This window comes from Mycobacterium farcinogenes (assembly GCF_019739075.1).
Classification (GTDB): Bacteria; Actinomycetota; Actinomycetes; order Mycobacteriales; family Mycobacteriaceae; genus Mycobacterium; species Mycobacterium senegalense.
This window is the reverse complement of record NZ_CP081673.1, coordinates 1-230,686: the sequence shown is the minus strand read 5'-3', so window position 1 is coordinate 230,686 and position 230,686 is coordinate 1. Positions and strand designations below refer to the sequence as shown.

General features: G+C 66.6%; 194 protein-coding genes and 3 pseudogenes (1 of these 197 cut by a window edge). 120 read left to right on the top strand and 77 right to left on the bottom strand.

Features of this window, described 5'->3' with window-relative positions; all coding sequences use genetic code 11:
* Together K6L26_RS00970 and K6L26_RS00965 are read left to right on the top strand one after the other, a co-directional pair.
* Positions 1 to 7,000 carry the 3' portion of a non-ribosomal peptide synthetase gene (locus tag K6L26_RS00970; protein WP_065063422.1) on the top strand. It extends 740 nt beyond the left edge of the window, so only the last 7,000 of its 7,740 coding nucleotides appear in the window; the start codon falls outside the window, past its left edge; it ends in the stop codon at positions 6,998 to 7,000.
* Positions 7,001 to 7,009: 9 nt separating this feature from the next.
* Positions 7,010 to 7,804, top strand: a complete 795-nt coding sequence (locus K6L26_RS00965) for a GAP family protein (protein ID WP_065063420.1) — start codon at positions 7,010 to 7,012, stop codon at positions 7,802 to 7,804.
* On the opposite strand, the gene ygiD is transcribed toward K6L26_RS00965, so the two are convergent.
* On the bottom strand, positions 7,797 to 8,570 hold the full coding sequence (gene ygiD, locus K6L26_RS00960) for a 4,5-DOPA-extradiol-dioxygenase (RefSeq protein ID WP_065063418.1): 774 nt from the start codon (positions 8,568 to 8,570) through the stop codon (positions 7,797 to 7,799). The genes K6L26_RS00965 and ygiD overlap by 8 nt on opposite strands.
* Before the next feature lie 240 nt (positions 8,571 to 8,810).
* On the opposite strand from ygiD, the gene K6L26_RS00955 reads away from it, so the two are divergent.
* The 4 genes from K6L26_RS00955 to K6L26_RS00940 are packed head-to-tail and all read left to right on the top strand — an operon-like array spanning position 8,811 to position 14,902.
* The gene (locus K6L26_RS00955) at positions 8,811 to 10,742 is read left to right on the top strand and encodes a SaeA-related protein (RefSeq protein ID WP_065063438.1); all 1,932 of its coding nucleotides are present in this window, start codon (positions 8,811 to 8,813) and stop codon (positions 10,740 to 10,742) included.
* Positions 10,739 to 13,198 carry a GAP1-N2 domain-containing protein gene (locus K6L26_RS00950; protein ID WP_065063415.1) on the top strand — a complete coding sequence of 820 codons (2,460 nt, stop codon included), beginning with the start codon at positions 10,739 to 10,741 and terminating at the stop codon, positions 13,196 to 13,198. Before K6L26_RS00955 ends, K6L26_RS00950 begins: the two co-directional genes overlap by 4 nt.
* A 1-nt stretch (position 13,199) precedes the next feature.
* Positions 13,200 to 14,357, top strand: a complete 1,158-nt coding sequence (locus K6L26_RS00945) for a hypothetical protein (RefSeq protein WP_065063413.1) — start codon at positions 13,200 to 13,202, stop codon at positions 14,355 to 14,357.
* A gap of 41 nt (positions 14,358 to 14,398) precedes the next feature.
* Positions 14,399 to 14,902: a pyridoxamine 5'-phosphate oxidase family protein gene (locus tag K6L26_RS00940; RefSeq protein ID WP_019344797.1), complete on the top strand. Its 504-nt coding sequence runs from the start codon at positions 14,399 to 14,401 to the stop codon at positions 14,900 to 14,902.
* On the opposite strand, the gene K6L26_RS00935 is transcribed toward K6L26_RS00940, so the two are convergent.
* Positions 14,899 to 15,867, bottom strand: coding sequence for a pirin family protein (locus K6L26_RS00935; RefSeq protein ID WP_065063411.1), 969 nt, complete (start codon positions 15,865 to 15,867; stop codon positions 14,899 to 14,901). The genes K6L26_RS00940 and K6L26_RS00935 overlap by 4 nt on opposite strands.
* Before the next feature lie 45 nt (positions 15,868 to 15,912).
* Between K6L26_RS00935 and K6L26_RS00930 the strand changes: the two genes are divergently transcribed.
* Positions 15,913 to 16,179, top strand: coding sequence for a DivIVA domain-containing protein (locus K6L26_RS00930; protein WP_019344795.1), 267 nt, complete (start codon positions 15,913 to 15,915; stop codon positions 16,177 to 16,179).
* A 234-nt stretch (positions 16,180 to 16,413) separates the two neighbouring features.
* Here the strand turns inward: K6L26_RS00930 and K6L26_RS00925 are convergent, their stop codons facing one another.
* Entirely contained in the window at positions 16,414 to 16,707 is a 294-nt protein-coding gene (locus K6L26_RS00925) for a WhiB family transcriptional regulator (RefSeq protein ID WP_019344794.1), read from the bottom strand.
* A 386-nt stretch (positions 16,708 to 17,093) separates the two neighbouring features.
* On the opposite strand from K6L26_RS00925, the gene K6L26_RS00920 reads away from it, so the two are divergent.
* The gene (locus K6L26_RS00920; RefSeq protein ID WP_019344793.1) at positions 17,094 to 17,876 is read left to right on the top strand and encodes a helix-turn-helix domain-containing protein; all 783 of its coding nucleotides are present in this window, start codon (positions 17,094 to 17,096) and stop codon (positions 17,874 to 17,876) included.
* A gap of 13 nt (positions 17,877 to 17,889) precedes the next feature.
* Here the strand turns inward: K6L26_RS00920 and K6L26_RS00915 are convergent, their stop codons facing one another.
* Positions 17,890 to 19,389: a MinD/ParA family ATP-binding protein gene (locus K6L26_RS00915; RefSeq protein WP_221852443.1), complete on the bottom strand. Its 1,500-nt coding sequence runs from the start codon at positions 19,387 to 19,389 to the stop codon at positions 17,890 to 17,892.
* 391 nt (positions 19,390 to 19,780) lie between these two features.
* Between K6L26_RS00915 and K6L26_RS00910 the strand changes: the two genes are divergently transcribed.
* The 19 genes from K6L26_RS00910 (at position 19,781) to K6L26_RS00820 (ending at position 43,102) form a co-directional block, all read left to right on the top strand.
* The gene (locus tag K6L26_RS00910; protein WP_065062984.1) at positions 19,781 to 21,358 is read left to right on the top strand and encodes an EspA/EspE family type VII secretion system effector; all 1,578 of its coding nucleotides are present in this window, start codon (positions 19,781 to 19,783) and stop codon (positions 21,356 to 21,358) included.
* 32 nt (positions 21,359 to 21,390) lie between these two features.
* On the top strand, positions 21,391 to 21,702 hold the full coding sequence (locus K6L26_RS00905) for an ESX-1 secretion-associated protein (protein WP_036390670.1): 312 nt from the start codon (positions 21,391 to 21,393) through the stop codon (positions 21,700 to 21,702).
* A 12-nt stretch (positions 21,703 to 21,714) separates the two neighbouring features.
* A complete protein-coding gene (locus K6L26_RS00900) occupies positions 21,715 to 22,563 on the top strand; it encodes an ESX secretion-associated protein EspG (protein ID WP_019344789.1) in 849 nt (282 codons plus the stop codon).
* A 14-nt stretch (positions 22,564 to 22,577) separates the two neighbouring features.
* Positions 22,578 to 23,135, top strand: coding sequence for a secretion protein EspD (locus K6L26_RS00895; RefSeq protein WP_065062982.1), 558 nt, complete (start codon positions 22,578 to 22,580; stop codon positions 23,133 to 23,135).
* A complete protein-coding gene (gene eccA / locus K6L26_RS00890; protein ID WP_065062992.1) occupies positions 23,128 to 24,852 on the top strand; it encodes a type VII secretion AAA-ATPase EccA in 1,725 nt (574 codons plus the stop codon). The genes K6L26_RS00895 and eccA overlap by 8 nt, the downstream gene beginning before the upstream one ends.
* Before the next feature lie 2 nt (positions 24,853 to 24,854).
* Entirely contained in the window at positions 24,855 to 26,297 is a 1,443-nt protein-coding gene (gene eccB / locus K6L26_RS00885) for a type VII secretion protein EccB (protein ID WP_064894480.1), read from the top strand.
* Positions 26,294 to 28,522, top strand: a complete 2,229-nt coding sequence (gene eccCa / locus K6L26_RS00880) for a type VII secretion protein EccCa (RefSeq protein ID WP_019345868.1) — start codon at positions 26,294 to 26,296, stop codon at positions 28,520 to 28,522. The genes eccB and eccCa overlap by 4 nt, the downstream gene beginning before the upstream one ends.
* Positions 28,523 to 28,524: 2 nt before the next feature.
* Positions 28,525 to 30,276 (top strand): type VII secretion protein EccCb, encoded by a 1,752-nt coding sequence (eccCb, locus tag K6L26_RS00875; protein WP_036390667.1) that lies wholly within the window; start codon positions 28,525 to 28,527, stop codon positions 30,274 to 30,276.
* Between the two features lie 180 nt (positions 30,277 to 30,456).
* On the top strand, positions 30,457 to 30,750 hold the full coding sequence (locus K6L26_RS00870) for a PE domain-containing protein (RefSeq protein WP_036390665.1): 294 nt from the start codon (positions 30,457 to 30,459) through the stop codon (positions 30,748 to 30,750).
* Between the two features lie 42 nt (positions 30,751 to 30,792).
* Positions 30,793 to 32,121, top strand: coding sequence for a PPE family protein (locus K6L26_RS00865; RefSeq protein WP_064894479.1), 1,329 nt, complete (start codon positions 30,793 to 30,795; stop codon positions 32,119 to 32,121).
* A 92-nt stretch (positions 32,122 to 32,213) separates the two neighbouring features.
* On the top strand, positions 32,214 to 32,516 hold the full coding sequence (locus tag K6L26_RS00860; RefSeq protein ID WP_019346986.1) for a WXG100 family type VII secretion target: 303 nt from the start codon (positions 32,214 to 32,216) through the stop codon (positions 32,514 to 32,516).
* Between the two features lie 30 nt (positions 32,517 to 32,546).
* Positions 32,547 to 32,834 (top strand): WXG100 family type VII secretion target, encoded by a 288-nt coding sequence (locus tag K6L26_RS00855; protein WP_036390663.1) that lies wholly within the window; start codon positions 32,547 to 32,549, stop codon positions 32,832 to 32,834.
* A gap of 130 nt (positions 32,835 to 32,964) precedes the next feature.
* Positions 32,965 to 34,398, top strand: coding sequence for a MinD/ParA family ATP-binding protein (locus K6L26_RS00850; RefSeq protein ID WP_019346988.1), 1,434 nt, complete (start codon positions 32,965 to 32,967; stop codon positions 34,396 to 34,398).
* Complete coding sequence (gene eccD / locus K6L26_RS00845; protein ID WP_019346989.1) at positions 34,395 to 35,927, top strand: type VII secretion integral membrane protein EccD; 1,533 nt, start codon at positions 34,395 to 34,397, stop codon at positions 35,925 to 35,927. The genes K6L26_RS00850 and eccD overlap by 4 nt, the downstream gene beginning before the upstream one ends.
* Before the next feature lie 218 nt (positions 35,928 to 36,145).
* A complete protein-coding gene (locus K6L26_RS00840) occupies positions 36,146 to 36,484 on the top strand; it encodes a DUF4333 domain-containing protein (protein ID WP_234788558.1) in 339 nt (112 codons plus the stop codon).
* A 391-nt stretch (positions 36,485 to 36,875) separates the two neighbouring features.
* On the top strand, positions 36,876 to 37,697 hold the full coding sequence (locus K6L26_RS00835) for a type VII secretion target (protein ID WP_064917928.1): 822 nt from the start codon (positions 36,876 to 36,878) through the stop codon (positions 37,695 to 37,697).
* 223 nt (positions 37,698 to 37,920) lie between these two features.
* Positions 37,921 to 38,889, top strand: coding sequence for an ESX-1 system-associated protein (locus tag K6L26_RS00830; protein WP_221852442.1), 969 nt, complete (start codon positions 37,921 to 37,923; stop codon positions 38,887 to 38,889).
* Positions 38,886 to 41,306 (top strand): EspK C-terminal domain-containing protein, encoded by a 2,421-nt coding sequence (locus K6L26_RS31580; protein WP_245008664.1) that lies wholly within the window; start codon positions 38,886 to 38,888, stop codon positions 41,304 to 41,306. The genes K6L26_RS00830 and K6L26_RS31580 overlap by 4 nt, the downstream gene beginning before the upstream one ends.
* A 236-nt stretch (positions 41,307 to 41,542) precedes the next feature.
* Positions 41,543 to 43,102: a PPE domain-containing protein gene (locus K6L26_RS00820; RefSeq protein ID WP_221852440.1), complete on the top strand. Its 1,560-nt coding sequence runs from the start codon at positions 41,543 to 41,545 to the stop codon at positions 43,100 to 43,102.
* A gap of 184 nt (positions 43,103 to 43,286) precedes the next feature.
* On the opposite strand, the gene K6L26_RS00815 is transcribed toward K6L26_RS00820, so the two are convergent.
* The 7 genes from K6L26_RS00815 to K6L26_RS00785 all read right to left on the bottom strand — a co-directional run bounded on the left by K6L26_RS00815 (position 43,287) and on the right by K6L26_RS00785 (position 49,665).
* A complete protein-coding gene (locus tag K6L26_RS00815) occupies positions 43,287 to 43,751 on the bottom strand; it encodes a hypothetical protein (RefSeq protein WP_221852438.1) in 465 nt (154 codons plus the stop codon).
* A 343-nt stretch (positions 43,752 to 44,094) separates the two neighbouring features.
* Positions 44,095 to 44,433, bottom strand: coding sequence for a YbaB/EbfC family nucleoid-associated protein (locus K6L26_RS00810; protein ID WP_064894472.1), 339 nt, complete (start codon positions 44,431 to 44,433; stop codon positions 44,095 to 44,097).
* A gap of 49 nt (positions 44,434 to 44,482) precedes the next feature.
* Positions 44,483 to 45,880 carry a type VII secretion protein EccE gene (eccE, locus tag K6L26_RS00805; RefSeq protein WP_019344375.1) on the bottom strand — a complete coding sequence of 466 codons (1,398 nt, stop codon included), beginning with the start codon at positions 45,878 to 45,880 and terminating at the stop codon, positions 44,483 to 44,485.
* Positions 45,877 to 47,226 (bottom strand): type VII secretion-associated serine protease mycosin, encoded by a 1,350-nt coding sequence (gene mycP, locus K6L26_RS00800; RefSeq protein ID WP_036390657.1) that lies wholly within the window; start codon positions 47,224 to 47,226, stop codon positions 45,877 to 45,879. The genes eccE and mycP overlap by 4 nt, the downstream gene beginning before the upstream one ends.
* Before the next feature lie 513 nt (positions 47,227 to 47,739).
* Positions 47,740 to 48,339 carry a hypothetical protein gene (locus tag K6L26_RS00795; RefSeq protein ID WP_221852436.1) on the bottom strand — a complete coding sequence of 200 codons (600 nt, stop codon included), beginning with the start codon at positions 48,337 to 48,339 and terminating at the stop codon, positions 47,740 to 47,742.
* A gap of 53 nt (positions 48,340 to 48,392) precedes the next feature.
* On the bottom strand, positions 48,393 to 48,713 hold the full coding sequence (locus K6L26_RS00790; RefSeq protein WP_221852435.1) for a type VII secretion target: 321 nt from the start codon (positions 48,711 to 48,713) through the stop codon (positions 48,393 to 48,395).
* Complete coding sequence (locus tag K6L26_RS00785) at positions 48,706 to 49,665, bottom strand: EspA/EspE family type VII secretion system effector (protein ID WP_221852433.1); 960 nt, start codon at positions 49,663 to 49,665, stop codon at positions 48,706 to 48,708. The genes K6L26_RS00790 and K6L26_RS00785 overlap by 8 nt, the downstream gene beginning before the upstream one ends.
* Positions 49,666 to 49,794: 129 nt before the next feature.
* Here K6L26_RS00785 and K6L26_RS00780 point away from each other — a divergent pair, with 129 nt between their 5' ends.
* On the top strand, positions 49,795 to 50,244 hold the full coding sequence (locus K6L26_RS00780; RefSeq protein ID WP_221852431.1) for a hypothetical protein: 450 nt from the start codon (positions 49,795 to 49,797) through the stop codon (positions 50,242 to 50,244).
* Positions 50,241 to 50,702, top strand: coding sequence for a hypothetical protein (locus tag K6L26_RS00775; protein ID WP_221852429.1), 462 nt, complete (start codon positions 50,241 to 50,243; stop codon positions 50,700 to 50,702). Before K6L26_RS00780 ends, K6L26_RS00775 begins: the two co-directional genes overlap by 4 nt.
* A gap of 170 nt (positions 50,703 to 50,872) precedes the next feature.
* Here K6L26_RS00775 and K6L26_RS00770 read toward each other — a convergent pair whose 3' ends face one another.
* Genes K6L26_RS00770 through K6L26_RS00755 form a run of 4 tightly spaced genes read right to left on the bottom strand, consistent with a single transcriptional unit; the run spans position 50,873 to position 54,908 of the window.
* On the bottom strand, positions 50,873 to 51,130 hold the full coding sequence (locus K6L26_RS00770; protein ID WP_221852427.1) for an HPr family phosphocarrier protein: 258 nt from the start codon (positions 51,128 to 51,130) through the stop codon (positions 50,873 to 50,875).
* 36 nt (positions 51,131 to 51,166) lie between these two features.
* Positions 51,167 to 53,179, bottom strand: a complete 2,013-nt coding sequence (locus K6L26_RS00765; protein ID WP_221852426.1) for a PTS fructose transporter subunit IIABC — start codon at positions 53,177 to 53,179, stop codon at positions 51,167 to 51,169.
* Positions 53,176 to 54,144, bottom strand: a complete 969-nt coding sequence (locus tag K6L26_RS00760; protein ID WP_221852424.1) for a 1-phosphofructokinase family hexose kinase — start codon at positions 54,142 to 54,144, stop codon at positions 53,176 to 53,178. Before K6L26_RS00760 ends, K6L26_RS00765 begins: the two co-directional genes overlap by 4 nt.
* Positions 54,141 to 54,908: a DeoR/GlpR family DNA-binding transcription regulator gene (locus K6L26_RS00755; protein ID WP_064894469.1), complete on the bottom strand. Its 768-nt coding sequence runs from the start codon at positions 54,906 to 54,908 to the stop codon at positions 54,141 to 54,143. Before K6L26_RS00755 ends, K6L26_RS00760 begins: the two co-directional genes overlap by 4 nt.
* A 102-nt stretch (positions 54,909 to 55,010) precedes the next feature.
* On the opposite strand from K6L26_RS00755, the gene ptsP reads away from it, so the two are divergent.
* Positions 55,011 to 56,693, top strand: coding sequence for a phosphoenolpyruvate--protein phosphotransferase (ptsP, locus tag K6L26_RS00750; RefSeq protein WP_221852423.1), 1,683 nt, complete (start codon positions 55,011 to 55,013; stop codon positions 56,691 to 56,693).
* Between the two features lie 79 nt (positions 56,694 to 56,772).
* Entirely contained in the window at positions 56,773 to 57,747 is a 975-nt protein-coding gene (locus tag K6L26_RS00745; RefSeq protein WP_019346720.1) for a pirin family protein, read from the top strand.
* Here K6L26_RS00745 and K6L26_RS00740 read toward each other — a convergent pair.
* Positions 57,739 to 63,450: a CHAT domain-containing protein gene (locus K6L26_RS00740; protein WP_221852421.1), complete on the bottom strand. Its 5,712-nt coding sequence runs from the start codon at positions 63,448 to 63,450 to the stop codon at positions 57,739 to 57,741. The genes K6L26_RS00745 and K6L26_RS00740 overlap by 9 nt on opposite strands.
* A gap of 15 nt (positions 63,451 to 63,465) precedes the next feature.
* Positions 63,466 to 64,296 carry a caspase family protein gene (locus tag K6L26_RS00735; RefSeq protein ID WP_221852419.1) on the bottom strand — a complete coding sequence of 277 codons (831 nt, stop codon included), beginning with the start codon at positions 64,294 to 64,296 and terminating at the stop codon, positions 63,466 to 63,468.
* A 215-nt stretch (positions 64,297 to 64,511) separates the two neighbouring features.
* Here K6L26_RS00735 and K6L26_RS00730 point away from each other — a divergent pair, with 215 nt between their 5' ends.
* The 3 genes from K6L26_RS00730 to K6L26_RS00720 all read left to right on the top strand — a co-directional run bounded on the left by K6L26_RS00730 (position 64,512) and on the right by K6L26_RS00720 (position 70,367).
* Entirely contained in the window at positions 64,512 to 65,282 is a 771-nt protein-coding gene (locus K6L26_RS00730) for a TRP family putative cation channel (RefSeq protein ID WP_221852417.1), read from the top strand.
* A gap of 136 nt (positions 65,283 to 65,418) precedes the next feature.
* Complete coding sequence (locus K6L26_RS00725) at positions 65,419 to 66,801, top strand: toll/interleukin-1 receptor domain-containing protein (protein ID WP_221852416.1); 1,383 nt, start codon at positions 65,419 to 65,421, stop codon at positions 66,799 to 66,801.
* A complete protein-coding gene (locus K6L26_RS00720; RefSeq protein WP_221852414.1) occupies positions 66,798 to 70,367 on the top strand; it encodes a WD40 repeat domain-containing protein in 3,570 nt (1,189 codons plus the stop codon). Before K6L26_RS00725 ends, K6L26_RS00720 begins: the two co-directional genes overlap by 4 nt.
* Here the strand turns inward: K6L26_RS00720 and K6L26_RS00715 are convergent, their stop codons facing one another.
* On the bottom strand, positions 70,368 to 72,524 hold the full coding sequence (locus K6L26_RS00715; protein WP_221852412.1) for an FUSC family protein: 2,157 nt from the start codon (positions 72,522 to 72,524) through the stop codon (positions 70,368 to 70,370). It lies immediately after the preceding gene.
* Between the two features lie 11 nt (positions 72,525 to 72,535).
* A complete protein-coding gene (locus K6L26_RS00710; RefSeq protein WP_019346725.1) occupies positions 72,536 to 73,111 on the bottom strand; it encodes a TetR/AcrR family transcriptional regulator in 576 nt (191 codons plus the stop codon).
* A gap of 123 nt (positions 73,112 to 73,234) precedes the next feature.
* Between K6L26_RS00710 and K6L26_RS00705 the strand changes: the two genes are divergently transcribed.
* From K6L26_RS00705 to K6L26_RS00695, 3 genes are all read left to right on the top strand, one after another.
* Positions 73,235 to 73,870, top strand: a complete 636-nt coding sequence (locus K6L26_RS00705) for a TetR/AcrR family transcriptional regulator (protein WP_036392500.1) — start codon at positions 73,235 to 73,237, stop codon at positions 73,868 to 73,870.
* A gap of 72 nt (positions 73,871 to 73,942) precedes the next feature.
* Positions 73,943 to 74,905 carry an SAM-dependent methyltransferase gene (locus tag K6L26_RS00700; protein WP_019346727.1) on the top strand — a complete coding sequence of 321 codons (963 nt, stop codon included), beginning with the start codon at positions 73,943 to 73,945 and terminating at the stop codon, positions 74,903 to 74,905.
* Positions 74,902 to 75,834, top strand: a complete 933-nt coding sequence (locus K6L26_RS00695; RefSeq protein ID WP_221852411.1) for a class I SAM-dependent methyltransferase — start codon at positions 74,902 to 74,904, stop codon at positions 75,832 to 75,834. The genes K6L26_RS00700 and K6L26_RS00695 overlap by 4 nt, the downstream gene beginning before the upstream one ends.
* A gap of 69 nt (positions 75,835 to 75,903) precedes the next feature.
* Here K6L26_RS00695 and K6L26_RS00690 read toward each other — a convergent pair whose 3' ends face one another.
* Positions 75,904 to 76,101 (bottom strand): hypothetical protein, encoded by a 198-nt coding sequence (locus K6L26_RS00690; protein ID WP_043369518.1) that lies wholly within the window; start codon positions 76,099 to 76,101, stop codon positions 75,904 to 75,906.
* A 130-nt stretch (positions 76,102 to 76,231) separates the two neighbouring features.
* Positions 76,232 to 76,411: a hypothetical protein gene (locus K6L26_RS00685; protein WP_047039606.1), complete on the bottom strand. Its 180-nt coding sequence runs from the start codon at positions 76,409 to 76,411 to the stop codon at positions 76,232 to 76,234.
* A gap of 218 nt (positions 76,412 to 76,629) precedes the next feature.
* On the opposite strand from K6L26_RS00685, the gene K6L26_RS00680 reads away from it, so the two are divergent.
* The 8 genes and pseudogenes from K6L26_RS00680 to K6L26_RS31955 all read left to right on the top strand — a co-directional run.
* Positions 76,630 to 77,496 carry an SDR family oxidoreductase gene (locus tag K6L26_RS00680; protein ID WP_043369520.1) on the top strand — a complete coding sequence of 289 codons (867 nt, stop codon included), beginning with the start codon at positions 76,630 to 76,632 and terminating at the stop codon, positions 77,494 to 77,496.
* 5 nt (positions 77,497 to 77,501) lie between these two features.
* A complete protein-coding gene (locus K6L26_RS00675; RefSeq protein WP_221852409.1) occupies positions 77,502 to 78,467 on the top strand; it encodes an NADPH:quinone oxidoreductase family protein in 966 nt (321 codons plus the stop codon).
* Positions 78,467 to 79,162, top strand: a complete 696-nt coding sequence (locus tag K6L26_RS00670) for a haloacid dehalogenase type II (RefSeq protein ID WP_221852408.1) — start codon at positions 78,467 to 78,469, stop codon at positions 79,160 to 79,162. Before K6L26_RS00675 ends, K6L26_RS00670 begins: the two co-directional genes overlap by 1 nt.
* A gap of 9 nt (positions 79,163 to 79,171) precedes the next feature.
* A complete protein-coding gene (locus K6L26_RS00665) occupies positions 79,172 to 79,894 on the top strand; it encodes a methyltransferase domain-containing protein (protein WP_076211041.1) in 723 nt (240 codons plus the stop codon).
* Positions 79,891 to 80,397, top strand: coding sequence for a DUF456 domain-containing protein (locus tag K6L26_RS00660; protein WP_036392498.1), 507 nt, complete (start codon positions 79,891 to 79,893; stop codon positions 80,395 to 80,397). The genes K6L26_RS00665 and K6L26_RS00660 overlap by 4 nt, the downstream gene beginning before the upstream one ends.
* Positions 80,394 to 80,930 carry a YceI family protein gene (locus K6L26_RS00655; RefSeq protein WP_245008663.1) on the top strand — a complete coding sequence of 179 codons (537 nt, stop codon included), beginning with the start codon at positions 80,394 to 80,396 and terminating at the stop codon, positions 80,928 to 80,930. Before K6L26_RS00660 ends, K6L26_RS00655 begins: the two co-directional genes overlap by 4 nt.
* Positions 80,931 to 81,049: 119 nt before the next feature.
* Positions 81,050 to 81,532 carry a hypothetical protein gene (locus K6L26_RS00650; RefSeq protein WP_221852406.1) on the top strand — a complete coding sequence of 161 codons (483 nt, stop codon included), beginning with the start codon at positions 81,050 to 81,052 and terminating at the stop codon, positions 81,530 to 81,532.
* Positions 81,529 to 85,905 (top strand): annotated as a pseudogene (locus K6L26_RS31955) (HAD-IC family P-type ATPase); the annotation flags it as partial. The gene K6L26_RS00650 and the pseudogene K6L26_RS31955, both read left to right, overlap by 4 nt.
* Here K6L26_RS31955 and K6L26_RS31570 read toward each other — a convergent pair.
* Positions 85,809 to 86,114, bottom strand: coding sequence for an Rv1535 domain-containing protein (locus K6L26_RS31570; protein WP_245008782.1), 306 nt, complete (start codon positions 86,112 to 86,114; stop codon positions 85,809 to 85,811). The pseudogene K6L26_RS31955 and the gene K6L26_RS31570 overlap by 97 nt on opposite strands.
* Between K6L26_RS31570 and K6L26_RS00640 the strand changes: the two genes are divergently transcribed.
* A complete protein-coding gene (locus K6L26_RS00640) occupies positions 86,001 to 86,273 on the top strand; it encodes a hypothetical protein (RefSeq protein WP_019347512.1) in 273 nt (90 codons plus the stop codon). The two genes, K6L26_RS31570 and K6L26_RS00640, sit on opposite strands and share 114 nt — an antisense overlap.
* Positions 86,274 to 86,279: 6 nt before the next feature.
* Here K6L26_RS00640 and K6L26_RS00635 read toward each other — a convergent pair whose 3' ends face one another.
* Positions 86,280 to 87,077, bottom strand: coding sequence for a tyrosine-protein phosphatase (locus tag K6L26_RS00635; RefSeq protein WP_036390636.1), 798 nt, complete (start codon positions 87,075 to 87,077; stop codon positions 86,280 to 86,282).
* Positions 87,077 to 88,327, bottom strand: a complete 1,251-nt coding sequence (locus K6L26_RS00630; RefSeq protein WP_064896358.1) for an acyl-CoA dehydrogenase family protein — start codon at positions 88,325 to 88,327, stop codon at positions 87,077 to 87,079. The genes K6L26_RS00635 and K6L26_RS00630 overlap by 1 nt, the downstream gene beginning before the upstream one ends.
* 43 nt (positions 88,328 to 88,370) lie before the next feature.
* Between K6L26_RS00630 and K6L26_RS00625 the strand changes: the two genes are divergently transcribed.
* Entirely contained in the window at positions 88,371 to 88,832 is a 462-nt protein-coding gene (locus tag K6L26_RS00625) for a nuclear transport factor 2 family protein (RefSeq protein ID WP_019347509.1), read from the top strand.
* Here K6L26_RS00625 and K6L26_RS00620 read toward each other — a convergent pair.
* Entirely contained in the window at positions 88,778 to 90,028 is a 1,251-nt protein-coding gene (locus K6L26_RS00620) for an MFS transporter (protein ID WP_234788495.1), read from the bottom strand. The genes K6L26_RS00625 and K6L26_RS00620 overlap by 55 nt on opposite strands.
* A 46-nt stretch (positions 90,029 to 90,074) precedes the next feature.
* Entirely contained in the window at positions 90,075 to 90,956 is an 882-nt protein-coding gene (locus K6L26_RS00615; protein ID WP_047039597.1) for a LysR family transcriptional regulator, read from the bottom strand.
* A 55-nt stretch (positions 90,957 to 91,011) separates the two neighbouring features.
* Here K6L26_RS00615 and K6L26_RS00610 point away from each other — a divergent pair, with 55 nt between their 5' ends.
* Positions 91,012 to 91,650, top strand: a complete 639-nt coding sequence (locus K6L26_RS00610; protein WP_234709435.1) for a response regulator — start codon at positions 91,012 to 91,014, stop codon at positions 91,648 to 91,650.
* Positions 91,651 to 91,683: 33 nt separating this feature from the next.
* Here the strand turns inward: K6L26_RS00610 and K6L26_RS00605 are convergent, their stop codons facing one another.
* Positions 91,684 to 93,309, bottom strand: a complete 1,626-nt coding sequence (locus K6L26_RS00605; RefSeq protein ID WP_036390634.1) for an LCP family protein — start codon at positions 93,307 to 93,309, stop codon at positions 91,684 to 91,686.
* Between the two features lie 92 nt (positions 93,310 to 93,401).
* On the opposite strand from K6L26_RS00605, the gene K6L26_RS00600 reads away from it, so the two are divergent.
* Entirely contained in the window at positions 93,402 to 94,316 is a 915-nt protein-coding gene (locus K6L26_RS00600) for an alpha/beta fold hydrolase (protein ID WP_047039595.1), read from the top strand.
* On the opposite strand, the gene K6L26_RS00595 is transcribed toward K6L26_RS00600, so the two are convergent.
* A complete protein-coding gene (locus tag K6L26_RS00595; RefSeq protein ID WP_019347503.1) occupies positions 94,291 to 95,430 on the bottom strand; it encodes an acyl-CoA dehydrogenase family protein in 1,140 nt (379 codons plus the stop codon). The genes K6L26_RS00600 and K6L26_RS00595 overlap by 26 nt on opposite strands.
* Positions 95,431 to 95,464: 34 nt before the next feature.
* Positions 95,465 to 96,625, bottom strand: a complete 1,161-nt coding sequence (locus tag K6L26_RS00590) for an ROK family transcriptional regulator (protein WP_064896356.1) — start codon at positions 96,623 to 96,625, stop codon at positions 95,465 to 95,467.
* Between the two features lie 118 nt (positions 96,626 to 96,743).
* Between K6L26_RS00590 and K6L26_RS00585 the strand changes: the two genes are divergently transcribed.
* Positions 96,744 to 99,530, top strand: a complete 2,787-nt coding sequence (locus K6L26_RS00585) for a cadherin-like domain-containing protein (protein ID WP_081281691.1) — start codon at positions 96,744 to 96,746, stop codon at positions 99,528 to 99,530.
* Between the two features lie 72 nt (positions 99,531 to 99,602).
* Here the strand turns inward: K6L26_RS00585 and K6L26_RS00580 are convergent, their stop codons facing one another.
* Positions 99,603 to 99,986: a RidA family protein gene (locus tag K6L26_RS00580; RefSeq protein ID WP_064896353.1), complete on the bottom strand. Its 384-nt coding sequence runs from the start codon at positions 99,984 to 99,986 to the stop codon at positions 99,603 to 99,605.
* A 14-nt stretch (positions 99,987 to 100,000) separates the two neighbouring features.
* Positions 100,001 to 100,831: a phytanoyl-CoA dioxygenase family protein gene (locus tag K6L26_RS00575; RefSeq protein ID WP_064896351.1), complete on the bottom strand. Its 831-nt coding sequence runs from the start codon at positions 100,829 to 100,831 to the stop codon at positions 100,001 to 100,003.
* Positions 100,832 to 100,916: 85 nt separating this feature from the next.
* On the opposite strand from K6L26_RS00575, the gene K6L26_RS00570 reads away from it, so the two are divergent.
* Positions 100,917 to 101,501: a TetR/AcrR family transcriptional regulator gene (locus K6L26_RS00570; protein WP_019347497.1), complete on the top strand. Its 585-nt coding sequence runs from the start codon at positions 100,917 to 100,919 to the stop codon at positions 101,499 to 101,501.
* Between the two features lie 71 nt (positions 101,502 to 101,572).
* Here K6L26_RS00570 and pntB read toward each other — a convergent pair whose 3' ends face one another.
* The 3 genes from pntB to K6L26_RS00555 all read right to left on the bottom strand — a co-directional run bounded on the left by pntB (position 101,573) and on the right by K6L26_RS00555 (position 105,704).
* Positions 101,573 to 103,012, bottom strand: coding sequence for a Re/Si-specific NAD(P)(+) transhydrogenase subunit beta (gene pntB, locus K6L26_RS00565; protein ID WP_047039588.1), 1,440 nt, complete (start codon positions 103,010 to 103,012; stop codon positions 101,573 to 101,575).
* A gap of 34 nt (positions 103,013 to 103,046) precedes the next feature.
* Positions 103,047 to 104,573 carry a Re/Si-specific NAD(P)(+) transhydrogenase subunit alpha gene (locus K6L26_RS00560; protein WP_047039586.1) on the bottom strand — a complete coding sequence of 509 codons (1,527 nt, stop codon included), beginning with the start codon at positions 104,571 to 104,573 and terminating at the stop codon, positions 103,047 to 103,049.
* Between the two features lie 117 nt (positions 104,574 to 104,690).
* A complete protein-coding gene (locus K6L26_RS00555) occupies positions 104,691 to 105,704 on the bottom strand; it encodes a magnesium transporter CorA family protein (protein WP_036390625.1) in 1,014 nt (337 codons plus the stop codon).
* Between the two features lie 105 nt (positions 105,705 to 105,809).
* Between K6L26_RS00555 and K6L26_RS00550 the strand changes: the two genes are divergently transcribed.
* The 4 genes from K6L26_RS00550 to K6L26_RS00535 all read left to right on the top strand — a co-directional run bounded on the left by K6L26_RS00550 (position 105,810) and on the right by K6L26_RS00535 (position 109,232).
* A complete protein-coding gene (locus tag K6L26_RS00550) occupies positions 105,810 to 106,424 on the top strand; it encodes a DUF3159 domain-containing protein (RefSeq protein WP_047039585.1) in 615 nt (204 codons plus the stop codon).
* Positions 106,425 to 106,571: 147 nt separating this feature from the next.
* The gene (locus K6L26_RS00545; RefSeq protein ID WP_043370151.1) at positions 106,572 to 107,435 is read left to right on the top strand and encodes an ABC transporter permease; all 864 of its coding nucleotides are present in this window, start codon (positions 106,572 to 106,574) and stop codon (positions 107,433 to 107,435) included.
* Positions 107,432 to 108,463 (top strand): taurine ABC transporter substrate-binding protein, encoded by a 1,032-nt coding sequence (locus tag K6L26_RS00540; RefSeq protein WP_047039583.1) that lies wholly within the window; start codon positions 107,432 to 107,434, stop codon positions 108,461 to 108,463. Before K6L26_RS00545 ends, K6L26_RS00540 begins: the two co-directional genes overlap by 4 nt.
* Positions 108,444 to 109,232, top strand: coding sequence for an ABC transporter ATP-binding protein (locus tag K6L26_RS00535; RefSeq protein WP_043370141.1), 789 nt, complete (start codon positions 108,444 to 108,446; stop codon positions 109,230 to 109,232). The genes K6L26_RS00540 and K6L26_RS00535 overlap by 20 nt, the downstream gene beginning before the upstream one ends.
* Before the next feature lie 104 nt (positions 109,233 to 109,336).
* Here the strand turns inward: K6L26_RS00535 and K6L26_RS00530 are convergent, their stop codons facing one another.
* The gene (locus K6L26_RS00530; protein WP_003883225.1) at positions 109,337 to 109,447 is read right to left on the bottom strand and encodes a hypothetical protein; all 111 of its coding nucleotides are present in this window, start codon (positions 109,445 to 109,447) and stop codon (positions 109,337 to 109,339) included.
* Between the two features lie 126 nt (positions 109,448 to 109,573).
* On the opposite strand from K6L26_RS00530, the gene K6L26_RS00525 reads away from it, so the two are divergent.
* Positions 109,574 to 110,251, top strand: coding sequence for a TetR/AcrR family transcriptional regulator (locus tag K6L26_RS00525; RefSeq protein ID WP_019347489.1), 678 nt, complete (start codon positions 109,574 to 109,576; stop codon positions 110,249 to 110,251).
* Between the two features lie 3 nt (positions 110,252 to 110,254).
* Positions 110,255 to 111,028 (top strand): SDR family oxidoreductase, encoded by a 774-nt coding sequence (locus K6L26_RS00520; protein WP_019347488.1) that lies wholly within the window; start codon positions 110,255 to 110,257, stop codon positions 111,026 to 111,028.
* Here K6L26_RS00520 and K6L26_RS00515 read toward each other — a convergent pair.
* Positions 111,021 to 111,401 carry a DoxX family protein gene (locus tag K6L26_RS00515; protein ID WP_064896349.1) on the bottom strand — a complete coding sequence of 127 codons (381 nt, stop codon included), beginning with the start codon at positions 111,399 to 111,401 and terminating at the stop codon, positions 111,021 to 111,023. The genes K6L26_RS00520 and K6L26_RS00515 overlap by 8 nt on opposite strands.
* An 80-nt stretch (positions 111,402 to 111,481) precedes the next feature.
* Between K6L26_RS00515 and K6L26_RS00510 the strand changes: the two genes are divergently transcribed.
* Both K6L26_RS00510 and K6L26_RS00505 read left to right on the top strand, forming a co-directional pair.
* Entirely contained in the window at positions 111,482 to 112,366 is an 885-nt protein-coding gene (locus K6L26_RS00510) for a sigma-70 family RNA polymerase sigma factor (RefSeq protein WP_064896347.1), read from the top strand.
* A 9-nt stretch (positions 112,367 to 112,375) separates the two neighbouring features.
* On the top strand, positions 112,376 to 114,088 hold the full coding sequence (locus tag K6L26_RS00505) for an acyl-CoA dehydrogenase (RefSeq protein WP_064896345.1): 1,713 nt from the start codon (positions 112,376 to 112,378) through the stop codon (positions 114,086 to 114,088).
* A 10-nt stretch (positions 114,089 to 114,098) separates the two neighbouring features.
* On the opposite strand, the gene K6L26_RS00500 is transcribed toward K6L26_RS00505, so the two are convergent.
* Positions 114,099 to 115,190, bottom strand: a complete 1,092-nt coding sequence (locus tag K6L26_RS00500) for an alcohol dehydrogenase catalytic domain-containing protein (RefSeq protein ID WP_064896343.1) — start codon at positions 115,188 to 115,190, stop codon at positions 114,099 to 114,101.
* A gap of 27 nt (positions 115,191 to 115,217) precedes the next feature.
* Here K6L26_RS00500 and K6L26_RS00495 point away from each other — a divergent pair, with 27 nt between their 5' ends.
* Together K6L26_RS00495 and K6L26_RS00490 are read left to right on the top strand one after the other, a co-directional pair.
* Positions 115,218 to 115,682 (top strand): acyl-CoA thioesterase, encoded by a 465-nt coding sequence (locus tag K6L26_RS00495; protein ID WP_064896341.1) that lies wholly within the window; start codon positions 115,218 to 115,220, stop codon positions 115,680 to 115,682.
* Positions 115,651 to 116,091 carry an SRPBCC family protein gene (locus tag K6L26_RS00490; protein WP_036390602.1) on the top strand — a complete coding sequence of 147 codons (441 nt, stop codon included), beginning with the start codon at positions 115,651 to 115,653 and terminating at the stop codon, positions 116,089 to 116,091. Before K6L26_RS00495 ends, K6L26_RS00490 begins: the two co-directional genes overlap by 32 nt.
* Positions 116,092 to 116,173: 82 nt before the next feature.
* Here K6L26_RS00490 and K6L26_RS00485 read toward each other — a convergent pair whose 3' ends face one another.
* A complete protein-coding gene (locus K6L26_RS00485; RefSeq protein ID WP_036392486.1) occupies positions 116,174 to 116,866 on the bottom strand; it encodes a GntR family transcriptional regulator in 693 nt (230 codons plus the stop codon).
* 126 nt (positions 116,867 to 116,992) lie between these two features.
* On the opposite strand from K6L26_RS00485, the gene fadD5 reads away from it, so the two are divergent.
* The 14 genes from fadD5 (at position 116,993) to K6L26_RS00415 (ending at position 132,474) form a co-directional block, all read left to right on the top strand.
* Complete coding sequence (gene fadD5, locus K6L26_RS00480; protein ID WP_048895852.1) at positions 116,993 to 118,594, top strand: fatty-acid--CoA ligase FadD5; 1,602 nt, start codon at positions 116,993 to 116,995, stop codon at positions 118,592 to 118,594.
* A 240-nt stretch (positions 118,595 to 118,834) separates the two neighbouring features.
* A complete protein-coding gene (locus K6L26_RS00475) occupies positions 118,835 to 119,635 on the top strand; it encodes an MlaE family ABC transporter permease (protein ID WP_043370487.1) in 801 nt (266 codons plus the stop codon).
* Position 119,636: 1 nt separating this feature from the next.
* The gene (locus K6L26_RS00470) at positions 119,637 to 120,506 is read left to right on the top strand and encodes an MlaE family ABC transporter permease (protein ID WP_019348178.1); all 870 of its coding nucleotides are present in this window, start codon (positions 119,637 to 119,639) and stop codon (positions 120,504 to 120,506) included.
* A gap of 4 nt (positions 120,507 to 120,510) precedes the next feature.
* Positions 120,511 to 121,731 (top strand): MCE family protein, encoded by a 1,221-nt coding sequence (locus K6L26_RS00465; RefSeq protein ID WP_048895851.1) that lies wholly within the window; start codon positions 120,511 to 120,513, stop codon positions 121,729 to 121,731.
* The gene (locus K6L26_RS00460) at positions 121,728 to 122,759 is read left to right on the top strand and encodes a virulence factor Mce family protein (RefSeq protein WP_019349089.1); all 1,032 of its coding nucleotides are present in this window, start codon (positions 121,728 to 121,730) and stop codon (positions 122,757 to 122,759) included. Before K6L26_RS00465 ends, K6L26_RS00460 begins: the two co-directional genes overlap by 4 nt.
* Positions 122,756 to 124,333, top strand: coding sequence for an MCE family protein (locus K6L26_RS00455; protein WP_043371412.1), 1,578 nt, complete (start codon positions 122,756 to 122,758; stop codon positions 124,331 to 124,333). The genes K6L26_RS00460 and K6L26_RS00455 overlap by 4 nt, the downstream gene beginning before the upstream one ends.
* A 9-nt stretch (positions 124,334 to 124,342) precedes the next feature.
* The gene (locus K6L26_RS00450) at positions 124,343 to 125,983 is read left to right on the top strand and encodes a virulence factor Mce family protein (protein ID WP_043371406.1); all 1,641 of its coding nucleotides are present in this window, start codon (positions 124,343 to 124,345) and stop codon (positions 125,981 to 125,983) included.
* A gap of 11 nt (positions 125,984 to 125,994) precedes the next feature.
* Positions 125,995 to 127,146 carry a virulence factor Mce family protein gene (locus K6L26_RS00445; RefSeq protein WP_043371415.1) on the top strand — a complete coding sequence of 384 codons (1,152 nt, stop codon included), beginning with the start codon at positions 125,995 to 125,997 and terminating at the stop codon, positions 127,144 to 127,146.
* A 6-nt stretch (positions 127,147 to 127,152) separates the two neighbouring features.
* Entirely contained in the window at positions 127,153 to 128,706 is a 1,554-nt protein-coding gene (locus K6L26_RS00440; RefSeq protein WP_043371418.1) for an MCE family protein, read from the top strand.
* Positions 128,676 to 129,329 (top strand): Rv1363c family protein, encoded by a 654-nt coding sequence (locus K6L26_RS00435; protein WP_019349094.1) that lies wholly within the window; start codon positions 128,676 to 128,678, stop codon positions 129,327 to 129,329. Before K6L26_RS00440 ends, K6L26_RS00435 begins: the two co-directional genes overlap by 31 nt.
* Positions 129,326 to 130,297: an RDD family protein gene (locus tag K6L26_RS00430; RefSeq protein WP_064896339.1), complete on the top strand. Its 972-nt coding sequence runs from the start codon at positions 129,326 to 129,328 to the stop codon at positions 130,295 to 130,297. The genes K6L26_RS00435 and K6L26_RS00430 overlap by 4 nt, the downstream gene beginning before the upstream one ends.
* Positions 130,294 to 130,854 (top strand): Rv1363c family protein, encoded by a 561-nt coding sequence (locus tag K6L26_RS00425; protein WP_064896337.1) that lies wholly within the window; start codon positions 130,294 to 130,296, stop codon positions 130,852 to 130,854. Before K6L26_RS00430 ends, K6L26_RS00425 begins: the two co-directional genes overlap by 4 nt.
* The gene (locus tag K6L26_RS00420; protein WP_064896335.1) at positions 130,821 to 131,759 is read left to right on the top strand and encodes a hypothetical protein; all 939 of its coding nucleotides are present in this window, start codon (positions 130,821 to 130,823) and stop codon (positions 131,757 to 131,759) included. Before K6L26_RS00425 ends, K6L26_RS00420 begins: the two co-directional genes overlap by 34 nt.
* Before the next feature lie 16 nt (positions 131,760 to 131,775).
* Positions 131,776 to 132,474, top strand: a complete 699-nt coding sequence (locus K6L26_RS00415; RefSeq protein ID WP_047039559.1) for a YoaK family protein — start codon at positions 131,776 to 131,778, stop codon at positions 132,472 to 132,474.
* On the opposite strand, the gene K6L26_RS00410 is transcribed toward K6L26_RS00415, so the two are convergent.
* Together K6L26_RS00410 and K6L26_RS00405 are read right to left on the bottom strand one after the other, a co-directional pair.
* A complete protein-coding gene (locus K6L26_RS00410) occupies positions 132,425 to 133,174 on the bottom strand; it encodes a hypothetical protein (RefSeq protein ID WP_435405253.1) in 750 nt (249 codons plus the stop codon). The two genes, K6L26_RS00415 and K6L26_RS00410, sit on opposite strands and share 50 nt — an antisense overlap.
* A 68-nt stretch (positions 133,175 to 133,242) precedes the next feature.
* Complete coding sequence (locus K6L26_RS00405; protein ID WP_047041212.1) at positions 133,243 to 134,448, bottom strand: IS110 family RNA-guided transposase; 1,206 nt, start codon at positions 134,446 to 134,448, stop codon at positions 133,243 to 133,245.
* Positions 134,449 to 134,711: 263 nt separating this feature from the next.
* Here K6L26_RS00405 and K6L26_RS00400 point away from each other — a divergent pair, with 263 nt between their 5' ends.
* The 5 genes from K6L26_RS00400 to K6L26_RS00380 all read left to right on the top strand — a co-directional run bounded on the left by K6L26_RS00400 (position 134,712) and on the right by K6L26_RS00380 (position 141,819).
* Entirely contained in the window at positions 134,712 to 135,959 is a 1,248-nt protein-coding gene (locus tag K6L26_RS00400; RefSeq protein WP_221852404.1) for an HNH endonuclease signature motif containing protein, read from the top strand.
* 65 nt (positions 135,960 to 136,024) lie between these two features.
* Positions 136,025 to 136,921 (top strand): fructosamine kinase family protein, encoded by an 897-nt coding sequence (locus tag K6L26_RS00395; protein WP_308204269.1) that lies wholly within the window; start codon positions 136,025 to 136,027, stop codon positions 136,919 to 136,921.
* 348 nt (positions 136,922 to 137,269) lie between these two features.
* Positions 137,270 to 139,564, top strand: a complete 2,295-nt coding sequence (locus tag K6L26_RS00390; RefSeq protein WP_174551572.1) for an AAA family ATPase — start codon at positions 137,270 to 137,272, stop codon at positions 139,562 to 139,564.
* 42 nt (positions 139,565 to 139,606) lie between these two features.
* Positions 139,607 to 140,254, top strand: coding sequence for a TetR/AcrR family transcriptional regulator (locus K6L26_RS00385; RefSeq protein WP_036390585.1), 648 nt, complete (start codon positions 139,607 to 139,609; stop codon positions 140,252 to 140,254).
* Positions 140,255 to 140,271: 17 nt separating this feature from the next.
* Positions 140,272 to 141,819, top strand: coding sequence for a carotenoid oxygenase family protein (locus K6L26_RS00380; protein ID WP_221852402.1), 1,548 nt, complete (start codon positions 140,272 to 140,274; stop codon positions 141,817 to 141,819).
* On the opposite strand, the gene K6L26_RS00375 is transcribed toward K6L26_RS00380, so the two are convergent.
* The gene (locus K6L26_RS00375; RefSeq protein WP_064896325.1) at positions 141,816 to 143,960 is read right to left on the bottom strand and encodes an acyltransferase family protein; all 2,145 of its coding nucleotides are present in this window, start codon (positions 143,958 to 143,960) and stop codon (positions 141,816 to 141,818) included. The genes K6L26_RS00380 and K6L26_RS00375 overlap by 4 nt on opposite strands.
* A gap of 81 nt (positions 143,961 to 144,041) precedes the next feature.
* On the opposite strand from K6L26_RS00375, the gene K6L26_RS00370 reads away from it, so the two are divergent.
* The 3 genes from K6L26_RS00370 (at position 144,042) to K6L26_RS00360 (ending at position 145,460) form a co-directional block, all read left to right on the top strand.
* A complete protein-coding gene (locus K6L26_RS00370; protein ID WP_165588914.1) occupies positions 144,042 to 144,446 on the top strand; it encodes a guanyl-specific ribonuclease in 405 nt (134 codons plus the stop codon).
* Positions 144,443 to 144,721: a barstar family protein gene (locus K6L26_RS00365; protein WP_036390582.1), complete on the top strand. Its 279-nt coding sequence runs from the start codon at positions 144,443 to 144,445 to the stop codon at positions 144,719 to 144,721. The genes K6L26_RS00370 and K6L26_RS00365 overlap by 4 nt, the downstream gene beginning before the upstream one ends.
* 205 nt (positions 144,722 to 144,926) lie before the next feature.
* Positions 144,927 to 145,460 carry an adenylate/guanylate cyclase domain-containing protein gene (locus tag K6L26_RS00360; RefSeq protein ID WP_064896323.1) on the top strand — a complete coding sequence of 178 codons (534 nt, stop codon included), beginning with the start codon at positions 144,927 to 144,929 and terminating at the stop codon, positions 145,458 to 145,460.
* Positions 145,461 to 145,463: 3 nt separating this feature from the next.
* On the opposite strand, the gene K6L26_RS00355 is transcribed toward K6L26_RS00360, so the two are convergent.
* The 7 genes from K6L26_RS00355 to K6L26_RS00325 form a co-directional block, all read right to left on the bottom strand.
* Positions 145,464 to 146,552 carry a phosphodiester glycosidase family protein gene (locus K6L26_RS00355; protein ID WP_109749122.1) on the bottom strand — a complete coding sequence of 363 codons (1,089 nt, stop codon included), beginning with the start codon at positions 146,550 to 146,552 and terminating at the stop codon, positions 145,464 to 145,466.
* A 54-nt stretch (positions 146,553 to 146,606) separates the two neighbouring features.
* Positions 146,607 to 147,338 carry a TMEM165/GDT1 family protein gene (locus tag K6L26_RS00350; protein WP_064896321.1) on the bottom strand — a complete coding sequence of 244 codons (732 nt, stop codon included), beginning with the start codon at positions 147,336 to 147,338 and terminating at the stop codon, positions 146,607 to 146,609.
* A gap of 305 nt (positions 147,339 to 147,643) precedes the next feature.
* Positions 147,644 to 150,007, bottom strand: a complete 2,364-nt coding sequence (locus K6L26_RS00345; RefSeq protein ID WP_221852400.1) for an ATP-binding cassette domain-containing protein — start codon at positions 150,005 to 150,007, stop codon at positions 147,644 to 147,646.
* Positions 150,008 to 150,010: 3 nt separating this feature from the next.
* Positions 150,011 to 150,421 (bottom strand): VOC family protein, encoded by a 411-nt coding sequence (locus K6L26_RS00340; protein ID WP_064896410.1) that lies wholly within the window; start codon positions 150,419 to 150,421, stop codon positions 150,011 to 150,013.
* Positions 150,422 to 150,426: 5 nt separating this feature from the next.
* Complete coding sequence (locus tag K6L26_RS00335) at positions 150,427 to 150,861, bottom strand: helix-turn-helix transcriptional regulator (RefSeq protein WP_109531079.1); 435 nt, start codon at positions 150,859 to 150,861, stop codon at positions 150,427 to 150,429.
* 16 nt (positions 150,862 to 150,877) lie between these two features.
* Entirely contained in the window at positions 150,878 to 152,140 is a 1,263-nt protein-coding gene (locus tag K6L26_RS00330) for a PQQ-dependent sugar dehydrogenase (RefSeq protein WP_221852399.1), read from the bottom strand.
* Positions 152,118 to 152,837, bottom strand: coding sequence for a pirin family protein (locus tag K6L26_RS00325; RefSeq protein WP_221852397.1), 720 nt, complete (start codon positions 152,835 to 152,837; stop codon positions 152,118 to 152,120). Before K6L26_RS00325 ends, K6L26_RS00330 begins: the two co-directional genes overlap by 23 nt.
* 72 nt (positions 152,838 to 152,909) lie before the next feature.
* On the opposite strand from K6L26_RS00325, the gene K6L26_RS00320 reads away from it, so the two are divergent.
* Complete coding sequence (locus K6L26_RS00320; protein WP_036390576.1) at positions 152,910 to 153,686, top strand: SDR family NAD(P)-dependent oxidoreductase; 777 nt, start codon at positions 152,910 to 152,912, stop codon at positions 153,684 to 153,686.
* A 76-nt stretch (positions 153,687 to 153,762) separates the two neighbouring features.
* On the top strand, positions 153,763 to 154,176 hold the full coding sequence (locus tag K6L26_RS00315) for a YkvA family protein (RefSeq protein WP_036390575.1): 414 nt from the start codon (positions 153,763 to 153,765) through the stop codon (positions 154,174 to 154,176).
* A gap of 72 nt (positions 154,177 to 154,248) precedes the next feature.
* Here the strand turns inward: K6L26_RS00315 and K6L26_RS00310 are convergent, their stop codons facing one another.
* A complete protein-coding gene (locus K6L26_RS00310; RefSeq protein ID WP_036390574.1) occupies positions 154,249 to 155,373 on the bottom strand; it encodes an NDMA-dependent alcohol dehydrogenase in 1,125 nt (374 codons plus the stop codon).
* A gap of 128 nt (positions 155,374 to 155,501) precedes the next feature.
* Between K6L26_RS00310 and K6L26_RS00305 the strand changes: the two genes are divergently transcribed.
* Entirely contained in the window at positions 155,502 to 155,993 is a 492-nt protein-coding gene (locus K6L26_RS00305; RefSeq protein ID WP_221852395.1) for a VOC family protein, read from the top strand.
* A 14-nt stretch (positions 155,994 to 156,007) separates the two neighbouring features.
* Here the strand turns inward: K6L26_RS00305 and K6L26_RS00300 are convergent, their stop codons facing one another.
* The gene (locus tag K6L26_RS00300; protein WP_221852393.1) at positions 156,008 to 157,033 is read right to left on the bottom strand and encodes a sigma-70 family RNA polymerase sigma factor; all 1,026 of its coding nucleotides are present in this window, start codon (positions 157,031 to 157,033) and stop codon (positions 156,008 to 156,010) included.
* 24 nt (positions 157,034 to 157,057) lie between these two features.
* Here K6L26_RS00300 and K6L26_RS00295 point away from each other — a divergent pair, with 24 nt between their 5' ends.
* From K6L26_RS00295 to K6L26_RS00275, 5 genes are read left to right on the top strand one after another with little or no spacing between them, the layout of a single operon-like run.
* Positions 157,058 to 157,897: an alpha/beta hydrolase gene (locus K6L26_RS00295; RefSeq protein WP_221852391.1), complete on the top strand. Its 840-nt coding sequence runs from the start codon at positions 157,058 to 157,060 to the stop codon at positions 157,895 to 157,897.
* Positions 157,894 to 158,883: a hypothetical protein gene (locus tag K6L26_RS00290; protein WP_221852389.1), complete on the top strand. Its 990-nt coding sequence runs from the start codon at positions 157,894 to 157,896 to the stop codon at positions 158,881 to 158,883. Before K6L26_RS00295 ends, K6L26_RS00290 begins: the two co-directional genes overlap by 4 nt.
* Before the next feature lie 9 nt (positions 158,884 to 158,892).
* Complete coding sequence (locus K6L26_RS00285; protein ID WP_221852387.1) at positions 158,893 to 159,636, top strand: DUF2786 domain-containing protein; 744 nt, start codon at positions 158,893 to 158,895, stop codon at positions 159,634 to 159,636.
* A complete protein-coding gene (locus tag K6L26_RS00280) occupies positions 159,633 to 160,103 on the top strand; it encodes a TIGR04338 family metallohydrolase (RefSeq protein ID WP_221852385.1) in 471 nt (156 codons plus the stop codon). The genes K6L26_RS00285 and K6L26_RS00280 overlap by 4 nt, the downstream gene beginning before the upstream one ends.
* 10 nt (positions 160,104 to 160,113) lie before the next feature.
* Complete coding sequence (locus K6L26_RS00275) at positions 160,114 to 160,770, top strand: O-methyltransferase (protein WP_221852384.1); 657 nt, start codon at positions 160,114 to 160,116, stop codon at positions 160,768 to 160,770.
* Between the two features lie 99 nt (positions 160,771 to 160,869).
* Here K6L26_RS00275 and K6L26_RS00270 read toward each other — a convergent pair whose 3' ends face one another.
* From K6L26_RS00270 to K6L26_RS31565, 3 genes are read right to left on the bottom strand one after another with little or no spacing between them, the layout of a single operon-like run.
* Entirely contained in the window at positions 160,870 to 163,770 is a 2,901-nt protein-coding gene (locus K6L26_RS00270) for an MMPL/RND family transporter (protein WP_064917847.1), read from the bottom strand.
* Positions 163,767 to 164,144: an MmpS family transport accessory protein gene (locus K6L26_RS00265; protein WP_080989724.1), complete on the bottom strand. Its 378-nt coding sequence runs from the start codon at positions 164,142 to 164,144 to the stop codon at positions 163,767 to 163,769. The genes K6L26_RS00270 and K6L26_RS00265 overlap by 4 nt, the downstream gene beginning before the upstream one ends.
* Positions 164,059 to 164,781 carry a class I SAM-dependent methyltransferase gene (locus tag K6L26_RS31565; protein WP_245008662.1) on the bottom strand — a complete coding sequence of 241 codons (723 nt, stop codon included), beginning with the start codon at positions 164,779 to 164,781 and terminating at the stop codon, positions 164,059 to 164,061. The genes K6L26_RS00265 and K6L26_RS31565 overlap by 86 nt, the downstream gene beginning before the upstream one ends.
* Positions 164,782 to 164,919: 138 nt before the next feature.
* Here K6L26_RS31565 and K6L26_RS00260 point away from each other — a divergent pair, with 138 nt between their 5' ends.
* Positions 164,920 to 165,501, top strand: coding sequence for a TetR/AcrR family transcriptional regulator (locus K6L26_RS00260; RefSeq protein WP_036390562.1), 582 nt, complete (start codon positions 164,920 to 164,922; stop codon positions 165,499 to 165,501).
* A gap of 23 nt (positions 165,502 to 165,524) precedes the next feature.
* On the opposite strand, the gene K6L26_RS00255 is transcribed toward K6L26_RS00260, so the two are convergent.
* Positions 165,525 to 167,228 (bottom strand): aldehyde dehydrogenase family protein, encoded by a 1,704-nt coding sequence (locus K6L26_RS00255; RefSeq protein WP_221852382.1) that lies wholly within the window; start codon positions 167,226 to 167,228, stop codon positions 165,525 to 165,527.
* A gap of 89 nt (positions 167,229 to 167,317) precedes the next feature.
* On the bottom strand, positions 167,318 to 168,772 hold the full coding sequence (locus K6L26_RS00250) for a hypothetical protein (protein ID WP_221852380.1): 1,455 nt from the start codon (positions 168,770 to 168,772) through the stop codon (positions 167,318 to 167,320).
* 137 nt (positions 168,773 to 168,909) lie between these two features.
* On the opposite strand from K6L26_RS00250, the gene K6L26_RS00245 reads away from it, so the two are divergent.
* A complete protein-coding gene (locus K6L26_RS00245; protein WP_043370161.1) occupies positions 168,910 to 169,350 on the top strand; it encodes an SPW repeat protein in 441 nt (146 codons plus the stop codon).
* A gap of 178 nt (positions 169,351 to 169,528) precedes the next feature.
* On the top strand, positions 169,529 to 172,138 hold the full coding sequence (locus K6L26_RS00240; protein WP_043370163.1) for a LuxR C-terminal-related transcriptional regulator: 2,610 nt from the start codon (positions 169,529 to 169,531) through the stop codon (positions 172,136 to 172,138).
* A gap of 51 nt (positions 172,139 to 172,189) precedes the next feature.
* Here K6L26_RS00240 and ilvD read toward each other — a convergent pair whose 3' ends face one another.
* Entirely contained in the window at positions 172,190 to 173,887 is a 1,698-nt protein-coding gene (ilvD, locus tag K6L26_RS00235) for a dihydroxy-acid dehydratase (RefSeq protein ID WP_036390556.1), read from the bottom strand.
* 64 nt (positions 173,888 to 173,951) lie between these two features.
* Positions 173,952 to 174,413, bottom strand: a complete 462-nt coding sequence (locus K6L26_RS00230) for a hypothetical protein (protein ID WP_131722533.1) — start codon at positions 174,411 to 174,413, stop codon at positions 173,952 to 173,954.
* Positions 174,414 to 174,512: 99 nt separating this feature from the next.
* On the opposite strand from K6L26_RS00230, the gene K6L26_RS00225 reads away from it, so the two are divergent.
* Entirely contained in the window at positions 174,513 to 174,818 is a 306-nt protein-coding gene (locus K6L26_RS00225) for a copper-sensing transcriptional repressor RicR (RefSeq protein ID WP_003884906.1), read from the top strand.
* Here K6L26_RS00225 and K6L26_RS00220 read toward each other — a convergent pair.
* A complete protein-coding gene (locus tag K6L26_RS00220) occupies positions 174,815 to 175,114 on the bottom strand; it encodes a thiamine-binding protein (RefSeq protein ID WP_019346940.1) in 300 nt (99 codons plus the stop codon). The genes K6L26_RS00225 and K6L26_RS00220 overlap by 4 nt on opposite strands.
* Positions 175,115 to 175,182: 68 nt before the next feature.
* Between K6L26_RS00220 and K6L26_RS00215 the strand changes: the two genes are divergently transcribed.
* Together K6L26_RS00215 and K6L26_RS00210 are read left to right on the top strand one after the other, a co-directional pair.
* Entirely contained in the window at positions 175,183 to 176,430 is a 1,248-nt protein-coding gene (locus K6L26_RS00215) for an MFS transporter (protein WP_048896307.1), read from the top strand.
* A gap of 142 nt (positions 176,431 to 176,572) precedes the next feature.
* A complete protein-coding gene (locus tag K6L26_RS00210; protein WP_036390553.1) occupies positions 176,573 to 177,592 on the top strand; it encodes a L,D-transpeptidase in 1,020 nt (339 codons plus the stop codon).
* A gap of 59 nt (positions 177,593 to 177,651) precedes the next feature.
* Here K6L26_RS00210 and K6L26_RS00205 read toward each other — a convergent pair whose 3' ends face one another.
* On the bottom strand, positions 177,652 to 179,637 hold the full coding sequence (locus K6L26_RS00205) for a M13 family metallopeptidase (protein WP_019344387.1): 1,986 nt from the start codon (positions 179,635 to 179,637) through the stop codon (positions 177,652 to 177,654).
* Positions 179,638 to 179,702: 65 nt separating this feature from the next.
* Here K6L26_RS00205 and K6L26_RS00200 point away from each other — a divergent pair, with 65 nt between their 5' ends.
* Complete coding sequence (locus tag K6L26_RS00200; RefSeq protein WP_221852378.1) at positions 179,703 to 180,317, top strand: hypothetical protein; 615 nt, start codon at positions 179,703 to 179,705, stop codon at positions 180,315 to 180,317.
* Positions 180,314 to 181,003: a hypothetical protein gene (locus K6L26_RS00195; protein WP_019344385.1), complete on the top strand. Its 690-nt coding sequence runs from the start codon at positions 180,314 to 180,316 to the stop codon at positions 181,001 to 181,003. The genes K6L26_RS00200 and K6L26_RS00195 overlap by 4 nt, the downstream gene beginning before the upstream one ends.
* Positions 181,004 to 181,017: 14 nt before the next feature.
* Here K6L26_RS00195 and K6L26_RS00190 read toward each other — a convergent pair.
* Positions 181,018 to 181,479, bottom strand: a pseudogene (locus K6L26_RS00190) (XRE family transcriptional regulator); the annotation flags it as partial.
* Positions 181,480 to 181,907: 428 nt separating this feature from the next.
* On the bottom strand, positions 181,908 to 184,766 hold the full coding sequence (locus K6L26_RS00185) for an MMPL family transporter (protein WP_048896306.1): 2,859 nt from the start codon (positions 184,764 to 184,766) through the stop codon (positions 181,908 to 181,910).
* A gap of 268 nt (positions 184,767 to 185,034) precedes the next feature.
* Between K6L26_RS00185 and K6L26_RS00180 the strand changes: the two genes are divergently transcribed.
* The 4 genes from K6L26_RS00180 (at position 185,035) to K6L26_RS00165 (ending at position 188,256) form a co-directional block, all read left to right on the top strand.
* Entirely contained in the window at positions 185,035 to 185,592 is a 558-nt protein-coding gene (locus K6L26_RS00180) for a hemophore (RefSeq protein WP_019346134.1), read from the top strand.
* A gap of 170 nt (positions 185,593 to 185,762) precedes the next feature.
* A complete protein-coding gene (locus tag K6L26_RS00175; protein ID WP_019346133.1) occupies positions 185,763 to 186,146 on the top strand; it encodes a heme-binding protein in 384 nt (127 codons plus the stop codon).
* 76 nt (positions 186,147 to 186,222) lie between these two features.
* Positions 186,223 to 186,891: a response regulator transcription factor gene (locus K6L26_RS00170; RefSeq protein ID WP_047328202.1), complete on the top strand. Its 669-nt coding sequence runs from the start codon at positions 186,223 to 186,225 to the stop codon at positions 186,889 to 186,891.
* A gap of 24 nt (positions 186,892 to 186,915) precedes the next feature.
* Positions 186,916 to 188,256, top strand: a complete 1,341-nt coding sequence (locus K6L26_RS00165; protein WP_043369039.1) for a HAMP domain-containing sensor histidine kinase — start codon at positions 186,916 to 186,918, stop codon at positions 188,254 to 188,256.
* On the opposite strand, the gene K6L26_RS00160 is transcribed toward K6L26_RS00165, so the two are convergent.
* The 3 genes from K6L26_RS00160 to K6L26_RS00150 are packed head-to-tail and all read right to left on the bottom strand — an operon-like array spanning position 188,244 to position 190,875.
* Entirely contained in the window at positions 188,244 to 188,609 is a 366-nt protein-coding gene (locus tag K6L26_RS00160) for a DUF3054 domain-containing protein (protein WP_019346130.1), read from the bottom strand. The two genes, K6L26_RS00165 and K6L26_RS00160, sit on opposite strands and share 13 nt — an antisense overlap.
* Positions 188,596 to 189,795, bottom strand: a complete 1,200-nt coding sequence (locus K6L26_RS00155) for a M23 family metallopeptidase (RefSeq protein WP_047038772.1) — start codon at positions 189,793 to 189,795, stop codon at positions 188,596 to 188,598. Before K6L26_RS00155 ends, K6L26_RS00160 begins: the two co-directional genes overlap by 14 nt.
* 9 nt (positions 189,796 to 189,804) lie before the next feature.
* Complete coding sequence (locus K6L26_RS00150; RefSeq protein WP_019346128.1) at positions 189,805 to 190,875, bottom strand: lysylphosphatidylglycerol synthase transmembrane domain-containing protein; 1,071 nt, start codon at positions 190,873 to 190,875, stop codon at positions 189,805 to 189,807.
* Between the two features lie 71 nt (positions 190,876 to 190,946).
* Here K6L26_RS00150 and K6L26_RS00145 point away from each other — a divergent pair, with 71 nt between their 5' ends.
* Positions 190,947 to 192,086, top strand: a complete 1,140-nt coding sequence (locus tag K6L26_RS00145) for an AI-2E family transporter (RefSeq protein WP_036390543.1) — start codon at positions 190,947 to 190,949, stop codon at positions 192,084 to 192,086.
* Between the two features lie 28 nt (positions 192,087 to 192,114).
* Here the strand turns inward: K6L26_RS00145 and K6L26_RS00140 are convergent, their stop codons facing one another.
* From K6L26_RS00140 to trmB, 3 genes are all read right to left on the bottom strand, one after another.
* Positions 192,115 to 195,129, bottom strand: coding sequence for a trehalose monomycolate exporter MmpL3 (locus K6L26_RS00140; protein ID WP_036390542.1), 3,015 nt, complete (start codon positions 195,127 to 195,129; stop codon positions 192,115 to 192,117).
* 63 nt (positions 195,130 to 195,192) lie between these two features.
* Positions 195,193 to 195,909, bottom strand: coding sequence for an NYN domain-containing protein (locus K6L26_RS00135; RefSeq protein ID WP_109756807.1), 717 nt, complete (start codon positions 195,907 to 195,909; stop codon positions 195,193 to 195,195).
* Positions 195,906 to 196,700: a tRNA (guanosine(46)-N7)-methyltransferase TrmB gene (trmB, locus tag K6L26_RS00130; RefSeq protein WP_065063172.1), complete on the bottom strand. Its 795-nt coding sequence runs from the start codon at positions 196,698 to 196,700 to the stop codon at positions 195,906 to 195,908. The genes K6L26_RS00135 and trmB overlap by 4 nt, the downstream gene beginning before the upstream one ends.
* Before the next feature lie 206 nt (positions 196,701 to 196,906).
* Here trmB and K6L26_RS00125 point away from each other — a divergent pair, with 206 nt between their 5' ends.
* The 3 genes from K6L26_RS00125 to K6L26_RS00115 all read left to right on the top strand — a co-directional run bounded on the left by K6L26_RS00125 (position 196,907) and on the right by K6L26_RS00115 (position 201,291).
* The gene (locus K6L26_RS00125; protein ID WP_221852376.1) at positions 196,907 to 197,836 is read left to right on the top strand and encodes a P-loop NTPase family protein; all 930 of its coding nucleotides are present in this window, start codon (positions 196,907 to 196,909) and stop codon (positions 197,834 to 197,836) included.
* Positions 197,837 to 197,841: 5 nt separating this feature from the next.
* Complete coding sequence (locus K6L26_RS00120; RefSeq protein ID WP_245008781.1) at positions 197,842 to 199,308, top strand: hypothetical protein; 1,467 nt, start codon at positions 197,842 to 197,844, stop codon at positions 199,306 to 199,308.
* A 156-nt stretch (positions 199,309 to 199,464) separates the two neighbouring features.
* On the top strand, positions 199,465 to 201,291 hold the full coding sequence (locus K6L26_RS00115; protein ID WP_221852375.1) for a phosphoenolpyruvate carboxykinase (GTP): 1,827 nt from the start codon (positions 199,465 to 199,467) through the stop codon (positions 201,289 to 201,291).
* A gap of 116 nt (positions 201,292 to 201,407) precedes the next feature.
* Here the strand turns inward: K6L26_RS00115 and K6L26_RS00110 are convergent, their stop codons facing one another.
* Entirely contained in the window at positions 201,408 to 204,446 is a 3,039-nt protein-coding gene (locus K6L26_RS00110) for an MMPL family transporter (protein ID WP_221852373.1), read from the bottom strand.
* Positions 204,447 to 204,531: 85 nt separating this feature from the next.
* Here K6L26_RS00110 and K6L26_RS00105 point away from each other — a divergent pair, with 85 nt between their 5' ends.
* The 8 genes and pseudogenes from K6L26_RS00105 to K6L26_RS00070 all read left to right on the top strand — a co-directional run.
* On the top strand, positions 204,532 to 205,098 hold the full coding sequence (locus tag K6L26_RS00105) for a TetR/AcrR family transcriptional regulator (RefSeq protein WP_221852372.1): 567 nt from the start codon (positions 204,532 to 204,534) through the stop codon (positions 205,096 to 205,098).
* 46 nt (positions 205,099 to 205,144) lie between these two features.
* Positions 205,145 to 206,665, top strand: a complete 1,521-nt coding sequence (gene fadD4, locus K6L26_RS00100) for a fatty-acid--CoA ligase FadD4 (protein ID WP_221852370.1) — start codon at positions 205,145 to 205,147, stop codon at positions 206,663 to 206,665.
* Between the two features lie 5 nt (positions 206,666 to 206,670).
* Entirely contained in the window at positions 206,671 to 207,567 is an 897-nt protein-coding gene (locus K6L26_RS00095; protein WP_221853308.1) for an enoyl-CoA hydratase/isomerase family protein, read from the top strand.
* 91 nt (positions 207,568 to 207,658) lie between these two features.
* The gene (locus K6L26_RS00090; RefSeq protein ID WP_234709382.1) at positions 207,659 to 208,564 is read left to right on the top strand and encodes a hotdog family protein; all 906 of its coding nucleotides are present in this window, start codon (positions 207,659 to 207,661) and stop codon (positions 208,562 to 208,564) included.
* On the top strand, positions 208,564 to 209,676 hold the full coding sequence (locus K6L26_RS00085) for a CoA transferase (RefSeq protein ID WP_221852368.1): 1,113 nt from the start codon (positions 208,564 to 208,566) through the stop codon (positions 209,674 to 209,676). The genes K6L26_RS00090 and K6L26_RS00085 overlap by 1 nt, the downstream gene beginning before the upstream one ends.
* Complete coding sequence (locus K6L26_RS00080; protein ID WP_221852366.1) at positions 209,670 to 210,947, top strand: amidohydrolase family protein; 1,278 nt, start codon at positions 209,670 to 209,672, stop codon at positions 210,945 to 210,947. Before K6L26_RS00085 ends, K6L26_RS00080 begins: the two co-directional genes overlap by 7 nt.
* Complete coding sequence (locus tag K6L26_RS00075) at positions 210,944 to 212,095, top strand: MFS transporter (protein ID WP_342394404.1); 1,152 nt, start codon at positions 210,944 to 210,946, stop codon at positions 212,093 to 212,095. The genes K6L26_RS00080 and K6L26_RS00075 overlap by 4 nt, the downstream gene beginning before the upstream one ends.
* A pseudogene (locus K6L26_RS00070) lies at positions 212,061 to 212,765 on the top strand (aminotransferase class I/II-fold pyridoxal phosphate-dependent enzyme); the annotation flags it as partial. The gene K6L26_RS00075 and the pseudogene K6L26_RS00070, both read left to right, overlap by 35 nt.
* A gap of 231 nt (positions 212,766 to 212,996) precedes the next feature.
* Here K6L26_RS00070 and K6L26_RS00065 read toward each other — a convergent pair.
* From K6L26_RS00065 to K6L26_RS00050, 4 genes are all read right to left on the bottom strand, one after another.
* Positions 212,997 to 216,068: an MMPL/RND family transporter gene (locus K6L26_RS00065; RefSeq protein ID WP_221853306.1), complete on the bottom strand. Its 3,072-nt coding sequence runs from the start codon at positions 216,066 to 216,068 to the stop codon at positions 212,997 to 212,999.
* Positions 216,069 to 216,213: 145 nt separating this feature from the next.
* Positions 216,214 to 216,648 carry a DUF6188 family protein gene (locus tag K6L26_RS00060; protein WP_003887008.1) on the bottom strand — a complete coding sequence of 145 codons (435 nt, stop codon included), beginning with the start codon at positions 216,646 to 216,648 and terminating at the stop codon, positions 216,214 to 216,216.
* A 74-nt stretch (positions 216,649 to 216,722) separates the two neighbouring features.
* Positions 216,723 to 217,412 carry a TetR/AcrR family transcriptional regulator gene (locus K6L26_RS00055; RefSeq protein ID WP_073909329.1) on the bottom strand — a complete coding sequence of 230 codons (690 nt, stop codon included), beginning with the start codon at positions 217,410 to 217,412 and terminating at the stop codon, positions 216,723 to 216,725.
* Positions 217,409 to 217,879 (bottom strand): PaaI family thioesterase, encoded by a 471-nt coding sequence (locus tag K6L26_RS00050; RefSeq protein ID WP_065512386.1) that lies wholly within the window; start codon positions 217,877 to 217,879, stop codon positions 217,409 to 217,411. Before K6L26_RS00050 ends, K6L26_RS00055 begins: the two co-directional genes overlap by 4 nt.
* A gap of 205 nt (positions 217,880 to 218,084) precedes the next feature.
* On the opposite strand from K6L26_RS00050, the gene K6L26_RS00045 reads away from it, so the two are divergent.
* Positions 218,085 to 218,777 carry a TetR/AcrR family transcriptional regulator gene (locus K6L26_RS00045; RefSeq protein WP_064867400.1) on the top strand — a complete coding sequence of 231 codons (693 nt, stop codon included), beginning with the start codon at positions 218,085 to 218,087 and terminating at the stop codon, positions 218,775 to 218,777.
* A gap of 220 nt (positions 218,778 to 218,997) precedes the next feature.
* Here the strand turns inward: K6L26_RS00045 and K6L26_RS00040 are convergent, their stop codons facing one another.
* The 5 genes from K6L26_RS00040 to K6L26_RS00020 form a co-directional block, all read right to left on the bottom strand.
* A complete protein-coding gene (locus K6L26_RS00040; protein WP_064867402.1) occupies positions 218,998 to 219,411 on the bottom strand; it encodes a DUF6262 family protein in 414 nt (137 codons plus the stop codon).
* Positions 219,408 to 221,648, bottom strand: a complete 2,241-nt coding sequence (locus K6L26_RS00035) for a tyrosine-type recombinase/integrase (RefSeq protein ID WP_083209307.1) — start codon at positions 221,646 to 221,648, stop codon at positions 219,408 to 219,410. The genes K6L26_RS00040 and K6L26_RS00035 overlap by 4 nt, the downstream gene beginning before the upstream one ends.
* Positions 221,635 to 222,840 carry a tyrosine-type recombinase/integrase gene (locus tag K6L26_RS00030; RefSeq protein WP_003891614.1) on the bottom strand — a complete coding sequence of 402 codons (1,206 nt, stop codon included), beginning with the start codon at positions 222,838 to 222,840 and terminating at the stop codon, positions 221,635 to 221,637. The genes K6L26_RS00035 and K6L26_RS00030 overlap by 14 nt, the downstream gene beginning before the upstream one ends.
* A gap of 22 nt (positions 222,841 to 222,862) precedes the next feature.
* Positions 222,863 to 224,119 (bottom strand): helix-turn-helix domain-containing protein, encoded by a 1,257-nt coding sequence (locus K6L26_RS00025; protein ID WP_023861397.1) that lies wholly within the window; start codon positions 224,117 to 224,119, stop codon positions 222,863 to 222,865.
* A 64-nt stretch (positions 224,120 to 224,183) separates the two neighbouring features.
* On the bottom strand, positions 224,184 to 224,642 hold the full coding sequence (locus K6L26_RS00020; RefSeq protein WP_064867315.1) for a hypothetical protein: 459 nt from the start codon (positions 224,640 to 224,642) through the stop codon (positions 224,184 to 224,186).
* Positions 224,643 to 224,747: 105 nt separating this feature from the next.
* Between K6L26_RS00020 and K6L26_RS31860 the strand changes: the two genes are divergently transcribed.
* From K6L26_RS31860 to K6L26_RS00005, 4 genes are all read left to right on the top strand, one after another.
* Entirely contained in the window at positions 224,748 to 224,879 is a 132-nt protein-coding gene (locus K6L26_RS31860) for a hypothetical protein (protein WP_255376478.1), read from the top strand.
* A gap of 196 nt (positions 224,880 to 225,075) precedes the next feature.
* Complete coding sequence (locus tag K6L26_RS00015) at positions 225,076 to 226,230, top strand: tyrosine-type recombinase/integrase (protein WP_234788560.1); 1,155 nt, start codon at positions 225,076 to 225,078, stop codon at positions 226,228 to 226,230.
* Entirely contained in the window at positions 226,227 to 228,734 is a 2,508-nt protein-coding gene (locus K6L26_RS00010; protein ID WP_109748890.1) for a tyrosine-type recombinase/integrase, read from the top strand. The genes K6L26_RS00015 and K6L26_RS00010 overlap by 4 nt, the downstream gene beginning before the upstream one ends.
* A 309-nt stretch (positions 228,735 to 229,043) precedes the next feature.
* Positions 229,044 to 230,525 (top strand): ATP-dependent nuclease, encoded by a 1,482-nt coding sequence (locus K6L26_RS00005; RefSeq protein ID WP_074404808.1) that lies wholly within the window; start codon positions 229,044 to 229,046, stop codon positions 230,523 to 230,525.
* Positions 230,526 to 230,686 lie beyond the last annotated feature (161 nt).

Sequence of the window (230,686 nt, the reverse complement as noted above, 5' to 3'; positions counted from 1 at the left end):
ACGACTGGTGATCGTGCCGGAAGCCGCCGCCAGTTCGCCCGATGACCTGCACAGTCTGCTGCTCACCGAAAAGGTGGGCGTGCTGTGCCTTACCCCCTCGGCGGCGGGCATGCTCTCACCGGAGCGGCTGGAATCGACCACCCTGGTGGTGGCGGGCGAGGCCTGCCCGACCGAGCTGGTGGACCGGTGGGCCCCGGGCCGGGTGATGATCAACGCCTACGGCCCGACAGAAGCCACCGTCTATGCGGCGATGAGTGCGCCGTTGTCGAGGTCGGAGGCGGCCGGCGCCGTCGTGCCGATCGGCTCCCCGGTCCCCGGCGCGGCGTTGTTCGTGCTCGACCAGTGGCTCCGGCCGACGGCCGAAGGTGTCGTCGGTGAGCTGTATGTGGCCGGTGCCGGGGTGGCGGTCGGATATGCGCGCCGGCCGGGTCTCACCGCCTCGCGTTTCGTGGCCTGCCCGTTCGGCGGAGCGGATGCACCCGGAAAAGTCATGTACCGCACCGGCGATCTGGTCAGGTGGGGTGACGACGGCCAGCTGCAATATCTCGGCCGTGCCGACGAGCAGGTCAAGATCCGTGGCTACCGCATCGAATTGGGTGAGGTGCAGGCCGCCCTCGCCGCGCTGGACGGGGTGACCCAGGCCGTGGTGATCGCCCGCGAGGACCGGCCGGGAGACAAACGACTGGTCGGTTACGTCACCGGGACGGCCGATCCGGCCCAGATGCGTTCGGCACTGGCCAAGCGGTTGCCGGCCTACATGGTGCCCGCCGCGGTGGTGGTGGTGGACGCATTCCCGCTGACGGTCAACGGCAAGCTCGACAAGCGCGCCCTCCCGGCACCCGAATATCGCAGTGCCGGGGCCGGTTACCGAGCGCCGAGCAACCCCGTCGAGGAGATCCTCGCCGACATTTTCGCCCAGGTGCTGGGCGTGGACCGGGTCGGTGTCGACGACTCGTTCCTCGATCTGGGCGGTGACAGCATCCTGTCGATGCAGGTGGTGGCCCGCGCTCGGGCGGCCGGTGTGCGGTGCCGGCCCCGCGACATCTTCGTCGAGCAGACCGTGGCCGGGGTCGCCCAGGTCGCGGTGTTCGCCGATCCCGAGCACGCGGTCATCGACGAGGGCATCGGTCCGGTTTCGGCGACACCGATCATGCGCTGGCTGCGCGACGTCCAGGGCCCCATCGACCAGTTCAACCAGACGGTCGTGCTGCGCGCGCCGGACGGGGTGGGCGAGGCCGACGCCGTGGTCATCGTGCAAGAGCTGCTCGACCGGCACCCCACGCTGAGAATGCTCGCCGAGACCGACGCCGACGGTGAGTGGTCGTTGCGTGTGCCCGACAAGGGCGCGGTCGACGCGCGCGACTGCATGTCCGTTGTCGAGGAATTGTCCGACGACGCGTTGGTAGCGGCGTTGACGCAGCTGGACCCGGCCGCCGGCTCGGTGCTGCGAGCCTTGTGGGTGCCCGCCAGCGGCCAGCTGGTCCTGATGATCCATCACCTGGCCGTCGACGGGGTGTCCTGGCGAATCTTGCTGGAAGACTTGAATATCGCCTGGGCACAGCACCATAGTGGGCAGCCGGTGCAGTTGCCGCGGGGCGGCACCTCGTTCGCCCGTTGGTCACACCTTTTGACCGAGCATGCCGGCGACGCCAACGTCGTCCGGCACGCCGACGCGTGGCGCAAGGTGCTTGAGGTGCCCGCGTCCCTGCCGCCGGTGCAGCCGCACGTGGACACCTACGCCAATGCCGGCCAGCTGGCGGTGGACCTGGATGTCGAGACCACCCGAGCGCTGCTCGGACCGGTTCCCGCGGCGTTTCATGCCGGCGTGCAGGACATTCTGCTGATCGCCTTCGGCCTGGCGTGGGCCGAATACCTCGGCACCGGCAGTCTGCCGATCAGTTTCGACGTCGAGGGCCACGGGCGAAGTGAGGATATCGGGGGAGCCGCCCTGGACTCCGATGTCGACCTCTCGCGGACCGTGGGCTGGTTCACCACCAAGTACCCGGTGGCCCTGGCAACCCCGGAACTGCCGTGGGCTCAGGTCATTTCGGGCGATGCCGAGCTGGGCGCGATCATCAAGGAGGCCAAGGAGCAGCTGCGCGCACTGCCCGACGACCTCACCTACGGCATGCTCCGCTATCTCAACCCCGACGTGGAACTCGAGGGTGCGGACCCGACGATCGGCTTCAACTACCTCGGCCGGATCGCCGGCGGGATGGCCGATCTCGGCGAGGACCTGTGGCGCATCGATCAGGACGCGTTGTCGAGCACCGGCGTGGCGTCCGAGGTCCCGATGCCGTTGATGCACACCGTGGAACTCAATGCGGGCACCGTGGATACCGACGCCGGCCCGTCTTTGCAGGCCGCATGGACATGGGCCCCTTCGGTCGTCGGCCGGGATCAGGTCGACCGGCTCAGCCGGTTGTGGTTCCAGGCGTTGAAGGGCATCTGCGCTCACGTAAGCTCCGGCGGCGGCGGGCTGACGCCGTCCGATGTTCTTCCGGCGCGACTCACCCAGCGCCAGATCGACGAGCTGGAGCTGGAATACGCGGTCGCCGACGTGCTGCCCCTGACCCCTGTGCAGCAGGGGCTGCTGTTCCATTCCACGTTCGCGCGTGGCCGCGGCGCGCACGACGACGTCTATGCGGTCCAGCTCGACATCACCATCGCCGGTGTCGTCGACCAGCATCGGCTGCGCGATGCGGTGCACACCGTGGTCGACCGGCATCCGAATCTGGCCGCCCGGTTCTGCGGGCAGTTCGGCGAGCCCGTGCAGGCCATCCCCGCCGATCCCGTGATGGCGTGGCGGTACCTGGATCTGCGCGGGGACGACCGGATCTCCGACGACGAGGTCCGTGCGCTCTGTGACGCGGAGCGGGCAGCGGTCTGCGACCTCGGTGAGCGGCCGACGTTCCGGGCCGCCCTGATCCGCACCGCGGGCGACGGCCACCGGCTGGTCCTGACCTTCCACCACATCGTGATCGACGGCTGGTCGCTGCCGATCCTGTTGCGGGAGATCTTCGCGAGTTACTTCGGGCAGCGGCTGCCGGCACCGGCGTCGTACCGCAACTTCGTCTCGTGGCTGGCCGATCAGGATCGTGACGCCGCACGGGAAGCCTGGCGAAACGTGTTGGACGGCTTCCAGACTCCCACGCTGGTCGCGCCGCCGGTCGAGCCCGGTCCCCGAGGGATCCAGACCTATCGGGTGCCGGCGGAGACCACCCGCGCGCTCAGTGAGCTCGCACGGACGCAGCGGACCACGGTCGCCACGGTGCTGCAGGCCGGGTGGGCGCAATTGCTGATGTGGCTGACCGGCCAGCACGACGTCACCTTCGGTACCGCGGTGTCGGGTCGGCCCGCGGACCTGCCCGGCGCGGATTCCATGGTGGGCCTGTTGATCAACACCGTGCCGGTACGAGCCCGCACCACCGCGACGACGACGGTGGCCGAGCTGCTGGATCAGTTGCAGCGTGCTCACAACGACACCCTCGAGCACGAACACCTGGCGCTCACCGAGATTCACCATCTGGCCGGGCACGAGCAACTGTTCGACACGCTGTTCCTGTACGAGAGCTACCCCATCGACACCAGTGCGTTCCTGGGTGTGCAGGAGCTGGCCGTCACCGAGTTCAACAACCGTGAGTACAACCATTACCCGCTGTCGGTGATGGCGCTGCCCGGACACGAGTTGGGGCTGCGCCTCGAATTCGACAGCGACGTGTTCGACAGCGGCCAGATCGATGCACTGGTCGAACGGTTCCAGCGACTGCTGGTGGACATGACCGTCGATCCGGAGCGCCGGGTCTCGGCGATGGATGTGCTCGAAAGCTCCGAGCACGACCGGCTCGACGCGTGGAGCCACCGCGAGATTCTCACCCGACCGGTGGCCGCGCCCATCTCGATTCCGGAGATGTTCAGCCGGCAGGTGGAGCGCGATCCCGGCGCGCCCGCGCTCACTTTCGGTGACCACTCGCTGACCTACGACGAGCTCGACGAGGAGGCCCGCCGACTGGCAAACCTGTTGGCGCTCATGGGCGCCGGCCCGGGTCAGATCGTGGCGCTGCTGGCGCCGCGGTCAGACCAGGCGATCGTGGCCATCCTGGCAGTGCTGAAGACCGGGGCGGCCTACCTGCCGATCGATCCGGCGGTGCCTGCCGCGCGCCTGGAGTTCATGCTGGCCGACGCCGCACCGATCATCGCGATCACGACGGCCGAGTTGCGATCCCGGCTGGATGGGGCGGATGTGCAGATCGTCGAGGTCGACGATCCCGCCGTGGAATCCGCAGGCCTGATCTACCCGACAGCCGACCTGCTGCCGCCCGCTGCCGACGACATCGCCTACCTGATCTACACCTCGGGCACCACCGGTACCCCGAAGGGCGTGGCCGTCACCCACGGCAACGTGACCCAGGTGCTGGAGCGGCTGCATCCCGATCTCCCGGCGGGCCCGGGACAGGTGTGGTCGCAATGGCATTCGCTGGTCTTCGACGTCTCGGTGTGGGAGATCTGGGGGGCCTTGCTGCACGGGTCGCAGCTGGTGATCGTGCCCGAGGCGGTGGCCGGCTCACCGGATGACCTGCACGATCTGCTGGTCGCCGAAGGGGTCACCGTGCTGTATCAGACGCCGTCGGCGGTCGGCATGCTGTCACCGGAAGGTCTGGAGCACACCACCCTGGTGGTGGCCGGTGAAGCCTGCCCCAGCGAGGTGGTGGACCGCTGGGCTCCGGGCCGGGTGATGATCAACGCTTACGGCCCGACCGAGGCCACGATCTACGGCGCGATGAGCGCACCGCTGACCCCGGGTGCCGCCGGTGGTGCCGTTCCCATCGGGTCGCCCGTCCCCTCGGGCGCCACATTCGTGCTCGATGAGTGGCTGCGTCCGGTCTCCGCCGGCGTCGTCGGCGAGCTGTACCTCGCCGGGCGCGGCGTCGGTGTCGGCTACCTCAACCGATCGGGGCTGACCGCCTCGCGGTTCGTGGCCTGCCCGTTCGGCGGGCAGGACGCACCCGGAAAAGTCATGTACCGCACCGGTGATCTGGTCAAGTGGGATGACGAGGGCCAGCTGCACTACCTGGGCCGCGCCGACGAGCAGGTGAAGATCCGCGGCTATCGCATCGAGCTGGGCGAGATCCAAGCCGCCCTGGCCGAATTGGACGGGGTGACCCAGGCCGCGGTCGTCGCGCGCGAGGACCGTCCCGGCGACAAGCGCCTGGTCGGCTACATCACCGGCAACGCCGATCCGACCCAGTTGCGCAAGGAACTCGGCGAGCGGCTGCCCGCCTACATGGTGCCCGCCGCGATCGTCGTCCTGGACGTGTTGCCGCTGACCGTCAACGGAAAGCTCGATCGTCGCGCCCTGCCGGCACCCGGGTACCGCGACGGCGCCCGGTACCGGGCCCCGGGCACCCCGACCGAGCAGACGCTGGCCGGTATCTACGCCCATGTGCTGGGTTTGGAGCGGGTCGGTATCGACGATTCGTTCTTCGATCTCGGTGGCGATTCGATCTCGGCGATGCGGGCGATCGCCGCGATCAACACCGCGTTCGATGCCGAGCTCGCGGTGCGCACGCTGTTCGAGAAACCGTCCGTGGCCGCCTTGAGCCTGCAGTTGACCAGCGAGACCGGAACCGACGTGGCAGCCGCACCTACGGGGGTCAGCTTCACCTCGGTGCACGGCACCGAGGCCGGTGAGGTGTATGCGCGAGACCTGACCCTGGACAAGTTCATCGACGGAACCACGCTGCGCACCGCGCGAGCCCTGCCGCGGCCGAACGGGCAGGTACAGACCGTGCTGCTGACCGGGGCCACCGGATTCCTCGGGCGGTATCTGTTGCTGGACTGGCTGAAACGACTGCGCCGTGTCGATGACACCGTGATCTGCCTGGTGCGGGCCGACTCCGACGAAGAGGCGTACCGGCGTCTGGAAGCCACGTTCGACACCGACCCGGTCCTGCTCCGGCACTTCCGGGAACTGGCGGCCGAACGGCTCGAGGTCATCGCCGGCGACAAGGGCGAACCCAACCTCGGGCTGGACGAGGAACGCTGGCGGCAGCTGGCCGAGCGGGTCGACCTGATCGTCGACTCGGCGGCGTTCGTCAACAGCGTGCTGCCCTACCGAGAGTTGTTCGGGCCCAACGTCGTCGGGACCGCCGAGTTGATCCGCTTCGCCTTGACCACCAAGCTCAAGCCGTACAACTTCGTCTCGACCTCCGATGTGGGCCGCCAGATCGAGCCGTCGAAGTTCACCGAGGACGCCGACATCCGGGTGGCCAGCCCGGTCCGCACCGTCGATGCCGGCTACGCCAACGGGTACGGCAACAGCAAATGGGCCGGGGAGGTGCTGCTGCGTGAGGCGCACGATCTCTGCGACCTGCCCGTCGCGGTGTTCCGCTCCGGCATGATCATGGCCGACCCGGCTTATGCCGGACAGTTGAACCTCACCGACACGGTCAGCCGGATGGTGCTGAGCATCGTGGCCACCGGCGTTGCGCCGGAGTCGTTCTACCGGCTCGGCGATGACGGCCGACGGCTGCGTGCGCACTTCGACGGACTGCCCGTCGACTTCGTGGCGGAGGCGATCACCACGTTGGGCTGGGAGGTAGCCCGTTCGGCCTCAGCGGGTTTCGAGACGTACCACGTGATGAACCCGCATGACGACGGGATCGGCATCGACACCTACATCGACTGGTTGATCGAGGCCGGTTATCCGATCCAACGCGTCAGCGATTTCGGAGAATGGTTGCAGCGGTTCGAAGCGGGCCTGAAGGCGCTGCCGGAACGGCAGCGGCAGGGCTCGGTCCTGCAGATGCTGACCTTGCTGCAACAGCAAGGCGGTGAGCTCGAGGCGCCTGAGCCGACGCAAGGCTCCTACGCGCCTGCCGACCGCTTCCGCGCCGCGGTTCGCCGGGCGAAAGTCGGTGCCGCCAACGATATTCCGCGAGTCACGCCGGAGGTCATCCTGAAATATGTGACCGATCTGCAGTCGCTCGGAATGCTCTAGGGCAGCGCTGTGTGGGGCGATATCTTGGGGATGGCACTTTTGGTGTCACTCAATCCGGTGCTTCTCGGCTTCATCCTGCTGGTGATCTCCCGGCCGCGTCCGGTGCAGAACCTCATCGCGTTCTGGGGCGGAAGCTTGATCATGAACGTCCCGGCGTTTGTGATCACGACCTTGGTGCTGGCCTCTGTGCCGTCGTTCAGCTCGGTCGCGCATGATCTGGTGACGCCGGAACCCGGGTCGACCGTCAAGCCGTTCCAATTCGTTTCGGGACTGGTCTGCGTGGCGATCGCGGGCCTGCTCGCGGTCCGGATGAGAATGCGGAAACGGGTGGATCAGGGCGCGTCGGTGAGCGCCGGTGGTGACTCAACGGTGCTGGTCATGGAACCGGAGGAGCCGCCCGCTCCGGCCGGGCGCATCCGCGGCACGATGTCTGCGCTGGGGGCCGGGGCTCGGCGGCTCATCGACCGCGCGCACGACGCCTGGGAGGGCGGCGCATTGTGGGTGGCGCTGGTGTTCGGGCTCTGCTACATCGCTCCGCCGCCGCTGGTGCTCATGGTCGCCACCATGGTGGTCGGTTCGGGTGCGCCGATCGGTGCGCAGGTGGTTATCAGCATCGCCTTCGTGTTCGGAATGCTGGCGGTCTTCGAGCTGGCGCTGCTCAGTTACGCCGTCGCCCCGGCGAAGACCCAGGCGGTGTTGCAGCCTCTGCACGAGTGGACCAAGCACCACCGGCAGCTCGTGCTGCTGGTGCTGTTCGCCGTGGTCGGGCTGTGGCAGGTGGTCACCGGAGCGGGCCTCATCTGAGCAGGTAGGACGTCATCGACAACGACCCGTAGGTATGGCCGGTGACCAACGTGTCGACCGCGCGGGTCGCATCGGCTGCGGCCCCGGCGAGCCCGGCGAAGTACAGCATCGGGATGAAGTGGTCCGGGGTGGGCACGGCGGCCGCGTAGTCGGGATGCGTCTCGAGGGCGAGCACGTCGGCGGGGGAGTGGGTGAGTCGTTCGCGGGCCGCGTCGTCGAAGCGCCTGGCCCAGGTGAAGCCGCCGTCGGGTTGTTTCGGGTCCATGCCGGCGAGGTTGTGCACGATGTTGCCGCTGCCCACGATCAGCACGCCGCGCTCGCGCAGCGGGGCCAGTTTCGCGCCGAGTCGCAGGTGGTAGGAGGCCGGTTCGTTGGCGTTGATCGCCAGCTGCACAACGGGTATCGATGCGTCGGGAAAGGCGTGCAGCAGCACCGACCAGGTGCCGTGATCGATGCCCCAGCTGTCTACGTCGGCACCCACCCAGGTCGGGTGCACCACGTCGCTGACCTCCTCGGCCAACTCCGGGAGTCCCGGCGCGGGGTACTGGACGGCGAACAGCTCGGGCGGGAATCCGTAGAAGTCGTGAATGGTGCGTGGCCGCGGCATCGCGGTTACCGCGGTGGCGTTGATGTACCAATGCGCGCTGATCACGAGGATCGCGCGGGGTCGGGGCACCGCCTGCCCGAAGTCGCGCCAAGCCGCGGTGAAGCGATTGGATTCCAGAGCGTTCATCGGGCTGCCGTGGCCGATGAACGCCGCGGGCATCAGGGCAGACACTGGACCCATGACTGCAGCCTAGGGCGTGAGATTGTCCGTGGTCCGTGCACACCGACTCGGATACCGCGCGGCGTGGCCCACCATGTGACGGTGAGCGAGCCGCTGCTGCGGTAGCGTTTCCGGGTGTGCAGGCCAGTGTCGGCCTACACACTTCAGGAGTTCGCGCTGTTCGAGCTGCCGGAGCACGTGACGCGCAGCGATCACGTCCGGCGGGGATTTGGTGTTCTGATGCCCGATCTGTATCCCGTCGACGATCCCGACGACGCGGATCCCCGGCTGGCACCATTGCTGGCCTGGCGTCAGCAACTGGTCGACTCGGGCGCGGTTGCGGCGCGCAGTTTCAAAGAGGCGCATCTGCGGCTCGTGCTCCGGTCCGGGCGCACCGACGTCGAGCAGATCCGGGAGATGCTGCCAGGCTCGGTCGCCCAACACGCCGACGAGATGGCCAGGCTGCTCGCCGAGCTGGATTCCGGGACCCCGGCCCAGACGCCCGAGCAGCCCGGGGTACCCGCGGCCGGCGACGTGCACACGATCGCCTTCCGCCACGACGCGTCCCGCCCCGGCGTCGTAGATCTCAGCTGGCCGGACTACCAGGCCAACGGGGGAGTGGTGCTGTACCGGGTCGTCAGCGGCGATGACCGGGAACCCAAGTCCCCGGAGAACGCCGACCTGGTCGCGGCCACACCGTTGTCGGCTGCCAGTGACGACCGGCCGTTGACCGGCCCGGTGCGCTACTACCAGGTGTGGGTGATCACCGGGGCCTCCCGATCCGACGCCCTGAGCACTCGTCCGGTGCTGTATGCCAGTGGAGTACTGGTGCCCCCGGTCGGTGACGTGGCGGTTCGGGAAGACAACGGCCTGGTGGTCGGGCAGTGGAAGGCGCCTGCGACGACGAGCTCGGTGTACGTGTACCGCATCCCGGTCGAGGAGGCCGAGGAGACCGGGATCGACGAGTCGCGGTATCGCATCCTGGCCGATGGCGAGCACCGGACCGGCTTCGTCGACTCTGGGGTGGCCCGGGGAAAGCGGTACCGCTACCGGGTGCGCTGCGCCGTCGACCTCGACGGAAACGTGCGGCTTTCGGAGCCTGTCGACTCCGACGTCGAGGTGTCCGCGGTGCTGGCCGCGGTCACCGACATCACGGTCGATACCGGATTCGACGGCGAGACGTTCGACGTGTCGTGGGCGGCGCCGGGAGCCGATGTTGCGATCTACCTCAGCCAGACCGGTCCGAGCGCCGGCGGGGTCGCCACGGAGCTGCCCGAGAAGGCGCTCGATCAGGTCGGGCTGACCCCGGATCTGCGGCTGCACCAGCCGGTGACCGATCAACCGCAACCCGACGGCAGCCACCGGACACTGATGGCCGGGGTGGCCTGGCCGCGGGGCTGGAGCCGGGCCTACGTCACGCCGGTGACGATCCTGGCCGGGCACGCGGTGCTGGGCCGGACGGTGTCGGCAGTGCGCACCGGCACGATCCGTGACATCGAACTCGTGGAGTACTGCAACAAGCAGGTGCTGACGTTCGAGTGGCCCGACGGCGCCGCCGGTGTGGTGGTGACCCTGGCACCCAAGGGGCATGATCCCCGGGCCGGCCTGACCGGCCGCTCTTTCGAGATCTCGCTCGAGGACTACGAGAAGTACGGCGGCATGCACCTGACCGGCGCGCTCCCGGTGGGCGGATGCTCGTTGCACCTGGCGCCGGTGGCGTTCTCGGGCGGCCGGCGAGTGACCGGTCCGGTGGCCAGCATCGAGTACCCCGGCATGCTCCGGCTGCAGTATGCGGTACGAATTGGCCGCGACCCCAACGGTTTCCCCACCACGGCCACCGTCGCGGTGCGTTCCGAACACGATCTACCGGGGTCACCCTCCTTCGTCCTGGTCAACAACCCCCAGCGGATGCCGTTGAGTGTGCACGACGGCCAGCCGGTCGATGTGGCGCCGCTGGACGCGCAGGGACAGTTGGCGGACCAGCCGTCCAAGCAGTTGCGGTGGACGGCGTTGACCTCATCGGGCAGCGGTGAACTGTGGGCCGCGAATGTCAGCGGCCTGCACGGCTGGATCCGGCTGTTCCTCGACATCCCTGATCCGGCCAAGCTGCGCACCATCGCCCTGCTGGACCCGCCGGTGCAGACCCTGCAGCTCACCGTGACGGTGTTATGACCTCGCGCTACGGCCAGCTTGCCTATACGTCGTTCGATGCCGTCGGCAATGTCGGCGGCTGGCAGGTCAAGGAAACCAGCGGCGGGCTCACGCCGGCGGAGACGCAGACGTTGATCGCCGGGGTGCACACGGTGTTCCGTCCAGTAGGTCAGACACCTGACTTCCCCACGCCCGAACAGCTGGAGCAGGGGCCCCGCCGGCTTGCCTACCGTCATCTCGCCGAGGGCGCCGGTTACTGGCACACCTTCCCCGCCGGATCGGACAGTACGGGCCGGCCGGGCAACGTCTTCGCCCACGTGCTGCTGGATCGGGCGCCCGACACCCACCCCCGTTGCCGGGCCATCCAATGGTGGCGGTCGCCGCACTGGTTACAGCCATACGGGGCTGCCGCGGTGGCCCGGGCCGTGCTCCCCGGCGTGTTGCCGGAGGTGGGCACCGCGGTGACGAAAGACAGCGTGGTGGCGTTCGCGCTGGATACCGCCACCTGGCGGCTGGCGACCCTGTTCGCGTTGCTGGACGCGGTGGCCGCGGCACTGGCCGGCGGCCCTCCGGTGGTGCTGGGGGTGCAGTCCCCGGATGCGGCGGCGCAGTGGATCGGTTTGGTGAGCTTCCTGATGTCCCCGGGTACGGCGGCGGGCTTGAGTTTTTCCACCTTCGACCGTGCCGAGCAGGTTGCACCGCACACCGGGCAGGTGCTGACCGCGGTGCCGCTCGGGGATGTCGCCGCGATCGAGCCGGGCATGGTGGTGATCAGCGAGTCCGAGACGGTGTCGCTGGGTGAGCTCGGCGGTGATCCGCACCGTACCGCCGGCGGGCATCACATCGAGGTGACGCGCTGGTCGGTGATGGCACAGGTGGTGCTGCTCGATGTGGCCTCGGCGCGGCAGGTGCTCGACGACATCGACACCTTCTCCGCCCAGGTGCGCGATGACGGGTTGCACCCGGCCTGGCCGATGGCGATGGCGGTGGCCCGGCATCCGGAGTTCGCCGACGCACAGGTCGAGGCCCATGAGGTGATCGCCGCACACTCCCCGTCCGGCGCGCTGGTCGGCTCCGAGGCCGCGCACACCATCGCCGACGTGCTCTCGGCGATGGTGGGCGCCACGACGGGCGACGCCTGGCGAGCCGTGCACGAGTTGCCGGACGGCGCCGGTGCGGCGTTCGCGGATGCCACCTACTTCGCCCGGGCGATTGCCGACGACACGTGGTTGACCCGAAACGGTCCAATTCCCTTGGGCCCGAGGATGTTTCACGGGAAACCAACACCTTCGACTTTGCGGAAGGCGATCGGGCCGGCCATAGAGGATAGCAGGGCCCACGGGCCCGACCGGTTGCTACGCGTTATCGACCTGCTGTGGCGGGCCGGGGTCGCCGACGACCGGCTCTCGGCGGCGCTGACCGAGAGCGTGTTACCGGCACTGGCCGATCCGCAGGTACGTGGGCGGATCGACGACGCGGACCGGCTGTCGCTGGGAGTGTGGTTGCTGCGTGACGGTGACGGCGGGCCCAGCACCGTCGACGACGACGTACTGGACTGGCTGGCCGAGGCGGCCACCGTGCCCGAGCCTGCCGAGCTCGCCGAAGCGCAGCCGTGGGATCCGGTGTGGACCCGAGCGGCCCTACGTGGGCTGCGGTCGCAGCGGTGCGGGCCGCAACTCCCCGGCGATCTCGGCGCACAGCTGTGGTGGCTACGGATCACGGAGCCCGAGCACTTCGCCGCGGCGGCTGCCGCGTCCGTCTGGAATCCGTCGGATCTGCTGCTGGCAATCGGGGCCGAGCCGTTGCCCAGGATGGCAGCACTGCGCACCCTGGTGGGGGCGGCCGATTCAGTCGCGTTGCGCCGGCTGGCCGGCAAGGTGATCGAGGACAACGGTGACAACGTGGCGGTCGCCTGCGCCGCGGTACGCCACGTCGAGCCGCGGGAGTGGCTGCACAAGGGCTATCTGCACACGCACCAGAGCTCCTACGTGCCGCTGTGGGATCACGTGCTGGCCGGCCTGGAACCGGCGTCCGTGCACCCGGATTTCTCGGTGCGACTGCTGACATTCGCGCTGCTGGGTGTGCTCACCGGCCAGCCGTACCCGAAGGCCTGCAACGACCTGGCTGCCGAAAACGGCAGCGGCGCAAAGGCGGTGGAGCGGGTGTTGCCGTTGGTCGACGGTGGCCGGCTGGCCCCGGTGACAGTGGTGGCGATCAGCCTGCTGCGGTCTGCCGCGGCCGAGTCGGCCGGCTATGTGCTCGACCCGGTGGATCGGCTCGCCGGGGTGCTGGCCGGGCAGGTGGCTGCCACCATGGGCGGCGCGGATGCGGAATCCGTGGTGGTGTTGATGGCGCAGTTGTCGGGTGATGCCTCTGAGGGGACGATGCGCGGATACCGCAAAATGATGAACAAACTGCTGGCGCGCCGGGGTGAGCAACCGTCGCTGGCGGAGCGACTGAGGGGGAGCCGGGGCTGACATGAGCAAATGCCCGCGGTGCTTCACCCCGCTGAGCCCGAACAACCACCTGTGGACGCTGCCGGCCCAGGCCGGCGGCACCCGCTACCGCGACGACGTCGCCTCCGCATACGTGGGGGCGCCTGCCGATTGCGGTCCGCTCTACACCTGGACCCGCACGCCGGGCTACAACGGCCCACCGCCGCCGGTGTCCGAGGCCAGCCGGGCACTGCAGGGCCACGCGGTGGAAATCTGCCCGGTCTGCCATTTCACGCTTCCCGACGGTTTCCGTGAGGGGCACGCCATCTGTATCGCGCTCGCCGGCGCGCGTGCGACGGGCAAGAGTCTGTACATCGCGGTGCTGGTCAAGCAGCTCGAGCTGCTGTGCGAGCGCTTCGGTGTGTTGATGGAACCGGTAACCCGGGCCACCGCACAGAACTACGCCACCAACTACGAGGGGCCGCTGTACGTACAGCGAGGGCTGTTGCCGCCGACTCCGACGGTGCACACCCAGGCGCCGAATCAGCGTGAGCCACTGGTGTTCTCGATCGGTGTCTGGCACGGGGTGCGGCGCTTCCTGGTGCTGCGGGACGTGGCAGGCGAGGACTTGGAGAACGGTGACCTGCGCGCCCCGCCCTTCCAGTTCTTCGGCCACGCCGACGCCGTGTTCTTCATGTTCGACCCCTTGCGGGTCAAGGCCATTCGCGACCAACTGCAGGACCTGCTGCCGCCCCAGCCGTTCAGCGGTGGCGAACCGCGTGCGGTGTTGGCCAATCTGCTGACGGCGGTCAGCCCGGGCCAGCCCAAGCTCGCGGTGATCCTGTCCAAATTCGACGTGTTGCGGGCGTTGCGTGACGTGCAGGGTTCCGAATGGGCGCTGGTCATGTCGAACGGGGGCGCGGCGTTCCTGCGCGACACCTCCGACGGCACGCGATACGACGACGTGGACAGTCAGCTTCTCGACCAAGAGGTGCGCAGCCTGCTGGTCCGCCTGCACGGCGGCGCGATCGTGGCCGGCGTGGAGAACCCGGCGTCGGGCCCGCGGCTGGCCAGCCGCTATTTCGCAGTGTCGGCCCTCGGCCACGCGCCTACCGGAAACCGCCTGCACGCCAGGGGTATTGCCCCGTTCCGCTGCGTGGATCCGGTGCGTTGGGTGACCACGCAGTTCGGTGTGCTCTAGCCCCGTGGCTATGGTGGGCTGACCGAACAGAGAGGTGACAGGTGGGCAAGAACGAGCGCACGAAGATCGTCATGAGCGACGACGAGATCGCCGAGTTCATCGAACGCAGCCGCACCGCGACGATGGCCACGGTGCTGCCCGACGGCCGGCCCCACCTGGTCGCCATGTGGTACGCGGTGCTCGACGGGGAGATCTGGTTCGAGACCAAGGCCAAGTCGCAGAAGGCGGTCAACCTGCGCCGCGACCCCACGATCACGGTGATGATCGAGGACGGCGACACGTACGACACCCTGCGCGGAGTGTCGATCGACGGCACCGCCGAGATCGTCGACGATCCCGAAACCCTGCTGCGGGTGGGCATCAGTGTGTGGGAGCGCTACACCGGCCCCTACACCGAGGAGATGCGCCCGTTCGTCGACCAGATGATGAACAACCGCATCGCGGTGCGTGTTGTGCCCAGCCGGCAGCGCAGCTGGGACCACCGCAAGCTCGGATTGCCCGAGATGCCGGTCGGCGGCAACACGGCCCAGTACCTGAACGCCTAGCCCGACGGCCGCGGGCGCGGCTTGAGCCGTCCATTGGGCAGCGGCGGTGCGGGCAGCCGCGCGATGCGGCCTCGGTAGCCGTGCACGTCCCCGAAGCGCGCGTCGTTGGCCTGCCACAGTTCGCGGTAGGTCACGATGTCGTCGTGGCTGCGGCCGACGAAGTTCCACCACATCACCAGCTCTTCGGCAAATGGTGGGCCGCCCAACAGGATCGCCCGGGCCGGGCCGTCACCGCGGTTGGCCAACTGCAGCTCCGCGCGGCCCGGCGCCTGGTAGGCCAGATCGGCCACCGCCAGCGTTTTCCCGCACACCTCGATCGCGCCCTGGTCCAACAGGACGCCGTGCTCGAAGGCCGGGTCGACATCCAGCGTCAGCACGGCTCCCGCCGGCAGGTCGATCTGGGCGCCCAACAATGGCGTGAAGGTGTGTACCGGCGACGCTGAGTCGACGAGATCACCGAGGAACACCCGGATGGTCGTACCGTCGACGGTTCGCGGCGGCGGCGTGTAGTGGGCGAAATCGCGCCCGGTATCGCGAGCAGAGTCAGGCAGGGCCACCCACAGTTGCACGCCGTGCAAGAGCGTGGTCTCCGGCGTCGAGACCTCCGAGTGGCAGATACCCGCGCCGGCCGTCATCAGGTTGAGCTCGCCGGGGCGCACCATGGCGTGTACCCCGGCGCTGTCGCGGTGTTCGATCAGGCCTTCGAAAAGCCAACTCACCGTTTGCAAACCGGTGTGGGGGTGGGGCGCCACGTCCATGCCGCGGCCGGCGGCCCGGACGTCGTGCGGCCCGTAGTGGTCGGCGAAACACCACGCCCCGATCATGGACCGCTCGCGCTGCGGCAAGGTACGCCGGACCAACATCGCCCGCGGGCCGCCCAGCGGCACCTCGCGGGGGTGCAGCACCCCGGTGAACTCCGAGTTGCCGCAGGTGACTTCGGCGGGTGCCGTGTCGGTGTTGCTCATGTTCCTCACGGTAACCGCGTTCAGCTGAGCCGGTACCCGGTTAGCATGGCCCGCATGACCGGGGGACTGACAGCCGAAGACGTTCGCAGCACCGAATTTTCGAAGCCGCCGCTCGGCAAGCGCGGTTATGACAAGAAGTCAGTGGACGATTTTCTCGCGCTGGTGGCCCGCCGGCTCGACGGGCGTGGGCATCTCGGTGCCGAGGATGTCCGAAACATCGCGTTCCCCAAGCCGCCGCTTTTCCAGCGCGGCTATAACGAGGACGACGTCGACGCTCTGCTCGATGCGGTGGTCGCCACGCTTGAGCGGTAGTCGAATGAGAAGTTGGGGGACGGTGCCGTCACTGCGCCTCTCGGCGAGTGGTCGCTCGAAGCGACGGTTCTGGTGTGGGGCCCGGGGCAATGCCCGACACCGTCTGCGGGTGTAACGACAAACCCCGGGCCCCTATTCCTCCCCCAGTGGAAACTTGCCCTTGCCCTGCCGTCCCCTCGAATCGGCAGCGCAAGGGCCAGACAAAAAGTACTGGTGTGTTGCGCCGGTTCGGGCTCAGGCGGCTTCGGGAAAGACCAGGCCGAGCTTGCGCACCGGGTAACCGTTGCGCTCGGCCAGCGAGCGGAGCTGTTTGAGCGCGAAGGTCCGGCCGCGGCCCGCCTCGGGAACCATGATGCCGGCCCACAGCCCCTCGGCGCGGGGAAGTTCGCAGGCCTCGCGGGCACACAGCCAGCGCCGCGGGCATTCCCGGCAGATGACCTTCGCCTGATCGTCGGGGGTGGAGGTCCACCGCTCCGGGTCACTGGTGCACACGCCGAGCGGGATGCCGTTGGCCATCAGTGCGTTCATGCTGCTGCTCCTGTTAGGACTTTTGTTGCGGTGTGTCCCGCGTTGGGAGGAACGCTATAGCACGAACCGTAGCGATGCAACAGTTTGGCCCAAACTGCAGCGGTGCAACGCTACGGAAATTTGCATTGTTAACGATGTGGAATCACCAGCAGAAAGTGTCCTTGCATCTAAAACCGCACGTCAGAACGCCCACGGGTACCTCGGTGTACCCGTAGCAAGAGTGCGGTTTGTGTAGCGCACAAGCCGTAGCGTCGGAGTTGTTTGCTACAGAAGCGAAAAACCTAATGCGTAGCGGTGCTTCAGTCTGGGGTTAGGATTAGGACGTCCCGGCAACCGCTTCAGCACATCGGCTGAGGCTGAGCACATTGGCGAGGAAACAGCCCCGTATGACCGACGCTGAGTACGACCTCGCCACCGGCGAGTTCGATGTCGGACTCATTCGCGCTGGTGCTGCAGCCGCGGCCAGGCGCCGCGAACTCGACATCAGCCAACGCAGTCTCGCCGCGGACGGGATCATCAACGCCGGCGCCCTCATCGCGTTCGAGAAGGGTCGCAGCTGGCCCCGTGAGCGCACCCGGCTCAAGCTCGAAGAGGTTTTGCGCTGGCCGCCTGGCACCATCGCCCGGCTGCGCCAGGGCGGCCCGGTTCCGGATCCGGCGATGCCTGCCCCCACACCCGTCGAACCACCGACTGTGGTCACCGCGCAACCGGCGCTGACCACCACCCCACCTGCCAGTGACGAGGTACCGCTGATCGCGCAGGCGGTCCTGACAGCGGTGAACACGCTGGAGACGACGATCGCCACGCTGCCCGCAGTCGGAGAACCCGAGTTCACGCCCCGGGTCACGTCCGTACTCGCCGACCTTCGTCAGCTCGAGGCGGTGGCCGCGCGTGCCGCGCGGCTCAGCATGGTCACCCCCGCTTTGATCAAGGCGCTCAGCGCGGTTCGGCGGCAGATCGACGAGCTGACCACCCTCGCCGCCACCGCGCCCGGCGCCACCCTCGGGCAGCGCCTGTATGCCGCGCGTCGCCAGGCCAACCTGACGCTCAGTGAGACCGCAACGGCGGCAGGCGTTTCCGAGGACACTGTGGCCCGTGCCGAGGCCGAGTACCCCGTGGACGCCCCCGCGGTGCACGCGCTGGAGGCGCTGATCAGCGCGATGCGCTGACCCGAGATCCCGGCTAGTTGTCCCGGCGGTCGTCCTGGGTCGGGAAATGCTCGGCCAGGGCGGCGGCGATCTCGAGGAACTTGCGTCGGGTCGCGGTCGACATCTCGCGCGGATCCACCACACCGCCGGGCCGCAGGTGCCCGTCGTAAGGCACCTCGATCACCCGCTGCCCCTGGCCCGAGAACTGACCGGCCAGGATGGAGCGCGTGCGCTTGTCGGCATGGCCGTCGGAGTCGTTGAGCACCACGACCGTCCGCTGCAGAAGGCCCGTCATCTCGTGGGCGGCCAGCCAGTCCAGCGTCTGGCCGGCGGTGGCGGCGCCGTCGACCCACGGTGAGGACACCACGATCAAGCCGTCGAGATCGCGCAGCACCTCCTGGGTGACCGGCGAATCCATGGTGGAACTGCAGTCCACCACCGAGATCGAGAAGTGCTTGTCGAGTCGGGTGGTGGCCTCGCGGTAGATGGCCGCGTCGAGCACCCGGCGGCGAGCCGGGGTCCCCTCGCCGGCCAGGACGAACAGGCCTGCGGCGTTGTTGCCGACGCGGCTGCGCACGTCGGCGAACGAGTCCAGGTGCTTGTCGTTGGCCAGTTCCCAGTACGAGCTCTGTGCCTGCGGATCGACGCGGCTGCCCAGCTTGCCGAAGGACGTGTCGGCGTCGATGGCCACCACCCGGTCGTCTTGACGCAATTGGGCGAAGATCGAGCCGACGCTGGCCGAGACGGTGGTTTTTCCGACGCCGCCCTTGCCCATCACCCCGACTTTGTAATGGCCGCGCAGGGCACCTTTGATCTTGGCTTCGAGTTCGGCCTGACGCAGGTCCTCCGGTGAAGGACCGGGGTTGATCAACCCGAATGTGGCGCGGTACACGAACAGTCGCCAGCCGCTGGCCGGTGGCTGACGCTTCGGTGGCAGCAGTTCATTGACCCGGATGCGGTCGGCGTAGGAACCAGTCGGCAGTGGCGGCACACCCGGCGAGGCGTTCGGGTCCGGTGCGAATCCGCCTTCGGCAGGCCAGGGTTGGCCAGGCGGGGGGCCGTAGGGGTGCTGCGGCGGCGGGCCCCCGGGCCCGGGCGGTCGCTGAGACGGGAGCTGCCAGCCCGGGGGATGGTGCTCCCATGCGTCGGGCCGATTTTCCGGATGCCCCGGGGCGGGCGGAGGCTGGTGCGGGGGAGCAGGGTGGCCATCGTGTGGCGGCGCCGGCAGAGGTGGGGGCGGTGGCGGCGGCTGCTGTTGCGGCGGGGTAGGCGGCGCCGGGGGTGCCTCCCGGAAGGTGCTGCGCGCCCGCTCGGCGTCCGGGTCGGTCGGCACGCCTTGCGTGGCGCCGGGATCGTCGGGATCGCTCGTTTTCTCCGGCGGTTTCGACGGCACGAAGTTGACCGGCGGGCGCCCGGGTATCGACGGCGGAGCCGGCGGCTTGCGTCGCGTGGGCCGGGTGTCCGGCTCGAAATCGGATTCCTCCGGACCCGTCCAGCCGAGCTCTCTACGCAAGGTGTCGTCGGGGTCGGGCACGCCTGAATCTCCTCCGGAACTCACACACGGGAACTTTGAACGTGCTCAAGTATCGACCACAACGCGTCCGGCTTGCATGATCCGCCCACAATCGGCTCGAAATTACGGTGCAGCAAATTTGTGCGGCAAACGTCCGCGGACCCTGATCCCGCGGCCGAATGTGTGCCGGCGGCGGCGCTCCAGGGCTCCGCAGGCGCCAGATCGGGCGGTCTGCGTCGGATTGCCTGCCGCGCGTCCGGGCCATCCGGTGAAACGACGTCTCAACTGCAATAAACGGAGGTCGTAGGGCCTGCGCGCGGGGTCGGTCCGGATGGCTGTGAGCGTCGAAATTGGTGCGCTGACCGGGTCAGATGCGCTGGTAATCTCTGTTCGGGCGAAGGGGATACGGGGCATGGGACTGCTGGGCGACATTGCCGATTTCGGCAAAGGCGTGATCGAGAACAACGTCAAGTGGAGCGAGCGCGCCGCCAAGGTCGGAGAGTTCATCGCCCGCAACACCGTGGGCGCCGAACTCGAGCAGGTCGGCAGGTTCGGCGGCCAGATCGCCGGCCTCAGCCAGAAGGCCGCCGGTTTTGTCGCCTCCCGCATCGGCCAGCGGCTCATCAGGGCCGCCCGGTCGCCTGTCCTGATCGCCGGTCAGCAGACCATCGAGTCGATGAAACGCAGCACCGGAGTCGGCGATCCGGACAACGGCCGGCGCTTCGGTGACGGGGCAGATCAGATGGGCGCGGTCGGGCAGGTGCTCGTGTCGGCGTTCCCGGACGACAGCTGGAACAGCGGCGGCGCCAGCGCCTACGCGGGCCGCAACACCGAGCAGGTCGGCCGGGTCCAGACCATGCTCGGGCTCGACAACATGGTGGCCGGGGTGCTTGCGGCCGAAGCCGATCAGATCGCGGCTACCCGTGACAGTCTCGACGGCCACTCCGACTGGCTGGGCGCGATGAGCCTGCTCACCACGAGCGCGGGCATCATTCCAGGGTTCGGGACGGCCGCCCAGATGTCAGCCGAGGTCGCGATGGTCGCCAAGGCAGTCAGCGATTCCAGCGGCGACCTCAAGACCCTGCGTGGCCACATTGACCAGAACGCAGCCGTATTGCACACCGCGGCAGCGCAATACGAAACCCTGGCCGGCGGTGCGGCCCCGATCTGCGCGGACTTCGCGCCGCTGGCCGACGACCCGCAGGTGTCCGACCCAGAGGCAGATCCGCAGGCAGGCCCGGCGGTCGTCGCGGCGGGATTCCCGGGCGGCGGCGCTCCGTCCGGTGGGGGTGGGCTGTCAGGTGGTGGCGGTGCACCTGCGGGCTCCCCGTCGCCGGTCTCGGCTCCTTCCATGCCGTCGACCACGCCGGCCGCCACGGCGTCGCCTTCGTCAGCTGCGGCGTCCGAGGCCGCAGGTGCGCTCGGCTCACTTCTGGGGTCGTTGGTGAGCCCACTCGGCGGAATCCTGGGCGGCGTGCTGCAGGCCGCCGGCCAGGCGGTGACCCAGGGGGCGCAGGCCGGGACGCAGGCGGCGCAGATGGGCAGTCAGGCGGCCGGGCAGATGGGCGGCCCGGGTTCCGGTGCGGCCGAGCTCGACAAGGCGTCGGACATTGCCGGCACCACTGCCGACGGCCCCGATGATCGCGACGACCAGGACGGCCGAGACAACGACGATGACGAAGACGGTGAGGACGAGAAGGACGGCGAGGGCAAGGCCGGCGAGCCGGAGAAGGAAGAAAAGGATCAGCCCGACGGCCCGGTGGGGGCAGATTCTGCCGGTGAACCGGCTGATCCGCTGAGCGCGGGCGCCGATGACGGGGCCGCCAAGACTCTGCCGCCGGACCTCGAGGCGATGGCCGCCGGCAGCGGCGTCGCGGGCCAGGCTCCGGTGCATGTCGGGGCGGATTTCGAGCAGGGCCAGCTGCACATGGCAGCGGCGGCTACATTAGATCGCGGTGTACCCGGATCTGCGGCCGTGATCGACAGGTAAGAATCCGGGGACAGGGATCGAGGGGAATTTTCATGGCGGGTGATTTGCGGGTTGCCACCGCTCATTTGCACGAGCTATCGGCCAAGCAAGGACAGGCGGCTACCGGTCTGGTTGCGGCCACCGGGGTCGTCGACGGTGTCGATGCCTCGGTGCGTGTCACGCACGGGCCTATTTCGTCGTCGACGGCGGAGGCCGTCGCGGCCGCGCTGCGGGCGCGTCGAGCTGCGGGCACCGGTATGGCCAGGGTGTCGCGGGACCTCGGGGAGAAGCTCACTCGCGCAGCGGGCGGCTATGACCGGACGGATTCGACGATGGCCGGCGCCCTCCACGGAACCGTTCGGTAGGAGAGCGCACTGATGACCAATTCGTTCAGCGCTGACGCGAACACCGCGGCCATCGACGACGTCGTCGGAGCCGAATTGACCATCGACGGAATCCTGGTGGTCGCCGACAAGCTGGGACTGGCGGATTTCCCGCCTTCGATGGGAATCCGGCTGAACATTCCGCAACCCGACCTACGCAAAGTCGTGTGGGAGCAGGTCGAGCGCGATCTGATGGCCCAGGGGGTGCTGGACGTTTTCGGCAATCCTCACCCGGAGGTGGCCGCCATGCTGGACACCTTGAGCCGGCCCGAACGCACGTTGGAGGGGCGCTGGTGGCGTCGCGACGCGGGCGGGAAGATGATCCGCTTCGTGGTGTGCCGCAAGGGTGGTCGGCATGTGGTCGCCGCGCGCGACAACGACATGCTGGTGCTGCAGCGGGTGGCCGCACAGGTGGGTCTGGCGGGCATGGTGATGACCGTGCTCGGCGAAGGCATGCCGGCCAATGTCGAACCGTTGACCGGGGTCGCGGCGACCCTGGCCAACTGCAGGACGGCCGACGAGCTGACCGGCTACGGCATTCCGCCGACGTCGGCCCGGGTGTACGCCAACATCATCTCCGAGCCGGAGAGCTGGGTGGAGCTCGTGGTTTCCGAGCGAAACCCGGGTGGCACCACCTCTCAGGTCGACGTGGCCGCAGGAGTGCTCGATTCCAAGCAGGGACGCATCGTGTCCATCCCGCGCAAGGTGAACGGGGAGCTCTACGGCAGCTTCCTGACCGGGACCAGAGACAATCTGCAGCGGGCCCTGGAAGCGCTGATCGAATTCCTGCCCTCGGGTTCGTGGTTCGACAAGTCCGAACCGGATAGCTCCTACCTGCACTGAAAGAGGCCGCAACGGTGGGTGACTTTCCGCCACATCATCCGGACGACGATGACGACTATCACGATCTTTCGGCGCTGGACTTCGCGTCTCCGGACGACAACTCGGACGCGGCGGCTCTGGATGCGTTCGGCACGTACGACGACGGCGGTGTCGTATTCAGTGACCCCGCAGCAGATGACACGGAGACCGGCGAGGGTGAGCGGTCCGACGGTGCTCTCGAGGAGGACGAAAACCTTGCGGTGCCGTTGTTCACCGTCACCAACCCGCCTGAAACCGTCACGGTGACGGCATTCATGGACGGTCGGGTGCACCAGATCGAATTGGCACCCAAAGTCACCAACCTGACCGAACGGGATCTCGCCGAGGAGATTCTCGTGATCGCGGGCCTGGCCGCTCAACAGGCCAAATCCGCGCAGTACTCGTTCATGCTCGCAGGTATGCGCGAACATGGGCACGACGACGCGGCGACCCGCGACTTTCTGACCCGTGACCTGGATCTGCTCACCCCGGAGCAAGCCGATGATGCTCGGGCCCAGGTCTTTTCGACTCGCTATGGAGGCGATCATGGTTGACCACCTCGCTGGGATGTTCGGCTCGGCAGTCGGGATGCTGAGCAGTTCCCCGGCTCGTGCCCTCGAAATATTCACCGAGATCACCAATTACGACGAGTCCGCGTGCGACGCGTGGGTGGGCCGGATCCGCTGTGGTGACACCGACCGGGTGACGCTGTTCCGGGCCTGGTACTCGCGCTCGAACTTCGGCCAGCTGGCCGGCACCGCCGAGATCTCGATGAACAGTGTCGGCGCCCGGATCCCGATCGGCGGCATCTACGGCAAGGACATCTCCTACCCGATCAACTCTCCGCTGGCGATCACCCTGGGTTTCGCGGTGCAGGAGGCCTCGGAGGGCAACTTCGCCGACGCGATGGAGGCGTTGGAGGACGCGCCGGCCGCTGGGTCCGATCATCTGGTGGCCTGGGTCAAAGCCGTGATCTACGGTGCGGCCGAGCGCTGGACAGACGTGATCGACCAGGTGCGCGGCGCCGAGCAGTGGCCGGACAACTTCCTGGCCTCGGCGGCTGGGGTGGCCCACGGTGTGGCGGCGGCCTGCCTCGGACTGTTCACCGAGGCGGATCGGCGCCTCACCGCTGCGGACGGAACGCCGGCGGGGGCGGCTTGTTCGCGCGCCATCGCCTGGTATCTCGCGATGGCCCGTCGCTACCAGGGCAACGAGGAATCGGCCCAGGTCCTGCTGGAATGGCTGCAAGCAAACTTCCCTGAGCCCAAAGTCACTGCGGCACTGCGCGATCCGGCCTACCGGCTGGAGACCACAACCCCCGAGAAGATCGCTGCCCGCACCGACCCGTGGGATCCCTCCAGCGTGGTGGCCGACACCTCGGGACGGGACAAGCTGCTGGCCGAGGCGCAGGCCGAGCTCGACCGGCAGATCGGCCTGGGCCGGGTCAAGGAACAGATCGAGGCGTATCGCGCCGCGACCCAGATGGCCCGGATCCGAGCCGCGCGCGGCATGAAGGTGGCCCAGACCTCCAAGCACATGATCTTCGCGGGTCCCCCCGGTACCGGTAAGACGACGATCGCGCGCGTGGTGGCCAACATCCTGGCCGGCCTCGGTGTCATCGCCGAGCCGAAGCTGATCGAGACCTCGCGCAAGGATTTCGTCGCGGAGTACGAAGGTCAGTCGGCGGTGAAGACGGCCAAGACGATCGATCGGGCGCTCGGCGGCGTGCTGTTCATCGACGAGGCCTACACCCTGGTGCAGGAACGCGACGGCCGCGCCGACCCGTTCGGCACCGAGGCGCTGGACACCCTGCTGGCCCGGATGGAGAACGACCGCGACCGGCTGGTGGTGATCATCGCCGGCTACAGCAACGACATCGATCGCCTGCTGGAGACCAACGACGGCCTGCGGTCGCGGTTCGCCACGCGCATCGAGTTCGACTCGTACTCGCCCGATGACATCGTGGAGATCACGAAAGTCATTGCCAAGGCCAATGATTCACAGCTCGATGACGAGGCGGCCAAGCGGGTGCACGAGGCGGCGAGCCTGCTGAGTCAGCGCACCCTCAACGGCAAGCCCGCGCTGGACATCGCCGGTAACGGGCGCTACGCCCGGCAGCTGGTGGAGGCCGGTGAGCAGAATCGAGACATGCGGCTGGCCCGGTCGCTGGACTTCGAGAACTTGGGTGTCGAGCAACTCAGTGAGGTCAACGGAGAAGACATGGCAGCGGCGATCGCGGCGGTTCACAGCCGCCTGAACATCGGCGCGTAGCGATGGCAGGTTTTCGGCTCACCACCAAGGTCCAGGTCAGCGGCTGGCGTTTCCTGCTGCGGCGCGTCGAGCACGCCATCGTGCGCCGGGATACCCGGATGTTCGATGATCCGCTGCAGTTCTACAGCCGTGCGGTGTTCGCCGGCGTCGTGGTCTCGGTGCTGATCTGCCTCGGTGCGGCCCTGATGGCCTACTTCAAACCGCTGGGCAAGCAGGGCAGCGACCAGCTGTTGGTGGACCGCACCACCAATCAGCTCTACGTGATGCTGCCGGGCAGTAACCTGCTGCGGCCGGTGTACAACCTGACCTCGGCCCGGTTGGCCCTGGGGAATTCGGGCACGCCTTCGGCGGTGAAATCCGAGGAGCTCAATCGGTTGCCCAAGGGGCAGCCGATCGGCATTCCCGGTGCGCCGTATGCCACGCCGACGGGTACGCCCGCGTCGCGCTGGACGCTGTGCGACACCGTGGCCAAGCCGGACAGCTCGGCACCCAAGGTGGAAACCTCGATCCTGATCCGTTCACTGGCAACGGATCTCGCGGTCGGCCCGATGCGTCCCAACCAGGGCATGCTGGTGTCCTTCGAGGGCGGTAACTGGCTGGTCACCGCCGACGGCCGGCACAGCATCGACCTGGGAGACCGGGCGGTGAGCTCGGCGGTCGGCATCCCGGTCACGGCCAAGGCCACCCCGGTCTCCGAGGGGCTGTTCAATGCGCTGGCCAACATGGGGCCGTGGCAGCTGCCGGCCATCCCGGCCGCCGGTGCGCCCAATACCGTTGGGCTGCCGGAGAATCTGGTGATCGGGTCGGTGTTCCAGACGGCCACCGAATCCGACCCGCAGCACTATGTCGTGCTGCCGGACGGGGTGGCCCGGGTGAACCCCACCACGGCTGCGGCCTTGCGGGCCACCAATTCCTATGGGCTGCTGCAGCCCCCGTCTGTCGAGGCCAGTGTGGTGGCCAAGATCGCGGAGCAGGTGTACACCTCGCCGCTGCCCGACAAGCCGCTCGAGGTGCTGCTGCGTCAGGACTCACCGGTGCTGTGCTGGGCCTGGCAGCGCGAGCCGGGTGATCAGGCACCGAAGACCACCGTCATCGCGGGTCGTCGCCTGCCGATCCCGTCGTCGGCGGTCGGTACCGGGATCGACCAGATCGGCGGTGACGCAACGGTGTACATCGAAGGCGGCCAGTTCGTGCGGCTGCAGTCGCCGGATCCCCGGGTGGGCGAGAGCCTGTATTACATCGACCCGCAGGGGGTGCGGTACGGCATTTCCAATGACGATGCCGCGAAGAATCTGGGCTTGTCCGGTTCGGTGAACGCGCCGTGGCAAGTCGTCGGGCTGCTGGTGGAGGGCCCGGTGTTGTCGAAGGATGCGGCGTTGCTCGAGCACGACACGCTGCCCGCCGACCCACATCCGCGCAAAGTCGAAAGCAAGCAAGGCTCATGACGACAAAGAAGTTCACCCCGACCATCAAGCGGGGGCCGCGGCTGACACCGGGTGAGATCAACGTCGCCGCACCGGATGACCTCGGGATCGAGATCCCGCCCTCGGGCATGCAGAAGGCCATGCCCTGGGTCATGGGCGGCTGCATGCTCGGCATGATCGCGATCATGATCTTCACGGGCGTGCGTCAGCTGTCCCCGTACATGCTGATGATGCCGCTGATGATGATCATGGGCACGGTCGGTTTCATGTCCGGTGGCGGCCAAGGTGGCAAGAAAGTCCCCGAGATCAACGCCGACCGTAAGGAATACCTGCGGTACCTGGCCGGCCTGCGTACCCGGGTGACCTCGTCGGCGTCGGCTCAGGTGTCGTTCTTCGGTTACCACGCACCGCATCCCGACGATCTGCTGTCGATCATCGGTACGCACCGGCAATGGTCGCGTCAGGCCAATTCGGATTTCTACGCCGCCACCCGGATCGGCATCGGTGCCGAGATCGCGGTCGACCGGCTGCTCAAGCCGAACACCAGTGGCGAGCTCGCCGGACCGCAGGGCGCCCCGCAGCCGCACCTGGAGCCGGTCAGCCACATGTGGGTGACCAAGTTCCTGCGCACCCACGGCCTGATCCAGGATTGCCCGAAACTTGTTCAGCTGCGGACGTTTCCGACCATCGCCGTAGGCGGCGATATCGAGGGTGCCGCGGGGCTGCTGACCGCGATGATCTGTCACCTGGCGGTGTTCCATCCGCCAGACCTGTTGCAGATCCGGGTGCTCACCGACAACCCGGAGGATCCGAACTGGTCGTGGCTCAAGTGGTTGCCGCACGTCCAGCACCAGACCGACACCGACGCGGCCGGGTCCACCCGGCTGGTCTACACCCGGCCCGACGGCCTGAGTGACCTCACCGCGCGCGGTCCGCACAGCGCGGACTCGGCGCCCGGGGGCCCGTACGTGATCGTGGTGGATCTGACCGGCGGCAAGGCCGGTTTCCCGGTCGACGGCCGGGCCGGCGTCACCGTGCTCACGCTGGGTAACCACCGCGGGTCGGCCTACCGGCTGCGGGTCGACTCGGACGGGACCGCCGACGACAAGCTGCCCAACCAGAACTACCGCGAGGTGACGCGGGTGGTCGACCGGATGACCCCGGCGCAGGCGGGCCGGGTGGCCCGCAAGCTGGCCGGCTGGTCGATCACCGGCACGATCATCGACAAGAACGTCCGCGTGCAGAAGAAGGTCTCGAAGGAATGGCACCACCTGGTGGGTGCCAAGTCGGTGGAAGAGGTGACCCCCGCGCGCTGGCGGATGTTCACCGACACCGACCGGGACCGGCTCAAGATCCCGTTCGGCCACGAGCTCAAGACCGGCGAGGTGATGAAGCTCGACATCAAGGAAGGCGCCGAGTTCGGTGCCGGCCCGCACGGCATGCTCATCGGAACCACCGGTTCCGGTAAGTCGGAGTTCCTGCGCACTTTGATCTTGTCGCTGGTGGCCACCCACCACCCCGATCAGATCAACCTGTTGCTCACCGACTTCAAGGGCGGTTCGACCTTCCTGGGTATGGAGAAGCTGCCGCACACCGCGGCCGTCGTCACCAACATGGAAGAGGAAGCCGAGCTCGTCGGCCGTATGGGCGAGGTGCTCACCGGTGAGCTGGACCGTCGTCAGCAGATCCTGCGTCAGGCCGGTATGCAGGTCGGTGCCGCGGGTGCACTTTCGGGTGTGGCCGAGTACGAGAAGCACCGCGAGCGTGGTGCGGACCTTCCGCCGTTGCCGACGCTGTTCGTGGTGGTCGACGAGTTCGCCGAGCTGCTGCAGAACCACCCGGACTTCATCGGATTGTTCGACCGGATCTGCCGTGTGGGTCGCTCGCTACGTGTGCACCTGCTGCTGGCCACCCAGTCGCTGAACACCGGCGGTGTTCGCATCGACAAGCTCGAGCCCAACCTGACGTATCGAATCGCATTGCGTACCACCAGCTCTGCTGAGTCCAAGGCGGTGATCGGCACGCCCGAGGCACAGTACATCACCAACAAAGAGAGTGGTGTCGGGTTCCTGCGGGTGGGCATGGAGGACCCGGTGAAGTTCAGCACTCTCTACACCGGCGCCAACTATGTGCCCGAGGTGGAGGACTCCGGGGACGGCGAGTCCAGGCCGCGGGAGAAGCGACAGGCCCGGGTACGCATCCACCAGTTCACGACGACCCCGATTTTTGATACGGCGGTGAGCTAGCCATGAGTACTGACGCCGAACCCAGGGTGTTGCGCGAGGTCGTCCTCGAGCAGCTGGGCACCGGGGAGAGCCGCGCCTACAAGATGTGGCTGCCGCCGCTGACCGAGCCGACCCCCGTCAACGAGCTGATCGAGCGCGATTACCAGCGCGCGCCGCTGCGTTTCGCGCTGGGAATCATGGACGAGCCGCGTCGGCACCGGCAGGACATCTGGGGCGTCGACGTCTCGGCGGCCGGCGGCAACATCGCGATCGGCGGAGCCCCGCAGACCGGGAAGTCGACGTTCCTGCAGACGCTGATGCTGTCGGCCGCGGCCACTCACACGCCGCGGCAGGTGCAGTTCTACTGCATCGACCTCGGCGGCGGTGGCTTGATGTACATGGAGGATCTGCCGCATGTGGGTGGCGTCGCCACCCGTGCCGAACCCGACCGGGTCAATCGGGTGGTGGCTGAGGTCAAAGCGGTGCTGAGGGCCCGCGAGCAGGTGTTCAAGCAGTACCGCGTCGGTTCGATCGCGTCGTACCGCGAGATGCGGGAGGATCCGAACAACCCGGCCGCCCAGGACCCGTTCGGTGACGTGTTCCTGGTGATCGACGGCTGGCCGGCGTTCGTGGCCGAGTTCCCCGATCTCGAGCCGGCCGTGCAGGATCTCGCCGGTCAGGGTTTGGCGTACGGCGTGCACGTCATCATCTCCACGCCGCGCTGGACCGAGCTCAAGTCACGTGTGCGCGACTACCTGGGCACCAAGGTGGAGTTCCGTCTCGGTGACGTGAACGAGACCCAGATCGACCGGATCACCCGCGACATCCCGGCCAACCGCCCGGGCCGGGCCGTCTCTCTCGAGAAGCACCACCTGATGATCGGGGTGCCCCGGTTGGACGGCGTGCACAGTGCCGCCAACATCGTCGACGCCATCTCGGCGGGCGTGCAGCAGGTGGCCGCGCGTCACACCGAACAGGCGCCGCAGGTGCGGGTGCTTCCGGAGCGGATCTACCTGCATCAGCTCGACCCGAATCCGCCGGGACCCGACGCCGATTACCGGACCCGCTGGCAGGTGCCGCTGGGCGTGCGCGAGTCGGACCTCACGGTGGCCTACAACCAGATGAACCTGACGCCGCACCTGTTGATCTTCGGTGCTCCCAAGTCGGGCAAGACCACGATCGCGCACGCGGTCGCCAAGGCGATCTGCAGTCGCAACAGCCCCGACCAGGTCAGGTTCATGCTGGCCGACTACCGGTCGGGCCTGCTCGACGCGGTGCCCGAGTCGCATCTGCTGGCCGCCGGGGCGATCAACCGCAACAGCGCTTCGCTGGAGGAGTCGATCAAGGCACTGGCCGTCAACCTCAAGAAGCGGTTGCCGCCGCCGGACCTCACCACCGCGCAACTGCGGGCGCGGTCCTGGTGGACCGGTCCGGACATCGTGCTGCTGGTCGACGACTGGCACATGATCACCGCCGCCGCCGGCATGATGTCGCCGATGGCACCGCTGAGTCCGCTGCTGCCCGCTGCGGCCGACATCGGCCTGCACCTCATCGTGGCGTGCCAGATGAGCCTGGCGCACCGGGCGACCATGGATAAGTTCGTCGGCGCCGCCTACGGCGCCGGTTCGCCGACTCTGTTCCTCTCCGGCGAGAAGAACGACTTTCCGTCGCGGGAGATCATCGTCAAGAAAAGGCCGCCTGGCCAGGCATTTATGGTCGGCCCCGACGGCAAGGAAGTCATCCAGGCTGCCTATGTGGACCCACCCGCGGAATAAGTGTTCTCAGCACCCCAGAACGCCAGTTAGTATTTATCCAACGCACTCAGCAACGCTGGCGGCGGCCCGCCAGCAAAGGGATCGGGGGACAGGTTCCTTGGCGACTTGGCAAACTTCATGCCACGTCGGCTTTGAGTGCTTGTCCCTGGTTATTTGCAATCGAAACAGGGGAGCAAGCAAATGCAACCAATGATGCACAACCCGGGCGCCGAAGGTGTTGCGGCACAGGTCATCGCAAACGCGGCCCGTGGTCTGGCCGGCGGCACCACCGCTGCTGCAGCCGTCACCGCGCTGGTTCCGGCCGGCGCTGACGAGGTGTCGGCAATGGCGGCCATGGCGTTCGCCAGCGAGGGTGTCGAGGCTCTTGCGGCGAACTCGTTCGCCCAGGAGGAGCTGACCCGGGCGGGTGCGGCGTACCAGGAGATCGCGGGCATCTACAACGCGGTCGACGCGGCCCAGGCCACCACGCTCTAGCACGCCGTAGGCAAATTCGTCTTCAGATAGGGTCATCGAGTCATGGTTGCGGCACCACCCGTTCCACCGACCTGGTTCGCGTTGCCTCCAGAGATCAACACCGCCCGCTTGATGGTCGGTGCCGGTCCGGCACCGATGCTCCAGGCGGCGACGGGTTGGGAGGGTCTGGCGATCCTGCTCGAAACCCAGGCTGACGAATTGGCCGGTGCGCTGAGCAACCTGACCGCGGTGTGGAGCGGCACGGCCAGTGAGCGTGCCGTGGCTGCCACCATGCCGATGATCATGTGGTTGCGCACCATGGCGTTGCAGGCCCAGAAGCGGGCCCTGCAAGCCGGCGCCCAGGCGAGTTCGTACAGCCTGGCTCTGGCGACCACCCCGCCGATTCCGGAGATCGAGCAGAACCACGTCACTCACGCGGTCCTGGAAGCCACCAACTTCCTCGGCATCAACACGATGCCGATCGGGCTCAATGAGATCGACTACTTCGTCCGGATGTGGAACCAGGCGGCCGGGGCGATGGAGGCCTACCACGCCGAGACGACCGTCAACCTGCTGTTCGAGCCGATCATGCCGATGACGCCGATCGTTCTGCCCGGCATCGGTGAGACGACCGCGGCGGCGGCGCTCGCGTCGACGGCTCCTCGGACGGCAATGGGTGTGGCCCGCAATATGACGATCGAAGGGATCAGCGCCCTCTCCACGCTCTCGTCGATCAAATTGGCCACCGGCAATGCCGCCGCTCAGGCCAACCACGCCGAGCAGCGGGCGGCGGGCGCGGCGGACAAGGGCGAGAACGCCGCGAAGCAGGACAAGGATTCGTCCGAGAAGAACCCGATGCAGCAGGGCATGCAGATGGTCATGCAGATGGGGCAGCAGGCCGGGCAGTTGGCGGGACAGATCCCGTCGATGCTCCAGTCCCAGATGCAGACCTTCACCCAGCCCCTGCAGCAGGTCACCCAGATGGTGAGTCAGTTCACCAGCATGGGCGGCAGTCAGCAGGGCATGCAGTCCGGGCTGATGGGAGCGATGCCGTTCTCGAACCATCCGCTGGCCGGTGGCACCGGTCCGAGTTCGGGAGCCGGCCTGGTGCGCGCGGCATCGTTGCCGGGTGCGCTCGGTTCTCCGCCGCGCACGGCGCTGTTGTCCAGCATGTTGGGCATCAGCGGAGAGGCCAAGCCGGGCGCATTCGGTGGGGCCGCGGGCGCGGCAGGTCCGATGGCGCCGGTCGGTAGCGGCGCCGGCGGAGGCGGCGGGGCACCGGTGCACGCCGCCAAGAACAAGGAAGAGCAGAGCGGCGGCACCAAGGATGGCCTGGTGTCACCGACAGCGCTCACCTACGACCAATCAATAGAAGAAGACGACGACTGGTAAGTCGTCCACCACAAGAACTTTCCGGCCACCCGGCCGGAGGACTCGCCAATCATCACTGGTGAGGACAAAGGGAAAATAAGGGGAAATCCAACATGGCACAGATGAATACAGATGCCGCCGTCCTCGCCAAGGAGGCTGCTAATTTCGAGCGCATCTCGGGTGAGCTCAAGGGCGTCATCGCCCAGGTCGAGTCGACCGGCGGCGCTCTGGCGACGCAGATGCAGGGCCAGGCCGGCCAGGCCGCACAGGCCGCGCTGCTCCGGTTCCAGGAGGCTGCTGACAAGCAGATCCAGGAGCTGAACGAGATCTCGACCAACATCCACACCTCGGGTACCCAGTACACGAGCACCGACGACGATCAGGCCGGCAACCTGGCCTCGTCGATGAACATCTGACCTAGCTGACCTCGAGAACGGAGACAAGACATGACAGAACAGGTTTGGAATTTCGCCGGTATCGAAGGCGGAGCCGGTGAGATCCAGGGTGCCGTCAGCACCACCGCCGGTCTGCTGGACGAGGGCAAGGGCTCGCTCGCCTCGCTCGCTTCGGCGTGGGGCGGCTCGGGTTCGGAGGCCTACCAGGCCGTTCAGACCCGCTGGGACAACACGGCCAACGAGCTGAACTCTGCGCTGCAGAACCTGGCCCAGACCATCAGCGAGGCGGGGCAGACCATGTCCCAGACCGAGGCCGGCGTCACGGGAATGTTTGCCTGACACTGCTCGGTAACAAGCATGCTTCTGGTGGGCGGGTACTCGGACTATCTGGTGATAGCCGAACCCGCCCACCACTTGTGCTTGGGTGTAAAGATCTAACCATCTGTATTTGACTATCTGAGGGGTCCCCATGTCGGCCGACTATGACCGGCTCTTCCACTCGTCTGAACCGGGCAAACCGGTCGACGACGCCACCGCCATCGTGGACAGAGATGCCATTCTGAAGGCCGCCGCTGCCGCGCCGCCGCCACCGCCGCCGGTCCAGGCCGGGGACACCAGTTCCACGGATGTCCCTGTGGCCCCCACGGCATCCACCCAGACTCAGGCTGCCGCGCAGCCGCGGCATGCGGAGACCACACCGCAGATGCCGGCGCCGATGCCGCAGCCGCCGGCCACCGCGCCGCAGTGGCCGCAGAACTCGATGCTTCGCGCACCGCAGCAACAGCAGTTCGGCCAGGGCGCCCGTCACGAGCAGGCCCGCACTCTGCCAGGGCCGGCCCCGCGCGTCGCGCCCGGCCCGGCGCCGTCGCAGTTCGCCGACATCGACCCCGAGGTCAGTGGCCAGTGGCGGGCAGGGCAGGCGATCCCGACTCCCGCTGCGCCCGGCCCCACTTCGGCGGCCTCGATGGGCAATCACCGTGCGATCGACGCGCTCTCGCACGTCGGCGTGAAGACCGGCGTGAAGATGCCGTCCCAGCGCGGATGGCGCCACTGGCTCTACCTCACCACGCGGATCAATCTCGGCCTGTCGCCCGACGAGATCTACGAACTCGAACTGCACAGCCGGATTCGACGCAACGCCCGCGACTCCTACCAGATCGGCGTGTTCGGGCTGAAGGGCGGCGTCGGCAAGACCGCCGTCACCGTTGCGCTCGGATCGGCGATGGCCAAGGTCCGTGGTGACCGCATCCTGGCGATCGACGCCGACCCGGACGGCGGAAACCTGGCCGACCGGGCCGGGCGACAGTCCGCGGCCACCATCTCCGATCTACTGGCCGACCAGGAACTGTCGCGCTACAACGACATTCGCGCCTACACGAGCATGAACGGCTCCAACCTCGAGGTGCTGTCCTCGGAGGACTACAGCGGGGCCCAGCGTGAGTTCAACGACGAGGATTGGAAGGGCGCCACCGCGGTGGTGTCGCGCTACTACAACCTCGTGCTCGCCGACTGCGGCGCCGGCCTGTTCCAGAAGGCTTCCCGCGGTGTGCTTTCCACCGTGTCCGGCATGGTGATCGTGGCGAGCGCCTCGATCGACGGGGCGCGGCAGGCCGCCATCACGATGGACTGGCTGCGCCAGAACGGCTATCAGGATCTGCTCGGCCGGTCCTGCGTTGTCATCAACCACGTCACACCGGGCAAGCCCAACGTCGACATCGAGGACCTGGTGCAGCAGTTCGAGCGTCACGTGCCTCCGGGCCGGGTCATCGTGCTGCCGTACGACAAGCACATCGCGGCCGGCACTGAGATTCAGCTCGACCTGCTCGGCGACACGTTCCAGCGCCGCATCACCGAGTTGGCCGCCGCCCTGTCCGACGATTTCGACAGGCTTGAACGGCGTTGACCGCAACCGCAGCCGCAGCAGGCACCTCGACCACGACGCCCAGCAGGCCGTCCACCACCAGGGTCACGATCCTGACCGGCAAACGGATGACCGATCTGGTGTTGCCGGCCACCGCACCCATCGAGACCTACATCGATGAAACCGTGAGTGTTCTGGGCGAATTGCTCGAGGACACCCCGAAGGACATCCTCGCCGGGTTCGACTTCGCCGAACAAGGCATGTGGGCGTTCGCCCGCCCGGGTGCCCCGCCGCTGAAGGCCGACGAATCTCTGGATGACGCCGGGGTGGTCGATGGTTCGTTGCTGACCCTGGTGTCGGTGAGCCGCACCGAGCGGTACCGCCCGCTGGTCGAGGACGTGATCGACGCGATCGCCGTGCTCGACGAATCACCGATCTTCGACCGGACCGCTCTGAATCGCTTTGTCGGCGTGGCCATCCCGGTGGTGGCGACGGCCATCACGGTCATGTCACTTATCTCGTGGAGCGGTGCCGGCCAGGGCTGGTGGTGGGCGCTGGCGCTCGGGTTGTTCGGCCTGGGTCTACTGGGCGGCAGTTACGCCGCGCAGAGCCGCTACGACAACCTGGACCTGTCCGAGAGCCTGCTGATGGCCGCGACGATCGTGCTGGGTGGTGCCGCCGCATTGGCCGTGCCGTTGCCCTACGACGCGGATTCCCTTGGTGCACCGCAACTTGCCGGTGCCGGGGCGGTGGTGCTGTTGCTGACATTGGCAACGCGTGGCGGGCCGCGGCGACGGGCTGACGTGGCTTCGTTTATCGCGGTGCTGGCGATCGCGATCACCGGCGCGGCGATCACGGTCGGGTACGGCGGGGCCACCTGGGTGCCGGCCGGCGCCATCGCGTTCGGATTGATCGTGGTGACCAACGCCGCCAAACTCACTGTCGCAGTTGCCCGTATCGCCCTGCCGCCGATCCCGGCGCCCGGTGAGTCGGTGTCCAACGACGAGCTGCTCGACCCAGTGATCACGCCGGACGAGGTCGACGAGGCCTCACCCACGTGGAAAGCCATCATCGCTTCGGTGCCCGAATCGGCTGCACGACTGCAAGAGCGCAGCTTGCTGACCCGCCAGCTGCTGATCGGTTTCCTGTCGGCCGGTTCGTTGGTGTTGGCCGTGGGGGCTATCGCGGTTGTGGTGCAAGGCCACTTCTTCGTGCACAGCATGATCGTGGCGGCGCTGGTCGCGGTGATCTGCGGCTTCCGATCGCGGCTGTACGCCGAGCGGTGGTGCTCCTGGTCCTTGCTCGCAGCGGCCATCGCCGTGCCGACAGGTGTCATGGTGCGGCTGTGCCTGTGGAATCCGGGCAGCGCGTGGCTGGTCCTGGCGATCTACACGGCGGTGGGTCTCGTTGCAGTGATCGCGGTGGGCGCCACAGATGGTGTGCGCCGGGTATCGCCGGTGACCAAGCGGATCCTGGAGCTGACCGACGGTGCTGCCATCGCTGCGGTGATTCCGCTGCTGCTGTGGATCGCCGGCGTGTACGACCTGCTGCGGAACCTGCGTTTGCACTGAGGTTTACGGCCCGTGCGTTTGTGCGTTGACCGAGGCTGATGCCGCCTTTCCAAAGGTGGTATCAGCCTCGGTCGCGTTAATCGGGACACTACGGGGAAATAGTGCATTTGCACCCTGTGCGTGCGGCTTAGGCTAGCGAACGAGCGAAGCACGCTAAGCGCAACCGACGAAATCCGAGCGCCGCAACACTTTTGGTGGAACCACAGGGGAGATTTCCAATGAAAATGGCGTCAAATGTGCGCATGGGTGTGAGCGCGGCAGTAGTTGTTGCGGTGGGATTGCTCGGGGCTTGCTCGGCAAATGTGAAGTTCAGCAATACGTCCGGGGTTGACAAGGCCAAGTTGGCAGAGGTCGTCAAGCAGAAGCTTGAGGCACAGGTGGGGTCGAAGGCGGATTCAGTCGTGTGCGAGGACGATCTCCCCGCAAAAGTAGGGGCCACACAGCGCTGCGTGTTGACCGCCGGCGGCACCAAGTACGGCGTGACTGTCACGGCCAACTCAGTTGAGGGAGGCGAGGTCAAGTTTGGCGCCAAGGTCGATGACGAGCCTTTGGGGTAGCGGCTTGGGTATCGATTCTGCGCGGCGGTTGCCGGATTTCCCTACTGTTGGGACGTCGTGAGAATCCGACAGGCTGGTTCACAATGGCGATTCTCTAGCCGGTGGCTGCAAATGGACGCTGCGTGCCGATTTCTAAGCAGCCGTAAACGGTCTGACCAGTGAATTGACAAATGATGAGTCGTGCGCGTCCATGCTGAGCACCTAGAACTTGTGCGTTCGGCACGCCCACACCTCGGGTAGCATTTTGCTCAACCACTGGTAGAGGGGACTGTCAACGCTCGTGGCTGGAGTGTTGTTCGGCGCCGTAACCGCGTCGTCTCGTTCCGGGCCTCGACGCCGCCGGATGGGCGGGCCGCCGGGTCTCCTCGCGTCTAGTTGATGGGGGTGTGTGGTGAACGGTGAGTTGCGGGTCAACATTGCCGAGCTACGGGTGGGCGCCATGGGGTTCAAGGATGCCGCCGATGCACTCCCGGACCCGCCGAGTGCATTTCCTTCGTTGGGCACAGATCGGTTTGCACAGGCGCTGACCAGCCGCACCAACGAGGTGGAGGCGCCGCTGCAGGACATGATGCCGACGACCAGAAGCGACGCGCGTGCGACGGCAACCAATATTGGTACGGCCGCTGATAGGTATGAAAAGACCGATCAGCAGGCGCACGCTGATGTCAATGCCCGGTTAGCAGAATTTGACTCGAAATTCGGTTCGTCGAGCGGCGGCGGTGGGGCCATGGATGCGATGGGCCAGTTCGGACAGCTCATGCAGATGCCAATGCAAATGGCTCAACAGCTGGGCCAGGTACCGATGCAGATGGCTCAACAATTGGGTCAGATCCCGCAGACGATCATGCAGAGTGTGCAGCAGCTCGGGCAGATGGGTAGCGGGCTCGGCCAAGGCGGTGCCGGGTCAGAAGGCGCTGCAGGTGGTCCTGGCGGACCGGGGCCTGCACCGAAGGCAGAGGACGCGGCTGACGGCAATGACCGGGAGGACCGCGACGACCGCGATGAGCGCGATGAGCGCGATGAGCGCGATGAGCGCGATGAGCGGAAAGATGAAGATGAGCAACGCGAAGGTGCTGCGGCGCCCGACGGTGGTACGCAGCGGGCTCCGGCGGCTGGGCCTTCGCAGGAGTCGGCACCTACTGCGCCGAAGGTAGAGGCGGCGCCGGCGCAGCCGACGCGCCGGCCGCCAGCCGACCCATCAATCTTGTTGTGACCAACAGTGTGTTCGTTTACGTGAAGGTGTGGTGATGACTCTTCCTCCCCAGGGGCCCTACGGTTCGCAACCCGGCGGGGGTGGTGGGCCGCAGTGGGGCGGGCCACCACCGCAAGCTCCGGGCGGTCAGCCACCGTATGGCCCGCCGGGCGCGCAGTGGTCGCAGCAGCCGTGGGGAGCTCCGCCGCCTCACAACAACGGCGGTAAGGGTAAGTGGATCCTGGTGGGTCTCGCGCTGGTCGCGGTCATCGCTGTCAGCATCGTCGGCACCGTACTTGTACTGCGCCCAGATTCAGGCGGTGGCAACGGTCAGCAGAACACCGCCAATAGTGGGTCCGAATTTGCGAGCGCTAACGACACCGGGCCGGCGAATATCATCACGGAAGACCCCACTTGTGCGGCATGGGGAAAGATTTCGGACGATGTAACCGCAGCTTCTAATGCAGCTAAATGGAATGACCAAGATTATTCTGTCCCAGCAGAAGATTGGAGCCCGGAACAGCGTACGGCATTTGAGAAAGAAAGCATTGTATGGGCAACGGCTATCAGCAAGGTCGGTAATCTTGCCAAGCAGACACCGCATCGAGTAATGCGTGAACTATACGGTCAGTTCATCGCGTATGCCCAAGCCGTGATCGATGCGATCCCCGAATACAAATCTGATGATCAATACATCGTGATCGCTACTAACAAATTCTTTTCTGCGATAAACGAAGTATGTGATGCTATCTATTTCCGTGCCGCACAGGAAACTGCACCACTGATTGCTGCCCCTCCGGCTCCGTCTGATATTTCTTCCTTAACCTCTGAGAGCCTGCGGGAAGTAGGGCGATTTCTTAACAAACCAAATAGCACGTGCGCTGACTGGACAGCTATGGCCGAGCGTTTTGATAAAGACACAAAGGCGTGGCGTGCCATTGACACGAATATTTCCGCCGGCGAGTGGACGCCCGAGCAGAAAGCAGTCATCGACGCTGCTATCCCGGTCATGGAGACCAATGCTGATGATATGGAGCGATTGGGACGGGGTAGTGGAAATGCCGTTTGGGAAGACCTCGCGGTATTCGCAGCCCAGTATAGGCGAGCGTACATACAAGCCGTACCTACATACACACCGAAGTACTCGCATCTGACCGTGGGAGCGACACACGTATCCACTGCTATCTACTGGGCGTGCAAGGCGGCAGTATGAGTGCGGTTGCTCGCCCCGCGCCAGTCGGTCCAGTAATCCTGGACGATATTACGGATATTATTGCTTTTCTGGGCGGGCAAATTGCCAAACCGAGCGGCAACGAGTATTTAGATCTCATGACGGGTCCGGGGGCGTGGCCGGAGTTCGATGAATCATTGTTCGATCAGCGCAAAGAGATGCTAAGTGGCATTAAATCGACGGTGACTCAGGCGCGTACAAGTTGGGACGCTATACATGCCGCCATTTTCAACGGACTGTTGGTGTGGGCGGGGGGTGGCGCGTCAGCTGCGGCAACGAAAGCCGAGCAACACAGTAAAGCGATGCAGGAAGTCGAAAAGCAACTCGACGCGGCCATTGAATGGTGCGCTAATGCGTGGCTAACGACCCGAAATGCGAAAAAAGCAATCGCCGATTATTCCTGGCTCACCCTCAATAAAATTACAGACTACTTAAATAGGGAAAATGAAAACGGGACGGACGAAAAAGAAGCCAAAAATGCGGCCAAGAAGATGGCTGAACAAGCGTACCTCGCTAACAAGCAGTTTCTCGACACCCTCGCCGATAGTCTGAGTGGGAAAAGCGAGGACACCGGTTCCCCGCCGTCGGAGCGCCATGCCGCTGCACCGCTGGACAACGAGACAGAAGGATCTGGATCGGCATCGTCCGGTGGAGGAGCACCGGATTCATCGAACTCGTCGTCAGCATCGCTTATGAGTAATGGGGCGCCGGGGCAACACCAACCCAAAGACGGAGGGTCCGCGGGTGGTGAAAAGGAAGGGGCCGACGCATCGGCGAATGATTTGGGTGACCATGGGTTTTCCGCTGATGCTGCACCTGCGGCTGGCCCTGCAGGCGGTGAGAACCAAGGGGCGAATCCTGGGGCGAATGATTTGGGTGACCATGGGTTTTCCGCCGATGCCACACCTGCGGCTGGCCCTGCAGGCGGTGAGAACCAAGGGGCGAATACCGCGGCGAATGACTTGGATGACCACGGATTGTCCGGCGATGCCACACCCGCGTCTGTTCTGCCCAATCTGGCCCAGTCAACGCCCGGCCGCCAATCGCCCGCAGGCCCAATGTCTCCTTCCCTTTCGTCGGCGCCAAGCGCCCCAAGCGCGACTTCCTTGTCCAGCGCCGCGAGCGGTCTGTCGAGTGGCGGGGGCGGATCACCGGCGTCCTCTGCGGCCAGTACGGCTGGCGCCGGTCTAGACCCGTCAAAGGCCGCAGGCCAAGCACCGGTCGGCGCCGTGCCGAAAGATCCGTTGCAAGCGTTCTCCCAGGGCTTTGCCGATTCGGCCGGCACGCCGGTGCACGCCGCCTCATCCGGTGGCGCACCGCCGCCGTTGGCTCCATCACCTGCGGTTCCGGCGAGCGACGCGATGACACCAGCCAGTACGGCAGCGGCAGCGCCGGTGTCGCAGGCAGGCACACCAGCCCCAACTGCTCCGGTTCAGGCTCCGGCGCCGGGTGGCTCCATGGGCGGCGGTATGGGTATGGGCGGCATGCCGTTAGGCCCGCCACCTACCGCGCCTCCCGCTGCACCGGTCCAACCGGCAGCTGCTCCGCCTCCTGCCGTCCCACCGCCGGCGAACATTGCCGGTGGCGCTCAGGTCGCACCGATTCCGGTGTCAGCCGCGCGTGCCGAACGCGACGCCGCACAGAATGCGGCGAAGCGAAGTTCGGATCCGCTCGTACTGGCGCGCCGCATCGCCGCGGCGCTCAACGCGCCGGACATGCTTAATGTCGAGGACTACGACTTTTACTGGATCACTGCGTTGACCGCCCAAGGACAGATTGTGGTGGCCAACAACTACGGGTTGGCCTACCTGCCCGCGCAGGTGCGGTTGCCTGAACAGGTGAAGTTGGTCAGTGCCGACGAGTCGATTCCGCCCAACGAGCGTGCCTCCTTTGCGATCCATCCGATGGTGGCTGTTCAGCGTTGGGCCCAGCATCATGACACGACGTTGCGGGCAGTGATCGGCGGTGAAGAGCACCTCGCGAACTCCGACGCGGGTGCCCACAAGGTCGTGCTGACACCGGAGGACATCCCGGCGAAGGGCCAGATGCCGGGCCGGGACCGTTTGCAGGTAATTGCCCCGCAGATCGCTATGCGGCTGGCAGGGTTCAGCGACGCCGACCTCATCAACATCCTCCCGCCGGCATCGGCCGACACCAGCCCACCCGAAGATCGTCGGACGGCGTTGTGGGAAGCGGTGTGGGAGCCGCTGTGCAGCAGCGCCTCCGACCGCGGGCAGGTGCACTTGCAGGCATTCTTGGCGTATGCAATCCACGCTCAAGAGTGGTCAGTGTATGAGGCACACGCGGCAACGGACGGCCCCGCTCAACGCCGAGCCGTCACCGATTTCATTTACTGGCAGCACGTGGGCCAGTTGATCGCCGACGGGCTCGATACGTAGGCGGTCGGCTCATGGCCGATGAGACGTCGCAGCGTCGTTGTTGCGGGCCGCACTGACGCAGCAACCGGGCAGCAAAAGAAGTGAACATCGTCCGGGCCGCCTGCCCATATGATTATCGCGAGAAACCGATGCTGCGGGTCGCTTGGACGAAACTGCCGTTCGGCCGAAATCTTGGTTTCGTCACTGGTGCCCGCGATCGTATGTCGGCGGCATCGACATAGGGAGGATGAATAGCAGTGGCAGAAGGGGTGGTCGGGTGGTCGTCCGACGAGATGAAACGGGCGGCCGAGAGAATTACGGCGAATCCGGCGTCAGCATCACCAGTATCCGACCCGGGGGCACCGGACTCGTTGGAAATCACGGCCGCCGCGTTAAACCAACTCAAGGCGTCTTCCAGCAGATTGGAATTGACTTTTGCGGCTGCTGACACCGAGGCGGGGCGTATGGCGTCAGCCCTACGTGCCGGTGCCGATGCTTTCGACAAGGTTGTCAGCCAGTCGAAGGAAGAATTCGACAAGCACATGCATAGCGACGGCGCCCGGCCTTCGAACAAGGTCGAGACGGTGGTTCCAAGCGGGGTAATGGACGCCGCACCGGCCACCGTGAATGTCCCTTACCCTGCCCCAGCAGAAACGGGCGGCTTCGCTAATTGGCGAGAGTCTGCGAAAAAGATCCACAACGGCGACGGTACGTCGGCGCTTAAGGACTTCAGTACCGAGTGGGCCCGCTGCTACAGCTGGCTCGGCACGCACGTGAACGATTTTGATGCGCCGAATGGTGACGGCACCGCAGCCGATGCGTACACGAACGCGATGAACCTCCTGCGTGGCTGGTGGCACGACATGATCCTGGAGTGCGGGCGGATGGTCCAACAGGCGGAAAATTTCATTTCCGCGCACAGGGATCTTGTCAGTGAGCATCCCACACTGGATGATGTCGCAACCTATGAGAAAATGGATCCGGGCGGTCTCGTCAACGTCATCATAGGCCTCTCACCCATGGCATCCGTGGGCCAAGCCCTGGGCAAAGGCGCGCTGAATAAGTATTTTCAGGAGCGGTCGGAGGCGGCGCTGAAGAAATATGCAGATCGCGTCGCTTTCAAAGAAATTAGGCCCGGCATGCCTCCGTCAATTCGCGGAGTGCCGTCGACCAATCCCGGAGATCAGCCACCAGGTGTCAATCCACCAGGTACCAACGCGCCGAATGCCAGCGCACCACCGGGAGGCGCAACCCCCGAGGTGCCGGAGATACCGTCGGTGGATACGCCGTCGATGTCGCCCGCCGGTGCTGATCCGTCCGCTGGGCAGGGGTCGGGCGGTTCTCCCAGCGGTGGCGGCGCCCCAAGCGGTGGCGCCCCGTCCGGTGGTGCGCCCTCAGGCGGCATGCCGAGCGGCGGTCTGCCCAAGGGCCCTGAGGGCACGCCGGAGGTGCCGGGCCTTGGGGAACCTAGCCTCAAGCCGGCTAGCGCCGGCGGGGGTGGCGGCGGCATGGGTGGCGGAGGCGGAGGAATGCCCGCCGGCCCACTCGGCCCTGCTGTCGGAGCGGACTCGGTGGGGGCTTCACCTGCCGCCGCCCGGGGCGGTGGCGTGCCCGCGGGCGCACCCGGTAGCGCCGGTGCCGGTGGTATGGGCGGTGGTATGGGTGGTATGGGCGGCGGACATGGTCAAGGCCAGGGCAAGGAAAAGCGCCGCAACCCGAATCTTGCGGAGGACGAGGACCTTTACGTCGAGGACCGTGCCTATACCGAGGCGGTCATCGGTCGCCGTGCACGCAAGGATGTCAAGGACGGCAAGTAGATAGAAGGCAATGGATACGCTCGCCGGCGACACGATCTGTGTCGTCGGCGAGTTTTCTTGTACACCACGCCGTTTCTGCGGCAATCCGTGTCAAACGAGCCAACGCGCTACGCCACCAGGACGAGACGGCTGTATCGGAAGGTGTCAGATTGAGGTCGGCGGGGGCGCGTGTCGACCCCTTTAGCTAGAGCGGCTTGGCACGCATACCGCTCTGTGATTCCAACGCATGAAGTCGGTCCAGCGCGCGCCCATCGGTGAGCTCACTTCGCTGTTCGGGGTGGTGCCAATAGAACCGCACCAATTCGATGAGGGCTGTGCCCTTCGGGGTGTAGCTGCCGGGCGAGTCCATCAAAAGGACCGAACCGTCCTTCATGGTGATCACCATGGGGGTCCAGAAGCGCTCCTCCTTCGGCACCTTGTCCTCCACCGCGGTGATGTCGTCCCACTTTCCTGAGTTCAGTGAACCGAGATTGGGAAATTCGAACTCCTCGGGAGTTAGTAGCAGGTAGCTAGTGCCCCCTTGGCGTTTGAAGACAAACCAAAACCATCCGGCAAGCAGCCCAGTGCCGCCGAAAGCGATGGGAAATACTTCCCCCATTCCGTCGGGTAGTGGTAGATAGAGCCAGCCGGTGAACCAGGCGACCAGCATCGACAATCCCGATAGGGCCAGGGCGGCACACGATCTCCGCTGAATCGCATCCAAGCGACGATCCGGACGGAGCAACATTCCCCGATTCGTCGAACGCGGCTTGGACCACAGCTTTATTCGACGCCGCCAACTGCGCTCCCACAAACAGCCAAGTCGCCGCCAGCCCAAGCGCGATCACCGCGGTGATGAACGCCAAGTGCTTGATCGCGACGAACGCCCAGACTCCGCATACCAACGCAAGAATCAGGTTGAGCGCGATACCAAACCGTCTGCTGAATGTTTCCATCTCGCCCCACTGCGTCAGCGGATGTGCAGGCCGACCTCATCCGCGCCTGCAGGAACCTCAGCCCAGCTGCGGCCCATCCGCGGTCAATTCCGCCACCATCGCATCGAGCCGTTCGCGGTCAGCCTCGATGGACGCGGTCGCCGCAGCCGTCGCCTTCTGGATCGCTTCGTTGAGCCGCTGTTCCACGGCTTGGGCGCCCAGCCGCAGCAATCCTTCTTTGATGTACACGTCGATCAGATGGTGGTGGCCATTGAGCGTGACTTCAACGCTCTGGGCTTCGTCTGCGGCCGTGAATGTTTCGCTGTTCATCTTGTGCAGCTGATCATCCATGAGCGATTGCAGCTGCTGCGCTTGACGCAGTACCGCAGCGACCTGCGGGTGCATCTCATCTGTCACTTCGATTCCTCCCGACCCTTCTGGGACCCCTCTCCCAGGAAGCTTGATGTCATTGCTCGAGCGCCATCTGGTAGCGGCTCTCTTCACGCGGATTGATCAACGTGATCGGCAGCTGACGGTGCCGTGGTGTGTCAATGAAGTTGGGCCGCAGGATCACTCGGCCGACGCCCTGGTGCGGGCCCAGGTACGTCGTGGCGTTCGGCCATGCGACGCGTGGCACCCGGCCGACGCGCCCGTTGATCATCGTGGCGAACTCACGGAACTGAGGACTGAGGGTCACCACCGCACCGGAAGCGGCGGAGCGGATGACGAACTGGGTGAACAGACGCGCGTCGCCGAGGTTGATGCTGACGTCGACGTTGTCGAACGGCATGTACACCGGGTAGCGGTCCGATGTCTCACCAACGAGCACCCCGGCCGAGCCGATCGGCAGGTCGTAGTGCTTGTCCGTGACGGGCGTGAGACCTTGAAGCGCCGCTCGCTGCCCGCCGTAGAGGCAGGAAAACCCGCGCGGCGTAGTCGGATTCGACAAGGTCGTGAGCAACACCGTCGACGTCGGCGCCGCCCCGGGACGAATGCGGACACACGTGGTGGTGTGGTCGGCACGAGCCGACCACCAGACGTCGGGGCCGCCGGGTGCGTTGTATGCCGCGGTGAAGGTACTGCGGCCCTTGATCACCGACCAGGTTTCCTTCTCGAAGCTGATCTCGGTGGCCTTGTCGTAATCGTCGAAGCTCCGTGAGCACCGCGCGTCGATCCCGTTGCTGGCCAACTGATCCGCGATGCGGGTGGCCGATGCCACCAGGTACCGGGCCAATCCGGACACGCCGCTGTCGCGGCGCTGAGCCGAACGCCGGGTCTTCTCCGGGTCGGCGCGCAGCACGATCCAGGTGCGCCGGTTCGCCGGCGCCGGGTACGGGCCCACCACCTGCTCGTAGAGCGCCACCAGGCTGGACGGCGCGGTCTTGCCGACGCGATAGCCGGCCGACACCACATCGGCCTCCAGGTCGGGACAGTGCGCCCGGAGCAGCTTTTCGACCAGTTTGGTGCTGACGGTGTCATCCGAGACGGCGTTGCCGTTGACGATCACGGTCGGCGTGAAAGGCCTTGGCATCAGCTCGATTACTGCGACCAGATAATCGCCTTGCCAGCGCACGGCGACGTGATCGCCCGGCATGACCGTGGCCCCGACCGCGGGCTCAGACGGCACGTCCGGGGTGCTGCGGTGGCGTCGCCGCCAGGAGAAGATCGCCCTGACCCAGCCGGTGAGCCGGTAGCCGCGGATGGTGAGCACCGAGAAGATCGCGATCAATACCGACAGCGTGATGCCCAACCAGAGCAACTTGAAGTGCAGGCACACCGCGATGCACGCCGGGATCAGCGTGGCCGCCCAGATCGCGTGCCCGGTGGTGAATCGGAAGCCGAAGTTCCGGCGCAAGAAGTTCATTGGCGCCGCCGCAACGCACGACGGGTCATCGCAGCGATCCCCAGGATCAGGGCCAGCGCGACTCCGGCGACCACGACACCGGTGATCGGGCCACGGTCTGGCGGCGGAATGTACACCGGCGGCGGTACTTCCTTGACCCGGAACGGCGCCTTGGCCGGACCCTCGGGCACCTCCCAGGTGAGTGCGGCGACCGGATCGACCACGCCGGCACCGACGTAGTTGTCGACGCCGCCGCCGGGATGGCGCGCGGTGGCGGTGATCCGGTTGATGACCTGGGCGGGCGTGAGATCGGGGTAGCGCTGCTTGACCAGTGCGGCCAGACCGGAGACGAAGGCGGCCGAGAACGACGTGCCGTTGAGCGGCACCGGGCCATCCTCACCGGGAGTGGCGTTGACCGGCTGGCCCTCGTAACCCAGCGCGGTGAGGTTCTCGCCCGGAGCCGCCGCGCCCAGCCACGGACCTGACATCGAGAAGTTGCTCGGCTGCCCGTTCTGGCCGACGCTGCCGACGGTGAGTACCAGCGGGTCGTACCAGGCCGGGCTCACGATCGTCTGCACACCCTTCCAGCCGCGCGCATCGGCGGGGACCGACGGATCCGGCGGCGGGTTCTGGTTGCAGTCCTGGCCGGTGTTGCCGGCGGCGACGACGATCACCGCGCCCTTGACGTTCACCGCGTAGTTGATGGCTGCGCCCAGGCTGGTCTCGTCGATCCTGCGGGTCACCTTGTAGCAGGCGGCCTCGCTGATGTTGATCACTTGGGCACCGAGGTTGGCAGCGTGCACCACCGAGCGCGCGAGGCTGCGGATGGAGCCCGCGGTCTGGGTGGTGTTCGGGTCGTTGGGATCTTGGCGCGAACCTTTGGGCTGGAACGCGACCGACGTCTGGCGCAGCGAAATCAGTCGGGCATCGGGGGCCACACCGATGAATCCGTCAGTGGGCGACGGGCGGCCGGCGATGATCGATGCGGTCAGCGTCCCGTGGGCGTCACAGTCGGACATCCCGTTGCCCGCGGCGTCGACGAAGTCGCCACCCGGCTCGGCCGGGACTCGGGGCGAACCGTTCACACCGGTATCGATAACCGCGACAGTTACGCCGGCGCCGGTTGCGAACTTCTGCGCCTCAGCGAGCTTCAGGTAGTCGGCCGCCCACGGTTTGTCGGCGAAGTTCGAATTCGGCATGACCGTCGGCGCCGCGCAGATTTTGCGCTGCTCGGTCGGCTGGTCGGGACCGGTCTCATCAGGTGGAACAGCGGCGGCATCGATCGCTGGCGGATCGATCGCGAACGCCGGCGGCGCACTGAATAGGGCCAACAAAACTGCCAGCAGCATCACGGCTAAGCGCTGCACGCCTCACACTCCCCCAATGACATCGGACATGTCTGCAGTGTGCTGGTGCACTTTCAGCAAACAATATCCGGCCTGTTCAGAAACGCATCGTCTCACGTCAAGCCGTCCGGCTATTTGCACGCAGGCAATCATAAGGGTGCCCAGGTGAGGCTGATGACGCTTTGTTCCCGCGGTGAGTGTTGCACGCGGCAATGCGGGAGTCGCGGCGGGCTCCGTTGGCGTAGCGATGCTGGCCCTCGGAGGGCCCTGGGCGGGTCAATTGTCGGGGATCGATGTTGGGTGGACGTTCTGTCAGCGCGCTAGCATCACTTAGGTCAACACCCCAGTCGAGTATGCCAAAAGGACATGCGCACTATCGGCATGCGCGTCAATGGCCTCGCGGGTGAGTGGACACCCTCGCCAGCACCATGTAATTCCGGCCGGATAGAGATCGGACATCGTCCGGGTTAGCTAAGACTTAAGTCGCCTGCGGACATTTGGGTGGTGTGGATGTGTGACGTCCCCTTGAGCTCGTCAGTGCGCCTGCCCGGAGTGCCGCGCGATGAGTGCGAGTTCGGCCTGCCCGGCCTGTTGCGGAGTCGCCAACGGCATGTTCGTCGCCACGAAGTCGCGGGCTTCGTCGAAGCCCATGCCCTGCTCCACGAGCATGTTCACCACCCTGATGTGCACTACTGCCGTCGCCCTCTTGGCGGCCACGCCGGCCACGACGCGGATTTCGTCGGCGAGTTGGGCCTCGGTCAGGGTGGTGACCTGCGGGTCCAGGTCTACTCGGGCGACGGAACCGTTGAGGTAGGCCATGACGGTGACTGTGCCCGGCGGATTCATCGTCTGGACTACCGGGATCTGCTCTTCGTCCGCGGGTTCGTTTCCGGCATCGAAGGCGCCGAAGCCGTCGTCCGTGTCGTCCTCGACGTGGCGGCCGGTGTAGTCATGGACACCGTCGAGACCTGTGTCATGCGTCGTGCCGTGGTCGGTGCTGTCCACCGCGCAGTCCGGCAGGGCATCGAGTGCGGATCCGCCATCGTCGAACACCGGGATGTCGAAGTCGAGCGCGGCGAGGCCTGTGTCGTCGGCGTCGTCATCGTCCCAGCCATCGGAACCGTGAGGCGTCATGTGTCAGTCATATCCCATCGCAGTCCACCAACCGACGATCGGCCGGTCACACTTCACCGGGGGTGCATCTCCTTGCCGAGATCTGCTCCGGCTTGAGTATCGGTCTGGTCATACTGCGCTGCCGCGCTATCCAGCTTGACCGACATGTCCTGCGACACGGACGCCATTGCCGCACAAGCCGCAGCTCGGGCGTCATTGGCCATCCCCAGTGCCGTGATGCTGGCCAAGCAGATCGGGCCGTGGCTCGCGAACATGGATACGCCGATCCCATCTGTGACTTCGGCGTTCAACTCGATAAACGTCTTTGCCAAGCTTTGGCCATCGGACAGTTCGCGAACATGTGAGGACGTGACGCCTAGCGTGCCGTCAGACATTGATCGATCCTTCCCCAGTACCAGTCGATGATCCAGCGGACGGGGACCATGGCCTTGAAGTTGTATTTCCGCCGGGCGGTGATCCGACCGCTGGTGCCGCTCCAGTGGGCTTGGCGCCAGCCGCAACCTCCCGGTAGGCGCTGGCTGCTCGCCCGAACTTCTGCGCATTCGCAAGAGTCAGGGCTTCCATTGTCCCAAATGCCGCTAACGCGCCGGGCATCGTCGCGGCGACTGCACTGAGCTCGAACACCATCTGATTCGCTGGGCCGGTCGGCGGGATCTTCCCGATAACAATCGCAATCGGGATCATGAAAGTCAGTAATGTTGCGGAGACGTCGAGGACGTTACGCGTGGCCTTTATTTGCTGCGCCTCGTCGGCGATGATGCCCTTAACGTCGGTGTCGATTTGGCCCATCGTTGAGGCACGGTCTTGCTGCCGCTCGTTCTGGGCGGTATAAGCGTCCGATCCGCTGCCGTGCCATAGCTCGGTCGGTGTTGCTCTCTTCAGGACATCTGAGATTGCTGTGAAATTGTCAGCGCCCTTTGCGAAACGGTCACCGGTATCCGGTTCGCCCATTCCGCACATCAACTGCATCCCATTGAGGGTAAGCAGGGCGGCGCCGATGATGGGTGTACCGAGACCCTTCATTTGCTTGTTGCTCGGGTTGTACGCCTCTTTAAACTTACTAGGAGTTGACTCGCCGAAGGCCCCGAATTTATCGCCGAACTTATCGACGAGTTTGGGCCCGATTTTATCCCCGAATTTATCGATCAATTTCTCGCCGCCCATTTGGGCAGCCCCGGTAACGTCCGCCGCAATGCCGCTCGCCGCTAGAATCGTATCTCCCAGGCTATCCGAGCCTGCGAGGGCATCGATGTGTTCGTAACTTCCCTTGATGGCGAAGCCATATTCGGCGAACGACTTGACTGTCTCCAGGTTTGTCAGGCCCATCAATCCCCACCTTTCGCTTAGCTGTACGAGCCTAACAGGGGGCCGCCGCGGTCGGTGCGCGATTTTTGAGTGGTGGAGAGTGCCAGCAGGACGGTCAGATAGCCAGTCCTCCGATGTAGGCTTGCCGGCATGCTTGCTCTTGGTGGAGCGATCGGACCGTTGTCCGGACGTAGCTGGCCGGACAGCCCCGAAGCCGCCTTGGCCAACCTGATCGTCCTCGTGTGCGCCGTGGTTATCAGTGTTGCGTTAATTGCTCTGGCGGGGTGGTTCCTCTGGTGGTGGGCGGGCACCAACCGTCCAAATGCTTACCGCCGACGGCTGGAGAAAAGGTCGGCTAAATTCCGTGCGCGCTGGCCGCAAGAACAGTTGACCTACGCACCTTTTGTTGAGTTGAGCAACGAAGCGCAACGGTGTTGGACTTTGATTCTTATGCGCGAAGATTCGGAAGAATCATCCGATGTCGCGGGATTGTCAAACGATGTCTCCGAGTTGCGTCATTGGGTAGATGCCGTAGTGGGTGCGTTGAATTCTGCCGCTGATCAAGATCGGCAGGCTGCAATCGGAAGGTATTTCGAGTGATATTGGCCGGTGACTTTGACCTGAGTTCCCGTTTGGAGACGCTTCCCGTCGTGGTGGCTATTATTGCGGGAATTGGGGTCACGTTTGCGGTCATATTTTTTGGACTCGCATGGCATTTGAAGAAAGCGTCCTATCAGAAAGCGGCTCGTTTATATACCTTCTCATCAGCATTCTGGGCGCGGTGGCCGGGTGAGCGGCTTTGGGTGGCGCCCTACGACGACTTGGCTGCTGAAGCCGCCAGATGCGAGGAGATCCTCGGAAGCATGGGCCTGATACCGCCACATTATGACCGCAAAGAAAGTGGTCCTGTGGTGCAGGCGAACGATGCAGACAAGAGCAATTGGCGCATCGACCGTGAGGCCCCCGCATTCCGGGCCAAGCGCGGCGCCGTGCTCCAGGCGATGAGTCACGCCGTTGCGCAAGGCAGAGGACCGCAGGCACCGCCGTACAGCGTGTGAAACCCGTCGGTCAACCCTTCTTCGAAGTGATTGCGGCTCAGGGCATGGCCCCCAGCCTTAATTCTTCATGCGGCCTTGTGGTCGGCGGTTTGTTTTGGCAGGCGGGTCGGTGGTGCTGAGTGTGGCCCGTGAATGTGACAGGTCGCACTGTCGAGCGCCGGTACGTCGTCCTACGCGTCCAAATCCTGCTCCACCAGTCCCGCCACCGTGGCCAACGCGTCGGCATCGTCGGATGCCACGGTGACCTGGGCGCCGTTGCCGGCACCCAGCGTCATGATCATCAGTGCCGAGCCGGCGTCGACGGGTTCGCCGCCATCCATGGCCAGGGTGACCGGAACGCCTGCGTTGACCACGGCTTCGGCGATGATCGCGGCGGGGCGGGCGTGCAGGCCGATGGCGGAACCGACGGTGACAGTCTTGCTGGGCATTGTTTCTCCTTTGGGTTGTGACTTAAGGGTTGTGACTCAGGTGGTGGCCAGCGCCGGGGTTTCCGGTGTGGTGACAGTTGGTTTGGCGAATTGTTTGGCCGTGATGACGGCCAGGGCGGCGACGACCGTGCCGGCCGCCAGGGCGACCAGGAACCACAGCAGGTTGCCGATGGCGAAGAATACGAAGATGCCGCCGTGGGGCGCTTTCAGGGTGACGTCGAAGGCCATGACGAGGCCACCGGTGACGGCTCCGCCGAGCATCATCGAGGGGATCACCCGCAGCGGGTCGGCCGCAGCGAACGGGATGGCGCCTTCGGAGATGAAGGATGCGCCGAGAAGCCAGGCTGCCCGGCCGTTTTCGCGCTCCGGCTCGGTGAACAGGCCTGGGCGCAGCGTCGACGCGAGTGCCATCGCCAGCGGCGGCACCATCCCGGCCGCCATCACTGCCGCCATGATGCGCAGGGTGGCGGGGTCGGCGACGTTGAGGCCCGCGGTGGCAAATGCATAGGCCGCCTTGTTGACCGGGCCGCCGAGGTCGAAGCACATCATCAACCCGAGAATCACGCCGAGCACCACCACGGAGGTTCCGGTCATCCCGCCGAGCCAGTTGGTCAGGCCGGTGGTCAGCGCGGCGAGTGGCCGGCCGAGTAGCAGGAACATCAGCAGGCCCACGATCAGCGAGGCGCCCAGGGGGATCACCACCACGGGCATCAGTCCGCGGAACCACTGCGGCACTTTGGCGGAGCTGATCCACTGCGCGGCGAATCCGGCGATCAGCCCGCCGACGATGCCGCCGATGAACCCTCCGCCGACGAAGACGGCCACGGCCCCGGCGGTGAAACCCGGTGCGATACCGGGCCGGTCGGCGATCGCGAACGAGATGTAGCCGGCCAGGGCGGGCACCAGGAACATGAACGCCAGCCCACCGAGCGTGAACAGCACCGCCCCGAGGTACTGCGTCAGACCACCGGGCGGCAGATCGGCCAGGGTGTTGGTGACGGCGATGTGGTGGCCCAGGGAGTTCATGCCATACGACAGTGGTTGCCCACCCTCAGGGGTATTGCCGATGTCGTATCCGGCGAACAGGAAGCCCAGCGCGATCAGCAGGCCGCCCGCGGCGACGAACGGAATCATGTAGCTCACGCCGGTCAGCAGGATCTGCCGAATCCGCGTGCCCCAGCCGACGTCGCCGGCCGCCGCGGGTGCGGTCTCGCCGACAGTGCCGGCCACCCGTGGGGCGTCCGGATCGCCTGCGGCCCTGACGGCTTCGGAGATCATGGCGTCGGGTTCGTTGATGGCGCGTTTGACCCCGGAGGCGACGACGGGCTTGCCTGCGAACCGTTGCTTGTCCTTGACGCCGACGTCGGTGGCGAAGATGACCGCGTCGGCGGCGGCGATGGTGGCCGCCGGCAGCGGGGTGGAGCCCGAAGACCCTTGGGTTTCGACGGTCAGAGCCACGCCCGCGGCCTCGGCGGCCTGCTTGAGCGCGTCGGCCGCCATGTAGGTGTGGGCAATGCCGGTGGGGCAGGCCGTGATCGCCACGATCGACACCGTCTTGGCCGGCGGCTCGGGAGCAGGGGGCGCCGCGGCAGGCGCCGGGTTCACCACACCGTCGACGAGCGTCACCACCTCGGACACACTGCCGGCGTCCCTCAGGGAGGCCACGAAATCCTTGCGGACCAACGCCCGCGCCAGGCTGGAGAGCAGCTTCATGTGTTCGGCCCCACCGGATTCCGGTGCGGCGATCAGGAACACCAGGTCGGCCGGGCCGTCGGGGGCGCCGAAGTCGACTTTCGGTGACAGCCGGGCGAAGCCGATCGTAGGGGCGTCGACGAAGGGCGATCGGCAGTGGGGAATGGCGATGCCGCCGGGCAGGCCGGTGGCGGATTGGGCTTCGCGGGCCATCGCGGCTGCCACCAGGCCGTTGGTGTCGTTGGTACGGCCGGCCCCGGAAAGTGCAGCGACCAACCGCGTGATGACGGCTTCCTTGTCACTGCCCGCGTCGACATCGAGCAGGACCAGATCTGGGGTGATGATCGGTTGAGTCATGACGACACCTTCAGTGGGTGGGTATGGACTGCCTCGAGGTCCAGTTGGGCCGGCCCGGGCAGGGCGGATCCGGGTAGTGCCGCGGCGGCGCTGCCGTATGCGACGGCCATCTGCAGGCGTCGCGGGGCATCGGCACCGGTGACGGCGGCGCGCAGATAGCCGGCCAGCGACGCGTCGCCCGCACCGACGGTGCTTCGGGGCACGATCGGCGGCGGCGTCGCCAGCCAGGCACCGGTGTTGTCGACCAGTACCGCGCCGGCGGCGCCCAGGGTTGCCAGGACCGCGCCGACACCTCGCCCGACAAGCTGCTCCGCTGCGGCCACCACTGGCGATGGATCGCCTTGGCATGCAGCGGATTCCAGCTCGACTGCGGATACCCCGGCCAGGTCGGCGAGCTCCTCGGCGTTCGGCTTGATCAGGTCGGGTGCGGCTACCTCGAACGCGGCGGCCAGCGCCGCCAGCGGTGCCTCGGAGGTATCGACGGCCACCCGGCAATTCCGCGGCGCCAGCAGTGCGACCAACTGGGCGTACCAGTCCAGCGGCATGCCGGGGGGCAACGACCCGGACATCACCACCCAGGACGCATCCTGTGCCTTGGCCAGCACGCACCGTGTCAGCGCCGCCAGCGCCTCACCGTCGACCACGGCGCCGCGCTCGTTGAGTTTGGTTGTGGTGCCGTCAGATTCGGTGATCGCGATGTTGGTTCGGACGGGCTCCGCAAGAGGCACGCCGGTGAACGGAACAGCGAGAGCCCGCAGCGCGCTCAACAGGGGGTCGGAATCGGCGGCGGGCAGGACAGCTTCTGCCGGGACGCCGGCCAGGGTCAGTGCGCGGGCGACATTGATGCCTTTGCCGCCGGGTTCGACGGTGACGGAATCGATGCGCTGCACCGCTCCGCGCAGCAACGGCGATCCCAACGTGACGGTGCGGTCGAGGCTGGGGTTCGGGGTGACGGTGACGATCATGCGATCACCACCTCGACGCCGCGTTCGGTGAGCAGAGCTCGGTCGGTATCGGAGATCTCGCTGTCGGTGATCAGGGTGTCCACACTGTCGATGGGGGCGAAGCTGACGAAGTCCTCTTCACCGACCTTCGATGAGTCCGCGACCACCACAACGTAATTCGCGGCCTGCACCATGGCCCGCTTGACTGCGGCTTCCTCGGTGTCCGGTGTCGACAGTCCGTGCCGGACGCTGAGGGCGTTGGTGCCGATGAATGCGATGTCCACCCGCAGGGTTTCGAGCACCCGCAGCACCTGCTCACCGACGGCGGCTTGGGTGAGACCGCGGACCCGTCCGCCGAGCAACTGCAGGGTGACGGTGGGCATTGTGGCCAGGTGGCCGGCGATGGGCACGGAGTTGGTCACCAGCGTGAGTTCGCGATCCGTCGGCAGTTGGGCGGCAACGCGCGCGGTCGTGGTCCCGGCGTCCAGCAGCACACTGGCACCGGTCAGGGGAAAGAAGTCGACGGCGGCCGCGGCGATGGCGTCCTTCTGCGCGGCGCGGGTGGTGTCGCGTTCGCCGACGCCGGACTCCACCAGGTGCAGTGTTCGGGCGGGGACGGCGCCGCCGTGCACGCGGCGTACGACGCCGGCCTTGTCGAGCACGGCCAGATCGCGGCGGACGGTCTCGGTGGTGACGTCGTATGTCTGCGCCAATTCGGCGACCGAGGCGCGGCCCCTGCTCATGACCAGCGCGGCGATGGCCTGCTGGCGCTCCTCGGCGTACATGAGCCTCCGTTTGTGTGGATTCGAGCCCGATTGGATGTGGATATATGTTGTTTTACGCTTGACTGTGTTGACTTGTCAATCGTTTCTTGTAACCTGTCTCACATGGGCACTACGTCGTCGGTCGCATCACCCACTGTGCTGCGCGGGGTTCCGGTGGTTCCGGGTGTGCAGTACGCGCCCGTGATCCGGGTCAGCAGGCTGCCGCAGATCGAGCTGCCCGCCGGGGATATCGATGAGGCGGACCGCCCGGCCGAGGCGGCGCGATTCGCAGCTGCTGTCACGGAGGTCGCCACTCGGCTGCGGGGCCGCGCCGCGCATGCCACTGGGGCGGCCTCAGAGGTCCTGGCCGCCACCGCGACGCTGGCCCAGGACCGCGCCTGGATCGGTGCCGCCGAGAAGCGGATCGCCGCCGGAGCGCCCGCGGTCCGCGCCGTGACGGAGGCTGTCGACCAGTTCGTCGAGCTGTTCACGCAGCTCGGCGGGTTGATGGCCGAACGCGTCACCGATCTGCGGGATATCCGTGATCGCGTCATCGCCGAGCTGTCGGGTCTGCCGGAACCCGGTGTGCCGCTGCCGGATATCCCCTCGATCCTGTGCGCCGAGGATCTGGCGCCCGCTGATACCGCGGGGTTGGATCCGCAGTTGGTGGTCGGGTTGGCCACCACACTGGGCGGCCCGACCAGCCACACCGCGATCATCGCCCGCCAGCTCGGGATTCCGTGCGTGGTGGCGATCAACGGGCTCGACGCCGTTGCCGCCGGGGCCATGGTCCTGCTCGACGGCACCGCGGGCACCGTGACCGCCGACCCGGACGCGACGATCGCCGCGGAAGCCGTCGCCGCCGCGCAGCGTGACGCGCTCGCGGTTCGGCAGTGGGCCGGTCCGGGTGCCACGGCAGACGGTCATAGCGTTGCGATCTTGGCCAACGTGCAGGACGGCGCCGCCGCCAGGACCGCGCGGGAAACCCCGGCCGAAGGGGTGGGGCTGTTCCGTACCGAGTTGTGCTTCCTCAACCGGGATGCCGAGCCGACGGTGGACCAGCAGGCCGCGATCTACGGGGAAGTGCTCCACGCGTTCGCCAGCCAGAAGGTGGTGGTGCGTACCCTCGACGCGGGTTCGGACAAGCCATTGAAGTTCGCCGGCCACCCCGAGGAGGCCAATCCGGCGCTTGGCGTGCGGGGCATCCGCATCGCCGCGGGCAATCCCGGCCTGCTGGACCATCAGCTCGCGGCGGTGGCTGCCGCGGCCAAGGCCACCGGAAACCAGCCGTGGGTGATGGCACCGATGATCGCCACGCCGGCTGAGGCGCAAAGCTTTGCCGCCAAGGTGCGTTCGCACGGCCTGACCCCCGGCGTGATGATCGAGGTGCCTGCGGCCGCACTGATGGCCGACAAGATTCTGGAACACGTCGACTTTCTGTCGATCGGAACCAACGACCTCGCGCAGTACACGATGGCCGCCGATCGGATGTCGGCCGACCTGGCGTCGCTGACCGATCCGTGGCAGCCCGCGGTGCTGGCGCTCGTGGGGTTGGCGGCGCGGGCCGGTGAGGCGGCGGGCAAGCCCGTCGGCGTGTGTGGTGAGGCTGCTGCCGATCCGCTGTTGGCCGCCGTGCTGGTGGGCTTGGGAGTGACGTCGCTGTCGATGGCGCCGGCGGCGATCGGCGCCGTGGGCGCGCGGATCGCGCAGGTGACCCTGGAGCAGTGTCGTGCCGCCGCCGGGGCGGTCCTGGATACGGCATCGGCTGCCGAGGCGCGCGAGGCCGCGCTGGCGGCCCTCGGCTAGACCTGCGCGGGCCTCGGGGAATAATCGGACCGCAGTCCGGTTATAGCTGGCATCAGGCTACACATGTTGGAGGTTAAAGATGCCAGCCATCACCGCAGACACTTTGACGTTGCCCCGTATCGCGGCAGCTCAGGCGTCAGAAACCGAGCGTCCGGTCCGCTCGATCACGACCGGCCCGCGCGGATATGAAGGCGAAGGATTCCCCGTCGTGCGGGCATTCGGTGGGGTCAGCGCCGCAGACCTCGACCCCTTCGTCCACATGGATCAGATGGGCGAGGTGGAGTACCAGCCGGGCGAGCCGCGAGGCACCGATTGGCACCCGCACCGCGGGTTCGAGACCGTCACCTACATGATCGACGGTCGCTTCGCCCACCAGGATTCGCACGGCGGCGGCGGCCTGATCACCGACGGCGCCACCCAGTGGATGACCGCGGGATCCGGCATCCTGCACATCGAGACCCCGCCGGCCGAACTGGTAGAGAGCGGCGGCACCTTCCACGGCATCCAGCTGTGGGTGAACCTGCCCAAGAAGGACAAGTTCGCGACGCCGCGTTACCAGGCCATCGAGGGTCCCGACGCCAAACTGCTGTCCTCTCAAGACGGCGGAGCCCTGGTCCGGATCATCGCCGGCGAGATCGACGGTGCGCAGGGCCCGGGCAGCACGCACACGCCGATCACCATGGCGCACGCCACGATCGAACCGGGCGCGCAGCTCAACCTGCCGTGGAACCGCGACTTCAACGCATTGGTGTACGTACTGAGCGGACGCGGCAGCGTCGGCCCGGTGGCCCACCCGATCCACCAGGGCCAGCTCGCAGTGCTCGGCCCCGGTGATCGGATCACGGTGTCGGCCGAAGGAACTCAGGATTCGAACCGGCCCGCGATGGAAGTCCTGCTGCTGGGCGGCAAGCCGATTCGGGAACCGGTCTTCCACTACGGCCCCTTCGTGATGAACTCGAAGTCAGAACTCATCCAGGCACTGGAGGACTACCAGGCGGGCAAGTTCGGCCAGATCCCGCCGAACGCGCTGATGCCGCATCGGCCCCTATCCTGAGATCCCTTCGCCGCCCGGTCGGCGCCTGGGCGGCTTCGGCCGCCCGGTAGCCGCTTTCGGTGCCGACCCGTTGCGGCTGGCAGTGGCAACGGGTTCGACAACGTGACCATTGCGTTGATCGCCGGAGATCCTGCGGCACAGCTCTGCCAGGTTAGCCACGGTCATGCGGCTGCTCGCCCGGTTGGGCTGGATCTTGGTCAGAAGCTTGCCGGTCACGTCGAGATGGGTGCAGACCGAATCGAGGTTGCCCAGCGACGGCACGGCAAGCACGACGACTTCCTGGAAGTGCGCCAGCAACTGGGCGACTTCCTGTTCTCCCGCTTGGCCGTTCTGCCCGAGCCGGCCCGACCGCAGCGCGCGCACCAAGGCCGCATCCGCGATCGAGACCGCGGTGTAGAACCTGCGGTCGATCGAGAACTGTTCGTGCGCGGTGGTCACGCAGCGGTCGATCAGCGCGTCGGCGTCCGGTACCTGTTCGTCGAGAATGGTGGCCAGCGTCAGCCAGTTCAGTACCGCATAGGGATCGATGCGTTGGCGCTGCAGCGTCAGCAGATGGGCCTGACGGTAGTGTTCGCACGCCCGTAACAGCATCTTCCTGGCTGTCCTGCCGGTCGATTCGCCGGCCGCCCGACGCTTGTAGGCGCCACCGAGCAGGTTGTACCGCTCCGCGGTCTGGGACACCGCGAGGAGGCGCTCGAGCCGCTCGATGGCCGACGCGTACAGCTCCTGGGCATAGTCGGGATCAGTGGCAGCGATGTCGTTGGCCATACGTGCCTCGAAGTTCGCCAGCTGCTCAACGGCGCGCATCGTCGTCGTCGATGTCTCACCCTCCCCGGCCAGGGCCGCGATGAGGTACCGGCGGGCATCGTCGAAGCGCCTCAGATTGCCGTAGGCGTACCCGATCGCCATCTGAACGTCGGTTTGCTCAAGCCAGTCGGCCGGACATTCCTGCACCAGGGCGGTGAGCTGCTCGACCAGCGGCCCGCGGGAAAACGGTGTCGTAGCACCGGTTTCCGGCTTGCGACCGACATGGTTCACCGCGTCGATGAACTCGGCGATATCCACCCGTCCCGGCGAGGCCGACGGTGACCCGCTGGTCGTGGGGTCGAGCCGGTAGTCGGGATCGCCGTACGCCTGGTAGGCACCCCAGGTGTTGCTTTGGGGGAACAGGTCGTAGGTGTGGCAGCGTGCGGATTTGAGAGCGAAGCCGAAAGATTCCCCGGCCAGCATGCATTCGTAGAACTTCTGGGCGAACTCTTTGGCGGCCACATCGTCGACGGCCCAGCCGGCCGCCACCACGGCACGCACGCCCATCTCGATCAGTTCGCGCGAGACGCTGGCGGCCAGCCGGTTGAACTCGACGGCGGGTGTGCGCGTCGGCGTCTCGGGCCCGGTCTGACCGATGTGGCAGCAGTTCAGGAAGACCAGCTCGGGTACCTGCTGCATCTGGCCGACTTCGACAGCGGTGAGGAAGACGCCGTTGTCGAGCACCATTCCGCTACGGGCCTTGCCGTCGGCGGTCGTCGGCGGTTCGTAATGACCGTGACCGGCGAGATGCACGATGCGGTAGGGCTTTTGGTAGAGCCCGGCAAGCACTTCAAGTGCAGACGGCTTCGTCGCGGGCTTCTGGACGTCGAAGCGTCCGCGCAGTTGGTCGTAGACCGCGCCGGCTTCTGCCATCGCGCCCGGCAACTGCCTGAACGGGGCGCTGACGAGAGGGTCACCGACCACATAGGCCGACGTTCCGGCTCGCGCGCCGATCTGTGGGCGGTACTTCGTGGTCTGCAACTGACGGACCAGGGCTTTGTCGATACACAACGCCTCGTTGCCGGCGCTCATGAGTTCCCATGGGTAGGCGGCGCTTTCGGCGTCGAGCACCAGCACCAGGTTGTCGACCTGAGCGAGTCCCGACTTGAGCTCGTTGGGCACGGTGAGTTCGAACAGCACCCGAGATTCGTCTGAGCGGAAACTGGTCTGGGAGATCGAACTCTTGATCAGCCGGTCCACCAGTTCGGGTTGCCGTTGCTGGCTGGTCGCCTCGGCGCGGGCGCGGTCGGACAGGGTCAAGAACCTGATCTCGCGATGGGCCTCGGCTTGCTCGGCGGGCCCGCTGATCGCCAATTCAGCCAGCGCGGCAAGGAGTTCCGCGTCGGCATTGTCCGTCTCGAGCACCGCGCGCTTGAGGCGTTCGGCCAGTGGCTTGGGCAGGCACGCGGACGGGGATTTGCGCGGTGGCTCGACCACGCTGACCTCCCACCTGCGCCACGCGTGCTGACGACCTGCCGAGGCCGTCAGGCGTCGACGTCCCTCGCGGCCGTGCCGCAGTAGTTGCGTAGCCTCGATCTCGGTGCCCAGCTCCTTGCCGATCAGCGGGGCCAACCGGTTGACCGCATGTGCGGCTTCGATCGCCGTATCGGCATAGAGCTCGACAATCTCGACTTCCTGGATCGTCAGCGCGTTGCTGTTGCCTTCGGCGAGTTCACGATTGGCCTGGCCGATCGCGCGCAGTATGGCTCCGACGGAATCTCCCACCGCGATGTTCGCGGTCGAGTTGCCGCCCACCAGCAGGACCGACAGGCCGATCTTCTGCGCGGCCGGCTCCGCATCCGCAGCCCCGCCCAGACCGTCTCGGCGTTCGAGAACGTACTGGAGCGCGGCGCGGCGAAGCAGGTCGCTCAGCTGCCCTGCGCTCAGTTCGCCCCATTTGCCGAGGCCGACGACGACGGCACCGGTCGGTAGGGCCAGCGCCTTCTGTACCGCCGTGGGCTTACGCAGGATCACCGCCACGGATCCGAACTCACCCGGGTAGAGGCCCAGCGCATAGCGTTCGGTCAGCGCGCCGCGCAGCAGTCCGTCCAATTGGGCCTCGGCGCCGATGATGGTGTCGCCCTCGTAATGCCCCACCACGATGGGGTAGCGCGCGTAGCGCAGATCGTCGTGGACCACCGAGACGCGGAAGCTGGGCTGGGTGCCTACCTGATACGGCTTGCGCGCGGTCTTTCCCAGGAGATCGGCCGCCAGCGACGTCTCGGTCGGGTAGAGCACCGGTTCAGGCAGCGCGCGGAAATCGTGCGGACCTCCCCGTGACGCGGTGAGAGGGGTGTCCGAAAGCCGGGACGTGGCACCGGAATCGAGCAGATCCTGCAGCGCGGGGAAGCTCGGCTCGTGAGACGCGAGATCACCGTGCACCGCGTCCATGTACCAGGTCCGGCTGCCGGGCAGCCGACCCGAGACATACGTGACCCGACCGTCGCCCTCGGTCGTGCAATCCAGCACGACGCGGCCGTCGATGACGTCGACGCCCTTCACGGTGCGCGGCGCGGTGCCTGCCACGTAGTGCACCCGGTCCAGGTGGGGCAGGCCGGACAGGTGGTCCTTGATGGTGTCGTGGGTCGCCCGGGCAGCGGCCAGCAGTGCCTCGCCCGGCACCGCCGATCCGCGGCACTTGTCGCGGTAGTCCCCCCAGTGGGAGACCGTGAAGTAGTGCTCGTCGTCGGGCAACAGCTCGAGCACACCGGGGAACTTCCCGATGATGCCGACGATGTCCGACATGTCGTGGGTGAGATCCAGCATCGCGAGTTTCCGTACGGTTGCCGCACTTCCGAGCAAGGACTCGACGATGTCGTGCGAGCCGCGGTTCGGGGTGCCGAGCATCACCAAGCGCCCGCCGTCGCGTTCGCAGATGCGGTCCCATAGGTCGGGGGCTTGCGCGATCATCGAGCGCACCACCAGCCCGCCCATGCTGTGGGCGATGATCCGTACCGGCTGCTGTGTTCGGCGCAAGGCGTTCTCGATTTCGACGATCAGCAGGCGAGCCGAGTCGGTCACCGACCGGCGCCAGTCGTAGGCGAACGGGATGACTTCGTGAGTGTTCTGCAGGAACTCGCACAGCTTGCGGTAGCCGTCGCCGACGAGGGCCACGGGGCGCACGTTCGCCGCGGTCACGTCGGCGAGATCGCCGAGCCCGCCGCGCAACAGGGCCAGGTAGCGCATCCAGACCGAGCGTTCGCCGACATTCAGGTGCGAGCCCATGATTCCCGGCAGAACAAAGACAATCGGTTGGTCGGCGTTGGCGCGGGTCTGCAGGGAGCGCAGCATCGGTACCGGATCCAGGTGGTCGGCGACGATGTCCCGGAAGACCTGCGGGGGTTTGTCGGCGGTTGCCGCGAGCCACTCGACCAGCGCTCCGCGGGTGCGGGGATTGCCGAAATAGTTGAAGTGGCTGACGTCGGCGCCCTGGTCGAATATGTAGCGGGCGGCCGTCCGACGGGCGCCGTGGAACATGGCATCGGTGTTGACCACCAGATCGTTGTCCCGACCTTCGTAGATGACGTGGTCGCTGGCGAACACGCCGATCTTCTTGAGCCAGTTGCCGGCCTGGATATCGCCGGCGATGACGCCCATCGCGCCGAGCGCGGGATCGGTCAGATTGTTGAGCAGCGCGATCAGGGGGGATTGCGGCATCATCGCTTCGAGCCCGGGGACCAGTGACGGCAAGGTCCGGTTCTTGACGATTTCGAGGGCGATCCGCTTGATCACCTCGTAGAGCGGCGTTGTGCCGACTCCGGGAATGAAGCCGATCAGGTTGGTCAGCACCGACAGGAAGACGTCGATGTTGTCTCCCGCCAGCAGGGTGCCGCGGGACGGCGATGCGCAGCGCACGAACCGCTCGACCCGAAGTTGTTTGTGCGCGATGAGTTCCGCGAGCCGGCCGAGTTGTCTGCGGTCGTGCAGGTCGGCCAGGTCCAGCTCGGTGTCACCGCGTTTGAAGTTCGCGACGAGTTCGGTGTTGATCGACGTCAGGGTGACGAGGTCGCCGACCAGCCCACCGCGGGAATGCGACACGATGCTGACCCGGGCGTTGCGGGGCAGCGCGGTGAGCAACTCGATGGCGTTGTCGATGGGGCTCTGGCTCAAAGTGCGGTGCTCGAAGGCGTAGATGTTCCTGTCGAAGATCCGCTGCAGCTCCTGCCACTGGGGTTGCGCCTCGTTGTTGAGGAAGGCGCCGAAGCTGCCGCGGGTGGAAGAAGCGGTGCCGTGGATGAAGACCAGCAGCGGCTTGTCGACGTCGACGTCCTTGAAATCGACGGGCGTGGGGGCCTGCGTTCCTACCTCGCGGGTGGCGTCATCCCATCGGTACAGGCCCGGGCCGGGTCTGAGGTTGTTCTCGATCATCCGGATCAGTGCCTTGGTGGCGAACCAGGCAGGCACCTTCGCCAGCAGGTTGATCCCTAGGTCCTTGGCTTCTTCGATGAGGTCGATCGGCCACTGAGTTGGGTCGGTGAGCTTGTCGGTGATGGCGTCGGGCTTCAACCGCAGAATCCGTAGCCGAGTGGTCAGCCAGTCTTTGACACCTCGCTCCGAGGCGCGCGGAAGCGTGTCGACGCTGACGGCGTCGCCCACCATCGCCTCGGGCTTGAGCAGCGGTGCTTCCTCGTAATACCGCTTGGCCGAGACCCAGGTGGTGAACCCGCCTTCGATCTCGATCTCGAGCACGGCGTCGTCGTCCACCGAAATGCCTTGAGGCTCCGGGTTCTGCTCACGGGCCGAGGGGGAGAGGTTGAAGGACCGGGTCACTTCGATCACCTCGAGCAGCCCGGTGTCGGGCGCTTTGGCTTCGACTCCGGGCACGCCCGCGCGTACCGAATGGGTGTCGGCCTTGGCCTCGTCCTCGAGACCGGAAATCCGGAGCTTGACGGTCATGGTGTCGACAGGGTGTCAGTCGAGGGGAGACAAGAAGGGTTGTTCGAGACGTGCCTCGCTGCCTTCGAGCTGCGGAACCTGTTCATAGCGGCCGCGTTTCAGTTTCGCGCAGGTCTGGTCGTGCAGTTCCCGATATGACAGGGGCATTCGCGATTCGGCCACCGCCTCGACCAAGTTGTAGGTCAGCGCTCCGGCGAAGCCACCGGCGATGGCGGCGTCGGCCGAGGTCTGGTCGGCCCGGCAGCCGGAGATGAGTACCTCGGGGATGTCGACGTGGACCACGTCGGCCGCCGGCTTGTGGCGGCGGGTTCCCCGGGTGGGCCCGGCCAGGCCGCGTCCGGACTCCGCGGCCGCCAGATCCCACGGGCTCGGCAGGTATCGCTCGATCACCGGGGCGTCGGGCGGTTCGAGGGCGCGGGTGACGGTGCCGGAATGGCAGGAGTCGGTGATCACGGTGAGGCTCACGCCGTCGGCCAGCCCGTCGAAGACGCTGCGCAACCAGTCGTCGCGCAGCGGGTCGTTCCAGTCCAGGTCGGTCGGGCACAGGATCTCGTCGCGTTCGTCGGACTCATCCCCGTCGTCGTCGGGCACATTGGACCCGTGCCCGGAGTAGTGCAACAGCAGCACATCGCCGCGTCGGGCCCCGCGGACCAGCCCGGTGACGGCGGTCTCGATCGCTTCCTTGGTGGCCTTGAAGTCCGTGATCAAGGAAATATCGTCGGGATCGAATTCGTACCGTTGTTGAAGCAGTTCGGCCATGTTCTTCACGTCGGGAACGCAGCCGCGTAAGTCGTTTCCCGGAACTCGGTAACGATTGACTCCGATGAGCACCGCTTTCTTGGCCATGGTGCTCTCCTTTGCAGTGGGCCTCGGTCAGGATCGATGTTGTGATCGCGGTCCGGAGAAGCAGCTGGCCTGGTGGGGCATCGCAGTATCCTCTCCTCAGACCGACGACACGTCAGGTGGGCAATTGCAGTATGTGCACGTGACGCCCGGGGGTCGTGAGTAGTCGGGTACTCGAATTCGCGGATGGCTCTCGGCGAGGAGAGGACGGCCCGCTCGTGACGTCACCGTTCCGGCTGGAGTTCCCGAATACGGGTGGAGCACCGGCGGTACAGGTCAGCCAAACCACGGAATTGCCGTCGGCGCTCGCCGCTTTGGGACTGCATGCGCCACGGCCGACCGTGGTGGTGATCGGCGGGGCCGCCGGCCTCGATGCCGCTGACATGGACCGGCTGCGTCCACTGTTCGCCTCGGGCATCGCGCCTGCGATGCAGAAGTGCGGAGCCGTGGGTGTGGACGGCGGCACGCTGGCCGGGGTCATGCAGCTGTTCGGCGAGGTGCGCCAGGCCGCGGCGTTTCCACTGTTGGGTGTGGTCGCGGCCGGTACGACGCAGCTGCCTGACACCGCCGGGCCAGACCGGGCGCAGGGTGTCGCGCTGGAGCCGCGGCACACCCATTTCCTGATCGTGCCCGGCGACCACTGGGGTGCCGAAGCGCCGTGGATCGCCGATGTCGCAACGGTTCTCGCCGGCAGCGGCCCATCGATCACGGTGCTCATCAACGGTGGGGACATCGCTTACTCTGACGTCGAGCTGAGTGTCCGAGCCGGCCGGCCCGTGGTGGCGATCACCGGCTCGGGGCGAACCGCCGACGCTTTCGCGCGCGCGTTGGCGGGTCAGCCGACCGATGAACGGACGGCGGCGCTGGCCCGGTCCGGGCTGATCCGTTCGATTCCGGCGAACGCTCCGGAGCGGCTTGCCGAATTGCTCCGGACTGTTTTGGGTGGCGGCCGCAGACCGTGGCCGGTGCCGCCGAATTCGAGTAGTTGACTACGCTACGCGGCCGTTGCACCGACTAGGACGATAGGTCTGTGCCTGGAGCGTCCCCTGGACACCCCGCGCTGGTGCTGCGCCACCCCAGCGACGCCGGCAGTTCTTTGGCGCAATGTGAATCGAGCAGTTCGAGATGAGTGAGGAATTCTGGACCAGCCTTCTCTCACATATCCGGCACCAGGTGCTGATGCCGGTTGTGGGGCCCGACGTCACCGTGGTCAAGGTCGGCGGCTCTGAGCAAAAGCTGACAACCCTGGTGGGCCAGTCCCTCACTGAACGGTTCGACCTGACCGTTCCGCCCGGGGTCACGACCACCGACCAAGCGGTGGCCGCGTTCCTGCGTGAGCGTGGGCGAGACGAGGTCGATGACCTGTATGGCGTGATCGACGAAATCGTCGTGGAGCTCGATCCGGAGCCCGGGGATGCGCTGCGCGACCTCGCGGCCATCGATGACCTCCGGCTGTTCGTGACGACCACGCCGGACCGGTTGCTGGCCAGAGCGTTGAGTGCGATTCGTGGCCGGTCGGTGCGCGAGATTTCGTTCTGTCCGAATAAGTCCACTCCCGACCAGGAACGAAACGCCAGAGAGCCGTCACCGGACGACACCGTCGTTCTCAGCCTGTTCGGTCAAACCGCGGCCATGCCGGAGTATGCGATCCACGAGGAAGATCGACTGGAGTGGATCCATGCGCTGCTGACGGAGAAGGCCAGCCTCCCCGACTGGCTCGACTATCCACTGAAGCATCAGCCGATGTTGTTCATCGGTTGTGAGATCCCCGACTGGTTCGGGCGGTTCCTCGTGCGATTGTCCAGCGACAAACGGCTGTCGCTCGGCGGCAAACCGTTCTTCTTCGCCGCGAACTCCCGAGAACCTTCGCTGTCGGGCTTCTTCTCGACGTACTGCCGTCGCACGATGGTCAAGCAGTTGGACATGGAGCCGAGCGAGTTCGTGGCGGAGTTGCGTCAGCGCTGGGAGGCCAAGAAACCGAGCCCTCGGCCGCCGGTGGCAACCGGGATCCGGTGCGACGGAGTACAAGACACGGAACCGCCTGCGCTGGACACCGCGGAGATCTTCATCAGTTGCAAGCACGAAGACGTCGTCGCGGCACGGCGACTGTACGACGCGATCACCAGACTCGGCGGGGTGGCCTGGCTCGACGAGCGGGAACTGCACGCCGGGGACGCCTGGGAAGACGAGATTCTCAGCAGCATTCGTCAAACCGTCAGCTTGTTCGTACCGGTCATCTCCGCGAACACCGAACGGAAGAAAGAAAGTTACGTTTTCAGGGAATGGAACGAGGCGGTAGACCGAACGCGCGGCATTCTTGGCCGGCGCTTCATCATGCCGGTCGTCATCGACGATGACTACGACGGCGACGCGACGCGATTCAAGCAGGTGCCGCGGGAGTTCAAGGACTTCCAGTTCGGTCACGCACCGGGGGGAGAACCGGACGCAGACCTGACCAAGGACGTGATCTCGGCCATCCGGGAATTCCGACGTAACGACGCAGCATGATGCACGCAGCGGTGACACTGAGGCTGGACGCGGACAATCCGTGGCCCGGGCTCGAATCCTATTGCGAAGACGCGCAGGACTTCTTCTACGGCCGTGTCCACGAATGCGAAAAACTTTTCAAGAAGGTTCTCGACGCGCCGGTCACGGTCTTGTTCGGTCGCTCCGGTCTGGGCAAGACATCACTGCTGCACGCGGGTCTGTTCCCGTTGCTTCGTAATGAAAACTATTTGCCGATCTATGTGCGGTTCGACCTCAAGGCGGGCACCGCCTCACTCAGCAGTCAGCTCCATGAAGCGGTCCGCACCGCCATTCATGCCGAAGCCCCCGACGCGCCGTTGCCCCAGGACGACGAATCACTCTGGGAGTACCTGCATCGTGCCGACCTGGAGTTGTGGAGTACCCGGAACTATCTACTGACACCGGTGATCGTCCTCGACCAGTTCGAAGAGCTGTTCACGCTCGGCGAGGGCATACCGAATCAAGTGGACGCATTCAAATACGACTTGGCCGACCTCGCGGAGAACCGGATCCCCGCGGGCCTGGCCGCTCGAATCAGGAACGACCCGGCCGCGGCTCGTCGCTTCGATTTGCGGTCGCACAACTGCAAGCTGCTGGTCAGCTTGCGGGAAGATTTTCTTCCCCACCTTGAAGACTGGTGCCGGTTCATTCCTGCGCTGGGGCGCTCGCGAATGCGGCTGCGCCCCTTGAACACCGAGGAAGCGTTCGACGCGGTGTACAAACCGGCCGAACACCTGATGACACCCGAACTGGCGCGTCAGGTCATCGGGATCATCGCCGGAGCGGGTTTGCATTCCGGCGCCGATTCCCTACCGGAGGACGTCGAGGTTCCGGCCAATCGCTGCGGCGCGGGCGATGTCGAACCCACCTTGCTCAGCTTGGTCTGCCGCGAGCTCAACGAAGAGCGCAAGCGCCTCGGGAAATCCGCGTTCGACGAGCAGCTCGTCGAGGAGCACGGCCGTTCTACGATCCCGAATTACTACACCTCCTGCGTGAGCGGTATGCGGCCGGAGGTCGCGGAATTCATTGAGAACCAGTTGATTACCAAGACGGGTTTCCGCGATTTCGAGGCTGTCGAGGATACGGTTCCGTCCCGCCTGACCCACGAGGAACTCGACCAGCTGATCGACTCCCGACTGGTTCGTCTCGCGGAATACCATGGCACACAACGGATTGAGCTGATTCACGACGTGCTCACGGGCACGGTCCGTGACCATCGCGACCGGAGGGAAGCCGAAGAGGACCGTCGGCGTGCGGAGGAGGCGAAGGAGCGGGAGAAGCAGGCGCTTGCGGCGGCCGCCGAGCAGGAACGCCAGGCCTTGGCGCAGGCTGCCAAGCTGCGTGAGGCGGAGCTGGATCGTGAACGATTGGCTGAACGCGACCGGCGGCTGGAGTCCGAGGAGGCGGCTGCGCGCCGACTCAAACGGCTGCTGGCCGCGTTGGCCATAGCGTGTGTCGTGGCGGTCGGCTGCGCTGGATGGGCACTTCAGGAGCGCGCGGATGCCCAAACCAGCAATCGCGAAGCTCTCATCGACCGGTTGTACGCGGACTCGCAGCTGATGCTGGGCGAGCTGTCGACGCAGGGCAGCCACGACGTGAAGCTGATGCAGATGTTGCTTGCGGCACAAGCCATCCCGTCGACGCTGCCCGCCAGACAGTACGAGCTGCTGACCACCCTCAACAAGGAGCGCGATCTGCTCAAACTCATCGACCTCCCGGCACCGACGAAGAGCGTGGCGTTCAATCGCGATGGTTCTCGTGTGGTCTCTGGTGGTGAGGACAAGACGGTGCGGGTGTGGGGTGTGGATGGCCGGCTGGTCGCTCAGATGGTTCATGACGACAAGGTGACGAGTGTGGCGTTCAGTCCCGATGGTTCTCGTGTGGTCTCTGGTGGTGAGGACAAGACGGTGCGGGTGTGGGGTGTGGATGGCCGGCTGGTCGCTCAGATGGTTCATGACGACAAGGTGACGAGTGTGGCGTTCAGTCCCGATGGTTCTCGTGTGGTCTCTGGTGGTGAGGACAAGACGGTGCGGGTGTGGGGTGTGGATGGCCGGCTGGTCGCTCAGATGGTTCATGACGACAAGGTGACGAGTGTGGCGTTCAGTCCCGATGGTTCTCGTGTGGTCTCTGGTGGTGAGGACAAGACGGTGCGGGTGTGGGGTGTGGATGGCCGGCTGATCGGTCGGATCGTTCACGGCGACAAGGTGACGAGTGTGGCGTTCAGTCCCAACGGGACCCGCATCGCCAGCGCAGGTAAAGACAGCACAGTCCGAGTGTGGGACGCGGGCACCCAACGGCAGGTCGGATCACCGCTGACCCATGCCGGCGCCGTCAACAGTGTGGCGTTCAGTCCTGACGGCACCCGTATCGCCACCGGGGGCAACGAGCGGCTCATCAGGTTGTACAGCACGGATACGAACCGTCTCATCGGCTATCTGCCCGGACACGAAGCTGCGGTAAACACCCTGGCCTTCCACCCCGACAACCGCCATCTTGTGTCGTCCAGCAGCGACGGAACCATCCGGTTGTGGGACGTCGGTTGGCAACGCATGGTCGGCCACGACGATGAGGTCTGGGCCGGGTTCTTCGACGACGGGCGTCGCATCGGTTCGGGCAGCCGGGACAAGACGGTCCGGTGGTGGAGCCCGGCGAGTGGGCGGCCCATCGGCGAACCGCTGACCATCGATGACGCCGACATCGAGTATCTGTTCCCCGTCGACGAGAATCGCCTGCTGTCGTTCGGTTCCGACGTCGACGCGCGGCTGTGGGATGCCCGGACCCGCACGCCTCTCGGTGAACCACTGCGCATCCCCGGAAACCCGAGAATTGTCACGGCCGACTCCTCGGTGACCCGGATCGTGGCGCAGCTCGAATCCCGGGCGGCGCAGGTGTACGGGACAGAGAAGATGCAGCCGGTCGGGAATCGAATCGTGCCGGCCGAAGACATTTGGACGATGACGCTGCGCGACGACGGCCGGGTCCTGGCCACCGGCGGTGTGTACGGCACGGTCGAACTCTGGGACACCGACACCGGCGCCCGGTTGGGGTCTGCGATGAATGACGGTGGTGGGGCTGTGTCGAGCATCGCGTTCGACGACGGTGGAAGCATGCTTGCGGTCGGCTACGAGGATTACACCCTGCGGCTGTGGCGCACCGACACCTCTGCGCTCGCCGGCAGGCCGATGAACCTGGAGGATGCCGTCACTACCGCGGTGGCGTTCAGCCCAGATGGGCGGACGCTGGCTTCGGGTGGCGACGACGGTGGCGTCCGGCTGTGGAACGTCGGGGATCAAAGTCGGCTCGGTGCGCCGGTCCGCGTTCATTTCGGGTCGGTGACGAACATCGAGTTCAGCCCCGACGGAACGAAATTGCTGTCGGCCAGCGACGACAACACGCTTCGAATCTGGCCGGTCCTGCCGGCGAATCCAGAGTTGCTGTGCGACAAACTTACGCACTTCATGACCCGCGATCAGTGGAAGAAAACGGTATCGCCGGAGATCCAGTACCGAAACGTCTGTGACTTGCCGGAATCCGAGTACGCCGGATAGCTAACCCACCGACTCGGCCGGCTGTGGGTACAACAACTCCAGCTCGCCGAGATGAGCGGCGGCCGTCACCAGGGGCAGGGCCGCGGACACGGCGAGATCCGTTCCGGCCGCCTCGGCGCGTAACGACACGACGAAGCTCTCCCCGATGGGTACCAGCGCCGAGGTCGAGTCGGCCCCGGTGAGTCGCGCGCAGATGGCTGCGGCGTGTTCCTCGATCACTTCACGCGTGCGGGCGTAGACGCCGAGCGGCGGCGGCACGACGTCGGCGATCAGCTCGGCGACGGCCCGGACCCGGATGACCCGGTTGGCCGCGCGCACCGCCGGAGCGCGCTGGTCGGTGGGTCCTCCTGTCTCCGAAAGATATTGGCGGACAGCGTCATCAAGGGTACGCGTGGCGGTCAGAGTGTCGTGGCCGAGTGCGATCACGCGATCCGTGGCCGCCTCGGAGGCGCCCCGGGTCACGCGCAGCACCGCGGCGTTGAGGAATTGTGCGCCCACCGCCCTGGCCTCCTCGATCGCCTTGGCTACCGATGCCGTGGCTCCCCGCGGCCACAACAGCACCGACGCCACGATCCCGACGAGTGCGCCCACGACGACGTCTTCGACCCGGACCAATCCGACCCGCCAACCGGTCGGTGCGATCAGGTTGAAGTTGATCAACACCATCATGGTGAACGCGGCCTGCCCGGCGATGAACGATCCGACCTTGGGCACGTAGGCCGATCCGAATGCCACCAGCGGCAACAGGATCCACATCACCACAGGGTCGATGCCGACGAACTCGATGACCAACGCACCGAGGATGAAGCCGATCGTCGTACCGGCCACCGCCCGCAGCACGCGCGTCCCGGTGTCCAGCGCGCTGCTGCGCAACACGGACATCACGCCCAGCACCACCCAGAACCCGTGCTGCACCGGGAACACGTGGGTGACGGCCACCGCGAGGGCCAAGCCGAGCCCGGTCCGCAGGCTGTTGCGCAGCACCACCGCACGGGTGGTCAGCAGACCGCGGGTGATGGCAGCGACTGCGACGGTCTCGGGCATCACCCAATCCGCGGCCCCGGTTTTCGGCAGCCGCCGGCCCAGCACGCGGGCCCACACCGGACGCGCGTCTGCCAGCGCGGCATTGCCGATCACGCGGCCGGTGACCGCGACGGTGGCCGAGATGGTGCGCCGATTCAGCAGCGCCCGCCCGACGTCGGCGGCGGCCTTGTCGTCGGCCATGCCGAGGATTTGGGTGATGTCGTCGCGGTAGCTGCTCTGGGCCACGGTGCGCTGCTCGGCCAGCGCCGCGCGCAGATCGGCTTCGCGTTCGGCCCGTTCGGCCCGATCGTGAATTCTCAGCAGCGCGGCGCTGTCGCGCAGCACGCGAACCGTGGGCTCGCGGGTGGCGCCGAGCAGATCGCCGGTCTCGTCGGTGACCTGGTCACAGATCCAGCCCAAGTCGTCGACCACGCGCACCAGCGCGCGGCTGCCGGCGCTGAGGGCGACGGGCCGGTAGTCGGCGCCGAGGAAGCTGGCGTACAGCGCATTCATCGCGCGGGTGACGTCGCGGTCGGAGGCCTGCCCTTCCAGCCGGTCGGCCAGTAACCGGCATACCCGGGCCGCGTCGCGGCGCAGCTCGTCATGGTGGCGGGGCGCGAAGAAGAACAGTGCGGCGGGCACGCAGACCACGAGCGCGATGCCCCAGCCCAGCAGCCGGTCGGGTATCGGCCCGACGGGCGTGCACAGCGGCAGCACGAACAGCAGCAGCGTGGCGCGTTGCCCGGCGGCGACGATCTCGCTGAGCACTCCGGAGAACGCCACCACCACGCCGACGACGAACATCGCCGCCACACTCACCCACGGGTATGGGGCCAGCACCGTTCCCAGCACGATCAAGACGGCACCGTTGACGGCCAGGCCGCCGTAGGCGACCGCCCGGGCGGGGCGGTTGCCCGGGAAATCGGCGGTGATGAGCAGGGAAACCGCGCCGAAGATCGCGAACAGCGGGGTCTGGGAGTCGCCGCCCACGGCGAAGCCGAGTGCCGCGGCAATGGGCAGGACGATGGCGGCCCGCAGAGCGCGGCGCAGCGCATCGTATTCGGGGTCCCTGGCGCGCAACGAGTCACGCAGGCGGTCAGCTGCCCGGCGCCACATTTCGGCCGGGGTCAGCATGATCGCCGATGTTAGACCGGTTGGTCCGATCCCGGCGGCGGAGTGAACCGGCCCGTTTCGAGCGCATCGCGCATCTGGCCGGTGATCCACTCGAGCGTCTCGGGGTCGCGGGGCAATGTCGTCTGTTCGTAACCGACGACCAGATACAAGCTCCACGCCGCGAAATAGCGGGCGTTGCGTTCGTCGCCGATGATCTCGTAGGCGGACTCGTAGATGATGTCGAAACGCAGTTGGTCCACCACCGCCTGCACTTCGTAGACGTCTGGATCCAGCGAGCTCCATACCCGGATGGCCGCCTCCGCGCCGTGCGGCAGCGCCAGTGCCTCCGTCGTCAGGGACTCGATGCGGTGATGCGGATCGTTGTCGGCGCGGATCGCCTCGACCACCCGCAGGGTGCGCGCCTCGCGCCAGTGCGCGATCAGCTCCCGGGTGTAGGACGCCCAGTTGGGGAAGTAGTGATAGAACGACCCGGTCGTGACACCCAACCGGTGGCACACCTCTGCGAGTTTGAGCCCCCCGTACCCGAGATCGGACAACACGTCCAGACCGGTTTCGAAGTACGCCTCCCGCGAAACACCCCCCGCCATGGGGCACCACGCTAGTTCGTCGTCGATTTTTGGCCGCAGCGGGGCTTTGCTGGTCAGCCGCTTTTAACGCACATGAACGTGACGGCATCGGGACCATCAGGTGACGTGTGGCACAATTTGGATGTGGCCCACACAGCGAGCCGGGGACCGGGACGCCCTCCTGCAGCAAAGGCGGCGGAGACTCGCGAGCGCATCGTGCGTGCTGCCCGTGAAGTTTTCAGCGAACTTGGTTACGACGCAGCTACATTCCAAGCCATCGCGATCCGCGCCGATCTCACCCGCCCGGCAATCAATCATTATTTCAGCAGCAAACGTGTTCTCTACCGGGATGTGGTCGAGCAGACCAATGCGAAGGTGATCGCGGCGGGCATTGCCAAGGCACGGGAAGCCACCACTCTGCTGGGCCGTATTTCGGCGTTCTTCGCCGCGGCCATGGATGCGGATTCGACCGACCGCTCGGCGGCGGCATTCCTGGTCACCTCGGTGCTGGAGGCGCAGCGTCATCCCGAGTTGATTTCCGAGGAGCACGACGCGCTGCGCAGCTCGCGGGAGTTCGTCAAGTGGGCAGTCGACGACGCTGTCCAGCGGGGCGAGCTCAGCACCGATACCGACATCCCGGCGATCGTCGAGATGCTGGTCGCGGTCATGTGGGGGATGGGCTTTTATGCCGGTTACGTGGGCCATCGCGACGACGTGGCAGTCATCGTGGACAAGTTCGAACTCTTGATGGCGAACAAGCTCTGGCAGCTGCGCGACTGACGCACCGGCACCGTGAGGTGCCCCACATCACCGTATAGCCTGGCTAAGTTCTTCGGTAACATGGCTTGGCAAATGACTGATCTGAGCGATGTGCGGCTCGTTCGGGCCGAAGGCGACAGTTGGGACGTCACCGAGAGCGTCGGGGCCACCGCGCTTGCGGTGGCCGCCGCCCGCGCCGCCGAGACCGCACAACCCGAACCCCTGATTCGCGACGAGTTCGCCTTCCTGCTGGTGGCGGCCGCCGGCCCGGCCTGGGCCCAGCTGGCCGGCAGCGAACCGCACTGGATCGGCGACGATCCGGAGGCCCACCGCATCCACGCCATGGCCCGCAACTACCAGGCCGTGCGCACCCACTACTTCGACGACTTCTTCACCGATGTCACTCACGACGGCATCCGCCAGGTCGTCATCCTGGCCGCGGGTCTGGACTCGCGGGCATTCCGCCTCGACTGGCCGGCCGGCACCACGGTGTACGAGATCGACCAGCCCAAGGTGCTGGAGTACAAGACCGCGACGTTGGGTGCGCACGGGGCCGTGGCCCGCGCTCAGCACGTGCCGGTGCCGATCGACTTGCGTGAGGATTGGCCCGCCGCCCTGATCGACGCAGGATTCGACCCCGCTGAGCCCACGGCGTGGCTGGCCGAGGGCCTGCTGCCGTACCTGCCGGCCGACGCCCAGGACCGGTTGTTCGAACTCGTCGGTGCCCACAGTGCACCCGGCAGCCGGCTGGCTGTCGAGGATTTCGCCATGGACCCGGCCCGCTACACCCCGGAAAAGCGCGCCGCGCGCCGGGCCCGGGGCGAGCACATGCGGACCTCGTTGGGACTCGACATCGACGCTGACGCGCTGATGTACACCGATGACGAGCGGGCCGACGCCGCCGAATGGCTCGCGACGCACGGCTGGGAGGTGGACGCGGTGCACAGCCCCGACGAGATGGCCCGGTTGGGCCGGCCGGCCGCGGCCGACGAACTCGCCGAACTCGGTTTGGACAGCGTGCTGTTGCGCGCCCGATGGGACGGAGAATCCCGATGAGCTCACTGCGCAGCCATGACGACACCTGGGACATCGCCACCAGCGTGGGTTCGACGGCGGTGATGGTCGCCGCCGCCCGAGCCGGTGAGACCGGTCGCGAGAATCCGCTGATCCGTGATCCGTACGCCGCCATCCTGGTGGCCGGTGCCGGAACGGGTTTCTGGGAGACGCTGCTGGATCACGACGTCGCCGCCAAGATCGCGGAGGTCGATGACGAGGCCGCCAAGATTTTCGAGCACATGGGCAGCTACCAAGCGGTGCGCACCCATTTCTTCGACGCGTACTTCTCCGAGGCCGCCAGGGCCGGTATCCGCCAGATCGTCATCTTGGCCTCCGGCCTGGACTCACGGGCGTATCGGCTGGACTGGCCGGCCGGCACCACCGTGTACGAGATCGACCAGCCGAAGGTGCTGGAGTACAAGGCCGAAACGCTGGCCGCTCACGGTGTGCAGCCGTCGGCGCAGCGCCGCGAGGTGGCCGTCGATCTGCGCCAGGATTGGCCGAAGGCCTTGCGGGAGGCGGGTTTTGATGATGGGCAGCCGACCGCGTGGCTGGCCGAGGGCCTGCTGATGTACCTGCCCGCCGATGCCCAGGATCGGCTCTTCGAGCTGGTCACCGAGTTGTCGGCGCCGGGAAGCCGGATCGCGGCCGAGACGGCCGGGGTTTCATCAGGTGAACGTCGCGAGGCGATGCGGGAGCGCTTCGAGCGCTTCGCCGAACAGTTCAACATGGAGCAGGCGCTCAACATTCAGGACCTGATCTACGAGGATCCCGACCGCGCCGATGTCGCCGAGTGGTTGGGTGTCCACGGTTGGCGGGCCGACGGGGTGCACTCGCTCGACGAGATGCGCCGGCTCGGCCGCTATGTCGACATCGAGCATGACGATACGCGCGCGTTCTCTACGTTCGTCACAGCTGAGAGGCTCTGAGCCCGGCCTCACCGACACGACGAAAGGGGCGCCCCGATTGTGGGGCGCCCCTTACATTTTCGTCTCGGATCAGCGGTTGGACATCGCGCTGGTCCGGTTCACATTGGTGTGCTTGACGGTGGTGTCGACCTGAGGGACGGTCGCCTTCTGGTGCATCTGATGCACCCACAGGTGGTGGTCCACTCCGGCTGAGGCGGGTGCGGCCAGGCCCAGAAGGGCGGTGGCGAGTCCGCTGACGAGCACTGCGGGAATTCCGAACTTTCTCATTGATATCTATCCTTTTTGGGAACACATTCCGCTTTAGATAACCCGACTGACCTGGCTGTTTATTCCGATAAAACCCGGCGGAACCGGTGACGGTGGTCACCTGCGCCGCCGGTGCAGGGACTGTGCGGTGTCAGTGGCTCTGGTGCACGGTGGTGTCGACGTGCGGCACGGTCACGTGCGGGCCGATCTGATCCAGCCAATCGTGATGGGCCACGTCGGCGGACGCCGGGCCGGCCAGACCCAGCACGGCGGCGGCCAGGCCACTGGCGATCACTGTGCTCATCCCTGCCTTGATTCCGAACTTCTTCATCGTTCTGCCTCTTTCGATCTCTCCGTTTTCTTGATTCATTCAACTAAAGGCGGCAGCGGTTGATTCCGCGTCGGCGGCGCTGGCGGCAATTGACCGGCGGTTGGCAGGAATGCAACGGTCCGGGCACTGACCGACCCGGTTAAGCGGGAGTTATCCGCCCGCCGTATACAGGAGGGGAGCTGAGCCGTTCCGCGGCCCGTTACCGAGGAGGAATCTTCATGCCAGGAGTGCAGGACCGTGTTGTCGTCGTCACCGGAGCCGGTGGCGGTCTGGGCCGTGAGTACGCCCTGACGCTGGCCCGCGAGGGCGCCAGCGTCGTCGTCAACGACCTCGGCGGAGCCCGCGACGGCACCGGCGCCGGCCACAACATGGCCGACGAGGTTGTCAACGAGATCAAGGCCGCCGGCGGCCGCGCGGTCGCGAACTACGACAGCGTCGCCGAGCCCGAGGGTGCCGAGAACATCATCAAGACCGCCATCGACGAGTTCGGCAAGGTCGACGGTGTGGTGTCCAACGCGGGCATCCTGCGTGACGGCACCTTCCACAAGATGACATTCGAGAACTGGGACGCCGTGCTCAAGGTGCACCTGTACGGCGGCTACAACGTCATCCGCGCCGCGTGGCCGCACTTCCGCGAGCAGAGCTTCGGCCGCGTCGTCGTGGCGACCTCCACCAGCGGCCTGTTCGGCAACTTCGGTCAGGCCAACTACGGTGCCGCAAAGCTCGGCCTGGTCGGTCTGATCAACACGCTGGCTCAGGAAGGCGCCAAGTACAACATCAAGACCAATGCGGTCGCCCCGATCGCGGCCACCCGCATGACCCAGGACATCCTGCCGCCTGAGGTGTTCGAGAAGCTCACCCCTGAGTACGTCGCCCCGGTGGTGGCCTACCTGATGACCGAGGAACTGCCCGACACCGACTCCATCTTCATCGTCGGCGGCGGCAAGGTGCAGCGCACCGCGCTGTTCCAGAACGAGGGAGTCACCTTCTCCGACGGCGTTCCGTCGGTTGATGACGTGGCCGCCAAGTGGGGTGAGATCACCGATCTGTCCGCCGCTTCGCAGGCTAGCTTCAAGCTGGGCTAGAACCGGTGAAAGCGCTTGTAGCGCAGGCACTTACCGGTACGTCCGGGCTGGCGTACGTCGACGTCGACAACCCCGTGTCCTCCGACATGGTGGTCATCGACGTCGGCGCCGCCGGCGTCTGCTTCCCCGATCTGCTGTTGTTGCGCGGTGAGTACCAGCTACGGCTGGAACCGCCGTTCACCCCCGGCATGGAGGTGGCCGGCACCGTGCGGTCAGCGCCCGAGGGCTCCGGGTTCACCCCGGGTCAGCGGGTGTCGGCGATGACCATGCTCGGCGGGTACGCCGAACAGGTGGCGGCCGTACCTGCCAACGTCATCCCCACCGCCGACGGGCTCGACGACGGCGAGGCGGCTTCGCTGCTGGGCAATTACTACACGATGCAGTTCGCGCTGGCCCGCCGCGGCGGGCTGGTGGCCGGCGAGACCGTCCTGGTGCTGGGCTCGGCCGGCGGTATCGGCGTCGCGTCGATCCAGTTGGCCAAAGCCATGGGCGCCAAGGTGATTGCCATGGTGCACCGCTCGCGCGCCGAGGAGTTCGTGTCATCGGTGGGCGCCGACGTGGTGTTGCCGCTGGCCGACGGCTGGCGTGAGGCCGTGATGGAGGCGACCGGCGGTGAGGGTGTGGACCTGGTGGTCGATCCGATCGGCGGCCCGGCGTTCGATGACGCCATCCGGGTGCTGGCTCCCGAAGGCCGGCTGTTGGTCATCGGATTCGCCGCCGGCGGCGGAATACCGACGGTCAAGGTGAACCGCTTGCTGCTGCGCAACGTCAGCGTGGTCGGTGTCGGGTGGGGCGAGTTCCTGCGCCGCAAACCTGCCGCCCAGGCTCAGGTCGGAGCCGAACTGAACAAATTGGTGGCCGCGGGGTTGCGTCCGCCGGCACCGGTGCGGTTCCCGCTGTCCGAGGGCGCGGCCGCCCTCGATGCCCTGGCCAGCGGGCAGGTACGGGGCAAGCTGGTGCTGGAGCCGTAGTGCGGGCGCTGGCCTTCGATGTGTTCGGGACCGTCGTGGACTGGCGGTCCAGCATCATCGGTGAGCTGGAATCCTTCGGTGAAAGCCTTGGGCTGCAAAGGGATTGGCCGTCCTTCGCCGATAGCTGGCGGGCCGGCTATGCCCCGGCGATGGACCGGGTGCGCCGCGGTGAGCTGCCGTGGACCAGGATCGACGATCTGCATCGCGCGATCCTGGTCGACCTGCTCGGCGCCGCGGGCATCCGGGCCTCCGACGCCGAGATCGACCATCTGAACCGGGCGTGGCACCGGCTGGCCCCCTGGCCGGACTCGGTCGCCGGGCTGACCCGGCTCAAACAGCGCTACCTGATCACGACGTTGTCGAACGGCAACGTCTCACTGCTGACCAACATGGCCAAACACGGCGGGCTGCCGTGGGACTGTGTGATTTCGGCAGAGCTGTTCCGGCACTACAAGCCTGATCGCGAGGCATACCTGGGGTGCGCCGACCTGCTCGATCTGGCCCCGCAGGAACTGACGCTCGTCGCCGCCCATCCGGCCGATCTACGCGCGGCCCGCGCCGCCGGACTCGGGACCGCCTATGTGGCCCGGCCCTTGGAGTACGGGCCGGACGCGGCTCCCCACGACGTCGCGCCCGGCGATTTCGACATCATCGCGACGGATTTTGTCGACCTCGCCGACCAACTGGGTGCGTAGCGTAGAGATGTGGACACCGCATCGAGTGGGGCGTTGCGCAAGGCACTGGATCTCCTGATCGATCCGCCGGACGAGCCCGACGTCAGCAAGGGGTACCTCGATCTGTTGGGCGGCGGCAGTGACGCCCCGAAGAACGCCGGATTCATCCAGAAGGCGTGGGCATCCTCGGTCGGGTCGATGCTCTACGACAACGCCCAGGCGCTCGGCCGCAAGGTGATGACGGCGTGGCAGCAGCCGACCGAATGGCTGAACATCCCGCCAGGCGGCCTCGCGCTCGACGTCGGTAGCGGTCCGGGCAATGTGACGGCCGCGCTGGCCCGATCGGCCGGTCTGGACGGGTTCGCGTTCGGCGTCGACATCTCCGAGCCGATGCTGGCCCGCGCGGTCGAGGCCGAAGCCGGCCGACAGGTCGGCTTCCTGCGCGCCGACGCCCAGAAACTCCCATTCCGTGACGACGTCTTCGATGCCGTGACCTCGATCGCGGTGCTGCAACTGATTCCCGATGCCGAGGCGGCACTCGGCGAGATGGTCCGGGTGCTGCGGCCGGGCGGCCGGATCGCGGTCATGGTGCCCACGGCGACCAATCGAGGGCCGGCGCGGTTGTTGTCGAAGGGCGGTGCCCGCTTCTTCGCCGAAGACGAGCTCGCCGACCGGTTCGAGGAGCTGGGTCTGGAACGGGTGCGGTCCAAGACCATGGGCACCATGCAATGGGTGCGTGGGCAGAAGCCGTGAGCACCCTGGGTGTTGTTCTCGTCGCACTGGTGATCGCCATCGGACTTCTCGGCATCGTGCTGCCAGTGCTGCCCGGTGGCGGGTTTCTGGTGTTCGCCGCGATCGCGGTGTGGGCGATTTGGGAAGCCAAGGCCAGTACCGGCAACGCCACCGTCGCCTGGGTGACGCTGGGTGTGGCGGCCGTGTTCTTCGTGACCGCGGAGGTGATCAAGTACGCGTGGCCGGTGCGGCGGATGCGGGCCGCCGAGGTCGGGATCTGGAGCTTGGTGGCCGGCGGTGTGCTCGGCCTGATCGGCTTCTTCGTCATCCCGGTGATCGGGCTGGTGATCGGATTCGTCGCGGGGGTGTATCTGGCCGAGCTGGCCTCGCGTCACGATTACCGGCGAGCCTGGGTGTCAACTGTGCACGCGCTCAAGGGAGTTGCGTTGTCGGTCGGCGTCGAGCTGACAGGAGCCTTGCTCGCGACCGTCGCCTGGGTGACGGGCCTGGTGATCGCGTCGTGACGCACTGGAACCTGGGCCCCGAGTCGGGCGAGTTGCTGCTGAGTACCGGCGTGACGGGCAGTGCGTCGCGGATGGGGCATCGGTTGACCATCGCCATGCGCTCGTGGCACGCGTCCGTCGAATGGGACGGCGAGGTGCCGTCGGCGGTGGAAGTGACGGTCGACCTCGATTCCTTGGACGTGCTGCGGGGCGAGGGCGGAATGACACCGTTGACGGGGGCCGAGAAGGTGCTGATCCGGACCAATGCCCTGAAGACGTTGCGCGCGAAGAAGTTTCCACAGGCCCGTTTCCGATCCACGTCGATCGAGCGCTCTGGTTCCGGGGTGCGACTGCGCGGGGTTCTCGAGCTCGCCGGTCACTCCGGGGAACAGACCGTCGAGGTCGAGGTGTCCGACGGTTCTGTGCTCGGGACGGCAACTGTGCGGCACGGCGATTTCGGAATCAAGCAGTACTCGATGCTGATGGGCGCGATGAAGGTGGCCGACGAGGTGCGGGTGTCGTTGGCTGCCAACGTTCCTCGCGTCGGTGGCTGACCAGCGGAAAACCTCTGCTGTTCACCGGACTGACAAGTTCCTGTCAGCCTGGCTCAACCCGGGTGTAAGACGCCGATCAAAGGGGTAGTTGTTGAGACGGTGAAGGTGAGGAGTCCCTCGTGAACATCGTCTCAGGTGCCCTACAGGCAGTCAGCCGGACCGCAGACGCGACCACCGCAGCCGCGGGAGCTGTCGGCGGCGCTGCCGTCAACGGCGTGGTGGGTGGAATCAAAGGGGTCGGCGCAGGAATTCGCAGCGGCGTGAGTCAGGGCAGCAGATCGCCGGCCGCTGCGGTGCTCACTCTGGCCGCGGTGGGCGCTGCCGGCCTCGTCGAATGGCCGGTGCTGCTGACCGTGGGAGGAGCAGCGCTGGTGGTTCATCAGATCAACGAGCGCACGGGTGACGGCCGGGCCGGTGATCAGCAGCCGGACCGGAACACCTCACCGCCGAAGAAGTCCGCGGCGCAGAAGTCCACGGCCCAGAAGTCGACGGCGACCAAACGTGCTGCCCCGGCGAAGCGCTCCGCGACGAGCAGCCGGCCAAAGACGACAGCGCGTCGGTCCTCGTCTCGACGGTCCTCGGCGGCGACCCGCACTAAGTGATCACCGCGATCGGACGGATGGTCCAGGGCGCAGCCGAGCTGGTGGCGGCGCCCGTGGTCCGGCCGGCGCGGGCGGTTGTCACCGCTGTGACCGAGATGGTCGGCGGACCGCCCGCACGTCGCTGCTGGCGCGGCACGGACCGGTGCTGGATCGAAGTCCGCGGCCTGCAGGGCGATAACGGTGAGCGCATCGGGGCCGCGATAGTGCGTGAGCTCCGTAGGCATCCCGGGGTCCGACGGGCCCGTCTGAACCGCCCGTTGGCGCGCGTCATCGTCGACATCGAGGCCGACGCTGATCCGGCATCTGTCGACCTGGCCCGGCTGTGTGACCTGGTTGCCGAGGCCGAGGGTCAGCCGGCCGCGCGAGCCGCAGCCGGCCGTCCCAACGATCTGCCGGGTGACGGGATCCTGCTGGCCCTCAAGGCGATCAGCGCCGCCACCAGCGGAATCGGGATCGGTGTTGCGGTGGCCGGCCGCACGTTGATGTTGCCGAGGGTCCCGGCCGGGGTGATGGCGGCCGTCAGCGCCGTCGACTATCAGCCGAAGATACGGGCGGTGCTTGAGGCACGGCTCGGTGTGCCTGGCGCCGACGCCGTGTTGAGTCTCGGCGCCGCTGCGGTGTACGCGCTCACCCAGGCCCCGGCGGCTGTCGCGGTGGAATTCGTCCGCCACCTCGCCCAGCTGGCCGAAACCGCCGCTGCGGCCGACGCCTGGCAGGCGCTCGAACCGACCCTGGCGCCACAGGCCGAATGTCGGACCGTTGCCCCCGAGCCCGTACGCCCGCGTGCGCTGCCCGACGGTGTCGTCGAACGCTATGCGCAGCGGTGCGGCCGGGCACAGGCGATGGCGGCCGCCTCGGTAGGTGCTCTCACCCGCGATCCCGGTGCCGCTGCGACCGCCGCGGTCGTCACCGCGCCCAAGGCGGCGCGCAACTCCCGGGAGGCCTTCGCCAGCACGCTGGGCCGCGGCCTGGCCGACCGGCGCGATCTGGTGCAGTTGCGGCCCGACGCTTTACGCCTGCTCGACCGGGTCGATGCAGTGGTCGTAGATCCCCGCGCGCTGGCCACCGACGAGCTACGGGTGGGGCGCTTCCGCGACGTGGCCCAAGCCGACCGTGCCGAGGTGTGGCAGTGGGCGCAGAGCCGTCTGGAAGCGGGCGAGCTGTCCGCGGGTTGGCACCGCGTGGCGCCGGCGTTCGGCGGGGCCGCGCGCAACGGCAGGGCCCGCGGGCAGGTGCTGGTGTACCGGAGGCACGATCCGCGCGCCTACGGTGTGCTGGCCGAGATTCGCCGGGCCGGTGCGCAGGCGGTATCGCTGAACCTCGACCAACTCGGCGATCTGCGTTCGTCATTCGACGATCTTCACGAGGCCGGCTCGGACACCGACATCGATACGGCTCTGGCCGGCGCGGTCGAGACGCTGCAGCGCGACGGCCGCACCGTGGCGGTGCTGTCGGTGGACGCACCGCAGGCGCTGGGTGCAGCGGACCTGGCGATCGGACTGCTCGGCCGCGGTGGCGGTATCCCGTGGCAGGCCGACGTCCTGGCCGTGGACCTCGCGGCGATGTGGCGGCTGGTGCACGCGATGCCCGCCGCGCGGCGCGCCAGCGAGCGGGGCGTCGAGCTGTCCACGGGAGGCACGCTGCTGGGTGCGCTGCTTATGGTCCCCGGAGTCCGCGGGCGAGGCCCCGGGCCGGTGACCGCGGGGGCGGCCGCGGGACTGGTCAATGGATTCTGGCTGGCCCGCAGCGCTCTGCTGGATGCCGAGCCCAAGGCGGCGCCGGTCGAGGACTGGCATGCGATGACACCCGAGCAGGTCCGCAGCCGGATCGCCGAAGCACAGGCCGCAGAACAAGATTCGCGGCGGAGGCAACCAGACCGACGGCAATGGCACCAGGCGGTGCCCCGGCCGCTGACCGAACTGGCCACCGCACTGCGTTCGGAACTGTCCGATCCGCTGACGCCCGTTCTGGCGGTCGGCTCGGCAGCCAGCGCGATGCTGGGCTCGCCGGTCGACGCGGTTCTGGTCGGTTCGGTGCTCACCGGTAACGCCGTTTTGGCCGCCACCCAGCAGGTCCGGGCCGAGCGGTTGCTGAGCCGGTTGCTGGCAGTCCAGGATCCGCCGGCCCGCCGGCTGAAGGATGACGGCGAAGCCGGCTACGAGAGCGTCGCGGCGACCCGGCTGCGGCCCGGGGACATTATCGAGGTGCGCCCGGGTGAAGTGGTGCCGGCCGATGCCCGGATCATCGACGCCGTCGACGCAGAGGCCGACGAGGCCTCGCTCACCGGCGAATCGTTGCCGGTCCCCAAACAAGTCGCTGCCGTACCCGGGGCGGAACTGGCCGAACGGCACTGCATGCTCTATGCCACAACCACATTGGTCACCGGAACCGTCGTCGCCGTGGTGACCGAGGTGGGCGCAGCCACGCAGGCCCGGCGTGCGGCCGACATCGGGCACGGCACCGGCCCGGCGGTCGGGTTACAAGCACAGCTACGTGAACTCACCAATCGCGCACTGCCTTTCAGTATGGCCGGCGGTGCCCTGGTCGGTGGGCTCGGCCTGCTGCGCCGGCTGCCGTTGCGCAGTGCGGTGGCCAGCGGTGTGGCAGTGGCCGTGGCCGCCGTGCCGGAAGGGCTGCCGCTGGTGGCAACGCTGGCCCAGCAGGCCTCGGCGCGGCGGCTGACCCGCACCGGGGTGTTGGTCCGCGCCCCGCGGTCGGTGGAGGCGCTCGGTCGCGTCGACGTCGTGTGCTTCGACAAGACCGGCACGCTCAGCGAGAACCGGTTGCGGGTGTCGCAGGTGCGTACGGCGGGCCGGGAAGTGTCCGAGCAGCAGGTGCTGGACTGCGCGGCCCGGGCCACTCCGCCGAAGAACGGCGACCACTACGAGCACGCCACCGACGCGGCGGTGGCCGCGGCGGCAGCCGCCTCGCAGCCGCTCAACGGAACTGGCACCTATCTGCCGTTCCGGTCCGGCCGCAAGTTCTCGGCCGCGATGGTGGGGGAGGAGCTGTCGATCAAGGGGGCGCCCGAGGTGGTGTTGTCGGCCTGCGCGGGCCTGGACCCGTCGGTGGCGGACACGGTGGAGGAGATGGCGCGCAACGGGCTGCGGGTGCTCGCGGTGGCGCGGCGCACGCTCAGCACTGCCCAAGCCGAACGCGGCCGCTCCGATGCTGACCGGCTGGCCGCGCTCTGCACCCAGCGGTTGCAGTTCGTCGGTCTGGTGGGCTTGTCGGACACCCCGCGCGCCGAGTCGGCTCAGGTCTTGAAAACCTTGCAGGACAACGAGATCGGTGTGCGGCTCATCACCGGTGACCACCCCGTCACGGCAAAGGCGATCGCAGCGGAGCTGGGCCTGTCGATCGCAGACGAGCAGGTGATCAGCGGCGAGGACTGGGTGGCGATGCCGCGCCGTAACCAGGAGCAGGCGGTCCGCGACCGGCGGGTGTTCGCCCGGATGTCCCCGGAGCACAAGGTGCAGGTGGTGCAGACGCTCGAACGCATCGGGATGGTGTGCGCCATGGTCGGCGACGGCGCCAACGATGCGGCGGCGATCCGGGCGGCCACCGTCGGCATCGGTGTGGCGGCCCGCGGCAGCGATCCCGCCCGCAGCTCGGCCGACGTGTTGCTGCTCGACGGGCGGATCGGTTCGCTGACCGATGCGCTGGACGAAGGCCGCCAGCTGTGGCGCCGGGTTCAGGCCGCGGTGGCGGTGCTGCTCGGCGGCAACGCGGGCGAGGTGGTGTTCTCCATCGTGGGCAGTGCCCTGACCGGTCGATCACCGCTGAACACGCGGCAACTGCTGCTGGTGAACATGATGACCGACGCGCTACCGGCCGCCGCGCTGGCGGTCAGCCCGACCACCCATGCGGTCGGGGCTGCCGGGCACGGTCCTGACCAGGGCGAGTTGTGGCGCACCGTGGCGATTCGGGGTGCGGCGACCGCGGGTGCGGCGACCGGCGCCTGGCTGACGGCGGGCTTCACGCTGGCCCCGCGCCGCGCGTCCACCGTGGCGCTCGTCGCGCTGGTCTCCACCCAACTGGCGCAGACCCTGATCGACTCGCACGGCCCGCTGGTGATCGCCACCGCCGCCGGGTCCCTGGTCACCCTGGGCGCCGCGATCAGCACTCCCGGCGTCAGCCAGCTGTTGGGCTGCACGCCGTTGGATCCGCTCGGGTGGGCGCAGGCGCTCAGTGCGGCCGGCCTCGCCACCGGCGTCGCCGCGGTCGCGCCCCGGCTGGTGTCGAAGTTCGTCGCCCGGGCTCCCGAAGAAGCGGCTCAGTCGTCGATGTCGAGCACTCCGCAGCGCCACAGCACGGCATATACCTCACGCAACGGCACGGTCAACACGCGGGAAACGGCGTCGGTCAACGGATCGGCCGGGGCGCCGGAACCGGATGTAATCACGCCTCTCACGCTGAGAAGTCGACACGTCGAGATGTCGAAGACGACGTGACGGAAAGGTGACCAATGACAGAAAAGTCGAAAACGGCAACAGGGCACCGCGACGCGGTCGACGCGGTGCGCAACGCACGCGGATTCGCCGTGACATTGCCGGTCGTCGGACGGGTGAAGGTGCCGCATCCCGAACAGGTGGCCTACTACGGGGCGCTGGGCATCCTGGCGGCGGTCGAGATCATCGACTGGCCCGTCGCATTGTTGCTCGGCGCCGGGCACGCGCTGATGCAGAACGAGCACAACCGCGTGGTCCAGGAGGTGGGAGAGGCCCTCGCGGACGCCTGACCCCGCTCAGCCGAGCAGGCCGGCCCGCAGCGCCGCCACGTCGTCAGCAGACACCCCGGCCGCCTCCAGGAAGCCACCGACCGAGCCGTATGCCTCGTCGAGCTTCTTCCACGCGGCGGCCAAGTAATCCTCGCGCACCCCGAGCACCTCGTCGGTCAGCCTGGCCTCGGCGTACGTGATCATCTCGGGGGCTTCCTGCGAGCGCGCCCGCACCGACTCCATGATGCGGTTCCGCAGCGCCGGGATGGCGCCGTTGCTGGCCAGAAAATCCTCGAAGATGCGGTCCCGGTCGACGCCCACGGCCTCCAGCACCGTGGCGACCGTGAAACCGGTGCGATCCTTGCCGGCGAAGCAGTGCGCGATCACCGGACGTTGCTGCCCGAGAAGCGAGATCACCTCACGCACCGCGCTGTGGGCGCCGGGCAGCGTCGGGAACTCCTCGTATACCTCGGTCATGTACCGGCGGGCCGCAGCGGTGATGTCTTCGCCCTCGCCGGATTCGGACATCACCCGCTGGAAGGTGCTCTCGTGCGGTGCGTCGTTCGACGGGTCGTCGGGATGGAACGGCAGCAGGTGCACCGCCACGCCGTCGGGCACTTGCCCGGTCCCTTGGCGCTGCACCTCCTGGTGGGACCGCAGGTCGGCCACGTCGGTGATGCCGAGCCGCCGGAACACGGCGCGGCCGGCATCCGAGAGCTGGCTGAGCTGACTGGAGCGGTAGAGCAGCCCCGGCCGGATCGCGGTGATCTCGGCGACGTCGCGAAAGTTCCACGCCCCCGACAGTTCCCCCAGCTCGGTGGTCACTACGCCGTCACCGCCGAACCCGTATGGCCGCACGCCGCCGCCGCGAGTGGGGATTTCTCCCGGCCCAGTTCGGCGCGGGCGATGGTGCGCATGTGGACCTCGTCGGGCCCGTCGAAAAGCCGCATCGCGCGGTGCCAGCTGTAGAGCCGGGCCAGCGGGAAGTCATCGCTGACCCCGGCTGCGCCGTGCACCTGGATGGCCCGGTCGATCACGTTGCAGGCGATCTGCGGGGCCACCGACTTGATCTGGGAAACCAGCACGTGCGCGGCCTTGTTGCCTTCTTGATCGATCGTCCAGGCGGCCTTCTCGCACAGCAGCCGGGCCTGGTCGATCTCGTTGCGGGACTTGGCGATCGACTCACGCACCACACCCTGCTCGGCCAGCGGCTTGCCGAACGCCACGCGCTTCTGCACCCGGTCGACCATCAACGCCAGGGCCCGCTCGGCCGCACCGAGGGCGCGCATGCAGTGGTGGATGCGGCCCGGGCCCAGCCGGGCCTGGGCGATGGCGAAGCCGCTGCCCTCTTCGTGCAGCAGGTTCTCGGCGGGTACCCGCACGTTGTCGAACACGATCTCGCAGTGCCCGTGCTGGTCCTGCCAGCCGAACACCGGCAGCGAACGCTGGATGTCCACGCCCGGGGTGTCGACCGGCACCAGGATCATCGACTGCTGCGCATGGCTGGCCGCATCGGGATTGGTGCGGCCCATCACAATCAGGATCTTGCACCGCGGATCGGCCGCCCCGGTGATCCACCACTTGCGGCCGTTGATCACATAGTCCGCACCGTCACGCAGCATCGTGGTCTCGATGTTGCGGGCATCCGAGGAGGCCACGGCGGGCTCGGTCATCGCGAACGCGCTGCGGATCTCGCCGGCCAGCAGCGGCTCCAGCCACTGCTTGCGCTGGGTCTCGTTGGCGAACAGATGCAGGGTCTCCATGTTCCCGGTGTCCGGCGCCGCGCAGTTGAGCGCCTCGGGGGCGATCTCCATGCTCCAGCCAGACAGCTCGGCCAGTGGCGCGTACTCCAGGTTGGTCAGGCCCGACTCCGAGGGCAGGAACAGGTTCCACAGACCCTGCTCACGCGCTTTGACCTTCAGTTCCTCGACCACCGGCGGCACCGTGTGGTCCTTGGGGCCCTTCTCCTCGCGATACGCGTGATAGGAGGCCTCTGCGGGCAGAACATGCTCGGTCATGAAGTCGGTCAACCGGGAGTGGTAATCAGCCGCCTTGGCCGACAGCGCGAAGTCCATGGCAGCCACGATAGCCACATGGTTAGACAGGTAGAAAGGTGGCATGTCCGGAACCCGTCCGCCGTTCCCACCCTTCACTCTCGAAACAGCCCTTCAGAAGGTTCAAGCCGCCGAGGATGCCTGGAACACCCGTGACCCGGAGCGGGTCAGCCTGGCGTACACGCCCGATTCGGTGTGGCGCAACCGCTCCGAGCACCTCGTCGGGCGCGACGAGATCGTGGCGTTCCTGACCCGAAAGTGGGAGCGTGAACTCGACTACGTGCTACGCAAGGGCCTGTGGTCTTTCAGCGAGGATCGGATCGCGGTGCGGTTCCAGTACGAATGGCACGACGCGTCTGGCCAGTGGTACCGCAGCTATGGAAATGAGTTGTGGCAGTTCACCGCGGAGGGGCTGATGGCTCGGCGCGAGGCCAGCATCAACGATGTCGAGATCGACGAATCGCAGCGGCGTTACTTCGGGCCGCGCCCGGAGTCGGAGTACGGCCGGGATTTCGAGCTCTGGTAGCTGGGCGCGCTCAGCGTCGACGCCAACAACCCGGCCAGCGCGGCCAGGCCCATCACGGTACCGGCCACCGCGATCCATCCCGCGTGGTCGAACGCGAGCCCACCGGCCCACCCGATGACGCTGGAACCGGCGTAGTAGAAGAGGTTGTACAACGAGGACGCCTGCGCCTTGCCGTCGCCGGCGTCGGCGCCGACCCAGCCCGAGGCGATCGCATGCGCACCGAAGAACCCGGCGGTGGCGATCACCAGGCCGATCAGCACCACGATGACGTTGCCGGCCAGCGTGATCGCGACACCGGCGATCATCGTGGCGATCGAGCCCAACAGCACCGTCTTCCGCCCGAACCGCGTGGCTTCGGCACCGGCGCGAGCCGACGCCCAGGTACCGGACAGGTACGCCAGGAACACCAGGCTGACCACAGTTTGCGGCAGGTGAAAAGGTTCGGCCATCAGCCGGAAACCGAGGAAGTTGTACATCGCCACGAACCCGCCCATCAGCAGGAAGCCCTGGCTGTAGAGCACGAGCTGACGTGGCGAGCGCAGGTTCTCGGCCAGCCGCCGGGCCAGGTTGTGCGTGCGGGTCGGGGTGAAGCCGCGTGCCGGTGGGGCGAGTTTGACGAACGCGAACGCCGACAAGCCGCACAGCACCGCGACCACCAGCACGCCGACACGCCATCCGGCGAACTCGGCGACCGGCCCGGTGACGAGGCGGCCCGCCAACCCGCCGATCGTGGTGCCCGCGACGTAGGTGCCTGCGGCGCGCGCGGCATGGCCGGCCTCGATCTCCTCGGTGAGGTAGGCGATGGCCACGGCGGGCACTCCACCGAGCATCAGACCTTCGAGGAGCCGGCCCGACAACAGCAGCGGGACTGTCGGAGCCAGCGGCACGACCAGTCCGAGAACTGTTGCGGCGGTGATGGATATCGTCATCGCCTGGACCCGGCCGATCCGGTCGGCCAGCGCTGACCAGGGGATGACCCCCAGCGCCAGGCCCACCGTGGCGGCCGAAATCGTCAGTGCGGCATGGGCGGCACCGGTGCCCATGTCGCGGGCGATCAACGGGAGTACGGCCTGGGGCGAGTACAGCTGGGCGAAGGTGGCGACCCCGGCGCAGAACAACGCGGCCAGCAGGCGTCGGTACTCCCTTGAACCACGTGAATGCCCCGGCCAGTCAACAGAGGTCAGGGAATTGGACACTCAGACGACGGTAGAACGTCAGCAAAGATGTGTCCAATGCATGGATTTATGAATTGTCATGCTGATTTTGCATGACGAATTCAGCGAGGCGAGCCGCGGCGGGTGGCAGTGGACGGTCCGCATTCCAGGTCAGCCCGATCTGGCGTTTGGCCGAACTCTCCGTCAGCGGAACGTAGGCCGCACCCCGCTCTGCCCGTTCCGGCCGGGGCACCGGCACCACGGCCACCCCGAAACCGGCGGCCACCAGCCCTTCCATGGTCGGGATCTCCATGGCTTCGAAGACCACCGGCGGTGAGATCCCGGCCTCGGCCCACAGTTCGTCGGTGAGTTGACGCAACCCGAAGTCGGGCGCGAGTGCGACGAAGGGTTCGGCACCCGCGTCGGCCAGTCTCACCCGGGACCGGCGGGCGAATCGATGTTCACGAGGCACCGCCAGACACAGTCGCTCCACGTACAGGCCGCGCCAGCGAAAGCCATCAGGGCGCGGCGAGGTGACCGCGAGGTCGGCCTCCCCGTTGGCAAGACGCTCCACGATCTGATGGGCAGCGCCTTGGAACAGCTCGAAGCGCACCAGCGGCGCCTCGGCACGGAACCGGCGCAACAGATCGGGCACGAACCAGCCGGCCTGCGAATGCAGGAACGCCAACCGCACCGTCCCGGTGTCGGGATCCCGCATCTCGGCGATTCGCTCAGTGGCCGAACGGATTTCAGCAATCCCGCGGCGAGCGTGCTCCAGCAGGATCTGGCCGTAGGTGTTGAGCCGCAACCGTCGGTTGACCCGGTCGAACAGCGGCACCCCCACCTGCTCCTCCAGCCGGTTCAGCGCGCGCGACAGGGTGGGCTGGCTGATGCCGAGCTCTGCCGCGGCGTCGGTGACATGCTCGGTTTCGGCAAGCACCACGAACCACTGCAGCTCGTCCAGATGCATGGGGTTGACTCTAAACTCGCTGATCACGAGGTTGCTCTGTGGGATGCTGTGTCGCATGGCCGGCAAGGTTCGGGTGGTGGTGGGCGATGACCACCCGATGTTCCGCGAAGGCGTGGTGCGCGCCCTGAACTCCAGCGGAGAGATCGACGTGGTGGCCGAAGCGGACAACGGCGCTGACGCGCTGGAATTGATCAGGACCCATCAGCCACAGGTGGCGGTGCTGGACTACCAGATGCCACAGCTCGACGGGGCGCAGGTGGCTGCCGCCGTGAGCCGCGATGAACTGCCCACCCGGGTGTTACTGGTCTCCGCACACGACGAGTCGGCCATCGTCTACAGCGCGCTGCAACAGGGAGCGGCCGGGTTCCTGTCCAAGGAGTCGACGCGCAGTGAGCTGGTGAACGCCGTGTTGTCGTGTGCCAAGGGCCGCGACGTGCTGGACCCGAACCTGGCCGCCGGGCTGGCCGGTGAGATCCGTCGGCGCAACGAACCCGACGTGCCGGTGCTCAGCCCGCGTGAACGGGAGGTGCTCGGTCTGATCGCCAAAGGCCGTTCCATCCCGGCGATGGCCACAGAGCTGTTCCTGGCCCCGTCCACCGTGAAAACCCACGTGCAGCGTCTCTACGAGAAGCTGGGCGTGAGCGACCGCGGCGCGGCGGTCGCGGAGGCGATGCGCCGCCGGCTGCTGGACTGACCTGGCCAGGTCCGGGTCACGTGGTAGCCGCGGCTATTTCACACAGGGAATGCCGGAGACCTTCATCTGGCTCAAATCGGTCGGTGCCGGTGTGTAGGTTCCCGTCGCGGTGGCGGCCACCGTGGTCACCGGGGTGCTGGGAGTGGTCTCTTCCGTCGTCTCGCTGCTCGAGTCCCAGGTGGAGTCCGACCCGGCTTCCGACCCGGACTCTGACAACGACGACGCGTCGCTGGACAGGTACTCGTCGCCGGGGAAATCGGTTCCCACCGTCAACTGCACCGTGCCCGCCACCACCTCCGAAGATGCGTTCGCGATCACGCCGAGCTCGTCGGCCAGTGACTGCGCGGCGGCCTCGGCGCCGGTCCCGTAGTCGATCGTGGTGGTGGCCGCCAGCGATTCGCCGTCACCGATCTGGCCCTCGGTGAATCCATGTGCGCCGAAGGTGGTTTCGAGCTGGGCGGCCAGGCCGCTGTATGTGGATGCGTTGACCACGTCGAGCACGGCACCGTGACCGTTGAGCTTCTGGGCCTTGCTGGTGGGTGTCGACGAGGAGGCGGCGTCGTCTTTCGAGACGAGATCGTGCACGATCTTGCGGATCGTCGGCACATCCACGATGTTGATGTCCTCGCCGTAGGAGTTCTGGCTGAACTCCTTGATCGGCAAGGTGTAGAGCGTCGGCGGTTTGTCGGTCAGAGCCGAGGCCCGCCGGGCGAAACTGGCCAGGTCGAATCCGGCGTCGAGCGCGACGTTCTGCTTGACCACGCCCAGCAGGCTGCGTAGTCCCGTGGGACTGTTCAGTTTTCCGCTGTGGCCCAGCGCCGATACCAGCGCGGCGATGAACGCCTGTTGGCGGCGAGTGCGGTCGAGGTCGGTGAAGTTCTCGTCGTTGATGTCGCGACGCTGACGCACGAAGGCCATCGCCTGGGCAGCGTCGATCTCCTGGACGCCTTGGTGAAAGTCAGCCCCCGAGTAGGGATCTGCGGTATCGGCGTTGAGGCAGACGGTGATCGGTGCCACCGCCTTGGCGATTTCGAAGAACGCGCCCAGGGTGACCTCGACGAAATGGTCGATCGGAATGCCGAGCAGGTTTCGGACGGTGGCGATCTGCGCCTTGCGACCCGCCTCACGGGCCTGCTGCTCATTGGCCGACGAGCTCTCGGAGTCGGACTCCAGCGTTTCCATCTCGCGCTGGTAGGCCCAACCGTAGGCCTGTTTGACCTTGCCCTTGCACGGCGAGACGTCACACCCGGCCACGTCAACGTAGTCGTCGCGCGGAATGGAGAAGGCGGTGGCCGGGCCGCCGTCACCGGGCAAGTGCACCACGATGAGCACGTTGGCGTTGTAGCCGCCGACGGTCTCGTCACCGGCGTGCAGTGCTTGGTAGACGTCCTCGGGCAGCGGGTTGCCGTGCTGATCGAGCCGGCTGTCCAGCCCCATGATCAAGATGTTCTCGGTGTCACCGGCAGAGACCGGACCACCGTCGAGCGCGTTGGACGTCGTGATGCCGTCCAGGGCGCCGCGGTAGGTCACCCAGCCCGCACCGGTGCCTGCCAGCACCGATGCCGCAACCAGGCCGACTGCGACACGGCGGGCGGCCCGCACGCCCCGGCGCGGCATACGGTGCCGAGGGGCGTCAGCGGTGTGGGCAGGTGTATTCATTGCACCTGTCATTATGGTGCGTTCGCGCCAGACTCTGCGCATCGGGGAAAGTCGCTGGTCAACAGCGGCGTCTCGGCGCTAGCGTGCGCAGGATGAAATTGCGCATCGCCCTGGGCGTGCTGGTGCTGGCTGTGGTGGCGTTGCTGCTGAACGAACTGGTGGCCGACAAAGACCATCGCCAGGCCGAGCCGTTCGCGGGCGGGCACGTGCTGGAACTGGACGGCCCTGATCTGAACGTACGCGAGTACGGGCCGCCGGCCGAGGATGCCGTGGTGTTGCTGCACGGGTATTCGGCGTCGGTCGAATGGTGGGATCGGGTGGCTCCGGAGCTGGCCCGCGACCAGCGGGTCATCGCGATCGATCTGGTCGGCCACGGTGGCTCCGAGGCACCCGCCGACGGCGCCGCGTATCGCTCGGACGCACAGGCCAAGGCCGTGCGCAACGCGCTCGTGGCACTCGGTGTGCGGCACGCGGTGCTGATCGGGCATTCGATGGGCGGCGCGGTCTCAGCCGAGCTGGCCCGGCAGTATCCGGACCTGGTGGAGCGTGTGGTGGTGTCCGATACCCCGGGCGCCGACGATCTGGTCGCCATGCCGCCACTCGGGAAGATGGTGTGCTGGCCGGTGATCGGGCCGGCGCTGGACCTGTTCCGCGGCGTCGACGCGATCAGCGAGGGATCACTGCAGACCGGGTTCGCCGCAGACTACCCGGTGCCCGACTACGCGCACCGTTCGTTGGAGCGGCTCACCTACACCGGGCTGTGCGACTCGACGGAAGGACCACATCCGACCGTGGAAACCCTTGCCGCACTGCACAAACCGGTACTGGTGGTGTGGGGGGACCAAGACGTGCTGACGCCGACGGCGCCCAACGTCGAGCGTTACACCGCGGCCGGGTTACCGCCCGTGGTGATCGAGGGCTCGGGACATACGCCGATGGTCGAGCAGCCCGACCAGTTCCTGGCCGCGGTGACGGACTTCGTCAAGACCCCAGGCCCCGCGAGATGACCAGGCGCTGAATCTGATTGGTGCCCTCGAAGATCTGGGTGATCTTCGCTTCGCGCATGAAACGCTCCACGCGGAAGTCGCGGGTGTAGCCGACCCCGCCGAATACCTGCACGGCGTCGGTGGTCACCTTCATGGCGGCGTCGGTGGCGATCAGCTTGGCGACGCTGGCCTGGGTGGAGTAGGGCAGACCGAGATCACGACGTCGCGCGGCATCGAGATAGGTGGCGCGCGCACTGACCACGGCGGCGGCCATATCTGCCAGCAGGAAGCCGAGGCCCTGATGGTCAACGATCTTGCGGCCGAAGGTGGTTCGTTCATTGGCGTACCGGACCGCTTCGTCCAGGGCAGCCTGGGCGATGCCGACCGCAACGGCGGCGATGCCGAGCCGGCCGGAGTCCAACGCGGAGAACGCGATCGACAGTCCTTGACCTTCTTGTCCGATCAGCCGGTCGGCGGGCAGGCGCGCATTGTCGTAGAACGCCGAGGTGGTGGGCACCGCGTGCAGGCCCATCTTCTCCTCGGGCTTGCCGAAGCTCAGCCCGTCGAGATCGCCGGGGACCAGGAAGCAGGAGATGCCCTTGGAACCTTCGCCGGTGCGGGCGAACAGGGTGTAGAAGTCGGCTTTGCCGCCATGGGTGATCCAGGCCTTGGAGCCGTTGAGGAGGTAGTCGTCGCCGTCGCGGGTCGCCTTGCAGTTCAGGGCCGCGGCATCTGAGCCGGCCTGCGGTTCGGACAGGCTGTAGGCACCGATCTGCTCGCCGGAGAGCATGCCGGGCAGCCAGCGTTGCTTCTGTTCCTCGGTGCCGTAGGCCAGTAGCGGGTGCGACGAGAGGCTGTGCACGCTGACCGCGACCCCGACGGCGGCCCACCGCGCCGCGATCTCCTCGAGGACTTGAAGGTAGACCTCGTAGGGCTGGCCGGCGCCGCCCCACTCCTCGGGCTGCGGCAAGCTCAGCAGCCCGGCAGCGCCCAGCTGGGCGAAGACGCCCTCGGGGTAGGTCTCGGCCTTCTCGTGCTCATCGACGATCGGGTCGAGCACTTTGTCAGCGATGTCGCGGGTGAGCTCGATGAGCTCGCGGGCCTCATCGGAGGGGAGCAGGCGGTCCACAGGCATACTTGCACATCCTAGTTTTCCCCATGGGGGAGTGTCACCGGCTGGGGGTGTGCAGCAGCCCGGCGATGTCGGGGTCGAGCTGTTGCAGGGCGACGATGACCGCGGCCCGGTAATCGCGCCCGATATGTGAGCGCACCGTGGTCGTGCGGCCCCGTCGCTCGGGTGGGCGGATCTCCTCGATGCGCGCTTCGAGGGCGACGATGAGTTCTTCGAACTCGGTGATGAGCCCGGACAGGATGACAATCTCCGGGTCGAGCACCGCTTCGATCAGGATGGCGGCGCGGGCGATCTGGTCGATGACATCACCGATGATCTTCTGGGAGTGCGGATTTCGAGCTGTCTCCTGTGCCACCGCGTCAAGGTCGATCTCCTTGAGCGCCATCCCCTCGGTGTGCGGCGCGACCGATTGCATGGCGTGCAGGGACATTCCGGCGTTGACGCAGCCGATGCGTCCGCATGCGCATTTCGCTTGGCTGCCGGGGACGGGCATGTGGCCGATCGCGCCGGCAACGCCCGTCGCACCCGGGTACGGACGTCCGCCGATGATCAGGCCGACGTTGAAGTGTCCGCCGCAATTGAGCAGTACGGCCGAACGTACCTCTCGGGCCCGGCCGGCAATCGTCTCGGCCAGCGTCATGGCCTGGGTGGTTTCCTGGACGGCGGTCGGGATACCCAGCGCGGCGGAGACGGGTTTGCCCAGCTCCACCTCGGACCAACCGAGTGCTTTCGACTCGACAATGAAACCTCTTGTGCTGTCTACAAATCCAGGGATGCAAATACCGGCGGCGGCAACAGGACCATCCGCGGCATCGTTGATCATCTGCTTGCCGATCCGGGTGATCGAGCGGATCACCGAAGCGGGGGTGCGACCGGCCGTAGGCGTCTCGTCCTCGCGCACGATGTTGCCGGTCGCGTCGGCCAGGGCGATGCGCGCTCGACGTTCGTCGATCCAGATGCCGAGCACCCGTCTTGCTTGTGGGTTGCAGCCCAGGAGTTTGCGCGGGCGGCCACGGTAGCCCGGACCTTCGATGCGGGCATCGAGTTCGACAAGGGTTCCGTCGTCGATCAACTCGCCGACTATGGCGGTGATCGAGGGACGGCTCAGTCCGAGTCGATCGGCCAAGTCGGCCCTGGCCAGTGGGCCCTCGGTCCGAAGCAGGTGGACGACGCGTTGGCGATGCAGCAGGTGCAACACCTGCTTTTCCTGCCGCGCCGATTCTGACCGTTTCAGCAGAACCTCCTTGACGGTCTCAACAATATGCTGCTATTAAGTTCGTCACAGAAATTAAATCGGCCTAGGGCATCGGAGCCTCATGACTGCTGTCAATCCGCTCATCAATCCGCAGTTCACCTCACCTCATTCGGGCACTCCGGCACGCCCGACCGCATCTCGCCGGATACCTCAAACTACCGGCCGGATCGGTGCCTACAGCGGCATCGTGGTGACCGGGTGGCTGGTCGCCGCTCTCGCCTCCGGATATGGCGTCGCCGGCGCCGACACGACGGGGACGTCCTCCTCGGATTCCTCGACCTCAACCTCCGCGGGTTCGGCGTCTGGCGAGACCTCAACGGCGCCAACTTCCGCCGAGTCCTCGACCGATAGCTCGCCGGGCAAGAACGGAACATCGGCGGACGGTCCCGGCAAGGGCTGGGCCAAGATGCCGGCGAAGCCGAAGCGGTCGGGGAAGACGTCGTCGACCAAGGAGCTCGCACCTGGGGTGACGATCAGCAGCAGCGGTGGGGCGCAGAAGGAGCCGGGTCGGCCGAAAAGTCTGGCCGGAACGATCGATGCGCACCTGGAGTCATTGTCATCGATACCGGACAAGGTGCGGGAAAGCGTGCTGACCCGCATCGACGACACGGAGAAACCGGAGTTGTCGCTGCCGACGCTTCCGCCTCCCGCTGTGTCGGACGCCGATTCGAAGGCTGCAGCTCCTGTCGGGCCGGTCAAGCTCAGCGCCACTCTTGAGCGGTCACTGGCGAAAGCCAAGGAGGTCACCGACCGCGTGGAACAGGTCACCGGCGCGATCGGAGATCGCGTGGCCGAGAAGGTCTCCGAGAAAATCAGCGATGCGGGCCTGACAGCGGCAACGAAGGATGCCGAGTCCGTCATCACCTCTGCCGCGAGTGATGCGCGTGCCACGGTCAGCGCGATTGCCACTCCGGCTGCACAGACCCGGAACCCGGCCGAAGGGGTGCTCGGCGTCCTGAACGGGATCGTCACCGGTCTGCTCAATCCGTTCCTCGCCCCGCCTCCGGACTCGCCGGAACCGTTCACGCCGATCATGTGGGCGGCGTTGGCCTGGGTGCGGCGCAACGCGTTCAACCAGGCACCCGTGGTCAGCAGCCCGACCACCACGGTGCAGACGGGTCAGACCGTCACGGGCAATATCGGTGTAACCGACGCCGAAGGTGACGAACTGACCTACACGGTGACCGAGCAGCCGAAGTACGGCACGGTGACCATCGATCAGGAGACCGGCGAGTTCACCTACACCCCGAACGACATCGATTACGATGCGGCGCAGTTTGATTCGTTCACGGTATCTGTCACCGACGGTGACAAGATCAACCTGCTGAGTCTCTTCAAGCCACGTACGGCCCAGAAGGACGTCGACGTGACGGTGCTCAACCCCACCATCGAACGCGTGATCCTCGACCTGCCGGACGGCATCACCAACCCGAACACTCCTCGCTTCGCCGAAGACGGGCAATCGATTTACTTCTCCGCCACACCTACGGCCGGCGGCCGTGAGGAGATCTACCAGATCAGCGTTGACGGCTCGAGGGTCGAGTGCATCACTTGTGGCGTGTCGACGGAGATCACCGGGGGACTGGGGAGAGTCGTCCCCTTCCAGGACGGTTCGGGGCGCTTGATGATTCAAGTCAGGACCAGCCCGAACTCCTACGTCGTCTACGAAGAGACGGTCGACGGCCGCCAGCTGGTTCCCGTCATCACGCCGCCCTCCGGTGCACGTGCCATCGATCCGCAACGAGAAATGAGAATCTCGCCTGACGGCACGCATGTGTTGTTCAGCCAGATCCAGATGACCTCGACGGGTCTGATCACGGCGGTGCCGGTGGTGGGCCGGCTGGAACGCACCGACGCCGGATATGAAATCGCCGACGCCCGTGTGGTTTACCCCGTCGGGGAAGGCAAGCAGTGGACCCCCGACGGCAAGGGCGTGATAATCCTCGGCGGCCGCTATGAGGCAGGCAATGTCGATGACATCGTGGTCGACCTGGAGACCGGCGAGGTCACCCGGCTGACGGGCAACCTCGATTACGACGAGGACATCGACATGTCGCCCAACGGACAATGGATCGCGGTCGGCAGCACGCGTGGGTATGACGCGCTGACGCCGATGTCGCGGATCGTGCGGCCGGCATTCCTGCCGGCGGACATCCAAGGTGCGGTGTACGAGAAGTACCGGGGAACCGGTGATTCCACCAACATCACGAACCAGGAATGGGTCATCGCAATCGAGGACGACCTCAAGGGCGAGAACGGGATTCCGGTGTTCGTCGATGGCGACGGGTATACCGCCCGCAGCATGGCGAGCTGGAACAACACCGGAGATGCGGTGGCATTCTGGGAGGCCAGCGGGGCTGATGAGACAGACACCCGGTTGGTCATCGCCAAGCTGAACTACACCACCAGCGTCGGGCCGGTGGAGGGCGATCGCACCACGCCGGATCCGACGTGGGCCCCCGAACTCAAGACGTACGTGCCCAGCACGGCGCCGTTGCCGCCGACTGGAACGTACGCCGGTGCCGGTGGCGGCACCGCGGTGGTCACCGAGACCACCGATTCGACGACGGGCCACATCTTTCGCACCGTCACCTACACCGATTACGTCAACGAGCAGGGGATGATCCTCAACGGCACCGAATCAACGGACACCACCGCCAGCCAGTCATCCATCCGCTACGTCGCCGACATCACCGTGACAGGCACGCACACCGGCTACCTCGATGCCGATGCCACCATCAACAAGCTGCAGCGGACGATGACCGGGTACATCACTTCGGACCTCGACGGCGATGTGCAGAGCGTCAACGACCAGGACAGGATCGACGAGGACAGGACAAACATCTAGTCGCCGAACTGGTCATCAATCCAACCGCTCCGACCCGCTCACTCACCGTGAGTACGTCGGAGCGGTTGGCGTTCAACGCATCCGCGCGATGATCTGGATCTCCACGAGCGCACCCGGCATCGCGAGTTCGGTGACACCGACGGCCGTCCAGGCCGGGTAGGGCTCGGCCACGAACTCGTCCTTGACCTCACCGAACACCTCGACGTGCCGTTGCAGGCCCACGTGGTAGCTGGTGATGTCGGTGACGTCGGCGAAGGTCAGGCCCACCTCGGCCAGTAAGCCGCGCAGGTTCTCGAAGGCCTGGGTGAACTGTTCCCGTGGCTCCTCGGCCACGCTCATGTCGGGGCGGATGCCGATCATCCCCGAGCAGCGCAGGTGTTCGCCGTCGACCACCGCCGGCGCGAAACGGTGGGTGTCGTACATCGGCTGCATCCACTGCGGGACAACTATTTTCATGTCTGGCTCCTGGTTCAGCGCAGCTGTGCGAAGTACTCGGGGTGGTAGGGCTCGCCGGGCGTCAGCCTCGGGTCGTTGAGCGCACTGACGTCGTGGGCGAAATCCGGTCTCGCGTCGGGCACCGGCCGGTAGAACAGCTGATCGCCGAAGAACCGGAACACCAGGGTATGGCGGTCGGGGCAGTCGGGTGTGACCGGGGCGCCGCCATGTAGGGAACCGGAGTGGAACACGAGTGCGTCACCCGGTTCCAGATCCCAGGAGATGACGTCCCAGGACGTCGGGTCCTTGGCTCGGTCGCTTTCGATGTCGGGCAGTCGCGGCCAATCCGAGTCGGGCCACAGGGGTTTGGTGGGATCTGCCGGATCGGTGTAGGTCGTGCCGTCGTACTGGACGCCGGCATGGGAGCCCCGAACGAACTCCAGGGCGTTGTACCGCGGCAGCTTCTCGAAGCTGATCCAGATGTTTAGCAGGTGCGGCCCGTTGGCCGGCATGTAAGCGGTGTCCTGGTGCCAGGGTGAGCGGCCGGCCTTTCCGCCCTTCTTGATGAACAGTTCCTCGCCCAGGAACCACACGTGCTCCGAATCCCACAGGGAGGCAGCGAAGTCCGCGAGTTCGAGCTCCTTTATCAGACCGAGGTACTGCTCGACGTTCTCTGGATTGCCGTACTCGTTGAAGTGTTCGTCGGGAGTCCCCGGATACACGCGCTTGGCGCCCGGGCTCGGATGCGCGATGCCGTAGTCGAACGCTGCGCGGATCCGGGCGAGTTGTTCGGGGCTCAACAAACCCCGAACGACGATGGCTCCGTCGGCAGCCAGGTCTCGCTTCATCTGGTCGGTTACCTGCATAAACGTTACCTCATAACAGTTGTGATGTACATAACGAGTGTTATGCTGCTCACGTTCGGAGCGGGTGTCAAGAGGAAGCGTGAACATGACTGTCACGAATTCAGCGTCGACCCGACAGGGTGAGGTGGTCGACGCGGCGATCCGGGTGATCGCCAGGGACGGCCTGGCCGCCGCGTCGCTGCGGTCCATCGCACGCGAAATCGGTTACACCACAGGTGTCGTGATGCACTACTTCAAGGACAAGCGAGAATTACTGGTGGCCGCGGCCCAAGCGGTGTTCGATCCGTTCGACCCTCTACTGGCCGACGTCACTTCTGACGGATTCGACGGCCTGCGCCGGCTCTGTGTTCTCCCGCTGCCCACTACCCCGGCCAATGAGGCGCTGTGGCGTATCTACGCCCAAGCGCTGGCCAGTGCCGAAACCGAGCCGGCCTTCGCCGCAACTGTCCGCAGTCGTTACGGCACCATCCGGGAACGCGTGCGGACCCTCCTGGCAGACGGGCAGCACGAGGGATACCTGCGTAACGATTTCGATCCGGCCGCACAGTGCGACATCCTCTGCGCGCTCATCGACGGCTTGGCCCTTCATGCGATCAGCGAACCGGGCAGATTCCCGCCCGGCCGGCTGGAGGCATTGGTGACCCAAGAGCTGGAGAAGCTCCGGACCTGACCGCGAAAAGACATAAAACTGCCCCTTTTCCGAAGAAAAGGGGCAGTTCTATGTCTGCTCGGCAGAGGAACCTAGACGTGCTCCGCGGCGGGCAGTGCCGCGAGGATGTCGTTGACGCGGTCGCGGGCGTCGCCGAAGAGCATCTGGGTGTTCTCCCGGAAGAACAGCGGGTTCTGCACACCGGCGTAGCCCGAGGCCATGGAACGCTTGAACACGATGACGTGGTCGGCGTTCCACACCGTGAGCACCGGCATGCCGGCGATCGGGCTGCCCGGATCCTCGGCGGCGGCCGGGTTGACGGTGTCGTTGGCGCCGATCACGAGCACGACGGAGGTGCCGTCGAAGTCGTCGTTGATCTCGTCCATCTCGAGCACGATGTCGTAGGGCACCTTGGCCTCGGCCAGCAGCACGTTCATGTGGCCGGGCAGGCGGCCGGCGACGGGGTGGATGCCGAAGCGGACGTTGACGCCGCGCTCACGCAGCTTGCGGGTCAGGTCGGCCACACCGTACTGGGCCTGGGCCACGGCCATGCCGTAACCGGGGGTGATGATCACCGAGTCGGCGTGGGCGAGCAGCTCAGCCGCGCCCTCGGCGTTGATCTCGCGATGCTCGCCGTAATCCTTGTCCTCGGCCGGGCCAGCCTCGATGCCGAACCCGCCGGCGATCACCGAGATGAACGACCGGTTCATGGCCTTGCACATGATGTAGGACAGGTAGGCACCGGAGGAGCCGACGAGAGCGCCGGTGATGATCAGCAGGTCGTTGCCGAGCAGGAAGCCGGAAGCGGCTGCGGCCCAACCCGAGTAGCTGTTGAGCATCGAGACCACCACGGGCATGTCGCCGCCGCCGATCGAGGCGACCAGATGCCAGCCGAGCAGCAGTGCGAGCACGGTGACGACGATGAGCAGCCACAGGTGCGGCTCGATGACGAACCACACGGTCAGCGCGGCGAAGACGATCAGTGCGCCGATGTTGAGGAAGTTCTTGCCGGGCAGCATCAGCGGCGCGGACTTGATGCGGGCCGACAGCTTCAGGTTGGCCACGATCGAACCGGTGAAGGTGACCGCCCCGATGAACACACCGATGAACACCTCGGCCGAGTGGATGCCGAGCATTTTCTCACCGACCAGCTTGACGGCTTCCTCACCGCCGAGGTTGTTCTCGACGTGCAGGTAACCGTTCCAGCCGACCAGCACGGCAGCCAGACCCACGAAGGAGTGCAGCAGCGCGATCAGTTCGGGCATGCCGGTCATCTCGACGACCTTGGCGCGCCACAGGCCGATCGCGGCGCCGACGATCATGGCGCCGATCAACAGGGCCAGGCCCAGCGGCTCGATCTTGCGGTCGACGGCCAGGGCGATGGTCGCGACGAGGGCGATGGCCATGCCGGCCATGCCGAAGCTGTTACCGGCACGGGAGGTTTCGTGCTTGGACAGGCCGGCCAGCGCCAGGATGAAGAGCAGGGCCGCGACGACGTAGGCGGCCGTGGCAACGTTTTCTAGGGTGAACATGGAATCCGTTCCAAAGTTTCTGTAGGTAGGACCGTCAGCTGCGGGAGAACATCGCGAGCATGCGACGCGTCACCGCGAAGCCGCCGAACACGTTGATGCTGGCCAGCAGGATGGCCACAAACGCCAACGAGGTGATCGCGATGTCGCCGTGGCCGATCTGCAGCAGGGCGCCCACCACGATGATTCCCGAGATCGCGTTGGTCACCGACATCAGCGGGGTGTGCAGCGCATGGTGCACATTGCCGATCACGTAGTAGCCGATCACGATCGCCAGCGCGAACACGGTCAGGTGGACCTGCAGCGCGGCCGGGGAGATCGCGATCAGGGCGAAGACCGCGGCGGCAGCGGCGAACGTGACGCCGAGCCGACGCCCGGTCGACATCGGCTGCTTCTCTTCCTTGACGGCCGGGGCCGCGGCGGCGGGCTGAGCCGCCGGGGCGGCCGAGACCTGCACCGGTGGCGGGGGCCAGGTGGTCTCGCCGTCGCGCACCACGGTCACCGAGCGCTGCACCACGTCGTCCCAGTCGAGGACGACCTTGCCGTCCTTCTCGGGGGTCAGCAGCTTGAGCAGGTTCACCAGGTTGGTGCCGTACAACTGAGAGGCCTGGGCGGGCAGGCGGCCGGCAAGGTCGGTGTAGCCGATGATCGTCACGCCGTTGTCGGTGACGATCGCCTGGTCCTTGACGGTGCCCTCGACGTTGCCGCCGTTGGCCGCGGCCATGTCGACGATCACGCTGCCGGGCTTCATCGAGGCCACCATCTCGGCGGTGATGATGCGCGGCGCGGGCTTGCCGGGGATCAGCGCGGTCGTGACGATGATGTCGACGTCCTTGCACTGCTCGGCGTAGAGCGCGGCCTCACGGGCCTTGTAGTCGTCGTCCATCTCTTTGGCGTAGCCGGTGGCGGAGACTTCGGCCTGCTCGTTGGCCACGGACAGGTATTCGCCGCCGAGGGAGGCGACCTGATCGGCCACCTCGGGTCGGGGGTCGGTGGCCCGCACGATGGCGCCCAACGATCCGGCGGCACCGATCGCGGCCAGGCCGGCCACACCGGCACCCACGACGAGCACCTTGGCCGGCGGCACCTTGCCCGCCGCGGTCACCTGGCCGGTGAAGAACCGGCCGAAGCTGTGGGCGGCCTCGACCACGGCGCGGTAGCCGGCGATGTTGGCCATCGACGAGAGCACGTCGAGCGACTGGGCGCGGGAGATGCGCGGCACCGCGTCCATCGCCAGCACCGTGATGGGCCGGGCGGACAGTTTCTCGACGAGTTCGGGCTTGAGCGCGGGTGAGATCAAGCTCACTAGCGTCGCTCCGTCACGCAGCTTGCCGATCTCGGCATCATCAGGCGCGTTGACCTTCAGCACGACGTCGGCGTCCCACGCGTCGCCGATCTCGGCGCCGGCCTCTACATAGGCGGCGTCGGAGAAGCTCGAGGCAGCGCCGGCGCCGCTTTCTACGACTACCGCGTACCCGAGCTTGATGATCTGCCCGACAGTTTGCGGCGTGGCGGCAACGCGCGTTTCCCCAGGTAGGGACTCGCGCGGGATCCCGATGAGCATCGACTCTGCTCCGTTTCTTTCTGGTAGGCCTCTTCGTTCAGCCTGGAAGAGTGTCGCATTTGTGTTCAGGTAACGCGCATGCCCCTTTTGGGGGATTGCTCAAAGGCCCAGCTCGGGTTACAGCCAGTCCCGGCGTTTGAACATCACATACAACAGGATCACGAGCACAACAATCAAAATGCTGCTGGCGATGAAGCCCACGACGGTGTTGATCCCGGGGTACATCACGTTCTGGCCGTAGAAGCCCGTGATAGCGGTCGGCACCGCGATGATGGCGGCCCAACCGCTGAGTTTTTTCATCACGGTGTTGAGCCGCGCGTCCTGCAGGGACAGGTTGGTCTCGAACACCGTGGTGACCATGTCGCGCAGAGACTCCGTCCACTCCGAGGCTCGTAACACGTGGTCGTACAGGTCGGCATAGAGCGGATCGAGATCGGGCGAGGTCGACGAGTCCAGCCGCCGGTGCTGAATGGTGCTGACCACCTCGCGCATGGGCAGCACGACGCGGCGCAGTTCGACCAGATCCTTGCGCAGCTGGAAGGTGCGCCGTTGCAGGCCTCGGCGCGGCCTGCTGTCGGCGAACAACTCGTCCTCAAGCCCTTCGATGGCGTCGTCGAGCGCCTCCACGGCCTCGAAGTGCCCGTCCACGACGACGTCGAGCAGGGCATGCACCAGCGACCCGACTCCATACTGCTGGCCGCCGAGATCGTCGAAGCGTCGTGACACCTCGTCGATATCGAACTCGGTGGCGGTGCCGTTCACGCTGGGCAGCCGGACCGTGATGAGCCCACGCGGAAGCACGAAGGCCGAAATGCGGTGTTTCACCAGCAGCGACGTGTCCGGTTCGGCGTCGTCATCGCGCACCCGGGTGTCGACGGCGTACACGGTGAAGAACGTATGTGATTGGTAGACCGAGGTTTTGGTGCGCTCCTTGGGGGCGACGGCGTCTTCGACGGCCCACATGTTGAGCCCGAGCTCGTTGGCCAGTTCGCGCAGCGCCTCGTGGTCGGGGTCGTAGATGTCCGCCCACACCAGGGTGTCCTCTTCGGCCAGGCAATCCGAAATCCCCGTGAACGTGAAACCGTCGACCGGTTTTCCAGAACGCCAGATGCGTCCCCGCACTTGTCTCACGAGGATCCAGTCAAGCACCGCGGGATCGTTGTAGTGGGAGCCACGCACGTGCTCGGTACTCTCGGTGGGGACCTGCCGGATCTTGAACGCGAGGCCCACACCCCCATGACGGATTCCCCACTCGACGGATTGATGGCGCGTGTCGGCGGTATCAGCGGGATGGTCTATTCGGCACTGCCGGTGACCGTGTACGCGACGGTCTCGGCTCTCGCAGGCCGTGTGCCAGCGATCATTGCCGCTTTGGTGACTGCGGCCGTCGTGCTCGCCTGGCAGCTGCTGCGCCGCGAATCGGTCCGGCCCGCGCTGTGGGGATTCGTCGGAGTGGCGGCCTGCGCACTGCTGGCCCTGGTCACGGGCCAGGCCAAAGACTTCTACCTGCCGGGCATCTGGATGTCGCTGGCCTCAGCCATCGTGATGACCGGCTCGATCCTCGTCCGCCGTCCCCTTGTCGGGGTCATCTGGGCCTGGGCCACCGGTCGCGACAGCACCTGGCGTCAGGTCCCCGGCGTTCGGTTGGTCTTCAACGTCGTCACCGCGGTCTTGGCCACGGTGTCCTGGTCGCGGTTCCTGGTGCAGAACTACCTCTACGACACGGGTCAGGACGGGCTGCTCGCGGTGGCGCGGCTGGCGATGGGCTGGCCGTTGTTCGTCGTCACCACCACGCTGGTCCTGCTCAGTGCCCGGTATGCCATTCGGGCGCTGCCACGCTCGACATCGTGAGCGGCCAATAAACTCACCGCGATTTCAGCCCTTCTCGCACGGGACTGAGGTCGGTAGCAATACCCGGGTGAACGGAACACTGCCTGGTTGCTGTTGTCGCTGAAGCCAATCGCCAACCCTGCCTTCAGCAACAGAAAGCTGCCCACAGTGTCTGTGTTCGTCGACATCGTTCCAGCCGAGGCCGAAACCGGCCCACCGCGTCCGGCCGCGCCGTCCAACCGATGGCGCGCCCTGCTCACCCGTTCCGCGCTACCCCTGTTGTCGGTCGTGGTGTTCTTCGGGGTATGGCAGGCCGTCGCCTGGGCCGGCATCTGGAATCAGACGTTCGTGCCGTATCCGTCGACGGTCTGGCGCGCGTTCATCGATGTCTCCACCACCCATGACGGGGCCCGGGGATACGCGGGGTACCTGCTCTATGAGCACCTGTACATGACCCTGCGCCGGGTGCTCGCCGGTGTCGTCATCGGCGTGGTCGTCGGGGTGGCAATCGGCCTGCTCATGGGATCGGTCGGCTGGCTGCGCAGCGTGCTCGAACCGTGGCTCACCTTCTTGCGTGCCCTGCCGCCGCTGGCCTACTTCTTCCTGCTGGTGATCTGGCTCGGCATCGACGAGGCCCCGAAGATCACGCTGCTCGCCCTGGCTGCCCTGCCGCCGGCCGCGGTGGCCACCACGGCAGCCGTCGTCGCCGCACCGGTCGGGCTGCAGGAAGCGGCCCGGGCGTTGGGAGCCACCCGGGCGCAGGTCATCCGTGACGTCGTGGTGCCTTCGGCGTTGCCCGAAACCTTCACCGGGATCCGTCTGGCCGTAGGCATGGCGTACTCATCTGTCGTCGCCGCCGAACTGTTCAACGGCATTCCCGGTATCGGCGGATTGGTCAAGGACGCAAGCAATTACAACAACACACCGGTCGTGCTGGTCGGGATCTTCGCCATCGGGATCTCGGGTCTGGTGATCGACGGAGCTTTACGTGCCGTGGAGCGGCGCGCTGTTCCCTGGAGAGGACGAATATGAGAATGACGAAGCTGTTCGCAGTGCTTGCTGCCGCGACGGTGGCACTGGCCGGCTGCGCGGTGGACCACTCCGGGGAGAACTCCCAGAAGCCCACCATTCGCCTTGGCTACCAGTCGTTTCCGAGTGGTGACTTGATCGTCAAGAACAACAAGTGGCTTGAGGAGGCGCTGCCCGACTACAACATCAAGTGGACCAAGTTCGACTCCGGGGCCGACGTGAACACCGCGTTCGTCGCCAAGGAGCTGGACTTCGGTGCTCTGGGCTCGAGCCCGGTGGCCCGCGGTTTGTCAGCGCCGCTGAACATTCCGTACCAGGTGGCCTTCGTGCTCGACGTCGCCGGTGACAACGAGGCCCTGGTGGCCCGTGACGGCGCCGGGGTCAACTCGATCGCCGACCTGCGCGGCAAGCGGGTCGCCACGCCGTTCGCGTCGACCGCGCATTACAGCCTGTTGGCGGCACTGGCGCAGAACGGCTTGTCGCCCAATGATGTTCAGCTGATCGACCTGCAGCCGCAGGCGATTCTGGCGGCCTGGGAACGGGGCGACATCGCTGCCGCCTACAGCTGGCTGCCGACGCTGGACCAGCTCCGCAAGACCGGCAAAGATCTGATCACCAGCCGGCAGCTGGCCAAGGACGGCAAGCCGACGCTGGACCTGGCTGCCGTGTCCGACGAGTTCTCCACCGCCCATCCCGAGGTCGTCGACATCTGGCGCCGGCAGCAGGCCCGGGCGTTGAACGTGATCAAGAACGACCCCCAGGCCGCGGCCAAGGCGATCGCCGCCGAGGTCGGCCTGAGCCCCGAAGATGTTGCCGGGCAACTGAAGCAGGGTGTCTACCTGACGCCCGCCGAAGTGGCCTCGGCCGAATGGCTGGGTACTGACGGCGCACCGGGCAACCTCGCCGCCAATCTGCAGAGTGCGTCGCAGTTCCTGGCCGATCAGAAGCAGATCCCCGAGGCCGCGCCGTTGCAGGCCTTCAAGGACGCCGTCTACACCAAGGGGTTGCCGGATGTCATCACCAAACAGTGACGCGGCCGGCGGCCTGAGGATCCGCAATGTCGCGCACCGTTACGGTCGCGGTTCGGACGAGGTGACCGCGCTGGGTCCGGTGGATCTCGACGTCGATCCCGGATCGTTCGTGGTTCTGGTCGGGGCGTCGGGATGCGGCAAGAGCACGCTACTGCGCCTGATCGCGGGCTTCGAGACCCCGTCCGAAGGGGAGGTGGAGGTGTCCGGTACCCGCCCGACGCCCGGGGTGACGTCGGGTGTGGTGTTCCAGCAGCCGCGGCTGTTCCCGTGGCGCACGGTCGGCGGCAATGTGGACCTGGCGCTCAAATACGCCGGCGTGCCGCGCGAGCGACGAGGCGAGCGACGGGAAGAACTGCTGGAGCGTGTCGGGCTGGAAGGCACCGCCAAACGCCGGATCTGGGAGATCAGCGGCGGGCAGCAGCAACGCGTCGCGATAGCTCGGGCGCTGGCCGCCGAGACCCCGCTGTTCCTGCTGGACGAGCCGTTCGCGGCACTGGACGCGCTGACCCGCGAACGCCTGCAGGAGGATGTCCGTCAGGTGAGTGCGGAGTCCGGTCGCACAACGGTTTTCGTGACGCACAGCGCCGACGAGGCCGCGTTCCTGGGTTCGCGGATCGTGGTGCTGACGCGCCGGCCCGGCAAGATCGCCCTGGACCTGCCGGTGGAGCTGCCGCGCACCGGCGTCGACGCGCACGAACTACGCCGCTCGCCGGAGTACCTCAAGTTGCGGACAGATGTGAGTGAGGCGGTCAAACTGGCCGCCGCATAGCCCTTCTCACGCCGAAAGTGACGCCAGGGTCGTAAACCTCAATGGGTAACGACCCTGGCGTCACTTTCGCGTCAGGTCAGGCCGGCGGCCGCGACGATCCCTGATTACACCGGGGGATAGGCGGGCGGCGGGTAGACCCCGCGCAGACCCCAGGCCAGCCACGGAAAGAAGAAGTCGCTCTCGTCGCTGAGGTCGTAGTCGGGATTCGGATCCATGCCCGGAGTCTAGACGCAGTAGGCCAGGCCGGAACAGGGCCGCGAGCAGAATTGCCTACACTGTTCAACCATCTAGTTGATTGATTTCCTGGGCAAGGTCCGGGCGATGCTGATAGTGAGTGTGCTATGTCATCCGATGCAGAGGGCGGCCGGGGGCGCGGAGGCGCGGCTGCCAACGGGACCTCCCGCCGCGATGAGCTGCTGACTGTCGCAGCCAAGCTGTTCGCCGCCCGCGGCTATCACGGCACCCGCATGGACGACGTGGCAGAGGCCGTAGGGCTGAACAAGGCCACGGTCTATCACTACTACTCGAGCAAGTCGCTGATCCTCTACGACATCTACAAGGGCACCGCGGACTTCACCGTCGAGGCGCTCCATGACGATCCGACTGCCTCGGCGCGGGAGACCATCTACAACTTCACCCGGCGATTGCTGGTCGGGATCGCGGGCGACCTGGAGCGGGCGGCCGTGTACTTCCAGGAGGGCCCCTACATCGCGGAGTGGTTCACCGAAGAGCAGGTGGCCTACATCCGGCGGGCCGAGACCCAGGTCTACGAGCACGTCCGCGACGTGATCGACCGCGGCATCGCCAGCGGCGAGTTCTACGACTGCGACTCCCACGTCCTCGCGCTGGGCTACATCGGCATGACGCTCGGGTCCTACCGCTGGCTGCGGCCGCACGGCCGACGGAGTGCCCAGGAGATCGCTGTCGAGTTCAGCACGGCGCTGCTGCGCGGGCTGATCAGAGACGAGACGGTCCGCAACGAATCCCCGCTGGGTGTCGAGATCGAAGAGAAGGCCTAGAACATGACTGATCTGTTCCGACTCGACGGCAAGGTCGCCGTCGTCACCGGCGGCGGCCGCGGCATCGGCCTGATGATGGCCCGTGGCCTGCTGCAGGCCGGTGCGTCCGTGTACATCTCGAGCCGTAAAGAGGCCGAGCTCAACGCCGCGGTGGAGGCGCTGTCTCCGCTCGGGCCCATCTCGGCGGTGCCCGCCGACCTCGGGACTGCCGAAGGCGTGGCCGCCCTCACCGCCGCCGTCACCGGGCGCGAGGACGCGATCCACGCGCTGTTCAACAACGCCGGGGCGGCTTGGGGCGCGCCGTACGACGACTTCCCGGAATCCGGCTTCGACAAGGTCTACGACGTCAATGTCAAAGGCGTGTTCCTGCTGACCCGCGCCCTCACCCCGTTGCTGAATGCCGCTGCCACCGAGGACGATCCGGCCCGCGTCATCAACACCGGCAGCATCGACGGCATCGTCGCGCCGGGCAAGGGCCGCGACAACTTCTCCTACAGCGCCAGCAAGGCCGCCGTGCACATGCTGACCAAGCATCTGGCCGGTGAGCTCGCCCCGAAGATCCTGGTCAACGCGATCGCCCCGGGCCTGTTCGAATCCCGGATGACCAAGGAGATGCTGCGGGCCGGTTCGGAGGCGGTCGGGTCGGCCCTGCCGCTCGGACGCATCGGCCAGCCCGACGACATCGCCGGCATCTCGGTGTTTCTGGCCAGTCGCGCCAGCGCCTACATCACGGGCGCGGTCATCCCGGTCGACGGCGGTGTGAGCACCATCAGGTGACGGGCAGGGTGAACCAGCCCCAGGCCAAGAACACGAACACACCGAGATAGACCACATCGCCGGCCATGTAGAGCCACTCGCTGCGGCGGAACCTCGTCGTCGCCGCACCTGCCATGAAGAGCGCCAGGCCGCAGGCGGCCACCGGGGTCAGTACCGGCGCGATGTGCAATGCCGCGGGTAGCACCAGGCCGATCGCACCGACCAGTTTTATGGTCCCGATCGCCTTGAGGTGACCGTCACCGAACTCGTCGACCCAGTGCTGGGTGCGGCCCATCGAGCGGTACCGCTCTCGCGATATCAACAGCATGGTGGTCCCGCCCGCGGCATAGGCCGCAGCGGCGACGATGGTGATGATCCACAGGGTGGTGTGCATTCCTGGCTCCGTTTCGTGGTTACGTCGAGCCCTGCCGACTCGTCACTCTCATGACGGATCCGCGCGAGGAGAGGTAACCGATGACTCCCGAGACATCACTGGCTGCGACGTTCGAGCAAGAGCGCCCACGGCTGCTCGCGGTGGCCCACCGCGTTCTCGGGTCCCGGGCCGACGCCGAGGACGCGGTCCAGGAAGCATGGTTACGCCTGTCGCGTCAGGACGCGGACTCGATCGAGAACGTCGCCGGATGGCTGACGACCGTGGTGGGCCGCATCTGTATCGACACGTTGCGGTCGCGCAGCAGCCGCGCCGAGGTGACTCCCGGCGCCGACATCCCGGAGCTCGTCGTCACCGAGGACGTCGATTCCCCGGAGGACGCTGCGGTGCTCGCCGACTCGGTCGGCCTGGCGATGCTCGTGGTGCTGGGATCGCTGCGCCCGGACGAGCGGCTGGCGTTCGTCTTGCACGACATGTTCGCGGTGCCGTTCGCCGAGATCGGGCAGATCCTCGACAGGTCGAGTGACGCCGTCAAGATGATGGCCAGCCGAGCGCGCCGCAAGGTGCAGGACGTGCCGCCGCCCACCGCGGACCGCCGCCGCAAGCAGGAACAGCGCGAGGTGGTCGACGCCTTTCTGGCTGCCGCCCGTGACGGCGACTTCGATGCACTGCTGCGCGTACTGGATCCCGACGTCACCTGGCAGCGGTTCACTGCCACCGGCGTGACCATCGGGACCGGGTCGGAGGCGATCGTCGCCGCGGTTCGCCGCGGCCAGGGCACTCGCGTGGTGGCCCGGCGCGTGGCGGTGAACGGCGAGCCGGGGATCCTGGCGTGGGGGCCCACCGGTCGCCCGGTCAGCGTGATGGCGTGCACCGTCGACGGAGGCCGGCTGGTCGGGATCGTATCGATCCTCGATCCGCGACGGCTGGCCCGGATGTCGCTGCCGGAGCCGCCCGCTGCCGATTAGCCTGGCCGCATGAAGTCGACGATCCTCTCGCGCCGAGACCTGGATTTCCTGCTCTACGAGTGGCTCGATGTCGAAAAGCTCACGACGCTGGACCGGTTCGGCGAGCACTCCCGCGACACGTTCGACGGGGTGCTGGATCTGTGCGAGCAACTCGCCACCCGCTACTTCGCTCCACACAACAAGCTCAGCGACGCGAACGAGCCGACGTTCGACGGGCAGGCCGTGACGCTGATCCCCGAGGTGAAAGAGGCGTGGGACGCATTTGCGGCGGCCGATCTGATCGCGATGGGGATGGACGCCGAGCTCGGCGGTGCGCAACTGCCGGCCACCGTCGCACAGGCCGCCTTCGCGTGGATCTCCGCGGCCAACGTGTCGACCTCGGGCTACCTGATGCTGACCATCGCCAACGCCAACCTGCTGGCCCGATTCGGCACTCCTGAGCAGATCGAACAGTTCGTCAAACCGATGCTGGCGGGCCGCTTCTCGGGCACGATGGCGCTGTCGGAGACCCAGGCCGGGTCGTCGCTGGCCGACATCACCACCCGCGCCGAACCGCAGGCCGACGGCAGCTACCGGCTGTTCGGTTCGAAGATGTGGATCTCCGGGGCCGAGCACGAGATGACCGAGAACATCGTCAACCTGGTGCTGGCCAAGATCCCGGGCGGCCCCGCGGGCACCAAGGGCATCTCGCTGTTCATCGTGCCGAAGTTCCTGGCCGACGGTACCCGCAACGGCGTGGCGATCTCCGGGCTGAATCACAAGATGGGGCAACGCGGTATCACCAACACCGTGCTCAACTTCGACGACGCGGTGGGCTACCTGGTCGGCGAGCCCCACCGAGGCATCGTCTACATGTTCCACATGATGAACGAGGCCCGCCTGGGCGTCGGAATGGGCGCTGTCGCGCTCGGCTATACCGGCTACCTCAAGTCCCTGGAGTACGCGCGGGAGCGCCCGCAGGGCCGGCCGCTGGGCGTCAAAGACCCGTCGACCCCACAGGTGCCCATCATCGAACATGCCGATGTCAAGCGAATGCTGTTGGCGCAGAAGGCCTATGTCGAGGGAGGGCTGGCGCTGGCACTGTACTGTGCCAAGCTGGTCGACACTGGTGAGCAGGCGGTGCTCGACATCCTCACCCCCATCGCCAAGAGCTGGCCGTCCCAATGGTGCCTCGAGGCCAACAACCTGGCGATCCAGGTGCACGGCGGCTACGGATACACCCGCGAGTACGACGTCGAGCAGCACTACCGCGACAACCGGCTGAACCCGATCCACGAGGGCACCCACGGTATCCAGAGCCTGGACCTGTTGGGGCGCAAGGTGACCCAGCACGGCGGGGCTAGCCTGGAGGCGCTGGGGGAGCGCATCGCGGTGACGGTGGCTGCCGCCCGCAGCGGCTCCGTGCCTGAACTGGCGGACCAACTCGACGCTGCCTGGCAGCGCCTCGTCGCAGTGACAGCAGGGATGTTCGCCTCGGGCGACGTGGAGGCCGCGATGGCCAACAGCGCGGTGTACCTGGAGGCGTTCGGCCACATCGTGGTGGCCTGGATCTGGCTGGAGCAGGTGCTGGCCGCCGAGGGGCAGACCGGGGATTTCTATGACGGCAAGCGGCAGGCCGCGCGGTACTTCTTCCGCTATGAGTTGCCGAAGACCGCACCGCAATTGGACCTGCTGGAGAGTCTCGATCGCACCACGCTGGAAATGCGCGCCAACTGGTTCTAGGCGAACTCTTCTAATCGAACTCGATGATCTGACGCACGGCCCGGCCCTCGGCGAGCGCGTCCATGCCGGCGTTGATCTGGTCGAGGGTGATCGTGTCGGATACCAGTGATTCCACCGGCAGTTTCCCGGCCCGCCATAGTTCGACGAACCGCGGGATGTCGCGCGACGGCACCGCCGATCCGAGATAGCTGCCGATCAGCGACCGGCCCTCGGCGACGAAGCCCAACGGGGACACCGAGATTCGCGCATCCGGACGCGGAAGGCCCACGGTGATGGTGCGCCCGCCGGGCCCGGTGAGCGCGATGGAGGTTTCCAGCGCGGCGGGATGGCCGGCGGCTTCGATGACGACGTCGGCCTTGAGGCCGTCGGCCTGCTCGGGGGTGTAAGTCTCGTGCACACCGAGTTCGCGGGCCTTGGCGAGTTTGTCGGGAAGCTGGTCGACGCCGACGACGCGCACGTCGTCGTGGGCGAGCGCGGTCAGCGCAGCGGCCATTCCGACCCCGCCGAGACCGACGACCGCGACAGTCTGCCCGGGCCGCGGTGTGCCCACGTTGAGCACGGCGCCGCCGCCGGTGAGCACCGCACAGCCCAACAGCGAGGCCACCACGGCGGGAACGTCGTCAGGCACCGGCACCACCGAGCGACGGTCGACGACAGCGTGCGTGGCGAATCCGGACACCCCGAGGTGGTGGAACACGGGTTGGCCGTCGCGGGTCAGCCGGATGTCGCCGTTCATCAACGTGCCGGCACCGTTGGCGGCCGACCCGGGGCCGCACGGTGTCAGGCCGTCGGTGGCACACGCGGGGCAGTTCCCGCAGCGGGGCAGGAACGTCATCACCACGCGTTGGCCCACCGGCAGATCGCTGTCGGTGGCTTCGACGATTCCGGCGGCCTCATGGCCCAGCAGCATCGGGACCGGGCGTACCCGGTTGCCGTCGACCACGGACAGGTCCGAGTGACACAGCCCGGCGGCTTCGATGCGCACCAGGAGTTCGCCGGGGCCGGGTTCGGCGAGATCGAGGTCGCTGACCCGGATGGGTTGGGATGAGGCGTACGGGCGGGACAGGCCGATGTGCTCGAGGACGGCTCCGCGGATCTTCATGGTGACCAGCCTGTCAGACTTCCTTGAATGACCGACGGAGCTGAATTGACCCGCGCAGACTTTCCGCTGCACTGGCCGGTCCTGACCCGATGGACCGACAACGACATGTTCGGCCATCTCAACAACGCGGTGTACTACGAGCTGTTCGACACGGCGATCAATGCGTGGATCAACACCAACTGCGACGTCGATCCGGGCACCGCGCCGTGGCTCGGTGTGGTCGCCGAATCGGGCTGCCGATACTTCGCGGAGCTGAAGTTTCCGGACCCGTTGGTGGTCGGACTGTCGGTGGCCCGGCTGGGGAACAGCAGCGTCACCTATCGGCTCGGGTTGTTCGAGCCGGACGGCCCGGTCGCGGCGGTCGGTCACTGGGTGCACGTGTACGTCGACCGGACCACGCGCCGGCCGGTACCGATTCCCGACGTGATCCGCGAGCTGCTGCAGTCGATATGCTCGCCGGATGCCACTCGTGAGCAAGACCGTCGAGGTTGATGCCCCTGCCGAGAAGATCATGGCGATCGTCGGTGATTTCGAGGCCTATCCGCAGTGGAACCCCGAGATCAAGGGCTGTTGGATTTTGGCCCGCTACAACGACGGCCGGCCCAGCCAGTTGCGGCTCGACGTCGAGATCCAGGGTCAGTCCGGCGTCTTCATCAACGCGGTTTACTACCCCGCGGACAACCAGATCTACACCGTGCTGCAACAGGGCGACCACTTCACCAAGCAGGAGCAGAGGTTCTCGGTTGTCCCCCTGGGGCCGGACAACACGCTGCTTCAGGTCGATCTCGAGGTCGAGGTCAAGCTGCCGGTCCCGGCCATGATGGTCAAGAAGCTCATCGGCGACACCCTGGACCACCTGGCCAACGCCCTCGTCGGCAGGGTGCAGCAGCTGTCGGCCTGACGGCTCGTTCACCGAATGCGACGGAAACGTCGCTGATGACGCTGCGCAACGACGCCGGCGTCGCACTCGGCGGGAGTACCCGTCAGTCCCACATCCCGATCTCGTTCAGCCGGGCGATGAGCCGCTGGGCCGCATCGGTGAACTGGTTCGCGTTGAGTTCCACGGCGGCCGCGGTGTCTCGGCGGCGCAACGCATCGATCAGCAACCGGTGATTCTCGACGGCCTCGCTGCCCCACTTCGGATCGGTCGAGTAGATGAGGGCGGGCAGGTACCGTGCGACGTGCAGTAGGAACCAGGCCAGCTTGATCCGGCCGCTGGCGTGATTGAAGGCCCGGTGAAAGGCGAACTCCGCTGACGAGATCGCCACCGGGTCGTGGCCCTCGACGGCTACCGCGAGTTCGGCGTTGAGTTGCTCCAGTTCATCGATCTGGGCCGAGGTGATGCGGGTGGTGGCGGTGGCGGCCAGCTTGCGCGCGATGGTGGCCTGCAGCCAGAAGATGTCCTCGACGTCGGCGCGCGTCAGCGGCACCACCACGTGCCCGCGGTTCGGCTCCAACTGGACCATGCCCTCGCCGCGCAGCGTGCGCAGCGCCTCGCGCACCGGCGTGATGCTGACTCCGAGTGCGGCCGCGGTCTCGTCGAGACGGATGAACGTTCCCGGCCGCAGCACCCCGGTCATGATCTCGGCCCGCAGCTGGGCGGCGACCTCGTCGGAAAGTTGCTCGCGCCGTCCCCCGCGACGACGTTGCACGGCCGTTCTGGCAGGTGCATTCACGCGAATCCGGTCGCCTTTCTGGTGGGCTTGTCGCCGGGGCGCCGAGGCCATAGTGTGACCGGGGCAACCCCATGTTTGATCAAATATAAAATTCGTGCAACTCAATACCCGTGGAGTACAGATCCGTTGACTGCCGAGCCGTTCCCCACTGAGCAGCCGTACCTGGCCCGCCGTCAGAACTGGCCTACCCTGCTGACGCGGCACGCCATGATGCAGCCCGAGAAAACCGCCTTCCGGTTCCTGGGGCACACACTCACCTGGCGCGAACTGGACCATCGTGTGACCAAACTGGCCGGCGCCCTGAGCCGGCGCGGTGTCGGATTCGGCGATCGCGTGCTGATCCTGATGCTCAACCGCCCGGAGTTCATCGAGGCGATGCTCGCGGCCAACAAGCTCGGTGCCATCGCGGTGCCGGTGAACTTCCGGATGACCCCGCCGGAGATCGCCTTCCTGGTGAGTGACTGCGAAGCGCGCGTCGTCGTCACCGAGCCCGTACTCGCCGGAGTCGCCACCGCGGTACGCGATCTCGACGCCACGTTGTCGACGGTGATCGTGGCAGGCGATGGCACCGAAGGCCCGGCCGATGACACAGTCCTGGGTTACGAAGACCTGATCGGCGAGGACGGTCCGGCTCTCGAACCGGTGGACATCCCCGGTGACGCCCCGGCACTGATCATGTACACGTCGGGCACCACCGGCAGGCCCAAGGGTGCGGTGCTGACCCACAACAACCTCGTCGGTCAGAGCATGACGAATCTGTTCACCACCGGCGTCGACATCAACAACGACGTCGGGTTCATCGGTGTCCCGCTGTTCCACATCGCCGGTGTCGCCGGAAACGTGAACACCGGAATCACCCTCGGGCTGCCCACGGTGATCTACCCGCTGGGCGCGTTCGACCCGGGTGCCCTGCTCGACGTGCTGGCGGAGGAAAAGGTCACCGCGATCTTCCTGGTGCCCGCGCAGTGGCAGGCGGTTTGTGCTGAGCAGAAAGCCAATCCGCGCGAATTGTGCCTGCGGGCCCTGTCCTGGGGTGCCGCTCCGGCTTCTGACACCTTGCTCCGGGCAATGGCCGAAACCTTCCCGGGCAGCCAGATCACCGCCGCTTTCGGTCAGACCGAGATGTCCCCGGTCACCTGCATGTTGTTGGCGGACGACGCAATTCGCAAGCTCGGTTCCGTCGGCCAGGTCATCCCGACCGTCTCGGCCCGCATCGTGGACGAGAACATGAACGACGTCCCGGTCGGCGAGGTCGGCGAGATCGTCTACCGTGCCCCGACTTTGATGGCCGGCTACTGGAACAACCCCAAAGCCACCGCCGAGGCATTCGCCGGCGGTTGGTTCCACTCCGGCGACCTCGTGCGTCAGGACGAGGAGGGCTACATCTGGGTGGTCGACCGCAAGAAGGACATGATCATCTCCGGCGGAGAGAATATTTACTGCGCCGAGGTGGAGAACGTCCTCGCCGGGCATCCCGCCATCACCGAAGTCGCCGTGATCGGCCGCCACGACGAGAAGTGGGGCGAGGTCCCCGTGGCGGTGGTCGCCCTCAGCAGAGGCGAGGCCCTGGATCTCGGTGAGCTCGACGGCTTTCTCAACGAACGGCTGGCGCGCTACAAGCACCCGAAGGCACTGGAAATCGTCGACGCCCTACCTCGCAACCCCTCGGGCAAGGTGCTCAAGACCGAACTCCGGGAGCGCTTCGGTTCGCCGATCAACGCCCAGTAGTGTTTGACGTTTACGAAAGTAACTCGGCGTCAAGTTTCTGCAGGTCGCCACGAAAGTTTGCTGTCATTGCATGCCGTTGTTAACGGTTGATGGCACAATCCACCCGATGCGGTGCACGGCCCGGTTTCCATCGGGTACAGTCCGGTGGTCTCAATTACTACTCGCGAGTAGGGAGAGACGGATCACACAAGCTGACAGGCGACGAGGAGGGGGCGTGCGATACGTCCAGGGGGCGCACCGGTGACGGCGCCTGCCGACGGGCTCGTCGGCTACGTACGTGGTCAATTGGAGAAGCCGCTGGCTATGGTCGGTGGCTTCTTCAAGATGACCGTGCTCACCGGAAAGGCCTTTGTCACACGGCCATTCCAGTGGAAAGAGTTCGTGCTGCAGAGCTGGTTCCTGATCCGGGTGGCATTCCTGCCCACGCTCGCGGTGTCGATCCCACTGACCGTGCTCATCATCTTCACGCTCAACATCCTGTTGGCGGAGTTCGGTGCAGCTGACGTCTCCGGCGCCGGCGCGGCACTGGGCGCGGTCACGCAGTTGGGCCCTCTGGTCACGGTGCTCGTCGTGGCCGGTGCCGGATCGACCGCAATTTGCGCAGACCTCGGCGCCCGCACCGTCCGTGAAGAGATCGACGCGCTCGAGGTGCTGGGCATCGACCCCATCGAGCGGCTCGTCGTTCCGCGCGTCGTCGCGTCCACCTTCGTGGCCTTCATGCTCAACGGCGCGGTGATCACCATCGGATTGATCGGTGGCTTCTTCTTCGGCGTCTACGTCCAGAACGTGTCCGCCGGTGCCTATGTGTCCACCCTGACCCTGCTGACCGGATTCCCCGAGGTGATGATCTCGGTCGTCAAGGCAACCCTGTTCGGTCTGATCGCCGGACTGGTCGGCTGCTACCGGGGCCTGACGGTGGCCGGTGGCTCCAAGGGTGTCGGCACCGCGGTGAACGAGACCCTGGTGTTGTGCGTGGTGGCATTGTTCGCAGTCAACGTCGTGCTCACCACCATCGGTGTGCGGTTCGGAACAGGGCACTGACATGAGTACTGCAACAGTCCTTCGGTCCCGGTTCCCCCGGGCGTTCTCGCGCACCTCAGAGATCGCGGGCACCCCGGGCCGGTTCCTCGACAGCATGGGCCACGTCGCGTGGTTCGTCGTCCAGGCGATCGGCTCCATCCCGCACGCGTTCCGGCACTACCGCCGTGAAGCGCTGCGCCTGGTCGCCGAGATCGGTATGGGTACCGGCGCCATGGCCGTCATCGGCGGCACCGTGGCCATCATCGGTTTCGTCACGCTGTCGGCCGGCTCCCTGATCGCCATCCAGGGCTTCGCATCCCTGGGCAACATCGGCGTCGAGGCCTTCACCGGCTTCTTCGCCGCCCTGGCAAACATCCGCGTCGTTGCCCCGGTCGTCACGGGACAGGCGCTGGCTTCCACCGTCGGCGCCGGAGCCACCGCCGAACTCGGCGCCATGCGCATCAGCGAAGAGGTCGACGCGCTGGAAGTCATGGGCATCCGGTCGATCTCGTACCTGGTGTCCACCCGCATCATCGCCGGGTCGATCGTGATCATCCCGCTGTACGCGATGGCGATCCTGCTGTCCTTCCTGTCGGCGCAGTTCGTCACGACGGTCTTCTACTCCCAGTCAGTGGGTACGTATGAGCACTACTTCCATACGTTCCTGCGCGTCGACGACGTGATGTGGTCCTTCCTTCAGGTCATCGTCATGTCCGTCGTGGTCATGTTGAACCACTGCTACTTCGGCTACTACGCCAGTGGCGGTGCTGTCGGTGTGGGTGAGGCAGTAGGGAGGTCGATGCGAACCTCGTTGATCGCAATCGTGTTGGTGGTCCTGTTGGCATCGTTGGCGCTCTACGGCACCGACCCCAACTTCAACCTGACGGTGTAGCGACATGACGGCACCTCAAGCTTCTCTGAACAAGCCGAAGATCCCGCCGTACAAACTGGCCGGACTGGTGCTCGCAATCATCACCGCCGTGGTCTTCGCATTGACCTGGATGCAGTTCCGCGGGTCCTTCGAGAAGAAGGCGCAGTTGACGGTGTTGTCGGGGCGGGCGGGTCTGTCGATGGATCCGGGGTCGAAGGTGACGTTCAACGGTGTGCCGATCGGCCGGTTGGCGTCGATCGACGTGGTCACTGTCGATGACAATCCGGAAGCCAAGCTGACGTTGGATGTCAAGCCGCAGTATCTGAAGCTGATTCCGGAGAATGTGACCGCGGAGCTGCGGGCGACCACGGTGTTCGGCAACAAGTACATCTCGTTCCTGTCGCCGTCGAACCCGTCGGCCAAGCGGTTGACGCCGGATACGCCGATCCGTGCGCAGGGTGTGACGACGGAGTTCAACACGCTGTTCGAGACGATCACCGCGATCTCTGAGCAGATCGACCCGATCAAGCTGAATCAGACGCTGACTGCGACGGCGCAGGCGCTGGACGGGTTGGGGGACAAGTTCGGTCAGTCGATTGTCAACGGCAATGACATTCTGGCCGACCTGAATCCGCGGATGCCTCAGATCCGTCGGGATACGGCGGGTCTGGCCGATTTGGGTGAGGTGTATGCGAATGCCGCGCCGGATCTGTTCGACGGTCTGACCAATGCGGTGACGACGGCGCGCACGCTCAATGAGCAGCGCGGCAATCTGGATCAGGCGTTGGTCGCGGCGGTCGGTTTCGGTAACACCGGTGGTGACATCTTCGAGCGCGGCGGCCCGTATCTGGTTCGTGGTGCTCAGGATCTGCTGCCCACCTCGGCCCTGCTGGACAAGTACAGCCCGGCGCTGTTCTGCACGATCCGCAACTACCACGACGCCGGGCCGAAACTCGCCGGCGCGCTTGGTGGTAACGGCTACTCGCTGCAGACGCATTCGCTGGTGGTCGGCGTCGGCAACCCGTACGTCTATCCGGACAACCTGCCGCGGGTCAACGCCAAGGGCGGGCCCGAGGGCCGGCCCGGCTGCTGGCAGCCGGTCACGAAAGACCTGTGGCCAATGCCGTACCTGGTGATGGATACCGGTGCATCGATCGCCCCGTACAACCACCTCGAGCTGGGGCAGCCGCTCGTGGCCGAGTACGTGTGGGGCCGCCAAGTGGGGGAGAACACGATCAACCCATGAGCATCAAGGGCACGCTTATCAAGCTCGGCATCTTCTCACTGGTGCTGCTCACCTTTACTGCGATCATCTTCGTGGTCTTCGGTCAGATCCGGTTCAACCGGACCTCCGAGTACTCGGCGATCTTCAAGAACGTCAGCGGTCTGCGCACCGGGCAGTTCGTCCGTGCCTCCGGTGTCGAGGTCGGCAAGGTCTCGGGCGTCAAGCTGGTCAACGGTGGCCAGCAGGCCGAAGTCACGTTCAACGTCGAGAAGTCGCTGCCGTTGTTCGACCAGACCACGGCCGCGATCCGCTACCAGGACCTCATCGGTAACCGCTACCTGGAGCTCAAGCGCGGTGAGAGCAACACGAAGATCCCGCCGGGCAGCACCATTCCGCTGGAACGTACCGAGCCCGCGCTCGACCTCGACGCGCTCGTCGGCGGTTTCCGGCCGCTGTTCCAGTCGTTGAGCCCGGAGAAGGTCAACACCATCTCCAAGTCGATCATCACGATCTTCCAGGGCCAGGGCGGCACCATCAACGACATCCTGGACCAGACGGCGCAGCTCACCCAGAGCATCGCCGATCGGGATCAGGCCATCGGTGAGGTGATCAAGAACCTCAACATCGTGCTGGACACCACCGTCGCGCATCAGCAGCAGTTCGATGACACCCTCAAGAACTTCGAGACGCTGATCACCGGGTTGAAGAACCGGGCCGATCCGATCGGATCCTCGGTGGCCAACATCAGCAACGCGGCCGGCTCGCTGGCGGACCTGCTGTCCGACAACCGTCCGCTGCTCAAGGACACCGTCGGCTACCTCGAGGTGATCCAGCAGCCGCTGATCGACCAGAAGCAGCAGCTGAACGACATCCTGGTGCAGTTCCCGCAAGCGTTGAAGATCATCGGCCGCGCCGGTGGCATCTACGGTGACTTCTTCAACTTCTACGCCTGCGACCTCTCGTTGAAGCTCAACGGGTTGCAGCCAGGTGGCCCTGTCCGAACCGTCAAACTCAGTTCACAGCCGTCGGGTAGGTGCACGCCGAGATGAGGACACTGCAAGGTTCCGACCGCTTCCGCAAAGGCCTCATGGGCGTTGTGGTGGTGGCGCTGGTGATCGGCGTCGGTTCGACGCTGACGAGCGTGCCGATGCTGTTCGCCGTCCCCACGTACTACGGCCAGTTCTCCGATACCGGAGGCCTGAACCTGGGCGACAAGGTGCGCATCGCGGGTATGGATGTCGGCACCGTCAAGAGCATGGACATCAACGGCGACAAGGTCGAGATCGGCTACACCCTGGGTGGGAAGACGATCGGTACCGAGAGCCGTGCGGCGATCCGTACCGACACGATCCTGGGTCGTAAGAACATCGAGATCCAGCCGCGCGGCAGCCAGACGCTGCCCCCGCGCGGGATGCTGCCGCTGGGGCAGACGACGACGCCGTATCAGATCTACGACGCGTTCCTCGATGTCACGCGCAATGCGTCGGGCTGGGATACGGCGTCCGTCAAGGAATCGCTGAACGTGTTGTCGGAGACGGTCGATCAGACCTCGCCGCACCTGAGCGCCGCGCTGGACGGGGTGGCCAAGTTCTCCGAGACCATCGGTAAGCGCGACGAGGACGTCAAGAAGCTGCTGGCGAATGCCAACAAGATCGCCACGGTGCTCGGTGACCGCAGCACGCAGGTCAACCAGCTGTTGGTGAACGCACAGACCCTGCTGGCCGCGGTCAACGAACGTGGCCAGGCCGTCAGCATGCTGCTGGAGCGGGTGTCGACGGTGTCGCGTGAGGTCGAGGGTCTGATCAACGACAACCCGAACCTCAACCACGTGCTGGAGCAGTTGCGTACCGTCAGCGACCTGCTGGTCGAGCGTAAGCAGGATCTGGCCGACACCCTCACTATTGCAGGCAAGTTCATCACCTCACTGGCGGAGGCACTGGCCTCGGGCCCGTACTTCAAGGTGATGCTCGTCAACCTGATCCCGCCGCAGATCCTGCAGCCGTTCGTCGATTCCGCGTTCAAGAAGCGCGGCATCGATCCCGAGGAGTTCTGGCGTAACGCCGGCCTGCCCGCGTTCCGCTTCCCGGATCCGAATGGCAAGCGCTTCGAGAACGGCGCCCCGCCGCCGGCCCCGACGCCGCTGGAAGGCACCCCGGAGCATCCGGGACCCGCCGTGCCGCCCGGATCGCCGTGCTCCTACACGCCGACCGCGGCCGGGATCCCGAGCCCGGGTAACCCGCTGCCGTGTGCGGGCGCCACCGTGGGACCGTTCGGGGACAACCCGTTCGGACCCAATTACGGCCCGCCGGACGTGGCGACCTCGGCGCCGAATCCTGACGGCGTCGCGCATTCGCCGGGTGTGCCCAGCGCGGCCATCCCCGGAGACATGCCGCCGGATCAGCCGGGTGCACCGGTCGAGCTGGCGCCCGGTCCGCCGGGAGCCCGCACCGTTCCGATCGCCCCGATCCCCGTGGCGCCCGGACCCATCCCGGGTTACGCGCCGCACCCGGCGCCGGTGAACGCTCCTCCGGCACCGCCGGGACCGGGGCCGGACGCCGGACCGGCGGGCACACCGCCGCTACCGGGTAATCCGCCGTTCCTTCCGCCCGGGTCGCAGGGATAGGCCGCAGCTATGTCAACAGTATTTAACGTTCGAAACATCAAGTTGCCCAAGGCTTCCCGGGCAGCTGTCATCGTCGGTGCGTTGGCGGTGGCAGCAGCCCTGGTGCTGGGTTACTTCGGCCTGAACCTGTACAAGAAGATGACCAACACCACGGTCACCGCGTACTTCCCCGAGGTGCTCGCGCTGTACCCCGGTGACAAGGTCCTCATCATGGGCGTCAAGGTCGGTGCGATCGACAGCATCGAGACCGACGGCGACAAGATGAAGGTCGTCTTCCACGTCAACAACAAGTACAAGGTGGCCGAGAACGTCACGGCGTCTGTGCTGAACCCGAGCCTGGTGGCCTCGCGCGTCATCCAGTTGTCCCCGCCCTACACGGGTGGGCCGCGGTTGCAGAACAACGCGGTGATCCCGATCGAGAACACCCAGATCCCGGTCGAGTACGACGAGTTGCGCAACCAGATCACCCGCCTGCTCGACGAACTCGGCCCGACCGCGGCGCAGCCCAAGGGCCCGTTCGGCGACGTCATCGACTCCTTCGCCGATGGCTTCCAGGGCAAGGGTGACCAGCTCAACCGCACCCTCAACGGGTTGTCGGAGGCGCTGACCACGCTCAACCAGGGCCGCGGCGACTTCTTCCAGGTGGTCAAGAGCCTGGCGTTGTTCGTCAATGCCCTGCACAAGAGCGATCAGCAGTTCGTGGCGCTGAACAACGATCTGGCTCAGTTCACCAACTCGTTCACGAACACCGACCAGGAGTTGGCGACGGCCCTGCAGGACCTCAACAAGGTGCTCAAGACCACCCGTGACTTCCTGGACAAGAACGGTGGCGTGCTGACGCACGACATCAACAACTTGTCGGAGGCGACGACGGCGATCCTGCAGCCGGAACCGCGCAATGGTCTGGAGACGGGTCTGCACACCTACCCGAACCTGGCGGCCAACGTGCTCAACATCGTCTCGCCCAACCAGGGTGGCATCGTGACTCTGCCGGTTCTGCCGGGTCTGACCAACTTCTCCAACCCGCTGCAGTTCATCTGCAGTTCGATTCAGGCGGGCAGCCGGTTGGGGTACCAGGATTCGGCCGAGCTGTGTGCGCAGTACCTGGCGCCGATCCTGGACGCGATCAAGTTCAACTTCCTGCCGTTCGGCCAGAACCTGGCCAACACCGCGATGACGCTGCCCAAGCAGATCTCCTACTCGGAACCGCGTCTGCAGCCGCCCGGCGGATACAAGGACACCACCGTTCCAGGTATCTGGTCGCGCGACACCTTGTTCTCGCACGGCAACCATGAGCCGGGCTGGACCGTGGCGCCGGGCATGCAGGGCGTGCAGGTGCAGCCGGCCACTCAGCAGATGCTGACGCCGGAGTCGTTGTCCGAGTTGATGGGTGGCCCGGACATCGTGGCCCCGCCGGCCCCGCCGGCATTCGGCGCTCCTCCGGGAGGCAACCTGCCCGGACCGCCGAACTCGTACGACGAGCGCAATCCGTTGCCGCCGCCGTGGTACCCGCAGCCCGGACCGCCGCCGGCGCCCGCGCCGGGGGTGATCCCGGGTGATCCGATGTCGGGTCCCGCACCGGCCGCTCCGGCACCTGGCCCGGCTCCCGCCGGACCGGCCCTGCCTGCTGAGGTCGGAGGGCAGCCGTGATGAAGGGGACGATGAAGACACGTAAGTGGCGTTCCGTCGGGCGCCGCGCCGCGGTGTTGTCGGCGTCCGCGCTGATCCTCACTTCGTGTGGGCAGTGGCGCGGTGTGGCCAACGTGCCGCTGCCGGGTGGGCCGGGCACAGAGTCCGGCCGCACCACGGTCTACGTGCAAATGCCGGAGACGTTGGCGCTCAACGCCAACAGCCGGGTGCGGGTGCGCGACGTGTTCGTGGGCCGGGTCCGCAAGATCGAGCTGATCAACTGGACTCCGACGCTGACGATCGACCTGGAGCCGGGCATCGTGCTGCCGAAGAACACCGAGGCCAAGATCGGCCAGACCAGCTTGCTGGGTTCGCAGCACGTCGAGCTCAATCCGCCGGAGAAGCCGTCCGAGGAAAAGCTGCGCGACGGCGACACGATCCCGCTGGAGCATTCGTCGGCCTATCCGACGATCGAGCGGACGCTGGCCGGCATCTCGGGCATCCTGACCGGTGGCGGTATCCCGAACATCGAGACCATCCAGACCGAGGTGTTCAACATCCTCAACGGTCGCGCCGATCAGATCCGGGACTTCCTGGGCCGGCTCGACACGTTCACCGATGAGCTCAACCAGCAGCGCAACGACATCACCCGGGCGATCGATTCGACCAACCGGCTGTTGAACATCGTCGCGGCGCGCAACGACACGTTGGACCGGGTGCTGACCGAATTCCCGCCGCTGATTCAGCATTTCGCCGACACGCGTGACCTGTTCGCCGATGCGGTGACGTCGCTGGGCCGGCTGTCCAAGGCTGCCGACGACACGTTGTCGAACAGCAACGCGAATCTGCACACCAACCTGCAGAACCTGCAGCGTCCGCTCAAGCAGCTGGCGCGGTCGGCTCCGTACCTGGTGGAAGCGCTCAAGCTGATCCTGACGGTGCCGTTCAACATCGAGAACATCCCGAAGGCCGTGCGTGGCGACTACATCAACGTGTCGCTGACCATCGACCTGACGTTGAGCTCGGTGGACAACGCGTTCCTGTCCGGCACCGGTGTCTCGGGCATGCTCCGGGCACTGGAGCAGGCGTGGGGCCGCGATCCGGCGACGATGATCCCGGACGTCCGGTTCACGCCGAACCCGCACGATGCACCTGGTGGCCCGCTTGTGGAAAGGGGGGAGTGAGACATGTTGCTGACCCGCTTCATCAAGATGCAGCTCGTTCTGTTCACCGTGCTGACGGCGATCGCTCTGGTCGTGCTCGCACTGTTCTACCTGCGATTGCCGACGTGGGCCGGGGTCGGGATGTACAACCTGAACGCCAACCTCCCGAACTCGGGCGGCTTGTACGCGACGGCCAACGTCACCTATCGCGGAACGACGATCGGCAAGGTCACCTCCGTCGAGCCCACCGAACAGGGCGCCCATGTCCGGATGAACATCTACAACCAGTACCGGGTGCCGCTGGACGCCAGTGCCAACGTGCACTCGGTGTCGGCGGTCGGTGAGCAGTTCATCGACCTGGTGTCCGAGGGTGGCAGTCAAGGGAAGTACTTCCGCGACGGCGACACCATCGAGAAGGGCACCGTGCCCGCCGAGGTGGGTCCGTCGCTCGACGCCGCCCAGCGTGGTCTGGCGGCGTTGCCGAAGGAGAAGATTGCGACACTGCTCGACGAGACGGCTCAGGCCGTCGGTGGCCTCGGCCCGTCACTGCAGCGCCTCGTCGACTCCACCCAGGCGATTGCCAGTGACTTCAAGGACAACATCGGTCCGGTCAACGACATCGTCGAGAACTCCGGGCCGATCATCGACAGCCAGGTGAACTCGGGCGACGCGATCTCGCGGTGGGCCAAGAACCTGAACACGCTGGCGGCGCAGAGCGCGCAGAACGACGCGGCGTTGCGCAGCGGCATCCAGCAGGCGGCACCGACGGCGGATCAGCTGAACTCGGTGTTCAGTGATGTCCAGGAGTCCCTGCCGCAGACGCTGGCGAACCTGGAAATCGTCATCGACATGCTCAAGCGCTACAACAAGAACGTCGAGCAGGTGTTGGTGGCGTTGCCTCAGGGTGGCGCCGTGGCCCAGACCGCGACGATCTTCGCGCCCAAGGGTCTGCTGCACTTCGGCCTCGGTATCAACATGCCGCCGCCGTGCCTGACCGGGTTCCTGCCCGCGTCGGAGTGGCGTTCGCCTGCGGATACGTCGACGGCGCCGCTGCCGTCGGGCCTGTACTGCAAGATCCCCAAGGACGCGCCCAACGCGGTGCGCGGTGCGCGTAACTATCCGTGCGCCGACGTGCCCGGCAAGCGGGCCGCCTCGCCCGCGGAATGCCGCAGCAACGAGCCCTACCAGCCGTTGGGCACCAACCCGTGGTACGGCGACCCGAACCAGATCCGCAACTGCCCGGCCCCGGCCGCGCGCTGCGATCAGCCGGTCGATCCGGGCCGGGTCATCCCCGCGCCGTCGGTGAATAATGGGATGAACCCGTTGCCGGCAAGTCAGCTTCCACCACCGGAATCCACGGCGATGCGCAGCGACCCGCTGACCGCGCCTCGGGGTGGCAATGTGAGTTGTAGTGGACAGCAGCCGAACCCCTGCATCTACACTCCGGCAGCAGGTTCGACCGCTACCTATAGCCCGTCCAGCGGCGAGGTGGTCGGTCCCGGCGGTGTGAAGTACTCCGTCACCAACTCGAATAAACCAGGAGATGACGGATGGAAGGAGATGCTGGCACCAGCCAGCTGAACCTCACCGACCAGCAGGACCCTCACACCACCGAACCGCAAGCGGAGGCCGTCACCGAGATCGTCGATCCGATCTCGGTCACGGATGCCCAGGAGGCTTCTCAGGAGTCCGAGTCACGGCCGTCACGGCTGGGGCGGGGCTGGATGGCGGCGATCCTCGCCGGGCTGCTCGTCCTGGCGGCGGCCGTCGGCGTCGGCGGCTACCTGGCGCTGCGGGCGCATCAGGACAGTGAGCGGATCGCCAGCGACGAGGCCGAGGCCCTGGCCGCGGCCAAGGACTGTGTGACCGCGACCCAGGCGCCCGACACCCAGGCGATGATCGCGGCCCAGACCAAGATCATCGAATGTTCGACCGGTGACTTCGGGGCACAGGCCGGCCTCTACAGCGGCATGCTGCTCGACGCCTATCAGGCGGCCAACGTGCAGGTGAAGGTTTCGGACATGCGGGCCGCGGTGGAGAAGCACAACGACGACGGGTCGATGGATCTGCTGGTCGCGGTGCGGGTGCTGGTCACCAACACCGAGAAGTCGGACGAAGAGCAGGGCTACCGGCTGCGGGTGAAGATGGCCCGCGCCGAGGACGGCAACTACAAGGTCGCGCGGCTCGACCAGGTCACGTCGTGACCGCTGTGCTGGACAACGCCGACCCGGCCGCCGCCGCGGAGGCGAGCCCGGCGCGGCTGGCGTCGTGGTCGGCGCGGGCCGGGGCGTTCGCCATCGACGTGTTGGCCCCCGCCGGATTCATCGTGACGGCGACACTGGTCGCCCAGGGCACGGCGCTGGGCAAGTGGCTGTGGTGGGCGGTGTACGCGGGCGGGCTGGTTCTGCTGGTCGCCGTCGCAGGTGTGAATCGCATTCTGTTGCCGGTGCTCACGGGGTGGAGCCCGGGACGCGCGGTGTTCGGAATCCGGGTGGTATCGCCGGCCGGTGACGCCGGTCTGGGGCGGCTGCTGCTGCGTGACCTGGCCCATCTGCTGGACACCGCGGCACTGTGCCTGGGTTGGCTGTGGCCGCTGTGGGATTCACGCAGAAGGACCTTCGCCGATCTGTTGACCAGGACCGAGGTCCGTCGCGTCGACCGGCCGGAGTCCGACGTCCGGCGTCGCGCCGCAGCATTGTTGCTGACGCTCGCGCTGCTCAGCGCAATCGCGGCGGGGCTGGGATATCTGCTGGTGTACAAGCAGGACCGGGCAGTGGACGAGGCCCGCGCGCAGATCGCCGAGCAGGGCCCCAGGATCGTCGAGCAGATGCTGAGTTACGGGGCGGATTCCGTCGACGCGGATTTCGCCAAGGCGCAGTCGCTCACCACCGACAACTACCGACAGCAACTGGTCGCCCAGCAGGACGCGGTGCGCAAGGCCGGGCCGACCACGAACGACTACTCGGCGGTGAGCAGTGCGGTACTGCCGGGCGCGACCGCGGACGCGGCCACGATGCTGGTGGCGCTGCAGGGCCAGCGCGGTACCAATCCGCAGGAGCTGAAGTTCATCACCGCCACGGTGCGGGTGGACTTCCTGAAGTCAGACGGCCATTGGCTCGTCGACAACCTCACGGTGCTCAAACGGCCGGTGCTGAACGGGGGCGGACAGTGAGCCCGCGTCGCCGAATCGAACCCGACGAGCGCGACTACTTCGCCGTCGAGCCCAAGGAGCCCAAGGAACCGATCCGGTGGGGCCTGCCCATCGTCGGGATGATCTCGGCGCTGGTCATCACCGCGGCGCTGGTGGGCAGCACGCTGATCCTGATCCGGCATGAATCAGATCGTCGCGCCGAGATCAAGACCGCCGGTGCGCTGGACTACGTGCGCGAGTTCATGACGGTGTACACGACGCTGGATCCGTTCCACGCCAACGACTATGCCGACCGCATCGCCTCCCAGGCCACCGGCGATTTCCGAAAGATGTTCCAGGAGAAGCAGAACGAGATCGTCGTTCAGGTGGCCCGGGCCGAACCGACCGAGGGGTCGGTACTCGACGCCGGTGTCCAGCGGTGGAATGACAACGGGAGTGCCGACGTTCTGGTCGCCACGAAGGTGAGCACTCGAACCCCTGACGGGAAGTCCGTGATCGAAAGCGGCAGCCGTTGGATTGCGACGACGATCTGGGAAGGACAGCAGTGGAAGATCAGCCAGCTGATTCAGGTGATCTGACCACCGGCGAGCCTGAGAAGGCGCGCCGCAGGCTGCGTTTCAGGCGGCGCCGCCGTGGCGAGACGGAGGTTGAGACTGCGGTTGAGGCGCCCACATCGGCTGACGTCGAGACGCCGGAATCCGAGGAATCCGACGCGCCCGATGCCACCGCGGAACGGCGGACCCCGACGGGCAAGTCTGGGCGCAAGTCCGTCGTGGAGCCTGAACCGGATGTCGAGGCAGAGGCCGAAGTGACGGCCGAACCTGAGCCGGAACCGACGGCAGAACCGGAGCCGGAGGCCGAGGCCGACGCTGAGGTTGATGCTGAGGTTGGTGCCGACCCGGACGCTGACGCCGATGAGACGGCTGAGGATGCGCCCGCCGAAGACGTGGTGTTGGTTCCGCACCGTGAGGCCGGTAAGCGGCTGACGTATTTCACCGCGGGTGCAGCGGCCGTGTTCGTCGCGGCGGCGGCGTTCGGCGGCGCGATGCTGCAGCCGTACCTGGCGGATCGGGCGCTGGTGGCGACCAAACTGCAAGTGGCACGGACTTCGGCCGATGCCATCACCACGCTGTGGACCTACAACCCGGACAACATCGAAACCCTGCCGGATCGGGCCGAGAAGTATTTGTCGGGCGACTTCGCGAACCAGTACCGAAAGCTGATCGATTCCCTCGTCCCGACCAACAAGCAGGCACAGGTCACCAACAACACCGAGGTGATGGGCACTGCGGTGGAGACCATCGGTCGTGATGAGGCCACCGCGATCGTGTACACCAATACGGTGTCGACGAGCCCGGTGACCAAGAACGTTCCGTCGCTGCGCTACATGTCGTATCGGTTGATATTGCAGCGCACTGACGGGGATTGGCGGATCACCCAGATGCCGGCGTTGACCCAATTGGACTTGTCGCCGCAGCTGTAGCGGCCAGGATGTAGCTATGGCCATCGCCTCGCCGGTAACCGAGCGGTCGACCGTTGTGGCACTGTTGTTGTTGACGGGCGCCACCGGAATCGTCGACGCCGTCAGTGTGCTGGTACTGGGACATGTGTTCGTCGCCAATATGACCGGCAACGTGATCTTCCTGGGCTTCTGGTTTGTGCCGCACTCAGGAGTTGACGTGACCGGCGCCCTGGTGGCGTTCATCGGGTTTGTGCTGGGCACCGTGGTGGGCGGCCGGCTTCGTCGCCATCTCGACAGTCATGTCCGCACTTGGCTGACCACTGCCTTGGGGCTGGAAGTCGTTCTGCTGACCGTGCTTTCGATTCTGGCCGGCACCGGTGTGCTGAACTATCACGACAATCGAAAGTTCATCCTGATCGTGCTGGCAATGACTTTCGGGATCCAGAATGCGACGGCGCGTCAGTTCGGCATCCAGGAGTTGAGCACGACGGTGCTGACCCAGACGATCGTCGGTCTGGGTTTCGACAGCCGGCTGGCGGGCGGCACCGGGGACCGTGAGAAGTTGCGTTACGGCGTGGTGGCGACGATGTGCGGCGGCGCGATCCTGGGGGCCACGCTGTCTCAGTTCACCGTCGCACCGGTGATCGCCCTGGCGGCAGTGGTGGTGGCGATCAGTGCGTTGATCTTCAAGTTCGGGCCGGCGTCTGAGCCGGCGTCGCCGCAGGACGTGCGCTGATCCAGCTCTCACACTCGCTCGCCGCGTCTCGCAATGCGCTGACCTCCCCGAAGTACGCGGCCACCGCGCCTACACCGGGCAGCATCCCGAGGTAGCGGTAAACCTTTTGCGGGTGAGGTCTTTTCGCGATCTCCTCGCCGGTAGCCCGCACGCTGCCGGCGAAGCTCCAGAGTTTTTCCGGCAGCGATTGCGGCGGACTCTCCGGGCCGCCGGCGGGGCTGTGGGCGAGGCGACGGTCGCACAGGATCGCGCTGAGCATCCGTACTTGCTCGTCGCGGTCGGTGACACCATCCTCGCGAGCCACGGCGCACAACACGATTGCCTGGTTGGAGAACCCGAGGATGTCCTGGAGCGGAAGCCGGTTGGCGATGACCCCGAACGCACCGGGGAATGCCACGGGAATGGTGGTCACCGCCCCCGCACGGTGCACCCACCACTTCACGTGCCCCTGTTGGTCCATCTCGGCCCAGGCCTTGGTGCCCGGCAGCTCAGCGAAATTGAGCAATGCCGCCGCGACATCGAGGGACTTGCCGACCGCGCCCTGGCCGGGCTCCTCTCGATGGGTGCGCCGCCTCAGCCCGAGCGGGTCGAATCGAGTGAACACATCGAGGGCAGGGTTGATCACGGCCACCGCATGATCGAGTGCTCCGGCAACGTCGGCGTCCGAGAGGCGAGTGAAAGGCAACAGGTTGATCCCCACGCCAGCTATCTTGCCGGATGGCTGCGGCGGTCGCCGTTCGCTACACGAACTTGATGCTCCTATTCGTGTCAGGCGACTTGTAGCCACTGCCTGTACGTTTCGGCGAAGGTGTCGTCGCGTTGTAATCCGCGTTCGATGCGGGAGATGACGGTGGGCCAGACCCCGAAGTGGTTGGCCGCGGCGGTGACGGTGATGTTCTTGGCTTGCCGTGCTGGGCGCAGGTCGGTGTATTCGGGTACGGCGATCTGGCGGGTCAACAGTTTGAACATCTCGCGGGCGATGGCCCGTTTGAGTTTGCGCAGGACTTCGACCTTGCTCTTGCTGTGGCCGTTGCGCAGCTGACGCTGGGCGTAGTCCTTGGTCGGCTGATGGTGAGACAGCCGCACCAACGCGATGCGATGCAGCGCGTTGTTGGCGGCGCGGTCCCCGCCGCGGGAGAGTCGATGTCGGTTGGTCTTCCCGGAGGATGCAGGGACCGGTGCCACTCCACACAAGGCGGCGAAGGCCGCTTCACTGTGGAGCCGGTGCGGGTTGGCTCCGGCGGTGATCAAGAGCTGGGCTGCGGTGTCCGCGCCGACACCGTAGGCTGCCCGCAGTCCGGGATTGGCCTCGGTCACCAAGGCGTCGATCTGCGCTTCGAGTGCCTCGGCTTGGGTCTCGAGGAATTGCACGCGTTGGGCGAGCAGTTTGGCCGCGACGAGCAGCGACTGCGCCCACCGATCTGACACGGTATCGGGACGGCAGCGGGCGATCGCCTCGATGATCTTCAATGTTGTTAAGCCACGGTACTTTTCACGCACCGCATCGGGCGCAGACACCAGCATCGCTTTGAGTTGGTTGATCACTGCGGTGCGGTGCTTGACCGCTGAGCGACGCGCGATGTGCAGAGCCCGCAACCCGGCGGTGGCGTCGTCTTTCGGGATGGCCAGTCCGTCGCCGGCCAGCGCGGTCCGAGCGGCGCTGTAAGCGTCGAGGGGATCGGATTTGCCTTTGAGCCGGCGGGTGGATTTGACCGCGCGGGTCACCTCCACGACCTCGATGCCCGCAGTAGTGAGCGCGCGGGTGAACCCGGCACCGTAGCTGGCGGTACCCTCCACGCCGACCCGCTCCACCCGCCCCAACGACGTCAAGAATCGAATGGCCGCGGTGTATCCCGCACGCGTCGTCGGAAACTGCCGGTCACCGATGCCGGTGCCGGTCGTGGAGATTGCGGCGACGTGGATGGTATCGGCGTGGGTGTCCGCACCGGCGACGATGAGCGCAGGTTCTGTCAAGATGATGGTGTCCCTTCTGACCGGATGTGTTGGGTAGGGGCACACACCGGCCAGGGCGGGCAGACAAGACATTGATGAGGAACGGCCAGGCTCCTAATTAGGTCATGTCCGTCCTGACCGGCGTGCTTATCGGCACGCACCGCGCAGGCCGGACAAATCAAGTAATAGACAGTCCAGCAGGACGTCAGTCAGACCCGGAGTCACGACCTGCGCGGTAACGCGCTTCCATCATCAATGTCAGACCCCTTTGGGATGATCGTGGCATGTCTTCGGACGCATCTTCATCCGCCGCCGGCGAGGCGCCTGCGCGGCGGGTGGAGGTGCTGTTCGGCGAGTTGTCGCAGCTGTGCGGGCAGCGCAACGCGATCGACGGCCGGATCGTGGAGATCATCGCTGAGCTGGAGCGCGACGAGTTATGCGGCGCCACCGGCGCCCGCTCGATCACCGCATTGGTGGCCTGGAAAACCGGGGTCACACCGCGCCGCGCCGCGACCCTGGTTGCGGTGGCCCGCCGGCTGGAGGAGTTTCCCTGCTGCGCCGACGGCCTGCGTGAAGGCCGGCTCTCGCTCGATCAAGTGGGCGTGATTGCGGAGAAAGCCGCCGACGGTTCCGATGAGCATTATGCGGAGTTGGCCACCGTCGCCACCGTCAGGCAGTTGCGCACCGCGGTCAAACTCGAGCCACGCGCTGAACCTGAGCCGAAACCCGAACCGCAGCGGTCCTTCACCCGGGTCGAGGGTGACGGGCACACCACCTACCGGATCATTCTGCCGCGTCTGGACGCCGCCAAGTTCGACGCCGCATTGCAGGCCCATCACGACGGGCTGGTCGCCGAGTGGAAACGTGATCACGACACCGATGGGGACGACGAGGGCGCACCGCCGTTCCCCGACCGTGTGGATGCGTTCATGAGCCTGGTCGAGACGGGCTGGGACACCGAGGTCGCGCGTCGACCGCACGGTCAACACACCACTGTCGCAATGCATTTGAATGTCGCCGACCGCATCGCCGCCCTGCACCTGGGTCCGGTGTTGTCTGATGAGGAACGCCAGTACTTGTTGTGCGACGCCAACTGTGAGGTGTGGTTGGAACGCCAGGGCCAGCCGATCGGTGTCGGCCGTAGCACTCGCACCATCAGTCGCCGGTTGCGTCGGGCTTTGGAGCACCGTGACCGCTGCTGTGTGGTTCCCGGCTGCGGAGCCACCCGCGGCCTGCATGCTCACCACATAATCCACTGGGAGGACGGCGGGCCCACCGACCTGGACAACTTGGTGCTGGTCTGCCCCTATCATCACCGTCTGCACCACCGGGGCGGCATCACAATCACCGGGCCCGCACGCCGCCTGGTCGTCACCGACAGCTCCGGGAAGCAGCTACACGGCGGGTCTTTGGCCTGCCCACCGACCACGCCACCCCCCGATGTGCCGCCGTGTCCCGGCCCCACCGGCGAACGCGCCGACTGGTGGTGGTACCAACCGTTCCAACCTCAACCACCGCCGAAAGCCGCATAGGCCAGGGCGATACGGCCGTGGATCAGGCGTAACCGTCCACCCATGTACCGGTGTCATCGGTGCGGATGACAAGAGTGCCCCCTGGCACCGACATGAGGGCGGCGGGCCACGACACGGCCGAAATTCTGCCAGTTCGCACCGGTAGCCTGGCTGATATGCCCAATGCTGCCGACCGGGCCGACGACTTCGTCAAACGTCGTGCGTCGGCGCCCGCAGGGTTCTTCGCCGCGGAGGCGGCCGGACTGAAGTGGCTGGCGGTGGCGGGCGGTGTGCCGTGTGTTCCGGTAATCGGTTACGACGCAACCTCATTGACACTGCGGCGGCTGTACCCTGTGGCGCCGTCAGTGCAGGCGGCACGCGACTTCGGCGCGCGCCTGGCCCATACCCACGATGCTGGGGCGTCGGCCTATGGAGCCGGGCCGGACGGGTATGACGGGGACGGATTCTTCGGTCCGATGTCGCAGCCACTGCCGATGTCGTTGGCCGGCAATGATTCTTGGGGCACCTTCTATGCCGACGCCCGGTTGATGCCGATGGCGGAGCTGGCCGCACCAAGGCTCGGCGTTGAGACCCAGGACACCGTCGCGGAGGTGGCCGATCTGTGCCGCACAGGTGTCTTCGATGACCACGACGGACCGGCCAGGCTGCACGGCGACCTCTGGAGCGGCAACGTGATATGGACGGCCGACGGCGCGGTCCTCATCGACCCCGCCGCACATGGTGGGCATCGCGAGACAGATCTGGCGATGCTGGCCCTGTTCCGCTTTCCGTTCCTCGACGACGTGCTGGCCGCGTACCAGACTGTGCGCCCGCTGCGTGACGGATGGCGCGATCGGGTCGACCTGCATCAGCTCTATCCGCTGCTGGCTCACGTTGTGCTGTTCGGTGGCGGCTATGTGGGTCAGGTCGATGCGGCGGCCCGACGGGTCCTGGCTGCCTCCAGCAAACTACGGATCGAGTAGTTCGAAACGTTCATTGGGCATTATCCGCGTCGACCGGCGCAGGTTGGCGCGGTTTCTTCCGCGCGCGGAATCGGTTGACAGATCACCGGCGGTTTGGCAACCGCAAGGTCGGGGCGGACAGTGGATAGCAACATCGCATTCCGCGCCGCGCAACACGCGCCACAATTGCTTGTCGGTGGCGTCAATATATTTAAGCCAAGCGCAGTGCCGATTAGGCCTGTCGTCACTAGTTTGCGACAAATTGCGAAGGCGAATAGTGAAATCTTTCCAGCAATGCAGTGATGGACATCACATTAGTGCTACGTTGCCTGAGATCAACCTGAGAAAGCGGCCGAAAGGACTGGTCAGATGGCAGTCAAACACCGTAGGCAGCGGCGGCGCGTCAAGAGGGTGGCGACTCTCGGTGCGGCAACCGCAACAGTCACCGCGCTTACGGTGGGCGTTGCTCCGCCACCGGCTCAGGCCGCCGCGGTCCAGCGAGACTTGCGGCTGCAATCCGGGGTCCAGATCTTCCCGCCACCCGACCAGATCCCGGACCTCACGGGCGGCTTCGGAACCCAGGTGTACAACCAGTTCCAAACCGTCGGCGCACAGCTTCAAACGGCGTTCGTCAACACGTTCAACTTGGCTGCTCTGCTGCAGGCGGCGGGTATCGATCCGACCGCCGCCATCGAGGGTCCACTGAATGACGCGCTGGGTGGGGCGCTCGGCGACGGTCTCGGAGGTCTCAGCGTCGACCCCACGCCGCTGCTCCAAGCGATCGGCACCGGACTAGGCATCGGTGGTCTCATTGCGCTTTTAGATGGCCTCGGAATGTTGCCCGATCCGATTCCCATCGCTGAGCTGGCCAGCGGTCTCGGAGTGAATCTCGACGACCCGCTGTCGTCACTGGGCATCAACCTCATCACTTCTGGCGGTGTTTTCACTCTCCTCAAACTGCTCGGGGCCGACCTGGGGTGGACACCCTCGTTCCCCAACTCGGTCGCTGACGAGATCAACAACACGCCGTACCTCGAAGTCGGTCTGGGATCGATCTTTACCGCGCTCGGTCTTCCCACGAGTGGGCCAGAGTTCAAACTGTTGGAAGACACGATCAGGGCACTTACCGGCATTACCCTTCCGCCCCTCACCACCGACGTTGTGGATCTCCGCGTACCCGTCGTCGCGGGTTGGGGTTTCGGTGCCTTCGCCGCGGGTGCGGCGTATCAGCAGGTCGTCGATGATCTGCCGAATCAGCCTGGAGGCGCGAACAACGTCGGAACCGATCCGCTGCTCGGCAGTTTCACGATCCTGCCGATGATCCTGATCGACAACCCGGGCCGCGCTAACGGCGGCATCCTGGCCCGTGCCTACCCGCTCTTCGGGTTGTTGGGGATCGACACCGTGACACCGGATACGCAGGTGCAGAGCAGTACTGACGGGAACGGTCTTCTCAACGACATTCAGATCTTGGGATTGACCCTCGGCGGAGCCAATCTGATCCCCATCAAGATCGACGCCACAGCCGAGTACCTGCCGCTGTCGGACTTCGCGGCCTGGCCCAACCCGTTCACGATGGCGAATAACGTTGCAGCAGGGCTATTCCCGACGTATATCCTGCGAAACCAATCGCTGGACACGCTCACCACGGTTCTGGTCGACCAAGTCGTCGAGCAGCTGGGCGCGGACATCACCGACTATTTGGCCAACCAGGGCGGTGATCCCACCAAGGGGCCCAAGCTCAACATCTACGTCACCATCCCGGCCAACAGCTTGCCGCTGCTGGAGCCCACGTATCTGGCATACGACGTCATCAACCTGCTGACTGGGGCGAACCTCAACAACCCGATCGGTACGGCGCTGAGCCCGGTGCTCACCAGCCTGGTGAACCTCGGCTACACCGATGTGGAGTACAACGAGGAAACCGGGATCTATGAACGCACCCTCGACGAGGCCGACATCCCAACGGCTTTCGGCACCCTCCCGGCTGATGTCGACTGGACGCAGGTGCCGGGGCATCTGGTGAACAACCTTCTCACCGGCATTCAGAAGGCGATCGACGACGGATTGGTGAGCCAGACTCCTGTCTCCAATCCGATCAAGACGTTGCTCGGCTTGCTCGGCGTGGGCAATCCCTTGGAGAGCCTCACGCCGGATGTGCTGGACACCCTCGGTGACACCAGCGCGCTGAACCTTGCGAAGACGAGCTTCCAACCGCAAGGCATCACGCAGACCAACCTCGGCACGGACACGGTTGATCTGAAATCCGTGATCGACGAACCTGTCGGAGGTACCGCCCAGGAGAACGCGAATGACGGCCTGAAGAAGCTCAGCGCCGCGGGCGACGATGCTCGTCAGGGGCTGGAGAAGACTGTCAAGGACGCTGGCGAGCGCGCGAAGGCCCAGTCCGAGAAGGCACGTGAGCGGACCGCCACCGCGGTCAAGAACACCCAGGAGCGGCTGAACAAGCTTGCCGAGAACGGCCGTAAGCAGATCAAGTCAGCCGCCGAGGGCCTCCGGGAGGGTGCTGAGAAGGCGGTCAATGATGTGAAGGACAACGTCGAGAAGGCCGCCAACAAGCCCGAGAAGAAGCCCGAGAAGAAGCCCGAGAAGAAAGCGGAGACGAAGACCGAGAAGAAGGCCGAAAAGAAGGACGCCGCCTGAGGCCTGATCTGCCTGGTGCATCCGCTCACTACGATTGAATGGATGACTGCGGAAAGGCGTGGGCGCGGTCGGCCCGCCGGGCCGGGGGTTGACGTCGCGCAACGTCGCTCGGATCTGCTCGACGCTGCCGAACGTGCGATTCGTACCCACGGGCCGGATGTGGGGATCGCCGAGGTGGCCAAGGAGGCCGGCTTCGTGCGCTCGGCCGTCTACGCGGTGTTCCCGAATCGGGCGGCCATCCTGTCTGCGCTCGGTGAGCGTCAGGCGCATCGGCTGCTCAGCGAGATCACCAGGCGTGCAGCGGGTTCGACCGATCTGCGGCAGCGTATGTCGCTGTTCTTCGACGTGATCTGTGGCTGGATGGCCGACGATCCGAACCTGTACCGGGCGTTGAGCGTGCACGCTGCGGGCGGGCCGGAGATGCCGGGAATCTTCGACGAACTTGCCACCGCCGTCGAGGCCATGCTGGCGGTATCCATGGCGGCCGGCGGTGCCGACACCGCTGCCGCGGCGCCGTGGGCGCGGGCCATCGTCGGGTCGGCCATGGTCAGCGCGCAGTGGTGGCTACGGGAGTCGTCGATGCCCAGAGAAGAACTCGTCGAGCATCTGACGAAACTGTGCTGGGACGGTGGCTCAGCCCTGCCGTTCAGCCCTTTCGATGTTTCGGCTATTGACAGCGGTGGGCCATAAAAGACACCATGTCTTTTATGGCTGCTCCCGCCTCACACCAGGTTGACGGTCCCTCGCGGTACTGGGAGGACGTCCCCGACGAATATGACTTGAAGCTGACGGAGATCACCGGCACGATCCCACCGGGATTGACCGGAACGCTCTACCGCAATGGATCGGGTCGCTGGAACATCGGTACGTCACGGGTGGACAGCCTGTTCGACGCCGACGGCATGGTGGTCGCATTCGCGATCGATGGCGACGGTGTGCGGTTCAAGAACCGCTTCGTTCGCACCAACCACTACCTGACCACGACCGCAGCGGGGCGCATGGTGAAGCGTGGATTTGCCTACCAGCGTCCAGGCGGCTTGCGGGCCAACGCGTTTCGGCTTCCCGCCAACACCGCCAACACCAATGTGATGATCGGCCACGACCAGTTGCTCGCCCTCTGGGAGGGTGGGCGCCCGCACGGCATGGATCTCGACACACTCAACACCATCGGGATGTGCAGCCTCGACGGCGCGCTCAAGGGCCCGATCGGCGCGTACTCGGCGCACTACACCTATGACCCGACGACGGACTCCCGCGTCAACTTCGGGTTCGAACCGTACTTTCCGCGTCTCGACCTGCGCCACATCCGCAATGCGCCGAGCCGGGCTGAAAAGATTAGGCGGCTGCGCGAACTCGCCGGCGAGGCGATTCCCCGGGTCCGGTTACGCCTGTACGAAACCGATAGTCACGGCGTCACCCGGTACCTGCGGGCGGTACCCCTGCCGGGCATGGGACTGCTCCACGACATGGCGCTCACCCCGCGCTACGCCGTCTTCATGCTCTCCCCGTTGCGGATCAACCCGTGGGCGCTACTCGGTAGTCAATCCTATTGGGACGCCATAAAGTTCAAGCAGAACGAGCCGTCGTACTTCATCCTCGCCCCGCGCGATGGCGGGCGGGTTCGGGTGATCGAGACGGATCCGTTCTACATGTGGCACTACGCCAACGCCTACGAGGACGGGTCCGACGTGGTGGTCGAACTGCCCCGCTTCGCCCCGGAGACCTTCGGTGGGATGCAGGCCTGGGCAGCCGACAGCCGCAGTGACATGTCTCGGTTGTACCGAGACGTCGCGGACGAAGACCTGCCGGATACCGTGCGGCTCACCCGGTTCCGCATCACCTCCGACGACCGCGTCCTGGCTGAACCGATGGCTCAGTTGGGTTGTGAGTTCCCTCAGATCGATCAGCGTCGCTCGACTCAACCGCATTCGGTGACGTACGTGACGGTGCCCGCCGACGGCGACGGTGGCGGGGAAGGTATCGGCCGGTTCAACCATGTCGACGGCAGCGTGCAGACCTACTGCCCGCCCGGCCACAAGCTGGTCGAGCCGATCTTCGTTCCGCGGCCGACAAGCTCCGCCGAGGACGACGGATGGGTTTTGACCGTGGGCTACGACGAGGCGCAACACCGAAGCCGGCTGATGGTGTTCGACGCAGCCGGCATCGACGCCGGACCGATCGCCGAAGCATGGCTGCCATTCCACCTGCCGATGAGCTACCACGGGGCGTTCACCGATCGGGTCGCCAGGTTTTAGTTGGGCGCCAACGCACTTTCGGTCAGCCGTGCGATCACCGGCGACAACAGTTGCGCATATTCTTCGGTGATGTGGTTGTCGTCGCGGAAGACCAGGGTGTTGCCGACGATCACCGGGCAGCGCCGGTCGGTGCAGAAGTACTGGTCCAGCCGCGCGTACTGTCCGCCGCCGGCGTGCACGGCCCTGGTTTCCGCGGCAATACCGTTGTCGTTCACGGCGATGGAGCGGTCGGGTGCGCAGGCCGAAGCGTCATCCATGTGCGCCGACAAGCACGTCGGCACCGTCGTGTGGGGGTCAGGCACGGGTCCGAGCACCAGAACCCGTGCGCCGGTGCCGCGCAACTGCGACACCAGTCGGGTCAACCCGTCGAGCCAAGTCGGGTCGTAGCTGACGAAGCCGAAATCAGCTCCGTAGCGGCGCACCATGTCCAGCACGATCAGAGCCGGTCGGTCATCGGCGATTCGGTTCAACACGTCGGCACGCCACTGTTTGCACTCGGTGAACTCGCGTTCGAGGTAGGGGCTCAGGATCGGCAGCTTCATCGGCGGACAGGTGACTTTCGCGTAAGTCTGCAACCGCCAATGCTGCTGCTGCGCAGCGGTTTGCAGAGCCGGTTGCCACATGCCGGCGTGCGAATCGCCGATCAGCGCGACCTTGGTGGTCGACGCGGCATCTCCGGACACGCAGTCGGGGACGGCGACGTCCTTCCAGGACAGCACACAGCCGTTGACGAACGCCTCGGGTTTGGTGATATCGCCGAGCGGCGGTGACAGATTCGACGGCACCGCGCGCAGCGCAGCCGAGGCGGCGACGGCCGCCTGAACCTGCTGCTCCGGTGTCAGCGTAGGCGCGGGCGCGGACGCAGCAGGTGGGGGTCCGACGAGGGCCACCGGGACCGCCGCTGGTCCGGATCCCGTCGGCACCGGACGCACCGCCAACAGCACCAGCCCGGCGCAGACCGCTACCGCGGTGGCCGTCGCGCCGACGGCCAGGCTGCGCCACGACGAGTCGCGCAGTGCGGTGGCGAAGCGGGCCGGGTTCTCGACCAGGTGCAGCGTCAAGATCGCCAGGCCCAACGACATCACCATCGTCGCCACTCGGCCGGCCAACCCCAGCCCGTGGCCGAACAGGGTTGGGGCCAACAGCAATACCGGCCAGTGCCACAGATACCACGAGTACGACAACCGGCCGATGCCGCGCATCACCGGTTTCGACAACAGGCGCCCGACACCCAGATCGGGGATCGCACAGCCGGCCCCGATCACCAGCGCGGTGCCCATCACCGGAAGCAACGCCGCGGAGCCGGGATAGGGCGTTGTGGTGCCGAACTGAGTGCACGTGGCCAGGATCAGCGCCAGACCGCCCCAGCCGACCAGCGCCGCGCAGACCGGGGGCAGGTTGCGCCAGTGTGCCGCAGTCAGCGCGATCAGCCCGCCGGCGGCCAACTCCCAGGCGCGGGTGGGCAGGGAGAAGAACGCCCAGGGTGGCATCGTCTCGGTCCACGCCAGCGATACGGCGAGCGAGCCGCCGGCCACCACGGCCAGCGCGCACGCATAGGGGACGGCTGACCGGACGTTCCGGCCGCTTCGGGTCAGTAGCCAGGCAATGCCGAGGATCACGGCGGGCCACAGCAGATAGAACTGCTCCTCCACGCCGAGCGACCAGTAGTGCTGCAGCGGGGAAGCTGCCGTCTCAGCCGCCAGATAGTCGGTTCCCTCCACGGCGAAGCGGTAGTTCCCCACGTACAGAGCGCTGGCGATCGCGTCGGTCAACACTGCGCGTGCCCGCAGCGGTGGGAGCAGGAGGGCGGCTGCCACCGAGGTGGCCACCAAGACCAGGGCGGCGGCCGGCAGCAGGCGACGGGCTCGTCCGGCATAGAACTGACCCATCCGCACGGTCCCGGTGCCCGAGGCCTCGCGCCACAGCAGGCCGGTGATCAGGAATCCCGACACGACGAAGAACACGTCGACACCAACGAAGCCGCCGCCGAAGCCGGGCACCCCGGCGTGGAACAGCACCACGGCCAGCACTGCGACCGCCCGCAAGCCCTCGATATCCGGACGAAACTGTTTGTTGGACAGGGATTTTCGCCCGCGCGCGGTGTTGCCGCGGCGGGCCGTGGGCTCCGCGAGGGTTGTCACTCTGTTCACTCGAGTAACGATCGTCGCACGGCGGGTGCCGTTGACCCGGGATTTGCCGGGCCTGTTGCTAGCCTCATTCCGATGGGACGATCACGCATTGCCGCGCTGGCGGTGCTGTGCGGGTTGCTTTCGGGCTGTTGCGCCCCGACCGAATCCACGCAGTCATCGAAGGCGCCCGCGGTCTCGGCCGCCGGCACCTGCGATCTGAGCGGCCTTCCGCCCGAGGCGGACACGACGGTTGAGCTCATCCAGTCCGGCGGGCCGTTTCCCTACCCGCGCAACGACGGCGTCGTCTTCGGAAACTACGAAGGCCGGTTGCCCAAACATGAGCGCGGCTACTACCACGAGTACACCGTGCCGACACCCGGCAACAAACACCGCGGCAAGCGGCGCATCGTCACCGGCGGAGCGCCGCAGAACGATCCGCCCGAGTATTACTACACCGGCGATCACTACGAATCGTTCTGCCTGATCGGAGGCATGTGAAGACGTATCGGATCGACGGGTCCAAGGTGGCCTCGAAGGCGGACTTCTTCACCGAGATCGGCCGGGCCGTCAACGGTGACGACGGCTACTTCGGCTCGAATCTCGATGCCCTGGCCGATTGTCTGCGCGGCGGATTCGGCACTCCGGACAACCGCAAGTTCCGGTTTGTCATGACGTCCTATCGGAACATCAAAGAAGCGCTCGGGCAGGACACTTGGGCCACGGTGTTGTCGATCTTCGCCACCGAGGGCGTCGATCTGTGGCTCCAGAACTGAACCTCGACTGGCCCAGCAAACTAGGCGGGTAACCGCTTACGCGCGTCCGACGCGGGCAACGGCGCCGTGGCCGCGGATTGGCAACACGGCTGTGCAGCAACGGCGTTGACCGCGGCCCCGCCGCCTTCGCAATGTGGTTACGCTGGCGTTCTGCGTGCCATCTGGCGCGGGGTAGTTGGAGCGGACTGGTAGGAGCTACGCGCGCGTGACTGAACAGGTATCGACCGAGACGACGTGGCTGATGGCCGGCACCGAGGGGTCTGAGTACCTGTGGCAAACTCAACCCGGCGACATGATCGCTGCGCTGCCCTACTTCCGGGCGACGATGACTCACCTGATCGCACTCCACGGCGGCACCCTGGCGGCGAGGCAGCCCGCCTGTGACGGTTTCACGGCCACCTTCGCCCGGGCCTCGGATGCGGTCTCGTGCGCGCTGTATCTGCAACTGGCACCGATGGATCCGTTCGAGCTGTGTATCGGCGTGCACAACGCGGTTACCGGAGCACAGCGGTTGCGCGACATCGCCCACGCCGGGCAGACCTTGATCTCGGGCACGACCGCGTCATCGGTTGTCGGCGACTTGCCCTCCGGGGCCACCCTGAAACACCTCGGCGACCAACGCATGGGCGACAGCGAGGCGCAGGAGCGGCTGCTGCAGCTGTGTCACCCCGGCCTGCGGAAGTACCTGCAGCCCTTGCGAATGCCGCGCGCTGTGCTCGCCGAAGTCCTGGCGAACTGACGTTCAGTTGAAGGCGAGCCAGCTGGGCAGCGCGCGCTCGCGCGAATCGCACAGCACCTGACGGGTATCGCAGTTCCCACGCGGTGATCCGGCGCCGCTCCACATGCCGCCGGTGTCGCGGCGCAACACGATCGCCGACGAGCCGCCGCCGTCGAGCAACACGGCGTTGTCCGCACCCAGGCCGCGGAAGAGGTCCTGGATGTTGTCCGGCGTGTAGCTGCCGCCCTGGAAGACGAACAGCTGGTCGGCAGCCCGGTTGTAGCCGACGGCGGTGCGCGCCGCGCTCGGGCCGTTGTCGTTGAGCTGAGTGGTGTCGCCCGGGGCGAGTAGCCCGATGCCGGCGACCGCGACGAACCGGGCGTTCTGGTCGAGCAGCCGCTGGATCACCGGGGTGGCCGAGTCGTAATCATCCTTGCTCTTGGGCATCACGACGTACGGCGCGCCGCCCATCGGAAGGATCATGGTGGCCAGCGCCGACCAGTGCTCGTTCCCGCCGGACAGGCCCTGCTTGCCGGCGTAGGCCAGGGTGCCGGTCACCGCGGCGTTGGCCCGGCCCTGCCCGCGGGTGTTGTCGACGTAGGCGCCCAGCGGCGACGAGCATTTGGTGTCGCGCCATGAACCGGCCTGCTGCCCGCGCACGTCGAAGAAGTTGGCATTGACCGCGATGGTGGGCTGGCCCAGGACCTGCCAGGCGGCCAGCGGGGCATAGGTTTCCGACGCCTGCCAGAGCCCTTCGCCGGTCCGGGCACCCGGCGTGCGTTCACAGCGGGACTGATATCCCTGATGGCTGTCGACCAGCAGGCGCGGGTTGAGCTTGCTGGAGGCGTTCTTTATCGCCATCAGGTGGCCGCCGTTGTTGAGCGTGTAGGCGCGTCCGTCCGCGGCCAGGAACGGGGCGGCGAACTGGCCGCCGAAGTTGTACACGAGGTAGGCGCCCTTGGTGTTGGCGATCGCCCCGAGCAGCAGCGTGCGGGGATCTTCGGCGCGCGCGACGGGAGAGCCGGTGGTGGCTAGGGCCGCGGACACGGCAACGGCGGACGCGGCGGCGGCCGCACGTCGGAAGAGTTTTGCCAGGCCTGGCACGAAGTACACAATAACCACACAGGAAACTCTGTCAACATGCGTAACAGCCTGGTCACGGTTGGATCAAGACGTGATCGCACCCGGTCGATCAGTGTTAGCTGGAGCCTCGGCTTCGGGCTTGCGCAGCACCGCCGGCCGCAAATTCTCGGGCAGAGCCCGCAGGGCCGCGGCGCCCAGCGCGGTCACCGCGACTGCCCCAGCCGTAAGGGTCCACGCCGGAGCCGTCGGGAACGCGCCCTCCAACAGCATCGTGACGCCGAAGATGACGAACAGCGCCGCGGCGCCCAGCTGGATCACCCGTTCGGGCAGGTGCTTACCGGCCACGGCGCCGACGACGATGGCCAGTGCGTCGGCGGCCACCATGCCGATGGTCGAACCGATCCAGACGCCGACCCAGTCGTTGTCGGCGGCCAGCGTGATGGTGGCGAGCATGGTCTTGTCGCCGAGCTCGGCGAGCAGGAAGGCCGAGGTGACGGTGAAGAACGCCGGAGCACTCGAGCGTTGGGCCTTGGTCGCCTCATCGTCGGACAACTTGTCGCCGCGCAGCGTCCACAACCCGAAGAAGACGAACGCGACACCGGCGAGGATGCCGAGCAGATGCGTCGGAAGGGCCGCACCCAGGTAGTGGCCGACGGCGACGGAGATGAGGTGAACGGCGGTGGTGGCTGCGGTGATGCCGATCAGCACCACCCACCAGCGGTAGCGCAGCGCGAAGGTCATGGCCATCAGCTGCGACTTGTCGCCGAGCTCGGCCACGAAGATGACAGCGAAGCTCAAGAGCAGAGCAGCAAGCACTCAACAACTCCTCGGTCGTTGGCTGCCGTCGGGGCCTGAAACACAGATGCCTCCGGCCGGCGAACCAATGGTCTACGGCCGAAGGTCTCGCCCACCGGCCAGTGACCGGTTCGGATAACCGGGCCGTCAGCACAACGCTGTGCGGCCAGTATGTCGAATATCCGATTGGGGGCTACTCCCCTTCGCTGTCACCCACCATACGCACTTCGGACGGGACGATGCAAACCGTCCCGCCCGAAAGTGCTTATTCGACAATAAGTTTGGGGATCAACACCGGAAAGTTCGGGTCACCTGACAATGTTGGTTCAGGCACCCACATATTCGGCGAGGTGTTGTCCCGTCAGCGTGGCGCGCTCGGCGACCAGATCGGCCGGGGTGCCCTCGAAGACCACGCGACCGCCGTCGTGCCCGGCGCCCGGCCCCAGGTCGATGATCCAATCGGCATGCGCCATGACCGCCTGATGGTGCTCGATCACGATCACCGACTTGCCGGAATCGACCAACCGGTCCAGCAGGGCGAGCAGTTGCTCGACATCGGCCAGATGCAGGCCGGTGGTCGGCTCATCCAGGATGTACGTGTCACCCTTTTCGCCCATCTGCGCGGCCAGCTTGAGCCGCTGCCGCTCACCGCCGGACAAGGTGGTCAGCGGCTGCCCGAGCGTCAGATAACCCAGGCCCACGTCAGCCATCCGGGACAGGATCTTCTGCGCGGCAGGAACTTTGGCCTCGCCATCGCTGATGTAGCGCTCTGCTTCGGTCACCGGCATGGCCAGCACCTCGGCGATGTCGCGGCCCCCGAGGGTGTATTGCAGCACCGAGGCGCCGAATCGCTTGCCCTCACACTCCTCGCACGTGGTCTCGACGGTCGCCATCACACCCAGGTCGGTGTAGATCACGCCGGCTCCGTTGCACGTCGGGCAGGCGCCCTCCGAATTCGAGCTGAACAGGGCAGGTTTGACCCCGTTGGCCTTGGCGAAGGCCTTGCGGATCGGCTCGAGCAAGCCGGTGTAGGTCGCCGGGTTGCTGCGGCGCGACCCGCGGATCGGGCTCTGGTCGACCACCACCACGCCGTCGCGACCGGCCACCGAACCGCCGATCAACGAGCTCTTTCCCGAGCCTGCGACACCGGTGATCACCACGAGCGCGCCGAGCGGGATGTCGACGTCGACGTCGCGCAGATTGTGGGTGTTGGCGCCGCGAATCTCCATGGCACCGTTGGGTTTCCGCACCCCGTCCTTCAGTGATGCGCGGTACCCGAGGTGGCGTCCGGTGACAGTGTCGCTGGCCCGCAGACCGGCCACGTCGCCTTCGAACACCACCTCACCGCCGGCCGATCCGGCGCCCGGGCCCAGATCGACGACATGGTCGGCGATCGCGATGGTCTCGGGTTTGTGTTCGACCACCAGCACGGTGTTGCCCTTGTCCCGCAGCGCCAGCAGCAGGTTGTTCATCCGGGCGATGTCATGCGGGTGCAGGCCGATCGTCGGCTCGTCGAACACGTAGGTGACATCGGTCAGAGACGAGCCCAGATGACGGATCATCTTGACGCGCTGAGCTTCTCCACCCGACAGGGTGCCGGCGGGACGGTCCAGGGACAGGTATCCCAACCCGATCTCGACGAATGAGTCGAGGGTGTGCTGCAAAGCCGTCAGCAGTGGGGACACCGACTCGTCTTTGACCGTCCCGAGCCAGGCCGCCAGGTCGGTGATCTGCATCGCGCATGCGTCGGCGATGTTGAGGCCGGCGATCTTCGACGACCGCGCGGTCTCCGACAGCCGGGTGCCGTCGCATTCCGGGCAAGTGGTGAACGTGACCGCGCGCTCGACGAACGCGCGGATGTGCGGCTGCATGGCCTCGACGTCCTTGGCCAGGAACGACTTCTGGATCTGCGGGATCAGCCCGAGGTAGGTCAGGTTGACCCCGTCGATCTTGAGCTTGGTCGCCTCCTTGTGCAGCAGCGCGTCGAGTTCCTTCTTGGTGAACTTGTTGATCGGCTTGTCCGGGTCGAAGAAGCCGCAGCCCCGGAAGATCCGGCCGTACCAGCCGTCCATGCTGAACCCCGGGATGGTCAGCGCACCCTCGTTCAGCGATTTGGTGTCGTCATACAGCGCGGTCAGATCGATGTCGTTGACCGCGCCGCGGCCCTCACACCGCGGGCACATGCCGCCGACGATGTTGAACTCGCGACGTTCCTTGACCGCGCGCCCGGCTTTCTCCAGAGTCACCGCCCCGGCACCACTGATCGAGGCCACATTGAACGAAAAGGCTTGCGGCGAACCGATATGCGGCTTGCCGAGCCGGCTGAACAAGATGCGCAGCATCGCTCCGGTGTCGGTGGCGGTGCCGACCGTGGAACGCGGGTCGGCACCCATCCGCTGCTGATCGACGATGATCGCGGTGGTCAGCCCGTCGAGCACGTCGACCTCGGGGCGGGCCAGATTCGGCATGAAGCCCTGCACGAAGGCGCTGTAGGTCTCGTTGATCAACCGCTGGGATTCGGCGGCGATCGTGTCGAACACCAGCGAGCTCTTGCCCGACCCCGAGACGCCGGTGAACACCGTCAACCGGCGTTTGGGCAACTCGATGTCGACGTCTTTGAGGTTGTTCTCCCGGGCGCCGGTGACGCGGATGAGATCGTGACTGTCGGCGGGGTGGGTTTTGCCGCTCATCGGCTAGCGCGACTCCTGGATCCGGACCATGTTGCCGGCAGGATCGCGAAGCGCGCAGTCCCGCACACCGTATGGCTGCTCGGTGGGTTCCTGGACCACCTCGACGTCCCCGGCCTGCACCTTCTCGAAGGTGCTGTCGAGGTCTTTGGTGGCCAGCAGGAGTGTTCCGAAAGTGCCCTTGGCCATCATCTCGGCGATGGTGCGGCGCTCGTCGTCGGTGAGACCCGGGGTGGCCGACGGTGGGTAGAGGACGACGGAAGTGTCGGGCTGATTCGGTGGACCGACGGTGATCCATCGCATCTTGTCCTTGCCGACGTCGAGGCGGACCTCGAAGCCGAGCACGTCGCGATAGAACGCCAGTGACTCTTCCGGGTCGTCGAGGGGGAGCATGCTGGAGTGAATGGTGAGTTCCATGGTTCTCACGCTAAGTGGAGGCGGGTGGCGGGCGCTTCTCGATTCCTGATCGGTTTGGTGACCTGCTTTTCCACGCAGGACGGCATGCCTTCGTTCACACCCGCGGTCTCTTGCCGGTATGTGCTCGGCGGCATGCCGACGAGCTCGGTGAACCGGGTGCTGAACGTGCCGAGTGAGGAGAACCCGACGGCGAAGCAGACCTCGGTGACCGACATGTCGCCACGGCGCAGCAGCGCCATGGCCCGCTCGATACGGCGGGTCATCAGGTACGAATACGGTGACTCGCCGTAGGCGCTCTTGAATTGCCGAGACAGGTGCCCGGCGGACATGTTCACCCCGCGGGCGAGTGCCTCGACGTTCAGCGGCTGCGCGTACTCGCGGTCGATGCGGTCCCGGACCCGGCGCAGCAGCTTGAGATCGCGTAGCTGTTGGTCGGCCACACCGGCGATGCTACGGCTAAGGCGCCAGGCGATACACCGCACCGGCGTAGTCGTCGGTGATGTACACCGCGCCGTCCGGACCGGGTATTGCCGCCACGGGGCGGCCCCAGCGGGTGCCGTCGTCGGCCTGGAATCCGCCGACGAGGGTCTGCTGCGGCCCCAATGTGCCGTCGTGCCAACCGAAGAACGACACCTCGGGCGGCTGCGGCGACTGCCGGTTCCACGAGCCGTGCACCCCGACCAGCGCTCCGGAACCGAAGGGCTGTGGCAGGTCGGCGAAACTCATTCCCAGCGGGGCCGAATGCGCACCCAGCGTCTGCTCGACGGGGGCCAGCGCCGCGCAGTCCATCTTGGCGCCGTCGGCGTTGGTCTGCATGTCCCGGATGAACCTCGCAGGCGGTGATCCGTCGGGATTGCAGTACGGCCAACCCAATTCGCGTCCCGGCGTCAGTTTCGCCACCGATTCCGGCGGATGGTCGTCTACGTAGTCCTGCCGCACCCGACCCTGCGGATCGGCCACGTTGTCGCGGTTGTTCACCGCCGTCCACAGCGAGCCGTCGCCGGCGATGGCCAGTCCCGTGCCGTTGCGCACCCCGGTGGCGAACGGCGCCGCCGGCCCTCCGCCCGGTGGCACCCGCATGATCGTGGCCCGCGGCGGGGTTGCGTCGCGGTCTTCGGCCGAGACGTTGCCCGTCGAGCCGATCGAAAAGTACACTGCGCCATCGGATCCCACGACCACACTCTTGAGTGCATGGGCATAGGCGCCGTGCAGGTCGGGGCTTTTGGCGTCTGGCAGGCCACCGGCCACGATGCGGCGGTTGCGCGCCTGGCCGCTGACGTACTCGTAGGCCGTGATCTGGTTGCTCTCGGCCACGTACAGCGTCGACCCCGCGAAGAAGAGCCCATGCGGCTGCTGAAGTCCGTCGAGCAGAGTGCGCTGGTCGGGGCGCACCGTCACCACCTGTCCGGTGGCCGGGACCGACACCAGCAGCGCGCCGTCCGGAGCGAACGCCGCCATCCTGGCCTTGGGTACCCGGGCGATCACCTCGATGGTCCAGCCGGCCGGAATCTGGGCTTGGCGCGGCTCGTCGAGCGGGGCCTGGGCGAACCGGTCAGGCACCTGGAGGAGCACCGACGCCAGGCCCGCAGGCGGCCGTTCCGAGCTGGACGGCGACGGTGATGGAGGCGGCGTCGGCCCGGTTTCGGGTTGGGACCCACACGCGGCCAGTGCGGCCGCGGTGAGCAGTGCCATCGCGCTACGCGCCGCCCAAACCCGCATTCATCTCCCAAACCAGGATTTCGGCCTCGGTGTCGGCCGTGATCCGTCCGCCCGTATCGGTGAGCCGGGCGGCGTCGCCCTCGCCGAGCGCCCCGCATCCCTCCAACGTGACCGACCCGCGCGCCACGAACAGGTGGACGTAGCGGGCCGCCGGCAACTCGACCGAGCCGCCGGGCCGCAGGCGAGCGCCGTACAACGTGGCGTTGCGGTTGTGCAGCGTGACGGCCGCGTCGACGGCGCCGGAGGCGATCGGCGTCAACGTGTCGGCCAGCTCGATCTCCTGCTGCTGATAGCTCGGTGTCACCCCGGCCGTGTCGGGCAGCACCCACATCTGCACGAAATGCACGGGCTCGCTGTCGGATCCGTTCTTCTCCGAATGCTGCACCCCGGTGCCCGCCGACATCCGTTGCGCCAGCCCCGGGTAGATCACCCCGGAGTTGCCCATCGAATCCGCGTGCGCCAGCCGGCCGGACAGCACCCACGTGACGATTTCCATGTCCCGGTGCGGATGGGTGTCAAAGCCGGCGCCGGGCGCGACGACGTCATCGTTGTTGACCAGCAACAAACCGTGATGGGTGTTGGCCGGGTCGTAGTAATCGGCGAACGAGAACGAGTGCCGCGATTGCAGCCAATCAGTGGTGCTCGCACCACGGTCGTCCGCGCGTCGGATGTCGACCCTGGACGTCCCGGAAGCCATGGCGCCAGCCTACCGACCGCCCATGCTGACCAACCGGTGGATCGGTTAAGCGCAAGGCTTAGTGTGTGGGGCGTGGAACTCAACGGAGCAAGCGCCATCGTCACCGGTGGTGCATCAGGTATCGGCGCGGCGACTGCCCGCCAGTTGGCCGCCAAGGGAGCCCGCGTCGTCGTGGCTGACCTGCAGGCGGATAAAGGTGAGGCCCTCGCCAAGGAGATCGGCGGCGCCTTCGTCAGCGTTGACGTCACCAGCACCGAGCAGATCGAGGCCGCGGTCAACAAGGCCGTCGAACTCGGCCCGCTGCGCGCCCTGGTGAACTCGGCCGGCATCGGCTGGGCCCAGCGCACCATCGGCAAGGACGGCGAATTCGCCTCCGCGCACAACCTGGACGCCTACAAGAAGGTGTTGGCGATCAACCTGGTCGGCACCTTCGACTGCATCCGGCTGGCCGCCACCGCGATGAGCCGCAACGAGCTCACCGACACCGGCGAGCGTGGCGCCATCGTCAACATGACCAGCGTCGCGGCCTTCGACGGCCAGATCGGCCAGGCGGCCTACTCGTCGTCCAAGGGCGGCGTGGTCGGCCTGACCCTGCCGGTGGCCCGCGACCTGTCCGCGGTCGGCATCCGCGTCAACACCGTGGCCCCCGGCCTGATCGACACCCCGATCTACGGCGAGGGCGAAGCCTCCGAGGCCTTCAAGGCCAAGCTGGGCGAGTCGGTGCTGTTCCCGCACCGCCTCGGCAAGCCCGACGAGCTGGCCTCGATGGTCGTCGAGCTGCTGACCAACTCGTACATGAACGCCGAAGTGGTCCGCGTCGACGGCGGCATCCGGATGCCACCCAAGTAACCCTCGCGAACAGACACGGAGGTCCCCCGGAGCGCGTGTTTCCGGGGGACTTTCGCGGCTACGGGACAATTGTCAGGTGGTCGACACCTGGTGGGGCAGTGCGCTGATCGGTCTCGGTGTCGCACTGCTGCTGAGCTGGCTGATCCTGATCGTCGCGCTGCTCGTCGTGCGGCCCCGCGGAAACCTGCTCACCGAGGCGCTGCGAATACTTCCCGACCTGTTACGGCTGATTCCGCGGCTGGCCGCCGACAAGACGTTGCCGCGGGGCGTGCGCATCCGACTGGCCGTGCTGGTCGTCTATCTGGCGCTGCCCATCGACCTGATCCCCGATTTCATCCCGGTGCTCGGCTACGCCGATGACGCCATCATCGTCACCCTGGTGTTGCGCAGCGTCGTGCGACGCGCCGGCCTGGACGCGGTCCGGGCGCATTGGCCGGGCAGCGATGACGGATTCGATGCCCTGGTCCGGCTGACCGGTCTCAACCGCTGAAGAGACCACTGAAGAGACGCAAAACCCCCTCTCGACGCTGAGAGGGGGTTTTGGGTCTGGTGCGCCAGGTGTTTACCAGTCCGACTCGTCGAACTTGATGACACCGCGAATGTTGTTGCCGTCCAACATGTCCTGGTAGCCCTGATTGATATCTTCGAGCTTGTAGGTCCGCGTGATCATGTCGTCGATGTTGAGCAGACCCGACTTGTACAACGCGACCAGTCGCGGCGTCTCGACATGTGAGCTGCCGCCGCCGAAGATGTTGCCCTTCAACGTCTTCTGCAACATGGTGAACAGGAACAGGTTGAGCTTGACGTCGGCGTCCATCATCGAGCCCATGCCCGTCACCACGCAGGTGCCGGTCTTGGCGGTGAGGATCATCGCCTCTTCGATGTAGGAGCCCTTCATCTCGCCCACCGCGATGATGACCTTGTCCGCCATCAGGCCCCAGGTCGTCTCCATCACCGGTGCGATGGCCTCGGCCATCGACGGGTAGACGTGCGTGGCGCCGAACTTGATGGCCTGCTCGCGCTTCCATTCGTTCGGGTCGATGGCGATGACCTGTTTGGCGCCGGAGATCACCGCACCCTGCAGCGCGCTCATGCCGATGCCGCCGACGCCGACGATGATGACGGTCTCACCGGGCTTGACGTCGGCGACGTTGGTGGCCGAGCCGAAGCCTGTCGGCACCGCGCAACCCATGATGGCCGCGGTCTCGAACGGGATGTCCTTGTCGATCTTGACGACGGAGTCCTTGTGCACGGTCATGTACGGCGCGAAGGTGCCGAGCAGGTTCATCGGCGACACTTCACGGCCACCGGCATGGATCCGGTTGGTGCCGTCGGCGATGGCCTTGCCGCCGAGCAGGACCGCGCCACGGTCGCACAGCGAGCGGAAGCCCTTCAGGCACGGCGGACATTCACCGCAGGCCGGAATGAAGGCGAGGATGACGTGGTCACCCTCCTCGATGCCGGTGACGTTCTTGCCGACCTTGGTGACGACGCCCGCGCCCTCATGGCCGCCGAGCGCCGGCAGAGCCATCGGGGTGGCACCGGTGGTCAGGTGGTAGTCCGAATGGCACATGCCCGCGGCATGCATCCGGATCTGTACTTCGTCGGCGACGGGGTCGCCGAGGTCGATCTCGTCGACCTTGAATGGCGAGTTGAGTTCCCACAGCAGGGCGCCTTTGGTCTTCATGGGAGGCGATAATAGAACAGGTTGCAGTACTGTCTAGTAACTGGCCTTTGACCTGCATATATACCGGCTTGATTTCGTTGTAATGCTGCACGCCGATGAACTCTCGGCTCGGCGCTGGTCTACATGCCATGACCGAGATCAACGCACGCATCGTCCCCAACCTCTGGTTCGACCGGGAGGCCGAGCAGGCCGCCCAGCACTACATCGCCGCGTTCGGCGGCAACGGCCGCGTCATCACCACCATCGCCTCACATCCCGATTCGCCGTCTCCACAAGATGTGCCCGTGGTGGTCGAGTTCGAGCTGGCCGGACAGCGTCTCGTCGGTATCAACGGTGGCCCGCAGTTCACCTTCAACGAGGCCATCTCCCTCGAAGCGCGCGTCACCGGCCAGGAGCAGCTCGACCAACTCTGGGCCGCTCTGGTCGAGGGCGGCGAGGAATTGCCGTGCGGCTGGCTCAAGGACAAGTACGGCCTGGCCTGGCAGATCACCCCGACCGAGTACTACGACCTGCTGGGCAAAGGAGATCCCGCAGCCGATGCCCGGCTGATGTCGGCGGTGTTGAGCACCCACGGCAAGTTCGACATCGCCCAACTGCAGGCGGCCTACGAAGGTTTGTGATCGCCGAGTGGCCATCACAGGACGGCAGGCAGCCCGAACTTCTCGAACAGGGACTGCTCCATGAACGCCACCACATGGGAGATGCCTTCCGGCCGCACCTCCAGGACGTGCAGTTGGAACGCCTCGTGCCGGCCCGTCTCACGGTTGCGCATGTACATGGCCGCGGCGGGCTGGCCGTTGGCGCTGGTGGCGATGAACCGCATGTCCCCGGGCTCCTCGGCGGGGCACTTGTACCGGGACAGGTCGCCGATGGCCTGCGGCCCCTGGTACCAGCTGTCGAACGGCGGCATCTCCCAGATCGCCTCGGCCGTGAACAGCTCGACCAGCTTGTCGATGTCGTACGCCTCGAACGCTGCCATGTAATTGCGCAGCAGGTTCTGGGCGTGCGGGGAGTCCGGTGCAACGACCTCGTCGTCCTGGCTGGGACTCACGGCGTCGAGCTGGGCCCGGGCCCGCTGGAGCAGGCTGTTCACCGCGGCGGTGGAAGTGCCGATGGCACCGGCGACCTCCGCGGCCTTCCACTGCAATACCTCGCGCATCACCAGCACCGCGCGCTGACGGGCCGACAGATGCTGCAGCGCTGCGACGAAAGCCAGCCGCACCGAATCGCGGGTACCGACGATCGTGCTGGGATCGGCCGGATCCTCGGTCGAATCGGGCAAGGGCTGTAGCCACGGGATCTCGTGATGCTCGGCGATCTCGTCGGTGGGCGAGGAACTGGGGTTACCCAAACCCGAGGGCAGCGGGCGGCGCTGCCGGCCGTCCAACGCCGTCAGGCACGTATTGGTGGCGATGCGATACAGCCAGGTGCGCACCGATGATTTGCCCTGAAAGCCCTCGTAGGACTTCCAGGCGCGCAGGTAGGTCTCCTGCACCAGATCCTCGGCGTCGTGCAGTGAGCCGGTCATCCGGTAGCAATGCGCCAGCAGCTCCCGGCGGTAGCGCTGGGCATCGGCCAGGAACGCATCTGCCGGGCTGTCGTCATCGAGGCGGTGAGCGAGGACCGTCACAATCGCGAGCTTACGCAGCAGCCCCGACAACTTCGATCGAATACGCTCGCCAGGGTGACCAGCACGCGCAGTGAACAGACCTTCGACGGCGTCGGCGGGGTCCGCATCGTCTACGACGTATGGACGCCCGACATCGCGCCCAGAGGCGTCGTCGTCCTCTCCCACGGACTCGGTGAGCACGCCGGGCGGTATCACCACGTCGCGCAGCGGTTCGGACAGGCGGGGCTGGTCGTCTACGCCCTCGACCACCGCGGTCACGGCCGCTCCGGCGGCAAGCGCGTGTACCTGCGCGACATGTCGGAGTACGTGGGCGACTTCCACACGCTCGTCGGTATCGCCGCCGCGGAGTATCCGAGCCTGCCGCGGCTGGTGCTGGGACACAGCATGGGCGGCGGCATCGTGTTCGCCTACGGCGTCGAGTACCCCGACGAATACACCGCGATGGTGCTGTCCGGGCCCGCGGTGGCCGCGCAGGCCGCGGTGTCCCCGGTGCTGGCCGCCGCGGCCAAGGTGCTCGGCAAGCTCGCTCCCGGGCTGCCGGTGGAAAATCTCGACGCCGACGCGGTGTCCCGCGATCCCGAGGTGGTGGCCGCCTACAAGGCCGACCCGCTGGTGTGGCACGGCAAGGTCCCCGCCGGTATTGCCCGGGCGCTGATCATCGTGGGCGAGACCATGCCGCGGCGCGCTTCGGCGCTGACCGCGCCGCTGCTGGTGGTGCACGGTGAGATGGACCGCCTGGTATCCGCTGAAGGGAGCCGCCACCTGGTGGAATGTGTGGGGTCGGCGGATGTGCACCTCAAGGTGTATCCGGGTCTCTTCCATGAGGTGTTCAACGAGCCGGAGAAGGAGCTTGTCCTCGACGACGTGACGACCTGGATCGAGACGCACCTGTGAGAAAGCTTGTGGTAGCAGTACTTTCAGTGCTGCTGGTGGCCGGCTGCGGCGCCGAGAGCCCGAAGGGGGCCCAGTCGCCGACGTGGGCCGACACCGACGTCACGTTCGACGCCGACGGACTCACCATCCACGGGACCTACCGGCACCAGGACGTGGCCGGCCCGGCCGCGCTGCTGATCTCGGAGAGCGGACCCACCGATCGCAACGGCGACAACAAGGTGGTCGGGCCCGTCGGCAACATGCGCCAGCTTGCCGAAACGTTGTCGGACAACGGGGTCGCCAGCCTGCGCTACGACAAGATCGGTACCGGCGCAACCAAACTCGGCCCGTACGAGAAGAAGCCCGACCAGGTGGTCAGCGGCGTCTACACCAGCGGAGCCGCCGCCGCGCTGCGTTTCCTGGCCGGCCGGCCCGTCACCGACGCGGCAAAGCTGTCGATTTACGCGGTCGGCGAGGGCGCCGTCCACGCCATGACGCTCGGCGGTGGCGGCGATCCGAAAGTCCACTCGCTGGCCCTGTTTCAACCGTTGTCCGGCCGCTACCTGGACATCATCACCAACCGGGTTCGTTCCGGAGCCGCTCCCGAGGTGCTGACGGCGTGGCTGGGTGCCGTCGACGAGATCCGCACCAAGGGCACCGTGCCCGCCAACCTCCCCGAGGGCCTGAGCGCGATCGTCAACAAGGACAACCTCAGCGCCATCATCGCGGCCGACAAGATCGACCCCGTGCAACTGGCTGCCGCGCTACCCGACGGCATGCCGGTGCTGCTCACCTGCTCGGATTCCGACTCCCAGGCCAGCTGTGCGATCGAGCGTCCGCTGATCGACGCGCTGCGGCACACCGCGCTCACGGTCGTCGAGCTCAAGGGCGTCAACCATGTGCTGCGCGACGATCCCACCGACAGCATCGCCAACTACGGCAAGCCCGGATCGTTGTCACCCCAGGTGGTCGACGCGATCGGCAAGTTTGTCGGCGCCGCCGGTTAGGTTGGTCGCGTGAGCGACGACAAGATGCTGGCACGGATCGCAGCACTGTTGCGTCAGGCTGAGGGCACCGACAACGCCCACGAGGCCGAAGCGTTCATGGCGGCGGCTCAGCGGCTGGCCACCGCGACATCCATCGACCTGGCCCTGGCCCGGTCGCACTCGGCTGAGCGCACCAAGGCGCAGATGCCGGTGCAGCGCACCATCACCATCGGGGAGGCCGGCACCAAGGGGCTGCGTACGTATGTGCAGCTTTTCGTGGTGATCGGCATGGCCAACGATGTGAAGTGCGATGTCGCGTCCAACTCGACGTTTGTGTACGCCTACGGGTTCCCCGAGGACATCGACGCCACCCACGCGCTCTACACCAGCCTGGTGTTGCAGATGGTGAAGGCGTCCCAGAGCTACATCGCCTCCGGCGCGCACCGTCCGACGCCGACGATCACGGCACGGCTCAATTTCCAGTTGGCCTTCGGAGCCCGCATCGGCCAGCGGCTGTCGGAAGCCAAAGAGGAGGCCCAGCAGGAGGCCGACCGCAATGACCGTCCCGGAACGGCAATCGCGTTGCGGAACAAGGATGTCGAGCTGAAGAGCTTCTACCGATCGGCGTCGCAGGCCCGTGGTACCTGGCGGGCCACCAGTGCGTCGGCCGGATACTCTTCGGCGGCCCGTCGAGCCGGGGACCGTGCAGGCAGACGAGCGCGGCTGGGTCCGCAGCAGGAGATCTCGGGCGCACGCGGCGCGCTGGAGCGGTGAACGCCCGCGACAGCCAGCGGGCCAAGGTGTATGCCGCCGAGCAGTTCGTGCGGACCATGTTCGACCGTGCGGCACAACATAGTTCGCGGGCCATCGACTTCTTCGGTACCTCGCTGACGCTACCGCCGGAGGCGAAGTTCGGGTCGGTGGAGTCGGTGCAGCGCTACGTCGACGACGTCGTCGCCCGGGTCGGGGCCGGCCCGGTCGCCGTGCGCGCCCGCCGGGGTGCGACGGCGGCGCACTACGAACTCGTCGACGGCAAGGCCGTTATCGCCGTGCCCGAGCGTGACAACTGGGCACTGCGGGAGTTGGTGGTGCTGCACGAACTTGCCCACCACGTGAGCCAGGCGGATCCGCCGCACGGACCGGCCTTCGTCGCCGCCTATTGCGAACTCTGCGCGACGATCATGGGTCCGGAGGTCGGGCTGGTGCTGCGGATGGTCTACGGGAAAGAAGGCGTCCTCTAACCTGGCGCACATGACCGAACCCGCTGAAGTCGATGCCATGTTCAACGAGGTGTTGCGCACCGAGGACGCGGCGCTGGCCGCGGCGCGCCAGTCCGCGCACGCTGCCGACATGCCGGCCATCGAGGTGTCGGCCCAGCACGGCAAGCTGCTCTCGCTGCTCGCCACGATCTCCGGCGCGACGCGGGTGCTCGAGATCGGCACGCTGGCCGGCTACAGCACCATCAACCTCGCCCGCGGCGTCGGACCGGACGGCAGCGTCGTCACCCTCGAAGACGAGCCGCGGCATGCCGAGGTGGCCCGTGCCAATCTGACCCGGGCCGGAGTCGCCGACCGGGTCGAGGTGATCGTCGGTGCCGCGCTCGACACGTTGCCGCGGCTGGCCGAGCGCGGTGACGTATTCGATCTGACGTTCATCGACGCCGACAAGGAGAACAACGTCCGCTACGTCGAGTGGGCGGTGAAGCTGGGCCGGCCGGGCTCGATCATCGTGGTGGACAACGTCACCCGGTTCGGTCGGGTGCTCGCGCCGGCGGCCGATGACGCACAGGCGCGGGGAGTGCGCGACATGCTGGAGATGATGGGCAGCCATCCGCGGTTGGACACGGCCGCCATTCAGACCGTGGGCACCAAGGGCTGGGACGGGTTCGCTGTCGCGCTCGTGCGATAACCCGCTCTGACCGCCCCCTGAAACGCCGCGAGCGTGCGCAATCTGCTGGTGGTTGACGGTGTGTCGACCAGCAGACACGCACGCTCGCGGTGCTCGGGGTCAGGCCAGGGAGTCCTGTGGCTCGCGCTGGACCGGCTTGGGCCAGGGCTCCGGCTTGGGCCGCTGACGCACGATCTGTGGCCACCAGAACCACTTGCCCATCAGGGCTGCGATGGACGGGGTCATGAAGGACCGGATGACCAGGGTGTCGAACAGCAGGCCCAGGCCGATCGTGGTGCCCACCTGTCCGATCACGGCCAGTTCGCTGACCGCCATCGACATCATGGTGAACGCGAACACCAGGCCGGCTGAGGTGACCACCGAGCCGGTGCCGCCCATGGCGCGGATGATGCCGGTGTTGAGGCCGGCGTGTATCTCCTCTTTGAATCTGGAGACCAGGAGCAGGTTGTAGTCGGCGCCGACGGCCAACAGGATGATCACCGACATGGCCAGCACCATCCAGTGCAGTTCCAGGCCGATCAGGTGCTGCCAGATCAGTACGGACAGGCCGAAGGATGCGCCGAGGGAGAGCACCACCGTGCCGACGATGACGGCGGCGGCCACCACGCTTCGGGTCAGGATCAACATGATGATGAAGATCAGGCAGAGCGAGGCGATTCCGGCGATCAGCAGGTCGTAGTTGGCGCCTTCCTGCATGTCCTTGAACATGGCCGCGGTACCGCCGAGGTAGATCTTGGAGCCCTCGAGCGGGGTGCCCTTGATCGCCTCCTTGGCGGCCAGCTTGATGGGTGCGACGTGCGCGACGCCCTCGGGGCTCATCGGGTCGCCCTCGTGGCTGATGATGAACCGCACCGCGTGCCCGTCAGGCGAGAGGAACATCTTCATGCCGCGCTTGAAGTCGGGATTGTCGAAGGTCTCCGGCGGCAGATAGAACGAGTCGTCGTTCTTGGCCGCGTCGAAGGCCTGACCCATGGCGGTGGAGTTGTCCTGCATGGCCGCCATCTGATCCTGCAGACCGCCCTGGGTGGCCTGCATGGTCAGCATCATGGTCTTCATCGTCTTCATGGTCGCGATCATCGGCTGCATGTTCGCGATCATCACCGGGATCAGCGCGTTCATCCTGTCCATGTCAGGCACGATCTGCTCGAAATCGGCTGTCATGGTGTCGATTCCGTCGAGGGTGTCGAACACCGACCGGATCGACCAGCACATCGGGATGTTGTAGCAGTGCGGTTCCCAGTACAGGTAGTTGCGGATCGGCCGGAAGAAATCGTCGAAATCCGAGATGTGGTCGCGGAGTTCCCTGATGTCGTCGACCATGCCGTGCATCTTGCCGACCATGCTGTTCATGACATCGCGCATCTGCTCCATGAGCGCGATCATCTTGTCCATCGTGTCGATGGTGACCTGCATTTCGTCGGCCTGCTTGAGCATGTCGGCCATGCGGTCCTGCATGTACTTCTGATTCATGGTCTGGGTCGTGCCCTGCATGCTGATGTTGAACGGGATCGAGGTGTGCTCGATCGGCGTTCCCTGAGGGCGCGTGATGGCCTGCACCCGGGAGACCCCCGGCACGCCGACGATGCGCTTGGCGATCCGCTCGATCACCAGGAAGTCCGCGGAGTTGCGCAGGTCGTGATCGCTTTCGATCAACAGCAATTCGGGGTTCATCCGGGCGGGGGAGAAGTGCCGGTCAGCGGCCGCGTAACCGGTGTTGGCCGGCAGGTCCGGCGGCAGGTACTTGCGGTCGTTGTAGTTGGTCTTGTACCCGGGCAGGGTGAGCAGACCGACCAGGGAGACGGCGATGGTGGCGATCAGGATCGGTCCGGGCCACCGCACCACTGCGGCGCCGATCTTGCGCCAGCCACGAGTCCGCATGGCGCGCTTGGGTTCCAGCGTCTTGCCGAACCTGGTGACCACCGCGATGATCGCCGAGCCGAGGGTGAGTGCGACCAGCACCACCATCACCATGCCGATGGCCAGCGGGATACCCAGGGACTGGAAGTAGGGCAGCCGAGTGAAGTGCAGGCAGAACGTGGCGCCGGCGATGGTCAGGCCCGACCCGAGGATGACGTGGGCGGTGCCGTGGAACATGGTGTAGTAGGCCGACTCTCGGTCTTCGCCGACACTTCTGGCCTCTTGATATCGGCCTATCAGGAAGATCGCGTAGTCGGTGGAGGCGGCGATGGCCAGCATCACCAGCAGGTTGGTGGCGAACGTCGACAGCCCGATGATGTTGTAGTAGCCCAGGAATGCCACCAGACCGCGCGCGGCCGACAGTGACAACACCACCATGAACAGGGTGAGCAGCACCGTGATGATCGAGCGGTAGACCGTGAGCAGCATGATGATGATGACCACGAACGTCAGCGCGGTGATCATCTCGAGGCTGCGGTTACCGGCGATCTCCTGATCGGCCGACATCGCGGCCGGGCCGGTCACGTAGGCCTTGACCCCGGGTGGGGCCTGGACGCTCTGGACGATCTTCTCGGTGGCTTCGACCGATTCGTTGGCCAGCGCCTCGCCTTGGTTACCGGCGGTGTAGACCTGAACGTAGGCCGACAGACCGTCGGAGCTCTGCGCGCCCGAGGCGGTCAGCGGGTCGCCCCAGAAATCCTGCACATGCTCGATGTGCTTCTTGTCCGCCTCGAGCTTCTCGACGATCTGGTCGTAGTACTTGTGCGCGTCGTCGCCCAGCGGCTGGTCGCCTTCGAGCACGACCATCACCGAGCTGTTGGACTTGAACTCCTGGAATACCTCGCCGACCCGCTTCATCGCGATCATCGACGGCGCGTCGTCCGGCGTCATCGACACCGAACGCATCTTCCCGACCTCTTCGAGCTGGGGAACGATCACATTGAGGACGGCGATGACGGCGATCCAGCCGATGATGATCGGCACTGCCAGGCGCCGGATCCACTTGGCGATCCCGCCGTGGTTGCTGTGCGCTGGTGGGGAGGCGACCGGGATCGAGTCGGTCGGGGCGTCGTAATTGCTCATGCAGATTTCACCAAGCAGAAGGTCTGGGCGTTCACGCCGTTGGAGGTTCTCTCGTCCTTGAGTTCGTCATCGACGGTGATGCGGCAGCTGATCGTGTCGCCGTTGCCTTGGGCGACGATGTTGGGAAAGACCGAGGGCGCGGTGGACTCCAGCCGCAGCGTCCACGGCAGGGTCACCCCGTCGATGCGCTGGGGCTGGGCGTCGAGGTCGAGGTAGTTCACGTCGGCGGTGGCTCCGGGCACGCCGTAGATCTCGTAGACCACGACCTTGGGGTCGAACGGCTTGGTGTCATCGACCTTGGCGCTGGAGATGCCGGTACCGTCGCCGGCGCCGAAGAACGTGCGCACCCGCATCACCGTGAACCCGCCGACCACTACCACCGCGGCGATGATCAACGGAATCCAGAACCGTCTCAACAGCTTCATATTTGCTGGTCGGCCTTTCGGAGGTCAGGTACGCGGTGACGTACGGGCTAGCTGCGCAGCTCCATTGCCACTTCGTGATCATGTCGGCGTCGGCGGATTCCCGCCAACATCTTTCTACGTCGACGTCCAGGGGGAGTTCCCCGCCGGAATCGTCCCGGAAAGGACTGACCGACATCTCAGAGAGCAGCCGGCTGCCCGGCGCACTCATGGCGGTGATGTCGGCGATCAGCCGGCTCTGCTGTGCCAATGGGATGAAGGGTAGTACGCCCTCCACGCTCCACAGGGTGCTCCGGTCGGTGTCGAATCCGGCGCCGACGAGTGCGGTGGCCCAGTTGCCGCCGATGTCGGCGGGGACGCCGTGGACGGCGACCGTCGGGGCGGTCCCGGCCAGGGCGTCGGTCTTGACCTCGAGGATCGCCGGGTCGTCGACGACGAACACCGTGGTGCCCACGGGCCAGGGCAGTCGATAAGGACGTGGGTCCAGGTCGGACGCCAGGAAAACCACCTGTTCGAGGCCGGTTTCGACGGCCGCCAGCAGATAGCTGTCGAGGAGGTCGGCCCGTGGCGCCAGGCATGAGCTCGGCATCAGCACTCCTCCCCGCAGATTCCTTGCCGGATGTAAAGTGAAACCTATACAGTCGGCTAACTTCGATCAAGTTAGTTCGGCTATTGACGCTGTGATCTAGACCGCGTTGGGTACGCTCAGCGCGACGGAGGGACGGGTGTGGCAAAGGCTGTTGCGCCGCGTGGCTTTGCGCGCGAACGCGTGCTGGAGGCGGCACTGGGTCTGTTCGCCGAGCACGGCGTCAAGGGCACGTCGCTGCAGATGATCGCCGATCGCCTCGGCGTCAGCAAGGCCGCCGTCTACTACCAGTTCCACTCCAAGGACGAGATCGCGCTCGCGGTCATCCAACCGGTCTTCGACGACATGACGCGGCTGGTCCGCATCGCCGAGGCGATGTCCACGCCCGAGGCCCGGCGGGAGGCGGCCGTCAGCGGCATGGTGGAGATGGCGGTGCGGCATCGCCGGGTCACCGCGGTGTTCCACGGCGATCCCGTCATCGACAGCCTGGTGCACAGCCGGGACGAACTGCAGGACACGATCGAACGGCTCACCGGGATCCTGCTGGGCCCCGAACCCGACACTGCCGACCGGATCTGTATGTCGGTACTCGCCTCAGGCGTCTACGGCAGCGCCACCGACCCCAGCCTCAACGATGTCTCCGACGAGGAGCTGCACCGCGTGCTGCTGGACTGCGCGCAGCGGCTGCTGCGTACGCCGGCCACGCCCGTCGCGTCCGCCTGACCGATCCCGGACCAACCCCGCTTCTAGCCCCGCAGCGCCGACGCGAAGATCGCCGGCAACTTGCCCCAACCGGGTGCTCCGGCGAAATCCACCAGCAGCCGACCGGTTGTCGCCGCGGTGCGGTTGTTGACGAACCAGGGCGGCTTCGGCGACAACGACCACTCGCCGCGGAACACCGAACGCGGCGCGGGCCGGAACGGGCCGCGAACGACGGTGCGCTCGGGACCGTCGAGCAGAAAAGCGTTGTGCACCACGCCGGTTCCGCTCTGGATGTCATTGCGCTGGTGCCCGGGAAACGCCCCCCAGGTCGCGGTCGGTGTCAGGTAGCCGACGCCGGTCCACGCGTTGATCGCGATGGTGCCGTACCGCAGCTTCTCGACGAGGTCGTCGAACGCGTCGCCCATGCCCTTGACGGTGTCCGGGTGAGCGATGATGTTTACCCCGAGGGTGCCGACGAACTCGTCGTTGGCGACCCGCACCGCCTGGGCGAAGAACTGTTCGGCGGAACTGTCGTCTTCGGTGTCGAGTTCGATCACGCCGAGCACCGGGCCGAAATACTCGGTGCGCAACAGCGCTTCGCGATCGACCGGATCTACCACCAGGACCCGTGCGCCTTTCGAGCCCAGGTGCTGCGCGTCCGGATACGACGAATCCGCGCCGGCCACCCTGACGTCGGAGCCGGGATAGTAGGCCGGCCGAGCCGGTGCGTCGTCGACGGCCTTGCGGATCGCCGCGATGAACTCGTCGCGCTGGGCCCAGCGCTTCGGCAGCACCACCACCTGTGCCGCCACGCAGTTGTAGCCGTTGTTGTGCAGCCGTTGCGTGGCAATGTGATTCGCCTGGAACTCGATGTCGGCACTGCTCCACTGGCCGGGCAGCACGATGGTCGGTGAGACTCCGCCGAGCTCGGCGGTCATGTCCTTGTCGAGCACCGGTTCGTCGGCGGCCTTGCGGCGGGCGCCCTCTTCTCCGGTGCCGAACACGATGGCGTCGTACGTCAATGCGCTGCCCGTCATGTGCACGTGGTCGACGAGCTTGTGCCGCACCAGGTACGTGCCGGCCTCGGCGCCACCGGTGAGGATGCGCACCGCGCCGACCGCGATGAACGGAGCCAGCACCTTGGTCAGCACCGGTAGCAGCGGATCGGTGATCGGGTTGAGCTTGAGCGCCACCACGCGGTTGTGGGCGTAGAGCTCGTAGATGGTGTCCAGCGGTGCGATCGAGAAGATGTTGCCCGCGCCCAGAACCGCGCCCACACCGGGGGTGCGGGACGGGTCGAGCTGGGCCAGGCCGGCCGACCGGATCGCCTCGGCCTTCTCGATGCCGGGCTGCAGCCACACCTCGGCGCTGAACCCGGACAGCAGCAGCTGGTCGAACGTGTTGAGCGGCAGGGCCTTTACCGTCGTCCGCCCACCCGGGGCGGAACCGAACACGGCGCCGTCGAGGGGGCTGCGGCCCGCTTCCAGCTTGGCCAGGCTCTCCGACAGGGCGGCCAGCCCGGCCACCAGCGAGTACGGACCCGACATCCATTCCTCGCCGACCAGCGGTGAAGCCGGATCCAGTTGTTTGATGCCCACGGCGGCGTCGACCCACTCGGAGGCGTGGCGCACCGTCAAGGAGCGGACCTCGTCGAGCAGCCCGCGCCGGGCCGCCAAGGACAAGCAAGCCCAGGTCTTTTCACCTTCGACGAGCTCTGCGAGGGCCTCGTCGATCTGCGTTTCGGTCATATCAGCTCACGCTCTTGTCGAAATTGCACCAATGCGTCGATCGCAGCGTACTGCTCGAAGGCCGGCGGTCCGGCCCCATTCGTGCCCGCCTACCACCGGCAGAAGTCGGCACCCGAACCTGAGTCGACGGCCCGAAAGGCCACCAGATGACGCTGCCACCACGGTAGTGGCGCCGCCAGCACGGGATCGTTCGTCGCGTCGTTCACCACTTGAGGCGGCCCGCCGTGCAGGTAGGCGATCCGGACGCCGGTCACCCCGGCGTCCCGCCACAGCGTCACCGTGCGGCGCAACTCCAGCCAGGGAATGCGCACCGGTGGGTCCTCGGTCAGCCAACGGGTCTGTCTCAGAAGGTAAGTCGTGTCGCCCGCGTACTCGGGCAGCTCCAGCCCGACCACGGTGACGGTGTCTCGCAGGTAATCGGTCAGCTCGAAGCGGGTGACGCCGGGCAGCAGGTGATTGGTGGTGCCCTCTTCGGTGTGCAGGTTGCTGAACATCGAGAAGTTCGCCACGGTCTTGAGCCCCACATACGGCGTCATCCCGTTGGCGAATGCCAGCAGCGGCGCGGCCAGCAGCGCCAGGGGGCGTAGGTGCCAGCCGGGGGTGGTGACACCGGCCGCCTGCGCACTGCGGTAGCCGCGCAGCACGGCGACCATGACCGGGAGCACGGCGGCGAACCAGGTCAGGACGAGCAGGGTGTGCCACGGCAGGCCGATCGGGCTGTCCGGCGATTCGGCCGAACTCGAGACCGCGCTCAGCAGCACGTGGCCGGCGAAACCCGCGAGCGCGACGTAACGCAGGGCGGGTCGGCGCACCGCCGGGGTGGCGAACGCCTCGGCCGGAAGCAGCAGCACGTACACCGCGAACACGACGGTGGCGAAGTCATAGAACGACGACAGCGCCAGTATCGAATGAAAGGCCACCCCGATCAGCACGCCCCAGAAACGCATGCGCGGCACCGCCAGCAACACGAAGATGACGGCCTCGATCGCCACGGCCGCAATGGCGACCACCTGGCCGACGGCCGGCCCCGGCACGGCATCGCCGAAGCCGTTGAACGAGATGATCTGGCCGAACAGTTCGCCGCCACACGAGGTTCTCGGAGAGAAGTAGGCGGTGTTCAGCTTGTCGAACACCGTGAACAGATAGATCACGAGCAACGCCAGGCCGACCGGACTGCGGGCGGCGTCCAGCCAGCGCTCGACAAAGCTGTCCGGTACCCCGGACCGATTTCTCACCGCCCATGCCCACACGGCCGCGGTGCCGAGCCCGACGGCGACCAACAAACTCAGCACCAGATGGTTGGACGCGGCAGGCAAATCGAGCACGGCTACGGTGGCCCCGGCCGCCACCGCCAGGCCGGCCGCGGGCACCGAGCCGGGAAAGACCAGGGCGGGGAGCCCGGCCAGTAACGCGGGTGCCACCGCGAGGGGCTGGCTGTCGGAGTAATGGAAGACCAACGCCATCGCGAAGAGTGTTGCGAACCAGCCGAGTTGCCGACGTGCACCGGTGGGGTCTTCTGTTCGGGCGTTGCTGCGCCACCGCATTGAGACGACTGTACTTGGCGACGGCCGCGCGTTGCCGACGCCCGCCGCCGACGCCGGTTCCGCGGCGTAATCTGAGAGGTGATGGATGGGTGCGGCACGGCCCAAACGCCTTGCCGTGTAACGGAAAGGATAAGAAAATGAGTGCAGTCCATTCATCAATCGACCTGCATCCGGACATCATGGCCCTACGCGCGGGCTACGACCGGGTCGCGGAGTCGATGGCCGCGCAGGTCACCTTCGGCCTGACATTGCTGACGGCGATGTATGTCGCGCTCTCCCCCTGGATCGTCGGCTTCGACGCATTCAACAGGCTCACGGTCAACGACCTCATCGTCGGAGGGGCGATCGCGTTCCTGTCCATGTGTTTCAGCTTCGCGCTGGACCGTGCCCACGGCATGACCTGGACCCTGCCGATCTTCGGTGTCTGGCTGATCGTCTCGCCGTGGGTGTTCGTCAGTGGGCCGACCACCGGCATGATCTGGTCGCATGTGATCAGCGGTGCGCTCGTGATGGTGTTGGGCTTCAACGCGATGTACTTCGGGATGCGGGTGCGCAATTCGGAAGCGCGGCACGCATAGCCGCCAGTAGGCGCGCCGGACTGCCCAGCCGGTGTCCGGCTGGAGGGGATACCTGTGTGCCGGTACCGGCCCGCGAATCGCACGATGCGTCAATTCGCGCCCCGGTCCGTGTTCTGCGCCATATCCTGGGCAATCGCAGGACTTCACAAGACGGCGATGGTGAGTACGAACTGCTGAGATGAAGCTGGCGGGGCGGGAACAAGAACTGGCGACGATCCGTCGCTGCCTTGGTGGGCCGGGAGGCCACCACGGTGTGGTGATCGTCGGCAGTGCCGGCGTCGGGAAGACCCGGTTGGCCCGCGAAGCGCTGAGCCACGCCGCGACGTCCGGGCACCGCACCAATTGGTTCGTCGGCACCGAATCGGCGCGAGCCATCCCGCTGGGGGCGTTCACCGGATCGATCAGCCAGAGCATGTGCGATCCGCTGCCCGACGTGCGACGCGTGATCGATTCGTTCGTGACCCAGCAGCGCATGGGCAAGGTCGTCATCGGCGTCGACGACGCCCACCTGCTGGATCCGCTGTCCGCGCACGTCGTACACCAGCTGGCGCAGACACAGGGGGTGCGTCTGGTCGTCACCGCACGTTCGGGCGGCCCGGAGCCCGACGCGGTGACCGCGTTGTGGAAGGACAGCCTGCTCGACCGGATCGACCTCGAACCGCTGTCGGTCGACGCGGCCGCCACGCTGATCGAATCCGCGGTCGGTGGACCGGTGGACAGCCGCAGCGCCCGCCGCTTCTGGAAGCTGACCGGAGGCAACGCGCTGTACCTGCTGCAGTTGCTGAAAGACCAGATCGCGGCCGGACGGATGCACAAATCCGCCGGGGTGTGGATGTGGGACGGCGATGTGGCCGTGTCCCAGAGCCTCTCCGACATGGTGGGGCGTCGTCTCGGGGAGCTCGAGCCCGGCATGGCGCTGGTGCTCGACACGCTTTCGCAGTGCGAGCCGCTCAGTGTCGACGTGCTGGTCGATCTGGTCGAGCCCGCTGATCTGGAGGCCGCTGAACAGATGCATCTGGTCAGGGTCGAACGGGTCGGGCGCCGGCTCGTGGCGACACTGGCGCACCCGCTGTACGGCGAACTGCGCAGGGCCACAGCCGGTGAGATGCATCTGTCGAGAATTCGCGGGCAGCTCGTGCGCCGGCTGGCGTCGGAGCCTGACGGCGATATGCGCGCGACCGTGCGCCGGGCTCTGCTGGCGCTGCACTCCGACCAGCCACCGGACCCCGAGCTGTTCCTGACCGCGGCCCGGTGTGCCACGGTCTTGCTCGACCCCGACGCGGCGGACCGATTCGCCGCTGCCGCAGCCGAATGCGGGGCGCCAGAGGCAGCACCGATGCGGGCGGTGACGCTGGTTCTGTTGAGCCGGGGCGAAGAAGCCGAGGCGATCCTGCGTGAGATCAGCACCGACGGCAGGGCGGACAGTCACCACTGGGCCACGCTGCGGGCCGCGAATCTGACCTGGATGCTCGGGCGGCCGCTCGACGCCCGCGCGATCCTGGAAAAGCTTGCCGATGAGGCCGAATCCGATCGGCAGCGGATGGAACGGCTGGCCATCCAAGCCTGTGTCGACGTGGTGCTCGGCCAGTGTGCCAGCGCGGAGCAAAACGCCAAGGCCGCCTTGGATTCCGGTGGGCTGCACCATATTCACTCGCTGATGGCCTCGATCGCGTTGATGATGGCCCTCGGCGCCCTCGGACACGTCGACGAGATTCGCGATGTCGCAGACCGGGCTGTCGAGAACGCCAACACCTCGTTCGAATCCTCGCCCCTGCGATTCTGGTTCGGTGCGGTCCACGCCCGCGCGTGCCGGCTGACCGGCCAGATCGAAGACGTCACGGAGATGGCGGCACGGCTGGACGAGTCGGCGCGCGATGTGCCGGGGCTCGTATACGCCAACCTGGCCTACCTGCTCGGCCACGCCGAACTGGTGCGCGCTGATCTGGCCGCCGCCGTCAAGCATCTGCACGAGTCCTACGCTGGTGCCGAAACTCACGACATCACAACCGGTTTGCGGGTTGCCAGCTGTTTCTCGCTGGCCGAGGCGTACGCCAAGCTCGGCCAGGCCGGCGCGGCGGCGGAAGCCCTGGCCCGGGCCGCCGATCGGGTGCCCGAGGACTACGTGTTCATGAACACCGCGATGTCGGTGGCCACCGGATGGACGCTGGCCGCCGGTGGCGCTCTGGCCGATGCCATCGACGTGGTGCGCACAGCGGGTCGCGCCGCCGCCGAACGCGAACAGCCGACGCACGAGCTGCTGTGCCTGCAGACGGCCGCGCAATGGGGCGACGCGTCGGGCGTGACCCGTGCACGCGAACTCGCGGACGCGCTGAAACTACCCTTGGCCGATACCGTGGCCCGCCACATCGAGGCGCTGGCGGCCGATGACGGCGCCGGATTGCTCACTGCCGCAGAGGGTTACCGCGCCATCGGTGACCGGGCCACCGCCGCGGACGCCGCCGCGCAGGCCGCGGTGGCCTTCGGTCGTCATGGGCAGGGCAAGCGCAGCGCGTACGCGGCGGCTGTCGCGCAGGAGGGCGCCGACGAATGCGGCGGGCTGTGTACTCCGGCCCTGCGCAACCCGGCCGGGCAACCGCTGACCGGAAGGCAGCGCGAGATCGTCGAACTCGTTGTCGCGGGGCTGTCCAACAAACAGATCGCCGAGCGGCTGGTGATGTCGGTGCGCAGCGTCGAAGGCCACCTCTACCGGGCCAGTCAGCGGGTGGGGGCGAGCTCACGCGAGCAACTCGCGGCCATCATCCGTCGCGGCCCGAAGGGTACTCAGTGATTTGTGCACGATTTTCCGCGGTCAGCGCGGAAAATCGTGCACAAATCGCGTCTAGTTGCAGACGGCGCCGACGGCAGCCGACTGGACCAGCTTGGTGTACTTGGCCAGCACGCCCGTCTTGTAGCGCGGCGGGAGCGGCTCGAAACCGGCCTTGCGAGCCTCGAACTCGGCCTCGTCGACCAGCACGTCGAGCGTTCCGTTAGCCACGTCGAGGCGGATCCGGTCACCGTCTTTGACGAACGCGATCGGCCCGCCGTCGACGGCCTCGGGGGCGATGTGCCCGACGCACAGGCCCGTCGTCCCGCCGGAGAACCGGCCGTCGGTCATCAGCAGCACGTCCTTGCCCAGCCCGGCGCCCTTGATGGCACCGGTGATGGCCAGCATCTCGCGCATGCCCGGGCCGCCCTTGGGGCCCTCGTAGCGGATCACCACGACGTCGCCGTGCGTGATCGTGCCGTCCTCAAGTGCGTCCAGCGCAGCCCGCTCGCGCTCGAAAACCCTTGCCGTACCTTCGAAGACGTCGGACTCGAACCCTGCGGACTTCACCACGGCGCCTTCGGGAGCCAGCGAGCCGTGCAGGATCGTGATACCGCCGGTCGGGTGGATCGGGTCGTTCATCGCCCGCAGCACCTTGCCGTCCGGGTCCGGGGGAGCGATGTGGGCGAGGTTCTCGGCCATGGTCTTACCGGTGACCGTCAGGCAATCACCATGCAGCAGACCGGCGTCGAGCAGTGCGCGCATGACCACGGGCACGCCACCGATCTCGTCGACGTCCTTCATCACGTGGCGGCCGAAGGGTTTCACGTCGGCCAGGTGCGGCACCTTGTTGCCGATGCGGGTGAAGTCGGCGAGCGTCAGCTCGACCTCGGCCTCGCGGGCGATCGCCAGCAGGTGCAGCACGGCGTTGGTCGACCCGCCGAACGCCATCACCACGGCGATGGCGTTCTCGAAGGCTTCCTTGGTGAGGATGTCGCGGGCGGTGATGCCGCGGCGCAGCATCTCGACGACTGCCTCACCCGAGCGGCGGGCGAACTCGCCGCGCCGCTTGTCCACGGCCACCGGAGATGCGCTGCCCGGCAATGACATACCGAGTGCCTCGGCCGCCGAAGCCATGGTGTTGGCGGTGTACATGCCGCCGCAGGCGCCCTCGCCCGGACAGATCGCGCGTTCGATGATGTCGACGTCCTCGCGCGACATCAGCCCGCGCACACACGCACCGACCGCCTCGAAGGCGTCGATGATCGTGACTTCCTTCTCGGTGCCGTCGGTGAGCTTGGCGACACCCGGCATGATCGAGCCGTTGTAGAAGAACACCGAGGCCAGGTCCAGGCGGGCCGCGGCCATCAGCATGCCGGGGATCGACTTGTCGCAGCCGGCGAGCAGCACGGTGCCGTCCAGACGCTCGGCCTGCACCACGGTCTCGACGCTGTCGGCGATCACCTCACGGGACACCAGCGAGAAGTGCATGCCCTCGTGGCCCATCGAGATGCCGTCGGAGACCGAGATGGTGCCGAACTCCAGCGGGTACCCGCCGGCCTCGTGCACGCCGGCCTTGACGTCCTGGGCCAGCCGCTGCAGCGACATGTTGCACGGCGTGATTTCGTTCCATGACGACCCGACGCCGATCTGCGGCTTGACCCAGTCGTCGTCGCCCATCCCTACCGCGCGCAGCATGCCTCGGGCTGCGGCTTTCTCCAGGCCGTCGGTGACGTCGCGGGAGCGGGGCTTGATGTCAGGCTGGTCAGACATGAGGCTCAGTATGCCCCTCGGTTAGTTAGCCGCCCAAATTCTTTCCGGCCCGAAGCGGCGCAGGTCAGCCGGTCCACTCGGTGGCCTTCACGGTCAGGTCGTACCCCAGGTAGAACCCGACCACGGTGCACACGATGGACAGCAGGGGCCAGACCCACAACCAGCGCCGGGTGAAGAAGATCATGACGATGGTTCCGGCGAGCCCGGCGACCAGTCCGCCGCCGATCCAGCCGAACGTCGTCGGGTAGACCTGATCGTCATAGGGGGTCGGGCCGCAGGTGGCGTGGCAGGTGTCGGTCGACATCGCGAAGAACAACGACAGCCAAGCGGCGGCGGCCGCACCGATGACGGCGACGATCCACAGCGCGACCGCGAGGATGACGCTGACCACCGTCACCGTCGTGCCGACCGCGGACCGCCGGCGCTTCGGCGCCGCCGGGGGCGCCACGGGATACGGCTGGGGATACGCCGGCGGGGCGTAACTCGGCGGTTCGCCCTGTGGCCCCGGCCAGGGAGGCATCGTCATCGGAATCAGCGTATCGGCGCAGCGGGGTCACGTTTCGCGGCATTTCTCCCGGCCAAGCAGAGGATGCATACCCCGGTGGGGTACCAGTATGATGGGGGCATGGACGTGGCTGACAGCTCGGGCGCACATGGCTACTCGGCGCAGAAGGAGAACTACGCCAAAAGGCTGCGCCGGATCGAGGGGCAGGTCCGGGGCATCGCCAAGATGATCGACGAGGACAAGTACTGCATCGACGTGCTCACCCAGATCAGCGCCGTCAACAGCGCGCTGCAATCCGTGGCGCTCGGCCTGCTCGACGAGCACCTCGGACATTGCGTGACGCAGGCCGTCTCCGAAGGCGGTGACCAGGCCGAAGCCAAGCTGGCCGAAGCCTCGGCCGCCATCGCGCGCCTCGTCCGTTCTTAACCGCCCAGCGCCTGCTCGATGCGTTCGACCTTCGCGGTGAGCTGCCCGGTATAGCCGGGACGGATGTCGGCCTTGAGCACCAGGCTGACCCGTGGGGATACCGCCGCCACGACATCCACGGCCTGTTTCACCACGGCCATGACCTCGTCCCATTCACCTTCGACGTTGGTGAACATGGCGTTGGTCTCGTTGGGCAGGCCCGAGGCCCGCACCACCCGCACGGCTTCGGCCACCGCTGCGCTGACACTGCCGGACTCATCCCCGCCGGCCGGGCTGATGCTGAAGGCGACAATCACGGACTGCGCATCCTCTCGGGTCGGTTACCGCGCTCGGCAACGTTCTGGCACTACCGTGGCATTCCAGCATGACCTTCAGCGTCACCGGCGAGTCGCTTCCCGCCCGCACCAGCCCGTGGACACCGCGAGTTGCCATTCAACTCGCCGTACTCGCGGCGGCGGCGTTCATCTACGTCACGGCCGAGATGCTGCCCGTCGGGGCGCTCCCCGCGATCGCCACAGATCTTCGGGTCAGCGAAGGCCTGGTCGCCACGCTGATGGCCAGCTACGCCCTCGTCGCCGCACTCACCACGGTCATCCTGGTGCGTCTGACTGCGCGCTGGCCGCGACGCCGGACGCTGGTCGCCACCTTGGTGTGCCTGACCGTCTCGCAGGTGATCTCGGCGCTCGCCCCGAACTTCGCGGTGCTGGCCGGCGGCCGGGTGCTGTGCGCGCTGGCCCATGGGTTGATGTGGTCGGTGATCGCGCCGATCGGCGCCCGTCTGGTTCCGGCCAGCCACGCCGGCCGGGCTACTGCCGCGGTCTATGTCGGCACCGGCCTGGCGCTCGTGGTGGGCAATCCACTGGCCGCGGCACTCAGTGAAGTGTGGGGATGGCGGCCGGCCGTGGCGATCATCGCCGTGGCCGCCGCCGTGGTGGCGCTGGCGGCGTGGACGATGCTGCCGGCGTTGGCGCCCGTCTCGGGCGTCGACCCGACGGCCGGGACGCGGCACCGCCACCGGCGCAACCGCCGGCTGCTCGTCTTGTCGGTGCTCACCCTGATCGGTGTCACCGGGCACTTCGTCGCCTACACCTTCATCGTGGTGATCATCCGGGACGTGGTCGGGATTCACGGACCGCACCTGGCCTGGCTGTTGGCGGGCTTCGGGGTCGCCGGCCTGGCAGGGATGGCCGCCATGGCCCGGCCCCTGGACCTGTGGCCGAAGGCCTCGGTGTTGGGCTGTCTGGGCGCGCTGGCCGCCGCTCTGGTGATCTTGTCGCTGCTGGCCGTCGAATCGTGGTCCGGACGGGCTGTGGTGATGCTCGGTGCGGCAGCGGTGGTCGTGTGGGGCGCGGCCTCCACGGCATTGCCGCCGATGCTGCAGGCCTCCGCGATGCGCACCTCGCCCGAAGACCCCGACGGAGCCTCCGGCCTGTATGTCGCGGCCTTCCAGATCGGCATCATGGGCGGTGCGCTGATCGGCGGCGGCCTCTACGACCACGGAGGAGCGGCGCCGACAGTGGCCGTGGCCGCGGCCCTGATCATCGTTTCGATGTGTGGTGTCGCGTCGTCCCGCGGCGTATTCGTAGTTTCCTGCCCAGCCACGGAGAAGTAACGCGAGCACGCTCACACTCGATAAACACCGCAGTTCAGCGCCGTGCAGTCGGTCGCTGTCGGGGGATCACGCCTTCTCGCGGCAGTAGCTGGTCATAGTGCTGTGAGAGACTGGAGCGAGTTGTGCTGTCTGGAGGTTACTCATGCCGAAATCGGCAAAACGTCGACTGATCACTGCTTTCATGGCTGCGGGGCTGCTCGGTGGGCTGGTGCTCAGCCCGTCCGCATACGCAGACCCGGAGGTGCCACCGGCACCCGTCGACCCTGCTGTTCCGGGACCCCCGCCGGGCGCGTACATCCCGCCGCTGCCGGCCGATCCCGCGGCTCCGGCCGCCGCGGCTCCAGGCGCCCCCACGACTCCCGCGCCGATCGTCAACTACGGATCGCCGACCATCCCCTTCACCGACGGCGACGCGCCGGGCCAGAACTCCACGCCGTTCACCGGTGAGGCGCCGTTCCTGCCGCCGTCGTTCAACCCGGTCAACGGGTCCATGGTGGGCGTCGCCAAGCCCATCTACATCAACTTCCAGCGGCCGATCGCCAACCGGCAGATGGCTCAGGACGCCATCCGGATCACCTCGAACCCGCCGGTCGCGGGCCGCTTCTACTGGGTCACCGACACGCAGCTGCGCTGGCGCCCGCAGGACTTCTGGCCGTCCAACACCGTGGTGAACATCGACGCGGCCGGCACCAAGTCCAGCTTCCGCGTCGGCGACTATCTGGTCGCCACGATCGATGACAAGACCAAGAAGATGGAAGTCATGCGCAACGGGAAGCTGGAGAAGACCTTCCCGGTGTCGATGGGCAAGCCCGACGGCAAGCACGAGACCAAGAACGGCACCTACTACGTGCTGGAGAAGTTCCCCGACATCGTCATGGATTCCTCCACCTACGGCGTCCCGGTGGACTCCAAGGAGGGCTACAAGCTCAAGGTGAAGGACGCGGTCCGGATCGACAACAGCGGCGTCTTCGTCCACAGCGCGCCGTGGTCGGTGGCCGCACAGGGCAACAGCAACGTCAGCCACGGCTGCGTCAACCTCAGCCCGGAGAACGCCAAGTGGTTCTACGACAACTTCGGCAGCGGTGACCCGGTGGTGATCAAGAACACCGGCGGCGGCTGGTACAACACGCCTGACGGCGCGTCCGACTGGCAGATGTTCTAGACGGACCTCGATACAACAAAACCCCTGCCCGCCGGCAGGGGTTTTGTTGTATGTGCGGCCTAGTTCCAGATGCGCACGCGCTTGTCCGGCTCCAGGTACAGCTCATCGGTGTCGGACACGTCGAACGCCTCGTAGAACGAGTCGATGTTGCGGATCACGCCGTTGCAGCGGAACTCCGGCGGTGAGTGCGGGTCCACCGCCAGGCGCCGGATCGCCTCGGCCTCACGGGACTTCGTGCGCCACACCTGGGCCCAGCCGAAGTAGACGCGCTGCACACCGGTCAGCCCGTCGATCACCGGCGCCTCCTGCCCCTTCAGCGACAGCTGGTAGGCCAGCAGCGCGATGGACAGCCCGCCGAGGTCACCGATGTTCTCGCCGACCGTGAACGCTCCGTTCACATGATGTGAGGCGTCGAGCCCACGCGGGGTGAACTTCTCGTACTGATCGATCAAAGCTTTTGTGCGGACTCCGAATTCGGCGCGATCGGCATCGGTCCACCAGTCCACCAGGTTGCCGTCGCCGTCGTACTTGGCGCCCTGATCGTCGAATCCGTGGCCGATCTCGTGCCCGATCACCGCGCCGATGCCACCGTAATTGGCCGCATCATCGGCCTCGGCATCGAAGAACGGTGGCTGCAGAATGGCTGCGGGAAAGACGATTTCGTTCATCCCGGGGTTGTAGTAGGCATTGACCGTCTGCGGCGTCATGAACCATTCGTCGCGATCCACCGGGCCTCCGAGCTTGGCCAGCTCGCGGTCGGAGTTCACCACGTGGCCCCGACGGTAGTTGCCGTACAGATCGTCCCGCTCGACCACCAGGGCCGAATAGTCGCGCCAGCGGGCCGGGTAGCCGATCTTCGGGGTGAACTTGTCGAGCTTCACCAGCGCCTTGGCCCGGGTTTCGGGTGTCATCCAGTCCAGCTCGTTGATGCTGACCCGGTAGGCCTCGCGCAGGTTGGCCACCAACTCGTCCATGCGGGCCTTGGCCTCGGGCGGGAAGTACTTGGCCACGTAGAGCTTGCCCAGGGCGTCGCCCATCAGGCCCTCCACCAGTGACACCCCGCGCTTCCAGCGATCGCGGTTCTGCTCGGTGCCGCTGAGCGTGCGGCCGTAGAAGTCGAAGTTCTCGGCCACCAGCTCGTCGGTCAGCAGCCCGGCGCGCGAATGGATGACGCGCCAGCGCGTCCAGGCCTTCCAATCCTCGAGGTCTTCGCTCGCCCACAGCGCGGCGAACGCGGTCACGTAGTCAGGTTGACGCAGCACCAGTTCGGAGACCTTCTCCGGGGTGGTGCCGAGCGCGCTGAGCCAGCCGGTCCAGTCGAAGCCGGGGGCGTCGCCGGACAGGTCGGCGAACGTGCGCAAGTTGTAGGTCAGGTCGGCGTCGCGGCGTTTGACCACGTCCCAGTGCGCAGCGGCAAGTTTGGATTCCAGCGCGACGATCCGGGCGGCGATGTCGGCGGGGTCCCCGGCGGTGTCACCGTAGACCAGTGCGAACATCCGGGCGATGTGGCCCGGGTAGGCCGCCAGGATCTCGGCGTGCTGCTCGTCGCGGTAGTAGGACTCGTCGGGCAGCCCGAGGCCGGACTGGCTCATGTGCAGCAGGTAGCGCGTCGAATCCTTGGAATCGGTGTCCACGTACACCCCGGCCCCGCCGGACACCCCGGTGCGCTCCAGCCCGCCGAGGACCGAGGCCAGCGCATCGCTGTCGGCAGCGCCGTCGATCAGGGCGAGTTCGGCCAGCAGCGGCGCCAGGCCACGGGTAGCGATGGCCTGTTCGTCCATGAAACTGGCGTACAGATCACCGATGCGCTGCTCGTCGGTGCCCGCCGCGGCGCCGGACGCCGCCGCTTGGGTGATCAGATCGCGGATCTGCTCCTCGGCGCGGTCGTGCAGCAGCCGGAAGGCACCGTCGGTGGCGCGGTCGGCGGGAATCTCGTAGTCGGTCAACCAACGGCCGTTGACGTGGCCGAACAGGTCGTCTTGCGGGCGGGCCTGCGGGTCGACATGGCTCAGGTCGATACCCGACTTGATCGCTTCTACCGTCACCCCGACATTCTTCCAGAAGGCCGCGGGTGCGCTGGGCCGGTTTGGTGGCCGGTACCCTCACGGCCATGCCTGAGGCGCCGAGCACCGACAGCACCGACAGCACCGACGATCACGATCACCCCGGTGGCGTCATCACCGGCTTCCGCTTCGCCTCGGCAGTCGCCGGCGTGATCGCGGTCGTCGCGGTGGTCCTGGGCGCCATGGTGTGGTCCAGTCACCGCAGCGAGACCGACGAGCGCGACTACCAGACCCGGGTGCTGCGGACGGCCGCCGACTGGACCAACGTCCTGATCAACATCAACAAGGATTCCGTCGAGGCGGGCATGCAGAAGCTGCGGGAGGGCACCGTCGGCCAGCTCAACGCCGACTTCGACGCGGCCGTGCAGCCCTACCGCGACCTCGTGCAGCGGCTGCAGGCCCGCACCACCGGCCAGATCGATTCGGTGGCCATCGAATCGCTCTACCACCCGCCGCCGGGTCCGGACGGGCGTCCGGTGCCGGCACCCAAGCCCGAGCTGGCCGGAATGGTTTCGCGCACCGACACCGTGCTGGTGGTCGCGACGTCGGTCAGCGAGAACGCCGGCGCCGACAAGCCCCAGACCGTGCGCTGGAACTTGCGGCTGGATGTGTCCGATGTCGACGGCACCCTGATGGTCTCGCGCTTGGAGCCGATCCGATGAGAAACCGGTTGCGCGTACTGGCTTTCGACGTCGCCGCCCCGCTGGCCGCGATCGCGGCGTTGGTCTACATCGGCCTGGCGTTGGGCTGGCCGCTGTGGTGGGTCTCGTTGTGCTCGGTGCTGTGCCTGCTGATCGTGCAGGGCGTCATCGTCAACGTCGTGCTGGCTCGGCGTGACGGCGTGACGCTGGGCACCGACGACGACGCTCCCGGGCTGCGCCTGGCGGTCGCCGGGGTGGCTGCCGCGGCCGTGGTGGCCGCGGTGACGGTCGGGTACCTGCGCTGGACCGTGCCCGACCGCGCGTTCAACAACGACCGCGACGAGGTGGTGAGGATCGCCAGCAGCGTCTCGGAGGCCACCGCCACCTTCAGCCCGCAGAGCCCGACTGCCTCGATCGACCGTGCCACCGCCATGATGTCGCCGCAGCAGGCTGAGCAGTTCAAGAATGAATTCGCCAATGTGGCAAAGGAATTGGCCAGCAAGAACGTGTCGGCCACCGCTGCCACCATCTCGGCAGGGGTGGAGGCGCTGGGTCCGCAGGTGGCCAGTGTGGCTGTCGTCCTGCGCGGAACTCAGAGTGCGCCGGGCAAACCCACCGACAACGCGGTGATGGCACTGCGGGTGGCGCTGAGCAAGACCGACGGACGCTGGCTCGTCGACAACGTCGCGCCGTTGCACTCGCGCTGAGCGCCGGGCCGGCTCTACTTCGCGGAGCGTTGCGCGGCGAGCTTCGCGAACCGGTCCGAGAGCCGTTGCATGCGTAGCAGCAGCGAGGCCGGCGGGCTCACGGTGCCCTCCAGATAGTCGGCGAAGGACTCGTTGGACACCCCGCAGCGCGAAGCGAATTCGGGCGCCTGCAGTTCGGAACGGCGCAGCATGGCCTGGATCTGGCGGGCGACCTCGGCGCGCTCGGTGGCCTCCAGGTGCTCGCGCGTACGCACCAGCACCTCCGACAGTGCCTTGGATACGCCGTAGGGCCGGGCGGTCTGCAGCACTTCCTCGACCTGGCGGGCGGTGCGGCCGTACGGATCACGCTTGATCGCGGCGACGATGCGCTGCCAGACCGCCATGTCGTCGGTCTCCAAGGCCGCACGGATCGCCGCGGTCGACCAATACTCGACCGGCCGGTCGTCGAATGCGGGTTGGCGCTGCGGCGCGGCGGCCTTGGCCGGACGTTGTTGTCGTGGCTGTGCCGGCTGCTGCGAACGCTGTACCGGTGTGCGTGGTGTCTGCGTGCCCTGCCCCTGTGTGCGCTGTGTCTTCGTGTCTTGGCCAGGAGCGCGTTGCTCCTGCTTCCGTTGTACCTGGGCGGGCGCCTTCTGGGGGCGTTGTGCGGAACTGCGTTGGGCCGAATCGCTTTGGGCCGAGGTGCGCGGGGTCGCCGCGCGCGGTGTGGAAGTGGTGCGCTGGGACGGCGCGGTGCGTTGGGGCGTCCGCTGCACGGGGGCGCGCTGCGCTGAGGTGCGCGGTGCCTGGGCGCCTTGGGTCCGGGGTGCGGCAGGACGTCGAGGAGCAGACGGCTGCACCGGCTGAATCTCGTCGCGACGGGAAATCCGCGCATCTCTCGATTCGCGGACGTCGGGCGCCAACGTCACTTCGCCTCCTCCAGCATTGCTACCGCAACTGACAGGCAGCGCTGCCTGACCTTCTCCCATTCGGCAGCTGCATCCGGGTCCGACATCACGAAGTCGTGCTCATCGGACGGCTGCGGGTCGGCCAGCCGGCGCACCAGCTGCGTGGCGACCCATCTGCTCGTCGGGTTCTGCCCACAGTAATACCGGTCCATGCCCGACAACACCAGAGCTGCAGTTTCGGTTTCTACCGAATCGACGAGATCAGCAAACTCTTCATAGTCCTTGGCGCTGTTACGGCACATGATCAGATAACTTTTCAGCCGCAGTGTTTCGGCGCCGGTCGGGATCTGCAGCCGGTCCCCGGTCGGCAGTTGCACATTGGTGGTCTCCACCGGGCCGAGCCGCTCCATCGGTGCCCGCCCCGCATCTGCCTCGGTCTCCAATGCATCGACGGCCACCGAGAGCCGGCCTCGCCACATGGTGACCGGATGTACGCCCGGGCACCGCTTGGGGCCACCGGGCCGCCGGGCCGCCAGCCGCGATGACGGTTTGCTGCAGCCGCTGAACGCCAGTGGGTCGGCGACGATGATGGTTTGCGGCGCAAGGTGTTTCATCTTGGCGGCGGTGCGCACCATCATGCGCAGGTCCGATCCGCTCGGCCCCAGGGCGGAGATGTCGTCGGGAATGATCACCAGGTCGGTGACCTCGACCTTGGGTAGCGGCTTCTCGAAATCGACCTCGGGCAGCAGCCGATCCAGCCAGTGCGGCAGCCACCAGTTCCACTCGTCGAACATGGCCATCAGTGCGGGCACCAGGATCAGCCGGACCACGGTCGCGTCGACGGCGATGGCCACCGCGCACGCCACCCCGAGCTGTGCCACCAGCGGCATGCCGGCAAAAGCGAACCCGATGAACACCGCGATCATGATCAGCGCGGCGCTGGTGATGGTGCGTGCGCTCGTGCTGACGCCGTAGGCCACCGCGTCGCGGGTGCTGTTGGTTTGCAGGAACCGTTCCCGGATCCGGGTGAGCAAAAAGATCTCGTAGTCCATCGACAGGCCGAAGGTCATCGCCAGGACGAGCGGCGGAACCGTGCTGTCGAGGGAGCTGATCTTCTCGAAGCCCAAGCCTTCGAACCAGCCCCACTGGAAGACGACCACCAGGCTGCCGTAGGCCGCGGCCACCGACAGCACCGTCATCAGCACGCCCTTGAGCGCCAGGAACACCGACCGGATCGACACCAGCAGCATCACGAACGCGATCAACGCGACGAACAGGAACACCAGCGGCTGGGTACTGGAGACCCGGTCGTCGAAGTCTTTGATGAGCGCTGTCGGCCCGCCGACGTCGACCCGCGCATCCGAGCCCGCGGCCTGCGGCAGTTTGTCGCGCATCCAGTCGATGGACTCGCGGGCCGCCAGATCCTCGGGGTCGACCTTCAGCACCGCCGACAGCAGTGCGCTGTTGTTGTTGTCGGAGAACACCGGCGGCTGCACGGTCTGCACGTTGGGTGCCCGCGTCATCTCCTGGCGCACCGCGTCGAGCGCGGCGGTGCCGTTGGAAGACGACGCGTCTCCGTTGGGGAAGGTCACCAGCACGCGCACGGGACCCAGCGCTCCGGGGCCCAGCGCGTCCGCGGCCGCGTTGACCCCGCCGCGGATCTCGTGGGTGGGTTCGAACTGGCGCTGCATGCTGTTGCCCAGCACCATGCCGAAGGCCGGTGCCGCCAGGATCAGCAGCAGGATCGTCGCGGCGACGGCCGACGCCCACGGCCGGCGCATCACCGCGCCGGTCCAGCGGGTCCAGAACCGTGACTGCGTCGCCTCGGCACGTCGGGACCAATGCAGGTACGACGAGCGCTTGGCTGCCGCGCTGCCGAACGTCGCCAGCACGGCCGGGGTCAGGGTGGTAGAGGTCAGCACCGCGACGGCGACGGCCAGGATCGCGCCGGTCGCCATCGACACCAGCACCGGCGTGTTGATGAGGTAGATGCCGGTGACCGAGGCGATGACGGTGAGTCCCGAGAGGGCCACCGCCAGGCCGGACGTGGACATCGCCGCGTCGACCGCATCGGCCGGATCACGCCCCGCACGCAGCTCCTCGCGGTAGCGCATGAGGATGAACAGGGAGTAGTCGATGGCCAGGGCGATGCCGAACATCGACACCGTCGACGTGACGAACACGCTCATTTGCGTGTACATCGACAGCAGATAAACCAGGCCCATGGTCACCACGACCGTGCAGATGCCGAGCACGAGTGGCAGTGCCGCGGCGGCCAGTGAGCCGAACACCGCCAGCAGCACGATCAACACGATCGGCAGGTTCCATTTCTCGGCCGCGGCGATGTCGTGCTTGGTGGCCTGGGTCGCGGCGGCACCGAGTGCGCCCTGCCCGATGACGTAGAACTTGACCTTGCCGTTCTCGCTCTCGCCCGGCTCTTCGCCGTGCACCCCGACCTTCTGGCGCAGCTGCTTGGCCACGTCCACCGCGCCGGTGTTGTTGAAGTCCAGCTGCAGGGTGATGACGTACGGCCGGTCGGGCTGCGGGGCCGGCTGCTGGGGGTTCGGCACGATCTTGACACTGGGTACCTCGCCCGCGACCTTCTCCAGCCACACCACCGCGGCATTCATGTCCTGGAACGAGGCGTCGGCGCGGGGAGCCGCGATCAGGGCAAGCGGGGACGCGCCCTGGTCCGGGAAGTGTTCCTCGAGTTGCCGCTGGACGTGGAGCGACTGTGAACCTTCGACGTCGAACCCGCCGCCGGTGAGATTCGACGACTGGTTGATCGCGAGGTAGATCGAGGGCACCAGTAGCAACAACCATGTCGCGAAAACCGCCCAGCGGAATCTGCGCAGATAGCTGCTCAAGCGCATCATGAACTGCTGGATGCGAGGTCCCCGCTTTCTCCCCCCAACGTGGCTGGGCGTGTCCTGGCTCGTGTCAGCGAGAGCGTACCTCCACCGGTGTAATGTGGCTCGCTCTCTGCAGGTTCTGAGATCTCGCTGAGACATCTCACAGCTGGCATCCGTACCGTTGCCGGGGTTGTCGGCCTGGCCGTGCTAACGGATTCGCCCGGCCCGGCGACATAGCCAAGGACGACCCCGGCTGACGCATGCGCCGGGGCCCACGCCGAAGGAGTACCCCATGCAACCGACCAACGGTGGACTGCGCCGCGGTCTGGCCGCCGCGCTCGCGGTGACGGGCGTCGGCGGTGCGATGGTGGCCGCATTCATGGTCCCGTCCGCCACGGCGGCGACCGATCCGTGTGCCGCCAGCGAGGTCGCCCGCACGGCGGGCAGTGTGGCCACCAACATCGGCAATTACCTGGACACGCACCCGCAGACCAACCAGGCCCTGACCACCATCAGCCAGCAGCAGGCCGGGCCGGAGTCGATCGCCGCGCTCAAGACGTATTTCGACGCCAATCCGCAGGCCGCCAAGGACATGCAGCGGTTGCAGCAGCCGCTGGCCAATTTGGGTACGCGCTGCAAGTTGCCGGTCAGCCTGCCGCAACTGATGGGCCTGGCGTCGGCCACCCAACAGGGCGGCGGGACGGCCGCCGGTGGTTTGCCGGGCGGGTTGCCCTCGGCGCAGAACGTCGGGGTGCCCCGCGCCGCGGTGCCCGCACAATCCTCGCCGGCCGCGGCGGTGACGGCGGGCTCCGGTCCGCTTCCGGGCCCCGCGACGTCCTCGACCCGCTAGGCCGGCCGCCGTCGCGTCGCCGTGAGCGACATCGTTGAACTGCGGATTCATCGGGCGGCGCGGCGGTTTGCGCGCAAGGCAGGAAAGTCGTCAAGGATTCTGCTTAGCTTTCCTTCAGCCGTTAACCGTCTGGGGTTGCGGCCTCCCCATACCGATGAAGGAGCTCGACCATGTTGCTCTCGGCCCGTAATGCGCGGCGCGTGGTAGCTGGCGTGGCAGGCGCCGGCGCTGTAGCCGGTGCGATGCTGTTCGGCGCCATCCCGTCGGCGCTGGCCGACGACCCGGCGAACAACCCCCCCAACTGCAGCGCTGCCGACCTGGCCGGTGTGGCTTCCGGGGTGTCGGCATCGACCTCGGCATACCTGTTCACCCACCCCGACGTGAACAACTTCTTCACCAGCCTTGAGGGCCTGCCGCGCGAAGAGGTCAAGACCAAGGTGCACGACTACCTCGAAGCAAACCCGCAGACCAAGGCCGAGCTGACCGGTATCCGCCAGCCGCTGGTAGACCTGAAGAACCGCTGCGGCGAAGCTCCGGCTCCCTCCATCCCGTAACCGAGTGCGGGTGGAAGCTACCCCCGCCAGCGGTGAAGGACACGTGACGCCCGAGAGTGTTAACCGCACGGTGCTGATGGTCGACGACGACCCGGATGTGCGTACCTCGGTAGCCCGCGGACTGCGGCATTCGGGGTTCGACGTCCGGGTCGCGGCGTCCGGCAAGGAGGCGCTGCGCCTGTTGTCGAACGAGTCGCACGACGCGCTCGTCCTCGACGTCCAGATGCCGGAGCTCGACGGTGTCGCCGTGGTCACCGCGCTGCGCGCCTTGGGCAACGACATTCCGATCTGCGTGCTTTCGGCCCGCGACACGGTCAACGACCGCATCGCGGGGCTGGAAGCCGGCGCCGACGACTACCTGACGAAACCGTTCGACCTCGGCGAGCTGGTCGCCCGGCTCAACGCGTTGCTGCGCCGGGCCAGCCACACCGATCGTCAGTCGGACACCATGACCGTCGGGGCGTTGACCATCGACACCGCCCGCCGGCTGGTGTTCGTCGCCGGGGAACGCGTGGACCTGACCAAGCGCGAGTTCGATCTGCTGGCAGTGCTGGCCGAGAACACGGGTGTGGTGCTGTCCAGGCAGCGGCTTCTCGAGCTGGTCTGGGGATACGACTTCGACGTGGACACCAACGTGGCCGACGTCTTCATCTCGTACCTGCGGCGCAAGCTGGAAGGGCCCGACGTTCCACGCGTCATCCACACCGTTCGCGGAATCGGATACGTACTGCGCGAAGATGCCTGAGGTCATCATGAGAACCGGGGTCAGGTGCGACTTTTCAGCCTGATCCGCTCGGCGTCGTTGCGTACCAGGGTCGCGGTGGCCTCGGCGCTGGCGGCTGCGGCCGTGGTGGCGGTGTTCACCATCCTGACGTCAGTGGTGCTGGCCAACAACGACTCCGCACAGTTGGACCGCCGACTCGATTCGATCGTCGATGCCAGCATCAGCCCCGAGCATCTGCAGGATCCCACGCGCGGGGTGCTGACCACCGGCCGCTCGCGTTCGACGGGGCAGGTGGTGTTCCAGCGGGGTTTCCAGTTGCCTGTGCTGCCGCTGGGCACCGAGACCGTCGAGGTGAACGGTGTCGATTACCGGGTGCGCACCGTCTACGTGGACCAGCACGGCGGAGTGCTGATGTCCATCGGTATCCGCGCCGACAGTATCTTGTTGAGCCCCAACAGAATTCCGCTGTACATCGGTTTCGGCGTGGCCACCGTGCTGGTGGCCGGCGGGCTGGGGTGGCTGCTGGCCGGGCCGGCCATCCGGCCGCTGCGCAAGCTCACCGAACACACCTCGAAACTGGACAGCGGCACCGACACGATGCCCAAGGTGCGCGGTGTGCGGGAGGCCGAGGACCTGTCGGAGGCCATGGCGGGGATGCTCACCAGATTGGCCGCCGCGCAGCGTGCCACCACCAATTCCCTTCAGGCCGCCCAGGATTTCGCCGCCAACGCCGCCCACGAACTGCGCACGCCGCTCACCGCGATGCGTGCCGACCTGGACACGCTGCGGATCCACAATCTGCCGGAATCAGAGCGCGACGAAGTGGTGGCCGACCTGTCCAGGGCGCAGCGCCGGGTCGAGGCGATCATCACCGCGCTGGGCCAGCTCGCTTCGGGGCAGTTGGCGCAGGCGGAGGACCGCGAGCTGATCGATATCGCCGACCTGCTCGACCGGGTGGTCAGGGAGAGCGCCAGAGGCAGTGAGCACGTCCAGATCGACGTGCAGGTGGCCGACGACGTCGGCCTGGTGATGGGTTGGCCCGGCGGGCTGCGCATCGCGGTGGACAACCTGGTGCGCAACGCCATCATCCACGGTGAGGCCACCCGCATCGCACTGACCGCTCACCGCGGTGACGGGCACCTGGTCATCACCGTCGACGACAACGGCCGCGGCTTGCCGGTCGAAGAGCACGAGACGGTACTGGGACGCTTCCGCCGGGGTAGCACCGCGATGGCCGGCGGTTCCGGTCTCGGGCTGGCCCTGGTGGCCCAGCAGGCTCAGTTGCACGGCGGTGAGATCACGTTGTCACACGGCCCGCTGGGTGGTCTTCGTGCCGTTCTGACAGTGGCCCTGTCGCCGACGGGGGATGCGACTCAGGCGGATTGACGGCGCCGCAGTGCCGCGAACGCGGCCCGCCAGCCCAGCAACAGCGCCGCGGTCACCAGCGAGGCGACGACGATGAAGCTGACCGCCACCCCGGCCGAGGTCAGTTTGCGTAACACCATGCCGACCACCACGGTGCTGACCCACACCACCACCCCGGTGGGTGCCAACGACGTCGGCCGCTGCCACCCGCGCGCGAGCAGCCAGCCCACCAGCGTGCCGGTCAGGAACGGCCAGGCCGTCTCGGCGACCCCCGCCACGGTGATGCCCTCGGCGTGGCTGCGCCGTCCGATGGTGCAGAACACCACCACGCAGATCAGGTCGGCCACCAACGCCGTGCCGCTAGCTCGTCGCATATGTCATCACATCCAGTACCAGTGGGCTGACGTCGGTTTGGTCGCGCTCGGCGAAGCCCGGTTGCCGTGCGGCCGGCTTGCCGTCGAACAGTGCGTCGGCGGCGGCCAGTGAGGTGAGCCGCGAATCGAGCCGGAACGATTTGAAGGTAAATGGTAAGCCATTGGACGCCAACGGATCCGGGCCGTCCATCACATGGAAGTGCAGGTGCGGTGCGTCGGAGTTGCCGGAGTTGCCCAAGGCACCAATGACCTGCCCGGTGCTGAGTTTGTCACCGGGCTTGACTTTGAGGCTGTTCGGTTGCAGGTGGGCGTAGAAGGCGTAGTTGCCGTCGCCGATGTCCTGCACGATGTGGTTGCCGCCGTACTGCTGCAGCGTGAGGTCGCGCGGCGTCACCCCGGGAACCTGCTCGTTCAGGCCGTCGAGCACCGCCACCACGGGCCCGTCGGCCACCGCGTGGATCTCCGCGCCGAAGTAGGGGTAGCTCTGCACCTTGGCGCGGTCTCCGGCGTACAGTCGCCCGTCGGCGCCGAGCTGCACGTAGTCGATCGCGAATCGTTCTGCGGCCCACACTTTTCCGTTGATGGGATTGAGCGCCATCCGGTGCGGGGTCATGTCGCAGCAGCTGTTGGCGTCCACCCAGTTGTCGCCGGTCAGCGGCGGGGCGATGGACACCGGCTTGCGGGTCTGAACCGACACCGGAGCCACTGACTCGGTCAGGGTCGGCGGTACCAGTGGCGGCATGGGCCTGGCCACGGTGATCGCGAGTTCGTGGGTGAGCTCGGTCGGCACCTGGGCCGGGTCGTCGGCGACGACATCCAGCCACACGTAGGCGCTCTGGCCGGGGTTGAGGACGTTGGTTCCGGCCGCGGAGTTACCGACCGCCCTGGTCCAGTACTTGAGGCTGTCCCCGGACAACGTGAGCAGCTTGCGGTCGGCCGTCGCGGCGCTCAGCGAGTTGAGCGTGACCGTGCCCGGTGAGGTGTTGGTCAGCATGAGTTCATAGGCCAAGTGGGTGCGGCCATCGGTCGCTGCGACCGGAACCGGTTCTGCCAGAACCGATCCCACCACCGGAGTGACTACGGGCGGGGCCGTGGTGGTTGTGGTGGACTCAGACTGTGGAGCCTGTGCCGACGAGCACCCGGCCACGGTCAGGGCGAGCACTGCGATCGGATACCGGACTCGCATGGAAGTCTCCTACCGCTCGGGTTCGGGTTTCGGGCAGTCTGGATCGGCGTCCTTCTCGGTGCGGAACATGAAGAAGAACACCACCCAGCCGATCGCCGAGATGAAGATCCAGCTGACCAGCCGGTAGATGAGCATCGCCGAGATGGCCGAGGCCAGCGTCAGGCCGGAGGAGACCAGCCCGGGCACCAGTACGGCCTCCACCACCAGCAGCCCGCCCGGCATCAACGGGATGGCCCCCACCGCACGGGCCGCCGCGTAGGCCACCGTGACGCCGGCCAGAGAGGGATGCCCACCCGCGGCGTAGCAGGCGAACGCCAGGCAGGCCACGTCGGCGATCCAGTTGAACATCGACCAGCTGAACGCCACCGCGAGGTCGCGCCGGCCCAGGCTGACCGACTCCAGCTGCCGCAGGATCTCCCGCCATTTGGCCAGGCCGGTGTCTGACGGTTTGCCACGCAACGAGTTGACCGAGGACAGCACCTTGACCCCGATCCCGTCGATCAGTTCGGGTCTGGTGGCCACGGCCTGGGCCAGCAGGATGATCGCCAGGAAAGCGCCGAGGGAGAAGATCAGCGAGAGCGGGTTCTTGCTGGCACCGAGCAGCAGTGCGCCGCCGAGGCCCAGCAGCGCCAGCCCCACGACCTGCAGCACGCCCGACATCACCAGCTGCCACGAAGCCACCAGAGGGGAGGCGCCCCAGATGCGTTGTTGGCGGTAGACGAAGGTCGCCGAGAGCACGGGCCCGCCGGGCATCGTGGTCGACAGTGCATTGCCCGCGTAGAACGCGGCCTCCGAACGCCACTGCTTGACGGGCACTCCGGCCGAGCGCAGCAGGGTCCGCTGGATCTGGGCGAAGCTGTGCATCGAGGCCATCGCGGCACCGACCGCCGCCAGCACCCACCACGCGTCGGCCGTCAGCAGGCTGCGCCAGGCTTTGGCCAACTGATCCCAGACCAGGGTCACCTCGACGGCGAGCACGGTGACCGCGAGAGCGATGACCACCCATCGCGCCCACCAGTACTTGCCGCGCGTGGAGGCGGCCCGGACCCGAGCGGTGTCGGCCGGCGCGTCCTGTGACACGCCCTACAGGGTAACCGCGCAGGTCGTGTCGACATCACCGCTTGCTGGGCGCGCCGCATTACGCTACCGAAATGGCACTGGATCCTGTTGCTGATGAGGCCGTGACGCCGTTCGTCCGCAAGGTGGCGGCCTGGGCATGGCGGCTGCTGGTCATTCTGGCGGCCGTCGTGGCACTGCTGTGGCTGATCAAACACCTGGAGGTGATCGTGGTGCCGGTGGCCCTGGCCACCATGGTCGCCGCGTTGCTGCTGCCCGCAGTGGACTTCATGGACCGCCGCGGTGCCCCGCGCGGGGCCGCCGTGGCCCTGGTCCTGCTGGCCAGTTTCGCGGTGGTGGGCGGCATCCTGAGCTTCGTCGTGTCCCAATTCATCGAGGGCGCGCCACAACTCGTGGAACAGGTGACCCGAAGCATCGACGGGCTGCGCAATTGGCTGATCAACGGACCACTGCAGCTGAGCAAGGAACAGATCGACCAAGCCGGCAACACCGCGATCGAGGCGTTGCAGCGCAACCAGGAGAAGCTCACCACCGGTGCCCTGTCCACCGCGGGCACCCTCACCGAGCTGCTCACCGGCGCGCTGCTGGTGCTGTTCACCCTGATCTTCCTGCTGCAAGGCGGGCGCAGCATCTTCTCGTTCGTCACCAAGGTGTTCCCGAACCATGTGCGGGATCGGGTCCGCGACGCCGGACGGGCCGGTTTCCACTCGCTGGGCGGCTATATGCGAGCGACGTTCCTGGTGGCCCTGGTCGACGCGGTCGGCATCGGCACCGGCTTGGCGATCATGGGTATTCCCTTGGCACTGCCGCTGGCCTCGCTGGTGTTCATGGGTGCCTTCGTCCCGCTGGTCGGTGCCGTGGTGGCCGGGTTCCTGGCCGTGGTGGTGGCACTGCTGGCCAAGGGATTCGTCTACGCCCTGATCACCCTCGGCCTGATCATCGCCGTGCAGCAGCTGGAAGGCCATGTGCTGCAGCCGCTGGTGATGGGCCGCGCGGTGTCGATCCACCCGTTGGCCGTGGTGTTGGCCATCGCGGGCGGCGGCGTGCTGGCCGGCATCGTCGGCGCCCTGCTGGCCGTGCCCACGGTGGCGTTCATCAACAGCGCCACCCGGGTGCTGGTGGCAGACAATCCCGACGCCGAGCAGGCCCGGCAGGAAAACGAGGACAGCGTCCTCATCGAAGCCGAGTCCGACGACCTGCCGGCCAAGGAGTAGCCCGTGCCGCGCTGCGAACGCCGGCTGGTTACAGCCGGCCCTCGCGGCGCAGCAGATCCTGCGCGCTCATCCCGCCCCCGCGCCGCGGAGGTTCGTTGTCGCGTGGGTTGAACTTCTGAGTCGACGGATCCTGTTCTTGCTGGCGCGGATTCGGTCCGGGCCCGGGGGCCGGGCCGGGGCCCGGACGCTGGGCGTTGAAAGCCGTCGTCGGTGCATTCCCACCACCGGCGGGCGGACGCTGCTGTTGCGGCATCGCACGGGTGGCGTCGGCCGACGGGCGCGGTGCCGGCGGCGGAGGGGGAGGCGGGGTCCCGTTGGCCGGGCCGCCCTTGGCCGGACCGCCGCGCAGCGCACCCAACCACGATTCGATCTCACGATCTTCGCGCTGCGGGGGAGCCGGCGGGCCGCCGGCCGGCCGCGCGGTCGGCTGCGGCGTGCGCTCGGTGTTGGCGGCCGGGGTGTTTCCCGTCGCGGTGTTGACCGTGTTGACGGCCGTGTTCACCGCGTTGCGCACCGCGTTACGTGCCATGGCGAACCGGGTGGTGGCCGGCTCTTGGTCGGGCTGCTGGCGGGGCGGGGCCTGCGGCGGGGTGATCCGTGCCGTACCGGCGGCCGACGGTGCGTTGGTCCGCGGCATCTGCGGGCGCAGGGGCTCGGCTGCTGGATGGGTCGGATCGTGCGGCCGCGGTGGTGGTGCCGGCAGGGCGCCGACGCCGGCCAGCGCGCGCGGGTCTTCACCGGATTCCGGACCCATCGGACGCTTGCGCTCGTCGGGCAGCTCGGTCTCACCGAGGCCGATCGCCACCTGGATGCGCTTCATCCAGTGCGGAGCCCACCAGCAATCGTCGCCGAGCAGCTTCATGATCGCGGGAACCAGGAACATCCGGATGACGGTGGCGTCGAGCAGCAGGGCGATCAGCAGGCCGAACGCCAGGTACTTCATCATCACCAGGTCGGAGAAGGCGAACGCCCCGGCGACCACTGCCAGCACCAGCGCGGCACCGGTGATGAGGCGACCGGTGGTGGCGGTACCGATGCGGATGGCCTCGGCCGTGGACATGCCGCGTTCCCGGGCCTCCACCATGCGGGACACGAGGAACACCTCGTAGTCGGTGGACAGGCCCCAGATCACCGCGATGATCAGACCGATCATCGGCGCCATCAACGGCTGCGGCGTGTAGTTCATCAGGCCGGATCCGTGACCGTCGACGAACATCCAGGTCAGGATGCCCATCGTCGAACCCAGGGTCAGGGCGCTCATCAACGCGGCCTTCACCGGCAGCACGATCGATCCGAACGCCAGGAACATCAGCACCGTGGTGGTGATGACCAGGATCGTCACCATCAGCGGCAACCTGGAGAACAGGCTGTGGATCGAGTCCTGCTCCAGGGCGGGCGTGCCGCCGACGAACACGTCGATGCCGTGCGGAGGCTGCAAGGCGCGTAGGTCCGCGATGTTGGTTGCCGCGTCGCCGCGGTTGATCAGGCCGTTCTGGATCACCCGGACGGATTTGTCCTTGGACCCGCTGTCGGTGGCCGGACGTTCCTTCCACATGGCTTCGGGATCGTTGTCCGGGTCGGTGAAGCCCTTGACCGTCATGGCCTTGGCCCGCATGTCGGCGATCTGGGCGTCGGTGATCGGTTCACCGTCTTGCCGCTGCATCACCAGCGTGATCTGTTCGGTGCGGAAACCGGGGAAGAGCTTGTCGAACTGCTCCTGGGACTGACGCACCGCGTTGTCCGGGGGCAGGTACTTCTCGCTGATACCCGCGAGCGTGAGCGAGCCGATCGGCAGGACCAGCAGCGTCATCACGACCAGGATCGGCGTGGCGAAGGCGATGGGCCGCTTCATCACGACGTTGACCAGCCGGCCCCAGAACCCCTGCTCCACTTCTTCGCGGGTCTTGGTCTTCTGGGTCTTCTCGGCGAACCAGTCGATGATCCGGCGCGAGAACGGCCAGTTCGCCAGGAACGGCACCTTCAGCAGCGTGGTGACGCCGAGCGCGTCGACCCGGGGCCCCAGGATGCCCAGCACGGCGGGCAACACGGTGATCGACAGGAACGCCGCCAGCATCACCGACGCGATGATCGCGTAGGTGATCGACTTGAGGAATCCGAGCGGGATCAGCAGCAGCGGCAGCGAGGACGCCACGATGATCACGGCAGAGAAGGCCACGGTGCGCCCGGAGGTCATCACCGATCTTCGGACCGCGGCCTCGGTGTCATAACCCTCGGCGAGTTCTTCTCGGAACCGGCTCACGATGAACAGGCCGTAGTCGATGGCGATACCGAAGCCCATCATCGTCACGACCGGTTGGGCGAAGAAGTGCACCGGCCCGAACTCGGCGGTGAACCGCAGGATGCCCAAGGCGCCGGCGATGGTGAGACCACCGATGATCGCGGGCAGGGCGGCGGCGACCGCGCCGCCGAACACGAAGAACAGCACCACGGCCACCAGCGGGACGATCGCGAGCTCGGCGCGCTTCTGGTCCGTGCCGATGGTGCCGGTGAGCTCGCTGGCCAGCGGGTTGAGCCCGGCCAGCTTGATGTCGCCGCCGTTGACCTGCTGCAGATCGTCCTCGACAGCTTGGTAGTTCTTGAGGATCGCGTCGTCGTTGTCACCCTTGAGGGGCACGCTGATGAAGGTGTGGCGCAGGTCCTGCGTCTTCATCTGGCTGACGGTCGGATCGGTGGTGTCGGGGGCCTTGAGCCAGCCGACCCACCCGACGATCTCGTCCGGATGATCTTTGACCACCTGGTCGAGCTCGCCGGTGACTTCCTTCTGCCACGCCTTGTCGGTGACCTTCTTGTCATCCGGCGGCGTCAAGATGGCGACGACGTGACTGGTCCGGTCGCGGCCGTACACCTCGTCGCCCAACAGCGACGCCTGCACCGACTGGCTGCCCTCGTCGTAGAAACCACTCTGGGTGACGTGCTGTCCGAGACTGGCTCCGTAGACGCCGCCACCTAGGCACAGCGCCACCATGACACCGATGACGATGTACCTGAACTGGTACACCGTTCGACCCCACCAGGCGAACACTTAGGCTCCTAACTAAACAACATTCATGGTGACCCGCTGTTGCGAATTCGCGGTCTTCAGTTGTTACACACGCGCGGTCAGTAGCGATGAAAGCGGCCGGAATGGCTGCAGCCATGCTCCCTGCTCGGGTAGCGAGTCCAGGCCGATCCGTGGCAGCGGTTCCCGGAACACACCGGGAATGTCCTCCAGATCGACAAACTCCAAGGTATCCGACGCTAGCGCCCAGCTCGCATGTTCGCGAAATCCGAGCACCTGCACGGGAGTGCCCTCACGGGCGATTTCTTCCAGCGGTTGCCGGAACGCCTGGCCGTCCGCCGAAGCGACCAGAACCGCTGCCAGCCCCTCGCTGCGACGCAGGGCGATGTGCTCGAGCATGTCGCTGTCGACATCGCTGTCGTCGTCGATCTTCGGCTTGGCGAAGACGGCGAAACCCACGTTACGCAACGCTTCCACCCATGGCCGCACCACATCGGCGCTACCTGGGGCGATGTTGGTGAAGACGGTGGCCTCGGGCTCGAGCGAGATGTCGGCTGCGTCGTCACTGTCGGCCACCAGATCGGAGGTGTACTCCAGCAACCAGCGACCCAGTGCGTCGAACCGGGGACGGTGTGCGGCAGTCGGGCGCCCGCCCAGGATCGCTCCCAATCCCATGTCCAGGTTGGGGGCGTCCCACACGAGCAGCACCCGCCGCGCGGGGGTGATCACCGCGGTGTCGGGGGATCCCTCGGATCCGCCGTCTGCCTGGGACGATGCGTCCTGCATGTCTTCGGTCACACTCATGGCCGTTTCTCCCAGACCAACTCGGTGACGTCCGGACCGGCCAGCGCCTTGCGCTCGTATTTGGTGACCGGGCGCTCGACCGATATCGGAAGCTGTGCGTCCAGCTCGACCCGCCGCAGCAGCGGTTCGGCATCGCCGACCTCGGCGATGTGCTCGGCATACCCGGAGTGGTCGGTGGCCGCGTGCAGGATTCCGCCCGGCCGCAGCCGGTCGGCGATCAGCGCCACGGTGGCCGGCTGCAGCAGGCGGCGCTTGTGGTGGCGGGCCTTGGGCCAGGGGTCCGGGAAGAACACCCGCACGCCGGTCAGGGACGCCGGGCCGAACATGTGCTCCAGCACATCGACGCCGTCCCCGCGAATCATGCGGATGTTGGTGACGGGATTGGTCTCGGAGGCCCGGTCGATCGCGCTGAGTAATTGCGCCAGCCCTTTGCGGTAGACCTCCACCGCGATCACGTCGAGATCGGGTTCGGCCTGCGCCATCGCCAGCGTGGAGGTACCGGTGCCAGAGCCGATCTCCAGGATCAGCGGGGCCGAGCGGCCGAACCAGGCCTCGGTGTCGAGGTCGACGACGGGCTTCGAATCTTCGTCACGCGCCTGCATGCCCAGCTCGGGCCAGAGCCGGTCCCAGGTCTGTTGCTGGGCCGGCGACAGCGTCGAGCGTCGGGTGCGGAAGCTGGTCACCCGGGGAAAACGGTGCGGCTGGGCGGGCGGCACGTCGGCCGCCTCGTCTGCCGGCGCCGGCCCACCGACGTCGGACCTGGACGGGTGCATCCGTCCATCGTCTCTTATCTGCGGCGTGGTGCCCGCATCGTGGTAGAGATTGATACCCAACAGTTGCCTCAAGCTGCTGGGACTTAAACCTCTGTTCGCGCGTGCGCCCGGCTCGTGTCACGATTTTTCGTGACGCACCCGGTGCGCCCCGTCACCGCAGGGAAGGCCGCCAGATTTTCGCAGACGAGCTCACACGCTTTGCCGACCGCGACGGCGATGCGCGGTTGGCTTCCATCAGTGCGCAGGTGTCGGCCCCGGTGCGGGTGGATGTGCGGGGGCGTCGTGGCGTCGGGGTGAGCACGGTGGTCTCCGCGCTGGCCGGCGCCGGTCTCGATACCGCCGAGGACCGTGAGGCCGGTGACGCCACGGTCGTGGTGATCGCCGAGGTGCTCAAGCCCGAAGACGAGGCCCTGCTCGCTGAGCTGAACGGGGCGAGGCGGCCGACGGTCGTGCTGCTCAACAAAGCCGACCTGGCCGGCTCCGGTCCGGGCGGGCCGATCGCGACCGCGCACCGGACGGCCCGGAGGCTGCAGCCGCGGGCCGGGGCGCCGGTCGTGCCGATGGTGGGTCTGCTGGCGGCGCCCGGGGCGTTACCGCCGTCTCTGCTGGATGCGTTGCGGCAGCTGGCCGCCGAGCCTGCGGACCTGACCTCCGTCGACGCCTTCGTGACCGGGGTACACCGGGTTCCGCATGCCGTGCGCTGCGAGCTGCTGGAAAGGCTCGACCGATTCGGCATCGCCCACAGCACGCTGGCGTTGAGTCGCGGGGCCGGCGTCGACACGCTGCCGGAGTTGTGGCGCAGGCTCAGCGAGCTGGACCAGGTGATGACCGCCCTGGATGCGGCGACGGCATCGGTCCGGTACCGGCGGGTGCAGTGGGCCCTGGCTGAGCTGCAGGCCGTCGGCGGCCCGGCGGTGGCCGGCTTTCTGGCCGCGGACGACACGGTGATCGCGGTGATGGCCGCCGCTGTCGACGTCGTACAGGCCGAAGGGTTGACGGTGGACCCCGCCGACAACCCCAACGCCCATCTCTGCCGGGCCCGCCGGTGGCGGCAGTACCGCGACGGTCCGGTCAATGCCCTGCACCGCCGGTGCGGTGACGACATCGTGCGCGGGTCGCTGCGCCTGCTGGGTGCGGCGGGTGGCCGGCGGTGACCGACGTGCAGACACCCCGGGACCAGGCCGTGGTCGATGCGGTGGCGGCGGCCGACGCCGTGGTGGCCGCGATCGATCCGGGCTTGACTTCGCCGGGAGTCGAGACCCGCGACGCGGTGCTGGTCGCCGGTCCGTGGCTGGCCGGGTCGACGAGTGTGATGGCCGCGCTGCGGGACCGGATGCCGCAGACCACGTTCGTCGAATCCACCGAGTTGGTGGCGGGAGAGGCCCCGGCGGCTGTGGTGTATGTGGTGTCGGCGGCTGCTCCCATCACTGAATCAGATTGCGCCCTGGTTGATTTGGCGACCCGATACACCGACCTGGTGATCGGGGTGGTGTCCAAGATCGACGCCTACCGGGACTGGCGCGATGTGCGCGACGCCGACGCGAAGATTCTCGCCGAGCGCGACGCGCGCTACGAGCGCATGCCCTGGGTGGGGGTGGCGGCTGCCCCCGACCTCGGTGAGCCGCAGCTCGACGAACTGGTCGAACTGCTGGCCGGCCAACTGGACGATCCCGAGGTTGCGCGCCGAAACAGGTTGCGCGCCTGGGAAACTCGTCTGGAAGCGGTCATCGTCCGCTATGAGTCCGACGGTTCTGGAGCCGATCGTCAGGCGCGGGTGGAGGTATTGCGGGAGCGGCGCGCCGAGCTGGGCCGGGCTCGCCGGCTGGCCCGCACCGAGCGCAGCATCGCGTTGCGCAGTCAACTGCAGCAGGCCCGGGTCCAGCTCGGCTATTTCGCCCGCAACCGGTGTAATTCGGTGCGCACGGAACTGCAGGAGGATGTCGCGGGCATCAGCCGGCGCCGGATCGAGACGTTCGAGGACTATGCCCGGCAACGTGCCCACGAGGTGGTCGGCGAGGTGGATGAGGGCGTCACCGCGCATCTGAGCGGTATGGCGGCCGAACTCGAGCTGACGGCGCCCCCGCCACCGCCCCCAGCGGCGATTCCCGAGCTGCCGGCGCCTCCGCTGAAGTCCCGCACCCTCGAGACCCGGCTGATGCTGGTGCTCGGCACCGGATTCGGGCTGGGGGTCGCGGTGGCGGTCAGCCGGCTGTTGGTCGGGGCGGCGCCGCGGCTGGCCGTGGCAGGGTTGGCGGTCGGCGCGGTGGTGGGCCTGCTGCTGGCGATCTGGGTGGTCGGTACCCGGGGGCTGTTGCACGACCGGGCGGTGCTGGATCGCTGGGTCGGCGAGATCACCGGCACGCTGCGCTCAGCGGTTGAGGAGCTCGTCGCGAATCGGTTGGTGGCCGCGGAGACGGCGCTCACCACGGAATCGGCGGCCCGTGAGGAAGCCGAGGCGGCGGTGGCGGCCGAGAAGACCGCCGAGCTGGAGGCCGAGTTGCGGGAACACGCGATCGCGACCGCGCGGGCGGCCGCGCAGCGGGACCGCCGGATCCCGCCGTTGCAGCGGGCGCTGAACGCCGTGCGGGCGGATCTGTACGGCAACCGCGACGCTACTGGCGAGTAACCACCTGATAACGTCGATCTGAATCGTTCCTGTGAGTGATCGGACATACCACCGGCTCACCGTGGGTATGTCACCCGCGTTAACCTCTACCCAAGGGGTAGCCGTGACCGCGTCGTGACGTGGCTTGGGTTCCACAAACCTACGCAGGAGAATTTGATGACCTCAGCGACCATTCCGGGTCTGGACACCGCACCGACGAAGCATCAAGGTCTGCTGGCCTGGGTCCAGGAGGTCGCAGAGCTGACTCAACCCGATCGGGTGGTTTTCGCCGACGGGTCCGCCGAGGAGTACGACCGCCTGGCCTCCCACCTGGTCGAGGCGGGCACCTTCCAGAAGCTCAACGACGAGAAGCAGCCCAACTCGTACCTGGCGCTCTCCGATCCCTCCGACGTCGCCCGTGTCGAATCGCGCACCTTTATCTGCTCGGAGCGCGAGATCGACGCCGGCCCGACCAACAACTGGATGGACCCCGCCAAGATGCGCGGGATCATGACCGACCTGTACCGCGGCTCGATGCGCGGTCGCACCATGTGGGTGGTCCCGTTCTGCATGGGCCCGCTGGATGCCGAGGACCCCAAGCTCGGGGTGGAGATCACCGATTCCGAGTACGTGGTGGTCTCGATGCGCACCATGACCCGGATGGGCCAGGCCGCACTCGACAAGATCGGTGAGGACGGCTTCTTCGTCAAGGCGCTGCATTCGATCGGCGCACCGCTTGAGCCCGGGCAGAAGGACGTCCCGTGGCCGTGCAACGACACCAAGTACATCACCCACTTCCCGGAGACCCGCGAGATCTGGAGCTTCGGTTCGGGCTACGGCGGTAACGCGCTGCTGGGCAAGAAGTGCTACTCGCTGCGCATCGCCTCGGCGATGGCCCACGACGAGGGCTGGCTGGCCGAGCACATGCTGATCGTCAAGCTGATCTCCCCGGAGAACAAGGCCTACTTCATCGCCGCTGCGTTCCCGTCGGCCTGCGGCAAGACCAACCTCGCGATGCTGCAGCCCACCATTCCGGGCTGGCGTGCCGAGACCGTCGGTGACGACATCGCCTGGATGCGGTTCGGCAAGGACGGCCGCCTCTACGCCGTCAATCCGGAGTTCGGTTTCTTCGGCGTCGCGCCCGGCACCAACTGGGACTCCAACCCGAACGCGATGAAGACCATCGCCGCGGGCAACACCGTCTTCACCAACGTCGCCAAGACCGACGACAACGACGTGTGGTGGGAAGGCCTCGAGGGCGACCCCGACCACCTGATCGACTGGAAGGGCCACGACTGGTACCGCGAGTCGGAAGACAAGGCCGCACATCCGAACTCGCGCTACTGCACCCCGATCTCGCAGTGCCCGACGCTGGCCCCGGAGTGGGACGATCCGCAGGGCGTGCCGATCTCGGCGATCCTGTTCGGCGGCCGTCGCAAGACCACGGTCCCGCTGGTGACCCAGGCCCGCGACTGGCAGCACGGCGTGTTCATCGGCGCCACCCTGGGTTCCGAGCAGACCGCCGCCGCCGAGGGCAAGGTCGGCACCGTGCGCCGCGACCCGATGGCCATGCTGCCGTTCCTCGGCTACAACGTCGGTGACTACTTCCAGCACTGGATCAACATCGGCAAGAACGCCGACGAGTCGAAGATGCCCGCGGTGTTCTTCGTCAACTGGTTCCGTCGTGGCGACGACGGCCGCTTCCTGTGGCCTGGCTTCGGTGAGAACAGCCGCGTGCTGAAGTGGGCCGTCGAGCGCATCGAGCACAAGGCCGACGGTAAGAGCACCCCGATCGGCATCGTGCCGACCGCCGCTGATCTGGACCTGACCGGATTGGACGTGGATCCCGCCGACGTCGACGAGGCCCTGGCCGTCAACGTCGACGAGTGGAAGGCGGAGCTCCCGCTGATCGAGGAGTGGTTCGAGTTCGTCGGCGAGAAGCTGCCCACCGGCATCAAGGACGAGTTCGACGCCCTCAAGCACCGCCTGTCCGAGGAGTCCTAAGGCTCAGCTAAGCACCGCGAGCGTGCGTGTCTGCCGGTAGACACGCCGCCACACGTCAGCAAAACGCGCACCCTCGTCATCGACGAGGGTGCGCGTTTGCATTGTGGCCCAAGGCATCACGCGCGGGCCGGCCACCACATGCGCTCGCCCAGCAGGCTCATCGCCGCGGGCACCAGGTAGGTCCGCACCACGGTGATGTCGAGCAGCAGGCCGATGCCGATGGTGGAGCCGATCTGCACCAGGTTGAGCACCGTACCGCTCATCAGGGCGAACATCGTGATCGCGAAAACCACTCCGGCGGTGGTGATCACGCTGCCGGTACTGCCGAACCCCCGGATGATGCCGCTGATCACCCCGCTGTGGGACTCTTCGCGGATGCGGGAGGCGAACAGCATGCTGTAGTCGGCGCCGACGGCGACCAGCGCCATGAACGACACCGGGAACACCGACCAGTCCAGGCTGATGCCGATCAGGTGCTGCCAGATCATGGTGGACAGCCCGGCCGCCGCCCCGAAGGACAGCACCACCGCGGCGATCATCAGCAGCGGGGCCACCAGGCTGCGCAGCATCACGATCAGCACCAACAGCACCGCCACCACGGCCACGGCGCCGAAAAGCGCGAAGTCCCTCCAGGTTTGGTCGACGTGGCGTTGCGACAACGAGGCCAGGCCGGTCGATTCGATCTGCGCGTGCTCCAGCACAGTGCCCGTCGCGGCGTTGTTGGCCGCGGCGATGACGGCGGGTACCGCGCCCATCGCCTCGGCGCCGTAGGGGTTCACCGACCAGACCACCATCATCCGGGCGCTGCGCCCGTCCGGTGAGATCAGCAGCTGTTCACCGGCGGTGAAGCGACGGTCAGTGCGGCCCTCCTCTGGGAGGTAGAAACCCCGCCCGGCGCCGCTGCTGGTGTCGGCCGACATCCGGTGCAGGAAATCCGAGGCGCGGTCGAGGCCCGCGCTGAGCTCGGTGGTCAGCGTGACCATGGTGTCGGTGCCGGTCTTCACCTGCCCCAGGCCCGCGGTGAGCCGGTCCAGACCCGTTGTCAGTTCGGTGATTCCGGCCAGCAGCCGGTTCAGTTCCTGTCGGGTCTGCTCAGGGGTGCGGGTGCCGAGTTGATCGAGCGTGGCCCGCAGTTTCTTGATACCCGCACGGAGGTCGGGCAGGGTGTCGAGCGCGGTGGTGACGGGGCCTTCGGGAACCAGCGGAGCTGCGAGCGTCAATCCGTTGACCGCCAGTAGTGCGCGCCCGCCGGTGGCCGCATCGAGGTCGGCGAACGCCTGCCTGGCGCGCATGCAGGAGCTGTCCGCGGCGCAGGCCGTCGAGGGCTCGGGGCCGGTGAGCGGATCGAACACCGCGTGCAATGCCGCCGTCGGGGCAGCCAATCGCTTTTGTGCGGAATCGATTTCGTTGACCACCTGGTCGAGCGAGTCGGTGGCGTTGGAGATGCTGCGCACCGCGGTCACCACATCCAGGGATCCGCCGGAGAGCTTGCCCACCACCCGATCGGCCGATTCCAGGGCGCCGAGAAGGTTGCGTGCCAGGTCGACCAGCGAGCGCGCGCCGTCGGTGAGTTCGGGCAGCCGCGCGGACGCGTTCGCTGAGCCGTCGTGCAACTGCGTTACCCCGCTGGCCAGCCGCTTGAGTTGCGGGATGGCCTGCTCGACACGATCGTGTGCGTCTTGGAGTCCCGCGCTGACTTGCGCGGTCTGCGAGCCGATGGCCGTTTCCGGCAAGGGTTTTCCCTCCGGCCGGGTGATGGAGCGGACGTAGGCGACCTCGGGCAGGTTGCCGATCGACATGGCGATCAGGTCCAGCGCCGCCAGGTCATTGGTGTTGCGCATGTCGTGGTCGGCCCGGATCGTGATGAACTCGGGTGCCGCCTCGTTGACTCCCCAGTGGCGGTAGACGGCCTCATAGCCGCGCTTGCTGTCGGTGGCACGCAACTGCATGGCGTTCTCGTCGATGTTCGGTTCGAAGGTGAACAGCACCGAACTCATGGCGATGAGGAAGGCCAGCGATGCTGCGACCAGCGCCGGCGCCCGGCGGATGATCGCCGCACCGCGCCTGCGCCAGCGCCGTTCGTCGAGTGGCCGGGGCTCGGCGTATCCGCGTCGGCCCCACAGGGCCATGATGGCCGGCGTCAGCGTCAGGCTGACGGCCACGGTGATCGCGATCGAGAGCGCGATCGGTGGTCCTGCGGTGCGGAACATCCCGATCTTGGTGAACACCATGGCCATTCCGGCGCCCGCGATGGTCAGCGCGGAGGCGATGACGATGCCGGCGGTGTGCGCGCCCGACCGGGCCACCGCGTCGTCGACGGGCATTCCGCGCCGCCTGCCCTCGTGGTAGTTGGCCAGCAGGAAGATGCCGTAGTCGGTGCCCGCGCCCAGCACCATCGCGGTCACCAGCGCGATGGTGAAGTTCGAGACCGTCAGGAGGTCGTTGCCGCCCAGCCAGGAGATCACCGGCCGTGCCACGGCCAATGAGATGCCAACGGTGAGAAGCGGAATCATCGACGTGATCAGCGACCGGTAGACGGCGAGCAGAAGCAGCGTGATCAGCACGACCGAGACCACCGTGATGATGGCCAGCGAGATGTCGATGGCGGAGAACAGATCCGACAGGGTCGGGGCGGCTCCGGTGAAATGCACGTCGAGGCCGGCGGGCCGGGGCAGGGCGGCGACCTCGGCGCGGACGTTCTCGGTGGACCGGTGGGCGCGGGTGGAGCCGACGTCGCCGGTGGTGGCGACGATCAGGTGGATGGCTTTCCCGTCGGGGCTCAGTCCGGTGCCCTCCAGGCCGTCAGTGCCGTAGGTGTCGAGGACGTAGGCGACGTCGTCCTTGTCGGCCACCAACCGGGCGACCAGCTCGCGGTAGAACGCCGTATCCGCCGCGTCGAGGACGCGGTCGCTGGACACCACGATGCTGCCGACGGCGGTGGTATCGGGGACGCCGAAGTCCCGGGACATCTGCCGCAGGGTCTCGGTGGTCGGGCTTTCCGGGGTGAACGGGGCGGAGTGCTCGGCCACCGTGCGTTCGAGCTGGGGGATGGCCAGGTTGAGCACGCCGGCGGCGGCCAGCCACGCCGCCAGTACCAACCACGCATATCTCGCGCAGACTCTGGAGAGTTTGCCGAAGATCGCCAGATTGTGCATTCCGGCATCGTAGACCAATCGGTCTATAGATGGTCGACTAGGATGTACCGACTGGTCTATTTCGGTGATTGAGAGGGTGGCGACAGTGGCCGGCCCGCGGGAGCGTCTGATCCAGAGCGCCATCGAGCTGATGCGCGAGTACGGCGTGCACGCCACCGGGCTCAGTGACCTGCTGGAACGCAGCAATACCGCGCGCGGATCGATTTACCAGCACTTTCCTGCCGGCAAAGCCGAGCTGATGGAGCAGGCCACGCTGGAAGCCGGGCGGATCATCACCGCCAAGATCGAGCAGTTGACGCAGGCGCTACCCGCCGAGACGGTGATCGACGCGTTCATCGACGGCTGGAAACGGAACCTGACGGACAGCTCATTCGCGGCGGGCTGTCCCATCATGGCCGCCGCCCAGGCCGCACCGGATGCGCTGGCAATCCGTGAGGCCTCGGCCAAGGTATTTGCTGACTGGGCCAGGGTGATCGGTGAGTCGATCAAGTCCAAGGGAGTTGACGCCGCCACCGCGGCCTCGCTCGGCAGCTTCATCGTCAGCTCACTGGAAGGGGCCATCATCCAGTGCCGCAGCGCCCGGTCCTTGCAGCCCCTCGACGACGCGAAGACCGGTCTGATGCTGCTGCTACGGCGTGAGGACGCTGACTGACGGCGCCACTTGACGCCTGTCAAGTGGCGCCGGTTACAGTGCCATCATGCAGATCCGCGAGCATGCCGAGGCCAACCCCGAAAAGCCGGCCATCATCCTCCACCCGTCGGGAACCGTCGTGACGTTCGGCGAGCTCGAGGCCCGGGCGAATCGGCTGGCGCATTATTTCCGGCAGCACGGGCTGCAAGAAGGCGATGTGGTCGCGATCCTCTTGGAGAACAACGAACACATCCATGCGGTCATGTGGGCGGCACGGCGCAGCGGGCTGTACTACGTGCCGATCAACACCCACCTGACCGCGGCCGAGGCGGCCTACATCATCGACAACAGCGGGGCCAAGGCCATCGTCGGCTCGGCCGTCCTCAAGGACGTGCTGAGCGGTCTCGAAAAGGAGCTGCCCGACGGCCTGCCCGGCATTCTGCTGATCGCAGACGGCGAGCTCGACGGCTGGCAGCGCTACCCGGAGGCCGTCGCAGACCTGCCCGAGACTCCGATCGACGACGAGATGGACGGCGACCTGCTGCAGTACTCGTCCGGTACGACAGGCCGGCCGAAGGGCATCAAACGCGAGCTGCCACACGTGCCGCCGTCGGAGACCCCCGGCATGATGGCAGCGTTGGTGGGCTTCTGGATGCAGCCCGATTCGGTGTACCTGAGCCCCGCGCCGCTCTACCACACCGCCCCCTCGGTGTGGTCGATGCAGACTCATGCCGCCGGCATCACCACGGTGGTGCTGGAGCGTTTCGATGCCGAAGGGTGCCTGGAGGCGATCCAGAAGCACAAGGTCACCCAGGGTCAATTCGTGCCGGTGATGTTCACCCGCATGCTGAAACTCCCGGAAAGCGTGCGGAATTCGTACGATCTGTCCAGCCTGCGTCGTGTCATGCATGCCGCCGCGCCATGCCCGGTCGAGATCAAGAAGCAGATGATCGACTGGTGGGGGCCCATCGTCGACGAGTACTACGCCTCCTCGGAAGCCATCGGCGCGACCGTGATCTTCGCCGAGGACTGGCTGACGCACCCGGGTTCGGTCGGTAAGCCGATGAACGGCCTCGTGCACATCCTCGACGAGGACGGCAACGAACTGCCGCCGGGCCAGGCCGGGGAGATCTTCTTCGAGGGCGGACAGGACTTCGAATACCTCAACGACGCGGCGAAGACTGCCTCCTCACGTGACTCACACGGCTGGAAGACGGTGGGGGACATCGGATATGTCGACGAGGAGGGCTACCTCTACCTCACCGACCGGCGCCACCACATGATCATCTCGGGCGGGGTGAACATCTACCCGCAGGAAGCCGAGAACATGCTCGTCGTTCACCCGAAGGTGATGGACGCCGCGGTGTTCGGCATCCCCGACGACGAGATGGGCCAGAGTGTCAAGGGCGTGGTGCAGACCGTGGACCCGGCCGATGCGACACCGGAGTTCGCCGACGAGCTGCTGTCGTGGCTGCGCGAGCGGCTGACGCACTACAAGTGCCCGCGCAGTATCTCGTTCGAGGTGGAGCTGCCCCGCACCGACACCGGCAAGCTGTACAAACAGGAGCTGATAAACAAGTACTCGTGACCGTCGTGGAGTTGCCCGCGGGCATCCGGGTCGGGGTCGACACCCCGACCGATGCCGCGACGTTCACGCTGACCGAGCGCCCCGACGCGGACCGGCGCATGGTCAACGTGGAGTCTGTCGAGCAGGCACTGGGGCAACTCACCGAGCGGTGCCAGCGCTGGCCGCAGGCCGCGGCGGTCTGTGACGACGTGCTGCGGTCGCTGGATCCGGCCGGATCGACCCGGGCGGGGTTGATCACCGAATCTCTGGCGTATTCGACGTTGCAGTCGGGCGGGGAGTTCGCCCGCTGGCTGGCCGAACGTGGGCCGGCCACCGCGCCGCTGCTGCCCGAGCCGGTGCAGGCGCATCGTGACGGGAACACCCTGCATGTCCGGTTCAACCGGCCGCAGCGGCACAACGCGTTCTCCACCGACACCCGCGGTGCGCTGCTCGAAGCGCTCGACGTGGCGCGACTGGACCCCTCGGTCGACGAGGTGGTGCTCGGCGGCAACGGCCGATCTTTCTGCAGCGGAGGCGATCTGGCGGAGTTCGGCTCGTTCGCCGACCCGGCCAGCGCCCATGTGGCCCGCACCCGGCACAGTCCCGCGCTGGTGCTCGACGAAGTGACGGCGAGGCTGGGGCGAGGCTGCCGTGCCGAGGTGCACGGCCAGGTCCTGGGCAGCGGACTGGAGATGGCGGCGTTCTGCGGTTGGGTCAGCTGCGATCCGGACGCCACCATCGGCCTGCCGGAGCTGGCCCTCGGGCTGATTCCCGGGGCGGGCGGCACCGTGAGCATCACCCGCCGTATCGGCCGGTGGCGCACCGCCTACCTCGTGCTGTCTGGGCGCACCATCGACGCGGCCACCGCGCTGGCCTGGGGCCTGGTGGACGAGGTGCGGCCGGTACCGGTGACTGTGCGGTGAGGGCGTGACTGGCATAGTGCGAGATGTGAAACAGGGTGGTCCGTTCTTCGATGACCTGCAGGTCGGCCAGGTTTTCGACACCGCGCCGTCGATGACCTTGACCTCCGGGGCGGCCGCGACCCACCAGGCGATCCTCGGTGACCGGCTGCGGCTGGCGCTCGATGCCGACCTGGCCGCCGCGGTGACCGGGGAGCCCGGTCCGCTGGCGCACCCCGCGCTGGTGTGCGACGTGGCGATCGGGCAGAGCACCCTGGTGACGCAACGGGTCAAGGCCAACCTGTTCTACCGGGGCCTGGCCTTTCACCGTTTTCCGGTGATCGGGGACACCTTGTATACCCGTACCGAAGTGGTTGGGCTCAAGCAGAATTCGACGAAACCGGGACGGGCGGCCACCGGTCTGGCCGCGCTGCGGATGACCACGGTGGACCAGTTGGACCGCAAGGTGCTCGACTTCTACCGCTGCGCGATGCTGCCGCTGTCCGGCGATGATGTCGAGACCGGGCACGCCGACGATCTGTCGACCATCGGGGCCGACGCGACAGCGCCGAACCCCACAGCCGGCTGGGATGCGGATGCCTTCCGGACCCGGGTCCCCGGGCCGCATTTCGACCCCGCACTGGCCGGCACGGTGCTGCACAGTACGGCCGACGTGGTCAGCAGCGCTCCTGAACTGGCCCGGTTGTCCCTGAACATCGCTGCCACCCATCATGATTGGCGTGCCGGCGGCCGGCGCTTGGTGTACGGCGGGCACACGATCGGGCTGGCCCTGGCCCAGGCCACGCGACTGCTCCCCAACCTGGTCACCGTGCTGGCCTGGGAATCGTGCGATCACACCGGGCCGGTGCACGAGGGCGACACACTGTTCAGTGAGCTGCACGTGGAATCTTCCGACGCCGGTGTCCTGCAATTGCGCTCGCTCGTATACGCGGCCGGTGGTCCCGACGGCGGTGATGACCGTCAGGTGCTGGACTGGCGGTTCAGCGCGCTGCAGTTCTGATGGCACCGTTGGCGATTCCGCAGGGTCTGCGCAGGCAGGCTCAGACGGTCGCCGACGATTTCGCGCAGTTCACCGGGGTATCGGTCGATGCGACCGAGTTGCTCACCGGCCGTGCCGCTCTGCTGGACATCGCCCCCCAGGGTCAGCTGTCGGCCGGCGGGGCGACGCGCCTGTTCCCCACCTGCGACGGATGGGTGGCGCTGACGCTGTCGCGGCCGGACGATGTGGCGTCGATACCCGCTCTGCTGCAGCGGGATTCCATCGACGACGATCCCTGGCCGGCAATCCGGGACTGGGCGGGCATGCGCGCCGCCGCCGAGGTCGCCGCGCGTGCCCGCCTGCTCGGGTTGCCGGTAGCCGTGTTGGCGGAAACGGCAGCGGCGCCACCGGTGACCAGCACGATCGGTCCGCCGGGGGCGGGTTCGCTGACGGGAATCTTGGTGGCCGACTTGTCGTCGATGTGGGCCGGTCCGTTGTGTGGGCAATTGCTCGCTCGGGCCGGGGCCACCGTGGTGAAGGTGGAGAGCCGGAGCCGTCCGGACGGCACCCGCTCCGGGGCGCCCGAGTTCTACGACTGGATGAACGGTGGAAAGCTGTCGTATGCCGTCGATTTCGACGATCCCACGGAGCTGGCCGCCTTGGTGCGGGTGGCCGACGTGGTCATCGAGGCGTCACGGCCGGCCGCGTTGAGCCGACGCGGACTGGGGCCCAGCACCGCTGCGGGCCGAGCGGGGCGGATCTGGCTGCGGATCACCGGCCACGGCACCGCGGGAAAGAAGGCCGACTGGGTGGCGTTCGGCGACGACGCCGCGGTGTCGGGCGGCCTGGTCGGATACCGCGCGGGCGCACCGGTATTCCGCGGTGACGCGATCGCCGACCCGCTCACCGGTCTGCATGCCGCGGTTGCCGTGGCGGCATCGCGCAACCGCGGCGGTGGCGAACTGATCGAATTCTCGATGGCGGCCGTGGCAGCCGGGTACCGGTCATTCGACGACGAAGATTCCGACGTCATCCCGGTGCCACCCGCCGCCGGCCTGCCCGGACGAGACCTCGGCGCCGACAACGATGCGGTACGCCGGATCGTGGCGGAACGGGCCGATGCCTCATGCTGATTCACCGCGCGACGCTGCTCGACGGGTCGGTGGTCGACATCCGGGTCGCAGACATCATCACCGAGGTCGCGGCATCACTGCGGCCTGAACCCGGCGAACAGGTGCTCGACGCCGGGGCGCGTACGGTGATCCCCGGATTGCATGACCACCATCTGCATGTGCATTCGGCTGCCGCCGAACAGGATTCTCTCCGCGTGGGCCCCGCCGAGGTGGCCGACGAAGCTGCACTGCGCCGGGCATTGACCTCGGCGGTGGTGGGCGGTGACGGCTGGATCCGGGCTGTCGGCTATCACGAGGCGGTGGCCGGCTCACTGGATCGCTACGCGCTGGACCGGTTGGGCCCGGACATTCCGGTGCGCGTGCAACACCGCAGTGGCGTGCTGTGGACGCTGAACTCGCCGGGTCTGGCGGCGCTGGGCCTGGCCGACCACCCGGACGGGCGGCTGCGCAGTGCGGACCCGACGTGGTCGCAGACCTTGGAGCGCCGGCCCGCATCGGTCACGGAGTTCAGCGCCCGCCTGGCGGCCTACGGTGTCACGGGCGTCACGGATGCCACGCCTGACCTGACGCCGGCCGACCGCCCGACGAACATGCGGCAGCGCATGCACTATCTGGCGCCCGGCAAACGCATCCTGCACGACGACGGGCTCGACCTCGATGAGCTGACGGCCTGGATCGCCGAGCGGCATCGATCCGGTGAGCCGGTCGCCGTGCATTGTGTGACCGCGGCCCAACTCATCGTCACCATCGCCGCGCTGCAGGCTGCGGGCGGCCATCCCGGCGACCGCATCGAGCACGCTGCGATGGTGCCGCAGGACTGCATCTCCGACCTCGTCGCGCTCGGGATCACCGTCGTGACGCAACCCAACTTCGTGGCCGAGCGGGGAGACCAGTACCGCACGGATGTGCCTGCCGCCGAACAGGATCAGCTCTGGCGGCTGGCCACCCTGCTCTCGGCGGGCGTGCCAGTGGCACTGTCCACCGATGCGCCGTTCGGCGCCGCCGACCCGTGGGCCGCGATGCGCGCGGCAGTGCACCGGCGCACCCCGGGTGGTGTGGTGCTCAACCCGGCCGAGCGGATATCGGGGCGGCGCGCTCTGGCCCTGTTCCTGGGCGGTGCTCAGAACCCGAGCCGGCCACGTCGTATCGCACCCGGTGAACCAGGGGACCTGTGCCTGCTGGCCGGCTCCCCGTCGCAGGTGATCGGCACGCTCGAAGCCGAACTCGTCGCGGCCACCGTGATCGGCGGGGCAGTGGTGTTCGAGCGGTGAGCGTCTGGCGTACGCCAGGTATGCCGGCCTTGCTGGGCGCGGTCACGCTGGGTTTCACCGGGTTCGCGCTGCTACTTCCGGCGGCGCCGCTGTGGGCGGCCCACATCGGTGCGGACCACCTCGGCGCCGGCCTGGTCAACACCGTGCTGATGGGCTGCACGGTGATCGCGCAACTGTTGGTCGGGCGATTGTTGCGGCGGGCCGGCTGGCCCATCACGCTGGCTGTCGGCCTGGTGCTGTTGGGCGCGCCGGCCGTCGTGCACATGTTCGCCCACAGCTTGTGGTCGGTCCTGCTGCTCGCGGGCTTGCGCGGTTTCGGCTTCGGGCTCCTCACCGTGTGCGGCGTGGACGGGATCGCCGGCCTGGTTCCCGCCGAGCGTCGGGGAGCGGCCATCGGCGCGTACGGGCTTTCCATCGCCGCACCACAATTCGTGCTCGTCCCGCTGGCCCCGTGGCTGGCCGAACAGGTCGGCTTCGAGCTGGTGTTCCTGCTCGCGGGTGCTCCGCTGGTAGCGGTGCCGCTGGCCTTGGTTCGCACGCATCCGGTGCCTCGGCCACCGGCGCCGGCGGGTGATCACCTTCCGGTGTCCCGGGGGTTGATCAACCCGATCGCCGCGCTCGTCGTGATCACCGCCGCCGGAGGGGCCGTCACCACGTTCGCACCTCAGTTCGGCAGTGCCGAGATGGCATTCGGCGCGTTGCTCGGTCTCACCGGGACCGCCGCGGTGAGCAGGTGGTGGATCGGCGGCGTCGCTGACCGGTACGGCGCGGCGCGGTTCATTGCCCCGATGCTGGGTGTGGGCGCGGCGGGTTTGGCGGCGATCGCCGTCGGACTGGCCGGTCAACGGGCCGTTGTCGTCATCGTCGGCTCGGTGTTGGTGGGTGTGGCATTCGGGGGCCTGCAGAGCCTGACCCTGGTGCAGGCCTTCGCCGCCGTGGGCGAACATGCCCGCGGCGCGGTCAGTGTGGCCTGGAACGTCGGGTTCGACGCGGGTACCGGTCTGGGATCGCTGGCCGTCGGCGCGGTGGCAACCGCGGCCTCGTTCCCGGCGGCGTTCGCCGTGATGACAGCCGCGTGTGTGGGGGTTGGGTTGATGTGGGTACCCCTTCGCCATGACGGGCAATCAGGACGCGGCACCGCTGCTTGACGCGCTGAACGAGTACCACAATTCCAACCGGTACGGCTTCTCACCCCCGGGGCATCGCCAGGGCCGCGGCGTCGATCGACGGGTTCTGCAGGTCCTGGGCCGCGAGCCGTTCTTGAGCGATGTACTGGCCAGTGGCGGTCTGGACGACCGGCGGATGAGCAATGGCTACCTCAAGCGGGCCGAGGATCTGATGGCCGAGGCCGTCGGCGCGAAGGTGGCCTGGTTCTCGACCTGCGGCAGCTCGTTGTCGGTGAAGGCCGCGATGATGGCCGTCGCCGGGTGCGACGGCAGCCTGCTGCTCAGCCGGGACAGCCACAAATCGGTGGTGGCCGGGCTCATCTTCTCGGGACTGACGCCGCGCTGGATCACCCCGCAGTGGGACGCCGAACGTCATCTCTCGCATCCGCCGTCACCACGGCAAGTCGAGGAGGCCTGGCAGCGGCACCCGGATGCCGCGGCCGCGCTGATCGTCAGCCCCAGCCCGTACGGCACGTGCGCCGACATCGAAGGTATCGCCGAGATCTGCCATCGCCGGGGCAAGCCCCTCATCGTCGACGAGGCGTGGGGCGCGCACCTGCCCTTCCATGAGGATCTGCCGACCTGGGCGATGAACGCCGGCGCGGATGTGTGCGTGGTGAGCGTGCACAAGATGGGTGCCGGGTTCGAGCAGTTATCTGGGGTCAGATTCTGATGTTCACTGTTGTTCCCGCTGAGGCGAGTTGGCCTGGCTTGGCGTGATGGGTAACAGGCTGGGCTGCCGGTGTTTCCGGTTAGGGGTTGGTTGGTGCGGTCTGGCTGGCGCGATGGTTCGGGAGCCCGTCGCTTCGTCGCCGCCATCATGGCGGGCTGCCGTCGGTGACGGGTGCGGTGACTTGTTGGGGGTGGGTGCGGGTGTTGGTTCTTAATGGCGGGTGGCTAGTTGTGGTGGTGTGGAGTGGCTGGTGGTTGTTGGGCGGTGGGTGGCTCGTTGGGGCCACCAGCTGGCTTCGCGTAGGAGTGTGGCGATGGCGGGGACAGTGAGGGTGCGCACGAGGAAGGTGTCGAGTAGGAGTCCGCAGCCGATGATGAGGCCGGCTTGGATCATGATGGCCACTGAGCCGACCATGAGGCCGAACATGCTGGCGGCGAAGATGAGGCCGGCTGAGGTGATGACGGAGCCGGTGTTGGCGACGGTGCGCAGTACGCCGACGCGGATGTTGTGTCCTGATTCTTCGCGTAGTCGTGAGACGAGCAGCATGTTGTAGTCGGCGCCGACTGCGACCAGGATGATGAACGCGAGTAGTGGTACTGGCCAGGCGATTTCGTGTCCGAGTCCCCATTGGAAGATGAGGACGCCGATGCCCAGTGAGGCCAGGTAGTTGAGCACGACGGTGCCGAGCAGGTAGAGCGGGGCGAGCAGGGCGCGCAGTAGTAGGACGAGGATGAGTCCGACGATGAGCAGTGTGGCGAGGGCGAGTTGGGTGAAGTCGGCTCGCAGCAGTCGTTGGATGTCGGAGTTGACGGCGGGGAACCCGGCAACGGAGACGGTGGCTTGGTGCAGTGAGGTGTTGGGGCGTGCGGCGTTGGCGACGTCGGTGATTTCGTGTGCGAGGCGGGTTGCTTCGGCGCTGTAGGGGTCGTGGCTGGTTTCGATGGCAAAGCGTGCGGTTTTTCCGTCTGGGGAGAGGAATTGTTTTGCCATATCGGTGAATTGGCGGTTTTGGAAGGTGTTGGCGGGCAGGTAGAAGCCGCTGGAGGAGTCCGAGTTGGCGGTGGCGCGGGCGGCGTTTTGGAGTTGGGTGGCGATCTGGCTCATCCCGGACAGCATTTCGATGTTGCTGTCGGCCAGTGCGTGGACGCCGGTGGCCAGTGCTTGGGCGCCTGAGGCGAGTTGGCTGATGCCGTCTTGGAGGCGTCGGATGTTGCCGGCCAGGTCGGCGGGGTCTCCGAGGGTTGCGAAGGCTTTGTCGAGGGAGGTGACCGCGGTGTGGACGGTGGCCAGGGTGCCGGCGACGGTGGCGTTGGTGTCGGGGTTGTAGCGATCGCCGAGTTCGGCGATCTGGGTGAACAATCCGCTGTCGCGCAAGCTCACCAGTGTCTGGACTTGGTCGCGGATCTGGGCGCATTGGGGTGTGGTGGCACACCACGGGGAGGTGTTGAGGGCGCCGGTGAGGGGGTCGAGGACGGCGATGGCGTGTTGGGCTTGTTCGGCCAGGGGGCGCAGCCCGGGACCGGATTGGATGGCGCGGTCGACGCCGGGGGCGGTGGCCGAAAGTTGTTGCAGCAGGGGCCGGAACTGTTGAATCTGGGTGCCGGCGGACTGGGCTTGGGTGAGTGTCGCGGTGAGGGGGGTCAGGGCGGTGCGCAGGGTGGTGTCGAGTTGGGCCAGGCCGCCGGCGAGTTGGTCGGCGCCGGCGGTGAGCTTGGCGAGGTCGTCTTTTCTGGCGTTGCCGTCGGCGACGGCGCCGGCCATCTTGTCGCCGATCTGGCCGTTCTGCCAGGAGAGTTGGGCTTGTTCGAGGCGGGCTCCGGTGGGGCGGGTGACGCCGGACACTGTGGTGACGCCGGGGATCTGGGAGACGCGGGAGGCCATTTCGTCGAGGTCGGCGAGCCCTTTTGCGGTGCGCATGTCGGTGGGGTTTTCCACGACGAGGAATTCGGTGATGACGATGTCTTTGGGGAAGTGGCGGTCGAGTAGTTGGTAGCCCTGGTTGCTGGCGGTGGTGGCGGGCTGGCCTTTGCGGTCGTCGTAGCTGATCTTCATCGTTGTTGTGGCCGCGGCCAGGGTCAGCAGGATGACCAGGCTGGCGATCAGCAGGGGCACGGGTCGGCGGACCACCGCGACCGCGACGCGGTTCCAGTAGCGGCGGGTGCGGTCGGGTTTGGGGTCGCCGATGCCGCGTCGGGCGGCCAGCGCCAGCACCGGTGGCAGCAGCGTCACGGTGGCCAGGAATCCGAACATGACGGCCACCGCGCAGGCCGGGCCGAGGGCGGCGAACACGCTCAGTTGAGCGAACACCATGGCCAGGAATGCGAAGGCGACGGTGGCCGCCGAGGCCAGGATGACCCGGCCGATGCTGGCGGTGGCGTGCACGATGGCCTGTTCGGGCGGCACCTGTGCGCGGCGCTGTTCGTGGTAGCGGCTGATCAGAAACACCGTGTAGTCGGTGCCGGCTCCCAGCAGGATCGCGGTCATGAACGCCACGGTGAATTGCGAGACCGGCATTCCCAGCTGGCCCAGGGCCGAGAGCACACCGCGCCCGACGACCAGGCTCACCGCGATCACCAGCAGTGGCAGCAGCGCGGTGAACACCGAGCGGTACACGATGAGCAGGATCACCGCGATCAGGCCGGCGGTGGCGATCGAAATCAGCACCAGGTCGTGTTCGGCGGCCGCGATCTGGTCGCTGAACGTGGCGGGCGGGCCGGTGACGTACGCGGTGGTTGACGTGCCGGCGAACACGTCGGCGGCGATGTCGCGCACCGCTTGCACGGATTCGGCGGCGGCGGGATCGCCCAGGGTGCCGGCCACCCCGACCGGCAGAAACCAGGCCTTGCGGTCGGTGCTGACCGCCTGCGTCGCGGTGATCGGGTCGGCCAGCAGGTCCTGAACCAGCAAGACGTGGGCGGTGTCGCCGCGTAGCCGCGCCACCAGGTCCTCGTAGCGCTCCCGCGTCGCGGGGGTCAGCCCGGCGGGGTCTTCCATCGCGACGAACACCATGGTCTTGGAACCTTGTTCGCCGAACGCCGCGCTCATCCGGTCCACTGTCTGAAACGACGGCACATCATGGGGGAGCAGCTCCGCCGATTGCTGGCGCACCACGGTTTCCAATTGGGGAAACAGCAGTGCCAGCATCACCGCGACGCCGAGCCAGGCTCCGATCACCAGCGTCTTGTGCCTCACCGTGAACCTCGCCAGCGCCGCCAGCCGCGCGCTGTACTCGCTGGAATCCGCCGGTTCGGCCGCACGGCGGTATCGCCGCCGAGCATTCATCGCGGTGCCCGAACCATCCGGATCGCTGTCGGTCACTACACCCTCCACCCAAGAAAAGGAACTATCAGTATCGCTACGCTACTAGCAGTACCACCGTGGTTCGCGCTGCGCGTCCGCCGGGGCCGCGCGGCGCGTATGGGGGCCGCTAGTGACCTGCGCCGACGCCGGCGTCGGTGTCGTCGGCGTCGGGGATGTCGTGGCGGACCACCCGGACCCGGCCACGCGGCAGGCAGGCCATGTATCCGTGGCGTTTGCCGTAGAGCTCCCAGGCGGTGGCGTGCGCGTCGGCCTCGACATCGATGCGGTGCCCGCGGGAAAACCCCAGGTGCAACGCGCCGTCATCGCCGTATCGGGCGTGCGTGCACACCGCGCCGGCCAGGTCGAGCAGCGGGCGTTCGTGCACCGCGACCCGGTTGGGGTCGATGAGCACTTGTTCGGCCGGAAAGTCCCCGACGGGCGGCAGCGTCAGCCGCAGGGGACGCGAAATCACCAGCTCGCTGTAGCCATCGAGGTCCAACACCAACCCGTCGCGCAGCGACACGCGTTGCACGACGCAGTCTTCGATCCATTGGGTGAACATGGCGCCTCCTTCGACACGTCTTTGGGTCGCATCTGAAGGGTACGGTAAGTATCGCTGCGATACTATTAGTATCGTTAACTGTTGGGGGTGAGGGAGGCCAGGCGATCCACGATGCGCCGGCTGGCCCGATCGATGCGGTCACGGGTCTGGGCCGCCGAGGCCCGCCGGCCGATGAAGGCGGTCAGGTTCGCCAGCCAGATGTCGGCGAGGAGCTCGGCGACCGGCTGATCGAGCGGCCCGGGCGTGTCGCCGCCCAGGGTGTGGGCGAGCAGGCGCTCGATGACCGCGGAGGCCTCGTCGAGGGCGGCGGCCGCGGTGCTGTCGGCAGCGACGAATGCCCGTGTCATGGCCTCGGTGAGAGGGATGTCGCGCTGCCAGCGGTCGTGCAGATACCCGGTCAGCCGATCCAGGCGCTGCTGAGGTGTCGTGCCGGTGGCGGCCCAGTCCTGGGCGGCCTGCAGCCGCCCGAATTCTCGGGCCAGCGCCGAGACCAGCAGGTGGGTCTTGGACGGGAAGTAGCGGTAGAGCGTGCCGACCGCGATACCGGCCCGCTCGGCTACCGTGCGCATCCGCACCGCCTCATACCCGCCCGCGGCGGCCACCGCCAGCGCCGCATCCAGAATCGCCTCTCGGTGACGCGTCGGCGTGCGCGGACGCGGCGACGCGGTCGGGTGTGGCGGCGCGGTCGGGTGTGGTGCCACCGGCGGCGACTCCGACGGGGATTGTTGGCTTTTGGGTTGGGCGCCGGTGTCGGTCGCGGTCACGGTGCCGGGTCGTGCGGATCGGCGTGGGCCCGGTTGGTGCGGGTGAACCGTTCCAGCAGGCCATCGAAGGCCGCCAGATCACCGTGGGCGGCGAAGTGCTCGGTGCTCACCACGACGAACACCGCGCTCGCGGTGAACCGGGTGACGCCGTCGGTGCCGGTGCCTGTCGCGCGGACATGCAGGGCGCGGCCGTTGCGCTCGGTGATGTGCGCGGTGATCCGGTGCGGTTGGTGCAGTGGCACCGGCAGCAGATACTCGACGGTCAGACTGCGCGTCACCGCCGGGGTGCCGGCGATCCACAACGTGAAGCCCAGCACGTCATCGCAGGCGGCCGCCACCGCGCCGCCGTGCGCCAATCCCGGCGCCCCGATGTGGCGTTCGTCGAAGGTCGCATCGGCATACACCTGCTCGCCGCAGCGGTACACCACCAGCTGCAGGCCGTGGGGGTTGTCCGGGCCGCAGCCCATACAGTGCGGGGTGTGGGCGGGCAACCGTTCCGCGGGTGACCCCACCCCACGGTCACCGTCGGGTACCTCATCCCGACACGGCACGTGTTCGGACACCCGATACCTCCAGTACGACCAGTTTCGCTACGCTACTGTTGGTACCATAAGTGTCGGGCGGGCGGGAACCGTTGGCCATAAAAGGGGGGAAGCGGCGAGGAGAGTGAGTGTGAGCAGCAGCCAGCCGGATCGAGTCCACGACGAAGACGACGACGATATCGACCCCCGCCGCACCCGGTCCCGCAATCGCTTATTGGACGCCGCGGCCGCGCTGCTCAGCACCGGTGGTGTCGAGGCCGTCACCGTCGAGGCGGTCACCAAAGCCTCCAAGGTGGCCCGAACCACCCTCTACCGCCACTTCGGCAGTTCGTCGCACTTGTTGGCGGCCACCTTCGAACGGCTGCTACCCCAAGTCACCCCGCCGGCACCGGCCGGCGGGACGGTGCGCGAACGCCTCATCGAACTGCTCACCCGTCAGGCGGCGCTGTTCGCCGACGCCCCGCTACACGTCACCATGCTGGCCTGGCTGTCCCTCGGGCCGACCGCAACCACCGACCACACCGGCGGTGAACACGCGGCCGGCACGCTGCGCGCACGCGTCGTCGACCAATACCGACAACCCTTCGACGCCATCCTGCAAAGCGCAGAAGCCCGCGCCGAACTCGACGACTTCGACGTGAACCTCGCGTTGTGTCAACTCATCGGGCCGCTCGCCTTCGCCCGGATGACCGGACTGCACACCATGACCCCCGACGACACCACCCGCATCGTCGACGACTTCCTCACCGCTCATCAGCGCAAAACCACCCCCACCGCACCCACACCGCCCGGCGACAACGGTGTGCCGGTCACCGCCGACTAACGCCGGTCCGCCGCCGGTTCAGCGACCAACCGATCGGCAGACACCGACACGCCCTGGAAAGATCTCCCACCACAGCCCGCCGGGCCAAATCTTGTCGATGACCTGGCAATCGGGCCGACGGGCACGGGCGGGCACTCACGAGTTGGCCAGGAGGCCGGGAAGGCCTCCGTCACGGCGGGCCAGGCCGTGACCGCAGCACACCTCGGGGGGCGTACCGGGCTCAGGGGGTCTGTTCGTGCAGGGTGTCGAGTTGGCCGTAGAGCAGCTCGATGGTTGATTGTTGTTCTGCGACGGTGGCTTTGAGTGCGGCGATCTCTTTGTCTTTGGCGGCGAGTTTGTGGCGCAGCGCGGCGTGGATGCTGGTTTCGCGGCCAGTCGATGCCGGTTGTCGGTCGGTATGCCGGCCGCGGTATTGCTCGATGACGGTCACCAGGTCGTCGTGTTTGTAGATGGTTTTGCGGGACACCTTGGCGCGGCGGGACACGGTGGAGAAGTTGATGGTGGCGTTGGTCTTGCGCAGGTGGGCGATCGCCTTCTCGATGTCGCGGCGCTTCTCATCGCTGCGGGCCCGGCGGTATTGGTCCAGCGCATCGAGTGCCTTCTGGGTGGGCGGTGGCGGCTTGGGTCGGCTCATCGCGGCGTGTCCGGGTCGGCCTTGCGCAGCACGGATTCGTGGCTTCCCCGGGTCGCGGTGCGCATGGTGGGTGCCCGGTTGGCGGTACCGGCTCCCGCGACACTGGTCGCGCTGCCATCGGTCACGTCGTCGCGGCGGAACCGGTCGAGGATGGCATCCAGCGAGGCGATTTCGCGGCGACGCTCGTGGATCCACACGTTGTCGTCGGTGAGCTCGCGCCCGGTGCGGGCACGGTACTGCTCGCGGCGGATGTCGATCAGCTTGAGGGTCTTGGCGCGTTGGTCGACCAGTTCGTCGAGGTGGGTGGCATCGGTGGCGAAATGCCCACAGGACAAGCAGGCGTTGCCCTTGTCGCAGCTGGCCACCGGCGGCAGCAGACATACCCCGTTGGGCAGCACCCGGTCGGTACGCGCCGAGAGCTGGGTCATGTCGTAGATGTCAGACGGGCTGATGGCGATGTCGGTGCCATGAGCGCCGATCTTTTTGTGCCGCAGGAACTCCGCTTCGGCCGTCGCTTGCAGGGTCGCCGCGTAACGCAGGGTCATCGCCGGCGAGGCGTGCCCGAGGTAGCGCTGCACCACATGGATGGGCACCCCGTCGTTGAGCAGCTCGGTGGCCCGGGTGTGGCGCAGCCGGTGAGTCTGGGAGAACCGCAGCGGATGGCCGGCGGTGTCGGTGAGGCCGTGGATGGTGTCGAGCCGATTGAGGATCCGGCTGTAGGAGTCATAGCTGCGTGGTCGTTGACCCTGGTGCTGATAGCGCACCCCCAGGAACAGGTATTTCGGGTCCAAATGCGGGTAGCGCGCCCGGATCCAGTCTTGTTGTTCGCTGATCACGTTGACCACGGCCTGCTCGACCAGGATGGTGGGCACCACCCCGTCGACTTTGGTCTGCTGGTAGCGCAGTTTGGCCACGAACCCGTCGGGATCGTCGGTGGCTCCGGCGGGGCGGTCGTGGCCCGGGATCGGTTGCAGTGGCTCGAAGTCGAGCATCAGAATCTCTGAGGCCCGGCGCCCGGTCAACGCTTGCAGCAGCCAGATCCGGGCCGCTTGCGGATCGCCGAGACCGGACACGACCGAGATGGTGGAATCGGGGTGGGTGATGACCACCGGTTTGCCCGCGTCGGCGGCCAGCACGTCGAGATAGCACAGCATCCGCTGCAGTTCGGCGGTCGAAAACCAGGTCAGCTCCCGGCCGCCGCTGCGGCGTCGGCTGCGAAACGCCGCACCCCACAACCGGGTATGGGTGTCGGTCAACCGGCTCCAGCGAGGATCCCCGGTCGCCGCGGCGGCTTCCTCGGCATGGTCCACCATGAACGTGTAGAACATCTGGATCTTGGACTGGACGACCGCGATCGTCGCAGCCGACAGCGGACGCTCCGGTTTGGCCCGCGCGGCCGGTGATTTGAGGTACTCGGTGAACTCGGTGAACAACAGCCGCAGCGCCGCCCGGTCGGTGCTGATCACCGGATCATCGATCCCACGTTCAGCCAAGAACGGGCCCAGGTGGCGGGTGATGCCGCGGGTGCGGCCGATCACCGACGACCAGCGCAGCAGTTCAGCCGTCAAACAGGTGCGCAGCCAGAACCGCACCCCTTCACGCAGCCAGGCCGGTTCGATCCCGCCGAGACGGGCAACCTGGTCGTGGCAGGGTTCGTGCTCACGCTGCGGGATTCTGGGATCAGCGTCTAGATCCCAGATGTCATGAGACCACCATGACCGGTCGGTGCAGCGGACCGACACATACAGGTGCAGGTGCTCGATGAAACTGGCCACGTTGCGCCGAAACCCAGCCGAGGGCAGCCGACCGGTGCGGCGCTCGAACTCGCGCACCCCGTGGCGCACGATGGCCTCGGCGCTCAGATCAGCAATACTGGCCGGGTGACGCCGGTGCCGTTGGTGGTAGTCGGTGGCGGCGATACTGAGTGCGCCGCTGGTCCATTTCAGCAGCGACGGTTCGATCTTGCGACATTCTTCGTGTCCGCACAGCCACACCCACCACGCGAGCTCGTCGCAGAACCGTTGCGGCACACCGTGTGGGGTGAAGTCGTGGCCGTCCGGGGTGGGCCGGTAGCGCGGGTTGTGCTGGAAGACCGTATTGGCCGGGGCGGTATCCAGGTGATAGACCAGGTTGCGCCAGTGCGCGGGTACCTGTTGCCACTGCTGCGTCCACCGATCCTCGCCGCCACGATGGGTGGGCGCTGTGTGTGCCGGTGCAGGACTGTCATTGGCCGTCACGGTTCACCTTCCACCCGGCGACATAGTTCTTCCATTCGGCCAGCGTGCGCATCTGCGCGTCGGCGGTCACCCAGCCGTAGGTCGACAACGTGGTCTGCACGTCGGCGTGCCCGAGACGGCGCATCACCACGTGCACGTCCACCCCGGCCAGCAACAGCGCGGTGGCGTGGGTGTGGCGCAGCCAGTGCGGCGTCCACTGCTCAGGCAGCACATCGGCGCGGCGGGCGGTGATCAGATCGACCTTGTCGTAGAGGGTTTCCGGGCGCAGCGGGGCGTAGCGCACGCCGCGCACCAGGTTGACGAACACGAAACACGACGCCAGGTCGCCGACCGCGATATCCGCGCCGGCGGCCACCAGCTGCCACACGTACTCGGTGTAGAGGGCGACCAGATCGTCGCCGATGTAGATCCGGCGCGGGCCCGATTTCGCGCGCACCCCGTGCGGATGATCATCACGGCCCGCCACCAGTATCGACGGGGTACCACCACCGGCGATATCAAAGTCATGGTGGCGCAACGACAACGCTTCACCGATGCGCATGCCGGTTTCGGCCAGCACCGCGAAAAACAACCGATCACGCAGCCCCGCCCCGCCGCCCGACCATTCACCCGAGACTGTCTGGACACTGCACGCATCCAAGATCGCGTTGACCTGCACGGGCAGCAGCACCGGTGTTTCAGCGCGCTGCAGCCCGCGCAGCCGGTGAATCGGCCCATCGTGTTCGCGTCTCGGGCCGACTCCGGCCAGAAACGGTGCATAGCGGCCCCGCCGGGACGTCCGAGCATGACTGGCGTACAACCGCCGGTAGGGGCGCACCAGGTCATGGGCATCGGCGAAATACCGGTACATCGACAACACCGCCGCGCTGCGCGGCAGCAGCGACGACTCGGCCAATCTCTGCTTTGGTTCACCGATACGGGCCACCCCGGGCAGATCCCCGGTACGCAGATAGGCCAGGAACTGGCCGAACAGACTGGTGGGGAAATCATCCCACGCCGTACCGGTACCTTCCAGCACCGTCCACCACGCCGCCAGCCCATAGGCATAGGCGCGCAACGTGTTCGGCGAGCTCCCTTGGTTACGCAGAAACGTCAGGTACTCGCGCGCCGGGGCCACGGGCAATTTGTCGGCGCCGACCACCGTGTAGGTGGGTGGTCGGTCCACAAAACGCACCCGCTGCACCTGTGCCACCGTCAGTAGCACCCCACCATATTCACGATGGCCTGCCGTTGCGGAAATCGTCCAACCGGATCACCTGGGAGCCACCGGCAGCGGGTGGGGCCGGGGTGCGGCCATGGCCGACACTGGCCGCGACCGGCCTATGCTCGGCCGCCGGCGCCGGTCGCTGCGTGGCCAAAAACCAATCCAGCACATCAGCGGGATAGATCATCGATTCCCGGGCGCTCAGCATCCGCACCGACGCGCCGCCGTAACAGCGCTCCACCCACTTGCGCAGCAGCCGCGGCCGCTCCGGGACGCGGTCAGCCCACCCCGGTTCCGTCATACCCCACGTATGCCCGGTGGCCGGGTTGATCCGTGAATGCAGCTGGGTGGTCAACATTTTCGCCCGGTCCGGCGCGATCAGCCCCGAATCCCGCAGATGCATGATCAACGACCCCAACGACAGGCCCCACTTGTCTTTGAGCGGACGCAGATTCAACAGCGACAACACCCGCGGCAACTCACCGGCGATAACCCCTGCCGGGGCCAACAACTCGGTCGCGAACCGGTTGGCCTCCAACTCATCGGCGGCACTGACCGAGCAATAGGCGTGACTGTGCAACACCAAATGACCGAGCTCATGGGCGACCGTGAACCGGGTCCGCTCCCACGAGTCGCTATCCCGTAGCACCAACAATGGGCGGTCCCGCAACCGGCCCACCCAACTGGAATACCCCAAATGCCGCTCATCACGAGAGCGCCCACCGGTCGCGGCGAACTCGCTTTCCCAATCACCGGCGACCCGGCGCCGGACAATCACCGGAGCGCCCAGCCGCTCGGCCTCATACATCAAATCATCAAGCGGCTCATCGGGTTCCAGGCCCATCGCCTCACGCAGACGCGCTGCGGCCACCGGAATCGAACTGTGCGCCAACTCATCCGGACTGACCGTCGGAACCTTCACCGGAGGCAGCTTCGATCGGCCGTCGAGCTCACCGAGGAAATCGCCAGCCAACGACGCGAACGTCGCCAAAAACTCCTGCTCACCCACCGTCATCGACTTCGGCGCCCGAAACAACAACTCGTTCGCGCTGATCCGTGTCTGCGGCTCCGAGCTGAAAAACGCTGCAGGAAACCGGAACAACCCCGCCATCCGCGCAACATCGCCGTCGTTGAGCCGCACCGTCGGCGACTTCTCAATCTGGGACTGTCGCGACGTACTCCAGCCTGTGGCCGCCACCACCGACCGCGCCGTCATCCGCCTCAACAACCGGGCCTGCCGGACCCGTGCACCAAAAACCTCAATCATCGTGCGCTCAATTCAACGTCACCGGGTTGGGAAACCCACATGCACCCAACACTGTGCACGACGGCTACGACGATTTCGGCGGACCGCCCTCCTCGTCCTGCTCGCGGGCGGCGTCCTCGTCGACGTCGACGAAGTCGTCGTCGCGGCGCCGAGTCCCCAACGACCCATCCCGACCGACCTCGCCGAGACCAACGTTGAACGAGCGGTCCTCCATGATCGGCGGGGGCAACGGCGTCCGGCCGTACAAAACCTCCACATTGTCGAGCAGCAGCCCCGCCGCCAGCACCGCACCACCGAAAAACCCGCGACCGTCCGGCCACCACAACAGATATTCCCGATACGCCTGGGGTTCGGCGATACCCTCCTGCCCGCCGATCGGGTGACCCAACACCTCCTCGATGCTGTACTGCTCCCCACCCGGCACAAACGGCACAGTGTCGATCAGCTGACCAGTCCGCCGGTTTCGCGGATGCTTGCGCACATAAATCCGTGAGCCCTTCTCGTCGACAAGAAGAACCCCCATCCCGTTGCCCGCCTTGACTTTTAGAGTCGAGTTGGGAGTCTGCCGCCGCAACCGCGACATCAGAAACGTTTCCAAAACCGAGCACGACACCGTGATCGGTCGGACATGGCTGCCCTGATCGATAAAACGATCCGGGACTTCCGGATGTCGCGCAGCCAGATCGCCGTGCGCCTCGCCCAAAACCTGGGCGTGCTGGCGAACGAGTTCCTCCACGAGCCGCTGAGGATCGTCGTGTAGCTCCATGGGGTAAATCCGTTAACTGAACTAAAATCAGAATCATTGCAGGTCAGGCTGGGTTTTGATACGTTCCCGGGCTATGGGTGACCCGGAGTCTGGGAAACGGGATCTTGCAACCCTGGTCGTATCCGACGTCGGACGGCTTGAGGCAACTGGTGACAGATGGGTGCCATTTCGGCTCCTCGATGCTAACGGGGTGGTCGTCGAGCCCGTAGCGGCATATTTCGCCGAACTGCAAGCGGCCGATCGTCGTCCGGGGACAATCCGCTCGTATGGCCATGATCTGTTGCGATGGTGGCGCTTTCTGGCAGCAGTGGGCGTGGATTGGGATCGAGCGACCTCCATCGAGGGCCGCGACTTCGCACGATGGATGATGCTGGTAGATAAGCCGGTTCGCGTCCACTGGAGGTATCGCGATGGGAAACCGGAACAGTCGGAGCCAACGGATAGAAGGAGTGACGGTACCGCTGCAACCGGCACGTGCCCGCCCCCCGGTCGTTATGCGCCGTCGACCAGAGTGCACGCCGAGGCGGTACTGCGGTCGTTCTATGACTACCAGATCGAACTTGGGCAGGGCCCGCTGGTCAATCCCTTCCCGCTCGATCGATCGCGCCGCGCCGGACGCCGCAACGCCCACCGCAATCCGCGCGATCCGGTGTCGCGCGAGCGGGCTGGCCGCTACCGTCCACGCCCGCAACGCCGGTTACCGAAGAACATTCCCGACGAGCAATTCAACCGGCTCTTCGCTGCTCTTCGCACCCACCGAGACCGTGCCCTGCTGGCTTTCTGGGTATCGACAGGAGCGCGCGCAGACGAACTACTCTCGACCACCCACGCCGACGTTGACCCCGGGCAACAGCTTATCCGCGTGACTCGCAAGGGATCGCGTGCGGCACAGTGGCTCCCAGCATCACAGGACGCATTCGTATGGCTGCGTCTGTATCAGGAGCAGGCATGGAAACGAGGTGCACCTCGCGGCAGAACTGCACCATTATGGCTGACCTTGCGCCAACCCTGGCGCGCGCTCTCATATCCAGCTGCGCGAGCGATGTTCGTCCGCGCACAGGAAGCGCTCGGATCGAACTGGACCATCCACGATCTCCGGCACACCGCAGCGTATCGGATGAGCAACGATCCTCAGATGTCGATCACCGACGTGCAGTGGGTGCTAGGCCACGCCCATCTGACAACCACGCAGATCTACACCACACCCAACCAAGAAGACGTGGTTACGCGCACCCTGGCCCATTACCAGCGCGTCGCCGCACGTGCTGACAAAAGCCCCACGCCGGCCGACGGATACGACACCAACACCCTCGACATTCTCTTCGGCGAAAGGGCCAAATCATGAGACCTCCGGCCCCACAGCGAGAACTGACGCCGAGTACGCCGACCCTGGCCTCACCACCGGTGGACGGCCATGGCGGCTATGCCGACGACCTGTTACGCCGATTCCCGCCTCGCGGCGTCCCAACCGAGACGTCGATAGGTACTGCATCGGTTGACGCAATCCTGCAGTGGATGCGCACCACGAGAATCCGCAACAGCGCACCGGCCATCTCCACGAACGGCGCCGAGGGAATGCTGCGTTGGCTGTCAGAACACGCAGGAGACACCTGGCAGCAACGATGGACATCCAGCGGAATAGAACACCATGCCGAGGCCTGGCTGGATGAGCCTCTGACATGGCTGCGCAGACACGGCCACCGCCAGAACGCTCGAGAACTCAATGCCGGCTTCATGGCCTTGACCGCAGCAGAAGTCCTGTTTCCCAGCATGGCGTTCTTCCTATCGCGCCCCCGAGACCCCGCATTGACCAAAATCATGGCTGCCCACCGTGATCCGGATGGATACGCCACAATCGAGACCTCGTCGGATTCCGACCAGTGGACTTCGGCCGCCGGTAGGCTGGCGCGCTGGCAAATCGCGGTCCTGCTGGCCGCCAAAGGAGGCACAGTCTCTGACATCACCGTGGGCGACTGCGTGCAACTACGCCAGATCGAAGTCGCCCGCGAAACCTGCGGAGCTCGCCGCTACCAGTTCTACACGCTCCTGAGGGCCGCCGGACAGTTCCCTGCCGACGCTCCGGTCACCCTGCGCAGGATCACGGCCTACACGGGTCAACGCACACCCGAACAACTCATCGACCGCTACCAGCTGCAAAACCAGCCGATCCGCAACTTGCTGGTCGACTACCTCACCGAACGCCAACCCGCGCTGGACTACACCACCTTGGAGGCAATGTCCCGCCGCCTGGGCTCAAACTTCTGGAAAGACTTGGAACTCCACAACCCAGGTATCGATTCGCTGAAGCTGGATCCACAAACCGCAGCGGCATGGAAGGAACGGCTGCGCAACAAGACCACCCGCACGCGCCAGGCAGACGGAACCATGACCGAAGCGGTCGCACCGCGCCGTTCCTACATTCCGATCCTGCACCAGGTGCGGGCTTTCTATCTCGACCTGGCCCAATGGGCTACCGAAGACCCTGCCCGCTGGGCCCAGTGGGCAGTCCCAAGCCCCATCAGCGCCACCGAGGTACTCCTGAAGAAGACCTTCGCACAACGCAAGGCCCGCATCGACCAGCGCACCCGTGACCTGCGCCCCTACCTGTCGACAATCGTCGATAACGCGGCCAAGCGAGCCCAAGACGCCCGTACACGACTGCAAGCCGCGTTAACGACCACCGACGACACCTTCACAGTTGCCGGAGAGACCTTCACCAGAGCAGTCCTCACCAGTAGTCGAGGTTCCCGCCGACAGTTCACGACCGTGATCGACGCAGCCGGCCGCAAACGGCAGCTTCTTGAAGAGGAAAACCGAGCGTTCTGGGGATGGGCCGCTGTGGAGTTCCTGCGGCACACCGGAGTCCGTATCGAGGAGATGCTCGAAACCAGCCACCACAGCATCACTCAATATCAACTTCCAACGACCGGCGAGATCATTCCCTTGCTCCACATCGCTCCCTCGAAAACCGACCAGGAGCGCCTGCTGGTCGTCAGTCCGGAACTCGCCGACGTCCTCGCCACAATCGTGACCAGGGTCCGCGGAGACGGTCACGCCATCCCGTTGGTGTCGTTCTACGACGAAAACGAGCGATCATGGGAAGCCCCGGCCCCCTTGCTATTTCAATGGACAACTGCCGGTCACCGCCAAGCGCTATCTACCGGGACTATTCGGATCGCAATCAGAGAAGCGTTCGAAGCGAGCGACCTCAAAGATGCTGACGGCCAACCCCTTTACTTTCGGCCGCACGATTTCCGGCGGATCTTCACCACCGATGCCATCCTCAACGGGATGCCTCCGCACATCGCACAACTTCTCCTTGGGCACAAAGACATCAACACCACAATGGGGTACAAAGCCATCTACCCCGAAGAAGCCATCAACGGTCACCGCGCGTTCATCGCCCGACGCCGAACCTTACGGCCAGGCGAGGAATACCGCACTCCTACCGACGCCGAATGGGACGAATTCCTCGGGCATTTCGAGCGCCGCAAACTCGCCCTCGGAGACTGCGGCCGCGCCTACGGCACCAGCTGCCAGCATGAGCACAGCTGCATCCGCTGCCCAGTATTGCGAATCGACCCAGCGCAACGAGCCCGCCTTGAAACCATCCGCGACAACCTCGCCGCACGCGTCGCCGAAGCCGAGAACGCCGGTTGGCTCGGCGAGGCGGACGGCCTGCGGACCAGCTTGGCCGCCGCCGAAGACAAACTCGCCCAGCTCGACCGTCGCGCCCGACAACGCGCCACCATCTTCCTCGACACACCATCAGTCCCCGAGATCACCGCGCGCAGGGCAGCAAACCCCACCACCCCTGTGTCATCATCCGCCGTGCACTCCACACAGTAGGAGATGGGTGTAAATATTCACCCCAATCTCCTACATCAGAAACCTTCCACCTGCACCGATGCCAACAAAATTTCCAACACTGACGTCCGGCAACAGTCAGAAACAGCACCGCCACCAGCTAACTATCTTTCGAGCACGCCGGCCTCAGGAGAATCATCGTCTGGAGGTGGCGACGTCATGCCGGCGGCAGTCGGGTAGCCGCATAGCCATGTTGCGTAAAAATGAACATCAACGGTAGATCTCAGTGGCAGAATGAGCCGTGCGTTTCCATTCTCCATCGTTAGTAGCCGAAGTGAGGCAAGCCCGCAGATGAGTCATGACGACAATGTCCGAAAGCTGGCGGGAAAGTTCAAGTTAGACCACAGATATGCCAATTACGGACCAATCCTGCAATCAATTGAGATTCACGGTTTCCGGGGAATTGCCGATCTGACCCTTGATTTCCAGTCGCCTATTACCGCCCTATCTGGGTTAAATGGAACGGGCAAGAGTACAATTGCACAGCTCGCGAGTTGCGCATATCGCAAAGCTGTGACCGCCGCACTTTCAAGATTCTACATTAAGGACTTCTTTCCCGTATCTGCGGCTGATCCATCGCCGTTCAGCGATGATGCGCAAGTAGTTTATTCGTACTGTGTCGAGCGTGGCGCGGAACCGCAGAAAGTGACGGTAAGCAGAAAGGCCAAAGAATGGTCTGGATACAAGCGTCAGCCTGAACGATCCTGCTACTACATCGGATTCACCCAGTTCATACCCAAGGTTGAGCGGCGCGATCTATCCATATATGGCGGGCACCGGATTCAATTGGGGACGTCGCGCGAACTGCCAAATGATGCCGCAAACAACGTCGCCACGATACTTGGACTACCGTACGATGAGCTGGGTTTCACCGAAGTGACCCATTCCAATCGGACCGCGGAGTTGGCGATGGCCACTCGAAATGGAAAACGTTATTCAGAAAACCACATGGGCTTCGGCGAAGGGCGCGTCGTCTACATGGTCAATACAATGGAGGGCGCTCCGGCGCAGAGCTTATTTGTTCTCGAGGAGCCCGAGACTTCGCTACACGGCGAGGCGCAACGCCGGCTAGCGAGATATCTAGTTGATGTAGCAGGTCGTCGAGGTCATCAGATCATATTGACCACACACAGTGCTGCGATTCTGATGGAATTTGGGCGCGATTCGGTCGTATACCTGAAACGGCAACCCGACGGGCTGATTGACGCGGCGACCGGTCTGAGTACCTACCAAATAGACGCGTACCTTCACGGTGATGCCAGGGACAACGAAAGAGCGATCGTCTGCGTCGAGGACGAGTTTTCGCGTCGTCTAACGATTGAGATCATTCGCAGTTGCAATAGCGATCTTCTCTCGGGAGTCCAAGTTTTGGACGTTGGTGATGCACAAAACATACCGTCGGCTGTCTCGCTTTTGCGGAAAGCGGGTACTAGAGCAGTAGGACTATATGATGGAGACATTAAGGTCGGCGACTTGAAGGATCTTAAGCCCTTCATTGCAAATTTACCCGGAGGCGTGGCACCCGAGACGCTGGTTTTCGGTTGCACCGAGGTTGAGGAGTATTTCAAAAGCAATCACAGCATAAGCGTCGCAGAGGTGATGAGCGGCGTAGGAGATCACCACGACTATATCCGTGTACTAGCAAAGAAGTTGATGCTGGACGAGACCTACATCGCCATAGAGGTATGTCGCATCTACGCGTCGACCCGCGATGCATCCGAGTTTGCGTCGACGGGTGAATTTCTCCGGAAAACGTTGGGTGACCGACGATAATGGCGCTCAGCTGCAGGCAACGGCAGCCTGCTATTTGATGCTCTTGCGCCAGACGGAGCTCGTGGCACACGTTAATTCCACTAGGTTGTGCTCCGAAATTGGCCGCAATGCTCTACCGCCGATGAAGTGCGGCTAGTTCAGAAAAAACATTTACCCCGGTT

Excerpts from the sequence above, each read along its gene's own strand:
- K6L26_RS31860 (WP_255376478.1), top strand. The coding sequence starts at position 224,748 with ATGGCTGCCCTGATCGATAAAACGATCCGGGACTTCCGGATGTCGCGC.
- K6L26_RS00500 (WP_064896343.1), bottom strand. The coding sequence starts at position 115,190 with ATGAAGATCCGCGGAGCCGTCCTCGAGCACATCGGCCTGTCCCGCCCG.
- K6L26_RS00625 (WP_019347509.1), top strand. The coding sequence starts at position 88,371 with ATGTCCGGAACCCGTCCGCCGTTCCCACCCTTCACTCTCGAAACAGCC.
- K6L26_RS00180 (WP_019346134.1), top strand. The coding sequence starts at position 185,035 with ATGCAACCGACCAACGGTGGACTGCGCCGCGGTCTGGCCGCCGCGCTC.
- K6L26_RS00720 (WP_221852414.1), top strand. The coding sequence starts at position 66,798 with ATGATGCACGCAGCGGTGACACTGAGGCTGGACGCGGACAATCCGTGG.
- K6L26_RS00080 (WP_221852366.1), top strand. The coding sequence starts at position 209,670 with ATGCTGATTCACCGCGCGACGCTGCTCGACGGGTCGGTGGTCGACATC.
- K6L26_RS00435 (WP_019349094.1), top strand. The coding sequence starts at position 128,676 with ATGGAAGGAGATGCTGGCACCAGCCAGCTGAACCTCACCGACCAGCAG.
- K6L26_RS00385 (WP_036390585.1), top strand. The coding sequence starts at position 139,607 with ATGACTGCGGAAAGGCGTGGGCGCGGTCGGCCCGCCGGGCCGGGGGTT.
- K6L26_RS00700 (WP_019346727.1), top strand. The coding sequence starts at position 73,943 with ATGACTGATCTGAGCGATGTGCGGCTCGTTCGGGCCGAAGGCGACAGT.
- K6L26_RS00910 (WP_065062984.1), top strand. The coding sequence starts at position 19,781 with ATGGGACTGCTGGGCGACATTGCCGATTTCGGCAAAGGCGTGATCGAG.
- K6L26_RS00755 (WP_064894469.1), bottom strand. The coding sequence starts at position 54,908 with ATGTACGCCGAGGAGCGCCAGCAGGCCATCGCCGCGCTGGTCATGAGC.
- K6L26_RS00715 (WP_221852412.1), bottom strand. The coding sequence starts at position 72,524 with ATGCTGACCCCGGCCGAAATGTGGCGCCGGGCAGCTGACCGCCTGCGT.
- K6L26_RS00870 (WP_036390665.1), top strand. The coding sequence starts at position 30,457 with ATGCAACCAATGATGCACAACCCGGGCGCCGAAGGTGTTGCGGCACAG.
- K6L26_RS00520 (WP_019347488.1), top strand. The coding sequence starts at position 110,255 with ATGACTGATCTGTTCCGACTCGACGGCAAGGTCGCCGTCGTCACCGGC.
- K6L26_RS00380 (WP_221852402.1), top strand. The coding sequence starts at position 140,272 with ATGGCTGCTCCCGCCTCACACCAGGTTGACGGTCCCTCGCGGTACTGG.
- K6L26_RS00200 (WP_221852378.1), top strand. The coding sequence starts at position 179,703 with ATGCCTGAGGCGCCGAGCACCGACAGCACCGACAGCACCGACGATCAC.
- K6L26_RS00250 (WP_221852380.1), bottom strand. The coding sequence starts at position 168,772 with ATGCGGTGGCGCAGCAACGCCCGAACAGAAGACCCCACCGGTGCACGT.
- K6L26_RS00025 (WP_023861397.1), bottom strand. The coding sequence starts at position 224,119 with ATGATTGAGGTTTTTGGTGCACGGGTCCGGCAGGCCCGGTTGTTGAGG.
- K6L26_RS00020 (WP_064867315.1), bottom strand. The coding sequence starts at position 224,642 with ATGGGGGTTCTTCTTGTCGACGAGAAGGGCTCACGGATTTATGTGCGC.
- K6L26_RS00540 (WP_047039583.1), top strand. The coding sequence starts at position 107,432 with ATGAGAATGACGAAGCTGTTCGCAGTGCTTGCTGCCGCGACGGTGGCA.
- K6L26_RS00215 (WP_048896307.1), top strand. The coding sequence starts at position 175,183 with ATGACCTTCAGCGTCACCGGCGAGTCGCTTCCCGCCCGCACCAGCCCG.
- fadD4 (WP_221852370.1), top strand. The coding sequence starts at position 205,145 with ATGCAGATCCGCGAGCATGCCGAGGCCAACCCCGAAAAGCCGGCCATC.
- pntB (WP_047039588.1), bottom strand. The coding sequence starts at position 103,012 with ATGTTCACCCTAGAAAACGTTGCCACGGCCGCCTACGTCGTCGCGGCC.
- K6L26_RS00110 (WP_221852373.1), bottom strand. The coding sequence starts at position 204,446 with ATGCACAATCTGGCGATCTTCGGCAAACTCTCCAGAGTCTGCGCGAGA.
- K6L26_RS00175 (WP_019346133.1), top strand. The coding sequence starts at position 185,763 with ATGTTGCTCTCGGCCCGTAATGCGCGGCGCGTGGTAGCTGGCGTGGCA.
- eccCb (WP_036390667.1), top strand. The coding sequence starts at position 28,525 with ATGAGTACTGACGCCGAACCCAGGGTGTTGCGCGAGGTCGTCCTCGAG.
- K6L26_RS00445 (WP_043371415.1), top strand. The coding sequence starts at position 125,995 with ATGAAGACACGTAAGTGGCGTTCCGTCGGGCGCCGCGCCGCGGTGTTG.
- K6L26_RS00930 (WP_019344795.1), top strand. The coding sequence starts at position 15,913 with ATGGCCCGCATGACCGGGGGACTGACAGCCGAAGACGTTCGCAGCACC.
- K6L26_RS00790 (WP_221852435.1), bottom strand. The coding sequence starts at position 48,713 with ATGTCTGACGGCACGCTAGGCGTCACGTCCTCACATGTTCGCGAACTG.
- K6L26_RS00690 (WP_043369518.1), bottom strand. The coding sequence starts at position 76,101 with ATGAGAAAGTTCGGAATTCCCGCAGTGCTCGTCAGCGGACTCGCCACC.
- K6L26_RS00765 (WP_221852426.1), bottom strand. The coding sequence starts at position 53,179 with ATGACTCAACCGATCATCACCCCAGATCTGGTCCTGCTCGATGTCGAC.
- K6L26_RS00795 (WP_221852436.1), bottom strand. The coding sequence starts at position 48,339 with ATGACGCCTCACGGTTCCGATGGCTGGGACGATGACGACGCCGACGAC.
- K6L26_RS00680 (WP_043369520.1), top strand. The coding sequence starts at position 76,630 with ATGCCAGGAGTGCAGGACCGTGTTGTCGTCGTCACCGGAGCCGGTGGC.
- K6L26_RS00470 (WP_019348178.1), top strand. The coding sequence starts at position 119,637 with ATGAGTACTGCAACAGTCCTTCGGTCCCGGTTCCCCCGGGCGTTCTCG.
- K6L26_RS00595 (WP_019347503.1), bottom strand. The coding sequence starts at position 95,430 with ATGCCTGTGGACCGCCTGCTCCCCTCCGATGAGGCCCGCGAGCTCATC.
- K6L26_RS00570 (WP_019347497.1), top strand. The coding sequence starts at position 100,917 with ATGACTGTCACGAATTCAGCGTCGACCCGACAGGGTGAGGTGGTCGAC.
- K6L26_RS00450 (WP_043371406.1), top strand. The coding sequence starts at position 124,343 with ATGTCAACAGTATTTAACGTTCGAAACATCAAGTTGCCCAAGGCTTCC.
- K6L26_RS00090 (WP_234709382.1), top strand. The coding sequence starts at position 207,659 with ATGACCTTGACCTCCGGGGCGGCCGCGACCCACCAGGCGATCCTCGGT.
- K6L26_RS00920 (WP_019344793.1), top strand. The coding sequence starts at position 17,094 with ATGACCGACGCTGAGTACGACCTCGCCACCGGCGAGTTCGATGTCGGA.
- K6L26_RS00505 (WP_064896345.1), top strand. The coding sequence starts at position 112,376 with ATGAAGTCGACGATCCTCTCGCGCCGAGACCTGGATTTCCTGCTCTAC.
- K6L26_RS00310 (WP_036390574.1), bottom strand. The coding sequence starts at position 155,373 with ATGAAGACCAAAGGCGCCCTGCTGTGGGAACTCAACTCGCCATTCAAG.
- K6L26_RS00735 (WP_221852419.1), bottom strand. The coding sequence starts at position 64,296 with ATGGCCAAGAAAGCGGTGCTCATCGGAGTCAATCGTTACCGAGTTCCG.
- K6L26_RS00785 (WP_221852433.1), bottom strand. The coding sequence starts at position 49,665 with ATGGGCCTGACAAACCTGGAGACAGTCAAGTCGTTCGCCGAATATGGC.
- K6L26_RS00270 (WP_064917847.1), bottom strand. The coding sequence starts at position 163,770 with ATGAGCAATTACGACGCCCCGACCGACTCGATCCCGGTCGCCTCCCCA.
- K6L26_RS00330 (WP_221852399.1), bottom strand. The coding sequence starts at position 152,140 with ATGCGGGTTTGGGCGGCGCGTAGCGCGATGGCACTGCTCACCGCGGCC.
- K6L26_RS00610 (WP_234709435.1), top strand. The coding sequence starts at position 91,012 with ATGGCCGGCAAGGTTCGGGTGGTGGTGGGCGATGACCACCCGATGTTC.
- K6L26_RS00370 (WP_165588914.1), top strand. The coding sequence starts at position 144,042 with ATGGGACGATCACGCATTGCCGCGCTGGCGGTGCTGTGCGGGTTGCTT.
- K6L26_RS00745 (WP_019346720.1), top strand. The coding sequence starts at position 56,773 with ATGCCAGCCATCACCGCAGACACTTTGACGTTGCCCCGTATCGCGGCA.
- K6L26_RS00040 (WP_064867402.1), bottom strand. The coding sequence starts at position 219,411 with ATGAGCCGACCCAAGCCGCCACCGCCCACCCAGAAGGCACTCGATGCG.
- K6L26_RS00615 (WP_047039597.1), bottom strand. The coding sequence starts at position 90,956 with ATGCATCTGGACGAGCTGCAGTGGTTCGTGGTGCTTGCCGAAACCGAG.
- K6L26_RS00230 (WP_131722533.1), bottom strand. The coding sequence starts at position 174,413 with ATGACGATGCCTCCCTGGCCGGGGCCACAGGGCGAACCGCCGAGTTAC.
- K6L26_RS00065 (WP_221853306.1), bottom strand. The coding sequence starts at position 216,068 with ATGAATGCTCGGCGGCGATACCGCCGTGCGGCCGAACCGGCGGATTCC.
- eccE (WP_019344375.1), bottom strand. The coding sequence starts at position 45,880 with ATGAACTTCTTGCGCCGGAACTTCGGCTTCCGATTCACCACCGGGCAC.
- eccCa (WP_019345868.1), top strand. The coding sequence starts at position 26,294 with ATGACGACAAAGAAGTTCACCCCGACCATCAAGCGGGGGCCGCGGCTG.
- K6L26_RS00390 (WP_174551572.1), top strand. The coding sequence starts at position 137,270 with ATGGCAGTCAAACACCGTAGGCAGCGGCGGCGCGTCAAGAGGGTGGCG.
- K6L26_RS00945 (WP_065063413.1), top strand. The coding sequence starts at position 13,200 with ATGAGCAAATGCCCGCGGTGCTTCACCCCGCTGAGCCCGAACAACCAC.
- K6L26_RS00600 (WP_047039595.1), top strand. The coding sequence starts at position 93,402 with ATGAAATTGCGCATCGCCCTGGGCGTGCTGGTGCTGGCTGTGGTGGCG.
- K6L26_RS00695 (WP_221852411.1), top strand. The coding sequence starts at position 74,902 with ATGAGCTCACTGCGCAGCCATGACGACACCTGGGACATCGCCACCAGC.
- ilvD (WP_036390556.1), bottom strand. The coding sequence starts at position 173,887 with ATGTCTGACCAGCCTGACATCAAGCCCCGCTCCCGCGACGTCACCGAC.
- K6L26_RS00210 (WP_036390553.1), top strand. The coding sequence starts at position 176,573 with ATGCCGAAATCGGCAAAACGTCGACTGATCACTGCTTTCATGGCTGCG.
- K6L26_RS00170 (WP_047328202.1), top strand. The coding sequence starts at position 186,223 with ATGGTCGACGACGACCCGGATGTGCGTACCTCGGTAGCCCGCGGACTG.
- K6L26_RS00325 (WP_221852397.1), bottom strand. The coding sequence starts at position 152,837 with ATGGCTTCCGGGACGTCCAGGGTCGACATCCGACGCGCGGACGACCGT.
- K6L26_RS00135 (WP_109756807.1), bottom strand. The coding sequence starts at position 195,909 with ATGAGTGTGACCGAAGACATGCAGGACGCATCGTCCCAGGCAGACGGC.
- K6L26_RS00935 (WP_065063411.1), bottom strand. The coding sequence starts at position 15,867 with ATGAGCAACACCGACACGGCACCCGCCGAAGTCACCTGCGGCAACTCG.
- K6L26_RS00400 (WP_221852404.1), top strand. The coding sequence starts at position 134,712 with ATGTCTTCGGACGCATCTTCATCCGCCGCCGGCGAGGCGCCTGCGCGG.
- K6L26_RS00145 (WP_036390543.1), top strand. The coding sequence starts at position 190,947 with ATGGCACTGGATCCTGTTGCTGATGAGGCCGTGACGCCGTTCGTCCGC.
- K6L26_RS00160 (WP_019346130.1), bottom strand. The coding sequence starts at position 188,609 with ATGCGACGAGCTAGCGGCACGGCGTTGGTGGCCGACCTGATCTGCGTG.
- K6L26_RS00225 (WP_003884906.1), top strand. The coding sequence starts at position 174,513 with ATGGACGTGGCTGACAGCTCGGGCGCACATGGCTACTCGGCGCAGAAG.
- K6L26_RS00515 (WP_064896349.1), bottom strand. The coding sequence starts at position 111,401 with ATGCACACCACCCTGTGGATCATCACCATCGTCGCCGCTGCGGCCTAT.
- K6L26_RS00955 (WP_065063438.1), top strand. The coding sequence starts at position 8,811 with ATGCCCGATCTGTATCCCGTCGACGATCCCGACGACGCGGATCCCCGG.
- K6L26_RS00630 (WP_064896358.1), bottom strand. The coding sequence starts at position 88,327 with ATGGACTTCGCGCTGTCGGCCAAGGCGGCTGATTACCACTCCCGGTTG.
- K6L26_RS00585 (WP_081281691.1), top strand. The coding sequence starts at position 96,744 with ATGACTGCTGTCAATCCGCTCATCAATCCGCAGTTCACCTCACCTCAT.
- K6L26_RS00605 (WP_036390634.1), bottom strand. The coding sequence starts at position 93,309 with ATGAATACACCTGCCCACACCGCTGACGCCCCTCGGCACCGTATGCCG.
- K6L26_RS00770 (WP_221852427.1), bottom strand. The coding sequence starts at position 51,130 with ATGCCCAGCAAGACTGTCACCGTCGGTTCCGCCATCGGCCTGCACGCC.
- K6L26_RS00530 (WP_003883225.1), bottom strand. The coding sequence starts at position 109,447 with ATGGATCCGAATCCCGACTACGACCTCAGCGACGAGAGCGACTTCTTC.
- K6L26_RS00275 (WP_221852384.1), top strand. The coding sequence starts at position 160,114 with ATGACCGAACCCGCTGAAGTCGATGCCATGTTCAACGAGGTGTTGCGC.
- K6L26_RS00255 (WP_221852382.1), bottom strand. The coding sequence starts at position 167,228 with ATGACCGAAACGCAGATCGACGAGGCCCTCGCAGAGCTCGTCGAAGGT.
- K6L26_RS00525 (WP_019347489.1), top strand. The coding sequence starts at position 109,574 with ATGTCATCCGATGCAGAGGGCGGCCGGGGGCGCGGAGGCGCGGCTGCC.
- K6L26_RS00345 (WP_221852400.1), bottom strand. The coding sequence starts at position 150,007 with ATGAGCGGCAAAACCCACCCCGCCGACAGTCACGATCTCATCCGCGTC.
- K6L26_RS31580 (WP_245008664.1), top strand. The coding sequence starts at position 38,886 with ATGAGTGCGGTTGCTCGCCCCGCGCCAGTCGGTCCAGTAATCCTGGAC.
- K6L26_RS00575 (WP_064896351.1), bottom strand. The coding sequence starts at position 100,831 with ATGCAGGTAACCGACCAGATGAAGCGAGACCTGGCTGCCGACGGAGCC.
- K6L26_RS00710 (WP_019346725.1), bottom strand. The coding sequence starts at position 73,111 with ATGGCGGGGGGTGTTTCGCGGGAGGCGTACTTCGAAACCGGTCTGGAC.
- K6L26_RS00905 (WP_036390670.1), top strand. The coding sequence starts at position 21,391 with ATGGCGGGTGATTTGCGGGTTGCCACCGCTCATTTGCACGAGCTATCG.
- K6L26_RS00535 (WP_043370141.1), top strand. The coding sequence starts at position 108,444 with ATGTCATCACCAAACAGTGACGCGGCCGGCGGCCTGAGGATCCGCAAT.
- K6L26_RS00395 (WP_308204269.1), top strand. The coding sequence starts at position 136,025 with ATGACAAGAGTGCCCCCTGGCACCGACATGAGGGCGGCGGGCCACGAC.
- eccB (WP_064894480.1), top strand. The coding sequence starts at position 24,855 with ATGGCAGGTTTTCGGCTCACCACCAAGGTCCAGGTCAGCGGCTGGCGT.
- K6L26_RS00240 (WP_043370163.1), top strand. The coding sequence starts at position 169,529 with ATGAAGCTGGCGGGGCGGGAACAAGAACTGGCGACGATCCGTCGCTGC.
- K6L26_RS00495 (WP_064896341.1), top strand. The coding sequence starts at position 115,218 with ATGACCGACGGAGCTGAATTGACCCGCGCAGACTTTCCGCTGCACTGG.
- K6L26_RS00340 (WP_064896410.1), bottom strand. The coding sequence starts at position 150,421 with ATGGAACTCACCATTCACTCCAGCATGCTCCCCCTCGACGACCCGGAA.
- K6L26_RS31565 (WP_245008662.1), bottom strand. The coding sequence starts at position 164,781 with ATGCCGAGCTCATGCCTGGCGCCACGGGCCGACCTCCTCGACAGCTAT.
- ygiD (WP_065063418.1), bottom strand. The coding sequence starts at position 8,570 with ATGCCCGCGGCGTTCATCGGCCACGGCAGCCCGATGAACGCTCTGGAA.
- K6L26_RS00840 (WP_234788558.1), top strand. The coding sequence starts at position 36,146 with ATGAAAATGGCGTCAAATGTGCGCATGGGTGTGAGCGCGGCAGTAGTT.
- K6L26_RS00550 (WP_047039585.1), top strand. The coding sequence starts at position 105,810 with ATGACGGATTCCCCACTCGACGGATTGATGGCGCGTGTCGGCGGTATC.
- K6L26_RS00085 (WP_221852368.1), top strand. The coding sequence starts at position 208,564 with ATGGCACCGTTGGCGATTCCGCAGGGTCTGCGCAGGCAGGCTCAGACG.
- K6L26_RS00185 (WP_048896306.1), bottom strand. The coding sequence starts at position 184,766 with ATGATGCGCTTGAGCAGCTATCTGCGCAGATTCCGCTGGGCGGTTTTC.
- K6L26_RS00780 (WP_221852431.1), top strand. The coding sequence starts at position 49,795 with ATGCTTGCTCTTGGTGGAGCGATCGGACCGTTGTCCGGACGTAGCTGG.
- K6L26_RS00740 (WP_221852421.1), bottom strand. The coding sequence starts at position 63,450 with ATGACCGTCAAGCTCCGGATTTCCGGTCTCGAGGACGAGGCCAAGGCC.
- K6L26_RS00560 (WP_047039586.1), bottom strand. The coding sequence starts at position 104,573 with ATGCTCATCGGGATCCCGCGCGAGTCCCTACCTGGGGAAACGCGCGTT.
- ptsP (WP_221852423.1), top strand. The coding sequence starts at position 55,011 with ATGGGCACTACGTCGTCGGTCGCATCACCCACTGTGCTGCGCGGGGTT.
- K6L26_RS00925 (WP_019344794.1), bottom strand. The coding sequence starts at position 16,707 with ATGAACGCACTGATGGCCAACGGCATCCCGCTCGGCGTGTGCACCAGT.
- K6L26_RS00305 (WP_221852395.1), top strand. The coding sequence starts at position 155,502 with ATGACCGAGATCAACGCACGCATCGTCCCCAACCTCTGGTTCGACCGG.
- K6L26_RS00415 (WP_047039559.1), top strand. The coding sequence starts at position 131,776 with ATGGCCATCGCCTCGCCGGTAACCGAGCGGTCGACCGTTGTGGCACTG.
- K6L26_RS00580 (WP_064896353.1), bottom strand. The coding sequence starts at position 99,986 with ATGAAAATAGTTGTCCCGCAGTGGATGCAGCCGATGTACGACACCCAC.
- K6L26_RS00685 (WP_047039606.1), bottom strand. The coding sequence starts at position 76,411 with ATGAAGAAGTTCGGAATCAAGGCAGGGATGAGCACAGTGATCGCCAGT.
- K6L26_RS00060 (WP_003887008.1), bottom strand. The coding sequence starts at position 216,648 with ATGTTCACCCAATGGATCGAAGACTGCGTCGTGCAACGCGTGTCGCTG.
- K6L26_RS00640 (WP_019347512.1), top strand. The coding sequence starts at position 86,001 with ATGACAGAAAAGTCGAAAACGGCAACAGGGCACCGCGACGCGGTCGAC.
- K6L26_RS00115 (WP_221852375.1), top strand. The coding sequence starts at position 199,465 with ATGACCTCAGCGACCATTCCGGGTCTGGACACCGCACCGACGAAGCAT.
- K6L26_RS00865 (WP_064894479.1), top strand. The coding sequence starts at position 30,793 with ATGGTTGCGGCACCACCCGTTCCACCGACCTGGTTCGCGTTGCCTCCA.
- K6L26_RS00850 (WP_019346988.1), top strand. The coding sequence starts at position 32,965 with ATGTCGGCCGACTATGACCGGCTCTTCCACTCGTCTGAACCGGGCAAA.
- K6L26_RS00005 (WP_074404808.1), top strand. The coding sequence starts at position 229,044 with ATGAGTCATGACGACAATGTCCGAAAGCTGGCGGGAAAGTTCAAGTTA.
- K6L26_RS00010 (WP_109748890.1), top strand. The coding sequence starts at position 226,227 with ATGAGACCTCCGGCCCCACAGCGAGAACTGACGCCGAGTACGCCGACC.
- K6L26_RS00050 (WP_065512386.1), bottom strand. The coding sequence starts at position 217,879 with ATGGGCTGCGGCCCGGACAACCCCCACGGCCTGCAGCTGGTGGTGTAC.
- K6L26_RS00490 (WP_036390602.1), top strand. The coding sequence starts at position 115,651 with ATGCCACTCGTGAGCAAGACCGTCGAGGTTGATGCCCCTGCCGAGAAG.
- K6L26_RS31570 (WP_245008782.1), bottom strand. The coding sequence starts at position 86,114 with ATGCGGCACCTTCACCCGTCCGACGACCGGCAATGTCACGGCGAATCC.
- K6L26_RS00860 (WP_019346986.1), top strand. The coding sequence starts at position 32,214 with ATGGCACAGATGAATACAGATGCCGCCGTCCTCGCCAAGGAGGCTGCT.
- K6L26_RS00455 (WP_043371412.1), top strand. The coding sequence starts at position 122,756 with ATGAGGACACTGCAAGGTTCCGACCGCTTCCGCAAAGGCCTCATGGGC.
- K6L26_RS00465 (WP_048895851.1), top strand. The coding sequence starts at position 120,511 with ATGACGGCACCTCAAGCTTCTCTGAACAAGCCGAAGATCCCGCCGTAC.
- K6L26_RS00195 (WP_019344385.1), top strand. The coding sequence starts at position 180,314 with ATGAGAAACCGGTTGCGCGTACTGGCTTTCGACGTCGCCGCCCCGCTG.
- K6L26_RS00155 (WP_047038772.1), bottom strand. The coding sequence starts at position 189,795 with ATGCGAGTCCGGTATCCGATCGCAGTGCTCGCCCTGACCGTGGCCGGG.
- K6L26_RS00950 (WP_065063415.1), top strand. The coding sequence starts at position 10,739 with ATGACCTCGCGCTACGGCCAGCTTGCCTATACGTCGTTCGATGCCGTC.
- K6L26_RS00460 (WP_019349089.1), top strand. The coding sequence starts at position 121,728 with ATGAGCATCAAGGGCACGCTTATCAAGCTCGGCATCTTCTCACTGGTG.
- K6L26_RS00815 (WP_221852438.1), bottom strand. The coding sequence starts at position 43,751 with ATGCTGGTCGCCTGGTTCACCGGCTGGCTCTATCTACCACTACCCGAC.
- K6L26_RS00725 (WP_221852416.1), top strand. The coding sequence starts at position 65,419 with ATGAGTGAGGAATTCTGGACCAGCCTTCTCTCACATATCCGGCACCAG.
- K6L26_RS00900 (WP_019344789.1), top strand. The coding sequence starts at position 21,715 with ATGACCAATTCGTTCAGCGCTGACGCGAACACCGCGGCCATCGACGAC.
- K6L26_RS00510 (WP_064896347.1), top strand. The coding sequence starts at position 111,482 with ATGACTCCCGAGACATCACTGGCTGCGACGTTCGAGCAAGAGCGCCCA.
- eccA (WP_065062992.1), top strand. The coding sequence starts at position 23,128 with ATGGTTGACCACCTCGCTGGGATGTTCGGCTCGGCAGTCGGGATGCTG.
- K6L26_RS00760 (WP_221852424.1), bottom strand. The coding sequence starts at position 54,144 with ATGATCGTCACCGTCACCCCGAACCCCAGCCTCGACCGCACCGTCACG.
- K6L26_RS00855 (WP_036390663.1), top strand. The coding sequence starts at position 32,547 with ATGACAGAACAGGTTTGGAATTTCGCCGGTATCGAAGGCGGAGCCGGT.
- K6L26_RS00245 (WP_043370161.1), top strand. The coding sequence starts at position 168,910 with ATGAGTGCAGTCCATTCATCAATCGACCTGCATCCGGACATCATGGCC.